At 66.8% G+C, this 229,217-nt stretch carries 219 protein-coding genes, 2 tRNA genes and 2 pseudogenes (2 of these 223 only partly in view); 151 read left to right on the plus strand and 72 right to left on the minus strand.

Translation table 11 applies throughout. The annotated features are described in order from the left end of the window. Both EAX62_RS17320 and EAX62_RS08100 read right to left on the minus strand, forming a co-directional pair. A protein-coding gene (locus EAX62_RS17320) for a hypothetical protein (protein ID WP_199711207.1) crosses the window boundary here: on the minus strand, positions 1-303 show its 5' end (the start). It extends 507 nt beyond the left edge of the window; the window shows 303 of its 810 coding nt (coding positions 1-303); the start codon lies at positions 301-303; its stop codon lies beyond the left edge, outside the window. A 115-nt stretch (positions 304-418) separates the two neighbouring features. Beyond that, the gene (locus EAX62_RS08100) at positions 419-1,135 is read right to left on the minus strand and encodes a maleylpyruvate isomerase family mycothiol-dependent enzyme (protein ID WP_121901187.1); all 717 of its coding nucleotides are present in this window, start codon (positions 1,133-1,135) and stop codon (positions 419-421) included. 128 nt (positions 1,136-1,263) lie between these two features. On the opposite strand from EAX62_RS08100, the gene uvrA reads away from it, so the two are divergent. Next, the gene (gene uvrA / locus EAX62_RS08105) at positions 1,264-4,134 is read left to right on the plus strand and encodes an excinuclease ABC subunit UvrA (protein WP_121901188.1); all 2,871 of its coding nucleotides are present in this window, start codon (positions 1,264-1,266) and stop codon (positions 4,132-4,134) included. Between the two features lie 23 nt (positions 4,135-4,157). Here uvrA and EAX62_RS08110 read toward each other — a convergent pair whose 3' ends face one another. After that, on the minus strand, positions 4,158-4,541 hold the full coding sequence (locus EAX62_RS08110) for a Rieske (2Fe-2S) protein (RefSeq protein ID WP_121901189.1): 384 nt from the start codon (positions 4,539-4,541) through the stop codon (positions 4,158-4,160). Positions 4,542-4,613: 72 nt separating this feature from the next. Here EAX62_RS08110 and uvrC point away from each other — a divergent pair, with 72 nt between their 5' ends. The 12 genes from uvrC to EAX62_RS08170 all read left to right on the plus strand — a co-directional run bounded on the left by uvrC (position 4,614) and on the right by EAX62_RS08170 (position 15,533). After that, complete coding sequence (gene uvrC, locus EAX62_RS08115) at positions 4,614-6,563, plus strand: excinuclease ABC subunit UvrC (RefSeq protein ID WP_121901190.1); 1,950 nt, start codon at positions 4,614-4,616, stop codon at positions 6,561-6,563. 169 nt (positions 6,564-6,732) lie between these two features. Then, positions 6,733-7,323 carry a biotin transporter BioY gene (locus tag EAX62_RS08120; RefSeq protein ID WP_121901191.1) on the plus strand — a complete coding sequence of 197 codons (591 nt, stop codon included), beginning with the start codon at positions 6,733-6,735 and terminating at the stop codon, positions 7,321-7,323. Continuing rightward, positions 7,320-8,024, plus strand: a complete 705-nt coding sequence (locus EAX62_RS08125; RefSeq protein WP_121901192.1) for an energy-coupling factor ABC transporter ATP-binding protein — start codon at positions 7,320-7,322, stop codon at positions 8,022-8,024. Before EAX62_RS08120 ends, EAX62_RS08125 begins: the two co-directional genes overlap by 4 nt. Continuing rightward, entirely contained in the window at positions 8,021-8,650 is a 630-nt protein-coding gene (locus EAX62_RS08130; protein ID WP_121901193.1) for an energy-coupling factor transporter transmembrane component T family protein, read from the plus strand. The genes EAX62_RS08125 and EAX62_RS08130 overlap by 4 nt, the downstream gene beginning before the upstream one ends. A gap of 54 nt (positions 8,651-8,704) precedes the next feature. After that, positions 8,705-9,574 carry an RNase adapter RapZ gene (gene rapZ / locus EAX62_RS08135; protein WP_121901194.1) on the plus strand — a complete coding sequence of 290 codons (870 nt, stop codon included), beginning with the start codon at positions 8,705-8,707 and terminating at the stop codon, positions 9,572-9,574. 5 nt (positions 9,575-9,579) lie between these two features. Beyond that, positions 9,580-10,530, plus strand: a complete 951-nt coding sequence (locus tag EAX62_RS08140; protein WP_121901753.1) for a gluconeogenesis factor YvcK family protein — start codon at positions 9,580-9,582, stop codon at positions 10,528-10,530. Between the two features lie 36 nt (positions 10,531-10,566). Further along, the gene (gene whiA / locus EAX62_RS08145) at positions 10,567-11,550 is read left to right on the plus strand and encodes a DNA-binding protein WhiA (RefSeq protein WP_121901195.1); all 984 of its coding nucleotides are present in this window, start codon (positions 10,567-10,569) and stop codon (positions 11,548-11,550) included. Between the two features lie 119 nt (positions 11,551-11,669). After that, positions 11,670-12,674, plus strand: coding sequence for a type I glyceraldehyde-3-phosphate dehydrogenase (gap, locus tag EAX62_RS08150; protein ID WP_121901196.1), 1,005 nt, complete (start codon positions 11,670-11,672; stop codon positions 12,672-12,674). 41 nt (positions 12,675-12,715) lie between these two features. After that, positions 12,716-13,930, plus strand: coding sequence for a phosphoglycerate kinase (locus tag EAX62_RS08155; RefSeq protein ID WP_121901197.1), 1,215 nt, complete (start codon positions 12,716-12,718; stop codon positions 13,928-13,930). Then, entirely contained in the window at positions 13,930-14,715 is a 786-nt protein-coding gene (gene tpiA / locus EAX62_RS08160; RefSeq protein WP_121901198.1) for a triose-phosphate isomerase, read from the plus strand. The genes EAX62_RS08155 and tpiA overlap by 1 nt, the downstream gene beginning before the upstream one ends. A 166-nt stretch (positions 14,716-14,881) precedes the next feature. Continuing rightward, on the plus strand, positions 14,882-15,142 hold the full coding sequence (gene secG, locus EAX62_RS08165; RefSeq protein WP_233557869.1) for a preprotein translocase subunit SecG: 261 nt from the start codon (positions 14,882-14,884) through the stop codon (positions 15,140-15,142). Positions 15,143-15,176: 34 nt separating this feature from the next. Continuing rightward, positions 15,177-15,533, plus strand: coding sequence for an RNA polymerase-binding protein RbpA (locus EAX62_RS08170; RefSeq protein ID WP_121901199.1), 357 nt, complete (start codon positions 15,177-15,179; stop codon positions 15,531-15,533). Positions 15,534-15,627: 94 nt separating this feature from the next. On the opposite strand, the gene pgl is transcribed toward EAX62_RS08170, so the two are convergent. The 3 genes from pgl to zwf are packed head-to-tail and all read right to left on the minus strand — an operon-like array spanning position 15,628 to position 18,815. Then, entirely contained in the window at positions 15,628-16,359 is a 732-nt protein-coding gene (gene pgl / locus EAX62_RS08175; protein ID WP_121901200.1) for a 6-phosphogluconolactonase, read from the minus strand. A gap of 1 nt (position 16,360) precedes the next feature. Next, positions 16,361-17,263, minus strand: a complete 903-nt coding sequence (locus EAX62_RS08180) for a glucose-6-phosphate dehydrogenase assembly protein OpcA (RefSeq protein WP_121901201.1) — start codon at positions 17,261-17,263, stop codon at positions 16,361-16,363. Positions 17,264-17,282: 19 nt separating this feature from the next. After that, positions 17,283-18,815, minus strand: a complete 1,533-nt coding sequence (gene zwf, locus EAX62_RS08185) for a glucose-6-phosphate dehydrogenase (protein ID WP_121901202.1) — start codon at positions 18,813-18,815, stop codon at positions 17,283-17,285. Between the two features lie 149 nt (positions 18,816-18,964). On the opposite strand from zwf, the gene EAX62_RS08190 reads away from it, so the two are divergent. After that, positions 18,965-19,918 (plus strand): heme o synthase, encoded by a 954-nt coding sequence (locus EAX62_RS08190; protein WP_121901203.1) that lies wholly within the window; start codon positions 18,965-18,967, stop codon positions 19,916-19,918. A 29-nt stretch (positions 19,919-19,947) separates the two neighbouring features. On the opposite strand, the gene EAX62_RS08195 is transcribed toward EAX62_RS08190, so the two are convergent. The 3 genes from EAX62_RS08195 to EAX62_RS08205 are packed head-to-tail and all read right to left on the minus strand — an operon-like array spanning position 19,948 to position 22,354. Continuing rightward, entirely contained in the window at positions 19,948-20,871 is a 924-nt protein-coding gene (locus EAX62_RS08195) for a COX15/CtaA family protein (RefSeq protein WP_233557870.1), read from the minus strand. Next, on the minus strand, positions 20,859-21,608 hold the full coding sequence (locus tag EAX62_RS08200) for an ABC transporter permease (protein WP_121901204.1): 750 nt from the start codon (positions 21,606-21,608) through the stop codon (positions 20,859-20,861). The genes EAX62_RS08195 and EAX62_RS08200 overlap by 13 nt, the downstream gene beginning before the upstream one ends. Then, positions 21,605-22,354: an ABC transporter ATP-binding protein gene (locus tag EAX62_RS08205; RefSeq protein ID WP_121901205.1), complete on the minus strand. Its 750-nt coding sequence runs from the start codon at positions 22,352-22,354 to the stop codon at positions 21,605-21,607. The genes EAX62_RS08200 and EAX62_RS08205 overlap by 4 nt, the downstream gene beginning before the upstream one ends. Positions 22,355-22,487: 133 nt before the next feature. Here EAX62_RS08205 and EAX62_RS08210 point away from each other — a divergent pair, with 133 nt between their 5' ends. The 15 genes from EAX62_RS08210 to EAX62_RS08280 all read left to right on the plus strand — a co-directional run bounded on the left by EAX62_RS08210 (position 22,488) and on the right by EAX62_RS08280 (position 40,096). Next, complete coding sequence (locus EAX62_RS08210; RefSeq protein WP_121901206.1) at positions 22,488-23,507, plus strand: LacI family DNA-binding transcriptional regulator; 1,020 nt, start codon at positions 22,488-22,490, stop codon at positions 23,505-23,507. Further along, positions 23,504-24,781, plus strand: a complete 1,278-nt coding sequence (locus EAX62_RS08215) for a sugar ABC transporter substrate-binding protein (RefSeq protein ID WP_121901207.1) — start codon at positions 23,504-23,506, stop codon at positions 24,779-24,781. The genes EAX62_RS08210 and EAX62_RS08215 overlap by 4 nt, the downstream gene beginning before the upstream one ends. 6 nt (positions 24,782-24,787) lie before the next feature. Further along, on the plus strand, positions 24,788-25,714 hold the full coding sequence (locus EAX62_RS08220) for a carbohydrate ABC transporter permease (RefSeq protein ID WP_121901208.1): 927 nt from the start codon (positions 24,788-24,790) through the stop codon (positions 25,712-25,714). Next, positions 25,714-26,535 carry a carbohydrate ABC transporter permease gene (locus EAX62_RS08225; RefSeq protein WP_121901209.1) on the plus strand — a complete coding sequence of 274 codons (822 nt, stop codon included), beginning with the start codon at positions 25,714-25,716 and terminating at the stop codon, positions 26,533-26,535. Before EAX62_RS08220 ends, EAX62_RS08225 begins: the two co-directional genes overlap by 1 nt. 34 nt (positions 26,536-26,569) lie before the next feature. Continuing rightward, positions 26,570-28,108, plus strand: coding sequence for a glucoamylase family protein (locus EAX62_RS08230; protein ID WP_121901210.1), 1,539 nt, complete (start codon positions 26,570-26,572; stop codon positions 28,106-28,108). Between the two features lie 2 nt (positions 28,109-28,110). After that, a complete protein-coding gene (locus EAX62_RS08235) occupies positions 28,111-29,958 on the plus strand; it encodes a glycoside hydrolase family 3 protein (RefSeq protein ID WP_121901211.1) in 1,848 nt (615 codons plus the stop codon). Positions 29,959-29,966: 8 nt separating this feature from the next. Continuing rightward, positions 29,967-33,104 carry a GH36-type glycosyl hydrolase domain-containing protein gene (locus EAX62_RS08240; RefSeq protein WP_158600591.1) on the plus strand — a complete coding sequence of 1,046 codons (3,138 nt, stop codon included), beginning with the start codon at positions 29,967-29,969 and terminating at the stop codon, positions 33,102-33,104. A gap of 131 nt (positions 33,105-33,235) precedes the next feature. Continuing rightward, positions 33,236-33,913 (plus strand): helix-turn-helix transcriptional regulator, encoded by a 678-nt coding sequence (locus EAX62_RS08245; protein WP_121901213.1) that lies wholly within the window; start codon positions 33,236-33,238, stop codon positions 33,911-33,913. A gap of 7 nt (positions 33,914-33,920) precedes the next feature. After that, on the plus strand, positions 33,921-35,366 hold the full coding sequence (gene sufB / locus EAX62_RS08250; RefSeq protein WP_121901214.1) for a Fe-S cluster assembly protein SufB: 1,446 nt from the start codon (positions 33,921-33,923) through the stop codon (positions 35,364-35,366). Then, positions 35,353-36,618, plus strand: a complete 1,266-nt coding sequence (sufD, locus tag EAX62_RS08255) for a Fe-S cluster assembly protein SufD (protein WP_407703313.1) — start codon at positions 35,353-35,355, stop codon at positions 36,616-36,618. The genes sufB and sufD overlap by 14 nt, the downstream gene beginning before the upstream one ends. After that, positions 36,615-36,956: a non-heme iron oxygenase ferredoxin subunit gene (locus tag EAX62_RS08260; RefSeq protein ID WP_121901215.1), complete on the plus strand. Its 342-nt coding sequence runs from the start codon at positions 36,615-36,617 to the stop codon at positions 36,954-36,956. The genes sufD and EAX62_RS08260 overlap by 4 nt, the downstream gene beginning before the upstream one ends. Before the next feature lie 6 nt (positions 36,957-36,962). Further along, positions 36,963-37,733: a Fe-S cluster assembly ATPase SufC gene (gene sufC, locus EAX62_RS08265; RefSeq protein ID WP_121901216.1), complete on the plus strand. Its 771-nt coding sequence runs from the start codon at positions 36,963-36,965 to the stop codon at positions 37,731-37,733. A 276-nt stretch (positions 37,734-38,009) separates the two neighbouring features. Next, positions 38,010-39,257 (plus strand): cysteine desulfurase, encoded by a 1,248-nt coding sequence (locus tag EAX62_RS08270; protein WP_199711208.1) that lies wholly within the window; start codon positions 38,010-38,012, stop codon positions 39,255-39,257. 10 nt (positions 39,258-39,267) lie between these two features. Beyond that, the gene (gene sufU, locus EAX62_RS08275) at positions 39,268-39,711 is read left to right on the plus strand and encodes a Fe-S cluster assembly sulfur transfer protein SufU (protein ID WP_121901218.1); all 444 of its coding nucleotides are present in this window, start codon (positions 39,268-39,270) and stop codon (positions 39,709-39,711) included. Between the two features lies 1 nt (position 39,712). Continuing rightward, positions 39,713-40,096, plus strand: coding sequence for a metal-sulfur cluster assembly factor (locus EAX62_RS08280; RefSeq protein WP_121901219.1), 384 nt, complete (start codon positions 39,713-39,715; stop codon positions 40,094-40,096). Here EAX62_RS08280 and EAX62_RS08285 read toward each other — a convergent pair. Next, the gene (locus EAX62_RS08285; RefSeq protein WP_158600592.1) at positions 40,093-41,022 is read right to left on the minus strand and encodes a sensor histidine kinase; all 930 of its coding nucleotides are present in this window, start codon (positions 41,020-41,022) and stop codon (positions 40,093-40,095) included. The two genes, EAX62_RS08280 and EAX62_RS08285, sit on opposite strands and share 4 nt — an antisense overlap. Before the next feature lie 299 nt (positions 41,023-41,321). Beyond that, the gene (locus EAX62_RS16695; RefSeq protein ID WP_158600593.1) at positions 41,322-41,474 is read right to left on the minus strand and encodes a hypothetical protein; all 153 of its coding nucleotides are present in this window, start codon (positions 41,472-41,474) and stop codon (positions 41,322-41,324) included. 251 nt (positions 41,475-41,725) lie between these two features. Between EAX62_RS16695 and EAX62_RS08290 the strand changes: the two genes are divergently transcribed. Continuing rightward, positions 41,726-42,097 (plus strand): hypothetical protein, encoded by a 372-nt coding sequence (locus tag EAX62_RS08290; protein WP_121901221.1) that lies wholly within the window; start codon positions 41,726-41,728, stop codon positions 42,095-42,097. 38 nt (positions 42,098-42,135) lie between these two features. Here EAX62_RS08290 and EAX62_RS08295 read toward each other — a convergent pair whose 3' ends face one another. After that, positions 42,136-42,777: a response regulator gene (locus tag EAX62_RS08295; RefSeq protein WP_147454062.1), complete on the minus strand. Its 642-nt coding sequence runs from the start codon at positions 42,775-42,777 to the stop codon at positions 42,136-42,138. 166 nt (positions 42,778-42,943) lie between these two features. On the opposite strand from EAX62_RS08295, the gene EAX62_RS08300 reads away from it, so the two are divergent. Then, positions 42,944-43,774: an alpha/beta fold hydrolase gene (locus tag EAX62_RS08300; protein ID WP_121901223.1), complete on the plus strand. Its 831-nt coding sequence runs from the start codon at positions 42,944-42,946 to the stop codon at positions 43,772-43,774. A 95-nt stretch (positions 43,775-43,869) separates the two neighbouring features. Here EAX62_RS08300 and thpR read toward each other — a convergent pair whose 3' ends face one another. After that, complete coding sequence (gene thpR, locus EAX62_RS08305; protein ID WP_158600594.1) at positions 43,870-44,424, minus strand: RNA 2',3'-cyclic phosphodiesterase; 555 nt, start codon at positions 44,422-44,424, stop codon at positions 43,870-43,872. A gap of 74 nt (positions 44,425-44,498) precedes the next feature. On the opposite strand from thpR, the gene EAX62_RS08310 reads away from it, so the two are divergent. Together EAX62_RS08310 and EAX62_RS08315 are read left to right on the plus strand one after the other, a co-directional pair. Next, positions 44,499-46,097, plus strand: coding sequence for an ABC-F family ATP-binding cassette domain-containing protein (locus tag EAX62_RS08310; protein WP_121901225.1), 1,599 nt, complete (start codon positions 44,499-44,501; stop codon positions 46,095-46,097). Between the two features lie 116 nt (positions 46,098-46,213). Continuing rightward, entirely contained in the window at positions 46,214-47,644 is a 1,431-nt protein-coding gene (locus EAX62_RS08315) for a phosphoglucomutase/phosphomannomutase family protein (RefSeq protein ID WP_199711209.1), read from the plus strand. Between the two features lie 104 nt (positions 47,645-47,748). Here the strand turns inward: EAX62_RS08315 and EAX62_RS08320 are convergent, their stop codons facing one another. The 4 genes from EAX62_RS08320 to EAX62_RS16700 form a co-directional block, all read right to left on the minus strand. Next, positions 47,749-49,689, minus strand: a complete 1,941-nt coding sequence (locus EAX62_RS08320) for an acyltransferase family protein (protein WP_147454063.1) — start codon at positions 49,687-49,689, stop codon at positions 47,749-47,751. Between the two features lie 141 nt (positions 49,690-49,830). Next, positions 49,831-50,655 (minus strand): putative RNA methyltransferase, encoded by an 825-nt coding sequence (locus EAX62_RS08325; protein ID WP_121901227.1) that lies wholly within the window; start codon positions 50,653-50,655, stop codon positions 49,831-49,833. Further along, on the minus strand, positions 50,652-51,431 hold the full coding sequence (locus EAX62_RS08330; RefSeq protein ID WP_158600596.1) for an SURF1 family cytochrome oxidase biogenesis protein: 780 nt from the start codon (positions 51,429-51,431) through the stop codon (positions 50,652-50,654). The genes EAX62_RS08325 and EAX62_RS08330 overlap by 4 nt, the downstream gene beginning before the upstream one ends. After that, positions 51,428-51,760, minus strand: coding sequence for a DUF3099 domain-containing protein (locus EAX62_RS16700; RefSeq protein WP_158600597.1), 333 nt, complete (start codon positions 51,758-51,760; stop codon positions 51,428-51,430). Before EAX62_RS16700 ends, EAX62_RS08330 begins: the two co-directional genes overlap by 4 nt. A gap of 90 nt (positions 51,761-51,850) precedes the next feature. On the opposite strand from EAX62_RS16700, the gene fabG reads away from it, so the two are divergent. The 5 genes from fabG to EAX62_RS08360 all read left to right on the plus strand — a co-directional run bounded on the left by fabG (position 51,851) and on the right by EAX62_RS08360 (position 56,017). Next, complete coding sequence (fabG, locus tag EAX62_RS08340; RefSeq protein ID WP_121901229.1) at positions 51,851-52,561, plus strand: 3-oxoacyl-ACP reductase FabG; 711 nt, start codon at positions 51,851-51,853, stop codon at positions 52,559-52,561. 75 nt (positions 52,562-52,636) lie between these two features. Continuing rightward, positions 52,637-53,410, plus strand: a complete 774-nt coding sequence (gene fabI / locus EAX62_RS08345) for an enoyl-ACP reductase FabI (protein WP_121901230.1) — start codon at positions 52,637-52,639, stop codon at positions 53,408-53,410. A 47-nt stretch (positions 53,411-53,457) separates the two neighbouring features. Then, positions 53,458-54,252: an ABC transporter ATP-binding protein gene (locus EAX62_RS08350; RefSeq protein WP_121901231.1), complete on the plus strand. Its 795-nt coding sequence runs from the start codon at positions 53,458-53,460 to the stop codon at positions 54,250-54,252. Next, positions 54,245-54,739, plus strand: a complete 495-nt coding sequence (locus EAX62_RS08355; RefSeq protein ID WP_121901232.1) for an NfeD family protein — start codon at positions 54,245-54,247, stop codon at positions 54,737-54,739. The genes EAX62_RS08350 and EAX62_RS08355 overlap by 8 nt, the downstream gene beginning before the upstream one ends. Positions 54,740-54,778: 39 nt before the next feature. Further along, positions 54,779-56,017 (plus strand): SPFH domain-containing protein, encoded by a 1,239-nt coding sequence (locus tag EAX62_RS08360; protein ID WP_121901233.1) that lies wholly within the window; start codon positions 54,779-54,781, stop codon positions 56,015-56,017. A 12-nt stretch (positions 56,018-56,029) separates the two neighbouring features. On the opposite strand, the gene EAX62_RS08365 is transcribed toward EAX62_RS08360, so the two are convergent. Next, entirely contained in the window at positions 56,030-56,995 is a 966-nt protein-coding gene (locus EAX62_RS08365; RefSeq protein WP_121901234.1) for a bile acid:sodium symporter family protein, read from the minus strand. Positions 56,996-57,177: 182 nt separating this feature from the next. Here EAX62_RS08365 and EAX62_RS08370 point away from each other — a divergent pair, with 182 nt between their 5' ends. After that, complete coding sequence (locus tag EAX62_RS08370) at positions 57,178-58,818, plus strand: BCCT family transporter (RefSeq protein WP_199711210.1); 1,641 nt, start codon at positions 57,178-57,180, stop codon at positions 58,816-58,818. Positions 58,819-58,828: 10 nt separating this feature from the next. Further along, positions 58,829-59,659 (plus strand): TrmH family RNA methyltransferase, encoded by an 831-nt coding sequence (locus EAX62_RS08375; protein WP_121901235.1) that lies wholly within the window; start codon positions 58,829-58,831, stop codon positions 59,657-59,659. A 327-nt stretch (positions 59,660-59,986) separates the two neighbouring features. Here the strand turns inward: EAX62_RS08375 and EAX62_RS08380 are convergent, their stop codons facing one another. The 6 genes from EAX62_RS08380 to EAX62_RS08405 all read right to left on the minus strand — a co-directional run bounded on the left by EAX62_RS08380 (position 59,987) and on the right by EAX62_RS08405 (position 71,085). Next, complete coding sequence (locus tag EAX62_RS08380; protein WP_147454064.1) at positions 59,987-62,785, minus strand: ExeM/NucH family extracellular endonuclease; 2,799 nt, start codon at positions 62,783-62,785, stop codon at positions 59,987-59,989. A gap of 134 nt (positions 62,786-62,919) precedes the next feature. Further along, complete coding sequence (locus EAX62_RS08385; protein ID WP_121901237.1) at positions 62,920-64,311, minus strand: MFS transporter; 1,392 nt, start codon at positions 64,309-64,311, stop codon at positions 62,920-62,922. Positions 64,312-64,364: 53 nt separating this feature from the next. Then, the gene (narI, locus tag EAX62_RS08390; protein ID WP_121901238.1) at positions 64,365-65,135 is read right to left on the minus strand and encodes a respiratory nitrate reductase subunit gamma; all 771 of its coding nucleotides are present in this window, start codon (positions 65,133-65,135) and stop codon (positions 64,365-64,367) included. A gap of 1 nt (position 65,136) precedes the next feature. Next, on the minus strand, positions 65,137-65,748 hold the full coding sequence (narJ, locus tag EAX62_RS08395) for a nitrate reductase molybdenum cofactor assembly chaperone (RefSeq protein WP_121901239.1): 612 nt from the start codon (positions 65,746-65,748) through the stop codon (positions 65,137-65,139). A 4-nt stretch (positions 65,749-65,752) separates the two neighbouring features. Next, the gene (narH, locus tag EAX62_RS08400) at positions 65,753-67,375 is read right to left on the minus strand and encodes a nitrate reductase subunit beta (protein WP_121901240.1); all 1,623 of its coding nucleotides are present in this window, start codon (positions 67,373-67,375) and stop codon (positions 65,753-65,755) included. After that, on the minus strand, positions 67,375-71,085 hold the full coding sequence (locus EAX62_RS08405; RefSeq protein ID WP_121901241.1) for a nitrate reductase subunit alpha: 3,711 nt from the start codon (positions 71,083-71,085) through the stop codon (positions 67,375-67,377). Before EAX62_RS08405 ends, narH begins: the two co-directional genes overlap by 1 nt. 115 nt (positions 71,086-71,200) lie before the next feature. Here EAX62_RS08405 and EAX62_RS08410 point away from each other — a divergent pair, with 115 nt between their 5' ends. Further along, a complete protein-coding gene (locus EAX62_RS08410) occupies positions 71,201-72,343 on the plus strand; it encodes a cytochrome P450 (RefSeq protein WP_199711211.1) in 1,143 nt (380 codons plus the stop codon). Here the strand turns inward: EAX62_RS08410 and def are convergent. Beyond that, positions 72,340-72,960, minus strand: coding sequence for a peptide deformylase (gene def / locus EAX62_RS08415; protein WP_121901761.1), 621 nt, complete (start codon positions 72,958-72,960; stop codon positions 72,340-72,342). The two genes, EAX62_RS08410 and def, sit on opposite strands and share 4 nt — an antisense overlap. Before the next feature lie 22 nt (positions 72,961-72,982). On the opposite strand from def, the gene EAX62_RS08420 reads away from it, so the two are divergent. Next, a complete protein-coding gene (locus EAX62_RS08420; protein WP_407703323.1) occupies positions 72,983-73,912 on the plus strand; it encodes a tyrosine recombinase XerC in 930 nt (309 codons plus the stop codon). Positions 73,913-73,978: 66 nt separating this feature from the next. Here the strand turns inward: EAX62_RS08420 and EAX62_RS08425 are convergent, their stop codons facing one another. Further along, the gene (locus EAX62_RS08425; RefSeq protein ID WP_147454065.1) at positions 73,979-74,866 is read right to left on the minus strand and encodes a M23 family metallopeptidase; all 888 of its coding nucleotides are present in this window, start codon (positions 74,864-74,866) and stop codon (positions 73,979-73,981) included. A 311-nt stretch (positions 74,867-75,177) separates the two neighbouring features. Here EAX62_RS08425 and rpsB point away from each other — a divergent pair, with 311 nt between their 5' ends. The 6 genes from rpsB to rlmN all read left to right on the plus strand — a co-directional run bounded on the left by rpsB (position 75,178) and on the right by rlmN (position 80,411). Beyond that, complete coding sequence (gene rpsB, locus EAX62_RS08430; protein ID WP_121901244.1) at positions 75,178-76,158, plus strand: 30S ribosomal protein S2; 981 nt, start codon at positions 75,178-75,180, stop codon at positions 76,156-76,158. A gap of 28 nt (positions 76,159-76,186) precedes the next feature. Next, complete coding sequence (tsf, locus tag EAX62_RS08435; protein WP_121901245.1) at positions 76,187-76,996, plus strand: translation elongation factor Ts; 810 nt, start codon at positions 76,187-76,189, stop codon at positions 76,994-76,996. A 122-nt stretch (positions 76,997-77,118) separates the two neighbouring features. Then, entirely contained in the window at positions 77,119-77,832 is a 714-nt protein-coding gene (gene pyrH / locus EAX62_RS08440; protein WP_121901246.1) for a UMP kinase, read from the plus strand. 36 nt (positions 77,833-77,868) lie between these two features. Beyond that, positions 77,869-78,426 (plus strand): ribosome recycling factor, encoded by a 558-nt coding sequence (gene frr / locus EAX62_RS08445; RefSeq protein WP_121901247.1) that lies wholly within the window; start codon positions 77,869-77,871, stop codon positions 78,424-78,426. After that, a complete protein-coding gene (locus EAX62_RS08450) occupies positions 78,426-79,289 on the plus strand; it encodes a phosphatidate cytidylyltransferase (protein WP_121901248.1) in 864 nt (287 codons plus the stop codon). Before frr ends, EAX62_RS08450 begins: the two co-directional genes overlap by 1 nt. After that, positions 79,290-80,411, plus strand: coding sequence for a 23S rRNA (adenine(2503)-C(2))-methyltransferase RlmN (gene rlmN / locus EAX62_RS08455; protein WP_121901249.1), 1,122 nt, complete (start codon positions 79,290-79,292; stop codon positions 80,409-80,411). 7 nt (positions 80,412-80,418) lie between these two features. Here the strand turns inward: rlmN and EAX62_RS16545 are convergent, their stop codons facing one another. Then, positions 80,419-80,715, minus strand: coding sequence for a hypothetical protein (locus EAX62_RS16545; RefSeq protein ID WP_147454066.1), 297 nt, complete (start codon positions 80,713-80,715; stop codon positions 80,419-80,421). Between the two features lie 105 nt (positions 80,716-80,820). Here EAX62_RS16545 and gdhA point away from each other — a divergent pair, with 105 nt between their 5' ends. The 6 genes from gdhA (at position 80,821) to EAX62_RS08485 (ending at position 88,720) form a co-directional block, all read left to right on the plus strand. Next, positions 80,821-82,158: an NADP-specific glutamate dehydrogenase gene (gene gdhA, locus EAX62_RS08460; protein ID WP_121901250.1), complete on the plus strand. Its 1,338-nt coding sequence runs from the start codon at positions 80,821-80,823 to the stop codon at positions 82,156-82,158. A gap of 197 nt (positions 82,159-82,355) precedes the next feature. Continuing rightward, complete coding sequence (gene dxr / locus EAX62_RS08465; protein WP_121901251.1) at positions 82,356-83,558, plus strand: 1-deoxy-D-xylulose-5-phosphate reductoisomerase; 1,203 nt, start codon at positions 82,356-82,358, stop codon at positions 83,556-83,558. After that, positions 83,555-84,835: a M50 family metallopeptidase gene (locus tag EAX62_RS08470; protein WP_121901252.1), complete on the plus strand. Its 1,281-nt coding sequence runs from the start codon at positions 83,555-83,557 to the stop codon at positions 84,833-84,835. Before dxr ends, EAX62_RS08470 begins: the two co-directional genes overlap by 4 nt. A gap of 9 nt (positions 84,836-84,844) precedes the next feature. Further along, positions 84,845-85,987: a flavodoxin-dependent (E)-4-hydroxy-3-methylbut-2-enyl-diphosphate synthase gene (gene ispG, locus EAX62_RS08475; protein WP_121901253.1), complete on the plus strand. Its 1,143-nt coding sequence runs from the start codon at positions 84,845-84,847 to the stop codon at positions 85,985-85,987. Position 85,988: 1 nt separating this feature from the next. Further along, positions 85,989-86,822, plus strand: coding sequence for a GNAT family N-acetyltransferase (locus EAX62_RS08480; RefSeq protein WP_121901254.1), 834 nt, complete (start codon positions 85,989-85,991; stop codon positions 86,820-86,822). A 134-nt stretch (positions 86,823-86,956) separates the two neighbouring features. After that, on the plus strand, positions 86,957-88,720 hold the full coding sequence (locus EAX62_RS08485; protein ID WP_121901762.1) for a proline--tRNA ligase: 1,764 nt from the start codon (positions 86,957-86,959) through the stop codon (positions 88,718-88,720). Positions 88,721-88,766: 46 nt separating this feature from the next. Here EAX62_RS08485 and EAX62_RS08490 read toward each other — a convergent pair whose 3' ends face one another. After that, entirely contained in the window at positions 88,767-89,726 is a 960-nt protein-coding gene (locus tag EAX62_RS08490; protein WP_147454067.1) for a hypothetical protein, read from the minus strand. A 47-nt stretch (positions 89,727-89,773) separates the two neighbouring features. Then, a complete protein-coding gene (locus EAX62_RS08495) occupies positions 89,774-90,379 on the minus strand; it encodes a histidine phosphatase family protein (RefSeq protein ID WP_121901256.1) in 606 nt (201 codons plus the stop codon). A gap of 173 nt (positions 90,380-90,552) precedes the next feature. Here EAX62_RS08495 and rimP point away from each other — a divergent pair. From rimP to EAX62_RS08530, 7 genes and pseudogenes are all read left to right on the plus strand, one after another. Continuing rightward, positions 90,553-91,035 (plus strand): annotated as a pseudogene (rimP, locus tag EAX62_RS08500) (ribosome maturation factor RimP); the annotation flags it as partial. A 110-nt stretch (positions 91,036-91,145) separates the two neighbouring features. Continuing rightward, the gene (gene nusA, locus EAX62_RS08505) at positions 91,146-92,120 is read left to right on the plus strand and encodes a transcription termination factor NusA (protein ID WP_121901258.1); all 975 of its coding nucleotides are present in this window, start codon (positions 91,146-91,148) and stop codon (positions 92,118-92,120) included. Between the two features lie 19 nt (positions 92,121-92,139). Next, entirely contained in the window at positions 92,140-92,388 is a 249-nt protein-coding gene (locus EAX62_RS08510; RefSeq protein WP_199711212.1) for a YlxR family protein, read from the plus strand. A 175-nt stretch (positions 92,389-92,563) separates the two neighbouring features. Beyond that, a complete protein-coding gene (gene infB, locus EAX62_RS08515; RefSeq protein WP_121901259.1) occupies positions 92,564-95,488 on the plus strand; it encodes a translation initiation factor IF-2 in 2,925 nt (974 codons plus the stop codon). Positions 95,489-95,532: 44 nt separating this feature from the next. Beyond that, on the plus strand, positions 95,533-95,970 hold the full coding sequence (gene rbfA, locus EAX62_RS08520; protein ID WP_121901260.1) for a 30S ribosome-binding factor RbfA: 438 nt from the start codon (positions 95,533-95,535) through the stop codon (positions 95,968-95,970). Next, complete coding sequence (gene truB / locus EAX62_RS08525) at positions 95,967-96,869, plus strand: tRNA pseudouridine(55) synthase TruB (RefSeq protein WP_121901261.1); 903 nt, start codon at positions 95,967-95,969, stop codon at positions 96,867-96,869. Before rbfA ends, truB begins: the two co-directional genes overlap by 4 nt. Continuing rightward, positions 96,866-97,747: a bifunctional riboflavin kinase/FAD synthetase gene (locus EAX62_RS08530; RefSeq protein WP_121901262.1), complete on the plus strand. Its 882-nt coding sequence runs from the start codon at positions 96,866-96,868 to the stop codon at positions 97,745-97,747. The genes truB and EAX62_RS08530 overlap by 4 nt, the downstream gene beginning before the upstream one ends. Before the next feature lie 52 nt (positions 97,748-97,799). On the opposite strand, the gene EAX62_RS08535 is transcribed toward EAX62_RS08530, so the two are convergent. After that, a complete protein-coding gene (locus tag EAX62_RS08535) occupies positions 97,800-98,276 on the minus strand; it encodes a GNAT family N-acetyltransferase (RefSeq protein ID WP_158600598.1) in 477 nt (158 codons plus the stop codon). Positions 98,277-98,506: 230 nt separating this feature from the next. Here EAX62_RS08535 and rpsO point away from each other — a divergent pair, with 230 nt between their 5' ends. From rpsO to dapB, 3 genes are all read left to right on the plus strand, one after another. After that, entirely contained in the window at positions 98,507-98,770 is a 264-nt protein-coding gene (gene rpsO, locus EAX62_RS08540) for a 30S ribosomal protein S15 (RefSeq protein ID WP_121901264.1), read from the plus strand. Positions 98,771-99,036: 266 nt separating this feature from the next. Next, on the plus strand, positions 99,037-101,238 hold the full coding sequence (locus tag EAX62_RS08545) for a polyribonucleotide nucleotidyltransferase (protein ID WP_121901265.1): 2,202 nt from the start codon (positions 99,037-99,039) through the stop codon (positions 101,236-101,238). Positions 101,239-101,369: 131 nt separating this feature from the next. After that, the gene (gene dapB, locus EAX62_RS08550; RefSeq protein WP_121901266.1) at positions 101,370-102,110 is read left to right on the plus strand and encodes a 4-hydroxy-tetrahydrodipicolinate reductase; all 741 of its coding nucleotides are present in this window, start codon (positions 101,370-101,372) and stop codon (positions 102,108-102,110) included. A gap of 158 nt (positions 102,111-102,268) precedes the next feature. Here dapB and EAX62_RS08555 read toward each other — a convergent pair whose 3' ends face one another. After that, positions 102,269-102,799, minus strand: a complete 531-nt coding sequence (locus EAX62_RS08555) for a GNAT family N-acetyltransferase (protein WP_121901267.1) — start codon at positions 102,797-102,799, stop codon at positions 102,269-102,271. Positions 102,800-102,866: 67 nt separating this feature from the next. On the opposite strand from EAX62_RS08555, the gene EAX62_RS08560 reads away from it, so the two are divergent. Further along, the gene (locus EAX62_RS08560) at positions 102,867-104,543 is read left to right on the plus strand and encodes a ribonuclease J (RefSeq protein WP_121901268.1); all 1,677 of its coding nucleotides are present in this window, start codon (positions 102,867-102,869) and stop codon (positions 104,541-104,543) included. Between the two features lie 322 nt (positions 104,544-104,865). On the opposite strand, the gene EAX62_RS08565 is transcribed toward EAX62_RS08560, so the two are convergent. Then, positions 104,866-105,150 (minus strand): hypothetical protein, encoded by a 285-nt coding sequence (locus EAX62_RS08565; protein ID WP_121901269.1) that lies wholly within the window; start codon positions 105,148-105,150, stop codon positions 104,866-104,868. After that, positions 105,147-105,704 carry a glycoside hydrolase family 20 zincin-like fold domain-containing protein gene (locus tag EAX62_RS17325; protein WP_158600599.1) on the minus strand — a complete coding sequence of 186 codons (558 nt, stop codon included), beginning with the start codon at positions 105,702-105,704 and terminating at the stop codon, positions 105,147-105,149. Before EAX62_RS17325 ends, EAX62_RS08565 begins: the two co-directional genes overlap by 4 nt. 377 nt (positions 105,705-106,081) lie before the next feature. Here EAX62_RS17325 and rpmB point away from each other — a divergent pair, with 377 nt between their 5' ends. The 15 genes from rpmB (at position 106,082) to EAX62_RS08645 (ending at position 122,867) form a co-directional block, all read left to right on the plus strand. Then, positions 106,082-106,267, plus strand: a complete 186-nt coding sequence (gene rpmB, locus EAX62_RS08575; RefSeq protein ID WP_121901271.1) for a 50S ribosomal protein L28 — start codon at positions 106,082-106,084, stop codon at positions 106,265-106,267. A gap of 85 nt (positions 106,268-106,352) precedes the next feature. Then, positions 106,353-108,557: an ATP-dependent DNA helicase RecG gene (locus tag EAX62_RS08580; protein WP_121901272.1), complete on the plus strand. Its 2,205-nt coding sequence runs from the start codon at positions 106,353-106,355 to the stop codon at positions 108,555-108,557. 6 nt (positions 108,558-108,563) lie between these two features. Continuing rightward, positions 108,564-109,631, plus strand: coding sequence for a tellurite resistance/C4-dicarboxylate transporter family protein (locus EAX62_RS08585; protein ID WP_233557873.1), 1,068 nt, complete (start codon positions 108,564-108,566; stop codon positions 109,629-109,631). Further along, positions 109,628-110,212 (plus strand): 16S rRNA (guanine(966)-N(2))-methyltransferase RsmD, encoded by a 585-nt coding sequence (gene rsmD / locus EAX62_RS08590; protein WP_121901273.1) that lies wholly within the window; start codon positions 109,628-109,630, stop codon positions 110,210-110,212. Before EAX62_RS08585 ends, rsmD begins: the two co-directional genes overlap by 4 nt. Beyond that, positions 110,209-110,691, plus strand: coding sequence for a pantetheine-phosphate adenylyltransferase (coaD, locus tag EAX62_RS08595; protein ID WP_121901274.1), 483 nt, complete (start codon positions 110,209-110,211; stop codon positions 110,689-110,691). Before rsmD ends, coaD begins: the two co-directional genes overlap by 4 nt. Positions 110,692-110,783: 92 nt before the next feature. Further along, complete coding sequence (locus EAX62_RS08600; RefSeq protein WP_121901275.1) at positions 110,784-111,326, plus strand: YceD family protein; 543 nt, start codon at positions 110,784-110,786, stop codon at positions 111,324-111,326. 41 nt (positions 111,327-111,367) lie between these two features. Continuing rightward, positions 111,368-111,559, plus strand: a complete 192-nt coding sequence (gene rpmF / locus EAX62_RS08605) for a 50S ribosomal protein L32 (protein ID WP_121901276.1) — start codon at positions 111,368-111,370, stop codon at positions 111,557-111,559. A gap of 38 nt (positions 111,560-111,597) precedes the next feature. Next, positions 111,598-112,275 (plus strand): ribonuclease III, encoded by a 678-nt coding sequence (gene rnc / locus EAX62_RS08610; protein WP_233557874.1) that lies wholly within the window; start codon positions 111,598-111,600, stop codon positions 112,273-112,275. Beyond that, entirely contained in the window at positions 112,268-113,116 is an 849-nt protein-coding gene (gene mutM, locus EAX62_RS08615) for a bifunctional DNA-formamidopyrimidine glycosylase/DNA-(apurinic or apyrimidinic site) lyase (RefSeq protein WP_121901278.1), read from the plus strand. Before rnc ends, mutM begins: the two co-directional genes overlap by 8 nt. Then, on the plus strand, positions 113,113-113,724 hold the full coding sequence (locus EAX62_RS08620) for a GtrA family protein (RefSeq protein ID WP_121901279.1): 612 nt from the start codon (positions 113,113-113,115) through the stop codon (positions 113,722-113,724). Before mutM ends, EAX62_RS08620 begins: the two co-directional genes overlap by 4 nt. A gap of 1 nt (position 113,725) precedes the next feature. After that, positions 113,726-117,256, plus strand: coding sequence for a chromosome segregation protein SMC (gene smc, locus EAX62_RS08625; RefSeq protein WP_121901280.1), 3,531 nt, complete (start codon positions 113,726-113,728; stop codon positions 117,254-117,256). Between the two features lie 282 nt (positions 117,257-117,538). Continuing rightward, positions 117,539-118,678 (plus strand): signal recognition particle-docking protein FtsY, encoded by a 1,140-nt coding sequence (gene ftsY, locus EAX62_RS08630; protein WP_121901281.1) that lies wholly within the window; start codon positions 117,539-117,541, stop codon positions 118,676-118,678. 65 nt (positions 118,679-118,743) lie between these two features. Continuing rightward, positions 118,744-120,306 (plus strand): signal recognition particle protein, encoded by a 1,563-nt coding sequence (gene ffh / locus EAX62_RS08635; RefSeq protein ID WP_121901282.1) that lies wholly within the window; start codon positions 118,744-118,746, stop codon positions 120,304-120,306. Positions 120,307-120,426: 120 nt separating this feature from the next. After that, positions 120,427-121,521: an amidohydrolase family protein gene (locus EAX62_RS08640; RefSeq protein ID WP_121901283.1), complete on the plus strand. Its 1,095-nt coding sequence runs from the start codon at positions 120,427-120,429 to the stop codon at positions 121,519-121,521. Positions 121,522-121,691: 170 nt separating this feature from the next. Then, positions 121,692-122,867: a S49 family peptidase gene (locus EAX62_RS08645; protein ID WP_121901284.1), complete on the plus strand. Its 1,176-nt coding sequence runs from the start codon at positions 121,692-121,694 to the stop codon at positions 122,865-122,867. Positions 122,868-122,872: 5 nt separating this feature from the next. Here EAX62_RS08645 and EAX62_RS08650 read toward each other — a convergent pair whose 3' ends face one another. After that, positions 122,873-123,220 carry a metallopeptidase family protein gene (locus tag EAX62_RS08650; RefSeq protein ID WP_121901285.1) on the minus strand — a complete coding sequence of 116 codons (348 nt, stop codon included), beginning with the start codon at positions 123,218-123,220 and terminating at the stop codon, positions 122,873-122,875. A 229-nt stretch (positions 123,221-123,449) separates the two neighbouring features. Between EAX62_RS08650 and rpsP the strand changes: the two genes are divergently transcribed. The 17 genes from rpsP (at position 123,450) to EAX62_RS08740 (ending at position 137,022) form a co-directional block, all read left to right on the plus strand. Then, positions 123,450-123,908, plus strand: coding sequence for a 30S ribosomal protein S16 (gene rpsP, locus EAX62_RS08655; protein WP_121901286.1), 459 nt, complete (start codon positions 123,450-123,452; stop codon positions 123,906-123,908). A 2-nt stretch (positions 123,909-123,910) separates the two neighbouring features. Next, positions 123,911-124,159, plus strand: a complete 249-nt coding sequence (locus tag EAX62_RS08660; RefSeq protein ID WP_121901287.1) for an RNA-binding protein — start codon at positions 123,911-123,913, stop codon at positions 124,157-124,159. Between the two features lie 90 nt (positions 124,160-124,249). Beyond that, complete coding sequence (rimM, locus tag EAX62_RS08665) at positions 124,250-124,768, plus strand: ribosome maturation factor RimM (protein ID WP_121901765.1); 519 nt, start codon at positions 124,250-124,252, stop codon at positions 124,766-124,768. Continuing rightward, on the plus strand, positions 124,765-125,460 hold the full coding sequence (gene trmD / locus EAX62_RS08670) for a tRNA (guanosine(37)-N1)-methyltransferase TrmD (RefSeq protein ID WP_121901288.1): 696 nt from the start codon (positions 124,765-124,767) through the stop codon (positions 125,458-125,460). Before rimM ends, trmD begins: the two co-directional genes overlap by 4 nt. 76 nt (positions 125,461-125,536) lie before the next feature. Continuing rightward, complete coding sequence (locus EAX62_RS08675; RefSeq protein ID WP_233557875.1) at positions 125,537-126,235, plus strand: succinate dehydrogenase cytochrome b subunit; 699 nt, start codon at positions 125,537-125,539, stop codon at positions 126,233-126,235. 3 nt (positions 126,236-126,238) lie between these two features. Beyond that, positions 126,239-128,308, plus strand: a complete 2,070-nt coding sequence (locus tag EAX62_RS08680; RefSeq protein WP_121901290.1) for a fumarate reductase/succinate dehydrogenase flavoprotein subunit — start codon at positions 126,239-126,241, stop codon at positions 128,306-128,308. Then, positions 128,305-129,054 carry a succinate dehydrogenase/fumarate reductase iron-sulfur subunit gene (locus EAX62_RS08685; protein WP_121901291.1) on the plus strand — a complete coding sequence of 250 codons (750 nt, stop codon included), beginning with the start codon at positions 128,305-128,307 and terminating at the stop codon, positions 129,052-129,054. Before EAX62_RS08680 ends, EAX62_RS08685 begins: the two co-directional genes overlap by 4 nt. Positions 129,055-129,275: 221 nt before the next feature. Next, the gene (gene rplS, locus EAX62_RS08690) at positions 129,276-129,623 is read left to right on the plus strand and encodes a 50S ribosomal protein L19 (RefSeq protein WP_121901292.1); all 348 of its coding nucleotides are present in this window, start codon (positions 129,276-129,278) and stop codon (positions 129,621-129,623) included. Between the two features lie 142 nt (positions 129,624-129,765). Continuing rightward, complete coding sequence (lepB, locus tag EAX62_RS08695) at positions 129,766-130,569, plus strand: signal peptidase I (RefSeq protein ID WP_407703314.1); 804 nt, start codon at positions 129,766-129,768, stop codon at positions 130,567-130,569. Beyond that, complete coding sequence (locus tag EAX62_RS08700) at positions 130,570-131,202, plus strand: ribonuclease HII (protein WP_121901294.1); 633 nt, start codon at positions 130,570-130,572, stop codon at positions 131,200-131,202. It begins immediately after the preceding gene. Then, a complete protein-coding gene (locus EAX62_RS08705; protein ID WP_121901295.1) occupies positions 131,199-131,510 on the plus strand; it encodes a DUF2469 domain-containing protein in 312 nt (103 codons plus the stop codon). Before EAX62_RS08700 ends, EAX62_RS08705 begins: the two co-directional genes overlap by 4 nt. A gap of 69 nt (positions 131,511-131,579) precedes the next feature. Next, positions 131,580-131,954 (plus strand): YraN family protein, encoded by a 375-nt coding sequence (locus EAX62_RS08710; RefSeq protein WP_121901296.1) that lies wholly within the window; start codon positions 131,580-131,582, stop codon positions 131,952-131,954. Further along, positions 131,951-133,480, plus strand: a complete 1,530-nt coding sequence (locus EAX62_RS08715) for a YifB family Mg chelatase-like AAA ATPase (protein WP_121901297.1) — start codon at positions 131,951-131,953, stop codon at positions 133,478-133,480. The genes EAX62_RS08710 and EAX62_RS08715 overlap by 4 nt, the downstream gene beginning before the upstream one ends. Positions 133,481-133,490: 10 nt before the next feature. Then, positions 133,491-134,600: a DNA-processing protein DprA gene (gene dprA, locus EAX62_RS08720; RefSeq protein WP_121901766.1), complete on the plus strand. Its 1,110-nt coding sequence runs from the start codon at positions 133,491-133,493 to the stop codon at positions 134,598-134,600. Between the two features lie 251 nt (positions 134,601-134,851). After that, entirely contained in the window at positions 134,852-135,154 is a 303-nt protein-coding gene (locus EAX62_RS08725) for a DUF427 domain-containing protein (RefSeq protein ID WP_121901298.1), read from the plus strand. A gap of 209 nt (positions 135,155-135,363) precedes the next feature. After that, the gene (locus EAX62_RS08730; RefSeq protein WP_121901299.1) at positions 135,364-135,669 is read left to right on the plus strand and encodes a hypothetical protein; all 306 of its coding nucleotides are present in this window, start codon (positions 135,364-135,366) and stop codon (positions 135,667-135,669) included. 711 nt (positions 135,670-136,380) lie between these two features. Beyond that, the gene (locus EAX62_RS08740; RefSeq protein ID WP_121901301.1) at positions 136,381-137,022 is read left to right on the plus strand and encodes a PQ-loop domain-containing transporter; all 642 of its coding nucleotides are present in this window, start codon (positions 136,381-136,383) and stop codon (positions 137,020-137,022) included. A 62-nt stretch (positions 137,023-137,084) separates the two neighbouring features. On the opposite strand, the gene hisD is transcribed toward EAX62_RS08740, so the two are convergent. From hisD to EAX62_RS08765, 5 genes are read right to left on the minus strand one after another with little or no spacing between them, the layout of a single operon-like run. After that, positions 137,085-138,374, minus strand: coding sequence for a histidinol dehydrogenase (gene hisD, locus EAX62_RS08745; protein WP_121901302.1), 1,290 nt, complete (start codon positions 138,372-138,374; stop codon positions 137,085-137,087). After that, complete coding sequence (locus EAX62_RS08750) at positions 138,367-139,326, minus strand: cytochrome c oxidase assembly protein (protein ID WP_121901303.1); 960 nt, start codon at positions 139,324-139,326, stop codon at positions 138,367-138,369. The genes hisD and EAX62_RS08750 overlap by 8 nt, the downstream gene beginning before the upstream one ends. Position 139,327: 1 nt before the next feature. Continuing rightward, positions 139,328-140,122: a copper chaperone gene (locus EAX62_RS08755; protein WP_121901304.1), complete on the minus strand. Its 795-nt coding sequence runs from the start codon at positions 140,120-140,122 to the stop codon at positions 139,328-139,330. Beyond that, entirely contained in the window at positions 140,122-140,775 is a 654-nt protein-coding gene (locus EAX62_RS08760; RefSeq protein ID WP_121901305.1) for a DUF1326 domain-containing protein, read from the minus strand. Before EAX62_RS08760 ends, EAX62_RS08755 begins: the two co-directional genes overlap by 1 nt. 2 nt (positions 140,776-140,777) lie before the next feature. Then, positions 140,778-141,500 (minus strand): GntR family transcriptional regulator, encoded by a 723-nt coding sequence (locus EAX62_RS08765; protein WP_121901306.1) that lies wholly within the window; start codon positions 141,498-141,500, stop codon positions 140,778-140,780. 183 nt (positions 141,501-141,683) lie between these two features. Here EAX62_RS08765 and EAX62_RS08770 point away from each other — a divergent pair, with 183 nt between their 5' ends. The 7 genes from EAX62_RS08770 to EAX62_RS08795 all read left to right on the plus strand — a co-directional run bounded on the left by EAX62_RS08770 (position 141,684) and on the right by EAX62_RS08795 (position 145,545). After that, complete coding sequence (locus EAX62_RS08770) at positions 141,684-142,331, plus strand: PQ-loop repeat-containing protein (protein ID WP_158600600.1); 648 nt, start codon at positions 141,684-141,686, stop codon at positions 142,329-142,331. A gap of 10 nt (positions 142,332-142,341) precedes the next feature. Beyond that, positions 142,342-143,583, plus strand: coding sequence for a glutamate-5-semialdehyde dehydrogenase (locus EAX62_RS08775; RefSeq protein WP_121901308.1), 1,242 nt, complete (start codon positions 142,342-142,344; stop codon positions 143,581-143,583). 39 nt (positions 143,584-143,622) lie between these two features. After that, a complete protein-coding gene (locus EAX62_RS16705; protein WP_158600601.1) occupies positions 143,623-143,766 on the plus strand; it encodes a hypothetical protein in 144 nt (47 codons plus the stop codon). Continuing rightward, complete coding sequence (gene nadD, locus EAX62_RS08780; protein WP_121901309.1) at positions 143,763-144,422, plus strand: nicotinate-nucleotide adenylyltransferase; 660 nt, start codon at positions 143,763-143,765, stop codon at positions 144,420-144,422. Before EAX62_RS16705 ends, nadD begins: the two co-directional genes overlap by 4 nt. Next, the gene (gene rsfS, locus EAX62_RS08785) at positions 144,419-144,811 is read left to right on the plus strand and encodes a ribosome silencing factor (protein WP_121901310.1); all 393 of its coding nucleotides are present in this window, start codon (positions 144,419-144,421) and stop codon (positions 144,809-144,811) included. The genes nadD and rsfS overlap by 4 nt, the downstream gene beginning before the upstream one ends. Further along, positions 144,808-145,425: a histidine phosphatase family protein gene (locus EAX62_RS08790; protein WP_158600602.1), complete on the plus strand. Its 618-nt coding sequence runs from the start codon at positions 144,808-144,810 to the stop codon at positions 145,423-145,425. The genes rsfS and EAX62_RS08790 overlap by 4 nt, the downstream gene beginning before the upstream one ends. A 47-nt stretch (positions 145,426-145,472) precedes the next feature. Continuing rightward, a tRNA-Ala gene (locus EAX62_RS08795) sits at positions 145,473-145,545 on the plus strand. Positions 145,546-145,609: 64 nt separating this feature from the next. Here EAX62_RS08795 and fdhA read toward each other — a convergent pair. Then, positions 145,610-146,821 (minus strand): formaldehyde dehydrogenase, glutathione-independent, encoded by a 1,212-nt coding sequence (gene fdhA, locus EAX62_RS08800; protein ID WP_121901312.1) that lies wholly within the window; start codon positions 146,819-146,821, stop codon positions 145,610-145,612. A 243-nt stretch (positions 146,822-147,064) separates the two neighbouring features. On the opposite strand from fdhA, the gene EAX62_RS08805 reads away from it, so the two are divergent. Continuing rightward, a complete protein-coding gene (locus EAX62_RS08805; RefSeq protein ID WP_121901313.1) occupies positions 147,065-147,916 on the plus strand; it encodes a siderophore-interacting protein in 852 nt (283 codons plus the stop codon). A gap of 83 nt (positions 147,917-147,999) precedes the next feature. On the opposite strand, the gene EAX62_RS08810 is transcribed toward EAX62_RS08805, so the two are convergent. Beyond that, positions 148,000-148,686, minus strand: coding sequence for a hypothetical protein (locus EAX62_RS08810; protein WP_199711213.1), 687 nt, complete (start codon positions 148,684-148,686; stop codon positions 148,000-148,002). A 148-nt stretch (positions 148,687-148,834) separates the two neighbouring features. On the opposite strand from EAX62_RS08810, the gene EAX62_RS08815 reads away from it, so the two are divergent. Further along, positions 148,835-150,016, plus strand: a complete 1,182-nt coding sequence (locus EAX62_RS08815) for a PQQ-dependent sugar dehydrogenase (protein ID WP_199711214.1) — start codon at positions 148,835-148,837, stop codon at positions 150,014-150,016. Positions 150,017-150,106: 90 nt separating this feature from the next. Here the strand turns inward: EAX62_RS08815 and hemQ are convergent, their stop codons facing one another. From hemQ to EAX62_RS08830, 3 genes are read right to left on the minus strand one after another with little or no spacing between them, the layout of a single operon-like run. Beyond that, on the minus strand, positions 150,107-150,820 hold the full coding sequence (gene hemQ / locus EAX62_RS17140) for a hydrogen peroxide-dependent heme synthase (RefSeq protein ID WP_121901314.1): 714 nt from the start codon (positions 150,818-150,820) through the stop codon (positions 150,107-150,109). Next, complete coding sequence (locus EAX62_RS17145; protein ID WP_121901315.1) at positions 150,817-151,908, minus strand: ferrochelatase; 1,092 nt, start codon at positions 151,906-151,908, stop codon at positions 150,817-150,819. The genes hemQ and EAX62_RS17145 overlap by 4 nt, the downstream gene beginning before the upstream one ends. Beyond that, positions 151,905-153,194 carry a glutamyl-tRNA reductase gene (locus tag EAX62_RS08830; protein ID WP_158600603.1) on the minus strand — a complete coding sequence of 430 codons (1,290 nt, stop codon included), beginning with the start codon at positions 153,192-153,194 and terminating at the stop codon, positions 151,905-151,907. The genes EAX62_RS17145 and EAX62_RS08830 overlap by 4 nt, the downstream gene beginning before the upstream one ends. A gap of 39 nt (positions 153,195-153,233) precedes the next feature. On the opposite strand from EAX62_RS08830, the gene hemE reads away from it, so the two are divergent. The 6 genes and pseudogenes from hemE to hemL all read left to right on the plus strand — a co-directional run bounded on the left by hemE (position 153,234) and on the right by hemL (position 159,670). Next, complete coding sequence (hemE, locus tag EAX62_RS08835) at positions 153,234-154,265, plus strand: uroporphyrinogen decarboxylase (protein ID WP_199711248.1); 1,032 nt, start codon at positions 153,234-153,236, stop codon at positions 154,263-154,265. Beyond that, positions 154,262-155,545, plus strand: coding sequence for a protoporphyrinogen/coproporphyrinogen oxidase (locus EAX62_RS08840; RefSeq protein WP_121901317.1), 1,284 nt, complete (start codon positions 154,262-154,264; stop codon positions 155,543-155,545). Before hemE ends, EAX62_RS08840 begins: the two co-directional genes overlap by 4 nt. Continuing rightward, positions 155,542-156,576: pseudogene (gene hemC / locus EAX62_RS17515) on the plus strand (hydroxymethylbilane synthase); the annotation flags it as partial. The gene EAX62_RS08840 and the pseudogene hemC, both read left to right, overlap by 4 nt. Before the next feature lie 123 nt (positions 156,577-156,699). Continuing rightward, the gene (locus EAX62_RS17520; protein ID WP_407703324.1) at positions 156,700-157,386 is read left to right on the plus strand and encodes a uroporphyrinogen-III synthase; all 687 of its coding nucleotides are present in this window, start codon (positions 156,700-156,702) and stop codon (positions 157,384-157,386) included. Between the two features lie 41 nt (positions 157,387-157,427). Beyond that, on the plus strand, positions 157,428-158,351 hold the full coding sequence (gene hemB / locus EAX62_RS08850) for a porphobilinogen synthase (RefSeq protein ID WP_233557905.1): 924 nt from the start codon (positions 157,428-157,430) through the stop codon (positions 158,349-158,351). Beyond that, positions 158,339-159,670, plus strand: a complete 1,332-nt coding sequence (gene hemL, locus EAX62_RS08855) for a glutamate-1-semialdehyde 2,1-aminomutase (RefSeq protein WP_121901320.1) — start codon at positions 158,339-158,341, stop codon at positions 159,668-159,670. The genes hemB and hemL overlap by 13 nt, the downstream gene beginning before the upstream one ends. Before the next feature lie 8 nt (positions 159,671-159,678). Here hemL and EAX62_RS08860 read toward each other — a convergent pair whose 3' ends face one another. Continuing rightward, positions 159,679-161,934: a hypothetical protein gene (locus tag EAX62_RS08860; protein WP_121901321.1), complete on the minus strand. Its 2,256-nt coding sequence runs from the start codon at positions 161,932-161,934 to the stop codon at positions 159,679-159,681. Between the two features lie 239 nt (positions 161,935-162,173). On the opposite strand from EAX62_RS08860, the gene EAX62_RS08865 reads away from it, so the two are divergent. The 4 genes from EAX62_RS08865 to EAX62_RS08880 are packed head-to-tail and all read left to right on the plus strand — an operon-like array spanning position 162,174 to position 166,262. Next, positions 162,174-163,463: an extracellular solute-binding protein gene (locus EAX62_RS08865; protein ID WP_121901322.1), complete on the plus strand. Its 1,290-nt coding sequence runs from the start codon at positions 162,174-162,176 to the stop codon at positions 163,461-163,463. Between the two features lie 7 nt (positions 163,464-163,470). After that, a complete protein-coding gene (locus EAX62_RS08870; protein ID WP_121901323.1) occupies positions 163,471-164,427 on the plus strand; it encodes a carbohydrate ABC transporter permease in 957 nt (318 codons plus the stop codon). Then, positions 164,420-165,253 (plus strand): carbohydrate ABC transporter permease, encoded by an 834-nt coding sequence (locus EAX62_RS08875; protein ID WP_121901324.1) that lies wholly within the window; start codon positions 164,420-164,422, stop codon positions 165,251-165,253. Before EAX62_RS08870 ends, EAX62_RS08875 begins: the two co-directional genes overlap by 8 nt. A gap of 22 nt (positions 165,254-165,275) precedes the next feature. After that, on the plus strand, positions 165,276-166,262 hold the full coding sequence (locus tag EAX62_RS08880) for a glycoside hydrolase family 130 protein (RefSeq protein WP_199711215.1): 987 nt from the start codon (positions 165,276-165,278) through the stop codon (positions 166,260-166,262). Between the two features lie 55 nt (positions 166,263-166,317). Here EAX62_RS08880 and EAX62_RS08885 read toward each other — a convergent pair whose 3' ends face one another. Genes EAX62_RS08885 through EAX62_RS08895 form a run of 3 tightly spaced genes read right to left on the minus strand, consistent with a single transcriptional unit; the run spans position 166,318 to position 169,540 of the window. Further along, positions 166,318-167,580: a mannitol dehydrogenase family protein gene (locus EAX62_RS08885; protein ID WP_121901326.1), complete on the minus strand. Its 1,263-nt coding sequence runs from the start codon at positions 167,578-167,580 to the stop codon at positions 166,318-166,320. Then, positions 167,580-168,563, minus strand: a complete 984-nt coding sequence (locus tag EAX62_RS08890; protein ID WP_121901327.1) for a LacI family DNA-binding transcriptional regulator — start codon at positions 168,561-168,563, stop codon at positions 167,580-167,582. Before EAX62_RS08890 ends, EAX62_RS08885 begins: the two co-directional genes overlap by 1 nt. Continuing rightward, positions 168,560-169,540: a carbohydrate kinase family protein gene (locus EAX62_RS08895; RefSeq protein WP_158600604.1), complete on the minus strand. Its 981-nt coding sequence runs from the start codon at positions 169,538-169,540 to the stop codon at positions 168,560-168,562. The genes EAX62_RS08890 and EAX62_RS08895 overlap by 4 nt, the downstream gene beginning before the upstream one ends. Positions 169,541-169,712: 172 nt before the next feature. Between EAX62_RS08895 and EAX62_RS08900 the strand changes: the two genes are divergently transcribed. The 4 genes from EAX62_RS08900 (at position 169,713) to EAX62_RS08915 (ending at position 174,389) form a co-directional block, all read left to right on the plus strand. Next, entirely contained in the window at positions 169,713-170,672 is a 960-nt protein-coding gene (locus EAX62_RS08900; protein ID WP_121901329.1) for an ABC transporter substrate-binding protein, read from the plus strand. Between the two features lie 27 nt (positions 170,673-170,699). Beyond that, the gene (locus tag EAX62_RS08905) at positions 170,700-172,256 is read left to right on the plus strand and encodes a sugar ABC transporter ATP-binding protein (RefSeq protein WP_121901330.1); all 1,557 of its coding nucleotides are present in this window, start codon (positions 170,700-170,702) and stop codon (positions 172,254-172,256) included. Beyond that, positions 172,243-173,244 (plus strand): ABC transporter permease, encoded by a 1,002-nt coding sequence (locus EAX62_RS08910; protein ID WP_199711216.1) that lies wholly within the window; start codon positions 172,243-172,245, stop codon positions 173,242-173,244. The genes EAX62_RS08905 and EAX62_RS08910 overlap by 14 nt, the downstream gene beginning before the upstream one ends. Positions 173,245-173,378: 134 nt before the next feature. Then, positions 173,379-174,389 (plus strand): class I mannose-6-phosphate isomerase, encoded by a 1,011-nt coding sequence (locus EAX62_RS08915; protein ID WP_121901331.1) that lies wholly within the window; start codon positions 173,379-173,381, stop codon positions 174,387-174,389. A 157-nt stretch (positions 174,390-174,546) separates the two neighbouring features. Here EAX62_RS08915 and EAX62_RS08920 read toward each other — a convergent pair whose 3' ends face one another. Beyond that, a complete protein-coding gene (locus EAX62_RS08920) occupies positions 174,547-174,813 on the minus strand; it encodes a hypothetical protein (protein WP_121901332.1) in 267 nt (88 codons plus the stop codon). After that, on the minus strand, positions 174,810-176,063 hold the full coding sequence (locus tag EAX62_RS08925) for an inorganic phosphate transporter (protein WP_121901333.1): 1,254 nt from the start codon (positions 176,061-176,063) through the stop codon (positions 174,810-174,812). The genes EAX62_RS08920 and EAX62_RS08925 overlap by 4 nt, the downstream gene beginning before the upstream one ends. 229 nt (positions 176,064-176,292) lie before the next feature. On the opposite strand from EAX62_RS08925, the gene EAX62_RS08930 reads away from it, so the two are divergent. Both EAX62_RS08930 and EAX62_RS08935 read left to right on the plus strand, forming a co-directional pair. Then, positions 176,293-177,372, plus strand: a complete 1,080-nt coding sequence (locus tag EAX62_RS08930; protein ID WP_121901334.1) for a glycerate kinase — start codon at positions 176,293-176,295, stop codon at positions 177,370-177,372. A gap of 247 nt (positions 177,373-177,619) precedes the next feature. Next, positions 177,620-177,692: transfer RNA gene (locus tag EAX62_RS08935), tRNA-Ala, on the plus strand. Positions 177,693-177,723: 31 nt separating this feature from the next. Here EAX62_RS08935 and EAX62_RS08940 read toward each other — a convergent pair. Then, positions 177,724-178,866 (minus strand): SPFH domain-containing protein, encoded by a 1,143-nt coding sequence (locus EAX62_RS08940; RefSeq protein ID WP_121901335.1) that lies wholly within the window; start codon positions 178,864-178,866, stop codon positions 177,724-177,726. Positions 178,867-178,886: 20 nt separating this feature from the next. After that, a complete protein-coding gene (locus EAX62_RS08945; protein WP_121901336.1) occupies positions 178,887-179,324 on the minus strand; it encodes an NfeD family protein in 438 nt (145 codons plus the stop codon). Positions 179,325-179,574: 250 nt separating this feature from the next. Here EAX62_RS08945 and EAX62_RS08950 point away from each other — a divergent pair, with 250 nt between their 5' ends. From EAX62_RS08950 to EAX62_RS08970, 5 genes are read left to right on the plus strand one after another with little or no spacing between them, the layout of a single operon-like run. Further along, positions 179,575-180,300, plus strand: coding sequence for a DUF4129 domain-containing protein (locus tag EAX62_RS08950; protein ID WP_158600605.1), 726 nt, complete (start codon positions 179,575-179,577; stop codon positions 180,298-180,300). Then, positions 180,297-180,812: a hypothetical protein gene (locus EAX62_RS08955; RefSeq protein ID WP_121901338.1), complete on the plus strand. Its 516-nt coding sequence runs from the start codon at positions 180,297-180,299 to the stop codon at positions 180,810-180,812. The genes EAX62_RS08950 and EAX62_RS08955 overlap by 4 nt, the downstream gene beginning before the upstream one ends. After that, positions 180,809-181,789, plus strand: a complete 981-nt coding sequence (locus EAX62_RS08960; protein WP_121901339.1) for an AAA family ATPase — start codon at positions 180,809-180,811, stop codon at positions 181,787-181,789. The genes EAX62_RS08955 and EAX62_RS08960 overlap by 4 nt, the downstream gene beginning before the upstream one ends. Continuing rightward, positions 181,789-183,072 carry a DUF58 domain-containing protein gene (locus EAX62_RS08965; RefSeq protein ID WP_121901340.1) on the plus strand — a complete coding sequence of 428 codons (1,284 nt, stop codon included), beginning with the start codon at positions 181,789-181,791 and terminating at the stop codon, positions 183,070-183,072. The genes EAX62_RS08960 and EAX62_RS08965 overlap by 1 nt, the downstream gene beginning before the upstream one ends. Next, positions 183,069-183,656 (plus strand): hypothetical protein, encoded by a 588-nt coding sequence (locus EAX62_RS08970; RefSeq protein ID WP_121901341.1) that lies wholly within the window; start codon positions 183,069-183,071, stop codon positions 183,654-183,656. The genes EAX62_RS08965 and EAX62_RS08970 overlap by 4 nt, the downstream gene beginning before the upstream one ends. A 42-nt stretch (positions 183,657-183,698) precedes the next feature. On the opposite strand, the gene EAX62_RS08975 is transcribed toward EAX62_RS08970, so the two are convergent. After that, positions 183,699-184,172 (minus strand): NUDIX domain-containing protein, encoded by a 474-nt coding sequence (locus EAX62_RS08975; RefSeq protein WP_121901342.1) that lies wholly within the window; start codon positions 184,170-184,172, stop codon positions 183,699-183,701. A 137-nt stretch (positions 184,173-184,309) separates the two neighbouring features. Here EAX62_RS08975 and ligD point away from each other — a divergent pair, with 137 nt between their 5' ends. Beyond that, entirely contained in the window at positions 184,310-185,335 is a 1,026-nt protein-coding gene (ligD, locus tag EAX62_RS08980; RefSeq protein WP_121901343.1) for a non-homologous end-joining DNA ligase, read from the plus strand. A gap of 77 nt (positions 185,336-185,412) precedes the next feature. On the opposite strand, the gene EAX62_RS08985 is transcribed toward ligD, so the two are convergent. Next, a complete protein-coding gene (locus tag EAX62_RS08985; protein ID WP_121901344.1) occupies positions 185,413-185,925 on the minus strand; it encodes an SPFH domain-containing protein in 513 nt (170 codons plus the stop codon). A gap of 284 nt (positions 185,926-186,209) precedes the next feature. Between EAX62_RS08985 and EAX62_RS08990 the strand changes: the two genes are divergently transcribed. Further along, on the plus strand, positions 186,210-186,689 hold the full coding sequence (locus EAX62_RS08990) for a nuclear transport factor 2 family protein (protein ID WP_158600606.1): 480 nt from the start codon (positions 186,210-186,212) through the stop codon (positions 186,687-186,689). Between the two features lie 71 nt (positions 186,690-186,760). On the opposite strand, the gene EAX62_RS08995 is transcribed toward EAX62_RS08990, so the two are convergent. After that, entirely contained in the window at positions 186,761-187,735 is a 975-nt protein-coding gene (locus EAX62_RS08995) for an SRPBCC family protein (RefSeq protein WP_121901346.1), read from the minus strand. A gap of 20 nt (positions 187,736-187,755) precedes the next feature. Further along, positions 187,756-188,100, minus strand: coding sequence for an ArsR/SmtB family transcription factor (locus EAX62_RS09000; protein WP_121901347.1), 345 nt, complete (start codon positions 188,098-188,100; stop codon positions 187,756-187,758). A gap of 193 nt (positions 188,101-188,293) precedes the next feature. Between EAX62_RS09000 and EAX62_RS09005 the strand changes: the two genes are divergently transcribed. The 5 genes from EAX62_RS09005 to EAX62_RS09025 all read left to right on the plus strand — a co-directional run bounded on the left by EAX62_RS09005 (position 188,294) and on the right by EAX62_RS09025 (position 194,699). Further along, positions 188,294-189,523, plus strand: a complete 1,230-nt coding sequence (locus EAX62_RS09005; RefSeq protein WP_121901348.1) for an SAM-dependent methyltransferase — start codon at positions 188,294-188,296, stop codon at positions 189,521-189,523. Between the two features lie 202 nt (positions 189,524-189,725). After that, entirely contained in the window at positions 189,726-191,261 is a 1,536-nt protein-coding gene (locus EAX62_RS09010; protein WP_121901349.1) for a sugar ABC transporter ATP-binding protein, read from the plus strand. Next, positions 191,258-192,244 carry an ABC transporter permease gene (locus tag EAX62_RS09015; RefSeq protein WP_121901350.1) on the plus strand — a complete coding sequence of 329 codons (987 nt, stop codon included), beginning with the start codon at positions 191,258-191,260 and terminating at the stop codon, positions 192,242-192,244. Before EAX62_RS09010 ends, EAX62_RS09015 begins: the two co-directional genes overlap by 4 nt. Beyond that, positions 192,244-193,746 (plus strand): FGGY family carbohydrate kinase, encoded by a 1,503-nt coding sequence (locus EAX62_RS09020; RefSeq protein WP_121901351.1) that lies wholly within the window; start codon positions 192,244-192,246, stop codon positions 193,744-193,746. Before EAX62_RS09015 ends, EAX62_RS09020 begins: the two co-directional genes overlap by 1 nt. Beyond that, positions 193,743-194,699: a sugar ABC transporter substrate-binding protein gene (locus EAX62_RS09025; protein ID WP_121901352.1), complete on the plus strand. Its 957-nt coding sequence runs from the start codon at positions 193,743-193,745 to the stop codon at positions 194,697-194,699. The genes EAX62_RS09020 and EAX62_RS09025 overlap by 4 nt, the downstream gene beginning before the upstream one ends. Positions 194,700-194,793: 94 nt before the next feature. Here the strand turns inward: EAX62_RS09025 and EAX62_RS09030 are convergent, their stop codons facing one another. After that, positions 194,794-195,429 carry a maleylpyruvate isomerase family mycothiol-dependent enzyme gene (locus EAX62_RS09030; protein ID WP_121901353.1) on the minus strand — a complete coding sequence of 212 codons (636 nt, stop codon included), beginning with the start codon at positions 195,427-195,429 and terminating at the stop codon, positions 194,794-194,796. 90 nt (positions 195,430-195,519) lie between these two features. Continuing rightward, positions 195,520-196,233, minus strand: coding sequence for a PadR family transcriptional regulator (locus tag EAX62_RS09035; RefSeq protein ID WP_199711217.1), 714 nt, complete (start codon positions 196,231-196,233; stop codon positions 195,520-195,522). 133 nt (positions 196,234-196,366) lie between these two features. Between EAX62_RS09035 and EAX62_RS09040 the strand changes: the two genes are divergently transcribed. Further along, a complete protein-coding gene (locus EAX62_RS09040) occupies positions 196,367-196,699 on the plus strand; it encodes a TraR/DksA family transcriptional regulator (protein WP_199711218.1) in 333 nt (110 codons plus the stop codon). 1 nt (position 196,700) lies between these two features. Here the strand turns inward: EAX62_RS09040 and EAX62_RS09045 are convergent, their stop codons facing one another. The 3 genes from EAX62_RS09045 to EAX62_RS09055 form a co-directional block, all read right to left on the minus strand. Beyond that, positions 196,701-197,297, minus strand: coding sequence for an NUDIX hydrolase (locus EAX62_RS09045; RefSeq protein WP_199711219.1), 597 nt, complete (start codon positions 197,295-197,297; stop codon positions 196,701-196,703). Positions 197,298-197,301: 4 nt separating this feature from the next. Continuing rightward, positions 197,302-198,732, minus strand: a complete 1,431-nt coding sequence (locus EAX62_RS09050) for an aldehyde dehydrogenase family protein (RefSeq protein ID WP_121901355.1) — start codon at positions 198,730-198,732, stop codon at positions 197,302-197,304. A 66-nt stretch (positions 198,733-198,798) separates the two neighbouring features. Then, a complete protein-coding gene (locus tag EAX62_RS09055) occupies positions 198,799-199,641 on the minus strand; it encodes an SDR family NAD(P)-dependent oxidoreductase (RefSeq protein WP_121901356.1) in 843 nt (280 codons plus the stop codon). A gap of 165 nt (positions 199,642-199,806) precedes the next feature. On the opposite strand from EAX62_RS09055, the gene EAX62_RS09060 reads away from it, so the two are divergent. From EAX62_RS09060 to gtfA, 9 genes are all read left to right on the plus strand, one after another. Then, positions 199,807-200,328 carry an FAD-binding protein gene (locus EAX62_RS09060; protein WP_121901357.1) on the plus strand — a complete coding sequence of 174 codons (522 nt, stop codon included), beginning with the start codon at positions 199,807-199,809 and terminating at the stop codon, positions 200,326-200,328. Positions 200,329-200,359: 31 nt separating this feature from the next. After that, positions 200,360-200,770 carry a VanZ family protein gene (locus EAX62_RS09065; protein WP_121901358.1) on the plus strand — a complete coding sequence of 137 codons (411 nt, stop codon included), beginning with the start codon at positions 200,360-200,362 and terminating at the stop codon, positions 200,768-200,770. Positions 200,771-201,038: 268 nt separating this feature from the next. After that, complete coding sequence (locus tag EAX62_RS09070) at positions 201,039-201,686, plus strand: succinate dehydrogenase cytochrome b subunit (RefSeq protein WP_199711250.1); 648 nt, start codon at positions 201,039-201,041, stop codon at positions 201,684-201,686. Further along, complete coding sequence (locus EAX62_RS09075; RefSeq protein ID WP_407703315.1) at positions 201,683-203,647, plus strand: fumarate reductase/succinate dehydrogenase flavoprotein subunit; 1,965 nt, start codon at positions 201,683-201,685, stop codon at positions 203,645-203,647. The genes EAX62_RS09070 and EAX62_RS09075 overlap by 4 nt, the downstream gene beginning before the upstream one ends. Further along, entirely contained in the window at positions 203,644-204,393 is a 750-nt protein-coding gene (locus EAX62_RS09080; RefSeq protein ID WP_121901361.1) for a succinate dehydrogenase/fumarate reductase iron-sulfur subunit, read from the plus strand. The genes EAX62_RS09075 and EAX62_RS09080 overlap by 4 nt, the downstream gene beginning before the upstream one ends. A gap of 310 nt (positions 204,394-204,703) precedes the next feature. After that, positions 204,704-205,771 (plus strand): phosphogluconate dehydrogenase (NAD(+)-dependent, decarboxylating), encoded by a 1,068-nt coding sequence (gnd, locus tag EAX62_RS09085; protein ID WP_267897985.1) that lies wholly within the window; start codon positions 204,704-204,706, stop codon positions 205,769-205,771. 143 nt (positions 205,772-205,914) lie between these two features. Then, positions 205,915-206,334, plus strand: a complete 420-nt coding sequence (locus EAX62_RS09090; protein ID WP_121901363.1) for a cupin domain-containing protein — start codon at positions 205,915-205,917, stop codon at positions 206,332-206,334. Positions 206,335-206,566: 232 nt separating this feature from the next. Further along, positions 206,567-206,890, plus strand: a complete 324-nt coding sequence (locus EAX62_RS09095) for a M14 family zinc carboxypeptidase (RefSeq protein WP_158600607.1) — start codon at positions 206,567-206,569, stop codon at positions 206,888-206,890. 65 nt (positions 206,891-206,955) lie between these two features. Beyond that, positions 206,956-208,470 carry a sucrose phosphorylase gene (gtfA, locus tag EAX62_RS09100; RefSeq protein ID WP_199711220.1) on the plus strand — a complete coding sequence of 505 codons (1,515 nt, stop codon included), beginning with the start codon at positions 206,956-206,958 and terminating at the stop codon, positions 208,468-208,470. Here the strand turns inward: gtfA and EAX62_RS09105 are convergent. The 5 genes from EAX62_RS09105 to EAX62_RS09125 form a co-directional block, all read right to left on the minus strand. Next, a complete protein-coding gene (locus tag EAX62_RS09105) occupies positions 208,465-209,166 on the minus strand; it encodes an MgtC/SapB family protein (protein ID WP_121901365.1) in 702 nt (233 codons plus the stop codon). The genes gtfA and EAX62_RS09105 overlap by 6 nt on opposite strands. 80 nt (positions 209,167-209,246) lie before the next feature. Continuing rightward, on the minus strand, positions 209,247-210,506 hold the full coding sequence (locus EAX62_RS09110) for a glycoside hydrolase family 125 protein (RefSeq protein ID WP_121901366.1): 1,260 nt from the start codon (positions 210,504-210,506) through the stop codon (positions 209,247-209,249). Between the two features lie 37 nt (positions 210,507-210,543). After that, positions 210,544-212,076: a beta-N-acetylhexosaminidase gene (locus tag EAX62_RS09115; RefSeq protein ID WP_121901367.1), complete on the minus strand. Its 1,533-nt coding sequence runs from the start codon at positions 212,074-212,076 to the stop codon at positions 210,544-210,546. Next, positions 212,073-212,750 carry an HAD family hydrolase gene (locus tag EAX62_RS09120; RefSeq protein ID WP_121901368.1) on the minus strand — a complete coding sequence of 226 codons (678 nt, stop codon included), beginning with the start codon at positions 212,748-212,750 and terminating at the stop codon, positions 212,073-212,075. The genes EAX62_RS09115 and EAX62_RS09120 overlap by 4 nt, the downstream gene beginning before the upstream one ends. Further along, a complete protein-coding gene (locus EAX62_RS09125) occupies positions 212,747-213,499 on the minus strand; it encodes a DeoR/GlpR family DNA-binding transcription regulator (protein ID WP_158600608.1) in 753 nt (250 codons plus the stop codon). Before EAX62_RS09125 ends, EAX62_RS09120 begins: the two co-directional genes overlap by 4 nt. A 195-nt stretch (positions 213,500-213,694) precedes the next feature. On the opposite strand from EAX62_RS09125, the gene EAX62_RS09130 reads away from it, so the two are divergent. Together EAX62_RS09130 and EAX62_RS09135 are read left to right on the plus strand one after the other, a co-directional pair. After that, complete coding sequence (locus EAX62_RS09130; protein WP_158600609.1) at positions 213,695-214,675, plus strand: carbohydrate kinase family protein; 981 nt, start codon at positions 213,695-213,697, stop codon at positions 214,673-214,675. Next, positions 214,672-216,096, plus strand: a complete 1,425-nt coding sequence (locus EAX62_RS09135; RefSeq protein WP_121901371.1) for a metallophosphoesterase — start codon at positions 214,672-214,674, stop codon at positions 216,094-216,096. Before EAX62_RS09130 ends, EAX62_RS09135 begins: the two co-directional genes overlap by 4 nt. Positions 216,097-216,213: 117 nt before the next feature. Here EAX62_RS09135 and EAX62_RS09140 read toward each other — a convergent pair whose 3' ends face one another. Beyond that, positions 216,214-216,699 (minus strand): tRNA (cytidine(34)-2'-O)-methyltransferase, encoded by a 486-nt coding sequence (locus EAX62_RS09140; RefSeq protein ID WP_121901773.1) that lies wholly within the window; start codon positions 216,697-216,699, stop codon positions 216,214-216,216. 98 nt (positions 216,700-216,797) lie between these two features. Between EAX62_RS09140 and EAX62_RS09145 the strand changes: the two genes are divergently transcribed. Then, entirely contained in the window at positions 216,798-217,262 is a 465-nt protein-coding gene (locus tag EAX62_RS09145) for a YdeI/OmpD-associated family protein (protein WP_199711221.1), read from the plus strand. A 94-nt stretch (positions 217,263-217,356) separates the two neighbouring features. On the opposite strand, the gene EAX62_RS09150 is transcribed toward EAX62_RS09145, so the two are convergent. Genes EAX62_RS09150 through EAX62_RS09165 form a run of 4 tightly spaced genes read right to left on the minus strand, consistent with a single transcriptional unit; the run spans position 217,357 to position 223,658 of the window. Beyond that, positions 217,357-218,379 carry an alkaline phosphatase family protein gene (locus EAX62_RS09150; RefSeq protein ID WP_121901372.1) on the minus strand — a complete coding sequence of 341 codons (1,023 nt, stop codon included), beginning with the start codon at positions 218,377-218,379 and terminating at the stop codon, positions 217,357-217,359. After that, positions 218,376-221,519, minus strand: coding sequence for an alpha-mannosidase (locus EAX62_RS09155; protein ID WP_121901373.1), 3,144 nt, complete (start codon positions 221,517-221,519; stop codon positions 218,376-218,378). Before EAX62_RS09155 ends, EAX62_RS09150 begins: the two co-directional genes overlap by 4 nt. Then, positions 221,512-222,906: a 6-phospho-beta-glucosidase gene (locus EAX62_RS09160; protein WP_121901374.1), complete on the minus strand. Its 1,395-nt coding sequence runs from the start codon at positions 222,904-222,906 to the stop codon at positions 221,512-221,514. Before EAX62_RS09160 ends, EAX62_RS09155 begins: the two co-directional genes overlap by 8 nt. Continuing rightward, a complete protein-coding gene (locus EAX62_RS09165; RefSeq protein WP_147454070.1) occupies positions 222,903-223,658 on the minus strand; it encodes a DeoR/GlpR family DNA-binding transcription regulator in 756 nt (251 codons plus the stop codon). The genes EAX62_RS09160 and EAX62_RS09165 overlap by 4 nt, the downstream gene beginning before the upstream one ends. A 318-nt stretch (positions 223,659-223,976) precedes the next feature. On the opposite strand from EAX62_RS09165, the gene EAX62_RS09170 reads away from it, so the two are divergent. From EAX62_RS09170 to EAX62_RS09180, 3 genes are all read left to right on the plus strand, one after another. Then, entirely contained in the window at positions 223,977-225,287 is a 1,311-nt protein-coding gene (locus tag EAX62_RS09170; protein WP_121901376.1) for an extracellular solute-binding protein, read from the plus strand. A gap of 74 nt (positions 225,288-225,361) precedes the next feature. Beyond that, positions 225,362-226,255: a carbohydrate ABC transporter permease gene (locus EAX62_RS09175; RefSeq protein WP_121901775.1), complete on the plus strand. Its 894-nt coding sequence runs from the start codon at positions 225,362-225,364 to the stop codon at positions 226,253-226,255. After that, complete coding sequence (locus EAX62_RS09180) at positions 226,252-227,160, plus strand: carbohydrate ABC transporter permease (RefSeq protein WP_121901377.1); 909 nt, start codon at positions 226,252-226,254, stop codon at positions 227,158-227,160. The genes EAX62_RS09175 and EAX62_RS09180 overlap by 4 nt, the downstream gene beginning before the upstream one ends. Positions 227,161-227,200: 40 nt before the next feature. On the opposite strand, the gene EAX62_RS09185 is transcribed toward EAX62_RS09180, so the two are convergent. After that, a complete protein-coding gene (locus EAX62_RS09185) occupies positions 227,201-227,701 on the minus strand; it encodes an O-acetyl-ADP-ribose deacetylase (RefSeq protein WP_121901776.1) in 501 nt (166 codons plus the stop codon). 163 nt (positions 227,702-227,864) lie between these two features. Here EAX62_RS09185 and EAX62_RS09190 point away from each other — a divergent pair, with 163 nt between their 5' ends. Further along, a protein-coding gene (locus EAX62_RS09190) for a glycoside hydrolase family 3 protein (protein WP_121901378.1) crosses the window boundary here: on the plus strand, positions 227,865-229,217 show its 5' portion. The gene runs 1,110 nt beyond the window's last position; only the first 1,353 of its 2,463 coding nucleotides appear in the window; it begins with the start codon at positions 227,865-227,867; its stop codon lies beyond the right edge, outside the window.

Below are 229,217 nucleotides of genomic sequence, written 5' to 3' on the forward strand. Positions count from 1 at the left end.
GGGTGCCTCGGGCGGTGGTGCAAAACCCATGGGCTGGCCGTCGGGTCCGGTGGGGCCGTTCCAGGGCTGGCCGTCGGGTCCGGTGGGGCCGTTCCAGGGCTGGCCGTCGGGTCCGGTGGGGCCGTTCCAGGGCTGGCCGTCGGGTCCGGTGGGGCCGTTCCAGGGCTGGCCGTCGGGTCCGGTGGGGCCGTTCCAGGGCTGGCCGTCGGGGCCAGCGGCTGCGGGCTGCTGCGGCGGGGTGGCGCCGGGGTTCTGTGGGTCCCACTGGGGACCGCTTCCGGGGGACTCGGGTGGCTGGCTCATGCGCAGGCTCCACTTCATGGCTGGGTTGGTGACCGTTGGGGTTGGTCGGGAGCCTAGTGGCCGCATGAATCACTCGCCAAAACACCGAGCGAACACACTGTGTGGGCGGGTGGCCTCAGACGACGGAGGTGCGGTCCCAGGCGCCACGCAACCGTGGGGAGACGATGCCCCGTGCCAGCCACAGCACCAGCTCGTCCGCAGGTCCGCCGATGGTGCTGAAGTCACCTTCGGCACCCAGACGAATCTGTGGGCCCTCGTCGGGCAGCAGCAGCATCCCCGGCAGGTCCGGCCGGCGGCCGAGCCGTTCGGATTCAAACGCCAGCAGGTCCAGCGCGATATCCGTGTGCAGATGCACCTCGTGCCCCGCGACGTCGAGGTCGACGGAGTGCACCACCACTTCGAAGAGGCGTGCCAGTGGGATCTGGTCGGCGGGCATGGGATCGCCGGCCCGCAACTCCACGGGGGTGCTGTTCCCATGGAGCATCGGCAGTTGGGTCTGCAATTCGCTGGCCGTGGTGTCGAGGTTGATCTGGAGACGCAGGCCACCGGCGAGCGCACCGCGTTCTATCGAGCGCATCTTGTCAGCGTGGGAGGGGTACATGCGGGCGGGACGGCCTTCGGCAAGGCCCCGGCAGACGCGCACGAGCCCGCGGGCATTCTCGACGAGGTGGGAGGCAACGTGGCTTCGCGTCCACCCGGGCAACCCGGTCGGCTGCGCCCACTGCTCGTCGGAGAACCCGATGGTGGCGCCGAGAAGGACGTGGGTGTGCTCCCGCACCGCCTCGAGGATCACGTCGAAGGCGGCGCCGGGTACTGCGGGGCGGCTCGACATGACGGACAACCTACCAAATCCTGCGACGGTGTCCACGGATCCAAATATTGTGGGGGCATCAGGGTGTTCGCCCTCGGCCTCACCCGCCGGAACAAGCTTTGTCGTACCTGTTGCGTAGAGTTGCCCGAGTGGATGAACACTTGAGAGTGCGCGGGGCCCGGGTCAACAACCTGAGGAATGTCTCGCTGGACCTGCCCCGCGACGCCATGATCGTTTTCACGGGACTGAGCGGGTCCGGCAAGTCGTCGTTGGCCTTCGACACGATCTTCGCGGAGGGCCAGCGGCGCTACGTGGAGTCCCTGTCAGCGTATGCCCGCCAGTTTCTGGGGCAGATGGAGAAACCCGACTGCGACTTCATCGAGGGTCTGTCACCGGCGGTCTCCATTGACCAGAAGTCCACGAGCCGCAACCCGCGCTCCACGGTGGGCACCATCACCGAGGTCTACGACTACCTGCGGCTGTTGTTCGCCCGGATCGGAATCCCTCACTGCGAGGTGTGTGGCGCCGCCATCGGCAAGCAGACCCCGCAGCAGATCGTCGACCGGCTCATGGGGCTGGAGGAGGGCACCCGTTTCCAGATCCTCGCGCCGCTCGTCAAGGGCCGCAAGGGTGAGTTTGTCGAACTGTTCCGCCAACTCGTGACCGACGGTTACAGCCGAGTCCGGGTCGACGGTGGTGTGTACCAACTCACGGAGGTGCCGGAACTCGACAAGAAGCGCAAGCATGACGTTGACGTGATCGTCGACCGTGTCGTGGTGCGAGAATCCGCGAAACAGCGCATCACCGAGTCCGTGGAGGCGGCGCTGATCCTTGCCCACGGTGTGGTGGGTGTGGAGTTCGTCGATCTCGACGAGAAGGACCCGGAGCGGGAGAAGCGCTTTTCGGAGAAGCTCGGCTGCCCCAACGAACACGACATCAGCATCGACGAACTGGAGCCGCGCCAGTTCTCCTTCAACGGACCCTGGGGTGCGTGCGCTGTCTGTTCGGGTCTTGGCACCACGCTTGAGGTGGACCCCGAGCTGGTCATTCCCGACGAATCCCTCAGCCTGGCTGATGGCGCCATCGCCCCATGGGCCACACCGCACCTGCGTGGCCACTACGACCATGTCCTGGGGTCCTTGGCGGAGGAGCACGGATTCAGCATTGACGTGCCCTGGGAGGGGTTGACCCCCCGGCACCGCAAGCTGCTCCTCGAGGGGGTGTCGGACCCCGTGCTGGTGAGCTATCGCAACCGCTTCGGTCGGGTGCGCTCCTACACCCAGAAGTACGAGGGCATCCTCCCGTTCGTCCGCCGCCGCCACGGGGAGGCGGAGACCGACTCCGCACGCGACCGGTGGGGCGGGTACATGCGTGAGATCGACTGCTCGGCCTGCGGAGGCTCACGCCTGCGGCCGGCCACCCTCGCGGTCACCGTCGCCGGCCGCAACATCGCCGACATCGCGGGGCTCTCCATAGCGGACGCGTCGGAGTTCCTGAACGGACTGGAACTCTCGTCCCGTGACGCTCAGATCGCGGAGCGTGTTGTGAAGGAGATCAGGGAGCGGCTCCGGTTCCTGCTCGACGTGGGTCTGGACTACCTGACGCTTGCACGCGCGGCCGGGTCTCTTTCGGGAGGCGAGGCGCAGCGGATCCGCCTGGCCACCCAGATCGGCTCCGGGCTCGTGGGGGTGCTCTACGTCCTCGACGAGCCCAGCATCGGCCTGCACCAGCGCGACAACATGCGCCTCATCCAGACACTGATCCGTCTTCGCGATCTCGGCAACACCCTCATCGTCGTCGAACACGACGAGGACACCATCCGCGCTGCCGACTGGGTGGTCGACATCGGTCCCGGAGCGGGGGAGTACGGCGGCAAGGTTGTGGTCTCCGGCAGCGTGGAGGACCTGCTGGCCGCTGAGGACTCCCTCACGGGTGAGTACCTCTCAGGACGGCTGTCCATCCCCGTGCCGTCGGTCCGCCGAGCGGGTAACGGCCTGGCCGTGCGTGTCGTCGGCGCCACGGAGAACAACCTGCGCAATGTCACCGTGGACTTCCCCCTGGGCAAGTTCGTGGCGGTCACGGGTGTCAGTGGCTCCGGCAAGTCGTCGCTCGTCAACTCCATCCTCTACACCGCCGCGGCGAAGCAGATCTACGGCGCCAAGGCCGTGCCCGGTCGCCACCGATCGCTGAAGGGGCTGGACAACCTGGACAAGGTCATCCAGGTGGACCAGTCACCCATCGGCCGCACCCCACGCTCGAACCCCGCCACCTACACGGGTGTGTTCGACAAGATCCGCACCCTGTTCTCCCAGACACCGGAGGCCAAGGTTCGCGGCTACATGCCGGGCCGCTTCTCCTTCAACGTCAAGGGCGGCCGCTGCGAGAACTGCGCGGGCGACGGCACCATCAAGATCGAGATGAACTTCCTGCCGGACGTCTACGTGCCGTGCGAGGTGTGCCACGGCGCCCGCTACAACCGTGAGACGCTCGAGGTGCACTACAAGGGCAAGTCCATCTCCGAGGTGCTGAGCATGTCCATCTCGGAGGGTGCGGAGTTCTTCGCCGCCATCTCCTCCATCGCCCGCCACCTCACGACGCTGGTGGAGGTGGGGCTGGGCTACGTCCGGCTGGGGCAGCCCGCCACCACCCTGTCCGGTGGCGAGGCCCAGCGCGTGAAGCTGGCCGCCGAGCTACAGAAGCGTTCCACGGGCCGGACCTTGTACGTGCTCGACGAGCCCACCACAGGCCTGCATTTCGAGGACGTGCGGAAACTACTGGGCGTCCTGCAGAAGCTGGTGGACACCGGCAACACCGTGGTGGTCATCGAACACAACCTGGATGTCATCAAGAGCGCAGACTGGGTCATTGACATGGGCCCCGGGGGCGGCTCCCACGGCGGGGAAGTGGTGGCGATCGGCACCCCGGAGGACATCGCCGACGCACAGGACTCCGCCACCGGCGAGTACCTGGCACCCATGCTGCACGGGGGGCGGGAGATCCTCAGCCGCGTCGCGTCCTGAGGACGGACGCCCGCCCACGTGTCTCAGGGGGTGTGGGTGAGCGAGTCGCCGTTGTCGACGAGGACTACGAAGCCCAGCGGCGCACTCGCCGGCCCGGCCGTGGGGGACCCGTCGGTGATGGAGAACAGCGACCCGTGGCAGGCGCAGTAGATGCCGTCCTCGCGCACTTCACGCACGTCGCACTGCTGGTGTGTGCACACGGAGGTGAACCCGAGGAACGTCCCCGCCTCGGGTTGGGTGATGACGACGCCGGACTCGGCCCGCACCACGCCACCGCCCACGGGGATGTCGCTCTTGGCCACCGTCACGGCCACCAGGTCCTCGGGGTTGCTCCCATTGCTGCATCCCACCAGCATGGCCGCGGCGATGGCTGCGCCTGATGCCAGCAGTTCGCGTCTCGTGCTCATGGGGCCCAAGCATAGGCGCGCGTCGCCGGTGCGCACGGAAACTGTCGTGGCGGCGACCTATCATCGATGATCATGGCTGACCCGTCCACGTACCGACCCCGTCCCGGATCCATCCCCACCGATCCCGGCGTCTACCGCTTCTTCGACGCTTTCGGCAACGTCATCTACGTGGGCAAGGCCAAGAACCTGCGTTCGCGCCTCAACTCCTACTTCGCGGACCCCGCCTCGCTGCACTTCCGCACCCAGACGATGGTTCGCACTGCCTCCCGCGTGGAGTGGACGGTGGTGGGCAACGAACTGGAGGCCCTGCAGCTCGAATACACCTGGATCCAGGAATTCGACCCCCGGTTCAACGTCAAGTACCGCGACGACAAGTCCTACCCGTGGTTGGCCGTCACCTGGTCCGAGGACTACCCGCGGGTCTTCGTCGGGCGGGGAGCGAAGAAGAAGGGCACGAGGTACTTCGGCCCGTTCGGGCAGGCGTGGGCCATCCGGGACACGCTGGACATGCTGCTGCGGGTGTTCCCCATGCGGTCCTGCACGCAAGGCGTGTTCCGCAATGCCCGCGCGGCCGGGCGCCCCTGCCTGCTGGGCGACATCGGTAAGTGCTCGGCCCCCTGCGTGGGTCGGGTGAGCGAGGTGGAGCACCGCCACATCGTCGCTGATTTCTGCTCGTTCATGGCGGGCAACACCGCAGGCATCATCGGTGAGATCGAGCGGGACATGATGCAGGCCTCCGCGGACCTGAATTTCGAGAAGGCGGCCGTGCTTCGTGACTCGCTCGGGGCGCTGCGTCGCGCACAGGAGAAGAACTCCGTGGTCCTCACCGAGGACATCCGCGCTGACATCGTGGGGTTCGCAGACGACGGACAGCAGGTGGCGGTCCAGGCCTTCCACGTCCACGGTGGACGCATCACGGGCGAGCGGGGTTGGGTGGCGGACCGCACCGATGACCGTGACATCACCGAACTCCTCGAGTCCTTCCTGCTACAGCTGTACTCCGAGAACGGGGTCGAGGTGCCGCCACTGATTTTGTCCTCGGTGGAGGCCGAACACACACTCGTGGACCTGCTGGCGGCCCGTCGGGGCGCGAAGGTTGACATCCGTGTACCTCTGCGCGGGGACAAGCGCATGCTGCTGGACACGGTGGTGAAGAACGCCACCATGGCGCTGTCGCAGCGGCAGACCCAACGAGCATCCGACCTCACCACCCGCAACATCGCGCTCGACGAGGTGGCGGAGGCGCTCAAGCTGCCGACCGCTCCGCTGAGGATCGAGTGTTACGACATCTCCCACACCCAGGGAACCGAAGTGGTGGGTTCCATGGTGGTGTACGAGGACGGTATGGCCAAGAAGTCCGACTACCGGCGCTTCATCATCAAGTCCTTTGAGGGCTCCAACGACATTGCCGCCATGGATGAGGTGCTGCGCCGCCGGCTGCGTCGGCTGCTCGACGACCGCCCGGACACGGGAGCGAACGGGGACGCCGACGGCCCGCTGCTCGTCGACCCCACCACCGGTGTGCCTCGCAAATTTGCCTATGCCCCGGCACTGATCGTGGTCGATGGGGGACTGCCGCAGGTCAATGCCGCGCAGAGAGTGCTCGAGGAGCTGGGGCTCGCCGACGAGATCGCACTCTGCGGTCTCGCGAAACGGCTGGAGGAGGTATGGGTGCCGGGTGTTGAGTACCCCGTCATCATGCCCCGCGCCAGTGAGGGCCTGTACCTGCTCCAGCGCCTCCGTGACGAGGCCCACCGGTTCGCCATCACGCACCACCGGTCCAGGCGGGCCAAGAACATGGTGGCGTCCACGCTTGATGCTGTCCCAGGGCTGGGTGAACTGCGCCGTAAGGCTCTGCTCACGTACTTCGGGAGCCTCCGCAAACTGCGGGCCGCCACGCTCGAGGAGATCGCCGAGGTGCCCGGCTTCGGTCCGCGGCTCGCCGAGGCGGTGTTCCTGGCGGTTGCCGACACCGGTGGTGAGGCCATCAACCTGACCACGGGTGAGGTCACCGAGACATGAGCGCGCTCGGTCGGGGCCGGGCTGGGCAGCGGTCCCAGCGATCACCCCATGACCCATGGACTCCAAGCCCGGAGGCGCCGCACGGCTCCAGACTTGAACACTGTTCAAGTGCGGGTGTTGAATGGTACGTGAAGTACTCAGCCGAGCCCCCGGAAGGGATCCGAACGACATGACAACACTGGTGGACACACCTTCGCGACGAAGGACGCTGGCCCCCAGCGACCTGGCGCGCATCGCCGTCTTCGCTGCGCTGGTCTCCGCGCTGTCCCTGACTCCGGCCATCCCTCTGGGGCCCGTGCCCATCACCCTGCAGACGCTGGGAGTAGCGCTCACGGGCCTCTGCCTCGGACCGTGGCGTGGATTCGCAGCCATGGCCCTGTATCTCGCTGTGGGTGCCGCAGGGCTTCCAGTCTTCTCCGGGGGCGCCTCCGGTGTGGCAATCCTCGTGGGGCCGACCGGTGGCTACCTGCTGTCCTTCCCGTTGGCCGCCCTCCTGAGCGGTTTCGTCGCCCGGTGGGCGGTGCGACGCGGCCTCAGCAGGGTCACCCCGTTCATCCTGCTGGGGGGCCTGCTGCTGGCCCGCTACCTCATCATCCTGCCCATCGCCGTCACGCATCTCACCCGCGTTCTGGGGATCACCTGGATGCAGGCGGTGGCCATCGACGCGCCTTTCTGGGTGGTTGATCTTGCCAAGTCCGTCGTCGCAGTCATCCTGGCTGTCGCCGTCCACAAAGCGTTCCCTCGCCTGCTGGGTCGATGATCCATCTCGACGGGGTGAGCGTCGTCGTGCCGGCATCCCGGCGCGGCGACGCTGACCGCACGCTCCTTGCCGACGTCACGCTGACGCTCACCGAGCACCGCATCGGCATCATCGGCGCCAACGGATCCGGTAAGTCGACGCTGCTGCGGCTCCTCAACGGTCTGAGGCTCCCCACCGCCGGGACCGTCACCTCGGGCGGGTTCGACACCGCCTCGCAGGGGCGGCAGGTGCGTACCCACGTGGGGTTCATCTTCACGGACCCCCTCGCGCAGCTCGTCATGTCCACCCCCATCGAGGACGTCGAGCTCAGTCTCCGCAGCCGGATCAAAGGGCGGGAGAACCGCACTCGCGAAGCACTGCGGCTCCTGGAGGAACGTGGCCTCGGCAAGCTGGCCCACCAGAGCATCCACGACCTCTCCGGCGGGGAGCGCCAACTCGTGGCGCTGACCAGCGTGCTGGCCGTGGAGCCGAAGATCATCGTGGCGGACGAACCCACCACACTGCTCGACCTCCGCAACCGGCTCGCCCTGCGCGACACGTTCGCCCGGCTGCCCCAACAGCTCATCTTCTCCACGCACGACATGGACGTGGCCTCCGACGCCACCCGTGTGCTCGTCGTGGATGGCGGCCGCATCGTCGCCGACGGTGACCCGGCCGCCGCCATCCGCTTCTACGAGCGCTCCATGGCGATGACCCCATGAATGCCCATGCCAACGTGCTGGGCTTCCACGAACCCGGCGACGGCTGGCTCTTCCGGTTGCCCGTCGGCATCAAGTACCTGCTCATGCTGGCCATGGTCGTCCCGCCCCTGGCTGCTGTGCAGTGGTCCGTGACGCTGGCCTGCCTCGTGGCGACCCTCACATTCCTCCTGACCAGCGGCATCCATTTGGGGCGTGCACTGCGCCTCGGATGGATGATGTGGAGCATCCTGTTGACCCTGGCCCTGTTCCATCTCGCCACCCTGGCGCCGGTCTCCGCCTTCGTGCGGCCCGGCAACCTGCTCGTGGCCGTGCTCGCGGCCCGCATGCTGACACTCACCACACCCACCCCCGAGCTCATGGACGCACTCGTGTGGGTACTGCGTCCGCTGCGCCCGCTCGGGGTCAACGCGGACCAGGTTGCTCTGGCCGTGGCGCTCATGATCCGCTCCATCCCGTATTTGTTGGGCACCGTGGACGACGCGCGCATGGCCGCCCGCGCGCGGGGCCTGGAACGCAATCCGGCGCTCCTCCTGACGCCCGTCATCCTCGGGGCAGTGGCGTATGCGGAGCGCAGCGGCGAGGCGCTAGTGGCCCGCGGTATCGGCGAACGACCACTCGCTGACTGAGGCGCACGGCGCAGGGCCACTGCGCACCCCGTTCGTCGCACTAGGGTGGGAGACATGCCAAGCACTGAACCCACGCAGCGGCTGGTCATCGTCACCGGCATGTCCGGCGCAGGCCGTCGAACCGCCGCGCACGCCATGGAGGACCTCGGCTGGTACGTCGTGGACAACCTGCCCCCCGTGATGTTGCCCGGCCTCTCCGATGAACTGGCGCGCACCGGCACCCGGCGCGTCGCCGTCGGTTTCGACGTCCGCAGCCGGGAACAGTTCGAACAGCTCCCCGAGGCGCTCATGAAGCTGCGCGCCGCCGGTGTCGAGGTCACCGTCATGTTCCTGGAGGCCAGCGATGACATCATCGTCCAGCGCCAGGAATCCAACCGCCGTCCCCTGCCGCTGCAGGGCGACGGACGGCTCGTCGACGGGATGGTGCGGGAGCGGCTGCTGCTGGCCGATCTGCGCGCCCGGGCGGACATCGTCGTCAATACCTCGGGGCTCACCCCACGACAGTTGACGCAGCGTGTGGCCAATCACTTCGGGGACGACCGGACGGACACGCTGCGCGTGGCGCTCATGTCCTTTGGATTCAAGAACGGGCTGCCCATCGACGCCGACATCGTGTTCGATGTCAGGTTCCTCCCGAACCCGTTCTGGGTGCCAGCCCTGCGCCCCAAGACCGGTCTTTCGCCAGACGTGGCCCGCTACGTCCTGGAACAGCCCGCCGCCCCAGCCTTCCAGAAGCATGCACTGGCGCTGCTGGAAACCATGGCGCCCGGCTACATGCGGGAGGGGAAGCGGCAGGTCACGGTCGCCGTCGGCTGCACCGGGGGCAAGCACCGCTCCACCGCCATCTGCGAAGCCCTCGCACCCCAGCTGCGGGAACGGGGCTACGGCGTCACCATCCTCCACCGCGACATGGGCAAGGAATGATGGACATGGAGGGGCTCGGACGGCTGCCCAAAGTGGTGGCTTTCGGTGGCGGGCATGGTCTGTCGGCGTCCCTCACGGCGCTGCGCCGCGTCACCGACCACCTGACGGCCGTCGTGACGGTGGCCGACGATGGCGGCTCGTCGGGTCGGCTGCGCCGAGAACTCGGCTGCCTGCCACCCGGCGACCTGCGGATGGCGCTGGCGGCACTGTGCAGCGACGATCAGGAGGGTCGGACCTGGGCGAGCGTGTTGCAGTCCCGGTTCACGGGGGAGGGGACACTCGCCGGTCACGCCATCGGGAACCTGCTCATCGCCGGCCTCTGGCAGCAACTCGGCGACCCGGTGGCCGGCCTCGACATGGTGGCGGACCTCCTGCGCACCCGTGGCCGGGTGCTGCCCATGTCGTCCATCCCACTGGAGATCGAGGCCGACGTCCTCGGCCTGGACGCCACCACCCCGGACGAGTTGAGCACCCTGAGGGGCCAGGCCACCATCGCCAGCAGCGCCGGCACGGTGCAGGCCGTCCGCCTCATCCCGCAGGGGCCCCCCGCCTGCCGCGAGGTGATCGAGGCCGTCATGGACGCCGACTCCGTGGTACTCGGGCCCGGTTCCTGGTTCACATCGGTCATCCCACACCTCCTCGTGCCTGACCTTGCCCGGGCCATCACCACCACATCCGCGCGGCGCGTCCTGGTCCTCAACATCGCACCCGCCGACGAAACCGACGGCTTCACGGCCTCCCGCCACATAGAACTACTGGCCGAGCACGCGCCAAACCTCCGCCTCGACGTGGTCATCGCCGACGACGGTTTCGCGGGAAGCGACATCCACCTTGAGCGCTACGCCGCATCCCTGGGGGCGCGGCTGGTGGTGGCCGACATCGGTGTCCGGGGCGGTTCCCCGCGTCACGACACGAACCGGTTGGCGTCAGTGTTCTCCGAGGTACTGGCCCTCTGACGACGATGTGGAGGAGGGCATGGCAGTATCTACGGCATGGCCCTGACACAGAAGGTGAAGTCCGAACTCGCTGCAGTGGCCACCCCGCACCCGAATGCGCGGCGCGCCGAGGTTGCCACCATGTTGCGCTTCGCGGGTGGTCTGCACCTGGTTTCCGGGCGCATCGTCGTGGAGGCCGAGATGGACACCGGAGCAGCGGCCCGCCGCCTGCGTGCGTTCATCAACGAGCTGTACTCGCTGGACAGCGAAATGCTGGTGATCAACTCCTCCGGCCTGCGCCGCACCACCCGCTACACCGTCCGCGTCGTCCGTGACGGGGAGGCTCTCGCCCGGCTCAGTGGCCTCGTCGACCAGAACCGGCGGCCCGTGCGGGGACTGCCCCCGTCCGTGGTGGGCGGGTCTCTCGCCGACGCCGTCGCCGTGTGGCGGGGGGCGTTCCTGGCTCGGGGTTCCCTCACGGAGCCCGGACGCTCCATGGCGTTGGAGATCACCTGTCCCGGCTCCGAGGCGGCACTCGCACTGGTCGGCGCGGCCCGACGCCTCGGTATCTCCGTGAAGGCTCGCGAGGTCCGTGGGGTCGACCGCGTGGTGCTGCGCGACGGTGAGGCCATCGCTGACCTGCTGACGCGCATGGGGGCTCAGGAGGCCCGGCTGGTGTGGGAGGAGCGACGGCTGCGCCGTGAGGTCCGCGCCCAGGCCAACCGTCTCGCCAACTTCGACGACGCGAACCTGCGCAGGTCCGCACGCGCTGCGGTCGCGGCTGGCGCCCGCGTGGAGAGGGCGCTACTCATCCTGGGCGACGATGTCCCCGATCATCTGCGCATGGCGGGCGAACTGCGGCTGGAGCACCGCCAGGCCAGCCTTGAGGAGCTCGGGAAACTGCACGAGCCGCCCCTGACCAAGGATGCGGTGGCCGGCCGGATCAGGCGACTTCTGGCGACGGCGGACAAGGCGGCCATCGCGGCCGGCATCCCCACCACGGAGGCGAGCCTCCCTTCGGGGATGCGCGACCTCGACTGAGCGGACCCCCTTGGCCGTGGAGCCCCGGGTGTCGTTAGGATGGGAGTTGTCCATCAGATGCTTGCGCACGTGGCCGTTGGCCCTGCGCGGCGACAGTCTCTCGAGAGGGATCCATTCATATGACCGTCAAGGTTGGAATCAACGGCTTCGGCCGCATTGGCCGCAACTACTTCCGCGCCATCGTGGCTGCCGGTGCTGACATCGAGGTCGTGGCCGTCAACGACCTCACCGACAACAAGACGCTGGCCCACCTGCTGAAGTACGACTCAATCCTGGGCCGCTTCCCCGGCGATGTCACCTCCACCGATGACGCCATCGTCGTCAGCGGCAAGGAGATCAAGGCATTCGCCGAGAAGGATCCCGCGAACCTCCCCTGGGGCGAGCTGGGTGTTGACGTGGTCATCGAGTCCACCGGCTTCTTCACCGACGCCACCCAGGCCAAGGCGCACATCACCGCCGGCGCCAAGAAGGTCATCATCTCCGCCCCGGCGAAGAACGAGGACATCACCATCGTCATGGGCGTCAACGACGACAAGTACGACGCCGCAGCGCACCACATCATCTCGAACGCCTCCTGCACCACGAACTGCCTGGCCCCCATGGCCAAGGCTCTGAACGACGGTCTGGGCATCGAGAAGGGTCTCATGACCACGATCCATGCTTACACGCAGGACCAGAACCTGCAGGACGCTCCCCACAAGGACCTGCGTCGCGCCCGCGCCGCCGCCCTGAACATGGTTCCCACCACCACCGGTGCAGCCAAGGCTGTCTCCCTGGTCCTCCCGGAGCTCAAGGGCAAGCTGGACGGCTACGCCATGCGCGTCCCGGTTCCCACCGGCTCGGCCACGGACCTGACGTTCGAGGCCTCCCGCGAGACCACCGTCGAAGAAGTCAACGCCATCGTGAAGAAGGCCTCTGAAGGCGCCATGAAGGGAATCCTCATCTACAACGAGGACCCCATCGTCTCCACAGACATCGTCACCGACCCGGCCTCCTGCGTCTTCGACGCACCGATGACCAAGGTCATCGGCAACCAGGTCAAGGTGCTTGGCTGGTACGACAACGAGTGGGGCTACTCCAACCGCTGCGTGGACCTCACCCTCCTCGTCGGCGCCTCGCTCTGACATCCACAACACACCCATAGATGAAGGGAAGGCCTAGACACGTGAAGTCCATCGATGACCTCGGCAATCTGTCGGGCAAGCGGATCCTGATCCGCTGCGATTTCAACGTCCCGCTCGACGGCGAGACCATCACCGATGACGGCCGCATCCGCGCCGCCCTGCCCACGCTCACCGCGTTGCGTGAGCAGGGTGCGCGGGTCGTCATCATGGCTCACCTGGGCCGACCCAAGGGTGCTGTCAACGCGAAGTACTCCCTTGCCCCGGTGGCCGCGCGGCTCTCCGAGCTGCTCGGCACCGAGGTGAAGCTCGCCACCGATGTGGTGGGCGAATCCGCAGCCCGGACCGTCGAAGGACTGGCTGACGGCGACGTTGCACTGCTGGAGAACGTCCGCTACGAGCCGGCCGAAGAGTCCAAGGACGAGGCCGAGCGCGTGGAGCTGGCCAAGAAGTATGCCGCCTTCGGCGACATCTTCGTCTCCGACGGCTTCGGCGTCGTCCACCGCAAGCAGGCGTCCGTCTACGACGTGGCCAAGCTGCTGCCGAACGCTGCCGGATACCTGGTGGCCAAGGAGATCGACGTCCTGCGTCGACTCACGGAGACACCTGAGCGCCCGTTCGTCGTGGTGCTCGGCGGCGCCAAGGTGGCGGACAAGCTGTCCGTCATCGACAACCTCCTGAAGGTTGCCGACACGCTGGTCATCGGCGGCGGGATGGTGTTCACGTTCCTCAAGGCGCAGGGCTACGACATCGGCAGTTCGTTGGTCGACGACACCAACCTCGAGACGTGCCGTGGGTACCTCGAGTCAGCCAAGGCCCAGGGCAAGCAGATCCTGCTGCCCGTCGACGTCCGCGTCGCCGACGGCATGGACTTCGGTGCACGCACCGTCACTGGTCCCGTCGACGTGGTGGCCTCCGAGTCCATCCCTGCGGACAAGATGGGTCTGGACATTGGGCCCGAGAGCGAGAAGATCTTCTCCGAGACGATCCGTCTCGCGAGGACCGTGTTCTGGAACGGCCCCATGGGCGTGTTCGAGATCAAGGAACTCAGCCTCGGCACAGCAGCGGTGGCCAAGGCGCTCACCGAAGTCGACGGCCTGTCCGTCGTGGGCGGCGGCGACTCCGCCGCAGCCGTGCGCATTCTCGGCCACGCCGATGAGGAATTCGGCCACATCTCCACGGGCGGCGGCGCCTCGCTGGAGTTCCTCGAGGGCAAGGAACTGCCCGGCATCTCCGTCCTGGAAGAAGGAACCAACTGATGACCCGCAAGCCGATCATGGCAGGCAACTGGAAGATGAACCTCGACCACGTCGAGGCCACCGGCATGGTGCAGAAGCTTGCGTGGACGCTGGCCGACAAGGAGTTCGACGGTTCCACCGTTGACTGCGTCGTCGTGCCGCCGTTCACGGACCTGCGCACCGTCCAGACGCTCATCGACGGTGAGCGCATGCCCATCACGCTGGCCGCGCAGGATGTCTCGGAGCACGACTCCGGCGCCTACACGGGTGAGGTCAGCGCGGCCATGCTCGCCAAGCTCCGCGTCAAGTACGTGGTGGTGGGGCACTCCGAGCGTCGCCAGTTCCACGCCGAGACCGATGAGGTCGTCAACACCAAGGCCGCCAAGGTTCTGGCAGCCGGCATGACCCCCATCATCTGTGTGGGGGAGGGGCTCGACATCCGCAAGGAGGGCCGCCACGTCGAGTACACGCTCAACCAGGTCCGCGGCACCCTGGCCGGCCTCACGGCCGAGCAGGTCGCCAGCCTCGTCATCGCCTACGAGCCCGTCTGGGCCATCGGCACAGGTGAAGTGGCCACGCCCGAGGACGCACAAGAGGTGTGTGGTGCCATCCGCAAGGAAGTCGCCGACCTCTACGACGACGCCACGGCTGAGGCGCTCCGTATTCAGTACGGCGGTTCGGTGAAGTCCGGAAACGTCGCGCAGATCATGAACAAGCCCGACGTCGACGGCGCCCTCGTGGGAGGCGCAAGCCTCCAGCCCGAGGAGTTCGCGGCCATCGTGTTGTACCAGAAGCTCCCCGTCTGAGGGGTCTCACCAACGTGACCCGAAGGGGCCGTCCGGCACACGCCGGACGGCCCCTTCGGCGTCGTCGGGGAACAACATGGGTGAGCGGACACGGGTGGGTTCCGGAGGTGGGGTCCGCGGGGTAGGCCGATGTGGAGATTCGGTGCCCGTCAGCTAGACTTCACGCGTGATTGTCCCCCTCGTCAGCTGGCCGATTTCGACCCTCTCGATCATCCTGATCCTGCTCAGTGTCCTGTTGGCTGCTTCAGTCCTCCTCCACAAGGGTCGTGGCGGCGGCATGTCTGACCTCTTTGGTGGCGGCATGTCAACGTCCATGGGTGGGGTGTCGACCGCTGAGCGTCGACTCGACCGCATCACCCTGGTCCTGACAGGCGTCTGGGTCCTGACAATCGCCGCGCTGCTGGTCCTGTACCGGCTCGGCGTGTGAACATCCGTACAACCCACATCCTGGAGGAGTAATCGTGGCAGGTGGCAACGCCATCCGCGGTAGCCGTGTCGGCGCCGGTCCCATGGGAGAGGCCGAGCGGGGCGATTCTGCCCCGCGTCTGCACGTCTCGTACTACTGCTCGAGCGGGCATGAAACCCGCCCGGCATTTGCTATCGACGCGGCCATACCCGAATCCTGGGATTGTCCGCGCTGCGGCCTTCCCGCAAACACGGACGCGGACAACCCTCCGCCTCCGCCGAAGATCACGCCGTACAAGACGCACCTTGCCTATGTGAAGGAACGTCGCAGCGACGCCGAGGCGGCCCAGATCCTCGACGAGGCCATCGCCTTGTTGAGGGCGCGTCGCGCCTCGGGTGAGGTCATTTACTGACCCCCCGGGCATCCACCCGGACAATCCACGAATGGGGCTCCCGCACATGTGCGGGAGCCCCATTCGTGCGTTGTGATGGTGGTGCGCTGACCAGTCAGAGGGCGCAGTTGTAGGGTTCCGGCAGTTGGGCGGCGGCGTCGGCGTCGAGGAACCAGTACGTCGCCTCACGTGCCTGCACATGGGACGCCGGCAGCGCGGCATCCCCCTCGAGGGCCCGTGCCACTGCATCGGCCTTCGACGCGCCCGTGGCGATGATCCAGATCTCCTCGGACCGGTTGATGGTGGGGATTGTCAGGGAGATGCGCTCTGAGGGTGGCTTGGGGGAGTCTGTCACCCCGATGACCTGGCGGTTCGTGGGCTCGAAACTGGGATGGTCCGGGAAGATGGACCCCACGTGTCCGTCAGCGCCGATGCCCAGCAGGGTGATGTCGAAGACGGTGTCCCCGAGCTCGGCCTCGTACTCAACGGCGCACTGGTGCGAATCTGCGCGCCCATCCTGGGCCGGCATCATGTGGATGTCCGCAGACTTGATGGACACGGTGCGTGCCAGCCGAGAGACGGCCTGCAGGGAGTTGCGGTCAGCGTCCGTGGCAGGAACGAATCGCTCGTCGCCCCACCACAGCTGCAGCTTGGTGGCGTCGAGTGCCGAGTCGGGCACCAGCGCAGCGAAGCGCTCATACATCTGGTTGGCGGTCTCCCCACCGGTCAGACAGATGTGGACTTGAGCACTCGTGTCCTGCAACTCCACGATCCTGTCCAGGAGACGCCGAGCCACGACGTCGGCCACTTCGTCCGCGTCATCCAGCCGGATCGTGCGACGGTACACCTCAGGCGTCCTTCATCTTCAGGATGCGACCCACGGCCGCCTCGAACACGTCGTCTGCGTCCATCCGCTGCAACTCCTCGGTCAGCAGGTCGGTCAACGGGCGACGACGCAGTGCCACCTTGCGTTCTGGCTGGCCGGGCACGTTGTACAGGGCGATGCTGTCGGACTGTCCGCGGTTGATGACGATGTCGCCGGTCTTGGTGGTGAGCCGGACCTCTGACACGCCCGCCTGGGTGCACTCCTCATTCTTGACCTCCACCCCCAACCGCTCCTCCAGCCACGCCATCAGCAGGAGGGCGGGCGCGTTGTCCGGGGCGGAGCGCACCAGGGCGCCCGTGACGGTGTGCGGGTACTGATCCAGGGCGGCCGCCAGCAGGGCGCGCCAGCGTGTCAGCCGGGTCCACGTCAGGTCGGTGTCACCGGGCGTGTGGTTGCGTGCCCGCGCGATCAGAGCCTCCTGTGGGTCGGCCGCGCTGGCGGCGTCGGTGATCCGACGATCGGCCAACTTGCCCACAGGGTCCTGGCTGGGGTGGTCGGGGGCGTCGTGTGGCCACCAGACGATGGTGGGGGAGTCCGGCAGCAGCAGCGGCAGCAGGACGGAGCCGGCGTGTTCCGCCAGTTCCCCCCGCATTGTCAGTGCCAGCATGTCACCGGGTATGCCCTCACCCACCTGGATCTGCGCGTCGAGTTGCGGAGTGCCGTCGGCGTACGTGACGACGATGACCCGGGAGGGGTGCGCCGTGGCGGATGCCCGGGCGGCTTGCAGGGCGTCATCGCGGTGGTCCTCGTCGGAGACGACCAGCAGCGTCAGGACCATGCCGCTGGCGGACCCGACGTTGCGGCGCGCGCGCAACAGTTCGGAGGCCACCTCGCGGGTGGTGGTGTTCTTCAGTTCGATGATCACGTGGGGATTCCTTCTGCGTTCAGGGCCGGCGCCAGGCGAAGCCGTCACGGGCGAGCATGTCCACGGCGTTCTGCGGGCCCCAGGTGCCGGACTCGTAGGGCTCGGGCTGATCGGGCTGGGCGGCCCAGTGCTCGAGCACCGGGTCGAGGATGCTCCAGCTGAGCTCCACCTCCTCCTGCTGCGGGAACAGGGGGGCGTCTCCCAGCATGACGTCAAGAATGAGCCGTTCATAGGCTTCGGGCGAGGATTCCGTGAACGAACCGCCGTAGGCGAAGTCCATGGAAACTTCCCGGATCTCCATCTGGGTTCCGGGGACCTTCGCACCGAAGCGCAGGGTCACGCCCTCGTCGGGCTGGATGCGCATGACAAGGGCGTTGGTGCCAAGTTCTTCAGTGTCCGTGGCGGTGAACGGCAGGTGGGGGGCCCTCTTGAAACTGAGTGCCACCTCCGTGACCCGGCGGGGCATGCGCTTGGCAGCCCTCAGGTAGAACGGCACACCGGCCCAGCGGCGGTTGTCGATGTCCACGCGGATGGCCGCGAAGGTTTCCGTGGAGGAACCGGCGTCCACGCCGTCCTCCTCCAGGTAGCCCTTCACCTGCTGCGCACCCTGCCAGCCGGCGCAGTACTGCCCTCGCGCCGTCGTCTGCGAGAGGTCACCGGGGACATGCGCGGCAGCCAGAACCTTCTGCTTCTCCGCGCGGAGCTGGGACGCCTCGAACGACGTGGGCTCCTCCATGGCGGTGAGCGCCAACAGTTGCAGGAGGTGGTTCTGGATGACGTCGCGTGCTGCGCCGATGCCGTCGTAGTAGCCTGCCCGGCCTCCGATGCCGATGTCCTCGGCCATGGTGATCTGGACGTGGCTGACGTAGTGGTTGTTCCAGAGGGGTTCAAACATCTGGTTCGCGAAGCGCAACGCCAACATGTTCTGGACGGTTTCCTTGCCCAGATAGTGGTCGATGCGGAACACCTCTTGGGGCTCGAACAGCGAACTGACAACGGCGTTCAGTTCCTTCGCGGACTCGAGGTCGTGACCGAAGGGCTTCTCGATGACCACCCGGTTCCACCCACCCTGCTCCTCCTCGGTGAGGCCGTGCTTCTTCAGCTGGGACACCACCACCTCGAAACTCGACGGCGGAATCGACAAGTAGAAGGCATGGTTGCCGCCGGTGCCGCGTGCCTGGTCCAGCTCGCAAATGGTGTCCTTGAGCTTGTCGAACGACTCGTCCGAGTCAAACGTTCCGGGGACGAAGCGAATGCCCTCCAGCAGTTGCTCCCACACTTCCTCGCGGAACGGGGTGCGTGAGTTCTCCTTGACGGCGTCGTGCACCACCTTGGCGAAGTCCTGGTCCTGCCAGTCCCGCCGGGCGAAGCCCACGAGACCGAAACCGGGAGGCAACATGCCGCGGTTGGCCAGGTCATAGACGGCAGGCATCAGCTTCTTGCGGGACAGGTCGCCTGTCACACCGAAAATTACGAGGACGCACGGTCCCGCAATCTGGGGCAGACGCCGATCCTGTGGATCGCGGAGAGGGTTGTTCGACGAGTGGGGCATCGGCTTCCTTGGCTGGAAGAGGGGAAATGGCAGCCACACAACCTTAGCCACTGATGCGGCAGTGACGCGGATGCGTTCACCAAGAGTCTGGTCGCGGCCGTTCGCCGCGTCTTGGGGTGCCAAGTGTGCGGGGGTAGACTCGTGCAGAAATGTCACCGATTGTGAAAGAGGGCGTGTTCGTGGTTGCAGGAGCCGCCGAGGCACCTTCCCTCAGGGTCGCGACGATGGACGTGGTGAAGGCGTACGTCGCCCTGACCAAGCCGCGCATCATCGAACTACTGCTGGTGACAACGGTTCCGGCCATGTTTCTCGCGGCGGGCGGTCTCCCACCGTGGAACCTCGTGCTGTGGACCATGATCGGCGGCATGTTCGCCGCGGCCAGTGCCAACACCTTCAACTGCGTGATCGACGCCGACATCGACGAGATCATGCGGCGCACACGCCGTCGCCCCGTCCCGCGTCACCAGATCAGCACGGGTTCTGCCACGGCGTTCGGTGTGGCCCTCGGAATCGCGGCCACGCTCGTGCTCGGTTTCGGCGCGAACTGGCTGTCCGCGATCCTCGCGCTCGTGGCCAACGCCTTCTACGTCTTCGTGTACACGATGTGGCTGAAGCGGCGCACGTCGCAGAACATCGTGTGGGGCGGTATCGCGGGCTGCTTCCCGCCGCTCATCGGCTGGACGGCCGTCACCGGCCAGCTCGCCTTGGCTCCGTTCGTCCTCTTCGCCATCGTTTTCCTGTGGACCCCGCCACACACCTGGGCACTGGCGTTCCGCTACCGGGACGACTACGCCGCCGCCTCCGTCCCCATGCTGCCAGTGGTGAAGCCCGCCCCCCACGTGGCAATGCAGATCTTCTGGTACTCGGTTGCCACCGTCGCCGTCTCGCTCCTGTTGTGGCCACTGGCCCCCACGGGCTGGCTCTACCCCGTGGTGGCAGTCGTGCTGGGCGCCGTGTTCCTCGTGGAGGCCTGGAAGCTGTGGCAACGCGCCCGCTCAGGCGTCGAGATCGCGCAGCTCAAGGCCATGCGGCTGTTCCACTGGAGCAACACCTATCTGGCGCTCCTCTTTCTGGCGATGGCTGTCGACCCCCTCATCACCTGAGCGCTCGCTCCACCCGGGCCCGCCGAAGCTCAGGGCTGGGTGCCTCGGGACGTGGATGAGAACAGGAGTCGGGCGGCGGCCAGCGCCACCAGGGTGAGGCCAATGAGGTGCAGGATCACCACGCCGACGGGCAGGCCCGTGAAGTACTGGATGTAGCCGATGACGCCCTGGAGAATGACCGTGCCCAGAAGCATTGTCGCGGCACGGGTGGCGCGGCGATGGCCCGCCCGGCGCAGTACGACGAGGGACGCGACGGACGTGATTGTGAGCAGCCACGCGGAGGCCGAGTGCACGCGCGCCACGATCAGGATGTTCAGGCCGTTGCGGGGAGAGTCGAGATCGCCGGCATGCGGCCCGGCCCCGGTGACGATGGTGCCGATCCAGATGGCCACCATGGCGATGGCGAACGTCAGGATCACCAGTGCGCGGGTGCGGGTCGACACCTGATCTGCTGGCACGCCACGGGCGATCGTCAGTGCCCAGGTGGACAGCACTATGAGCGCCACCGACAGCAGCAGGTGCAGCGCAACCAGCCACGGGTTGAGGTCCAGCCGTACGACGATTCCGCCGATGACGCCCTGGAACGGGATGCCCAGACCAATGCCCAACGTGAGCCACCACAGCTTGCTGAACGCGCGACGGTTGCGCCACGCGGAGACGAATGCCGCCAGCGCCACGATGATGAGGACGAACGTGATGAGGCGGTTGCCGAATTCGATGATCCCCTGAATGCCCGCTTCCGGGTGCGGGGTGTAGGAGCCCTCGAAGCACTCCGGCCACGTGGGGCAGCCCAGCCCTGATCCCGTGAGGCGCACGACGGCACCGGTCACGATGATGAGCATGTTGGCCACCAGGGATGCGACGAACCAGCGTCGCATCGCCTGCTCGCCGTCCACCAGTCGCAGCGGGGTCCATCCAGCCCGGTGAACAGGGTTGTGTGTCATGACGTCCATCGGAACACCTTTCGTGCCACCACCAGTGTGCCTGCACACCACACGGCCAGAACGACCAGCGTCATGGCGGTGCCGTTGCGGAGGGCCTCCCCCAGAGCGGCTGTGGGGAGGAGTGAAATGATCGGCCTGGCCCAGGCCGGATGGCTGGCAACGGGCAGCAGGATCCCGCCGCCCACCAGGCCGATGAGGTAGACGAGATTGGCCACTGCGAGCGTGATCTCCGGTCGGGCCGTTCCTGCGAGGCAGAGCGCCAGGCCCGCGAACGCGCCGGCTGCGAGCAGACAGGCGACCACGGCGATCACCAGCGCCACGGGGTCCAGACCGGGGCGCCATCCGAGCACAAGGGCGACGCCCAGCAGGACGACGAGCTGTACGCCCGTGACCAACGCGATGGCCGTGGCCTTCCCCAGCAGGATGCCCGACTTTCCGAGGGGGGTGGCCGCCAGCCGCTCCAGCACGTTGTAGCGGCGTTCGAAGCCGGTGGAGATGGCCAGCGACGTGAAGCAGGAGGACCAGATGGCCAGCGCCAGAACCGACGGCGCCAGCGTGGGGAAGTCCAGACCGAATCTGGACCCCAGGAACCGGCCGGCCACGAGGATACCGATGGGAATCACCAGGGCCAGGAGCGCCTGCTCACCGTTGCGCAGGATGAGGCTGGCCTCGGTGGTGGCGTGTGCCCACACCTGGCGGGAACGGGGTGCCGCACCGGCGGCGGGAGTGAAGTCGAGGGCCGTCATGCGTCCGCCTCCGCGGGTGAGGTGTGGGCCAGGAACACCGATTCGAGGTCCCCGTTGCGCGTCAGTTCTTTCACGGTCCCCTGCAGGGTGATGCGGCCCCTGTCGATGATGTGCACGTCGTCTGCCAGGTTTTCCGCCTCGTGCATGTCGTGCGTCGTGAGCAGCACGGCGACGCCTGCGTCCCTCACCCGCCCCACGAGGTCCCAGACGGAACGCTTCATGCGGACGTCAAGGCCCGCGGTCGGTTCGTCGAGAAAGACCACGTCCGGGCGTCCTATGAGTGCCCCCGCAAGGTTGACGAGTTGCTGCTGCCCTCCGGACAGGCGGCGATAGGGCGTGCTGGCGAAGGCGTGAATGCCCAGTGCGGTCATCAATGAGTCGGTGGGCAGGGGATCGGCGTAGAGCTTCGACAGGTAGGTCAACAGTTGGCGGGGTGCGATCTGCGACCACGCGCCGGTCTGCTGGGGCATGAGGCCCACACGTGGCAACACCTGCGCGGAGCCGGGCGCGTGCCCGAACAACGCCAGGGTTCCAGCATCCGGCTCGACGAGGCCCGTGCAACAACGAATGAAGGTGGTCTTGCCAGCCCCATTGGGCCCCAGGAGGGACGTCACCCGACCCGGGTGCACCTCCAGGGACATGCCGTCCAGTGCGGTGCGTGAACCGAACGCGACACGCAAGTCCCGGGCGGAAACGACGGATGGTGGCGGCACGTCGCCAGAGTACCGCCAGCCGTGATGGAGCATCCATTCGGGAGGCGGTCATCGTGCTCCGACACATCAATTTCAGGGAAAGGGCTGCACCTGATCCATCCGTGCCATACATTCAATGCAAGCGCTTGCACAGATCGATGACGATCAGAGTCGAAGGGGGACCTGCATGACGAGGAACATCTACGCGGTGGCCGAGATGGCGGGCGTGTCCACGTCCACCGTTTCCCGCGCGCTGCGTGGAGATCCCCGCATCCGGCAGAGCACCCGTGAACGCGTCGAACTGGCGGCCGCGACGCTGCACTACGTCCCGCAGGCGGCGGCGCAGAAGCTCGCGGGGGGTTCAGTCCGAGCGCTCGGAGTGGTCCTCCCCCGCATCGGCGGCACCTACTATGCACAGTTGGCCGTGGGGTTCGAGACCCGGGCCAGCGAACTCGACACCTCGGTTCTGCTCCTGTTGGCCAACCCTGATACTGACCAGCGCGCGGCCGTGCAGAGACTCATGGGCCAGGTCGATGGCGTGGCGTTCATGGCCATGAGCGCCGCCACCGACGAACTCGTCAGCCGCATGGCCGCCCGGATGCCCGTGGTCACAGTCGCCCGCACGAAACTGCCCGGCGTTCCCGCCATCTATGCCGAGTCCAGGGCATCCGCAGAAGAACTGACCACCCACCTGATCAGCCTGGGGCGGACCCGTCTGGTCTTCGTCGGGCAGGTGGATCCCGGCTCCGACATCGAAGCCCGGTATGAGGGGTTCTGCGCGGCGCTGTGCCGTGCGGAGCTGCCAATACCACCGGCGCTGGGCGTAGCCATGGATGAGTACACCGGTCGGGGGCTGGCCCGCGACATGGTGGCCGGGGGGCTCGAATACGACGCCCTCGTCTGCGGCAACGACGAGATCGCGGTGGCGCTGGTCCACGAGATGCAGGAACTCGGGATCGACGTGCCCCGTCAGATCAGCGTCGTCGGCTGGGACGACATCCGGGCATCCCGGTACCTGCGACCCGGTCTCACCACCGTGAGCCAGCCCGTTGCGCAACTGGGCGCCATGGCCGCTGAGCAGCTCCACCGCCTCATGGCGGGGGAGCGGGCTGACGAGAGCGTCGTCCTGCCCACCACGATCGTGCACCGTCAGTCCTGTGGCTGCGGCGTGCTCCAACCATTCACCACTCAACGAGGAGAGTCATGAAGAATCGGATGAGGACTGCTGCGGCGCTCACCGCGCTGCTCGCACTCGTCGGCATGTCCGCATGCGGACGTGACGCCGGCGGCGACACCACCAATGCACCCAGCCAGCAGGCCGTCGACACCGGCAAGGCCACCGGCACGCTGACCATGTGGGCCATGGGTACTGAGGGCGACAAATTGCCGGACCTGGTCAAGAAGTTTGAGGCCGACAACCCTGACGTCAAGGTGGAGGTCACCGCCATCCCCTGGAATTCTGCGCATGACAAGTTCACCGCTGCCATCGCCGCCGGCACCACACCGGACCTCGCGATGATCGGTACCACGTGGATGGGTGAGTTCGTCGGTCTCAAGGCCCTCGATCCGACCCCCGAGATGATTGATCCGTCGAAGTTCTTCGAGGGGGCCCAGGCGACCACCGTGGTGCAGGACACCTCCTACGGCGTGCCCTGGTACGTGGAGACGCGGCTCGTCTTCTACCGCACCGACATTGCCAAGAAGGCCGGCATCACGGAAGCTCCCACCACGTGGGAGGGTCTGCACGACATGGCCAAGGCCATGCAGGACAAGGGCGGCTCCAAGTGGGGCATCAGCCTGCAGCCCGGTCAGACCGGATCCTGGCAGACGGTGGTCCCGTTCATGTGGTCCAACGGTGGCGAGATCGTGAACAAGGACATGACCGCGTTCACCTTCGACGACCCGAAGAACGTCGAGGCACTGAAGTACTACCAGTCCTTCTTCACCGACGGCATCGCCAACAAGGCACCCGCACAGGGCACCACCGAGGCGGACTTCGCCTCGGGCGCCGCGCCCATGTTCATCTCCGGTCCCTGGATGATGGCGTCGGTGGAGACCGCCGGTGGAGCGGGGTTTGCCGACAAGTACGACGTTGCCCTCATGCCCAAGAAGGAAATCAGCGCATCGTTCGTGGGTGGTTCCAACCTGGGCGTCTTCAAGAGCACCGAGAACCGGGATGCCGCGTGGAAGCTCGTCGACTTCCTGACCACTGACACCACCCAGGTGGAATGGTTCGGGATGTCCACGGACCTGCCATCCGTTCAGTCCGCCTGGGACGACGAATCCCTGAAGAGTGACGCGAAACTGGCCAAGTTCGGGACACAGCTCAAGACCGCCTTCGCCCCGCCTCCTGTGCAGACCTGGGAACAGGTGTCGGCCAGCTTCGACGCGCAGGTGGAGAAGGTCACCAAGACCGGCACCGATCCTGGCGAAGCACTGAAGACGGTGCAGCAGGAAGCCACATCGATTGGCATGGGCTGAGCCATCATGTCCGCCCCAGCCATCACGGAGCGCAGTCCTCGCTCACGTCCCGGGCATCGCCGGAACGGGAGCGAGGCGCGGGCCGGAATCCTCTTGGCCGCACCCTTCCTCCTCCTGTTCGCCGTCTTCACGCTCTGGCCGGTCATCCAGTCAATGTTCATGAGTTTCACCGACACCAGGGTCAGCGACATCCGGTCGCCCTTCTCGGTGAACTTCGTGGCATTCGACAACTACATCAAGGCGTTGTCGGATCCCGTGTTTCGTAGGGCGGCCCTCAACACAGGGGTCTTCGTCGTGGTGGGGGTCCCACTCACCATCGCGGCGGGTCTGGCGGCCGCCCTGGCGCTGGACAAGGGCATCACCCGCTTCCGTGGGGTCTACCGTGTGGGCTTCTACACGCCCGTCATCACCAGCATCGTCGCCGTCGCGGTGGTGTGGAGATTTCTCCTCCAGCCCGACAGCGGACTGGTGAACACCGTCCTGGGCTACGTCGGCATCACTGGCCCCAACTGGCTCGGTGACACCCGGACGTCACTGCTGTCGCTCATCGCGATGGCGACATGGAGAAACTTCGGCACGGGCATGATCATCTTTTTGGCCGGTCTGCAGTCCGTGCCCTGGAACTTGCACGAAGCCGCGTCCCTGGACGGGGCCTCGAGCTGGCAGCGCTTCTGGAACATCACCCTCCCCCTGCTGCGCCCCACCATGCTGTTCGTGCTGGTGACCACCACCATCGGCTACTTGCAGTTCTTTGAGGAGCCGTTCGTCATGACCCAGGGTGGCCCGCTCAACAGCACCATCTCTGCATCCATGTACACCTACCAACAGTTCGGCTTCGGCAACTACGGCGTCGCCGGCGCCATGGCCTACCTGACGTTCGTCGTGATCGTCGTCGTGACAATCATCCAGTTCCGACTGACGAGGGAGAAGTGATGGCCCGCACCCAATCCCGCTGGTGGCTCTACCTCGTCCTCAGCGTGCTGCTCCTGCTCGTCATGACGCCATTCATCTGGATGGTGTTGGGCAGCCTCAAGACCCAGGGCGAACTGCTCAGGGTCCCTCCCACGTGGCTTCCTGAGAGCCCCACTCTTGACAACTTCATGCGACTCTTCCAACGATTGCCCTTCGGGCAGTTCTTCCGAACCTCCGTGATCGTTGCGGTGGTCGTGACGGTAGGGAACCTACTGTTCTGCTCGATGCTGGGCTATGCCTTGGCACACCTGAACTTTCCGGGTAAGAGGATCGTCTTCGGGGCGGTGTTGGGGACTCTCATGATCCCCGGACTGGTGACGTTCATTCCCCAGTTCGTGCTCGTGGTCAACATGGGGCTGGCCAACACCATCCCGGCCCTGTTCCTGCCCTTCCTTGCGGCGCCGTTCGGCGTGTTCCTGATGCGGCAGTTCTTCCTGGGGACCCCTCGCGACCTGCTGGAGGCAGGACGTCTCGACGGCGCCAGCGAAATTGGCATCTTCTTCCGCATCTTCCTCCCGCTGGCCACCCCGGCCATGGCGACGCTGGGCATCCTCACCTTCCTCGGCTCCTGGAACAACTTCCTGTGGCCGCTGGTGGTCTCCAGTTCCGAGAAGACCTACACGCTGCCCGTGGCGCTGGCCCTGGTCTCCACCGGCCAGAACCAGACCGACTACGGGCTCCTGCTGGCCGGCGCCTGTGTCGTCGTCCTCCCCATCGTGCTCGTCTTCCTGTTCTTCCAGCGCTACTTCATCGAAGGCGTTGCCAGCACGGGCATCAAGTAATCCCCCCACTCTTGAGACACCAAGGAGTTTCACCATGGACATCTCTCTCTCACGCCGCGCCCTGCTGGGCGCCACCGCCGGCGCCGGCGTCGTCACGGCGCTCTCGGCGATCCCCGCCGACGCACACGGCAAGCACCCCTCGTGGCCCAAGCACGACAAGCAGCTCTACACGTGGGCCAGGGACACCTGGATCTCACTGGAAGCGATGGCTGACGAGAAGTCCGGGCTCGTGGCCGACAACATCGACGGCAAGCTCACCACGCGCAGCGGCTACACCTCTCCCACCAACATCGGCGGCTACCTGTGGAGCTGCATCGTGGCGCGGGACCTGGGCATCATTTCGGTCAAGAAGTCCGTCACCCTCATCCGTCGTACCCTCACCTCGCTGGCGAGGATGGAGAAGCACGAACCCAGTGGCATGTTCTACAACTGGTACGACGAGGCGACGGGTGCGGTGCTCCACACGTGGCCGACCGACGGCAGCCCCGTGTACCCCTTCGTCTCGAGCGTCGACATGGGATGGCTGGGGGCCGCCCTGCATCTGGTGGGGAACGCTGATCCGTTCAACTGTCGCGCTGCTCGCAAACTGTTCGACGACATGCGGTGGGACATGTTCTACGACAAGTCGTTTGGTCCAGTCGTGGGGGATGGCCACACCGGCGGTATTTGGGGTGGCTTCTGGACCGAGGACCCCGCGCCATCAATGGTCGTGCCTCTGCTGCCTTCGGCCATCGGGAAGGGGCCGGACGTCTGGTACACCCCCAACCACTACGACACAACGATTTCCGAGGCCCGGATGGTCACCTATCTCGGGATCTTCCGCCGGCAACTCCCCGACAAGGTGTACTTCAGCACCTACCGCACCTTCCCGCCCGACTTCGACTGGCAGGAGATGCCGCCTGTCGGCGACTGGAGCACGCAGCTGGGTGCCCGGTTCTACGAGGGGGCCTACACCTACCGCGGATTCCAGGTGGTGCCCGGCTGGGGCGGATCCATGTTCGAGGAACTCATGCCCGACCTGTTCGTTCCCGAGGCGAAGTGGGCGCCCAAGAGTTGGGGGAGGAACCACCCGTTGCACGTGCGCGCCCAGCGTGAACACGGCCTCGACGACGCCAAGTACGGCTACTGGGGATTCTCCCCGTGTTCCGACCCCGCCGGCGGATACCGGGAGTACGGCGTCGACGCACTGGGGATGAACCCGGCGGGCTACTTCTCCGACCAGGAGAAGACGGACTACCACTGGAACAAGCCGCCCACCGCGTACGGGGACGGCGTCGTCACCCCGCATGCCGCGTTCCTGGCCATGGCCTACGAACCGAAGAACGCCACGACCAACCTGAAGAAACTGCAGAAGAACTTCGACTCCTATGGCAAGGGCGGTTTCTACGACGCCGTGGCCGTGCGCAGCGGCACGGTGGCCAAGCGCCACCTGTCGCTGGACCAGTCGATGATCATGGGTGCCCTCGGCAACGTCATGCTGTGGGGGCGCCTGCGCACGTACTTCGCCACGAGGCAGGTGGAACGCGCCCTGCGGCCCGTCATCGGTCTCGAGGAGTTCAACGTGGGCGGCTGACCGTGTCGAGAATCGAGCCCATCACCCGTGACGGTGTGACCTTTCGCGACCTCAACGGCAATGGCCGTCTCGATCCCTTCGAGGATCCGCGACTGACGCCGGAGGAGCGGGCGGTCGATCTCGCGCAGCGCATGGATGTCGACGAACTCGTGGGGCTCATGTTCCACACCGTGATCGAGGCCGGACCGGACGGGGAACTCCTCGCCGGTCCCGGCCGGATCGCCAAGTCAGGCACCCGCGACGTCGTGCTGGGCAAGCGGCTCACCCATTTCAACGTCCATGCACTGCAGGGCGCCCGCTCGGCCGCACACTGGTCGAACCTGCTGCAGGAGCTGGCGTGTGAGGCGCCGCACGCCGTCCCCGTGACAATCTCCACTGATCCCCGCCATTCCGTCGCGCAGAATGCCGGCACCAGTTGGGCGTCGACGTTCCTCTCCCAGTGGCCGGACCCCATGGGCATCGCCGCGTTGCGGGATGTCGAGGTGGTGCGCCGGTTCTTCGACGTGGTTCGCAGGGAGTATGTGGCCGTGGGCATCCGCGCGGCCCTGCACCCCACCGCCGATGTGGCGACGGAGCCGCGTTGGGCCAGGCAGAGGGAGACGCTCGGTGCCGACCCCGGCTTCGTGTCGCAGTGCATGGAGGTGGCCGTCGCGACTCTGCAGGGCAGTCGATTGGCGCCAGGCTCGGTCAGTGCCACGACGAAACACTTCCCCGGCGCCGGGCCGCAGGCGGACGGGGAGGACGCGCACTTCCCCTACGGTCGCGACCAGGTGTACCCCGGCGGCCGCTTCCACGATCACCTCAGACCCTTCGAGGCTGCCATCCGCGCCGGCACGGCCGCGATCATGCCGTACTACGGCCGACCCGTCGGGCTGGTCCTGGACGGGGAACCGGTGGAGGAGGTGGGGTTCGCCTACAACCGACGACTCCTGACCGGGCTCCTGCGCGGCACCCTGGGCTACGACGGCGTGATCCTGTCCGACTGGGAACTGGTCAACGACAACCAGGTGGGGGACCAGGTTCTCCCAGCCAGGGCCTGGGGGGTCGAGCATCTCAGCCCCGAGAACCGCATGCTCACACTGCTGGAGGCCGGCGTCGACCAGTTCGGCGGTGAGGAATGCACCGACCTGTTGCGTGGCCTCGTGGACCGGGGGTTGGTGACGCGCGACCGTCTGGAAGAATCCGCGCGTCGCCTCCTGAGGGTGAAGTTCGCCCTCGGCCTGTTCGATGACCCGTTCGTCGACGAGGGTGCCGCGGAAGAACGTGTCGGCCGGCGCGACGACGTGGAGGAGGGGTGGCGCACGCAGGCACGATCGGTGGTGCTGTGCACCAACGACGGTGTCCTGCCCGTCGCCACGGAAGCTGGGACCCGCGTCTATCTGGAGGGGTGCGCGGCACAGTCCCTGCCGCCCGGCATGGTGGCGGTGCTGCGACCCGAGGACGCGGACGTGGCCCTCGTACGGTTGGCGGCGCCGTACGAGCCGCGTGATGACCTGTTCCTGGAGGTGCAATTCCACCAGGGCAGCCTGGACTTCCCGCCGGGGCTGGAGCATCGACTGGCGCGGCTGACGACGTGCTGCCCGCTGGTGATCGATGTGGCGGCCGACCGCCCTGCCGTCTGCACGCCGCTCCTGCGGGTGGCCTCCGCCCTGACCGTCTCCTTTGGGGTGACGGACTCCGCCTGGCTGGCAGCAGTCACGGGGGAGGTGCCGCCGGAGGGCCGGCTGCCCGTGGAGTTTCCCTCCTCGATGGACGCCGTCCGTGCATCCCGCGAGGACGTCGCGGGGGACACCAGCGCCCCTCTTTTCCGGGCGGGCCACGGGCTCGCACTCCCGACGTCCCAGAAATGAGCAGGACAGTGACCACGACAGAGGAAACCCCGGCCCCACCCATCCGCGCCCGGTTCAGCACCGCGGGCGCGCTCGAGAGGCTGGACGCCGGAGACCTCAGTCTCCTGCAGTACCCGGGAAGTGAGCTTGAGTCGGGCGGGCACCAGGTGTGGCTCCGTCGCCGCAGCGAAAAAGTCGGGCACACAGCCCTAGGACTCCTCGGCCCGGCCAGCGGAGCCACCGTGTCGGTGACGCACGAGGGCGTCGTCGCTCGGGGCAGCCTCGGCGACGTCGAGTGGTGCCTGGGGTGGCAGCAACCCGCGGACGGTCTCTTCGGATGGGGACTGCAGGTCACCAACACGGGGGAGACCGTCGTCGAACTGGATGCCGTGTGCACGCTGGATGCCGCTCTGACCCCCTGGGATGCGCTGCGCCGCAACGAGTTCTACGTCTCGCAGTACCTCGACGTGAGTGCACTGGGGAGTGGCGGTGGCACCATGCTCGCCGTCCGGCAGAACATGCCGGGTGATGTCACGCCGTGGCTGGCGCTCACCTGCACCCGTCCCGTGGCGGGATGGTGCACCGACGCGCTTCAGCTTGCCTCCGCCGACAAGACGGGGCTCGACCTCACCGCCGACCTGCCGTCCGAGCGCCTCCAGCACGAGCACACGCTGGCGGGCCTCCAGTGCGAAGAGATCAGCCTGGCGCCCGGCGAGAGCGACACCGTCGGCTTCCGGGTTGTGGTGGAGGCTGACCATCCGACCGCATCCTCCGACGGCGACGTCGAGCTGGTGCGCGCCCGGCTGGCAGCCGCCACATGGCCCGTGGCCCCCGCCGCCCTCCCGGAGGGGACCGCAGTGGTGAGCACCCTGTTTGGCCCCGTCTCATGGCTGCATGGCGAGGATCTGGCGGCCGATGAGTTCCTGACGGTGACGGGGGCTCCGGCGAACCATGTCGAGACCGGCCCCGACGGCCGGCCCTGGGCGTATCGGGCAGGCGACGCGCATGTCGTGGCGGGAAGCAAGGAGCGTGCCGTAGTGCGTCCCCACGGTCACATTCTGGCCGCAGGGGAGGGACCCGGCCCGCACGACACCGCCTCGGCCGTCACGGTGTGGATGAACGGCACCGTCGCCTCCCAGCTCACGCGGGGTCACGCTGACGCGGCACCGCTCCTCAGTGTCCGGCGCAGCTACCTGGGCATCACGCACGCGGAGGGGGTGCGCGTTTTCGTGGACACCGGCGACGGGTGGCGGCTGCTCGGCATCCCGAGCGCCTGGGCCGCCACCGCCGACAGCGCCTCCTGGTGGTGGCGCTCCGGCGGGCACACCGTTGTCGTGCGCACCACGCTCACTACGGGAGAACTTCGCGTGGACGCCCACGTCAAGGGTGGCGCGCTTCCGCTGCTGCTGGCGGCCAACACCGGGGACTCGGGCCATGACGAGGGTGGGCTGCTCTTCTCGGACGGTCGTGCGTCCGCGGGGGGCTGGCTGACACGACGCAGCGATGACGGCCCCGTATGCCTGCGGGTGCCACTTCTCCCGGGGGAGTGCCCGGAGACGGATCGCACCCTGGTGGAGAGCATTCCGCGACTGGAGGGTCCGCCTGCGTCCGACGCCCTGGCGGAGTTCCTCCCGTGGCTGGCGCAGGACGCAGTGATCCACTACCAGGTGCCCCGTGGGCTGGAGCAGTTCACAGGAGGCGCCTGGGGGACCCGGGACGTGTGCCAGGGGCCGGTGGGGCTGCTGGTGGCTGCCGGCCGCGCGGATCTTGTCCGTGAGGTGCTGACGGTGGTGTTCGCCGCCCAGCAGGACGACGGGGACTGGCCCCAGTGGTTCGAATACCTGCCGGAGCGTCGCGCACCCGGTCACCGGGAGAGCCACGGTGACGTCGTCTACTGGCCATTGCTGGCGCTGGGGGACTACATCAGCATGTCCGGGGACACCTCCATCCTCGACGAGCGTGCGGGATGGGTGGGGGAGCAGGACCTGATGCCGGGCACCCCGATCCGTGAGCATGTACGGGCCGCCCTTGACCACATCAGCACCCACCGGGCACACGATGCACGGCTGCCGGCGTACGGTCACGGCGACTGGAACGACTCCCTCCAGCCCGCCGACCCCCAGGTGGCCCGCTGGATGTGCTCCACGTGGACGGCGGAGCTCGAGATCAAGGTGTTCTCCACGCTCGCCGAAGCCCTGCAGGCGGAGGATCGGGGGCTCGCCGGGCAGCTCCGCACCATGGCCGGCGATACGCAGGCGGCACTGCGGGAGCATCTGCTCGTGGACGGAGAACTCGCCGGCTACGCCATCATGGACGAGGGCGGGGTGGAGTTGCTGGTGCACCCTCGGGATATTCGCACGGGCCTGACCCACGGCTCGCTCCAGATGATCCACGCCATCGCGGACGAACTGCTGACGCCCGAGGAGGCTCGGGCTCACGTCGCCGTCATCAACGACCACCTCGACGGCCCCACGGGCATCTACCTGTTCGACACCCCCGTTGCCTACCATGGCGGGGAGACGCATGTGTTCCTGCGCGCGGAGGCTGCCACGTTCTGGGGACGGGAGATCGGCCTCATGTACACCCACGCCCATCTTCGGTGGGTGGAGGCGCTGCTGCGTCTCGGTGAGGCGGACCGCGCCTGGCGGGCGCTCCAGTTGGTGGTGCCCACTGGGCTGGGTGCGGCCGTACCCGGCGCAACAGCCCGGCAGTCCAACTGCTACTACTCATCGGTGGACGCCGTGTTCACGGATCGTGTGGATGCCGAGGCGCGCTCATCGCGCATGTTCGACCCGAAGTTCGGGTTCGAGGGCGGCTGGCGCGTCTACTCGTCGGGTCCGGGATTGGTGCTCCGACTCGTCTCCGAGGGCTTCCTGGGGCTGCGGTGGCGGGCGGGCGACGTGGTCGTCGACCCGGTGTTGCCGCACTCCCTCCACGGTCTGGTCGCCACCCTCGTCCTGGGCGGTACCCGGGTGCGCGTCCGCTACCGCGTGGCTGGTTCCGGCACCCGCGTTCGCTCGGTGCGGATCAATGGTGTTGAGGTGCCGACCGTGGGGGAGCCGGCCCGGTATCGCGCCGGAGGTGCACGCATAGCGGCATCGGACTGGCAGGACGCTCTGTCCGTTGTTGACCACCGGGAGGTCCGGATGGATGTTGAGCTTGGGTGACGATGCGTGACGCGCCGGGAGGAAATCAGCGGTGGGCGAACGCACCCGAAGTAAGGGTTGCCTCGCTTGAAACCCACCGATCAATAGGAAACACTGGCGTAGTCAAATGATTCGATCGGGAGGAGGGTGACATGCAGCACAACGAACCCGATGACCGCTCGACACGTCAACGCGTCATTGATTCTGTCCTCCAACACGGGCCATCCACCGCAACGCAACTTGCCGGACGCCTCGAGTTGACGCCGGCCGCCATTCGCCGCCATCTCACCGCACTGTTGCTGGACGGCACTCTCCTCGACAGCGAGCAGCGAGTGTACGGCGCGAGGGGACGGGGCAGGCCGTCCAAGGTCTTCTCACTCACCGACCTCGGCCGCTCGGAGTTTCACCACACCTACGACGCACTGGCCATCTCTGCCATGCGTCGCCTTCGCGACACCGCCGGTGCCGACGCGGTGCGTGAGCTTGCCGCAGAACGGCTCGACGGCGTGGAGCAGCGCTTCCACGAGATGCGCGCCGCCCACCCCGAGCGCCCGGCCGTGGATGTGCTGGCCGACAGTCTGGCGGTCAATGGTTACGCCCCAGCTGTCAAGCCCGTCGCATCCGGTGACCAGTTGTGCCAGCACCACTGCCCGGTGGCCCACGTCGCCGCGGAGTTCCCCATTCTTTGTGAGGTGGAGACAGCGCTGTTCGCTCGACTGCTCGGCAGTCACGTCCAGCGCCTCGCCACCATCGCCCACGGCGATGGCGTGTGCACCACACACGTGCCGCATCCCGTCACCACCAAGTCCATCGCAACCAGCAGGAAGTGAATCCACCATGACTCAGACAGCACCGCAGCAGGCACCCGGTCTGGGCGCCACGCAGGACGAACACCTCGATGCGCTCGCCAATTACCAGTGGGGTTGGCACGACAGCGACAGTGCCGGCGCCACGGCCAAGCGCGGCATCAACGAGGCCGTCGTCAGCAACATCTCGGCGCTGAAGGACGAGCCGGAGTGGATGCATGACATGCGTCAGAAGGGCCTGAAGCTCTTCCGCAAGAAGCCCATGCCCACCTGGGGCGCGGACCTCAGCGGCATTGACTTCGACAACATCAAGTACTTCGTACGCTCCACGGAGAAGCAGGCCCAGACCTGGGAGGACCTGCCCGAGGACATCAAGAACACCTATGACCGTTTGGGCATCCCGGAGGCCGAGAAGGCACGCCTGGTGTCCGGCGTTGCCGCGCAGTACGAGTCCGAGGTGGTCTACCACAAGATCAACGAGGAGCTCGAGCGCCAGGGTGTCATCTTCATGGACACCGACACCGCGCTCAAGGAGCACCCGGAACTCTTCAAGGAGTACTTCGGCACCGTCATTCCCGTCGGTGACAACAAGTTCGCCTCGCTGAACACCGCCGCTTGGTCGGGTGGCTCGTTCATCTACGTGCCCAAGGGCGTCAACGTGGAGATCCCGCTGCAGGCCTACTTCCGGATCAACACCGAGAACATGGGCCAGTTCGAGCGCACGCTCATCATCGTCGACGAGGGCGCCTACGTGCACTACGTCGAGGGCTGTACCGCGCCCATCTACTCCAGTGACTCGCTGCACTCCGCGGTGGTCGAGATCATCGTGAAGAAGAACGCCCGCTGCCGCTACACGACCATCCAGAACTGGTCGAACAACGTGTACAACCTCGTCACCAAGCGCGCCACCTGCGACGAGGGCGCCACGATGGAATGGATCGACGGCAACATCGGCTCCAAGGTCACCATGAAGTACCCGGCCGTCTACCTCATGGGTGAGCACGCCCGTGGAGAGACCCTGTCCATCGCCTTCGCGGGCGAGGGCCAGCACCAGGACGCCGGCTCGAAGATGGTGCACTGCGCGCCGTACACGTCGAGCTCCATCGTGTCGAAGTCCGTGGCACGTGGAGGCGGGCGCTCCTCGTACCGCGGCCTCGTGAAGGTGGAGCCGGGGGCACACCACTCGAAGTCGTCCGTCATGTGCGACGCGCTGCTCGTGGACCAGATCTCCCGCTCGGACACCTACCCCTACGTCGATGTGCGCGAGGACGAGGTGTCGATGTCGCACGAGGCCACGGTCTCAAAGGTGTCGGCCGACCAGTTGTTCTACCTGATGAGCCGTGGCATGGGGGAGTTCGAGGCCATGGCCATGATCGTGCGCGGCTTCGTCGAGCCCATCGCACGTGAGCTGCCCATGGAGTACGCGCTCGAGCTGAACCGTCTCATCGAACTGCAGATGGAGGGTGCGGTCGGCTGACGCCACCACCCCACCGCCACCGCCTCCACGAAAGAAAGTACACAGATTGTCCACCACCGCTGACACCATTTCCAACGCTGCCGCCCCCCAGGCCGTAGCACCCAACGTGGCATCGGCCATCGAAACGGTCGACTCACACCTGCACCCCACCCCGTCGTGGGACATCGCTGACCACCCCGTCCCGCATGGCCGTGAGGAGATCTGGCGCTTCACGCCCATCAAGCGGTTCAAGGGGCTGTTCTCCGACGAGCCCAGGACCGACTCCCTCGAGTGGAGCAGCGACCTGCCCGAGGGCGTCACCATGGAGCCCATCACTCCTGAGCAGGCACACGCGCTGTCCGTAGAGGCACCCGTCGACCGGGTCTCGGCCCTGGCTGCCAAGAACGCAGCCAAGGCCTACCACCTGAGCGTGGCTGCCAATGCGGAGATCGCCGACCCCGTGATCCTCAATGGCAAGGGCACCGGCTCCGCCGTGGCCGACCATGTGATCATCAGCGTCGGAGCCAACGCAGAGGCAACCATCGTGTTGCACTACACCGGCTCGGGCAGCTACGCGGAGAAGACGGACATCATCGTCGGCGACGGCGCACGCCTGAACCTGGTGACGCTGCAGGACTGGGCCGATGACGCCGTGCACGGCGGGCAGCGGTCGCTGCTCGTGGGCCGAGACGCCCGCGTGAAGACCATCACGGCCTCCATGGGCGGCGACGTTGTCCGGTTGCAGGAGAACTCCCGTTTTGCCGGGCCCGGTGGAGAGGTGGAGGCCTACGGCCTGTACTTCGTCGACGCCGGTCAGCACGTCCAGCACCGCCTGTTCGTTGACCACAACGAACCGCACACCAAGAGCAACGTCGACTACCGCGGCGCTCTTCAGGGCAAGGGTGCGCACTCCGTCTGGATCGGGGACGTCCTCATCCGCAAGGAGGCCGAGGGCATCGACACCTACGAGTCGAACAAGAACCTTGTGCTGACTGACGGTTGTCAGGCGGACTCCGTGCCGAACCTCGAGATTGAGACGGGCGAGATCGCTGGCGCCGGCCACGCCTCGACGACCGGGCGATTCGACGACCTGCAGCTGTTCTACCTACGCAGCCGGGGCATCACCGAGTCAGAAGCTCGCCGACTCGTCGTGCACGGCTTCTTCTTCGACATCATCCGCCGCATCGGCGTGCCGAAGATCGAGGACCAGCTGATGGAGCAGGTGGAGCGCGAGCTCGAGCAGGCCGCCATCACGCAGGCACTCGAGTCGTGAGCTTCCAAGCAGTCGCCGACGTGTCCGAGGTGACGGCCGACCGGCCTCTGGCCGTGGAGGTCGATGACCTCGACATTGCCATCGTCCTCCACCAGGGCGAGTACTTCGCCCTGGTCGACGAGTGCACCCACGGCGCGGTTCCCCTCAGCGAGGGCGACGTGGAGGACGGTGCCATCGAGTGCTACCTCCACGGCTCGGTCTTCGACCTGCGGACCGGAAGGCCGCGCTGCCTGCCTGCCACGGAAGCCGTGAAGGTGTTCCCCTGCCGTGTCGACGGCACGTCCATCGAGGTGGACATCGACAACCCCATCAACCAGCACGCAACTTCAGGAGCCTGAAAACCCATGTCCACACTCGTCATCTCTGACCTGCACGTCGACGTCCTGACCGAGTCCGGTCCCAAGGAAATCCTCAAGGGTGTCAACCTGACCGCCAGGCCGGGTGAGATCCACGCCATCATGGGCCCCAACGGGTCGGGCAAGTCGACGCTGGCCTACGCCATTGCCGGCCACCCCAACTACAAGATCACCAGCGGCTCAGTGACCCTCGACGGTGTCGAACTGACCGAGATGACCGTTGACGAGCGCGCTCGCGAAGGCCTGTTCCTGGCCATGCAGTACCCCGTCGAAGTACCGGGCGTCTCCGTCGCCAACTTCCTCCGCACCGCCAAGACTGCGCTGGACGGCGAAGCACCCAAGATCCGCACCTGGGTCAAGGACGTCGAGAAGGCACTCGGCAACATGCAGCTGGACAAGACGTTCTCGGCACGCTCCGTCAACGAGGGCTTCTCCGGTGGCGAGAAGAAGCGCCACGAGATCGCCCAGCTCGAGCTGCTGAACCCCAAGGCCGCCATCCTTGACGAGACCGACTCCGGCCTCGACATCGACGCGCTGCGCGTCGTCAGCGACGGGGTCAACCGCTTCACCGCCTCCGGTGATCGTGCGCTGCTGCTGATCACGCACTACACGCGCATCCTGCGCTACATCGAGCCCACGTTCGTGCACGTCTTCATCGACGGCCGCATCGTCGACGAGGGTGGCCGTGAGCTGGCGGACAAGCTCGAGGCCGAGGGCTACGAGTCCTACGTAAAAGCCGCCGCCGCTGCTGTTGCCTGATCGGATCCCGGCCCCCGGCATCCGCCTGGCTACGTTGTCGATCGGTCGCGGTACGTTCGTACAGCTTCCCTCCTCCGCCTTGCCAGCGCGGCGCCGGAGACCGGGACCCTGTTTGGTCTTGGCGCAGGATTGAAGATCGAGCGCTTGAACGGATTCAGTCTCCGCCTTGCCAGCGCGGCGCCGGAGACCGGGACCCTGTGGTCCCCTTGATGGATGCTCCAAAGAAAAAACATGATCAATAGGCGCGACTCAAGAAACACGATGAAAGGGGTGGTTGTGATGTTGGACGTTGAGAAGGTCCGGAAGGACTTCCCGATACTCGGCCGGACCGCCGGTGAGTACCCCTTGGTGTACTTGGACTCCGCGAACACGTCGCAGAAGCCGCAGGTGGTCATTGACGCGATCGCTGAGCACTACGGCCAGCACAACGCCAACGTCGCCCGCGCCATGCACATGTTGGGAGCCGAGGCCACGGAGGCATTCGAGGGTGCCCGGTCCGGCCTCGCCCAGTTCATCGGCGCCGAGCGAAGCGAAGAGGTGGTGTTCACCAAGAACGCCTCCGAGGCCCTGAACCTTGCGGCCAACACCCTGGGTGCGAGCCTGAAGCCCGGTGACGAGGTGGTGATCTCCGTCATGGAGCACCACTCCAACATCGTTCCGTGGCAGCTGGTGTGCGAGCGCACGGGTGCAACCCTGCGGTGGTTCGACATCACCGACGAGGGGCGCCTCGACCTCGAGGGCGCCGAGCGCGAGCACCTCATCAACGAGCGCACCAAGATTGTTTCACTGACGTCGGTGTCCAATGTGTTGGGTACTCACAACCCCATCACCGACATCGCGCGCCAGGCGCACGAAGTGGGAGCCGCCATGGTGGTGGACGCCTCACAATCCGTGCCCCACCGCGTGACGGACGTCTCCACGCTCGGCGCCGACATGGTCTGCTTCACGGGCCACAAGATGTGCGGTCCCACGGGCATCGGCGTCCTGTGGGGACGCCACGACCTGCTGGAGAAGCTGCCGCCGTTCCTCGGAGGCGGCGAAATGATCGAGGTGGTGGAGATGGCGCGTTCCACCTTCGCGCCCCCGCCGTACCGGTTCGAGGCGGGCACACCGCCCATCGCACAGGCCGTGGGCCTCGGTGCAGCCGTGGACTATCTCTCGGGCATCGGCATGGCAGCCATTGCCCAGCACGAAGAGACCATGACGGCGTACGCGCTGGACAAGCTCACCTCCATCGACGGGCTCGTCATCCTCGGCCCCACAGAGGCTGTGGACCGGGGGAGTGCCATCTCGTTCAACCTGGCCGACGTTCACCCGCACGACGTGATGCAGGTGCTGGACTCCCGAGGGATCGCCATTCGCGGGGGCCACCACTGCGCGCGGCCGCTGCATCGCCGCCTGGGACACCAGTCCTCGACGCGCGCCTCTTCGTACCTGTACACCACGACGTCGGAAATCGACGCCCTCGCGGATGCCCTCGTGTTCACCCGCAACTACTTCGCACCCCGGTTCAACCAAGGCTGATACCAACACCGTGAACATTGACGAGCTGTACCAGACCATCATCCTCGACCACTACCGCGAGAAGCACCACACCGGTCTGCGCGAGCCCTATGACGTGCAGGTTCACCACGTGAACCCGTCATGCGGCGACGAGCTGACCTTGCGCGTGTCCCTCGCCGGCGACGTGATCAAGGACGTGTCCTATGAAGGTGAGGGGTGTTCCATATCGCAGGCCTCGACGTCGGTGATGACCGACCTCGTGATCGGTGAGACGGTGCGGCACTCGATGGGTTTGTACGATGATTTTCTTGAGATGATGCAGTCCAAGGGGGAGATCACCCCCGATGAGGATCGCTTCGAGGACGCCATCGCATTTGCGGGCGTTTCCAAATTTCCGGCGCGCGTCAAGTGCGCCCTGTTGTCATGGTCGGCGCTGAGAGACGCCGTCGGCCAGGCCAGTGACAAGGAGTCCTGATATGTACCAGAACGACACCCAACGTCCCAGCGACCTCGTCAAGGACGAACTCCCCGACGTGGACGTCGCGCGCGCCGTCCCCTCCGAGGAGGAGATCGAGGAGGCGATGAAGGACGTCGTCGACCCTGAGCTCTTCGTCAACATTGTTGACCTTGGGCTGCTCTACGGGGTGACCGTCGACGATGAGGGCAACGTCACGCTCGACATGACGCTCACCTCGCCGACGTGCCCGCTCACCGACAAGATCGAGTACGACACGCGCTACGTGCTGGAGGGCCTCGCGAAGTCCGTGACGGTGAACTGGGTCTGGCTGCCGCCGTGGTCGCTGGAAAAGATCACCGACGACGGCCGCGAGCAGCTGCGGGCCATCGGCTACAACCTCTAGGAATTCGCCTTCTCGGCGAACAGCGGTTCAGCCACAGGGAAGGTCGCCGGTTGGCTGCCGTTGGTCTCCATGCCCAGGGGCAGCGTCGCCTGCAGCACCCAGCGACCGTTCTTCAACTGCACGGAACAGGTGCCGTCCAGGAGGGTCAAGCGCTCCTGGACACCCGTGAGTCCGAAGCCCTGGCGCACACTCTTGCTGTTCTGCCGCACGTTGGTGAACTCACCCACCACGTTTTCTGTCCCCTGGACGATGGAGAACGTGCAGCGTGTGCCTCGTTTGGCGTGCTTCACGATGTTGTTTGCGGCCTCCACCGTGATCGCGGCCAGCGTCTGGCACCGAGCTGCGCTCAGCTTCGTGATCCGGAGATCCAGGGACACGATGAAGCCCTCTCCCCGCAACCGTTCAGCCTGAGCATTCACTGCCTGGCGCAATGACTCAACATCTGCCAAGGGCCCAGGGGTCACATCCCTTTCGGGCGCGTCGCGCAGTGCCGACAACAATTGCCGCAGGTCGTGCGCGGATGAGCGGCATTCATCGGCGATCCGCTCGAGTTGGTCTTTCGCGAGCGGCGACAGAGCCGGATCGCTCATCACGATGTTGGCACGCATGGCCGCACTCGACAGGGTCTGTGCCACGCTGTCATGCAACTCTCGGGCGAGGGACACTTGAAGGTCCTGGAGGCGCTGCTGACCCGATTCACGTTCACGTTGAATGCCCTTGTCGGCAAACCGGAAGGCAGTTCCGCCCGCCCAAGCCACGACAAGGACGACGATCAGTAGTATGGACGTGGACCAGCGGTATGAGGCTTCCTGCACCGCATTGCGGACGAGACTCAGATAGGCCAAACCTCCGAACCCCAGGGCCAGAGGGAGTTTCCACGTCAAATCCATTCTCGCCGCGGCGAAAATATTGATGTAGAAGGACATCCCACTGATGCTGGGAAGAACTCCCGGGAAGGGGAGCCACACCGCCAGACCGACAGCCGTCAGGACAGCTCCAGCGACCGGCCAGCGCCTCGATAAGGCAGCTCCAGTGCACGAGACCACGTCGATGACCCACATATAGGGCCACTCGTCTCCACTGTTGATGAAGAGGGCCAGACCAAGAACGACGGCAGCGGCGACCGGTTCCAGCCACATTGCAGTGCTCGGTCTGGGCTCGGCGTCATTCATGGATCGCGAGTCTAGTGCCTCGCGGTTGAGGGCTCCCATTCGCGGGGTGTGAGTCACCAGCGGCAGAGCCAGGGAAGGTAGTTGCAGTAACCGGGCTTCGATGCCAGGAGGCGGAGGCGCAAGGAGCTGCGCAGTGCGCTCTTCACTGTGAACGCGACGTAGGGGAGTGCGATGAGTGCGGGGGTGAAATCATCTGGCGAGAACATGTAAGCCTCCGGGGGAAGTGGTTGTGTCACCCTGACCGTATTGCCACGTCGACGTTGGAAGCCACTGAAACAGACATCTGACAACACCCGTTGAGGTGAAGCTGCACAAAGTCAACGCATGGATCAACTTTGGGGGACACGGCCCTCTTGGCGGTTGCCGGGTTCCCGTTCTGCATTGCGTGTGCCCCATCCATGGGGTGTCATTGGGAACGTCGAAGGCCTTTCAGCCCGACCGGTAAGAGGGGTGGGACATGGACTTCAGTAGGTTTGACGGCACGTATCTTGCCATAGCTGGTGTGATGTTGATGCTGCTGGGCGTCCAGAGCCTGATGGTTACACGGCGTCGAGCGTGGCTTGGAGTTTTCGTACCGGCTGTGTATGTTGGGATTCTTGTCTACCTGGGCGCGACGGGCAGAGTATCATCCTTGGCCGACTTCGTCGTCTCAGCCCTGGGCCTACTCGGTCTGGTGGCGTGGTGGGCAAGCGCGCGTGAGTCGAGGAGTCAGAAGTCCGAAGAGGACCAACACCTCGTCATCACCTCATGGACCGCGGCGGACTCCGGTGTTTCGTTCCCCCCACCGGGCACAGGAGTCCGCCGCCATTCTCATGTTCGGGTCGGCTGACCAGTCCTCCCAGGACGCGGGACGGCCGACCCGGCGACTCAAATCTCCACAAGGCCCCATTCGTGGGCCTTCGCTGCAAGCTGTGCGCGGCTTCGACAGTCAGTCTTCTTCAACAGACGGCTGATGTAGGTCTTGACCGTGCTGGGAGCCAGGAAGACGGCGGCTGAAATATCGCCGTTGTCCAGCCCCCGACCCACGAGGCGCACCAACTCCAGATCCATGTCGCTGAGGTCGGACGGCGGCTGATTGTGGCGCTGGAACTGGCGCAGCACGCTCGCGAGAAGCTTCGGGGACACGAGCGCGTCGCCGTGATAAGCGCATCGGATGCCATGAATCAGCATGTCGGGAGGGTCCACCTTCAGCAGGAACCCACTGGCTCCTGCCTCCAGGGCTGTGCGCATGGTGTTCTCGTCACCGAGCACCGTGAAGCACAGGACCCGGGGCGGATCGGGCAGCGCGAACACGTGGCGGATGAGCTCGACGCCGGTCATGTGGGGCATGTGGATGTCTGTGAGCAGGACGTCCGGTTTCAGGGACTTCACCAATTCCAGAGCTGGTTTGCCATCGGGGGCCGACCCGACGATCTCAATGTCGTCAACACGGGCGACGTAGCTCTGGATCGCCAATTGCGCCAGAGGATCGTCCTCGGCCACGACCATGCGAATTGTTGGTTTGGACACCGTTATCCTCCTTTGACGCGGCGGGGGAAACCGCGCACCCAGACATGTTAGGGCCAAACATGTCTACACCTGGCAGCCCGAGCGTGAAAACGCTCCCGCAATCGGCATTGTGCATCGTTTCGTGGGGTAGCGTCGGGCCACCACCCCTTGTGAGCAGGAGGCAACGATGCCAGACATCACCACCACGGGAGACAGGCCCGTCACGCTGCACTACACCGACACAGGCGGGGGTGGGCGCGCCATCGTCCTGATCCATGGCTGGCCGCTCTCAGGGGAGGCGTTCCGCACCAACATCCCAGCCCTGAGCGCCGCCGGCCTGCGGGTCATCACGTACGACCGGCGAGGATTCGGCCAGTCCGACAAGCCCTCCGGCGGATACGACTTCGACACGTTGTCCGCGGATCTTGCGGACCTCATGTCAGCGCTCGACCTCCAGGACGCGGTGCTGCTCGGATTCTCCATGGGCGGTGGGGAAGTGGCGCGCTACATCGGCACCCACGGGACGGGACGCCTCGCTGGCGTCGTGCTGTCCAGTTCGATCTGCCCTGCACTGGCCGTCACCGACGACAATCCTGATGGCGCCATGCCAGTGGAAGCGTTCCAGGACATGGCCAGGCAGTGCGCCGCCGACCATCCCGGATTTCTTGACCAGTTCACCACGGCCTTTTTCAGCAACGAGGACGGACTGACGGTGTCGGAAGCCACCAGGCAGGAGGCGCTCGCGATCGCGTTGCAAAGTGATCCAGGGGCCGCGAGCATGACCATTGAGGCCTGGGCCACGGACCTGCGCGACGACTGCGCAGCCATTGACGTCCCCCTGCTGGTACTGCACGGCGACGGCGACCAGAACGTTCCCCTGGCTGCTTCCAGCCAGCGGCTGCCGGAGCTCGTGAGCGGCAGCAGCCTGCACATCGTCGCAGGGGGCCCGCACGGCCTCAACCTCTCCCACCAGGCCGAATGGGAGCAGGCCGTGGTGGAGTTCGTCGCCGGTCTCTGAGGCAGTCGGTCCGGGTGCCTCATGATGTCGGTCCCATCGCGCTGACACGAAATGTCACGGCCTTCATGGTCCAGTGAGCCGCCGACAGCCATGACTCAACCCCTCAATGGGTGCCGCTCCACGACGGAGTAGCGGGCAGGCTGTTGGTGCCCGCCCAGGGTCGATTCGATGAGCAGCAGTTCCGAGACCGTCCAGGGCGTGCCGCGGAATGCGTCCAGCTTCTCCAACCAGAGTTCCCCATGCCGGGCGGGTCTGTGGCGCGACACGGTCAGGTGGGGACGGAAGTGCTGTGACGATTCCACCCTCGCCCCGCTGCGGTGACAGGCCGCGAGGGACCCGGCCGCCAGGGCGATGAACGACGGGAGGTCGCCGTCGACACCGATCCACATGGGGGTCGCTGCCCCCGATCTGGCGAACGAGCCGGCGCCGCTGAGCCGCAGATCAAGTGGTGGGGTACGCGTGGCGAGTTCCGTCAGGGCATCGTGCAGCGCACCGACCTGCTCGGCTTCCACCGCAGGCATGAAGCTCAGCGTGATGTGCCACTTGTCAGGCGCAACCCACCGTAGCCCTGTCGAAGAGATACCGCTGGCGTCGAGGAAGTCCTCGAGTTCCGTCAGTTGCAGGCGTGGGGGCGACACTGCAGTGAACATTCTTCTTGTCCCCATGTAGCCATGCAACCACATGGAATGGGGTGAAAGACGTTCAGCGCGTAGCATGGTCCCTCGTGTTGCAGGTCAAAGATGTTGAAGTACGCGCTGGTGCGCGGTTGTTGTTGTCCGCAGTGTCCTTTCAGGTCATCGGTGGCGATCGAATTGGGCTCGTGGGGAGAAATGGCGCGGGCAAGACGACGCTCACCCGCATCCTCGCCGGCGACGCCCTTCCGGTGTCGGGTCTGGTGACCCGAACCGGCCAGCTCGGCTACCTCCCCCAGGACCCCCGCTCGGGAGATCCGGAGCAGCTCGCACGTGATCGCATCCTCGGTTCCCGGGGACTGGACCATGTCATGAGGCGCCTGCGTGAGGCCGAAGTGAAGATGGCCGAATCCGAGGGCGATGACCGTGAACAGGCCATGGCCGCCTACACCCGCGCCGAGAACGCGCTCCAGGCCGCGGGAGGCTACGCCGCCGAGGCCGAGGCTGCGCGGATCTCCGCCAACCTCGGGCTCCCGGACCGTGTGCTGGACCAACCGGTCTCCACCCTCTCCGGTGGACAGCGTCGCCGCGTCGAGCTTGCGCGGATCCTGTTCTCCGACGCTGAGACCCTCTTGTTGGACGAACCAACCAACCACCTCGACGCGGACTCCATCGTCTGGTTGCGGAGCTACCTCCAGAACTTCTCCGGCGGCCTCATCATCATCAGCCACGACACCGAGCTGCTGAATGCTGTGATCAACAAGGTGTTCCATCTCGACGCCAACAGGGCCGAGATGGACATCTACTCGATGAACTGGAAGCGCTACCTCCTGCAGCGCGAGACGGACGAGAAGCGACGCAAGCGTGAGCGCGCCAACGCCGAGAAGAAGGCCGGCCAGCTCATGATGCAGGCCGACAAGATGCGGGCCAAGGCCACCAAGGCAGTTGCCGCCCAGAACATGGCGAAGCGGGCAGACCGGTTGCTGGCAGGGCTCGAGGGCGAACGCCAGAACGACCAGGTGGCCAAGATCCGGTTCCCCGAACCGGCGCCGTGCGGCAAGACGCCTCTGCGTGCGCTCGACCTGTCCAAGGCCTACGGCTCCCTGGAAGTGTTCACAGCCGTCGATCTGGCCATCGACAAGGGCTCCAAGGTGGTGATCCTCGGCCTCAACGGTGCCGGGAAGACCACGATGCTGCGCATCCTGGCAGGCATTGAGGACCCGGACACGGGCAGGCGCCTGCTGGGACACGGTGCCAAACTCGGCTACTACGCGCAGGAACACGAAACGCTTGACGTGTCGCGCAGCGTGCTGGAGAACATGACCTCCGCGTCCCCGGACCTCAACGACACGCAAGTGCGCAAGGTGCTGGGATCATTCTTGTTCAGCGGTGACGACGTCGAGAAGCCGGCGCGAGTTCTCTCCGGCGGGGAGAAGACACGCCTGGCCCTGGCCATGCTCGTGGTGTCAGCCTCCAACGTGCTGCTGCTCGACGAGCCCACCAACAACCTCGACCCCGCGTCCCGCGCCGAAGTGCTCTCCGCGCTGCGGACCTACGCCGGCGCCGTCGTCCTCGTGACGCACGACCCCGGCGCCGTGGAGGCGCTGGAGCCCGACCGTGTCCTGGTGCTGCCCGACGGTGTCGAGGACCTCTGGGGCGACGACTACTCGGAGCTGGTCTCCCTGGCCTGATGGGGGCACGTGCCTTGCCATTCACGTGAGATGGCAGGTGGACGGCCCACATGCTCGTTTCGCCGGTCACCCGGGGGTGTGTCACTAGTCTGGAGACTCATCAGCGACGAGGAGAGATGATGGCACGCATCAAGTTCGGTACGGGTGGTTGGCGGGCAATCATCGGGGATGAATTCATCCGAGCGAACGTGAGGCTGCTGTGCGGGGCCCTGGCGCAGCGCATCATCGACGAGGGTGTCCAGGAGGCTGGCATCGTCATCGGCTACGACCGTCGGTTCCTCTCCGACGTGGCCGCCGAATGGGCCGCCGAGGTGTTCGCCGGAGCCGGCATCACCTGCCAGCTCATTCGTGTGGCCCAGGCCCCGACGCCTCTGATCATGTGGACTGTCAAGGACCGTGAGCTGCCCTACGGCATGGCCATCACCGCCTCCCACAACCCGGCGCTGTACAACGGCATCAAGGTGTTCACGGCGGGCGGCAAGGATGCCGACGAGGACGTCACGCTGGATGTGGAGCGGCGCATGGAGGCGCTGGAGGGTGCCGGCGAGGCCGAGTTGCCCAGCATCGACTACAAAAAGGCACTGGCCAGCGGCGCCGTCAGGGAAATCGACTCGTTCAATGGCTACATCGACTCCATCATCTCCCAGGTGGACATGGACGCCATCCGGAACGCGCACCTCAAGGTGGCGCTGGACCCGATGTTCGGTGTGTCGCGCACGTCGCTGCAGACCATCCTGCTGACGGCGCGCACCGAGCTGGACGTCATCAACGACCGACACGACACGCTCTTCGGCGGTGCACTGCCCTCGCCCACCAGTGCGGGTCTGTCCATGCTGAAGCGCTACGTGGTGGAGAACAAGTGCGACATCGGCATCGCCACCGACGGTGACGCCGACCGCATCGGTGTCATCGACGACAAGGGCAACTTCCTCCACCCGAACCAGCTGCTGGTGATCCTCTACTACTACCTGCTCAGGTACAAGGGATGGGAGGGCCCGGTTGTCCGCAACGTGGCCACGACATCCCTGCTGGATGACGTCGCGGAACGCTTCGGCCAGAAGTGCTACGAGGTGCCCGTCGGCTTCAAATGGATCTCCGGCAAGATGCTGGAGACCGACGCCATCATCGGCGGCGAATCCTCCGGCGGCCTCACGGTACGAGGCCACATCGCAGGCAAGGACGGCATCTACGCGGCCGCCCTGCTCGTGGAGATGATCGCCGTCGTGGGCAAGTCCATGAGCGAGATCTACGACGAGATCACCGGCCAGTTCGATCCCCACTACATGGCGGAGACCGACTTCTCGTTCCCCATGGAGCGCAAGCCCGAAATCCTCACGACGCTCATGGTGGACAAGCTGCTGCCGGAGTTCACCGCCGAGGTCACCCACACGTCCTACGCCGACGGCTGCAAGGTGTACTTCACCAACGGCTGGATCATCGCCCGCTTCTCGGGTACCGAGCCGCTGCTGCGCATCTTCTGTGAAATGCCGAACCAGATCGAGGCGGAGCGCGCCTGCGACGAGTTCCGGGCGTTCCTGGGCCTGTAAGGACACGACGGAGAGCGGCCAGCGGGGTTCCCGCTGGCCGCCTCGCCACGTCTGGGGGACGCCGTGCGTCCTCCGGTGATGGCCGTGCGTGACCCGCGGTCGGCTCAACCGTTGGCGGCCTCGAAGACCCTCTCGATGATCGCCTCGGCGATGCCGGGCATGAGCTTCTCGTCGCTGAAGTGGCTGCCGTCCTTGCGCGTCAGTACACCGTCGTGTTCGTCATCGCAGGGGACGCCATCATCGGTGCAGTACAGGTCGTCGACGCCGATGACGGTGACGCGGTCATTGTCCTTGGCGAAGGCCTGGACCATGGCATTCCATCGCTGGCGGTACTCGTCGTGGTGGGCCAGGCGGTCCAGGAAAGGATGGCAGTCCTCGGGGGTGCAGGCCGCGTAGACGCCCACGCCGATGCGGTCGGTCGCCACCATCACCAGGGTGGCACCGTCGGAGCGCAACCGATCGGCTGCCACCTGCAGGTTGTCCGCGGTGATCTTCCAGAAGCGTTCGGTTTCCGGCCCGATGATCTCGCCGTCGACACGCATGTCGGCGAGCTCGTACCGGCTCCACCACACGACCGTGCCGGGGTGGAACTGCTCGAGTGCCTGGGTCTGGAAGCCGATGACGCCGGAACACACGACGTCGGGCTTGCCCACGTAGAGCGGGATGTCGATGCCACTGGGCGCACACCCACCGGCCGTGGCGCTCGCGATCCGCAGGCCCCGCCCGGCGGCGGCCTTTTCCAGCTCAGGATTGAACCGCTGGGGCACGGAGTCGCCCACCATGAGGACGATGTTGCGGTTGAGGGTGTCACCCGGCCGGAGCTTCTGCAGGACGGGGGACAGGGGGGTGCCACCACCGAAGCTGACCGCCACCAGCATGGTGACCAGCAGCACCACCGCCAGCACTGCCGAGCGCTTCGCCGTGAACCACTTCCACGTGCGCACGGGCATCTCGACGAGGTGGTACGAGGCCGCCGCAGCGGCCACGGTGAGCACGACCACGGCCAGGGCGCGGATCCACCGAAAGCCCTCCCGGTCGCCGATGATCCAGATGGCCAGGGGCCAGTGCCACAGGTACAGGCCATAGGAGATGCGGCCGAGGTAGGCGATCGGCTCCCATCCCAAGACCCGTGCCAGCAGTCCCTGACCCTGCGCCAGCACGAGGCCGACGATCAGGAACAGGGCGCCGACGCTGAACGCGAGCGCACCCCACTGGTAGTAGAGGGCGGGCGGGCCGTCGAGGAAGGGGAACAGCGCCAGCATGACGCCCACACCGATCCACCCCAGCAGCCGGTGGTGGCGGGTCAGCCACTGCTTGATGCCGGGGTTGGTGAGGAGGATGGCGGCGAGGGCGCCGAGGAGGGGTTCGAAGGCCTTGGCGTCGGTGCCCATGTAGGCGCGGTCAGGGAACGCGGGGTCGTACACCGCGTACAGCGTCACGGCGGAGGCGATGATGAGCACCACGGTGAGCCACCCCGCCACGTGGCCGAACAGCTTGACGTGGCCCTCAGGGGTGCTCTGGCGGCGACGACGCGTGATGAGCAGCGCCACGCCCAGGGTCGCCAGCAGAATCAGGGGCCAGGCCACGTAGAACTGCTCCTCGACGGCCAGCGACCACATGTGCAGCAGTGGCGACGCCGCACCTGTGTCGGAGAAGTAGGAGTTGGCGGCCATCAGGTGCCAGTTGGCCACGTAGAGGAGCGTCCACCACAGGTCCGTGCTGACGCTGCGGATCTGGTACAGCGGAGCGATCCACAGCATCCACACCGTGACGGCAGCCAGCGTCAGCAGGGCGGCCGGCATCAACCGTTTGAACCGCCTCAACCAGAAGCCACCGAGGCTGATGCGGCCCTTGCGCTGGGTCTCCCGCATCAGGCCGGCCGTGATGAGGTACCCCGACAGGACGAAGAAGATGTCCACGCCGATGAACCCGGCAGCGGCGCGGGGGGCGGAGACGTGGAACAGGATCACGAGGAACACCGCGATGGTGCGGATGCCGTCGAGTGCAGCCATGCGGCGCGCGCCGTGCGGGCTTGTCGGGGTCACCGAGGCTGTTGTCACGTGGAACCGGTTCTTTCAGACGTCGTGGTGGACCTCACCCTGTGACGGGTGCTGCAGGACCACGGGTCACGTTATCAGCGGGGGCCGGTGATCAGACCCTCTCTGAGGCCGTGTGTGGCGTCCACTTCAGGGCGCAGCGGGCGCCTGCAGCACGGCGCAGGTGACGGATACCCTCACCGTCGCAGGTGGGGTGTCCGCATCGCCACCCGGCCTACGCGAGTGGAAGGCGTTGGGTCCCATGCCAATGAGGTCGGCCACTTCTGCCCCGGTGAGGGCTGCGTCGTAGGCGACGTCGGTGCTCGCGACGTGCTCCAGATGACCGTGCGACGAGGCCGCCAGCCTCTCCAGCTTGTCATCCCCGACCCCGAGGAGGCCGTGGGTGCGACGGAGTTCTCGGAGGTGGTCCGGGGCTGGCATGACCACTACCGCCCGCCCGCCCGGCCGGAGCACCCGGGCGAACTCTGCAGGGTTGCGGGGGGCGAAGATGCACAACACCGCGTCCACGGAGTTGTCGGCCAGTGGCAGCCCCGACCAGGTGTCGGCGACAACCGACGCCATTCTCGGGTGGGCTTTGGCAGCGCGGCGGCAGGCGGGCACCGACACGTCCGCGGCCACCCCCACGGCGTCGGCCAGACGGTCCAGCACTTCGGCGAGGTGGTGACCGGTGCCGGCGCCCACCTCGAGGAGACGGTTGGCCATGGGGAGGGCTGCCAGAACGGCGGCGGTGATGGGTGCATAGTGCCCTGCTGACAGGAACCTGTCTCTGGCGGCCACCATGTCGGCGGTGTCGGCGTTGGCGGGTGCCGCACGGCCCAGGAGGTTCACGTACCCCTGGCGGGCCACATCGAAGCTGTGGTGATCAGCGCAGTGCAGGGTCCTGTCCGCCAGAACCAGGCTGTGGCCGCACACGGGGCACAGCAGCCACGGCGCCGCCGTGGACAGTGCCGTCACCGCACCGCCGCTTCCTCGTCGACGGGCCGCCCTCTGGCGGCTCGGAGCGCGGCCTGGCGCTGCGCCTTGCGGCGGTCTGCCAGGTCGGCCCGGATCAACACGAAGATGCCTCCCACGGCGATGACACTGAAGGAGAACCACTGCAGGGCGTAGGAGAAATGGTTGCCCTCTGAGGGCTCCGGGGGCGTGATGGGCTTGAGCTCCGGACCGTTGGCGGGGGTCGACTCAGTGAGGCTGACGTAGCCCGGCAACACGTCGCGCCCCAGCGACTCGGCGATGGCGCCGGAATTGATGAGCCGCACCTTGAAGTCGTGCGGCACGATGGCGGTGTCGTCACCCCGCTCGTCCCGGCGCAGGTAGCCGATGACCTCCACCTCGCCGGCGGGCGGTGCGGGCAGGATCTCCGTGTCAGCGCGGCCCACCTGCCGGGGGATGAAGCCCCGGTCAACGACCACAGCGACACCGGTGTCCGTCTCGAGGATCGCAGCGACCTCAATGCCGGGGCCGTCCTGGTTGCGGTAACGCACCTGGTACTGCTCCCCGGTGTAGGTGCCGGTCACGCGTACGCGCTGCCACTGCCCGGTCTCGGCGACGGGCTCGCCCATGACATCCGTGTAGTCAACGACGGGCTCGTCCCTGTTGGCTGCCACCACGTCGTTGCGCTCCCGGGTGCCCTCCAGTCGGTCCAGTTGCCATTCGCCCAGTCGGATGAACACCAGTGCCAGCAGGATCAGGAACACGGCAAGCGCAACCCATCGCAGCACCAGCTTCTTCACGCCACGTCCTCCTCGATGTCGCCCTCGATCACCTGTTGTGAGGGTAGGGCCAGACGGCCAGTCTCCTCCTCGGGCTCGGGTGACGCCAACGGGGGAGGCCGGTTGTCGGTGGCGTTGGCGAACAGCACAGCGAAGGCGGGGAGGATGGCTGCGCCCACGAGGGCCGCCACCTTCCACCAGCCCGGCACCACCAGAAATGCGATGAAACAGGCAGTGCGCAGCACCATGGTGATGAGGTAGCGCTTGTTGCGCTCGTCGATGTCCAACGTGCGGCTCCGCCCCGCGCTGGTGATCAGCGTCCGGTCGGACTCGGGCTTGTTGGCTGGCACTGTTTCAGCATAGTTCTGCCCACCAACCGTCCCCTGTGTTACGCCATCGCCTTCCCGTGCCGGGCGCCGCGGGTGCGATAGGTTGTGGCCGTGCAGGAATCTCGCGTTGTGCTGATCACTGGTGGCTCCAAGGGCATCGGCCGGGTCATCGCCGAATATTTTCGCGACGCCGGGTACCGCGTCGCCGCCACACACCGCACTGGTTCTGTACCCGAGGGCGTGCTCGGCGTGGTCTGTGATGTGACGGACCAGGCCCAGGTGGATGCGGCGTTCACGACGGTGGAGGCCGAGCTCGGCCCCGTGGAGGTCCTGATTGCCAACGCCGGCGTCACCAAGGACACCCTCGTCGCCAGGATGTCTGATGACGACTGGAACAGCGTCATCGACACCAACCTGACAGGCACGTTCCGCGTGGTGCGTCGGGCTGCACGCCCCATGACCCGTGGCCGCTTCGGCCGGATCATCCTGGTGTCGTCGGTGGTGGGGCTCCTCGGCTCGCCCGGGCAGATGAACTACGCGGCCTCCAAGGCGGCGCTCATCGGTATGGCGCGCAGCCTCACCCGCGAACTGGGCAGCCGCAACATCACCTGCAACGTCGTCGCACCCGGGTTCATCGATACCGACATGACCGCGGTCCTGCCTGCGGCGACGATTGACGGCTACAAGGCACGCATCCCTGCAGGCAGGCTGGGTGACTCCGCCGACGTCGCCGCCGCGGCCCTGTTCCTGGCCGGCGACGGTGCAGGCTACATCTCCGGTGCAGTAGTACCGGTCGACGGCGGCCTCGGCATGGGCCACTGACCCCGGGCTTCCGCCCATCCACCGCAGCGACCCACCCCACCTCACCCCACCCCGACACTCCTGGAGAAGACACCCATGGGAATCCTTGAAGGCAAGAACATCCTGGTCACCGGCCTGACCATGAACACCTCGATCGCCTACGCCGTCGCCGACATCGCCCAGCGCGAGGGCGCCAACGTGGTGGTGTCCTCGGCCGGTCGTGCAGTCTCGTTGGCGCGCCGCGTGGCGGGTCGTCTGAACCCCGTGCCGCCCGTCATCGAACTGGATGTCACGGACGCGGCACACCTCGAGGCGCTGCCCGGTGTGCTGGCCGAGTACTTCACCGGCGGTCTTGACGGTGTCGTCCACTCCATCGCCTACGCCAATCCCGAGACCGCACTGGGTGGCAAGTTCCTCGAGACGGGGTGGGACGACGTCGCGCAATCCCTGCACGTCTCCGCGTATTCGCTGAAGAGCCTGACCATGGCCGTCAAGCCGTTGTTGAACCGCGGGGCCGGGATCGTCGGATTGACGTTCGACGCCACGGTCGCGTGGCCCACCTATGACTGGATGGGCGTGTCCAAGGCCGCCCTGGAGTCCACGTCCCGCTACCTCGCTCGCTACCTGGGCCCCGAGGGGATCCGTTCCAACATCGTCGCTGCGGGCCCCATCGATTCTGTGGCCAAGAAGGCCATCCCGGGTGCCAACACCTTCAACGACATCTGGGCAGCACGTGCCCCGCTCGGCTGGGACGCGTCGGACGGCACCGCGACTGCCCGCGCCGTGGTGGCCCTGCTGTCCGACTGGTTCCCCGCCACCACCGGTGAGATCGTGCACGTCGACGGCGGTCTGCACGCCACCGGGGCCTGAGGCCCGTCGGTCCCGTCTGTGTCTCCACAGTCGGGTAGGTTTGACGCATGGCAGCGGTGGCAGAACTTGCGGGCGTGACGATCACTCGGGGAACATCCGTGCTCCTCGATTCGATTGATCTGACCATCTTCGAAGGTGAGCGGTGGGTGGTGCTCGGGCCCAACGGTGCGGGCAAGACCACGCTGTTGCAGGTTCTGGCCGCACACATGTACCCCAGCGACGGTGTCGTCGGCCTGCTGGGTGACGTGGTGGGCACCGTTGACGTGTTCGAACTCCGGCCCCGCATCGGGCTGACCTCCGCCGCGCTGGCGGACCGCCTGCCCCGTGGGGAGCGCGTGCTCGACGTCGTGGTCTCCGCTGCGCACGCGGTCCTCGGCCGCGGCAACGAGGAGTACGAGCAGATGGACCTGGAGCAGGCAAGGAACCTCCTGTCCGATCTGCGGATCGACCATCTGGCCGACCGGACCTTCGGCACCCTCAGCGAGGGGGAGCGCAAACGGACGCAAATCGCGCGGGCACTCATGACCGATCCCGAACTTCTTCTCCTCGACGAGCCCGCCGGTGGCCTCGACCTGGCGGGGCGTGAGTCCCTGCTGCTCACGCTGTCGGAACTGTTCGTCGATCCTGACGCTCCCGCGACGGTGCTCGTCACGCACCACGTGGAGGAGATCCCCGAGGGCGTCACGCACTGCCTCCTGCTGGCCGACGCCACCGTTGTCGCGGAGGGGCCCATCCGCGAAACCCTGACGGACGAAAACCTGAGCAGGACCTTCGACATGCCGCTGCATGTGACCGAGTTGGACGGTCGATGGAGCGCGCGGTCGGTGTCACGCCATGGGTGAGGACGGCCTCTTCGGGTGGCTCGCCGCCCACGCCTGGGCCTTCTGGGGCGTCATCGCCCTCGGCCTGGCAGCCGCTGAACTGTTGACGCTCGACCTGACCCTGTTGATGCTGGCGGCAGGGGCCGCCGCCGGAGGCGCAACCGCACTCGTGTTCCCGGGGGTGTGGTGGCTGCAGGTGGTGGTGGCCATCGCCGTCGCCATCCTGACGCTCGCGGTGCTGCGGCCCACGTTGTTGGCCAAGGTGCGCAACGCACCCGGCTACCGTTCCTCCCTCGAATCCATCGTGGGAAGCTCGGGTGTCGCCACCGCGCAGATCACGGGCTCGGTGGGTGAGGTGAAGGTGCAGGGGCAGGTCTGGGAGGCCCGCAGCTTCGACCCCTCCATCACCGTCGCGCCCGGCCAGGACATCGAGGTGTACGGGCTCGAGGGCATCACACTGATCGTCTATCCCGTGGAGCACCTCACCCGTGAACTTGGCGCGGACTGACCAGACCATCCACTCGACTCTTTGACCTCTGGAGGAAAAATGCCGTATGTACTACTCGGCTTGGTGATCGTCGTCGTCCTGCTGTTGTCCATGACGCTCAAGATCATCCGGCAGCAGCATGTGGGCATCGTGGAGCGACTCGGCAAGTACCGCCGCAAACTGGAACCGGGCCCGCACCTCGTGATCCCCATCTTCGACAAGATCGTTCATGACCTTGACGTGCGCGAGGAGGTCGTCCCCTTCCCGCCGCAGGGCGTCATCACCGAGGACAACCTCATGGTGTCCATCGACTCCGTCATCTACTTCCAGATCGTCGACCCCGTCCGGGCCGCCTACGAGGCGCAGGACTACCGGGGAGCCATCGAGCAACTCACCATGACCACGCTGCGCAACATCATCGGCGGCATGGACCTGGAGACGGCCCTCACGTCGCGCGACGAGATCAACCAGAAGCTGCGCATGGTGCTCGACGAGGCCACCGGCAAGTGGGGCATCAAGGTCAACCGCGTCGAGCTGCGCGCCATCGACCCGCCCGCCACCATCCGTGACGCCATGGAAAAGGGCGCCCGCGCCGAGCGGGACAAGCGCGCCACCATCCTGATTGCCGAGGGACAACGCCAGTCGCAGATCCTGAGCGCCGGCGGTGACCGCGAATCAGCCATCCTGCGGGCACAGGGTGCCCGCGAGGCGGCAGTGCTGGCAGCGCAGGCCGACAGGCAGGCGGCGATGCTGCGCTCGGAGGGTGAGGCGCAGGCCATCACCACCGTGTTCAACGCCATCCACGCTGGCCAGCCGGACCAGTCGCTGCTGGCCTACCAGTACATGCAGATGCTGCCGAACCTGGCCAAGGGTGACTCCAACAAGATGTGGATCATCCCCAGTGAGCTCAACGACGCGCTGAAGGGCCTGGGACAGGTGGCCGGCGCTGCCATCAGTGGCGTGGAAGCACCCGACTACAGCCCCCGGGCGGGTGGTAACTTCACGGCACCGGAGAAGGTGGACGTCCAGGCTGAGATTGAGGAGCAGACGCGGCTGGACCGGGAGCGCTCCAAGGAGACAGTGCAGCAGGCCATCGACGAAGCGCGGTCACTCGACAACCCCGGGCTCGGAAAACGCGGTAGCAAGCTGGGCGGCAAGTCCGTTCTCGACACGATCGGGACCACCCCGCAGCTGGATCAGCCGCAGCGTGGAGCGCAGGACATGGAAACTCTCGAAGACGCACCCACTGAGAAGGTGGGCGATGACTCGAGCCCGTGGGCGGATCCGCAGGAGAACTGACCGGGGACTGGATCAGGCCGGCTTCTGCTGGTCTGCCAGGCGCTGGGAGATGACGGTGCAGGCCATCAGCTGCGCCTGATGGAAAACCATCAGCGGCAGCACGATGAGCCCCACCGCCTGACCGGCGAAGAGCACGCTGGCCATGGGTACGCCCGTGGCCAGCGATTTCTTTGTCCCGCAGAACATGATGGCTATCCGGTCCTCGCGGCTGAAGTGCAGCACCCCGCCGAGCCACCAGGTGAAGGCCAGCATGACTGCCAGCAGGATCAGGCACAGCGCGATCATGACGAGGAATTCCATGAGGTCCACGCTTCGCCACGCCCCGGTGGCGAAGAAGTCGGAGAATGCGCCGTACACCACGAGTGCGATGACGAACTGGTCCAGCTGCTTGATCCTCTTGCGGTGACGGCTGACGAATGAGGCCGTCACAGGGCGGGACAACTGCCCCAGCACGAACGGCAGGAGCAGCTGCAGCAGGACCGCCACGAACGAATCCAGGCTGATGGTCCCGCCGCCGGCCGACGGCAGGATCAACACCGCCAGCAGGGGAGTCAGGATCACCCCGAGCAGGTTGGAGGCCGTGGCCGAGACCATGGCCCCGGCCACGTTCCCGCCCGCGATGGACGTGAACGTGATGGAGGACTGGACCGTCGATGGCACCAGGCAGAGGTAGGCGAACCCGAGGGCCAGCGAGGGCCCGATGAGTCCGTCGGGCAGCGCCAGGATCCCGAGGGCAACGAGGGGGAAGAGCACGAACGTGACGCCCAGGATGAGCAGGTGCAGCCGCCAGTGACGCAGTCCCGCCCATGCCTCCGCGAGCGACAACCGGGCGCCGTAGCCGAAGAACAACGCGAAGATGGCGGCGGTGGTCGCCCGGTCCACGACGCCGGCGGCGGAACCCGTGGCAGGCAACAGCAGTGCGAGCAGGGCGGATCCCACGATCATGAGGAGGAAGGTGTCGATCCGCAGCTTTGACATGCCTGTCCTGTCATGGGGGAGGAGATGTGTCGTCGGGAACAAAACGACCGCCGTCCACACTATCCACAGCGTGACGGCGCCGGGCCGCCGACCCTGCTCCGGTGGGCACTCTTTTGGAAAGGCGACCCTCACTCTGGCAGCCTGAACCCCTGTTAACCCGTTGCCCCCCGACAGGATCGCCCGTGCCCACGACGCCGCCCGAAACACCGCTGGAGGAGACTCCCGAGGTCCGCTACGCCAAGAAGCCCAAGGCCGGGGTGTTCTACCCGGCGCTGGGTGTCATCCTCGTGTTCGTGGTCCTGGCCATGGCCATGCCGAAGAAGTTCGCTGCCTTCGTGGAGACCGGCAACACCGCCGTCGTCAACGGTCTCGGCTGGTACTACGTGCTCCTCGTCACGGCATTCGTGTTCTTCAGCGTCTGGATCGCCATTGGCCGGCGGGGCGACGTTGTCCTGGGGAAGGACGACGAGACTCCCGCGTACTCGATGCGCAACTGGTTCGCGATGCTGTTCGCCGCAGGTATGGGCATCGGCCTGGTCTTCTGGGGCGTTGCCGAACCCCTCTCCCACATGGCGACACCGCCCCCCGACGTGGCGGGAGGGACACAGGAGGCCATCGCGCAGGCAGCAATGAACCGCACATTCCTGCACTGGGGGCTGCACGCCTGGGCCATCTACGTCGTCGTGGGCCTCTCCATCGCGTATGCCGTGCACCGCAAGGGGCGCCCCGTCAGCATCCGCTACGCCCTTGAGCCCGTGCTGGGAGATCGTGTCCACGGCTGGCTAGGCAACGTGGTGGACGTGGTCGCCATCGTTGGCACCATCTTCGGTGTTGCCACATCGCTGGGCTTCGGCGTGGCCCAGGTCGCTGGTGGGCTCGAGTTCCTGGGCATCGCCAAGGACACCACGCCCCTGCAGGTGGGGCTCATCTTCGGCGTCACCGCCCTGGCGACCCTGTCGGTGGTGAGCGGTCTCGACAAGGGCATCAAGTGGTTGTCGAACCTCAACATGGGGTTGGCTGCCCTGTTGCTCATCGTGGTGCTCATCGTCGGCCCGGCCACGCTGTTCATCCTCCGCGAATTCGTGCAGTCGATCGGCTCCTACCTGCAGAACTTCTTCGGTCTCAGTTTCAAGACCCTGCCGTTCCACGGAGCCGTCGGTGAGACGTGGCTGGGCGGCTGGACAACGTATTACTGGGGCTGGTGGATGAGCTGGTCGCCCTTCGTCGGTGTTTTCATCGCACGCATCTCGCGTGGGCGCACCGTCCGCGAGTTCGTCGCCGGTGTACTGCTGGTTCCCACGCTCGTGACGTTCCTCTGGTTCTCCGTCCTGGGCGGCACGGCGCTGTGGGAGCAGCAGTTCGGGGGCGCCTCCCTCATCGACGCCGACGGCGGGGTGGACCAGAACATTGCGCTGTTCCAGATGCTCGAGATCCTGCCCGGCACGGCTGTGCTCTCGGGGGTGGCCATCGTCCTGATCGTGGTGTTCTTTGTCACGAGTTCCGACTCGGGCTCCTTCGTCATCGACATGATCTCCCATGGCGGTAGCTCAACCCCGCCCGTCTGGTCGCGCGTGATGTGGTCGCTCCTGGAGGGGACCATCGCCGCAGTGGTGCTGCTCGCCGCCGGCGACGCACTGGGGTTGCGCGCCCTGCAGGTCCTGGCGATCCTCGTGGCTGCGCCGTGGAGCATCGTCATGATCATCATGTGCTTCTCGACGGCGAAGGCGCTCGGCGCCGAGGCGAAGCGCACCATGAGACTCGAACGCGCGACATTCCGGCGGGAACTTCTGGAGGAGATGCGCGAAGATGGCGGAATCACCTAGGTCTCCGCGCATGGCGCGTCGTGTCGTCGTCGTCGACGATCCACGGGACCCGTCCCTGTCGGACTATGTGAGTCTGCGCGATTCCCAGCTTCGGCGAAGCCTTGAGACCTCACGAGGCATGTTCATTGCCGAGGGTGAGAAAATCATCCGTCGCGCTGCCGAGGCGGGATGCCGCGCCCGCTCGTTCCTGTTGCAGGACCGCTGGCTGGACGGCCTCTCTGACGTGGTGGAGAATTGTGGTGACGCGCCCGTGTACGTCGGCAGCGCCGCCCTCGTGGAACAGGTCAGCGGCTTCCACGTCCACCGGGGCGCCCTCGCAGCCTTCGAGCGGCCGCCGGCGCGGTCGTGGGAGGACGTGCTGGCGGGGGACCGCATCATGGTCTGCCAGGACCTCGTGGACCACACGAACATGGGGTCCATCCTCCGCGTTGCGGCGGCGCTGGGCTGGGATGCCGTTGTGGTGTCGCAGGGCTCGGCGGACCCCTTGTACCGACGCGCCATCAAGGCGTCGATGGGTGCGTCCCTGCAGCTGCCCTGGAGGCGGATGGACCACGATGGTGCCGACCTCCAACGGATCCATGACGCGGGCTTCCACGTGGTGGCGACGGCGCTGGTGGAGGACGCCGTAGCGCTGGAGAACTTCCGGCCCAGGCAGCGTGTGGCACTCCTGCTGGGCACGGAGGGCCACGGGCTCTCCGCCGACTGGATCGCGGCGGCCGACGTCAGCGTCCAGATCCCCATGGCCGAGGGCATCGACTCCCTGAACGTCGCCACGGCCGCCGCCATCTGCGGTTGGGCCCTGCGCTCATCACCTCCCGCAGGCGATGTGTTTGTTCCCTGAGTCCTGCCCGAGAGTCACGAATGGACGGTGTTTCGAAGGGCTGGTGGGGTGTGGAGGGGTCCTTCGATATGCCCGGCTGATTCGTCGCGGGGCCACTCAGGAGGCACATTGCGGTGCCCTGCTCCTCCGTCGCGGAGTATTTGAGGTTCCCTCACGTGACAGCGCAGCCTTCCCACCCCACGGTGCCGGAACGGCCGAATAGCTGAGCGCCTTCGGTGAGGGACGAACCGGCGGTGCATCGAGGGGCAGCTGGCTTTCGTTCGTACTGCAACGCGGAGCGGGGGCAGGCCTGGTGGCCGACCCCCGCTTCGCGCATCAACCCCAGCGTCAGTTGCTGAAGCGCACGATGTTGTTGAACACGAACTTCTTGACCAGAGCGTAACCGGAGCCGGTGGGCTCGATCACCGTGGCCTCCGCCCAGCTGCGGCAGCCGTTGCGGCCGGTCAGCGCGGTCTCACACTCTGTGCGCCACCTGCGACCATCCGCGGCGGTCCAGCTGTTGTCGTAGGCCAGTTTATTGTCCTTCCAGACGCTGCGCGGCGCTGCCACATAGGTCAGGTTGTTGAACAGCCATCCATTGACCTTCACGAACTGGCCGCCCGTGTACTGCACCTGGGTGCCCCAGATGTAGGTCCAACAACGGACCGTCACCGAGTAGGGCTCACAGGTCGTCATCCATTTGCGACCGTTGACGTAGTGGAAACCGGGCGTCTCGTAAAGGTCACCCGTGGGCGGCGCCGGCGTGGCCGTGACGGTCACGGTCGGCGCAGGCGAGGGCTGTGCCGTGACGGTGACCGTCGGAGCCGGGGTGGGCTCCGGGGTGACCACGTCGCCCATTTGCAGGCCGATGATCACGGGGTCGTGGTCGGAGCTGCGGTAGGGGTTGGCCTGCCACAGGTTCTGCTCGGCAGGTGCCTTGAAGTCCAGTTCGTAGTCGAACAGCGTCGCTTCGTCGGCGTTGATGTGCCATGCGGCGGTACCCGTGATGTCGCCGCGGGCTGCGTCGTTGGCCAGGGCATGGTCGAGATAGCCAATCTGGCCGTCGAACACGTAGCTGTAGGCGTACTCCCCACCGAACTGCTTCATCATGTCGGTATAGCCGGCCGCCACCAGGGCCTTGATGGGATCCTCGTGGTCGTAGGAGTTGAGGTCGCCGATGATGACGGTGCGGTCAGCCTTCTGACCCGTGGGGTCGGTGGCCAGCCACGCGCTCATGTCCTGTGCGGCCTTGGTGCGGGTGAGGTTGCAGTTGCCTGCACCGTCGCCGAGGTCAGGTTCGCCAGCGCACGCCGACCCCTTGGACTTCAGGTGGTTGATGCTGACGTTGACCATCTCGCCGGAGGCCTTGTGCGTGAACGTCTGCACCAGGTTGGGCCGGTTCTTCTGGTCCATGAAGTCGTAGGCAGCCCATTTGCCGGCCAACGCAGTGGTGGCGGGCTTGTAGATGATGGCCTGGATGATGGCGTCGGAGCCCAGCACGCCGGTGTTGACGGCCTTGTACGTCTCTGCACCCATCTCGGAGTTGAGGCCCTTCACCAGGTTCTCCACCGCCGTACCGTTGTTCTCGATCTCCATGAGCCCGAAGACGTCGGCGTTGATCTCAGCCATGGCCTTGATGATCTTGATCCTCTGCCGCTCGAACTCCTCCGCATTGTCGGCACCCCGGGCGTCCTTGCTCTCGCTGGTGAGAGTGGTGAAGTAGTTCAGCACGTTGAAGGAGGCGACCGTGAAGTCACCGCCCACGACGGGTGTGCTCGGCCGCGGGTTGGAGTTGGTGTAGCCGGCGCCAACCGTGGGCTGGAGCTTCCAGGCGTTGTTGCGGTAGCTCATGATGCCGGTGACGTCGATGAGCTTGTCCCCACCGCGGAAGAAGTTCGTGGTGGTGAACGGCTTCCCGTTGGGGTGCATGGCAGGGGTCGGGTTCTGGTTGCCGCGACCGTCGTCGAGAATCAGTCGACGCTGGCCGTTCTGCACTGCCAGGGCCGCGGCAACGGGGCCGGGGTCCAGCACCGCAGTCGGGGTGTTCTGCCGCTCGGGGCCGACGACGATCTCACCGAAGCGCCCGTACTGGAAGAACTCCAGGATGGTCAGCTTCTGAGGGAACGTGACCAGCATGCCCTCAACGCTCTCCGGGTTCGGCACCGGAACGGTGAGCTGGGTGGCGGCTGGCGGCGTGCCAGCATCCTCCTGCACGACGACGGCGCTCTGGTCGATCTGCGTCTGGCCGAAGGCCTCCTTGACGGTGCCGGTGACGGCGACGTGTGTGCCGTTGGTCAGCGGTGCCACGCCGGGGGCGTACACGAAGATGCCGTCGCTCGTGGCGCTGTTATCGTCGCCCGCGTCCTGAACGTAGTAGCCGCTGAACTGGTTCTCGCCCTGGAAGGAACCCACGACGTGGCCCTGCACGGTGACGGTCCCACCGGCCAGGGGACTGGTGTCGCCCTCACCCTGCACGGTACCGATGAGGGTGACGCCCTCGACCGGTGGGTCCGTGGGGTCCGTGGGGGGATCCGTCGGTTCCACGGCGTCGCACTTCAGGGTGCCGAGCGTCGTGTAGTCGTCGATGGCAGCGGCCGCGTAGTCGACCGAGGGGTCATAAACGTCCGACGGGTCCGTGTCGACCGTGCAGGCCTTCTTCGTCAGGGTCATGTTCACCATGGAAACGCCGTTGGCCGTCCACCCTGCAGCGCCCGGGTCGACACCCAGTTGCCCCATGGAGTCAACGGTGACGGAGCCCTTGGTGAGCGTCAGGACGTCGTTGCCATTGAACGCCGTCACGCCCGAGGTGACGTCGCTCTGTGCCACCAGGTCGGCCTTGACGGCCTGCGGGTTGGTGATGACGTAGTAGCCGCCCGCCGCGAGCGAGCCCTCGGGAACGAGAGTGGCCTGCGTCGTGGTCTTGCCGTTGACGTACAGGCTGATCCTGTACGCCGACATGTCGACTGCTGCCGCCGTCGGGTTGTAGACCTCGATGGCCTTTTCGTTGGCGCTGCCCTCGATGTAGACACTGAACATCAGGTCGGAGGCCGGGGCGGCGTGTGCCGTCGTGGTGGAGGCCAGGGCCCCCAGGCCCGAAAGGGCCAGTGCTGTGGCGGAGAGGACCGCCAATGAGCGTGTGCGAAGCAAGAAAAGTCCCACCTTCTTGAGTTGGAAAACCCCTGACGACTGGCGCGATCGTTGGGCCAGTGGAGGCCCTGAGCCTAACGCCAGTCGGAGGGGTTTTCAGCAGAATGTGGAACCCGTGGGGGCGAGAGTACTCGTCAGGAGGGTTTCGCGGCACCGGGCCGGGCGTAGCGCCACCATGTGATGCCGATGCACATGATGGCCCACACCACGCCGATGCCGTAGAACACCGTGACACCGACGAACGCCAGACCGACACCGAAGATGAAGGGGCCGAAGGCGGCGATGGCGGCCGTCCAGCCGATGACCCCGCCGGCCTGCCGGCGCTCGAAGATCATGGGCATCTGCTTGAACGTGGAGGCGTTGCCGATGCCGGAGAACAGGAAGATGGCCAGCATGCCCCACAGGAATCTGGCGAAGCCGGCGCTGAGGGCCGCCGATGACGACGTGTCGGGGACGAGCGCCGTCATGGTGAACGAGATCGAGATCACCAGGCCTATCCCTGAGATGAGGGTCCAGATGGCGCCGCCCATGCGGTCCGTCAGCGGTGAGAACAGGACGCGCGCACCAGCCCCCACAAGGGGACCGAGGAAGACGAAGGCGGCTGGCACCGGCAGTTGGTACCCCTCCACCAGCATCCGGGCAGAGGCACCGGTACCGGTGACGATGTCAGGGTTGCCGGCGCCGTACAGATTCGACATCAGCAACCCGAACTGGGCGGCAAGGCCGGAGAACGTGCCGAACGTCATGATGTAGAGCAACGTCATCCACCATGTGTCCTGGTTCTTGAAGATGTCGAACTGCTGACGGATGTTGGCCTTGATGGGCACGGACTTCAGCATCGTCCAGGCCAGGATCGCGCCGAGGATGATGATGGGGATCCAGACGAACGCCGCATTCTGGTACCAGACCTCGCGGTTCTCCTTACCGGCCTGGACCAGGGTCTGGCTGTTGCCGAGGAAGGCCAGCATGGAGAACCCGATGAGCCAGGGCGTGAGCAGTTGCACGATGGAGACGCCGAAGTTTCCGAGACCACCCTGGAGTCCGAGCGCGACACCTTGCAGACGCTTCGGGAAGAAGTACGACGTGGACGGCATGAAGCCGGAGAATGCGCCGCCGCCGATGCCTGCCAGGAATGACAGCACCATCAGCTCCCAGTAGGGGGCCGTCGGTTCGATGACCCGGACGCCCCACCCGAGCAGCGGGAAAATCAGCAGCAGGGTGGTGAGTGTGACCATCTTGCGGGTGCCGAGGATGGGGGGCACCACCATCCACAGAAGCCGCAGCAGGCCGGCGGCGAGGCCGGGCATGGAGGCCATCCAGTACAACTGCGACTTCGTGAACTCGTAGCCGATGGCATTGAGCTGCGGGATGATCGCGCTGGGAAGGAACCATGTGATGAAGCACATGGTGAGGGTGAACGTGGTGATCCACAGGGTGGCCCACGCCAGCTTCTTGTCCCAGTTGTCCTCGTCCTCCGGATCCCATGACGTCAGCCATTCGGATCCGGATCGGGTGGTGGTGCTCACGGGTTCTCTTTCTCGTCAAAGACTTGCGGGGGAGTGGGGGAGGGGCCGGGACGTCAGGGCTTGTAGACGTCGTCGCCCTTCTTCTGCCGGTCAGGCGTTCCGATCTTGTCCCACCCGCGGCCGTGCGTGTGGGTGCTCTCGACACTCTTCGGACGGGAGCGGTAGATCATGTAGGGCCGGAAGAAGAAGTGCAGCGGCACGGTGAAGGCGTGCACCAGCCGGGTGAAGGGCATGGAGGCGAACAGGAGGAAGGCCACGAGGATGTGGATCTTGAACTGGATGGTGGATGCGGCCATGGCCGCGATCTTGGGCTGGAAGATGAACAGCGACCGGAACCAGACGGAGACGGTCTCGCGGTAGTTGTGGTGCTCGCCCGTGGCTGTGTGGTCACCCGTGAGCGTCGCCCACATGCCCAGCACGAGCGCTCCGACGAGCACGAGGTACATGGCCTTGTCATTCTTCGTGGTGGCCATGAACACCGGGCCGGTGGTGCGGCGGCGATAGATCAGCATCCCTATGCCCAGCAGCGTGGCCACGCCGGCCACCATTCCGAGGGACAGCGCCGTGAGGTGGTACATCTCCTGCGAGATCCCCACGGCATCCGTCCAGTTCTTGGGGATGAAGAGGCCCACGAGGTGCCCACCCAACACCACGAACAACGCGTAGTGGAACATGGGGGAGGCAATCCGCAGAATCTTCGACTCGTACAGCTGGGAGGAGCGCGTGGTCCAGCCGAACTGGTCGTAGCGGTAGCGGTACCACAATCCCCCGAAGAAGATCGCCGCCGTCAGGTAGGGCAGGACGCCCCACAGGAACACATCCATGTCAGCCTCCGGTACGTGTGGGGAGCATTGTGAGGAACGTCAGGCCGACGCTCTCGGGTTTCTCGGTGGCCTTCAGCATGGCCTTGGCGTCGTCGCGCGTCACCGGCGACGTGCCGGGCAGTGTGGCGCACACGGCGGTCAGGACTCCGGCCTGGGGCAGGTGGTCATCCGTCACGCTGATGCGCAACATCTCGAGCTCCGCGCGGTGACGCAGCAGCAGCTCGAAGCCAGCCTTCTCGTCGATGCAGGCGGCGAATTCGAGGATGGCAGGGAGGTAGTCCGGCAACTCCCCGTTGCCGGTGAGGTCGACGCCACTGGTCTTGAAGGTGTCCTTGTACCCCAGTAACTCCATTCCCCGCTGACGGGTGTCGCCGCACGACCAGTAACTGAGGTGCAGGCTGTGCCGCCGGGACAGGTCGAACTCCTGGATGTAGTTCGACTGGAGTTCGTTGAGCGGCCTGGTGGCCAGTTGGTCCAGCCACGGCTGAAAGTGATGGGCCAGGCCCGTGCCGGCAAGGGCCTCGCGGAGGAGGTCCAGCCGGTCCAGCAACTCGGTGGTGGGATAGCAGAGCAGCAGGTTTGCCGCCTGGTAGACGATGCCGCGTTGGGTCATGGGATCAGTTCCCGTCCCAGTTGGTGTCGCCGGTGCGGTCGCGGAGTGACTCCGAGGATGCCGCGGTGTCGGCGGTCGCACGGTCCCGCAGAGCGTTGAAGCTTTCGATGGCCACCGGTACGGGGCCCCCGGAGGCTTCTCCGAAGGGTCCGGAACCGCCCATGCCAGGGCCGCCCTCTTCCTCCAGTGAACAGCCCATCTCCTCCAGGTTGTGCGCCTGGTCGCGATGGGCGGGCGGGATCACGTAGCGCTCGTCGTACTTGGCGATGGCCAGCAGCCGGTACATCTGCTCCATGGCCTTGCCCGTCATACCGACGGCCTCCGCGAGGCTTTCATCGCGCTCGTTGCGGAGCGTGACGCCGCGCATGTAGGAGCGCATGGCGGCGAGCTTCTGCAGGACCAGGGTGACGATGTCGGCGTCTCCGGCAGTGAACAGCTCCGCCAGGTATTCCACGGGGATGCGGAGTGCGTCGATGGCGCCGAACAGGTTGCCGGGGGCCTCGGCGTCGTGGCCCTGCTCGCGCAGGAGGTCGACGACGGGGCTCAGTGGCGGGATGTACCAGACCATCGGCATGGTGCGGTACTCCGGGTGCAGAGGCAGGGCCACCTTGAAGTGCTTGATGAGTGCATAGACGGGGGACTTCTGCGCGGCCTCGATCCACTCGTCGGGGATGTCGCCGAGCTTGGCCGCGGCAATCACCTCCGGATCGTGCGGGTCGAGCATGATGTCCAGCTGCGCTTCGTAGAGTTTCTGCTCGTCCTTGACGGCAGCGGCCTTCGTGACGGCGTCGGCGTCGTAGAGGATGATGCCGATGTAGCGGAGTCGGCCCACGCAGGTCTCGGAGCACACCGTCGGCAGCCCAACCTCGATGCGGGGATAGCAGAAGTGGCACTTCTCGGCCTTGCCGGAGCGGTGGTTGAAGTACATCTTCTTGTACGGGCAGCCGGTGATGCACTGCCGCCAGCCACGGCACTTGTCCTGGTCCACCAGGACGATGCCGTCCTCGGCCCTCTTGTAGATGGCGCCGGACGGGCAGGCGGCCATGCAGGACGGGTTCAGACAGTGTTCGCAGATCCGGGGCAGGAAGAACATGAAGGACTTCTCGTACTCGAGCTTGATCTGCTCGGCGGAGTCCTTGCGAAGCTTCTGGAGGATGGGGTCGTTTGCCAGCGTCTCCGCGGTGCCCCCCAGCGAGTCGTCCCAGTTGGCGGACCACTCGATCTTGGTGTCCTCGCCCGTGATCAGGGACTTGGGCCGGGCCACGGGGAAGTCGTCGCTCAGCGGGGCTGAGACGAGGTTCTCGTAGTCGTAGGTCCATGGCTCGTAGTAGTCGTCCAGCTTGGGCTGGACCGGGGAGGCGAAGATTGACAGCAGCTTCTGGAACCGGCCGCCGCTGCGCAGGCGCAGTCCGCCGGTGGCCGTGCGCACCCAGCCGCCCTTCCACTTCTCCTGGTCCTCGTATCGGCGCGGGTAGCCCTGCCCGGGGCGGGTTTCCACGTTGTTGAACCACACGTACTCGGTGCCGGCCCTGTTGGTCCACGCCTGCTTGCACGTGACGGAACAGGTGTGGCAGCCGATGCACTTGTCGAGGTTCATCACCATCGCAACTTGTGCCATGACTCGCATCAGTACGTCACCTCCTGGCTGCGGCGACGGATGGTGGAGACGATGTCCCGTTGCACCCCCGTCGGTCCGAGATAGTTGAACGCGTACGCCAGGTGGGCGTACCCGCCGATCAGATGTGTGGGTTTCAGCATGATCCGGGTCACGGAGTTGTGGATGCCTCCACGTTTTCCGGTGGCCTCTGACTTGGGTACGTCGATGGTGCGCTCCTGGGCATGCTGGATGTAGGCGATGCCCGGTGGAAGCTTGTGCGTCACGACGGCGCGTGCCACGAAGACGCCGTTGGCGTTGGTGCACTCGATCCAGTCGTTGTCCTTGACCTGTATGGCCTTCGCGTCCTGCTCGGAGAGCCAGGCCTGCGGCCCGCCGCGTCCGAGTGAGAGCATCAGCAGGTTGTCCTGGTACTCGGAGTGGATGGACCACTTGTTGTGCACCGTCAGGTATCGCAGGGTGATGGCCTTCTCGCCGTTCGGGCCGAGTTCGGGCTCGCCGAAGTTCCGGGACATGTCCAGGGGTGGACGGTAGATGGGAAGCTGCTCACCCGCGTCGATGAGCCAGTCGTGGTCCAGGTAGAAGTGCATCCGCCCTGACAGCGTGTGCCATGGCTTGAGCCGCTCGACGTTGATGGTGAACGCGGCATACCGACGGCCACCCTTCTCCGAGCCGGACCACTCCGGAGAAGTGATGACCGGCTGCGGGGCAGCCTGGGTGTCGGCGAACGTGATGCGGTGGTTCTCCTCGTCCGAGGACAGGTCCGCGAGTTGGCGACCCGTCTTGGTCTCCAGATCCCTGAAGCCCTGCGTGGCGAGTTTGCCGTTGGTGGTGCCGGAGAACATCAGGACCGCCTCGGCGAACAGGTTGTCCTTGTGGATGGTGGGCCTGCCGTCAGCGACGCCGCCAGTGACCGTGCCGTTGATCCTGCCCAGTTCGGCAGCGGCCTCCTTGACGTCGTAGGTGACGTTCTTCACCGTGAAGCCCAGCCTGTCAGCGAGCGGGCCCACGGATGTCAGCTTCGCGGCGATCTGCGTGTAGTCGCGCTCCACCACCTGCAGAGCCGGCATGTTCTTGCCGGGCACGGCCTCGATGTCCGTGCCCCGCCAGTCGGCGGCCCGGCCACCGGGATTGGCCACCTGGGCGGGGGTGTCGTGTTGGAGGGCGGTGGCCACGATGTCCTTGCGGACGCCGAGGTGCGTTACCGCCATCTCGCTGATCCGCTCCGCGAGCTGCACGAAGATCGTGAAGTCGGAGCGTGCCTGCCACGGCGGGTCGATGGCGGGGGTGAACGCGTGGACGAAGGGGTGCATGTCCGTGGAGGAGAGGTCGTACTTCTCGTACCAGGTGGCGGCCGGGAACACGATGTCGGAGAGCAGGGTGGTCGACGTCATGCGGAAGTCCGCACTGATGAGCAGATCGAGCTTGCCCTCCACGTCCTCCTCCCTGTACTTGACCACTGAGGGGCGCTTGTCTGCGCCGTGCTGGTTGGGCATGAGGTTGGAGTGCGTGCCGAGTAGGTGCTTCGAGAAGTACTCGGCACCCTTGGCGGAGGATCCGAACAGGTTGGAGCGCCACAGGATCATGGTGCGCGGCCAGTTCTCGGGGGCGTCGATGTCCTCCACCGAGGAGCGCAGGGAGCCGTCCTTCAGCCGCCTGGCCACGTAGGTGCCCACGTCAGGGGCCTCGCCGGCCTCGACGGCGGCGGTTGCCTCATCCGCCAGGTCGAGGGGGTTCTCGTTGAACTGCGGATAGAAGGGCATCCATCCGAGCGCCGCGGACTTCGCGATGGCGTCGGCGTTGTGCACACCGTCGAGGTGCCCCAGCGACAGCGGTGAAGTGATGGCGTCGGCGGAGAAACCGTCGGTGCGCCACTGGTCCGTGTGCATGTACCAGTAGGCGGTGCCGATCATGGTGCGCGGCGGGCGCGACCAGTCCATGGCGTTGGCCAGGTTGAACCAGCCCGTCATGGGCCGGCACTTCTCCTGCCCCACGTAGTGGGCCCAGCCACCGCCGTTGCGACCTATGCATCCGGTCAGCATCAGGAGCGACATGATCGAACGGTAGGTGGCATCAGCGTGGTACCAGTGGCAGATGCCGGCGCCGATGATGATCATGGTGCGACCCCTGGACTCCGCGCTGTTGGCGGCGAACTCGCGTGCCGTGCGGAGGCAGGCCTCGGCGGGCACGGAGGTGATCTCGGCCTGCCAGGCGGGGGTGTAGGGCACGGTGGGGTCGTCGTAGCCGGCCGGCCACACACCGGGCATGCCGGGGCGCTCCACGCCGTACTGCGCGAGCATCAGGTCGAACACGGTGGTGACCAGGTGCTCACCGACACGCTTGGCCGGCACCCCGCGCGACAGGATGGTGCCGGCACCTCGGGGATCCTCGAAGCAGGGGAGCACCAGTGCCGTGGGCTCGCTGCCGGCGACGTCGGCCATGCTGAGTGCCGGTGTGATGTCCTCGAGGTCGAGGTTCCAGTTGCCCTGCCCGGACTCGCTGTAGCGGAAGCCCATGGAGCCCTTCGGCACCACGGGCGCGTCGGTGGTGCGGTCCCACATGATGGTCTTGAACCCGGGGTCCTCCACGTCCTTGTGTTCTGGGAGGTCGGCTGCTGTCAGGAACTTTGACGCGGTGAGGCCGTGGCCGTCGGGGTGCTCCACGAGCGTGAGCAGCATGCCGAGGTCGGTGTACTTCTTGACGTAGTCGTCGAAGAACTCCACCGACTTGTCGACGAAGTTCTCCTTGAGGATGACGTGTCCCATGGCCATCGCCAGTGCGGCGTCGGTGCCCGCCTGGGCAGGCAACCACTCGTCGGCGAACTTGACGTTGTCGGCGTAGTCGGGTGCGACCGTGACCACCTTGGTGCCGCGGTAGCGCACCTCGGCCATCCAGTGGGCGTCGGGTGTGCGTGTGACGGGGACGTTGGAGCCCCACATCATCAGGTAGGTGGCGTCCCACCAGTCGCCGGACTCCGGCACGTCGGTCTGGTCGCCGAACACCTGCGGGCTGGCCACCGGGAGGTCGGCGTACCAGTCGTAGAACGACGTCATGGCGCCACCCAGCAGGTGGGTGAAGCGGGTGCCGATGGCATGGGAGACCATGGACATGGCCGGGATGGGGGAGAACGCCACGAGACGGTCGGGGCCGTAGGTCTTGATGGTGTGCACGTAGGACGCGGCGGAGATCTCCAGCGCCTCGTCCCAGTCGATGCGCACGAGGCCACCCTTGCCGCGGGCCCGCTGGTAGCGACGGCGTCGCTCCGGGTCGCCCACGACGTCTGCGAAGGCCAGCACCGGATCGCCCAGTCGCTCCTTGGCCTCCCTGTACATCTCGATGAGGACGCCACGGCCATACGGGTAGCGGACCCGTGTGGGGGAGTAGGTGTACCAGGAGAACGCGGCGCCGCGGGGGCACCCGCGGGGCTCGTAGTCCGGGCGGTCGTCACCGGCCGACGGGTAGTCGGTCTGCTGCGCCTCCCATGTGATGAGCCCGTCCTTGACGTAGACCTTCCAGGAGCAGGAACCCGTGCAGTTGACGCCGTGAGTGGATCGCACCACCTTGTCGTGCGCCCAGCGTTCGCGGTAGAAGGCGTCGCCAGCGCGGCCCCCCTCGCGGAAGACGGCGCGGCCGTCGTCGGTTTCCTCCCAACGGGTGAAAAATTGTCCAAGTTTCAGGAGTGCTTGTTCAGCCGGACTGTCAGCGGAGACCTTGTTCGCCATGGGACGAATCGAACCACATCGGGCTTGTAGTTACTGGCGCGGGGTGCATTCCGCAGCCGGTCGCCGCTACCGTCGATGGTGACGGGATGAAAGTTCCCCGAGGTGAGGAGCCCACGTGACCGACCACATGCCCGACGAGGTGTCCGCAGTGGGCCGGGACCACCGTGCCTACACCGATGAACTCCGGTCGCACCACGACGTGGTGAGGAATGTGGCGGGGGAGTGGGTGCTGCTGCGGCACGCCGACGTCGTGGCGGCCGCGCTGGACCATGACACCTTCTCCAGCGCGGTGTCACGGTATCTCCAGGTCCCCAACGGGCTGGACGGCGAGGAACACACCCTCTTCAGACAGGTCATCGAACGGCACCTCAGCGAGGAGGCACTGGCGCCCTTCCTCCCCGTCTTCGAGGAGGTCGCTGCGGCTCTGGTCGACGAACTGCCACGCGGTGTCCTGCTCGACGCCGTCAATGACATCGGTGCCGTTTTTGCGGTGCGCGCCCAGTGCGCCTGGTTGGGCTGGCCCCAGGAACTCGAGCCCCGGCTGCTGGAGTGGATGGCTGACAATCATGCGGCCACCCGCTCAGGGGAGCGCACCTGGATGGCGGACGTGGCCGACCAGTTCGACGAGATCATCCGCTCGGTGCTGCTGCCCCGGCGTGCTGCGGGCAGCGACGCGCCGGATGATGTGACGACCCGGCTGTGCCGGGATGAGGTGGACGGTCGCCGCCTCACGGAGGCGGAACTGGTGTCGATCCTGCGCAACTGGACAGGGGGGGACCTGGGGTCGATCGCCCTGTGCGTGGGAGTGATCGTGGTCCATCTGGCCGAGGAACCGCCGCTCCTCGAATGGCTGCTCGGCGCCACCGACAGTGAGGTGGACTCCATCATCCACGAGATCCTGCGCATCGACGACCCCTTCGTCTCGAACCGTCGCATCACCACATGCCCGGTCACGGTGGCGGGCCAGGAGATCCCGGCTCAGGCGCGGGTCAAGCTGCACTGGACCTCGGCCAACCGCGACGAGGAGGTGTTCGACGCCGACCGGTTCGACCCCAGCGGGCACGCTGCGGACAACATCGTCTACGGCATCGGCAAGCACGTGTGCCCCGGCAGGTTGTTGTCCACGTGGGAACTGCGCGTCGCCGTGAAGGCGCTCATCTCGTCGGTGCGCTCCATTGACCTCGCGTCCCACGATGCCCTCGAGCGTGAGGTGGCACCCGTGGGCGGCTACCAACGGGTGCCGGTCCTCCTCACCTAGCTGACTGCGTTCTCCGAGGTCGAGTCCTCCGGCGACGGCGTCGCAGCGGCCTTGGGGGAGATCGGCCAGTCGGCCGGGTAGCGGTAGTCCAACTCTGCTGTCTGCTGGTCAAGCTTGCGGCGGGCTCGTGCGGACAGGCGGTCGCCGAACACTATGCCGTTCAGGTGATCCGTCTCGTGCTGGAAGCAGCGGGCCAGGTAGCCGGTGCCCTCGAGTTCCAGCGGGTTGCCGTCGGCGTCCTGTCCGACGCATCGCGCCCAGGTGGGTCGGGCCAGGGACTGGTAGCCGCCGGGCTGTGACAGGCATCCCTCGTCGCCGGCCTCGAGTTGGCGGTCCTTGCCGGTGGGCAGCTCCACCTCGGGGTTGCACACCACGCCGGTGTGGATGACGTCGTCGGCGTCGGGGCACTCGTAGACGAAGACGGCGAGGTCAACCCCCACCTGAGTGGCGGCGAGACCGACCCCCTCGGCCGCCCGCATCGTGGCGAACATGTCGCGCACGAGCGTGTGCAGCTCCTCGCCGAACTCCGTCACCTTCCGGGTGGGTGCGTGCATGACCGGGGTTCCCCAGCGTGTGATGGGGCGAACCGTGCCGCCAGTCGTGAGGTCTGTTGCCATGTGCTTCTCCTGTTGTGCCTTCATATCCGCACCCAGTATGCCGTCGGTGCACACTGGGCGCATGACAGAGGGTGACTGGGACGCACTGTTGCGCGAGTACGACGATCACCTCGCGCTGCGAAGGCACCTGTCCGCGAACACCGTCCGCGCCTACATCTCGGACCTGCGGCAGATGTCCGAATCCCTTGACCAATCAGTCCGCGACGTCACGCTCCAGGTCCTGCGTGGCTGGCTTGCCGGGCTGCTGGAGGATGGTGCGGCCAGTTCCACCATCCAGCGCAGGGTGGCGGCGGCAAGGGGATTCTTCGCGTGGGCCTGTGAGCAGCAGTTCATCGGTGAGGACCCGGCGGTGCGGCTGCGCTCACCGAAGCGTTCCCGCCGCCTCCCAGTGGTGCCCGGGCAGAAGAATGTGGAGGAGGCGCTGCAGTCCACGCAGGCGCGGGCCGATGAGGGGCCGCTGGCTGTCCGGGATCTTGCGATCCTCGAGGTGCTCTACGGCGGGGGCATCCGTGTGGCCGAGCTGTGCTCCCTGGACCTCGCGGACGTGGACGATGACCGGGGCCTGCTGCGCGTGGTGGGCAAGGGCGACAAGCAACGGTCGGTGCCCCTCGGTGCGCCGGCGCGCAGGGCGCTGGACGCATGGCGTGCGGTGCGGCCCGCCGTCGCCTCCGCCGACAGCCCGAATGCGGTCTTCCTCGGTGCCCGGGGTGGCAGGATCGATGCCCGCGTGGCTCGACGGGTGGTGCACGAGGCGACGCGCGCCGGCGGTGCAGAAGTGGGTCCCCATGGGCTCCGCCATGCCATGGCCACCCACCTGCTGGAGGGCGGCGCGGACCTCCGCAGTGTGCAGGAGATTCTCGGTCACGCTTCCGTGGCCACCACACAGCTGTACACGCATGTGTCGGCCGAGCGCCTGCGCGCCGCTTTCCGGCAGGCCCACCCCAGGGCCTGATGCTGTCGTGCACGTCGGTGCCGGCGCACGGCGGCCGCCGCCGGGTCAGTGCGGCGGACCGTTGCGTCACACCAGCGTCAACGGATCAACGAGCGCCCCGTTTCTCCACGCCATCCAGTGCAGGTGGCAGCCGGTGGACAGGCCCGTTGACCCCACGGCTCCCAGGCGGGTGCCCGCCGCCAGTTCATCTCCGACGTGCACCTCCAACCCGCGGAGGTGGGCGTAGGCGGTGCGGAGGCCGTCGTGCTCCATGATCACCCTGTAGCCGTAGGCGGAATGAAAGGCGGCACCCACCACCCGTCCGGGCCAGGGGGCGGTCACGGGGGTGCCGCACGGTGCGGCGATGTCGGTGCCGTCATGGAGTTTCCGGGCACCGGTGATGGGGTGGACACGCATCCCGAACGGGGAACTGGCACGGCCCGTCACGGGCATCCTGCCGCCGCCCGGCACCACGGACACCCGCGGCGGACGAGGCTGGGGTGTGCTGCCCTGCGGCAACAACCGAATGGTCGGGATGCTCAGTTGGGCCATGGGGTCGAAGTGGTCCAGGCCGTCTGTCAGGCCCCAGTGGAGACACATGGAGCGGCAGTGGTCATCCGTGCCGACGACGCCGATCAGCTGTCCCTGCTCCACCCTCTGCCCCACACTCACAGCCGACACGACGGGCGTATAGGTGGTGCGTACCCCGCCGCCATGGTCCACTGATACCGCAGGACGCCCCGCCACCATGCCGGCGAATGACACGACCCCTGCTGCTCCCGCCCGCACGCCGTCCCCCTCAAACGCCGCGAGGTCGACGCCACGGTGGCCTGCCGAGTACCTCGATGTGGCCCTGTCGAACAGCGCGACAGGTCTGCCCGGCACTGGCGGCCACAGCTCCAGCTCTGCTGCCCGCGCGATGGGTGCGCTGCAGAGCATGAGGCACACAATCAGGAGAGCCGTCAGGGTTCGCATACCGTGCACTGTGGGCAGTGCCGTGGTGTGAACCGCAGATGAGGCGGTGCCTGTGGAGAGGGCCACGGCCCGGAGTTGGTCGCACTGGGGTGCAGCGTCTAGGATCGCGGGTGCAACCGGAAGTGATTTCCGGTTGACATCGCATGCGCTGCGCGGGAGACCGCCGGTGGTCGCGTGGTCCGTGAGCCGTACGGCTTGGGTGCCATCACCGGGCGCATCAGGAGGCCCCCTCCGGGGGTCTGGACAACCACCTCGTGGGGTTCGCCCCACATGACATCTGGGCGCAGCATACGCCCGCGAAAGGAACGGCCATGGCCGTCGTCACCGCACGCCAACTCCTTGAGTCCGGCGTCCACTTCGGACACCAGACCCGCCGCTGGAACCCGAAGATGAAGCGCTTCATCTTCACCGAGCGCAATGGCATCTACATCATTGACCTCCAGCTGTCGCTGGGGTACATCGACAAGGCGTACCACTTCGTCAAGTCCACGGTCGCCCGCGGCGGCCAGGTGCTGTTCGTCGGCACCAAGAAGCAGGCGCAGGAAGCCATCGCCGAGCAGGCGATGCGCGTGGGCATGCCCTACATCAACCAGCGCTGGCTCGGTGGAATGCTCACCAACTTCCACACCATGACCAAGCGCATCCAGCGGCTCAAGGAGCTCGAGGGTGTCGACTTCACCGACGTCGCCGCCAGCGGTCTCACCAAGAAGGAACTGCTGCAGCTCGAGCGCGAGAAGATCAAGCTCGACCGCACCCTCGGTGGTATCCGCGACATGGGCCGCGTCCCGCAGGCCGTCTGGATCGTCGACACCAAGAAGGAGCACCTGGCAGTCGACGAGGCGCGCAAGCTGCACATCCCCATCGTCGGCATCCTCGACACCAACTGTGACCCCGACGAGGTGGACTACGCGGTCCCCGGCAACGACGACGCCATTCGCTCCGTCGCGCTGCTGACCCGCATCATCGCCGACGCCGTGGCCGCCGGCCTCATGGAGCGCTCCAGTGGACGCTCCGGCGAAGAGACCGCCGCCGAGCCCATGCCCGACTGGGAGCTCGAACTGCTGGCCAAGGCTGAGGACGCAGCCCCGGCCGCCGACGCAGCCCCGGCCGCCGACGCAGCCCCGGCTGAAGACGCCCCCGTCGAGGAGGAGCAGCCCGTTGCGGAGACCGTGACGAGCGAAGCCGCCGCCGACGCCGACGTTGCAGAAGCAGAGGCCGAGGTCGACGCCGCTCCTGCCGCCGAGCAGACCACCGAGGTCGAGGCTGCCGCCGAGACCACCGAATCCAACTGATTTCACGAGACGGGACGGATACATACATATGGCAATCACTGCCGCAGACGTGAAGAAGCTCCGCGACGCGACCGGCGCGGGGATGATGGACGCCAAGAAGGCGCTGACCGAGGCTGACGGTGACTTCACCCAGGCCATTGAGGGTCTCCGCATCTCGGGCCTCGCCAAGCAGGCCAAGCGCGCCGACCGTGAGGCCAGCAATGGCATCGTGGCTGGCCGTGACGGCATCCTCATCCAGTTCGCAGCCGAGACCGACTTCGTCGCCAAGAACGCCGAGTTCGTGGGGCTTGCCAACAAGATCGTCGAGGCTGTCGCCGAAAGCGGCGCCACCGACGTGGCCTCCGCCAACGCTGCCGCGCTGGACGGGGGCACCGTCGACAACGCCATCAAGGAACTGGGTGCCAAGCTCGGGGAGAACCTCTCCCTGACAGCGGTCGCCAACTTTGACGGCACCGCCCACCTGTACCTGCACCGCCGCGCAGCCGACCTGCCTCCGCAGGTGGGTGTGCTCGTCGAGTACACCGGGGGTGACGAGACGATCGCGCACCAGGTCAGCATGCAGATCGCCGCCATGAGCCCCACCTTCGTGTCCCGCGAGGAGGTGCCCGCCGATGTCGTCGACAGCGAGCGGCGCATCGCCGAAGCCACGGCACGCGAGGAGGGCAAGCCTGAGGCGGCCATGTCGCGCATCGTTGAAGGACGCCTGGGCGGGTTCTTCAAGGACGTGGCGCTGCTTGACCAGCCCGCCGTGTGGGAGGACAAGAAGACCGTGGGTGACCTCCTCAAGGTGGCCGACGCCGAGGTGACCCGCTTCGTACGGTTCGCCGTGGGCGCCTGACCCACTGGACGACACTGTGACGGCGTACTGCTGCGGGATTCCTCGCGGCGGTGCGCCGTCGGTCACGTCTACGTACCCCCTGTAACCGATAGGGTGGCGAAAACCGCGAACGAAAGGCGCTCATGAGCAAGCCCTACAAACGTGTCCTGCTGAAGCTCTCCGGTGAGGTCTTCGGTGGCGGCAAGCTCGGTGTGGACCCCGTGGTGGTCCAGGGCATCGCGAACGAGATCGCCCAGGTTGTCCGTGGCGGCACCCAGGTTGCAGTCGTCGTCGGGGGAGGCAACTATTTCCGCGGTGCGGAACTGAGCCGCAGCGGCATGGCCCGCGACCGAGCCGACTACATGGGCATGCTGGGCACCGTCATGAACTGTCTGGCGCTGCAGGACTTCTGCGAGAAGGCGGGCATCGAGACTCGCGTCCAGTCCGCCATCACGATGGGCCAGGTGGCGGAGTCCTACATTCCGCGTCGCGCTGAGCGTCACCTCGAGAAGGGGCGTCTCGTCATCTTCGGGGCAGGCTCCGGCATGCCGTACTTCTCCACCGACACCGTCGCCGCGCAGCGTGCGCTGGAGATCGGTGCCGAGGTGCTGCTGATGGGTAAACAAGGCGTCGACGGCGTGTACAACGCCGACCCGGCCATCGACCACACAGCGGTGATGTTCGACACCCTCACCTACGACCAGTTCCTCAGCGAGGACCTCAAGGTTGCCGACGCCACCGCCATCGCCCTGGCGCGCGACAACGACCTCTCCATTGTTTTCTTCAACCTCTCGGTGGCGGGCAACATTTCCCGCGTCGTGAACCGTGAGGCCATCGGGACCACCCTGTCCCGTTGAACACCCAACCCCTGTGAGGAAGGAACGCGCTCAGACATGATCGCCGAAACCCAGAAGGACGCCCAGGCCAAGATGCAGCAGGCCGTGGACTTCGCACGCGAGGATCTCGCGTCGATCCGCACCGGCCGTGCGCACCCCGCCATGTTCAACAGGATCCAGGCGGAGTACTACGGTGCCCCGACCCCCCTGCAGCAGTTGGCCACGTTCACGTCGACGGATCCGCGCTCGCTGCTGATCACCCCGTTCGACCGCAGCGCCATCACCGCCATCGAGAAGGCCATCCGTGACGCCGACCTCGGCGTCAACCCCGGCAACGACGGCAACTCGATCCGCATCGTGATGCCGCAGCTGACGGAGGAGCGCCGCAAGGAATACATCAAGATGGCCCGGTCGAAGGCAGAGGAGGCCCGCGTCGTGATCCGCAACGTGCGCCGTCACGCCCTGGACCAGCTGAAGAAGCTTGAGAAGGACTCCGAGATCGGTGAGGATGACCTCGTTCGTGCCGAGAAGGCCATGGACGCATCCACGAAGAAGTTCGTCGACAGCATCGACGAGATCCTGAAGAACAAGGAAACCGAGCTCAGCGAAGTCTGATGACCACGGCCGCCAGCACCCCTTTGTCCAACCCCCCGACCGGCAGGAACCTTCCCGCTGCCATAGCAGTGGGCGTCGCGGCGTTTGCAGCGGTTGCTGGCGGTCTCCTGTTCCTCCCGTGGCTGTTCGTGGCCGTCATCGGCCTGGGCCTGTGTCTCGCAGTGGTGGAGCTCGACAGGGCGTTGCAACGCAAGGGCATCCATGCCAGCCGCCTTCCCATCCTGGTGGGGACCGGTCTCAGCTTCGTCGGCGGCTACGCCGTGTCACTGTTCCAGTTCGGGTTGTCACCCGTCGCGTTCGTGATGGTCTGCGCCGCCGGGACGATGCTGGCGGCGCTGGTCGCCCGCCTGTCCAGGGGTCCCGAAGGGTTCATGCGCGACGCGGCGGGCAGCGGCTTCATCGTTGCCTACATCCCGCTCATGGGTGTGTTCGTCCCGCTGCTCCTGGGTGCGGAGAACGGGTCCATGCGGCTGGTGGCCATCATCTCCTGCGTCGTGGTCTCCGACGTGAGTGCCTACGCCGTCGGGTCGCAACTGGGCCGGCACAAGCTGGCGCCCCTCATCAGCCCCAGCAAGACCTGGGAGGGGCTGGCCGGCTCCATCGTGTTTGCGGGCGTGGCGGGGGTGCTTCTGGGCGTGTTCCTGCTCGACACCACCTGGTGGGTGGGCCTCATCATGGGGGTTGCACTGTCGTTGGGGGGTACCCTCGGTGATCTCGTCGAGTCGCTCATCAAACGCGACGCTGGCATCAAGGACATGTCCAACTTCCTGCCCGGCCATGGCGGTGTGATGGACCGGCTCGATTCCATGCTGGTTGCCGTCCCCGTCGGCTGGCTCGTACTCCACCTGGCTCTGGGGGCCTGAATGAACACCAAACTTCTCCCGCTCATCTTCGACGCACCCCGTCGTGGCAAACCTCCGCGCCACTGGTTCGACCTCGACCCGGCAGAGCGTCGGGAGGCCGCCGCTGCGCTGGGTCTTCCGGCATTCCGCGCCGACCAGATCTCCCGGCACGTCTTCGACAACCTCTCCGACGATCCCACGCTCTGGTCCGACATCCCCGTGGCCATCCGTGGCGACCTCAAGGATCAGCTGTTTCCCCACCTGTTGGAACACGTGACCCGTCGCACCGCTGACAAGGGAAGAACGATCAAGACGTTGTGGAAGCTCCACGACGGGACACTGCTCGAATCCGTGCTGATGCGCTACCCCAGCCGTTCCACCCTCTGCATCTCGTCGCAGGCAGGATGCGGGATGGCCTGTCCCTTCTGCGCCACGGGCCAGGGCGGACTGAAACGCAACCTCAGCCAGGCGGAGATCACCATCCAGGCGCTGGCAGCCAACCAGATGCTGGCCGCCGGTGAGGTGCCCGGCACGACCGGCAGGCTCAACAACATCGTGTTCATGGGCATGGGGGAGCCGCTCGCCAACTACAACGCGGTGATGGGCTCCATCCGCACGCTTCTGGAGCCGTCGCCGAACGGCTTCGGTATGAGCGCCCGGGGAATCACCGTGTCCACCGTCGGCCTCGTCAACAAGATCCAGCAACTGACGGACGAGGGCCTTCCGCTGACGCTGGCGGTGTCCCTCCACGCGCCTGACGATGAACTCCGCGACGAGATCGTGCCCATCAACAACCGGTGGAAGGTCGACGAGGTCGTGGACGCTGCCTGGGAGTACGCGCGCCGCACCAAGCGTCGGGTCTCCATCGAGTACGCCTTGATGCGCGACATCAATGACCAGGTCGCAAGGGCCGAGATGCTGTGCGACGTGCTGAAGAAGCGCGGCGACTGGGGCTGGGTCCACGTCAACCTCATCCCGCTGAACCCCACCCCCGGCTCCAAGTGGACGGCGTCGCGGCGGGAGGACGAGCGAGCGTTCGTGGCCACGCTGGAGCGCCGAGGCGTGCCCGTGACCCTCCGCGACACCCGTGGCAGTGAGATCGACGGCGCCTGCGGACAGTTGGCTGCGTCCAACACCGTCTGACCCCGACTCAGGAGGCCGCGGTGTCCCCATCGGCTCCGGGGGCGTTGTAACCGGTGGGTCGCTGGCTCGACGTCGTGTCCCCACCTGCCCGGTGTGCGGTGTCGGTCCATTGTCGCCACCCCTTGGGCTTGCGGAACCCTGGCCCGCGCCGCCCTGAGCTCGGTTTCCGGATGGCTGACCTGAGGCGCCCCAGCAGTGTGGGGGGCGGAGGCAACCGGGGGGATTCCGGTTCGTGGTAGTCGCCGGGCACGACCTTCTGGTCGGGTGAACGCTCGAAGTCAGGTCCGGACGGTGTGGCGTGCATGGGGGCAGATCCTATCGACGTATCTGTCCACAAACGGCCGGATGTTCCAGCGAGGGGTCCGCATCGCTACGATCGCTGTGTTTGCCGTATAGGTCGAGGAGCACCATGGAACAAGCGTTGGAGAGTGTTTACGGGTCTGTTGTGGCGCGTAACCCCGGAGAGGCCGAGTTCCATCAGGCCGTCCGCGAAGTGTTCGAGAGCCTCGAGCCCGTCATCAAGAAGCACCCCGAGTACCTCGAGTCCAAGATGCTTGAGCGCATCTGCGAGCCCGAGCGCCAGATCATCTTCCGGGTGCCGTGGATGGACGACTCCGGCACCGTGCAGGTCAACCGCGGATTCCGCGTCGAGTTCAACTCCGCACTGGGTCCCTTCAAGGGCGGTCTCCGCTTCCACCCGAGCGTCTACCTGGGCATCGTCAAGTTCCTGGGTTTCGAGCAGATTTTCAAGAACTCCCTGACCGGCCTCCCCATCGGCGGCGGCAAGGGCGGCTCGGACTTCGATCCCCATGGCAAGACCGACAACGAGGTCATGCGTTTCTGCCAGTCGTTCATGACCGAGCTGTACCGCCACCTCGGCGAGTACACCGACGTCCCCGCCGGTGACATCGGTGTGGGTGGCCGGGAGATCGGCTTCATGTTCGGCCAGTACAAGCGCATCACCAACCGCTACGAGTCCGCTGTCCTCACAGGCAAGGGCCTCGACTGGGGCGGTTCCCTCGTGCGTCCGGAGGCGACGGGCTACGGCACCGTCGTCTTCGCCAACGAGATGTTGAAGACGCGCGGCGAGAGCTTCGACGGCAAGAGGGTCACGGTCTCCGGCTCCGGAAACGTCGCCATCTACGCCATCGACAAGGTGCACCAGCTCGGCGGGACGGTCATCGGCTTCTCCGACTCCAGCGGCTACGTCGTGGATGAGGACGGCGTGGACCTGGACCTGCTGAAGCAGATCAAGGAGATCGAGCGCGGACGCGTTGCCGACTACGCCGCGCGCCGCCCCGGCGCCCGCGTGTCGACGAACGGCTGCATCTGGGACGTCCCCGTCGACGTGGCGCTGCCCTGCGCCACCCAGAACGAGCTCGACGGGCAGCAGGCCACCACGCTCGTCAAGAACGGCGTGAAGGTGGTCGCTGAGGGCGCCAACATGCCCACCACCCCCCAGGGCACCGCCACGTTCCAGCGTGCTGGCGTGCTCTTCGCGCCGGGCAAGGCCGCCAACGCCGGGGGCGTCGCCACCTCCGGTCTCGAGATGCAGCAGAACGCCATGCGTGACTCCTGGACCTTCGAACACACCGAGAACAGGCTCACCGAGATCATGGTCAACATCCATGACATGTGCGCCGCCACAGCCGAGGAGTACGGGGTGCCGGGCGACTACGTTGCGGGCGCCAACATCACCGGTTTCATCAAGGTTGCCAACGCGATGACTGCCTTCGGGCTGGTCTGAGCGACCGCGGCACCAGGGGAGGGGCCGGGCCATCGCCCGGCCCCTTTTTTCGTACCCGCCACTACCGATCCGCCGGTCGCGGGAAAATACCGTCGATTCTCGTGACGGTGCGGGGTGGGGAAGCGGCGTCTGGACCGCCGGAGAACGTGGCCGTCCAGGGTGGCGGAGCCTGTTGATCGGCGTGGGAGACTGGACCGGTGCGCAAAGTCATTCTGTTGGGGAGCACCGGCTCCATTGGTACCCAGACCCTCGACGTCATCGGTTCCCGACGCGACGCCTTCGACGTGGTGGGTCTCGCGGCCTCCGGATCGCACACCCAATTGCTGGCGCAACAGATCGCCGACTTCCGGCCCTCAGTGGTGGCCCTGGCGAAGGCGTCCTCCGCGCGTGACCTCATGCAGGCGCTCTACGCCGAGGCGGACCTGCGTGGGTGGAGTCTGGGGGAGACCGAACTCCCGAAGCTCCTCCTCGGCCCCGACGCCGCCACCGAGATGGCAGCCATGGACGCCGACGTCGTCGTCAATGCCGTCACCGGCGCAGCCGGGCTGCGCCCAACGCTCGCCTGCCTCGCCGCAGGGACCACGTTGGCGCTGGCGAACAAGGAGTCGCTGGTGATCGGCGGCCGACTCGTCATCGATGCGGCCGCCGCAGGGCAACTCGTCGCGGTCGACTCCGAACACTCCGCGTTCGCCCAGGCCTTGCGTGGCGGCCGGGCCGACGAGGTCCGCCGGCTCATCCTCACGGCCTCCGGAGGCCCGTTCCGTGGGCGGAGCACCGCCGAGCTCGCCCATGTGACACCCGAGCAGGCCATGGCCCACCCCACATGGGACATGGGCCGTGTCATCACCATCAACTCCGCCACCCTCGTCAACAAGGGCCTGGAGCTGTTGGAGGCGGGCCTCCTCTACGGAGTTGCACTCGACGACATCACCGTGGTGGTGCACCCGCAGTCCGTGGTGCATTCCATGGTCGAGTTCGTGGACGGCTCCACGCTGGCGCAGGCATCACCACCTGACATGCGTCTGCCCATCGGGCTGGCCCTCACCTGGCCCGACCGCCTCCCGGGGGCGGCGGCTGCCTGCGACTGGACGAAGGCCGCCACGTGGACGTTCGAGCCCCTCGACGACGACACCTTCCCCGCCGTGCGCCTGGCACGCCGCGCCGGGAAGTCGTCCGGGACCGCCCCGGCTGTCTACAACGCCGCCAACGAGGCCTGCGTCGACGCGTTCAGTGAGGGTCGCATCCCCTTCACGGGGATCGTTGACATCATCGGGCGCTGCCTCGACGAGCACCTCACCGAGGGACACGTGGGCGACGCCGACATGGACATTGACGCCGTCCTTGCCGCAGATGCCTGGGGTCGCCGCCGCGCCGCCGAACTCGTGGGGGAGCGTCCATGACGACTTTCCTGGTCATCGTCTTCGCCATCCTGTTCTTCGTCCTCATCATGGCCTCGATCGCACTGCACGAGGTGGGCCACCTGATCCCGGCGAAGATTTTCGGGGTGCGGGTGCCGCAGTACTTCATCGGCTTCGGGAAGACCCTGTGGTCCACGAAGCGTGGGGAGACCGAGTACGGCATCAAGGCCTTCCCGCTCGGAGGCTTCGTGCGCCTGCTGGGCATGTACCCGCCGGAGCGGAGTGGGAGGAAGGGCTGGCTGGGCCGGATGGCCGACGACGCGCGCAGCGTCGAGTACGAGCAGATCACCGCAGCAGACGCCGGTCGCCTGTTCCACCAGAAGCCTGTGTGGCAGCGCATCATCGTGATGCTGGGCGGGCCCGCCATGAACATCTTCCTGGCGTTCGTCATATTCCTCGGCATCAACCTGTTCCACGGGACCTACCAGCCCACACTGGTGGTCAGTACCGTCAGTGACTGCATCGTCCCGGCCGACCGCGAGGTCAAGAAGTGCACCGAGCAGGACCCCCCAACGCCGGCAGCGGCCTCCGGGGTGCGGGTGGGTGACCATCTTGTGTCGTTCAACGGCGTCCCCCTGACCAGTTGGGAGCAGATGGGCGACCTCATCCGCGACAACCGTGATCAGGAGGCCCGCGTGGTTGTCGAACGCGACGGCCAGCGCGTCGAGCTTGCCCCCACCCACACCGTCGTCACGGCAGTGGCCGACCGACTTGACCCCACCAAGACGCTTGAGGCCGGGTTCTTCGGTGTGTCACCCACCAACGAACTGGCCCGGGGTGGGGTGGGTGCCACCGCCAGCCAGATGTGGGACATGACCAAGATGTCCGTGGTCGCCCTGGCGAGCTTCCCCGTACGGATCTGGAACGTCGGTGTTGACCTTGTCACGGGGCAGCCGCGCGACGTCAACAGCCCCATCTCCATCGTCGGTGCAAGCCGGGTGGCTGGGGAGTTGAGCGTCGAGACACGGATCCCCGTGCCCGACCGAGCGGCCAGTTGGATGTCCCTCCTCGGAAGCATCAACCTGTTTGTTGCACTGCTGAATCTCGTACCGCTCGTGCCACTGGATGGTGGACACATAGCCGGTGCCATCTACGAATGGCTGCGCCGTGGCGTCAACAGGCTGCGAGGCCGCCCCGATCCCGGGGCCGTCGACACAGCCCGGATGCTGCCCGTCGCCTACCTTGTCGGGGGCTTCCTGCTCCTCGGCGGTGTCGTCCTCATACTCGCCGACATCATCACACCCATCTCACTGTTCTAGGATCGACACATGCCCGTGAGTCTCGGAATGCCCGCAGCCCCTCCCCCCACCCTTGCCCCGCGCCGCAAGACGCGGAAGATCAAGGTGGGTTCCACGTTCGTTGGCGGCGACGCGCCCATCAGCGTCCAGTCGATGACCACCACCAAGACCACCGACATCAACGCGACGCTGCAGCAGATTGCGGAACTGACCGCGACGGGCTGCGACATCGTCCGCGTCGCCGTCCCCAGTCAGGACGACGCCGACGTCCTGCACATCATCGCCAAGAAGTCGCAGATCCCCGTGATTGCCGACATCCACTTCCAGCCGCGCTATGTTTTCGCCGCCATCGACGCGGGTTGTGCGGCCGTGAGGGTGAACCCCGGCAACATCATCCAGTTCGACAACAAGGTGGCCGAGATTGCCAAGGCGGCCTCCAGTGCCGGTATCTCGCTGCGCATCGGCGTCAACGCCGGCTCCCTCGACAAGCGCATCCTCGCCAAGTACGGCGCGCCGACGCCCGAGGCGCTCGTGGAGTCGGCCCTGTGGGAGGCGTCCCTGTTCGAGGACGTCGGTTTCTACGATTTCAAGATCTCCGTGAAGCACAACGACCCCGTCGTCATGGTGCGTGCCTACGAATTGCTCAGCGAGAAGTGCGACTACCCGTTGCACCTCGGCGTGACCGAGGCGGGACCGGCGTTCCAGGGCACCATCAAGTCGTCCGTGGCCTTCGGTGCGTTGCTCAGCCAGGGCATCGGCGACACCATCCGCGTGTCCCTGTCTGCCCCGCCCGTCGAGGAGGTGAAGGTGGGACTCAAGATCCTCGAGTCGCTGAACCTTCGCCCCCGCAAGCTGGACATCGTCTCCTGCCCGTCCTGCGGACGCGCTCAGGTGGACGTCTACGCGCTGGCCGAGGCTGTGACTGCCGGGCTGGAAGGCATGGAGGCACCGCTGCGCGTGGCTGTCATGGGGTGCGTCGTCAACGGCCCCGGAGAGGCCCGCGAGGCGGACCTGGGGGTCGCCTCCGGCAACGGCAAGGGCCAGATCTTCGTGAGGGGTGAGGTCATCAAGACCGTCCCCGAGTCAGAGATCGTCGAGACCCTGCTGGTGGAGGCACGTCGCCTCGCAGCGGAAATGGGTGAAGTGGGTTCGCCCGAGGTCCTGGTTTCCTGACATGGGCAACCGGCTCCGGCTGCTCGGACCCGACGACAGGGTCGCTGTGGATGCGTTGCTGGCGCAACGCCCCATCGAGACCCTGTTCCTCGCAGCGAAGGTGGCCATGTTCGGCATCGACCGCCGGCGACTCGGGAAACTGCACGGGTTCGAGCGCGACGGCGTTCTGACGGCAGTGTGCCTCAACGGCGGCACCGTCTTTCCTGCCGGCCTGGACCCCGACGCCATCCCGATGTTTGTCGACGCCATTGGCCCCCTGCGGCGGGCATCGTCGATCCTCGGCCCCAGCATGGCGGCACTGGGCCTGTTCGTGGGGCTCGCGGAGCGGTGGCCCGGCGGCTGGGGGTCGTACGCCAACGTGCGTCGGACGCAGCCGCTCATGGTGCGGCGCGGCGCCCCCGACATCGAAGCAGACCCGCGGGTGCGGCTGCTCACCATGCGCGACTTCGATTCCTACCTGGCCGCGTCCGTGCACATGTACACCGAGGAGATCGGGTCGTCGCCGTACAAGTACGGTCCCGGCTACGAGTCGTTCGTGGCCGAGCGGCTGAAAAATCACGACGCCTGGGGCATCGTGGAGAAGTCCGAGGTCATCTTCAAGGCGGACCTCGGCCCGAAGTTCCGCGACCAGGCGCAACTCCAGGGCGTCTGGGTCCACCCGGACCACCGCGGCAAGGGCCTCTCCGTCCCGGCGATGGCCGGGATGCTGCAGGAGGTCGCGCGCACCCACAACGTGGTGTCGCTGTACGTCAACGACTTCAACATCCCCGCCATCAAGTCCTATGAGCACCTCGGATTCGAACACGTCGGCTCACTGTCGACGGTCCACTACTGAGGTGGGGCGCCGGAGAATCGGAGACGACCCGGGGTCTGCACGCCACCGGGTCACATGCACAATGGTCGCGCGGCCCGCAGGGGATAGAGTTTGGCGGAGTCCACTGCACTGTGAGGAAACCCGTGATCGAGAAGATGTCCCGCCTGTTCGTCCGCACGCTGCGGGATGATCCCGCCGACGCCGAGGTCCCCAGCCACCGCTGGCTGGTCCGCGCCGGCTACATCCGGCGCGTCGCACCCGGCATCTACTCATGGTTGCCCCTGGGGCTGAAAGTGCTGCAGAAGGTGGAGACCGTTGTCCGCGAGGAGATGGTGGCGATGGGTGCCCAGGAAGTGCACTTCCCGGCGCTGCTGCCCCGCGAACCCTTCGAGGCGACGAACCGGTGGAGCGACTACGGTGCCAACCTTTTCCGTCTGCAGGACCGCAGGGGCAATGACATGCTGCTCGGCCCCACGCACGAGGAGATCTTCACCCTCACGGTCAAGGACATGTACAACTCGTACAAGGACCTACCGCTGTCACTGTTCCAGATCCAGACCAAGTACCGCGACGAGGCGCGTCCCCGTGCCGGGGTGCTGCGGGGACGCGAGTTCGTCATGAAGGACTCCTACTCGTTCGACATCGACGACGAGGGGCTGAACGCCAGCTACCAGGCGCACCGTGACGCCTACGTGCGCATCTTCGACCGCCTCGGACTGGAGTACGTGATCGTCTCCGCCATGGCCGGTGCCATGGGTGGTTCGGCTTCGGAGGAGTTCCTGGCCGTGGCCGCCAATGGTGAGGACACGTTCGTGCGCTCACCCGGTGGTTACGCCGCGAACGTCGAGGCCGTGCGCATCGCCGTACCCGACGCCCTGCCCATCGAGGATGCTCCGGCCATCGCTGTTGTGGACACCCCTCTGGCCAGCAGTATCGCCGCCGTCGTGGATCTCCTCAATGCCGAGCATGCCCAGGACCACCCCTGGACGGCGGACCAGATGCTGAAAAACCTTGTCTTCCTCGTCACGCACCCGGATGGCACCAGCGAGCCCCTGGCCATCGGGGTACCGGGCGACCGTGGAGTCGACGCCAAGCGACTCGAGGCGGCCTTCGAACCGTCAGTGGCCCTCCCGTTCACCGCTGAGGACTTCGAGAAGTACCCGTCACTGAAGGTCGGCTTCATGGGCCCCGTCACCGCCACGGGGGAGGCGGTCCTCGGCGAGGAGTCCACGTCCGGCATCCGCTACGTCGTCGACCCGCGCGTGGTCACCGGCACCCACTGGGTCAGCGGCGCCAACACCGTCGGCCAGCACCTGAGCGGCGTCACCGTGGGCCGTGACTTCACCCCCGACGGCGTCCTGGACGTCGCCGACGTCCGCGAGGGCGACCCGGCCCCCGACGGATCCGGTCCCATGCAACTCGCCCGCGGCATAGAGATGGGGCACATCTTCCAGCTCGGACGCCGCTACGCCGAGGCCCTCGGCCTGAAGGTGCTGGACCGCAACGGCAAACTCGTCACCGTCACCATGGGTTCCTACGGCGTGGGCGTGTCCCGCGCCGTCGCCGCCGTGGCGGAGGCCACCTGTGATGACAAGGGCCTCTCCTGGCCCCTGGCGCTCGCGCCCTACCAGGTGCAGATCCTGGCCACCGGCAAGGATGCCTCCGTCTTCGAGGAGGCGGACCGTATCGCAGCCGCACTGTCGGAGCGGGGGGGGCTGGACGTGCTCGTCGACGACCGCAAGGCCAGCCCGGGTGTGAAGTTCGCCGACGGCGAGATCCTGGGCATGCCCATCATCGTGGTGGTGGGTCGTGGCCTGGTCGACGGCGTCGTCGAGGTGCGCAACCGCGCCACCGGTGAACGTCGTGAGGTCGCCGTCGCGGATGCCGTCAGCGCTGTGCTGGAGCTTGCCGGTCGCTGACACGTGGTCTGCGGGCGCCTCGAGCGCCCTCAGGCTTTGCCACGGCTCAGCGCGCGACCCATCCGGGCCAGTTCGGCAGGCGTCCGCCCCACTGGTGCACCCACTGCACCTGCGCGAGCATTGCCGTCAGCCACGTGGCGGCGCTCGTCGTGTCGGCGGCCACCACCACGCCGATGGCATCGAGGACATTGGCCTCCAGTGCAGACCAGGCCGAACGGATCTCCGCCGGCGTGGACATGGCGTTGGGCAGTTCCCATGTGCCGCCCTCGGGCGCGTCACCCGTGATGGCGGCCAGGAGCTGATTGCGCAGCGCCCGGGCGCCGTCCAGACGCAGTGTTCCTGCATCCAGCAGTGGATCCTTCCGGGACAGCCGCCCGAGGCCCACCTCCAGGGCCCGCACGAGCGCCAGGACATGGCCCAGCGCGAGCGCCAGCGACGCCGACACGTCAGGGTCGGCGAAGGGGGCGGGTTCGGCGCCGCCCTCTGCGGGGGGGAGGTCCGGACGCAGACTGGCTGCCGAGGCGGTGGCGATGGATGCGTACAGCAGCCTCTCAGCCCCGCTTCCGGCCGTGGCGATGGCAGCCTGCAGCACCGGCGAGCCCTCAGCCACGCGGGCGGTGAGCAGGGCGACGACGTCGGCGGGCGTGGCTGCCGTGGCGGGTTGTGCGGGTGTGGGGCTGGCGGGAGGGAAATCAACGGTGCCACCCGTCACCGGATCCTCGGACTCCACGCGCGACCCATGCGCTGAAGACTGTTTCGCGACGGCGTCAAGCCATGCGAGATGCTGTGGTGTGGCGCCCCAACTGGCCGCCGTCAGCGTCGCGTCACCGATGAGGGCCGCGAACCCGGCCACCCAGTCCGCGGCTGCCGCGGCCTGCGAAGTCCGCGTGGGCGCAATCGGTTCTGCTGCTGGGCCGGGGGATCCCTGGACGACCGGGCTGGTGGTGCACCCCGCCAGGGCTGCCAGCAGGGGGAGCTGGAGGAGGCTCCGGCGGGTCGCGTGCATGGGGGACACCCTAACCGTCCTCCCCCCGACGGCGCGCAGTGGCTGGCTCAGTCCTCAGCGTTCCAGCGCACGATGGCCGGGTTGTCCTTCTCGTAGCCCAGCACGCTGATGGTGCCCGTCTGGAGGGGGAAGTGCTTTGCCATCGCCACCTCCACGCCCAGCCATTCCATGGCGAGCGCGCGTAGCGAGTGGCCGTGCGCGAACACGATGGCGCGTTCGACGCCGGATGCCCTCACCCGGTCCACCACACGTTGGAGCCGCACCGAGATGTGCTCCAGGGTTTCACCCGGCTCGTACCCGTCCCGCTCGAACTTCGGTGCCCCGTGCGTCCAGATGCGCCAGCCCGGAACCTTCTTTCGGATCTCGTCCGACGTCAGCCCTTCGCCGGGGCCGTATGCCCACTCCACGAGGTCGTCGTCCGTTTCGGCATCCGGGAAACCGGCGCCTGCTGCCGTGTCTCGGGCTCGTCGGCGCGGGCTGGTGAGGACCAGACCGAAGTCGGTACCAGCCAGCCGTGCACCCACGCGCCGCGCGTCCTCATCACCCTCCGTGAGCAGGGGGAGGTCCGTCACCGACGTGTGCTGGCCGGACTGTGACCACTGCGTCGCCCCGTGGCGAACCAGCCACAGCTGTGTGGCATCCGTGCTTGTCATGGTGACCTCCTGGTCTCGGGCTTCACGTTGGCTGATCCTGATCGTAGTTGTGGCGGCGGACGGGAACGGGGCTTCCTGCCAGATCGGTTGCAGGGCTGGCTGGCGAAGGCTGCCGGGACCCGTATGATTGGGCGTTCACGAACTGAGCCCACAACTTAAATCGGAGCACCCGCATGCACGAACAACAGCTCACGGAGCTCATCGCTCCCATCCTCACCTGGCACGGGCTGGAGCTCGACGAACTCGACGTCAAGCCCATGGGTAGGCGTTCACTGTTGCGCATCACGGTGGACGGCGACGGCCCTGACGGCACAGGCCCCCTGCTGGACGACATCTCCGCAGCTGCTTCGCAGATCTCGGCCGCACTCGACGTCAGCGACGCCGTGGGCGCCTCACCCTTCACGCTGGAGGTCAGCAGCCGCGGTGTCAGCAAGCCGCTGACACAGGCCAAGCACTTCCGCCGCAACGTCGGCCGGCTCGTGACCGTGACGGTGGGTACGTCGGAGATCACGGGCCGCATCCTTTCCGTGACGCAGGACGAGGTGGTGCTGGACGTCAAGGGCAAAGAGATGTCCCGCCAGTTGGCCGAGATCGACAAGGCCGTGGTGCAGGTGGAGATGAATCCCCCCAAGGCCAAGACCGTCGACTCCAGCGTCGACGAGGCGCCGGAGTCCGATGGCGACGAAGAGTCGGAGTCCGACGAGGACGAGGACGAGGACGCCGAGTCCGACGACGAGACCACCGACACGGACGAGGAGGCCTGATCATGGATATTGATCTGGCTGCGCTGCGCGCCATCGAGCGCGACAAGGAAATCCCCATGGATTACCTCATCACCACCCTGGAGGACGCCCTCCTCAACGCCTACGACAAGACGGAGCATCCCCTGCGGGGAGTGAAGGTGGAGATCGACCGCAAGTCCGGCAAGGTGTCGGTCCTCGCCCCCGAGTTCGGCGATGACGACGAGGTGGTGGGCTACTACGACGACACCCCCTCCGACTTCGGTCGGGTGGCTGCCTCCACGGCCCGACAGGTGATTTTCCAGCGCCTACGGGAGGCGGAGGACGACCAGAAGTTCGGCCACTTCGCCGGACACGAGGGTGACATCCTCAACGGGATGGTGCAGGCGGACAGGGATTCCAAGACCGTGCGCGTCGACCTCGGCGCCATGGAGGCCATCATGCCGCTCGCCGAGCAGGTCCCCGGCGAGGACTACTCCCACGGCAAGCGGCTCAAGGTGTACGTGGTGAGCGTCCGACGTGAGCTGAAGGGCCCGCAGGTGGTTGTGTCCCGCACCCACCCCCACCTGGTGAGGAAGCTCTTCGCGCTCGAGGTGCCCGAGATTGCTCAGGGGGTGGTGGACATCATGGAGATCGCTCGGGAGGCGGGTCACCGCACCAAGATCGCCGTGCGCAGCAACAACCCCACCGTCTCGGCCAAGGGTGCGTGCATTGGCCCCATGGGCCAACGTGTCCGGGCCATCACCAACGAGTTGGGCAGCGAGAAGATCGACATCGTCGACTGGTCCGAGGACCCCACGAAGTTCGTCGCCGCCGCACTGTCCCCGGCCAAGGTCATCTCCGTCACGGTCGTGGACCCCGCCGCGCGCTCCTGCCGGGCCATCGTCCCGGACTACCAGCTGTCCCTGGCCATCGGCCGGGAGGGTCAGAACGCTCGCCTGGCGGCGCGCCTCACCGGCTGGCGCATCGACATCCAGCCCGACACCGTCGTGGAGCACTGAGCTGGCCCCCGAACCACCCGTGCGGACCTGTCTGGGTTGCCGGGGACGCAGCGCCCAGTCGGAGCTGCTCCGGCTGGTCCGCGTGGGCGACGACGTCATCGACGGGACCGCGCCCCGACTTCCGGGGCGCGGGGGCTACCTGCACCGTGACCCCGCCTGCTGGAAGGTGGCGGAGCAGCGGCGCGCGGTGCAGCGTTTCTTCGGTCCCGGAGCCCTGTGGACGGCCCAGCCGCCCTCTGATTGGGATGAGACGGCGGCGACGCGGTAAGGTGGACGACGGTCCGGCGCTCACTCGCGCCCGGCACCATCATCGCAACGTCGGAAGACTCCGGCGCAACCAGAAAGTGGGCTAACGCTCATGACCACTCGATGAGTAATTACCGATGAGCAACACACCCAATCAATAGGTCCGGACAGAGGTCTGGTCCTTTCAAAGGAGAGTAGTGGCCAAGCCTCGCGTTCATGAGATCGCAAAAGAAGTTGGAATCACCAGCAAAGAGCTGTTGAACAAGCTGAACGAAATGGGCGAATACGTCCGCGGTCCGTCCTCCACGCTGGAAGCGCCCGTCGTGCGCAAGCTGCGTGAGACCTTGGGCACCACGGACAAGCCCGAAGCCGCGCCGGCCGCTGATGCGCGCCCGGCAGCAACCCCCGGCGCACCGAAGCCGACCCCTGCCCAGCCAGCCAGCCCCGCAGCGGCAAAGCCCACCCCGGCAGCACCCGCGGCATCCGTCACCCCTGCAGCACCGACGGCGCCCGCCGCCCCGGCCGCACAGACCACTCCGGCGACGCAGTCCTCCCCGTCGGCACCCAGGCCCGGCGCAGCCTCGGCCCCCAAGCCGGGGGTCAAGCCCGCCGCACCCAAGCCGCCCGTCCGTCCTTCCACGCCCCCGGCGCGGCCCAGCACCCCGAGCGCTCCGAGCGCGGAGCGTCATGCCCCCGCCCAGCGAGGCGACGGCGGAACACCCTCGCAGTCACCGCGTCCCGGTGCACCACGAGCTGGCGGACCCACCCCTGGACCGGCTCGCCGGCCCAGCGGACCCCGCCCCGGCAACAACCCCTTCGCACCGGCACAGGGCATGGGCACGCAGCAGCGTCGTCCCCGCCCCGAGGGTGGAGCCGGCGCGCCCGGCGCCGCCCCCCGTCGTGACGGTGCCCCCGGTGAGCGCATGCCGCGCCCCGGTGGAACCGGTGGTGCCTCCGGCATGCCGCGTCCCAACCCGGCCATGATGCCCAAGCAGCAGTCGGCCCAGATCGGAGCAGCCCCCGCACGCGGTGGTCGTCCCGGCGGTCCGGGTGGTCCCGGTGGCGGCCGCGGTCGCCCCGGTGGCGGCGGCGGCGGTGGCGGTCGTCCAGGCGGCGCACCCGGTGGTGTCGGTGGTCCGCCCATGGGCGGTTTCGCCGGTCGCCCCGGTGGCGGCGGTGGCCGTGGTCGTCCCGGCGGTACGCAGGGTGCCTTCGGGCGCGGCGGTGCCGGTGGTCGACGCGGACGCAAGTCGAAGAAGCAGCGCAGGCAAGAGTTCGACCAGATGGAGGCGCCCGCGATTGGTGGCGTCCGGCTCCGCAAGGGCGGTGGCCAGACCGTACGTCTGCGCCGCGGCGCTTCGCTGAGCGACCTGGCCGAGAAGATTGGCGTCGACGCGGCGTCGCTCGTGCAGGTGTTGTTCCACCTGGGCGAGATGGTCACGGCCACCCAGTCGGTCTCCGACGACACCCTCGAGGTGTTGGGTGCGGAGCTTGAGTACAACATCGAGGTCGTCTCGCCTGAGGACGAGGACCGCGAGCTGCTCGAGAGCTTCGACCTGGAGTTCGGAGAGGACCTCGGCGACGAGGACGACCTTGCGGCACGTCCGCCGGTCGTCACCGTCATGGGCCACGTGGACCACGGAAAGACGCGACTGCTCGACACGCTCCGCAAGAGCAACGTGGCGGGTGGCGAGGCCGGCGGTATCACGCAGGCCATCGGGGCCTACCAGGTGCAGACCACGATCGACGGCGTTGACCGTGGCATCACCTTCATCGACACCCCCGGCCACGAGGCGTTCACCGCCATGCGTGCCCGTGGTGCCAAATCCACTGACATCGCGGTTCTCGTGGTGGCGGCGGATGACGGCGTCATGCCGCAGACGATCGAGGCGTTGAACCACGCCAAGGCGGCCGGAATCCCGGTTGTCGTCGCGGTGAACAAGATCGACAAGGAAGCAGCGGACCCGGTGCGGGTTCGCGGCGAGCTCTCCGAGTTCGGTCTCATCCCGGAGGAGTACGGGGGCGACACGCAGTTCGTCGACGTCTCCGCACTGACGGGCGAGGGCCTCGACAGGTTGCTGGAAGCGGTCGTCCTGACCGCTGACGCAGCACTTGACCTGCGCGCCAACCCCGACATGCCTGCACAGGGTGTTGCCATCGAGGCGCACCTCGACAAGGGCCGCGGCCCCGTCGCGACCGTGCTCATCCACCGTGGAACGTTGCGCATCGGGGAATCGATCGTGGCAGGCTCGGCCTACGGCCGCGTGCGTGCCCTGATCAACGACAAGGGTGAGAACCTCACTGAGGCCCCACCGTCGATGCCGGTGCAGGTCCTCGGACTCACCGCTGTTCCCGGCGCCGGCGACAACGTGCTGGTCGTCGACGACGACCGTATGGCACGCCAGATCGCCGACAAGCGTGGATCGCGGATGCGTGCCGCAGCCCAGGCAGTCGGTTCACGTCGCAAGACGCTGGACCAGCTGTTCGAGCAGCTCGAGAGGGGCGAGACGCAGGAACTGCTGCTCATCCTCAAGGGCGATGGCGCGGGCTCGGTGGAAGCACTCGAGGATGCGCTGTCCAAGATCGACGTGGGCGAGGAAGTCTCGCTGCGTGTCATCGACCGCGGTGTGGGTGCCATCACGGAGACCAACGTCTCCCTGGCAGCCGCCTCGAAGGCCGTCATCATCGGCTTCAACGTGCGCCCCACTGTGCACGCACAGCAGATGGCCGACCGCGAGAACGTGGACATGCGGTTCTACTCCGTCATCTACTCCGCCATCGACGAGATCGAAGCAGCGCTCAAGGGCATGCTCAAGCCGATCTACGCCGAGGAGACACGGGGCCGGATGGAGATCCGCGAGATCTTCCGCAGCTCGAAGTTCGGCAACATCGCCGGCTGCATGGTGCTGGATGGCACCATCCGCCGGAACCAGAAGGGTCGCCTGCTGCGCGACGGTGTCGTCATCTCTGAAACCTCGATCGCTTCGCTGCGTCGGGAGAAGGATGACGCCACGGAGGTCCGTGAGGGCTTCGAGTGCGGCATGACCCTGTCCAACTTCAACGACATCCGCATCGGCGATATCGTGGAGACCTACGAAATGGTGGAGCGCGAGCGGTCCTGATCGCTCTCGTCCGGTCCGTCGGCTTCGGCCAACCAGGAGGAATCATGGCAAACCCCCGCAACGCCAAGCTGGCGGACCAGATCAAGGTGATTCTGGCGACGACGATTGAACGTCGTGTCAAGGATCCCCGCCTTGGGTTCGTGACCCTCACGGAAGTCCGCCTCACCGGCGACAACCGTGAGGCCACGGCCTTTTACACCGTGCTCGGTGACGAAGATGACCGAGCCGCAACCGCGGCCGCGCTGGAGTCCGCCAAGGGCATGCTCCGCTCAACCGTCGGGGGCCAGTTGGGGATGAAGTTCACCCCGTCGCTGGCGTTCATGCTTGACGCCACCCCTGAGGTGGCCAAGAGCATGGAGGACCTGCTGGCCCGGGTCCAGACCCTCGACGCGGAGGCCGCCTCGCACTCCGACGGCAAAACCTTCGCCGGCGATGCGGACCCGTACAAGAAGCCGCGTGAAGAGAGTGACGACGACGAGTGACGCCCTCTCCTGGGACCGTCGGCTCGGGCATCGTCGTGGTGGACAAGCCCGGCGGGCTCACCTCGCACCAAGTGGTCGGCACACTTCGCCGGCTCCTTGGAACACGCAAGGTGGGCCACGCCGGCACCCTCGACCCGATGGCCACGGGTGTGCTCATTCTCGGCGTCAACCGGGCCACGCGACTGCTCGGCCACCTGGCCCTGCACGACAAGTCCTATCTGGCCACCATCCGTCTGGGTGAGCGCTCCACCACGGACGACGCCGAGGGCACCGTCGAGCCCGTCGCCGACGCCTCCCACCTGACGCTCGACGTCATCGATGAGGCGTGCGGACCGCTCCGCGGCCACATCAGCCAAGTGCCCAGCAGTGTCTCGGCCATCAAGGTCAACGGCCAGCGCGCCTACAAACTGGTGCGTGACGGTGAAACAGTCCAGCTGAAATCCCGTGATGTCGAGGTGTCGCACCTGGAGATCCTCGACGTCCGCCCCGGCGATGGGGTCTGCGACGTCGACGTGGACGTGGCCTGCTCGACGGGCACCTACATCAGGGCCATCGCCCGCGACCTCGGTGACGCCCTCGGCGTGGGCGGCCACCTCACGGCCCTGCGCCGCACACGCATCGGTGGCTACGACCTCTCCTCTGCTGTGGTCCTGCAGGACGACGCGCCCACGCTCATGCCCATGGCCGACGCCGCCCGCCTCAGCTTCCCCTGCGTGGACGTGAGCGCCGCCCAGGCGGCAGACATCCTCGTGGGTCGTCGACTGGAGATGGCCGTCCCCGCCGAGGTGACCGGCATGCTCTCACCGCAGGATGAGCTGCTGGCCCTCTACAGGCCGGACGGCGACGGTTCACGTCCGCTGGCGGTGCTCGTGGCTCCCGAGCCGGGGGAGACCCCGTGAGCACGGTCGTTGCCATCGGGAACTTCGATGGAGTGCACCTTGGGCATCAGCGCGTCCTCAGGGAGGCCATGCAGTCCCACGGTGACCCCCTCGTGGTGATCACATTCTGGCCGCACCCCATGTCGGTGCTGCGCCCCGACAAGGCACCCAAGCTGCTCGGGGATCTCCACTCCCGCATTGACCTGCTGAAGGCCGCCGGCGCGCGCGAAGTGCGAGTGGTGAACTTCACCGAGGCCGTTGCCCAGCTCAGTCCCCGCGAGTTCGTGGAGCGTTTCGTGTTGCCCCTGGAACCGTCGCGCGTCGTGGTGGGGGAGAACTTCCGCTTCGGCCACCGGGCCGCCGGTGACGTTGCCGAACTGGCGCGCCTCGGGCAGGGGCACTTCGAAGTGGTCCATCTGGCTCTGGAGTCCATCAACGACATCGTCACCTGCTCCACGCTGATCCGGACCTCACTGGCCGACGGTGACGTGGCGGGGGCCGCGGAGCACCTGGGGCGCCCGTTCCGTGTGCGCGGTGTGGTGGTCATGGGCGACCAGCGCGGACGTGAACTCGGTTACCCGACGGCGAACCTGCCGGTCCCGTCAGACATGGCAGTGCCCGCTGACGGTGTCTACGCCGGCTGGCTGAGCGCCACGGACGGGCTCAGGCTGCCTGCCGCCATCTCGGTGGGCTCCAATCCCACTTTCAACGGCGTCGACCGTCGCGTGGAGACCTACGTGCTGGACCGCACCGATCTGGAGTTGTACGGCGAGGAGATCGTCGTCGATTTCGTCGACCGCCTGCGCGGCCAGGTGAAGTTCGACGGCATCGAGGGTCTCATTTCGCAGATGGACCAGGACATCAGCCACTGCCGCGTGGTGCTGGGCCTCGACGGCTGACGCGCGCCAAGCACCGTGTCGCCGGCGCTCTGCGACGACCACGACGCACTGCTCAGCGTGCGGTGAGTGACTTCTTGTAGATGGCGTAGTGGGAGCTGGCGCGGGACGGGTCCGGTACCTGCTCGACCTCCGGCGCCTCCACGAAGAGGTGCTCACCCGTGGGGTGGTACTCCAGCGAGACGTACAGCGGAACGGCCTTCTCGTTGTTGGGGTCAACAGCCAGGAAAACGGCGGTGTGACCTTCCTCGCGGGCCTTCTGCTCCACCCACTGGGACAGGGCGCGGCCGGCTCCGCGGCGTCGGGCCGACGGCGCCACGAACATGTTGCGCAGCTCGGGTGTCATTTCGGAGTTCAGGTCCAGCAGGGCGGTGCCCACGATCTCGTCGCCGTCGAGCGCCACCGCGAAGTACATCTGACCCAGATCCTGCAGGCGGAAATGCTCATCCACGAGGCGGGGATCGGTCTGACCGAGATGCTGACGAATGGCGGAAAGGTCTGCTGCAGTGGCGGTACGCACAACGATGGACATGAAAACTCCTAACAGGACCTCACGGGCCGGGCACCGCCACCCTATCTGGCGCATGGTGTGCCGTGCACATGGACCCTGCAAGTCAGGTGAGGGGGGAGGGGGACGAATGGGTGATGGGGACGGGTGCGTGGTAATGTTGTGGGGTTGCCGTTTGATCGGCCACGGAAGCCCAAGAGCCCCAGATGCACTCCGCAACGGGGCGCCGTGCAGCGAACCGAAGGAGCCCCCGCATGGAAGCTGTCAACAAGAAGCAGATCATCGAAGAGTACGCAACCGCCGAGGGTGACACCGGATCGCCGGATGTGCAGGTTGCCCTGCTGTCCGCCAGGATCGCACACCTCACGGAGCACCTGAAGATGCACAAGCATGACCACCACTCCCGTCGTGGCCTCATGCTGATGGTCGGCCAGCGTCGCCGTCTGCTCAACTACGTCATGAAGAACGACGTCGAGCACTACCGCGAGCTCATCGCCCGCCTCGGCCTGCGCCGCTGATTCGCATCACCCGAATTCTGGACGAAGAGCAGCCCCCGCCTCTGGCGGGGCGCTGCTCTTCGCCCATTTCCGGGCATGCAGGATACACTCAGGTCACAACTACATAGCAAGGTTTCACGCTGCCCGCTGGAGGTCTCATCTGTCCTCGGTAGTGGTCTTCGGGTGCCATCAAGCGCCCCCGCGGACCTCGATCGAAGACCGGTGGACCACGCGAAACGCCCCCACTGGGGCGGGGTAGCACCCCACCAACTGAAAGGAGACTGTCCATGGAAGGACCAGGTCTCGAATTCTCCGAAGCAATCATTGACAACGGTGCCCACGGGCGCCACGTCGTCCGGTTCGAAGCCGGACTGCTCGCACAGCAGGCCGACGGCTCGGCCGCCGTGTACCTCGACGGTGACACGATGTTGCTCGCCGCCACCACCGCGTCCAAGAACCCGCGGGACTCCATCGACTTCTTCCCGCTGACGGTTGACATCGAAGAGCGCATGTACGCCGCAGGTCGCATCCCCGGCTCGTTCTTCCGTCGCGAAGGCCGCCCCGGCGAGGGCGCCATCCTGACGGCCCGCCTCATCGACCGCCCGCTGCGCCCCGCCTTCGTGAAGGGTCTGCGCAACGAGGTCCAGGTTGTCGTCGACGTGCTGTCGCTCAACCCCACCCACCTGTACGACGTCGTCGCCATCAACGCGGCCTCGATGTCCACCACGCTGGCTGGCCTGCCCTTCACCGGGCCGATCGGTGGCGTCCGCGTCGCACTGATCGATGACGCCTGGGTCTGCTTCCCGACCGTGGAGCAGTCCGCAACCTCCGCCTTCCAGATGGTCGTGGCCGGGCGTGTCCTGCCCGACGGCGACGTCGCCATCACCATGGTGGAGGCCGGCGGCACGGATGCCACCTGGGAGCTCGTGCGTGCGGGCAAGACTGCACCCACCGAAGAGGTTGTGGGTCAGGGCCTCGAGGCTGCCAAGCCGTTCATCAAGGTCCTCTGTGATGCCCAGTCCGAGCTCGCCGCCAAGCTGCCGCGCGAGACCCGCGACTTCCCCATCTTCCGCGACTACGAGGACGACGTCTTCGCCGCCGTGGAGGAGCTCGCCTCCGCCCGTGTCGCCGAGGCCATGACGATCTCCGGCAAGCAGGAGCGCGACGAGGCCACGCACGGCATTCGCCAGGACGTCACCGAGCAGCTCGCCGAGCGCTTCGCTGACCGCACCAGCGAGATCTCCGCAGCCATGAAGGCGCTGACGAAGAAGCTCGTTCGTCGCCGCACCCTCATCGAGGGCATCCGCATCGACGGCCGTGGCCCCAGTGACATCAGGGAGCTTTCCGCCGAGGTCGCGATCATCCCCCGCGTCCACGGCTCGGCACTGTTCCAGCGCGGCGAGACCCAGATCCTGGGTGTCTCCACGCTGAACATGCTGGACATGGAGCAGCGCATCGACTCGCTGTCACCGGAGTCCACCAAGCGCTACATGCACAACTACAACTTCCCGCCGTTCTCCACGGGTGAGACGGGACGCGTCGGTTCGCCGAAGCGTCGCGAAATCGGTCACGGCGCACTCGCAGAGCGCGCCATCCTGCCGATCCTCCCCACCCGCACGGAGTTCCCCTACGCGATCCGTCAGGTCTCGGAGGCACTGAGCTCCAACGGTTCCACCTCGATGGGTTCGGTCTGCGCCTCGACGCTGTCCCTGCTCAACGCCGGTGTGCCGCTGAAGGCACCCGTGGCCGGTATCGCCATGGGCCTCATGAGCGACGAGGTTGACGGTGAGACGCGCTACGTCGCACTCACCGACATCCTTGGCGCCGAGGATGCCCTGGGCGACATGGACTTCAAGGTGGCCGGCACGCCGGACTTCGTCACGGCCCTCCAGCTGGACACGAAGCTCAACGGCATCCCGGCCTCCGAGCTGCAGAAGGCCCTTCTCCAGGCCCGCGAGGCGCGTCACACGCTCCTCGAGGTCATGGGTGAGGCCATCGATGTGCCCGACGAGATGAGCCAGTACGCTCCCCGGATCATTACGGTGCGCATCCCCGTCGACAAGATCGGCGAGATCATCGGCCCGAAGGGCAAGATCATCAACCAGATGCAGGATGACACGGGCGCCAACATCTCCATCGAGGACGACGGCACCATTTACGTGGGCGCCACCTCCGGTGAGCAGGCCGATGCGGCTGTCGCGATGATCAACGCCATCGCGAACCCGCACATGCCCGAGCGGGGCGAGCGTTTCATGGGCACCATCGTGAAGCTCACCAGCTTCGGTGCCTTCGTGTCGCTGCTGCCCGGCAAGGACGGCCTCCTGCACATCTCCAAGCTCCGCGGCCTCGCCGGCGGCAAGCGCGTGGACGACGTGGAGGACATCCTGTCCGTCGGGCAGAAGCTGCAGGTGGAGATCTCTGACATCGACGACAGGGGCAAGCTGTCGCTGATCCCCGTCGTGGACGAAGAGACCGCAGACGCCAACTGAGGCACACGCAGTCACTGAGCAACGGGTGGGCCCCCAGCGGGGGGTCCACCCGTTGTTTCTGTTGGTGGGCGACACTGGTCGCTGGTAGAACTTGGGACTCAATGCAGGGTACGAGGGATGGGGCAGGAAACATGGACCAGATTCGAGTGGGAGTCTTCGGGGCCGGCGGAAGGATGGGCGCGGAGGCCGTCCGGGCCGTGGAGAGGGCCGGGGACCTGCAACTGGTGGCCGGGGTCGACGTGGACGACGACCGTGAGCTGCTGTCCGACGCGCAGGTGGCGGTGGACTTCACCCATCCCGGCGCAGTGATGGACAACATCGAGTGGTGCGCTGCACGCGGCATCCACATGGTGATCGGCACCACCGGGTTCACCGCGGAACGCCTCGCGAGGGTGGCTGCGCTCTGCGAGCAGAATCCCGGCGTCGGGATCCTGATCGCGTCCAACTTCTCCATCGGCGCAGTCTTGATGATGAGCTTCGCCGAGCAGGCAGCAAGGTTCTACCCCAGCGTGGAGATCATCGAACTGCACCACCCGAACAAGGTTGATGCGCCGTCTGGCACCTCTGTGAGCACCGCCCGGAGGATTGCCGCCGCGCGTGCCGCGGCGTCCATGGGTGCGGTCCCCGACGCCACCGTTCACGACGACGGCGCCCGCGGCGCAGTGGTGGACGGCATCCACATCCACGGCGTCCGTCTGCAGGGTCTCGTCGCGCACCAGGAGGTGCTGCTGGGGGCCACGGGGGAGACCCTCACGATCCGCCACGACAGCTTTGAGCGCACCAGTTTCATGCCCGGAGTCCTGGCTGGCATCCGTCACGTCGTCGACCACCCCGGGCTCACCGAGGGCATCGAGACGGTCCTCGGCCTCTAGCCGGCTCCAGTGTTGTCGGGATGTCAGTCTGTCGACATCAGATCCACACCAGGGGCCAGCCCACGTCACCCGGGCGTCCCGACACGCCCTCCCGGGTGTGACCTCGAAAGCCCCGGATCACCACAGATCGACGGTGGGGCCCGCCGCTGAGGAGGCGCTCAGGCAGTGGTGATGTCGGTCACGAGCCGGATGAGCTTCATGGAGACGTCACCGTCCTCCGGGCCCATCTCGCGGTGGGCACCGTCGGTGCCCCAGCCGCACCCCACGAGGAACTCGCGGGTCGCATCGGCATCAGTGGGGAGCCACATGGTGGCCACCTGGTAGCCATCGGCCCTCAGTGTGTCCACGGCCGCGTTGATGAGGCGTGAGCTGTGGCCCGCCTCGATGCTCGGTTCGTCCACGACGAATTCGGCGATGAGGCCGTCCGTGGGCTCGGCGTCGGGATCGTTGCTGGGGCCGGTGACAGCAAAACCGACGATGGCCCCGTCGCCGATCGCGACCAGCACACGGCAGTGCGCCAGTGGGGGCTTGACGATGGCGTCATGCCAGGCACGCACGGTCTCGTCTGCAGAGATTCCCGTCATCGCGTCCGCCAGGACTGGCACCGAGGACCACGAGCGGCGTTGCAGGCGGGCAACGTCGACCGCTTCTGCGGGCATGGCCAAACGGACGGAATCAGGCACGGGCATGGGGACAGTCTATGAGACAGTGCCGAGCCGGGTCCCCGCGTCGGCGCGGGTCCACTAGCCTGAAGCAATGACTGATCTGAAGACGCCACCACCGGTCAAGCCCGGGACCCTGCGCATCACCCCGCTCGGAGGCCTCGGCGACGTGGGTCGTAACATGGCGTCTTTCGAGATCGACGGTGAGATCGCACTCGTCGACTGTGGCGTGCTGTTCCCCGAGGAACACCACCCCGGCGTTGACCTCATCCTCCCCGCGCTGAACAACCTCAACGACCGGCTGGCCGACATCTCCGCCCTGGTCCTCACACACGGCCACGAGGACCACATCGGTGCGGTCCCCTACCTGCTGCGCAAGCGCCCGGACATTCCCATTTACGGGTCGAGGCTGACGCTGGCGTTCCTCGCGAACAAGCTCAAGGAGCACCGCATCCGGGGCCACCAACTGCACGAGGTCAGGGAGGGCGACAGGATCAAGGTCGGCAAATTCGACTTCGAATTCGTCGCCGTCAACCACTCCATCCCTGACGCGCTGGCCGTGGCCATCCGCACGTCGGCGGGCATGGTCCTGCACACGGGTGACTTCAAGATGGACCAGCTGCCGCTGGATGGTCGCATCACCGACCTGCGGGCCTTCGCCCGGCTCGGCGAGGAAGGCGTGGACCTCTTCATGGTGGACTCCACCAACGCCGAGGTTCCCGGCTTCACCACGCCGGAGAAGGACATCGAACCGGCAATGTCGCGGGTGTTCGAGACCGCCCACCAGAAGCTGATCGTGGCGAGCTTCGCCAGCCACGTCCACCGGATCCAGCAGGTCCTCGACCTCGCGGTGAAGCACGGTCGCAAGGTGGTCTACGTGGGCCGCTCCATGGTCCGCAACATGGCCATCGCACGGGACCTGGGCTTCCTGACGGTCCCGGGCGACACCCTCATCGAGATGCGCGACATCGACAAGTACCCCAAGAACAAGGTGGTCATCGTGTCCACCGGATCCCAGGGTGAGCCGATGGCTGCGCTGAGCCGCATCGCCAGCCAGGAGCACCCCGTGGTGTCGGTGGGCCCCGGCGACGTGGTGCTGCTGGCGTCGTCGCTCATTCCCGGCAACGAGAACTCCGTGTACCGGGTCATCAACGGCCTCTCCAAGCTGGGGGCCCAGGTGGTCCACAAGGCCAATGCGATGGTCCACGTCTCCGGCCACGCCTCCGCCGGCGAGTTGCTGTACTGCTACAACATCCTCAAGCCCCGCAATGTGCTGCCGGTCCACGGGGAGATCCGTCACCTGATCGCCAACGCGAAGCTGGCCATTTCCACTGGTGTTCCGGCCGAGAGAGTGATCGTTGCCGAGGACGGTGACGTCATTGACCTGGCCAACGGCAAGGCCCGCCGGGTGGGTCGCGTCGACGCCTCCTACATCTTCGTGGACGGGCAGACGGTGGGTGACATCACCGACTCGCTCACCGATCGACGGGTGCTGGGCGAAGAGGGTTTCATCTCCATCGTCTCGGTGGTCAGCCTCCACACCAGGGAACTGATCAGCGGGCCGGACATCCACGCCCGCGGTTTCGCCGAGGACGAGTCGGTCTTCGAGGGCGTGCGCAACGAGGTCGCCAAGGCACTCAAGGAGGCGCTGGCCGACGACGTCGTCGACGTTCATCGGCTTCAGCAGGTCACCCGCCGGGTCATGGGTGCGTGGGTCTCGAGGAAGCTTCGGCGTCGGCCCATGATTGTGCCCGTGGTGGTCTCCACCTGACCCGTGGCCCCGGTTCTCGCGGCATCTGGGACATGCGCGTCGCCGCGTGGTCCCGGGGGCTGCTCAGGAAGCACATGTTCTGTTCCCTGAGTGCCGTCCGTGAGGGACGAGCGGCGGTGTGTCGAAGGGTTGGTGAAGTGTGGGTGGTGGCTACTGAGGAAACCAATGGTGTGCCCTGCTCTTTCTCGCGAGGGCAGCTCACGAAACGACTATGGGTGCCCAACGTTGTCGCGGGCGGGGCCGGATATGTCCCTCTGCCTCGACACCAAGGCCGCCCGGCCGGTGCTGGTGCACCGGGCCGGGCGGCCGTGTGGTGTGCTGGTCAGGAGAACCTGACGAGGTTGTTCAGCACCCACTTCTCGGCCGTGTTGTAGGTCCAGCCGGAGGCGGTCTGCTCGGCCTCGATGACCGTGACCAGTGATTCGCTGCGGCAGCCGTTGCGTCCGGTGGTGGCGGTGTCGCACTCGGTGCGCCACATGCGGACGTCAGTCGCCGTCCATGCACCTGTGTTGCCCAGGGGGTTGTTGGCCCACAGTGCGCGGGGGCTGGGTAGATAGGTGAGGTTGTTGAACATCCAGCCATTGGTGCGGACGAAATTTCCGTTCACCTGGTCGATCCGGGCCCCAGATCTGGGTGAAACAGCGGGTCGTCCGGGAGTAGGGCTCGCAGCGGGTCCACCAGTTGAGGCCGTTGACGTTGTGCAGGCCCGGGGTGGAGTACACGTCCACGGGGCCGGGCGACGTGGTGACCGTCGGCTTCACGGTGGGTGTGATCGTCGGCCGCACCGTGGGTGTCACGGTGGTGGTGGTGGTGGCGGTCGGCGGCGGTGATGGTCACGCCGTCCGCCCCGGAAACGAGTGTGTAGCCCTCGGCGGGCATGGCGGCAGCGGTGTCCAGCGTCAGCGTGATGGCCTTGCTGCCGGTGGCGGCGACGGGCAACGCCAGGCCCGTGGAGGTGCGCAGTGTGTCGGCGAGCATCTCGGCGGTGCCTACGGCGTTGCCGTTGGCCACGATGGGCGTCACCCCACTGAGCTGGAAGGCGCCTGCATCGGTCTCCACGACGGAGGCAGGCTTCGGGATGACGTCGACGAAGGCGGGCGTCGGCGGCTCGACGACGGGGCCGTCGAGGGTGCCCATGACCATGATTTCCCAGATGGCCATGCCGTAGTTCTGGTTCCTGCCTGTTGAGTCCGAAGTTGATGGGGTCTGCTGCTGGGGCATGGGTTGCCAGTCGCTCGACATTGATGGAGACGACGGTCGGCAGACTAGGTTGGGCATTTGGCCCGCGTCACGCCCGAGGGCCAAAGTGCCGACTTCTGCTGCCCACTTCCGGGCGGGGCTGTGCGGGATCTTCCCACCCGGAGGGGCCTCACGGACTCGCTGGTTGCCTGCGACGGGGCCGCTCCCCGCCGCTGCTTTTGCCGGAGGTGGGAGGCATGGGTTATTCTTTCCAGGTTGCCCACGACTCCAGTCGAGGGCATGACTGATTTTGTAAACCTGACGCACTCAGCGTCGGATCAAGCACCGAGGAGATTCCAGTGGCCGCCGTATGTGATGTTTGCGCCAAGCGACCCGGCTTCGGACACAACGTGCCCTGGTCGAAGAAGAAGACGAATCGCCGCTGGAACCCGAACATCCAGCGTGTGCGTGCGACCGTCGAGGGAACCGCCAAGCGACTGAACGTGTGTACCTCCTGCCTGAAGGCCGGCAAGGTCTCACGCTGATCTGAAGTACGTGTGAAAACTGATGGCCCGTGGGTTCTCCCACGGGCCATCGTTCATGTCCGCGCCCGCTTGTAGGCTGCTCCGCATGGCCACCTGGCGCACACCCATTCATCGCGAACTCAACCGACGGTTGCGCGACGCCGTGGGGGAGAAGACGGCCGTCCAGTTCGCCAAGCTGGGTCTCCACACCGTCGGCGACGTGATTCGCCACACCCCCCGCCGTTACCTGGCGGGCACCCAGATGAGTGACTTCGCCTCGCTGCGGGTGGGCGAGGAGGTGGCGGTGGTGGCAAAGGTGCAGTCCACGAGGATCCGGCAGGGCGCCCGGCAGCGCGTGGAGTCGTTGATCACCGACGGATCCGGCTACCTCACCGTGACGCTGTTCGCCCCCAAGCCCTTCCACGCCACCTGGTGGAGTTCGATGCTGGAGCCAGGCTCACGCGGCATCTTCATCGGCAAAGTGGGTGTCTTCAACAACTCGCTGCAACTGACGCACCCCGACTTCGTCATGATCGACGGCCAGGGGCAGGTCACCGCCAAGAAGGACCACGTCAAGCAGTCCATGCAAAGAGCGGTGCAGCGCGCCACCCTGGTGGGCCTCTACCCGGCCACGGCCAAGCTGCCGACCTGGGTGATCGCCGAAACCATCGCACTGCTCCTGCCGTCCATCCGCTCCCTGGGCGACACGCTGCCACCCTGGGTGGTGGACCAGGCGGGTGTGCTGTCCCTGCCGGAGGCGCTCACCGAAGTGCACGAACCCGTGGACGTCACACGGGCCGAGCAGGGACGCGACCGGCTGCTCTTCGACGAGGCCTTCGGCATGCAGCTGGCCATGGCGCAGCGACGTCGCACCCTCGATGGGTTGGAGGCCACGCCCCGGCCTCGCACTCCTGGCCGCCTTCTCTCCGAGTTCGACAACCGTCTGCCCTTCGAGCTGACGCAGGGTCAGGTTGCCGTCGGGGAGACGATCTTCGACGAACTGGCCCGGCCACGCCCCATGCACCGGCTCCTGCAGGGCGAGGTGGGCTCCGGCAAGACCATCGTCGCACTGCGGGCCATGTTGACGGTGGTGGACTCCGGCGGCCAGGCCGTGCTCCTGGCGCCCACCGAGGTCCTCGCCAAGCAGCACTACGCCACCATCACGGGCCTTCTGGGTGACCTGGGGGACGGGCAGCGCCTGGGCGCTCACGAGCACGCCACCTCCGTCACCCTCCTCACCGGCAGCCTTCCCGCCGCGGCCAAACGGCAGGCCCTCAACGAGATCACCACCGGGGATGCCGGCATCGTCATCGGCACCCATGCGCTTTTGTCGGATCCCGTGGAGTTCTTCGAGCTCGGACTCGTGGTCATCGACGAGCAACACCGCTTCGGCGTCGAGCAGCGTGCAGCACTGGCCGCGAAGTCCGCGCAGCAGCCGCACACGCTCGTGATGACGGCCACCCCCATTCCCCGCTCCGTGGCCATGACGGTGTTCGGCGACCTGGAGGTGTCCGAACTGCGTGAACGGCCTGCGAAGCGGGCCGCCGTCACCACCGTGTTCGTTGACACCTTCAACAACCCGCACTGGGTGGAGCGTGCCTGGCAACGCATCCGTGAGGAGGTGGCCAAGGGTAGGCAGGCGTTCATCGTGTGCCCCGCCATCAGCGCCAAGCAGACAGAGGGCGACGTGGACCCCGCCACCGACATGACGGCCGTCACCGAACTCCTCCCACGTCTCGCCTCAGGGCCGCTGGCGGACCTGCGGTTGGGCATGGCCCACGGCAAGCAGTCCGTCGCCGAGCGCGACGAGGCCATGGCCGACTTCGCGTCGGGGCGCATTGACGTGCTGGTGGCCACCACCGTGATCGAGGTGGGTGTGGACGTGCCCAACGCGTCCGTGATGGTGGTCATGGATGCGGATCGCTTCGGCATCACCCAGCTGCACCAACTGCGCGGCCGCATCGGGCGCGGGGAACACGAGGGCCTCTGCCTGCTGCTGGCGGCGCCGGGGGAGGGGCAGGAGGACGCCCAGCTGCGCATCCGGGCGCTGGTGCTCAGCGACGACGGCTTCGAACTGGCAGAACGGGACCTGGAGCTGCGCAAGGAGGGTGACGTGCTCGGTGCGGCCCAGTCTGGGGGGTCCTCGCTGAAACTGCTGAGGGTCCTGGAGGACGCTGACCTCATCCGTGCCACCAAGGACTTGGCGGACCGGGTGTTGGCCGACCGTCGGGCACTCAACGATCCGCTGCTGGCGGACCTCATGACGCAGGCCGAACTCGTCGCGGCCGGGGAATGGCTCGAGAAGGGCTGACGGGCCGTGGCAGCCGAAACGATGCGCCGCATCGCGGACCTGGTGGAGAAGCTGACACCCGGGTACTTTGCCCTCGTCATGGCCAGCGGCATCGTTTCGTTGGGGCTGGAGCTGGTGGGCGTCCACGTACTGTCCGTGGCGTTCTTCGTGGTGTGCGGGGCTGCCTACGTGGCCCTGTGCGTGCTGAACGTGTGGCGTTTCGTCGCGTTCCGCCAGGCCATGGCGTCGGACTTCCGCGACCCCAAGCGGGCTTTCGGCTTCTTCACCTTCGTGGCAGGTACCAATGTCCTGGGGGCTCGGGTGGCGTCCGCGGGATGGTTCGAGGTGGCGCACGTGCTGCTGGCGCTGTCCGTGGTGGTGTGGATCGTGCTGGGCTACGTCATCCCGTGGAGCGCCGTGCTGGGGCAGCAGCGTCGCCCCGTGGTGGCACTGGCGAATGGCACGTGGTTCATCTGGGTGGTGGCGAGCCAGTCGGTGGCCGTGCTGGCCGCGACGCTGGAGGTGTCGGCCGGCCCCGGGCGGCAGTACCTGGCCATTCTCGCGGTCTTCTCCTGGTCGGTGGGGGTCTTCCTGTACGCGGCCTCAGGGATGATCGTGACGCTGCGGATCATGCTCTACGTACTGGACCCCGTCGAGTTCGACCCGCCCTACTGGGTATCCATGGGTGCCGTCGCCATCACGGTGGTGGCGGGTGCGCGCATCGTGGAGATGGATTCGGCACCCATGGTGGACGCCACGCGTGGACTCGTGGCCGGGGCGTCCGTGGTGTTCTGGGCCTTCGCGACATGGCTCATCCCTGTCCTCGTGGCAGTGGGTGTGTGGCGCCACTTCGTGCACAAAGTGCCGCTGCGCTACGAACCGACCCTGTGGAGCATGATCTTCCCGCTGGGCATGTATGCCGTGGCCGGGATCTACCTGGGGCGTGCTGACCAGCTGCCGGTGGTCGAATGGATCGGGTCCCGGTGGCTCTGGGTGGCCGTCACGGCGTGGCTGATCGTCGCCGTCTCGATGGCGCGCAGCACCGTCCTCAGCCTGCGGGATGGACCTGGCCGGGGCACTAGGGTCAGGGCATGAGTCGGATCATTGCGGGCAGCGCCAAGGGGCGCAGGCTCACGGCACCGAAGGGCACCCACACCCGCCCCACCACGGACCGGGTCAAGGAGGCGCTGTTCTCCGCGCTCGCGTCCTGGTTCGACACGGCCGACGAGCCGCCCGAGCACCAGCTCGACGGCGTCGCAGTCCTCGACCTGTTTGCCGGGAGCGGGGCCCTGGGGCTGGAGGCAGCCAGCCGTGGCGCCGCGCCCATCACCTGCGTCGACACACACACGGCTGGCCTCATCCGCGACAACGCCACGAAGACGGGCCTGCGGGTCCACACCGTCGCCGGGCGGGCGGAACATGCGGTGCAGCGTCACACGGGGACCGTGGACCTGGTCTTTGTGGACCCTCCCTATGACATGCCGGAGGTAATCCTCGACAACCTGCTGGCGGAACTGGTGGCAGGGGAGACGCTGACGGCGCAGGCCCTGGTGGTCGTCGAGCGCTCAAGCCGCTCCGCCGCCCCCCGATGGCCGGACCCGGTCACCCGGTCATGGGATCGTCGCTACGGTGAGACCACGCTCCACTTCGGGGCAACCGATCAGGAGCAACCATGACGCCAGTGCTGTGCCCCGGCTCGTTCGACCCCATCACAGTGGGGCACATCGACATCATCCGGCGCGCACGCGAACTGTTCGGGAACGTGCTGGTGGGGGTGGGCCGCAACAACCAGAAGCAGTACCTCTTCGGTGACCAGCGCATCGACCTGGTCCGTGAGGCGCTGGACGGCATGGATGGCGTCGACGTCGCCCCCATCGAGGGGCTGCTCGTGGACTTCTGCCGGGACAACGGCATCACCACCGTCATCAAGGGCCTGCGCTTCGGCGCCGACTTCGACTTCGAGCTGCAGATGGCCCACATGAACCGTGGGCTGACGGGGTTGGAGACGGTGCTGCTGCCTGCCGCGGCAGAGCACGTGACGCTGTCCAGCACCATCCTGCGGGAAGTGATGAAACTCGGCGGCGACGTCGACAAGTACGTCCCCGACAACGTCGCCCGTGCCATCCGGGTGTGGCGTGACACCCTCCATGGATGACGCCGATTTGGGTAGCATCCCGCTCAACGGGTAGAGTTCGTCGTCGGTCACGACGTAATTGTGATTGACGGGTACGAAGGGGGATTGTGAGCATGACTCCCATGGATCGACACCCCGATCGCCGTTCTCCTCTGGTGTTTGACACAACAGAGCTGAGCAGGCGAGCGGGCACGATGCGTGAGGTCGGGCGTACGGTCCCAGCACCCGCCGATCTCGGTCTTGAAGTGATTGCAGTACCAGAGGGCTCCGACGTCGAGCTCGACCTCCGTCTGGAGGCCGTCGTCGAAGGAGTGCTCGTCACGGGCACCGCCACCGTGCAATTGCAGGGTGAATGTGCACGTTGCCTGACGGGGATCGAGGACGAAATGTCCTTCGATCTCCAGGAACTCTTCTTCCATCCCGGTAGGGAAGTGGATGAGGACGAAAGGCTCGTCGATGACGAGTCAATCGACCTGGAACCCACTCTTCGTGACGCCGTGGTGATGGATTTGCCGTTCACGCCCTTGTGCCGTGAGGATTGTCTCGGTCTGTGCCCCGAATGTGGCGCCGACCTCAACGATGATCCGGATCACGAGCACGATCTGGCTGTCGACCCTCGGTGGTCGAAGCTGGTGGGTCTGGACGTCGAAGAGTGACAATGTGGAATTCAACAGTCCTTGTTTGACAGGAGAAGATCGTGGCCGTTCCGAAGCGGAAGATGTCGCGCAGCAACACCCGGTCGCGTCGGGCCCAGTGGAAGACGACTGTCGTCCCCACGGTCGTCTGCGTGAACCCGGCTTGCCGCGAAGCGCACCTCCAGCACACTGCGTGCCCGAGCTGTGGCCAGTACGGTCCCAGGGCGGCACGTCGCCAGGTCCTCGAGGCCTGATCCAGGGTCTCGACCCCGCACCGCGGGTGAGCAGGCTGGTGCAAAAACTTGATGAGCTGGGCGTCCATGTTGACGCCCAGCTTTTCGAGTTGGCATTCACACACCGCTCCTGGGCCTACGAGAACGGCCGCATCGAGAGCAATGAACGCCTGGAGTTCCTTGGCGACGCCGTCCTCCAGATCGTGGTGACGGAGTTCATCTTCCGCCGCTACCCCACGCTGGCGGAGGGGCAGATGGCCAAGCTGCGCGCCTCGGTGGTCAGTTCCCACGCTCTGTCGCAGGTGGCACGGGACCTCGGGCTGGGCGAGCACGTCAAGCTCGGCAAGGGAGAGGTGTCCACCGGTGGTGACCGCAAGACCTCCATCCTTGCCGACACGATGGAAGCCCTCATCGGGGCCATCCACATGTCCGGCGGCAGCGAGGCCTCCGACGCCTTCGTGCACGGCGTCTTCGACCCGTTGATCACCAGGTCGGAGGAAGAAGGCAGCTACACCGACTTCAAGACCGCCCTGCAGGAGTTGTGCGCCCACCACGGCTGGGGTGCACCCGTCTACGAGATCACGGGGACGGGCCCGGACCACCAGCGTGTGTTCACCGCCGTGGCCGTCGTGGACGGCAAGTCCGTGGCCACCGGCACCGCACCCAGCAAGAAGACGGCCGAGCAACGCGCAGCCACCCTGGCGCACCGTGTGCTGACCGGGTCCCCGGATGCCTGAACTGCCGGAAGTCGAGGTGGTGCGACGCGGACTGGCACAACACCTCACCGGCAGGCGCATCGATCACGTGCAGATCCTGCACCCGCGACCCGTCCGCTCCCACCCGTCCGGCGCCGACGGCATGCGCCAGGTACTGGAGGGTGTCACCGTCGACGCGGTACGACGCCGTGGCAAGTACCTGTGGCTGGCCCTGGACGACGATGCCCTCGTGGTGCATCTGGGCATGAGCGGACAGTTCCGGTTCAATGATCCGGGCGACGAACTCGTGCGCAACACCCGTGTCATCCTCGACCTCGACGACGGACGCCAACTCCGCTTCATTGACCAGCGCATGTTCGGCGGACTGCACTGGGAGCCGGACACCGCCGACTGCCCCGTGCCGCACATCGCGCTCGACCCCTTCGACGAGGACTACGACGAGTCCTCCGTGGTGGATCGGATGCGCGCGAAGCGCACCACCGTCAAGCGGGCGCTGCTGGACCAGCGGCTCGTCTCCGGCATCGGCAACATCTACGCAGACGAGTCCCTGTGGCGGGCCAAGCTGCATTTCGACCATCCCACGCAGCGACTGACTGTCCGACGGGCCACCGATGTTCTCCGCCACGCCCGCGACGTCATGGGTGAGGCTCTGGAGCAGGGCGGCACGTCGTTCGACGCCCTCTACGTGAACGTCAACGGGGAATCCGGCTACTTCTCACGCACCTTGGACGCCTACGGCCGCGAAGGCTTACCGTGTCATCGTTGTGCGACGCCGATGGTGCGTCGCCAGTTCGCCAACCGCAGCAGTTTCCTGTGCCCCAGGTGCCAGCGGCTCCCGAGAAAGGTAGGACCGGGACGATGAACTGGTTGAACACCCAGTACGCGCGCTACCGCAACTCCATCGGACAACTGTTCCGGTTCGGGGTGGTCGGAGGACTGGGCGTGCTCGTCAACACGATCGCGCTCATCACCGCGACCAAGCTCTTCCCCCTGGTGTGGCCCGGTGCGGGCATCCCTGAGGGTGAAGGTGTGTGGTGGCCCATCGCAGGCACCGCCTTCAACGTCCGCTGGTACCACGTGATGGCGTCGGTGGCCTTCATGGTGGCCAACGTCTTCAACTTTCAGCTCAACAGGTGGTGGACGTTCAAGTCCAACCGCGCGTCAGGCTGGTTTCGTGAGTACTGGCCGTTCCTGACGGTGGGGCTGGCCGCGCTGGCCATCGGGCAACTCGTATTCACGGCACTCATGAACCAGGGGTCACCCGTCGCCCTGCCCACCGACATCCTGGACGGGTCCAGCGGGTTCCGCAGCCGCATCTACTGGGCCAACCTCATCATGATCGTGTGCACCATCCCCATCAGCTTCCTACTCAACAAGTTCTGGACGTTCCGGGCGGTGCGTGAGGTCCGCGAGTCCGAGGAGTTGGATCACCCGGAGGACATCGTCGTCGTTGACGAGGCCGAGGCGTGAGATGTATCTCAAACAGCTGACCCTCCGCGGGTTCAAGTCGTTCGCCTCCGCCACCACGCTCACCTTCGAACCGGGCATCACGTGCGTGGTGGGCCCCAACGGGTCAGGCAAGTCCAACGTGGTGGACGCGCTCAGCTGGGTCATGGGGGAGCAGGGTGCCAAGTCCTTGCGCGGCGGGAAGATGGAGGACGTCATCTTTGCCGGCACCACCAAGCGCGCGCCGCTGGGGCGCGCCGAGGTGGAGCTGACCATCGACAACTCGGACGGGGCGCTGCCCATCGAGTACTCCGAGGTGACCATCACCCGCACCATGTTCCGCAGCGGCGGCTCCGACTACTCCATCAACGGGACACCCGCCCGCCTCCTCGACGTGCAAGAACTGCTGAGCGATTCCGGCATTGGTCGGGAGATGCACGTCATCGTCGGGCAGGGGCAACTCGACGCCATCCTGCAGGCCACACCGGAGAGCCGTCGAGGTTTCATCGAGGAGGCGGCCGGCGTCCTGAAGCACCGCAAGCGCAAGGAGAAGGCGCTGCGGAAGCTGGAGGGTACCAAGGCCAATCTGGAGCGCCTCTCGGACCTCATCGGTGAACTGTCGCGTCAGCTGAAACCTCTCGGCCGCCAGGCGGAGACCGCGCGGAAGGCGGCGGTCATCCAGGCCGAGTTGCGCGACGCCAAGGCACGGCTGCTGGCTGAGGACCTGGGCGCGGCCAGGGACGCACTCGCTGCGGACCTGGCCGACGAGGCCGCCGTACTGGCCGCGAAGGACCGCGCAGAGCGTGCGGTCCGTGCCGCCAGCCAGGCCGAGGATGCAGCCGAGGTGGACCTGCGGCAGGCCGGCGCCGCCTTCGATGCGGCACAGGAGACCTGGTACGCCCTGGCCAGCCTGCGCGAGCGGGTGTCCACCACGATCTCCATCTCCGCCGAGCGGATGCGCGCCGGCGCCAACCAGCCGCAGCTGGAGATCACGGGAGGCCGCGACCCCGAGCATCTTGAGCGTGAGGCCGCTGGCATCCGGGAGCGTGAGACCGAGCTGGGCCTCAACATTGACAAAGCCGAGGCGACACTGCGCGACGCCACCCTGCGACGCAACGCCGCGGAACAGCAGCATGCCGCCGCAGATGCTGCCCATGCCACCGCACTGAGGGCTGTTGCCGATCGTCGGGAGGGGCTCGCCCGCCTCACCGGTCAGGTCCAGGCCCTCCAGTCCCGGCTCCAGGCGTCGCACGAGGAAGTGGAGCGGCTGCAGCGTCGCCGCGACGAGGCCACCCAGCGGGCTGAGGAGGCCGCCACCACCTTCGGCGGCATGGAATCCTCCCTGTCGGGACTGGGCGCCCACGAGTCCGATCTCGACGACGCCCACGAAGTGGCGACGGCGCGGGTGGAGCACCACCAGGAAGAGCTCGCGCAGCTGCGCGCGACGGAGGCGACGCTCGCCCGTGACAGGGCCGCTCTGGAAGCCCGTATCGAGGCGCTGCGGTTGATGACCGAGCGCAAGGACGCCTCCGCCGGCCTCGTCGCCGCGGGCGGCCCGGGGGTGCGGGGGAGGCTCATCGACGCCCTCGACGTGGAACCCGGCTGGGAGCGGGCAGTGTCCGCGGCACTGCAGGCCGCTGCGGAGTCCGTGGTGGTCGAAGGCCTCGAGAACGCCGTCGCCGCCGTGGCGCACATGGCGGAGCAGGACATGGGGCGGGCATCCCTGGCCGTCACGGGTGCCTCCGCCGGTGACCGCCTGGACGGGTCCGTGCTGGAGTTGGTGGAGCATCCCCTCGACCTTGCGGGTGTGCTGGGGGTCCTGCTGGGCCGTGTGGTCGCCGTCGAGGACCTCGACGATGCGCACCGACACGTGGAGGAGTTCCCCGGCACCACGGCTGTCACCCGTGGCGGGGACGTGGTCTCCGCCTGGCTCGTGGAGGGCGGGTCCGCGGCCACGCCGTCGCTCCTGGAGCTCTCAGCCCAGCTTGGCGAGGCGGAGTCTGCACTGGTGGCACTGGGACTGGAGAAGGACCGGACGCGGTTCGCCGTTGACAGGGCCACGGGGGCCCTGGCTGCCGCCCAACGCGATGCTGCCGAGGCGTTGGCGCTGCTGCACTCCTCCGATGCGGAACTGGCCGCCGCCCAGGACAGGCTGGGGCAGCTCCGCCAGACGCAGGCCACGGCACTGCGTGAGGCCGAGCGGCTGGCTGAGGCCATGACCGCTGCCGCGCAGGCACGGGTCGCCGACGAGGGCAAACTGGCTGCGCTCCAGGCACGGCTGGAGGCCGCCAGCACGCAGGAGGTGGCGGAACCCGACCCTGCTGAGCGCGATGACAAGGCCATGGAGGCACGCCGAGCACGGCAGGCGGAGATGGAGGCGCGTCTGGCGTTGCGAACGCTCGAGGAGCAGGCCAAGGCACTGGCCGGACGCGCCGAAGGGCTGATCCGGGCCGCCCAGGCCGAACGATCCTCACGCGCCAAAGCCAGGGCCAAGGCTGAGCAGCTGCGACGGGAGGCCGAGGTGGCCACCACAGTGCACGAGGCTGCCATCAGGCTCGCGGAACTCGTCGACGGCGTGCGCGACCTGGCCACGCGGAACCGCGACGCCGCCGACACCGCCCGCCGTGAGGCGGAGGCCGCCACCGTGCGTGCGCGCCATGACTCCCGCGCCGCCGCCGCCAGCCTCGAGGAGCTCGTGAGGGGTGCCCATCGCGACGAGATGACCCGCATCGAGCATCGGATGCGCATTGAACAGCTTGAGGAGAAGGCACTGTCGGAGCTGGGCATGGAGCCGGACCCGCTGGTGGCGGAGTACGGACCCGACCAGAGGGTCCCGGTGATCACCCGACCTGACGGTTCGGCGCTGGGGGAGGACGACGAGGTGCCGGACCCGGTGCCCTACGACCGCGCCGAGCAGACCACGCGGCTGCGCCGCGCCGAGCGCAACCTCACGGTGCTGGGCCGGGTGAACCCACTGGCGCTCGAGGAGTTCGACGCCATGTTGGCACGGCACGGATTCCTGGCCGAGCAGCTCGATGACCTGAAGCGCACCCGCGCCGATCTCCTCGAGCTCATCGACGAGGTCGACAGGCGCGTCAAGGAGGTGTTCGAGGCGGCCTACAGGGACGTGGAGACCACCTTCGTCGACGTGTTCTCCCGCCTGTTCCCCGGCGGAGAGGGTCGCCTGGTGCTGACGGACCCGGGCGACTGGCTGACCACCGGCGTCGACGTCGAGGCGCGCCCGGCCGGCAAACAGGTGAAGCGACTGTCGCTGTTGTCCGGCGGTGAACGCTCCCTCGTGGCGGTCGCGTTCCTGGTGTCGTTGTTCATCGCCCGCCCCAGCCCGTTCTACATCCTCGACGAGGTGGAGGCGGCACTCGACGACGCCAACCTCGGACGCCTGCTGACCATCTATGAGGAGTTGCGGGCCAACTCGCAACTGCTGATCATCACGCACCAGAAGCGCACCATGGAGATTGCCGACTCGCTGTACGGCGTCACCATGCGGGGAGATGGCATCTCCACCGTCGTGAGCCAGCGACTGTCGTCGGAGTAGTCCGTTGAGACGCCCTGCAGAGTGAACCCTTCCACCCTCAGCGACTGAAACAAGCAGGCTATCCACGCCTTCACGGGCGTGGAGGCGATCGTCCACTTGATCCAGCCAGAGGTAGGGGGAGAGCAAGGAACCCCGGTACTGTTGTGCCGCGAGCCTGAAGCGGACGGGTGGGCCCCCGCGAAGGTGGAGGCACCCGTTGAACCAGCTGTCACGCAACACCTCCGAGGTGGTGTTCGTGGTAGCAGGGGATGGGCGCTGCGCCATCCTCGCTAGGATGACGCCGTGGACTGGATTTTTTGGGTCATCCTGGGGCTGATCGGCGCTGCCGTGATCGCAGCCAGCATCATCACCCATGTCAATCGCAAGAGCATCGGTGCGCCCGAGCAACCCGACGAGCTGGAGGCGGAGCCCTCGGCCGAGACCCCCGGCGACACCGTCGTGGTGGATGCCGAGCTCGTCGAGGAAGTGGGGCCGGCGGCGCCCACACTGGAGCGCCCCGAGTCGTCCCAGTCACGCTTCGCCCGGCTGCGCCGTCGTCTGTCCTCCAGCAACAACGTGCTGGCTCGCGCACTGGCTGACCTGCTGAGCGTCGACCGCATCGACGCCGACACCTGGGACGACTTCGAAGCCACCCTCATCGCCTCCGACCTCGGCGTCGGGCCCACCACCGAACTGACGGATGCCCTCCGCAAGGAACTTTCCGTCGACGGCGTGGCCGACCCGGAGACGGCACGTCGCGTCCTGCGATCGGAGTTGTTGCGGCTCGTGGACCCCACGCTGGACCGCAGCCTCAACCTGGACTCTGAGGAGGGCAAGCCTGCCGTCGTGATGGTGGTGGGTGTCAACGGCACGGGCAAGACCACCACTGTGGGCAAGCTGGCGCGCGTGCTGGTGGCCGACGGCCGTAGCGTCCTGCTGGGTGCCGCGGACACGTTCCGTGCCGCCGCCGCCGAGCAACTCATCACCTGGGGCGAGCGGGTTGGCGTCTCCACAGTCCGAGGTCCCGAGGGTGGTGACCCGGCCTCCGTGGCGTTCGAGGCCGTCGCCTCCGGTGCCGAGAACGGCATCGACGTGGTCATCGTGGACACCGCCGGACGCCTGCACACCAAGACTGGCCTCATGGACGAGCTCGGGAAGGTCAAGCGCGTCATCGAGAAGAAGGCCGCCGTGAACGAGGTGTTGCTCGTGCTGGACGCCACCACCGGCCAGAACGGCATGATGCAGGCGCGGGTCTTCTCCCAGGTGGTCAACGTCACGGGGATCGTCCTCACGAAGCTCGACGGATCCGCCAAGGGCGGCATCGTCGTTGCCGTGCAGCGCGAGCTCGGCGTGCCCGTGAAACTCATCGGGCTGGGGGAGGGCGTCGACGACCTCGCACCGTTCGACCCGGAGGGCTTCGTCGCCGGAATCCTCGGCGAGTGAGGCTTCGTCTATCCTTGGCCGGTACCGCCACGCCGCATGGCACAACCAATTGATGAAGGACTGACGTGTTCGACACGCTGCAAGATCGCCTCTCCGACGTCTTCAAGGGACTGCGCTCCAAGGGCCGACTGACCGAGGCCGACATCGACGCCACGATGCGGGAGATCCGCATCGCGCTGCTCGAGGCTGACGTGAACCTCAGCGTCGTCAAGGGGTTCATCAGCGCCGTCAAGGAACGCTGCCTGGGCCTGGAGCTCTCCAAGGCGCTGAACCCGACGCAGCAGATCATCAAGATCGTCGACGATGAGCTGGTCGGGATCCTCGGCGGGGAGACCCGCAACGTGCGCTTCAGCAAGCGCCCACCCACCGTCATCATGCTGGCCGGTCTGCAGGGCGCCGGAAAGACCACCCTCGCGGGCAAGCTGGCCAGTTGGTTGCGCGAGCAGAAGCACGCTCCGCTGCTGGTGGCGGCCGACCTGCAACGCCCCAACGCCGTCGGCCAGCTCCAGATCGTCGGCGAGCGCGCCGGCGTCCACGTGTTCGCGCCCCAGCCCGGCAACGGGGTGGGTGACCCCGTGCAGGTGGCGCGCGACTCCATCGAGCATGCACGCCGCCGCCTCTACGACGTCGTCATCGTCGACACCGCCGGACGTCTGGGCGTCGACGCGGAACTGATGCAGCAGGCCGCCGACATCAAGGAGGCCGTCAACCCCGACGAGGTCCTCTTCGTGGTGGACGCCATGATCGGTCAGGACGCCGTCAACACCGCCAGGGCCTTCAACGAGGGCATCGGCTTCGACGGCGTCGTCCTCACCAAGCTCGACGGCGACGCCCGCGGAGGCGCAGCCCTCTCGATCGCCCGCGTCATCGGCAAGCCCATCATGTTCGCGTCCAACGGCGAGGGCCTGAAGGACTTCGACGTCTTCCACCCGGACCGCATGGCCAGCCGCATCCTCGGCATGGGGGACGTCCTGACCCTCATCGAGCAGGCCGAGAAGACCTTCGACGCCGATCAGTCCCGTGCTGCGGCCGAGAAGCTCATGGGCAAGAACAAGTTCGGCCTGCAGGACTTCCTGTCCCAGATGCAACAGCTGCGCAAGATGGGGCCGCTCAGCAAAATCCTCGGCATGCTGCCGGGTGCCGGTCAGTTCAAGGGCGCCATCGACGACATCGATGAGCGCGAGATCGACCGCATCGAAGCCATCATCAACTCGATGACCCTGAAGGAACGCGACGACGTCAGCATCCTCAACGGCTCACGCCGCTCCCGCATCGCCAAGGGGGCGGGTGTGCAGGTCTCCGACGTGAACCAGCTCGTCAACCGCTTCGTTGAGGCGCGCAAGATGATGGAGAAGATGGCCAGTTCGATGGGCGGCATGGGCGGTGGGGTGCCCGCCGGAATGCCCCAGGGCATGCCCGGCGCGCTGCCGGGCGGCCGTGGCCCCAAGCGCCAGCCCGCCAAGAAGCAGCTCAAGAAGGGCCACAAGGTCTCCGGCAACCCGGCCAAGCGCAAGCAGCAGGAGGCGCAGAAGGCGCTCGGCCTGCCTCCGCAGGTGGACGTCCCGCAGTCGATGGATGACTTCCAGCTGCCCGCCGACCTGCAGAAGATGTTCGACCAGAACAAGTAGCCGCTCACCTCGATCCGAGAGTCTCCGGGCCGACCCATTTCTGCGTGGTCGGTCAGCCAAAGGTGTTGTACCGAGTGCCGACGTGCCGGGTCCCGCCGGGTACTCGATAGTCTCGGTGCCATGAGCACCGCACCACACAGGACATCCGAGAGCTACCGCTTCACCCGTGCGGTGGTGCTTCCCGGGACTGAGCCACGCGACCTGTGGATCGCCGACGGGAGGGTGGTCGACGGGCCCGTCGCGGATGCCGTCACCATCTCCGACGCCTGCTGGGTGATCCCGGGGCTCGTGGACGCGCACTGCCACATCGGACTCGGGCCCGAGGGTGCCGTCGATGAGGACACGGCCAGGGCGCAGGCGCAGGCCGACCTTGCGGTCGGCGTGATGTTGATCCGCGACGCCGGCTCACCCTCCGACACACGGTGGGTCCACGACCAGTCCGAGTTGCCGCGACTTCTCCGCGCGGGACGCCACATCGCCCGTCCGAAGCGCTACATCCGCAACCTTGCCGCCGAGGTGGAGCCCGAGGGACTCGTCGAGCAGGTGCGCCACGAGGCCCGATCTGGCGACGGCTGGGTCAAGTTGGTGGGCGACTGGATCGACCGCTCCGTGGGCGACCTCGCACCGCTGTGGCCCGCTGACGTCGCCGCCCGGGCCATCGCTGCCGCCCATGACGAGGGTGCCCGTGTCACGGCTCACTGCTTCGGCGAGCAGTCCGTGGCGGAACTCGTGGACGCAGGCATCGACTGCATCGAACACGGCACCGGCCTTTCAGACGACGTGATCGCCTCCATGGCAGATCGCGGCACCGCGCTGGTGCCCACCATGATCAACCTCGACAACTTTCCCCACTATGCCGCCACCGGTGCCGCAAAGTTTCCGCGCTACGCCGCTCACATGCTGGACCTCCACGCGCGCCGCCACCAGAGGATCGGCAGAGCGATCGAGGCCGGCGTGCAGGTCTACGCCGGAACCGACGCGGGCACCGTCGTCGCCCACGGTCGGGTCATCGACGAGATCGACGAACTGGCGAAACTGGGCGGTGCGGAGTATGCCCTGGGTGCTTCGAGTTGGCGTGCCCGGGGGTGGCTGGGCGCCGACGTGGTGACCACGGGTGCCAGCGCAGACTTCGTCGTCTACTCCGAGGACCCCCGGCAGGACCTTTCGGTGCTGCGTCGACCCTCCGCCCGGATCCTTCGCGGTCGCGCCCTCTGACGGGCCGGTGGCGGACCAACCACCCGGTGGTGCTGGGCCCCACCACACTGAACCCCACAGGACGCGGAGGGGTGGTCGATTTCTCCACGTGGGGCCTCGGGGGGCTGCACTCGGACCCTCCGGCTGCTTGACTTGAGGTGAGCACCCCGACCCCCTGAGGAGCCATCACCATGGACGACACCCCCACGCCCACCCCTGCAGCCCCACCGAACTTCCCTCCACCCGAGCCCGCCGCACTCGCCACAGAGGCGCCCCGGGCCCCCGGCCCGTTCAAGCGGGGCTTCGGCATGGGTGCGGGCCTCGGGCTCGGTCTGGCCGTCACATTCGTTGCCCTTGCCGTCGTGACGGGGGTGTTCGCCCTCATCTCCACGGCCATGGCGCTCGGCTCCATCACCTCCTCCGGGGCCAGCACCAGCCTGTCCACGCTGTGGGGCAAGACGGGAGCCAGCGGGAAGCTACGGGCCCTGTCCATCAGCGGGCCAATCATGACCGACGCGTCCGAGGGTGGACTGCTGGTGGCAGGGACGTTCGGGTACGAGCTCGCGGAGCAGATCGACGCCATCACGAAGGACGACGCCGCGGGGCTGGTGCTGCTCGTCAACACGCCCGGAGGCTCCATCACCGGTTCGAAGGCCATTGCCGACGCGATCGACCGCTACCAGGAGCGCACCGGCAAGAAGGTGCTCGTGCACGTGGAGGGCATGTCAGCCTCCGGTGGCGTGTACTCCACGGCGCCAGCGGACGCCATCTATGCCGACCACGGGTCCATCGTCGGCAGCATCGGTGTCATCTTCGGCCCGTTCCAGCGGTTCCGCGACGTGGTGGCCACATCCGGCTCCTTCATCGAGTCCGGGGTCACCACCACGGGCGGGATCACCCAGGAGTACATCTCCGCAGGCACCGGCAAGGACTTCGGCAACCCCTTCCGCGACATGACGGACGCGGAACGACAGATGATCACCACCATGCTGGACACCGAATACGACAACTTCGTGGGCCACGTCGCCGAGCAGCGCGACATCCCACAGGAGACGATCGTCAACGAACTCGGCGCCCAGGTTTTCGGCAATGACGACGCGGAGCGTGTGGGGCTCATCGACGGCACGCTCAACCGTGAGGAGTTCTTCCGCAAGGCCGCCGTCGAGGCCGGGCTGGATCCGGAGGAGACGGTGGTGCAGGCGCTGCAGCCGCCCACAGGGCTGGAGGCGTTGCTGGGGGCCAGCCGCCCCGCAGGATCAGCGCTGCCGATCGCGGAACTGGGGGAGGGCCACCGGGTCAGCACCAGCTTCTGTGGGGGCGGCGCGCCACTGGTCTACGCCGGTGACCTGGCGGGGGTGTGCAGCTGAGGGGGTCAGCCCCAGCCCAGCTCGTGCAGGCGGTCCTCGTCGATCCCGTGGTAGTGCCCGAGTTCGTGGAGGAGGGTGATGCCGATCTCCTCCAGCAAATCGTCCTCGTCCTCGCACATCCGGGTCAGTGGCCCGCGGAACAGCACCACCCTGTCCGGCAGATTCCCCATCCCGTAGCTGGTGTCGCGTTCGGTGAGGGCGGTGCCCTCGTACCAACCCAGGACGTCGGACCCGTCGTCGGGCTCGTCCTCGACGACGATCAGGACGTTGTCCAGGTTGTCCAGCAGGGCGGGGGGCAGGTGCGACAGAGCCTCATCGACCAGGTCGTCGAACGTCTCCTCGGGCAGCTCCATGGCACCCGATGCTAGGCGCTCCGCCGTCACGCTGGCGCCGCCCCGCCGACTTTTGGCTGTGGGCCCGACATCTGGCAGAATATTGTGTGCAACTTTGATCACTGGCGCCCTCTAACCCCGGTGATCGTCGTTCATCAGGCCCGACAGGAACGCGTGCCCCACACGTGGACAGGTCCGGCCGCCCCATCTCGTCTTGAAACAGACAAAACACAACAGGAGAACCACACTCGTGGCAACCAAGATTCGTCTGAAGCGTTTCGGCAAGACTCGCTCGCCGCACTACCGCATCATCGTCATCGACTCCCGCTCCAAGCGCGACGGTCAGGCCATCGAAGAGATCGGTCTGTACCACCCCAAGAACGACCCGTCGGTCATGAAAATTGACTCCGAGCGCGCCCAGTACTGGCTGTCCGTTGGTGCACAGCCGACCGAGGCCGTCGTCGCAATCATGAAGCGCACCGGTGACTGGCAGAAGTTCAGCGGCGACACGTCGCCGTCGGGCGTCGACCCGCAGCCCCCGCGTCGCGACCGCGAGGCCGAGTTCGCCAAGGCACTGGCCGAGGACGGCAGCGCCACCGCGCCCGCCATCTCCAAGGCACAGAAGAAGAAGTCTGACGAAGCCAAGGCCACCCCGGCCAAGTCTGAGGACGAGTCCTCCGACGAGGCCGCGCCCGCCGAAGAGGCCTGATCATGCTGGCCGATGCGCTCGAGCACCTCGTTGCGGGGATCGTGTCCAACCCGGACGACGTCAGGGTCAAGGACAAGGACCTGCGACGCGGCCGGCTCCTCGAGGTGCGAGTGCACCCCGAGGACATCGGCAAGGTGATCGGTCGCCAGGGCCGCACGGCGCAGGCGCTGCGCACCGTCATGGGTGCGCTGGCCGGCAACGAGCAGCTGCGCGTCGACTTCGTCGACGTGGACAAGCCGCGTCGGCACTGAGCGGCCCACGCAGCACACGCTGTACAACACTGGAGTGCCTCGGATCATCACTGGTCCGGGGCATTTCTCATTGACGTGAAGGTGGGACTGATGGACGAACTGGTTGAAGTGGTGGTCGGCAGGGTGGGCCGCGCGAAGGGAATTCGTGGCGAGGTGTCGATCGACCTGAGGACGGACGAACCGGGGCGCAGGTTCTACGCCGGCGCGAAGCTGAAGATGGCCTCGGGACGGGAGCTCACCGTCGAGAAGACCATCTGGCAGAGGGGCAAGCTCCTGGTGACGTTCGCCGATCACCCTGACAGGACCGCCGTCGAGAAGCTCAACGGTGAGTTCCTCTCGACCAAGGTGTCGGCCGCGGAGCTCCCGAGCGATGACGACGAATACTTCGACCGGCAACTCGTCGGGCTGAAGGTGCTCGACCACCTCGGAGAGCCGGCCGGTACGGTCCGAGAGGTGCAGCACATGCCGTCCCAGGACCTCATTGCGGTGGACACCCCCGCCGGAATACGCCTGATCCCGTTCGTCAAGGCCTTGGTGCCGAGCGTCGACATGGAAGCCGGCACCTTGCAGTTGGCAGACGTCAACGGACTGCTGGAAGACCTCGAGTGAGGCTCGACGTCGTCACGATCTTCCCCGACTACATGGCGCCGCTGCACCTGTCGCTGGTGGGCAAGGCGATCTCGTCGGGGCTCGTGGAGCTCGGGGTGCACGACCTGCGCACATGGACGCACGACCGGCACCACACCACCGACGACACCCCGTACGGCGGGGGAGCGGGTATGGTCATGAAGCCCGAACCGTGGGGGGAGGCACTCGATGCGCTCCGGGACATGGACCCGGCTCCCATGACCGTGGTGGTTCCCACCCCGGCGGGCACACCGTTCACCCAGGAACTGGCCTACGAGTTGGCCACCCGCGACCGCCTCATGTTTGCGTGCGGTCGCTACGAGGGCATCGACCAGCGGGTGCTCGACCACATGGCTGATGAGTATGAACTCGTGGAGGTCAGCCTCGGCGACTACGTCCTCAACGGCGGGGAGGTGGCCACGCTGGCCATCATCGAGGCCATTGTTCGACTCATCCCCGGCGTGATCGGTAACCCCGACTCGCTGCTGGAGGAATCGCACTCCGCCGGGCACGAGAACCTCCTCGAATACCCCAACTACACCAAGCCGCCCACGTGGCGGGGTCGGGACGTGCCGGAGGTTCTCCTGAGCGGCAACCATGGCGTGATCGCGGCCTGGAGACGTGAGCGGGCGCTGGAGCGGACACGAGAGCGGCGTCCGGACCTCCTGCCCTGATCGCTGCCGCGGGCGACGCCCCGAATTAGGCGACCCTGCGTCGGTATCCGGGGGTGCCCGAGCTAGACTGCTTCTCGTGTCCACGACTCTCACCACTCATCAGCGAGCGATGCGATCGACGGTTGTGAAAAAGGTCATCATGGCAGTGACCGGCCTCATCATGATCGCGTTCCTGCTCATGCACATGTACGGCAACCTCAAGATGTTCGCAGGGGAGGAAGCTTTCGACCACTATGCACACTGGTTGAAGGGAGACATCCTCTACCCGATAGTGCCCCAGGGCTGGTTCATCTGGATCTTCCGGACCGGACTCCTGGCGGCCCTCGTGCTGCACATCTGGTCTGCCGCCTCCCTCTCTATGCGCACCCTGGCGGTGCGCGGACCCGGCTATGACAAGTTCAAGCCGCAGGCCCAGACCTACTCCGCCCGCACCATGCGCTGGGGCGGCATCCTCGTGGGACTCTTCATCGTCTTCCACCTCCTGCAATTCACCGTCAAGGTCCTCCGCACCGGCTTCGACGCCAACGCGGGGCCGTACGAAATGTTCGTGCTGTCGTTCTCGACGTGGTGGGTTTTCGCGTTCTACGCCGTGCTGATGGTGCTCATCTGCATGCACGTTCGCCACGGTTTCTGGAGCGCCTTCCAGACGCTGGGCCTCAACTCCTCGGCCAAGTCCCAGCGCTGGCTGAACCTGCTCGGAATCGGTGTTGGTGTCGTCCTGTACGTGGGCTTCATGCTTCCGCCAGTGGCCGTTTTGATCGGATGGGTTAACTAAGACATGACAACGACCGAAGAAGTGACGCATCTCGAGCGCCTGGACATTCCCAGGAACTTGCAGAGCCCCACCGCCCCCAGCACGAAGACCCCCACGGATTTCTTCGTCGAGGGTGCCGACATCTCTGATGGCAAGGCCCCCGACGTCGGCATCAGCGAGATGTGGAAGACCCGACAGTTCCAGGCACGCCTGGTGAACCCGTCGAACCGCCGCAAGCTGTCCGTCATCATCGTCGGCACCGGTCTTGCCGGTGGCGCCGCAGCAGCCACGCTGGGCGAGGCCGGCTACAACGTCCTGAACTTCTGTTACCAGGACAGCCCCCGCCGCGCCCACTCCATCGCGGCCCAGGGTGGCATCAACGCGGCGAAGAACTACCGCAACGACGGTGACTCCACGTTCCGGCTGTTCTACGACACCGTCAAGGGCGGTGACTACCGCTCCCGCGAGACCAACGTGTACCGCCTCGCGGAGGTGTCCGCCAACATCATCGACCAGTGCGTCGCCCAGGGTGTTCCGTTCGCTCGTGAGTACGGCGGGCTGCTCGACACCCGCTCGTTCGGCGGCGTGCAGGTGCAGCGCACCTTCTACGCCCGCGGCCAGACAGGTCAGCAGCTGCTGATCGGCGCCTACCAGCAGTTGGAGCGTCAGGTCGCCGCCGGCACCGTCAAGATGCACACCCGCCACGAGATGGTGGAGGTCATCGTCGTCGACGGCGTCGCCCGCGGCATCGTGACCCGCAACATGGTCAACGGCAAGATCGAGAGCTGGACGGCCGACGCCGTGGTGCTCGCCACAGGCGGGTACGGCAACGTCTTCTTCCTCTCCACCAACGCCATGGGCTGCAACGTGACGGCCACCTGGCGCGCTCACCGCAAGGGCGCCTACTTCGGCAACCCCTGCTACACGCAGATCCACCCCACCTGCATCCCGGTGCACGGCGACACTCAGTCGAAGCTGACGCTCATGTCGGAGTCCCTGCGCAATGACGGCCGGATCTGGGTGCCGAAGCGCGCCGAGGACTGCCAGAAGGATCCACGCCAGATCCCCGAGGAGGACCGCGACTACTACCTGGAGCGGATCTACCCCTCGTTCGGCAACCTGGTTCCACGCGACATTGCGTCCCGCCAGGCCAAGAACATGTGCGACGAGGGTCGTGGCGTTGGCCCGGCCATCACCGAGCGTGCTCCTGACGGGACCGAGTCCAAGGTCAGCCGCGGTGTCTACCTGGACTTCGCCGACGCCATCGCCAGGCTCGGCCAGCCTGCAGTGTCTGCCAAGTACGGCAACCTCTTCGACATGTACGCCCAGATCACGGGCGAGAATCCGTACGAGACGCCGATGCGCATCTACCCGGCCGTGCACTACACGATGGGTGGGCTGTGGGTCGATTACGACCTGCAGAGCTCCATCACGGGCCTGTACGTCACGGGTGAGGCGAACTTCTCCGACCATGGCGCCAACCGGTTGGGTGCCTCAGCGCTCATGCAGGGCCTTGCGGACGGCTACTTCGTGCTGCCGAACACCATCAACGACTACCTCGCGGATGCACCGTACGAGAAGCTCTCCGCTGAGCATCCGGCGGTCGTGGAGGCCGTCGAATCGGCCAAGGCGCGCGTGGAGAGACTCCTCAGCATCCAGGGCACACGCTCCGTGGACTCGTTCCACAAGGAACTCGGCCACATCATGTGGGAGTACTGCGGCATGTACCGCACCGAGGAGGGCCTCATCAAGGCCATCGGCCTCATCCAGGAGCTGAAGGAGGAGTTCTGGTCCAACGTCCGGGTCACCGGCGTGAACGAGGACTTCAACCAGGCGCTGGAGCGTGCCGGCCGCGTCGCCGACTTCATCGAGCTCGGTGAGCTGATGTGCGTCGACGCACTGCACCGTCGCGAATCGTGCGGCGGTCACTTCCGCGGCGAGTCCCAGACCCCCGAAGGGGAGGCGCTGCGGCACGACGACGAGTTCCTCTACGTGGCGGCGTGGGAGTTCGGCGGTGAAGGCGGCAAGCCCGTCCTGCACCGCGAACCGCTGGTCTACAAGGCAATCGAACTGAAGCAACGGAGTTACACGTGAAACTCAAGCTACGCATCTGGCGCCAGGCCGGACCGAACGCCACCGGCAAGCTCGTCGACTACGACATCGACGGCGTCTCGGAGGACATGTCCTTCCTGGAAATGCTGGACCTTCTCAACGAGAACCTCACCAACGTCAACGAGGAGCCGGTGGCCTTCGACCACGACTGCCGCGAAGGCATCTGTGGCATGTGTGGCGTCGTCGTCAACGGCATCGCCCACGGTGGGTCCTCCACCACGGTGTGCCAGCTCCACATGCGTTCCTTCGCCGATGGAGCCACCATCGAGATCGAGCCGTGGCAGGCGGGTGCCTTCCCGGTCCTGAAGGACCTCGCAGTCGACCGCAGTGCGTTCGATCGCATCATCCAGGCCGGGGGGTTCATCTCTTCCAACACCGGTTCTGCACCGGACGCCCATGCCATGCCGGCGCCGAAGCGGGAAGCGGACGTCGCCTTCGACAACGCCACCTGCATCGGTTGCGGCGCCTGTGTGGCCGCCTGCCCCAACAGCTCCGCCATGCTGTTCACGGCCGCCAAGATCACGCATCTGGCGATGCTGCCGCAGGGCCAGCCCGAGCGGTACTCCCGTGTGAAGTCCATGGTGGCTGCACACGACGAGGAAGGTTTCGGCAACTGCACCAACATCGGTGAGTGCGCCGCGGTCTGCCCCAAGGGCATCCCGTTGGAGTCCATCGCCCAGCTGAACCGCGACCTCATCAAGTCGATGTTCACCAAGGACGGCAAGTAGCACCCAGCGACACCATGAGAGGGCGTCCCCCGCGGGGGGCGCCCTCTCGTGATCTGTCCCAGGGTCCCCCTTTGGCCCGGGGTGCCCGGCTGTGGCATAATTTGTCGCTGTTGCCCATCAGTGGCGACCGGCCGATGTCCAGCTCCTGCCACGGGGGGATTGTCTGGGCCGTCGGTGCGCAATTACTTACGCGGTGACCTGTGGCACTGACGAGGACACATATGACAAATCCACTCATCAAGGCCGTCGACCAGGCTGCGCTCCGCGACGATCTCCCAGCGTTCCGCGCCGGTGACTCCATCAAGGTGCACGTGCGCGTCGTCGAGGGCACCCGCTCCCGTGTGCAGGTGTTTGCCGGCGTCGTGATCGCCCGCAACGCAGGCGGCGTTCAGGAAGCCTTCACCGTCCGCAAGGTCAGCTTCGGCGTCGGCGTGGAGCGTACCTTCCCGCTGCACAGCCCCATCATCGAGAAGATCGAGGTGGAGCGTCGTGGCGACGTGCGTCGCGCCAAGCTGTACTACCTGCGCAACCTGCGCGGCAAGGCAGCCAAGATCAAGGAAAAGCGCTGAACCTCGCGAACAGCGACGACATCGACGGGCCGCCGGCATTGCCGGCGGCCCGTCGTCGTGTCCCCCGGGCGGGGATGCGGCAGCATCGGCGGTATCATCCAATCTGCGGCGTTGCCGCACGACTGGGGAGTGGATGAGGGGTGTGTCTGTGGATGCCGACGAGGACGCAACGCTCGACGGGCAAACCCGCCGCGGAACCACGACGCAGAAGTCGTTCGGGCGGCGGGCCCTGGGCTGGCTTTCCGAGGGTGCCATCATCGTCATCGGCGCCCTCATCATCTCCACCCTGCTCCGCAGTTTCGTGGCCCAGATGTTCCTGATCCCGAGCGGGAGCATGGAGAACACCCTCCAGGTCAACGACCGCGTGCTGGTGGCCAAGTTCGGCGGCTTCCAGCGTGGTGACGTCGTGGTGTTCGAGGATCCGGGTGACTGGCTCGGTCCGTCCCAGGTGACCGAGAACCCGATTCGAGTGGGACTCGAATTCATAGGCGTCCTGCCCAATTCCGCCACCGAACACCTCATCAAGCGTGTCATCGGCATGCCCGGCGACCATGTGAAGTCTGCAGGCGACGGTGCCCCGGTCACCGTCAACGGCGTCGCGCTGGATGAGACCTCGTACCTGTACTCCGAGGGTGGTGTGCAGGTGGCACCCGCCAACATCCCCTTTGACATCATCGTGCCCGCCGACCGCATCTTCGTCATGGGTGACCACCGGAACCAGTCCGCTGATTCCCGGTGCCGTCTCACCAACGTCAATGCGGGGGAGGCACCCGGCATGGCCGCGTTCGTCCCCGTGGACAAGGTGGTGGGGGCTTCGGTGGCCATCGTGTCGCCGCTGGATCGGATCTCCACGTTCACGGTTCCCGCCACTTTCGCCGCTGTGCCCGACCCCGAGCAACCGGCTCCGGCGGACCCTGAGATCCGCGAAGCCAGCCCGGGGTGCTGAGTGATTCGTCCGGGACGAGGTCAGTACGGGTACGAGAGGGCGCTCTTCAGGGCGGGGCTCTCACCTGTCGCGGGTGCTGATGAGGCGGGGAGGGGTGCCTGCGCCGGGCCGCTCGTGGCGGCCGCCGTCGTCCTGGATCCGAACCGCCCCATCAAGGGGCTCGACGACTCGAAGGCTCTGACTGCGCGGCAGCGGGAGAGGCTGCACGGCGAGATCATGGCCAGGGCCGTGGCGGTGGCCACGGTCCGTGTGGAGCACGACGAGTGTGACCGCCTCGGTATGCATCAAGCTGACCTGCACGCGCTGCGTCGTGCCGTCGCCCGCCTCGAGGTTCCGCCCTCCTTTGTCCTCACCGATGGCTTCCCCGTCGACGGTCTTGGTGTTCCGGGTCTCGGGATATGGAAGGGGGACAAGGTGGCTGCGTGCGTGAGCGCTGCCTCCATCGTTGCCAAGGTCACGAGGGACGCCATCATGACGCAGTACGACGAGGAGTACCCGCACTACGGGTTCGCCATCCACAAGGGTTACTGCACGGCTGCCCACCAAGCTGCACTCGAGGAACACGGGCCGTGTGACATCCACCGCTGGTGCTTCGACAACGTCGTCAGAACGGCTAGGGTTGGTTCATCATGAGCGCGGAAGATCTGGAGCAGTACGAGAGCAAGCTTGAGCTTGACCTGTACCGCGAGTACAAGGACGTCGTCAACATCTTCACCTATGCAGTGGAGACCGAGCGGCGTTTCTACCTGTGCAACGCCGTGGACCTGAAGGTCCGCACCGAGGGCGGCGATGTGTACTACGAGGTGTCCATGGGGGATGCCTGGGTCTGGGACATGTACCGGCCCGCGCGCTTCGTGAAATCCGCCAAGGTTCTCACCTTCCGTGACGTCTCCATCGAGGAGATCGCCCACTCCGAGTTCCAGCTCCCCGAGGATCGCTGAGAACCAACCTGTGGAGTAGTGGTTTCCCGCCACCGGCCGTGACCACACTGGCTTGCGGAGGTGGGACCCATGGCCATCAATCAGCGGGCTGCGGCCCTCGGCGTGCACGGCGAGGACATTGCCGCCGCGCACCTGGAGACGCTTGGCTGGCGCATCATCGAACGCAACTGGCGATGTCCGGCGGGCGAACTGGACATCATCGCGTGGGACGAGGCCGCCAGGGCAATCGTGTTCGTGGAGGTCAAGAGCCGCTCCAGCACGGCGTTCGGTGACCCGCTGGAGGCCATCACCTGGCGCAAGCAGGCCAAGCTGAGGGAGTTGGCCACCCTCTGGCTGCGCGTCACCACACCCCGGGTCCGCAACATCCGCCTGGACGCCATGGGGGTCCTCCTCCCACGCGGCGGTCAGCCCGAGGTGACACACGTCCGGGGGATCGGGGCGTGAGAATCGCTTGCGCCTGGTCGGTGTCCCTGTCCGGGCTGGAGGGATCCCCGGTACAGGTGGAAGCCGCCACCGGGCAGGGCCTCCCGAAGATCTCACTGGTGGGGCTGCCGGATGCGGCGCTGCTGCAGGCCCGGGATCGGGTGCGGGCAGCCATCAGTGGGGCTGCGTACGAGTTCCCCAAAGGCATCCTGACCATCAACCTGTCGCCGGCGAACCTTCCCAAGAACGGGTCCCACTATGACCTGGCCATCGCGGCTGCCATCTTGGCGGCCACCGAGGAGGTGCCCTCCGAGATGGTCAAATCCACGATGTTCTTCGGCGAGTTGGGTCTCGACGGGAACGTGCGTCGTATGCGGGGGATCCTGCCGGCCATGCTGGCAGCGTCGCGGGCAGGTTTCCAGCGGGTGATCGTGCCGCACGGCCAGGCGCGGGAGGCCTCGCTGGTGCCCGGACTCACCATCTGGCCGGTCAGGCACCTCCACGAGATGGTGGACCTGATGCATGGCCGTCCCATTGCTCTGGCGCCCGAGACATGTGAGCCGGACGAGGAGGTGGACCAGCAACCGTCGGACTTCGCGGACGTGCAGGGCCACAGCGACGGCAAGTGGGCCATGGAGGTGGCCGCTGCCGGCAGACACCACGTGTTCCTGCACGGTGCGCCCGGGGTGGGCAAGACCATGCTGGCGTCGCGGCTGCCCTCGATCCTTCCCGATCTCGGGCATGAGGATGCCATCGAGGTCTCCGCACTGCACTCGCTGGCGGGTCGCGGACTGGAGTCCGGGCTGTTGGTGCGCCCGCCGTACTCGGATCCCCACCACACCTCCACCATGGCGTCCCTCATCGGTGGCGGAGGCCGCGACATCCGCCCAGGCTCCATTTCTCTGGCCCACCGAGGAGTCCTGTTCCTCGATGAGGCCCCGGAGTTCGGAAGCCGGACCTTGGACGCGTTGCGGACGCCGTTGGAGAACGGGTGGGTGACCATTGGCCGGGTGAACCAGGTGGTGCGCTACCCGGCACGGTTCCAGCTCATCCTCGCCGCCAATCCCTGCCCCTGCGGGTATTCGGGTGTGGTGGGCAAGGAGTGCACCTGCCCGGCCATGACGGTGCGTCGATACCGCGAGCGGTTGTCCGGACCCATACTGGATCGCATCGACATCCGTCACCACATGCTGCCTCTGACACGGGCATTCCTTGCCGACTCGGACGAGCCCCCGGAGACCAGTGTCCAGGTGTTGACGAGGGTGATGGAGGCGAGGGGCCGGCAGCAGTACCGGCTGATGGCAACGCCGTGGTGCACGAACGGGGAGGTGCCCGGTTCCTATCTCCGCAAGCATCTTCCCCTGCCCGAGGACCTGGGGCCGTTGGAGCGGGGGCTGTCCAACGGCACGCTCAGTGCCCGAGGGGTGGACAAGGTGTTGCGTCTCGCGTGGACGCTGGCGGATCTGGAGGGGGAGGATCGCATCGGCACCGGCAATCTGCGGGTGGCGATGCTCATGCGGCAGGGCGAACTGGCGAGGGTGGGCTGACGTGACTGTCATGGACGAGCGCAGCGCCAGGATGTCGCTGTGCGCGCTGCAGTCGCTGGGTAACCCGCAACTCTCGGAACTGGTGGCCGTCCACGGCGCCGTGGAGGTGTGGGAGGCGATTCTTGGTCGTGACGCAGAGAGCACATGGGGGCGCCGTGCTTCCATCATCGAGCCGGGGCAACTGGTGTCCGACACCCACAAGTGCAGCGCCCGCTTCGTCGTGCCCGGCGATGAGGAGTGGCCTGACTCCCTCGATCTGTTGGTCGGCGCCCGGTTGTCCGGGCAGGGCGGGCCGCCCCTGGGGTTGTGGGTGCGGGGCACGGTCCGGCTGGATGAGCTGGCGGGTTCGGTGGCGGTCGTCGGAGCACGGGCCTCCACCTCCTACGGGAACCACGTGGCCACCGAGTTCGGGGCAGATCTGGGGCTCGCGGGTCGCGTGGTGGTCTCCGGGCTCGCGTTCGGGATCGACGCTGCCGCACATCGTGGGGCGCTCTCAGCGCGGCACGAGACGGTGGCGGTACTGGCCAACGGCGTGGACTCTGCCTACCCGGTGGCGCACACCAGCCTCATGGAGGGGGTGATTGCACGGGGTGCCGTCGTATCCGAGGCGCCGCCGGGATGCCGACCCCTGAAGGCTGCGTTCCTGGCGCGCAACCGCCTGATCGCGGCACTGACCGATGGTGTCGTGGTGGTGGAGGCGGCCGCCCGCTCCGGTGCCCGCAACACCGCGAGCTGGGCCGCGGTGCTGGGGAGGCACGTGATGGCGGTGCCGGGCCCGGTGACGTCGTCGCTCTCGGTAACCCCGCATCGCCTGATCCGGGAGGCCACCGCCACGCTCGTGACGTCGGTGGCTGAGGTGATCGAGTTGCTCTCCCCATTCCAGCCGGAACTGGAACTGCCGTTGCAGGGCGAGGATCGGCCTTTGGACCGGTTGCCGGAGCGGCTCAGAGTGCTGCGGGAGGCAGTGGCGCCCAAGGAGGAGGTGAATGTGAGCGACTTCATGACGCGGACGGGATTATCGGTTCCTGAATGCCTCGCCGGCGTCGACGAACTTGTTGAGTTGGGCTGGCTGGAACAGGCGGGGGAGGCGGGGTGGCGGCTGCCCGGCCGTCGCCGATGATTCGACTTCTGGCACACGGCCCCGGCCCCGGCGCCCGCGCTGCGATCCACCTCAGTCCGCCTCCCCAAGCCGTCTCCGGGCAGAGCCCTTCTGCGGTGATTGCGCCTCGGCTCACACGGTGCCCGGCTCATTCCTGCCGCCGAAGAAGTGTCGGTGGGATTCGGTCCGCGCCGGACTACTGTTGGCCATACCCACCTCGATCACCCGAGCGAGGGTCTACCCAAGGGCCGGGCTCACGAGAGGACACGAACATGAAGGTATCGATCAATGGAGTGGTCGTCGCTGAGGCGCCCGAGCAGGACCTCATCAGCATCGAGGGCAACCGCTACTTCCCGCCGTCCTCGCTCATGAGCGAGTCGTTCTCCGACAGCCCCACTCCATACACCTGCCCGTGGAAGGGCAAGGCGCAGTACCACGACGTCACGGCGGGTGGGGCGACGCATCACGACGCCGCCTGGAGCTATCCCACGCCGTATCCGGCATCGTTCGATCGCGTTGGACGCGACTACAGCGGCTACGTGGCCTTCGACAAGTCCCAGGTTTCCATCAGCTGACCCCGGAACTGGTGGTCGGTACCGAAATGCCTCGACGGCGTCGACAACAGTGTGCGTAGGGGACGGCCCCGGACATGTCGATGAAGTCGGGGCGTGTGGCCGTTGTGGACACCCAGGGGAATGTGCCCGGAGCTACAATTCGAGGGTGACGTGCGACCTCGTCGCCGGACTCTCGGGGCACACGTCCTCCAGACAGAAGAGGAACGACAATGTCCGCGACGCTGAGGCTCACACACAAGGCAATCGGCGCGGAGGTTCGTCGCGGTGACTACGAGGTCGTCGTAGACGCAGTGCGTGTGGGGTCTGTCCACATGCATGGCACGATCGAAGTGCCAGTCGCTTCCGGCTCCCACACCCTCCAGATACGGGAGGGGAGGAATTCGAGCCGCATCGTGACATGTGAAGCCGCCGAAGGCGGGGTCGTCGCCTTCCGGTGCACGGGAAAGCGGTTCCTGCCGCTGTTCCTGGCGTCGTTCCTGGCTCCCAGCCTTGCCCTCGTACTCGTCCGCGAGTAGGACCCGGTACCGCGGGTCGCCCTCCTGCTGCGCCCGGAAACGGGAATCGCAGGGCTGGTTCGTGACGTCGGCGTTTCGGGGGCGACAGCCCGTGTGAACGATCCCATTTCGCGGGCATGCTTGTGGGCGACGGATTGCCCCGGCGCTCTTGGCGAACCACTGGCGAGGGCCCGGCCGGTTTCGACCACCTTCCGCACCGCCTCCATGGAAACCACTCTGGTCCACGGTGGCGGAGGTGAACGGCACGTTCATCCAGTCCAACGGCTGGACATTCAACAACCTCACCTACCTTCGGGCACCCCGGGCGCTGTGGGGGGTAACCCGCTCGCCAGCACCAATACCTGGCAGGCGGACGACGGCAGCACGTGGCGCACGGAGTGCGACACGGACCTTTCGGATCGCAACGGTTGTCGCTCCTTCATGTGGGCAGGCACGGTTGTCTCGATTTCGTCCTCCTCGGGAACCACCCTCACGTGGCAATGGGGATGGCGATTCAACAACATCGTGAAGTTCAGTTGAGCTCCTGAGCGCAACTGAGTGAGAACCGGGGCGGCGCACGGCTGGGAAACCAGCCGGGTGCCGCCCCTTTTCCGACCCCGGGACCAGCAGGGTGCTCCCCGCTGTCAGGCGCGGAGGGCGGTGGGATAGGCTGGGATCGTCCCGAGTTCGCCGATCCGGGACCCGTCAGCTCTGCCAAGGACATCACCGCAATTGACTGCTCTGGACATCCTCGGATGGGTGGCCGCCAGCTTTGGCATGGCCTCAGCCCTACCCCAACTCCTCCGACTGTTGCGCACACGCTCGAGCGCCGGGGTTTCCCTGACGCTCTTCCAGCTGAATGCGGCCGCCGCCGGGGCCTGGACGATGCATGGGTTCATGGTGGGCGTGCCGCAGATGCAGTACCCCAACATGGTGCTGGCCATCAGCAGCATGGCGGTGTGCGTCATTGTCCTGAAGGATCGTGGCTCGTCCCTGTTCCCGGCGCTTCTCGTGCCACCCGTGATCTCCGTGGCCCTGTTCGGTATGGACCTGTTGGCTGGTGGCCTCGTGTTCGGGTTCGTGGTGGCGGCACCCTTCGTGGTGGGGCAGGTTTCGCAGCTGCGGACCATGCAGTCCTCGCGCGACCTGTCGGGGGTATCGCTGCCGTTCCTTTCCGTGACGTTCGGAGTCCAAGGACTGTGGCTCGTCTGGGGGATCATCTACGGCGAGACCTCCATCACGGTGTGCGCATCGCTGTTGGGGCTGCTTTCTCTGGTCAATCTCATCTACTTCCTTCACCGACTGGCGCGTGGCAGCGCGGTGATTCGACCAGCCCAAGCCGCCACCATCACAGCGGTTGACGCTGCCAGCTGATCGCGGCCTCCGGCAACGCGATCATTGTTCCTCCACCCTTGGTCGGAGGGGCGGGTCACGGGTCAGATGTTGATCATGGGGCGCCGGTACTTCTCGACGCGGATGTCTGCTGAGGCCGCATGCCCGAACATCCGCTCGGCAGTGGAGATCGCGGAGGTGTGCCGTCCCACCCGGACGCTGGCCTCCGGGCTCAGCCTCTGGAACGTGCACACCCTGATGAAGCTCCCCACCCACAGCCCGCCGGTGTAGCGGGCGGCGCCGTTCGTGGGCAGCGTGTGATTGGTGCCCGTGGCCTTGTCACCGTATGCCACGGTGGTTTCCTCGCCGGAGAACACGGTGCCGTAGTTGCGCAGGCGCTCCTCGTACCAGACGGTGTCGGCCACCTGGAGTTGGAGGTGCTCGCTGGCGTAGGCGTCGGAGAGTTCGACGGCCTCCTCTGGCGAGTCCACCACCGCGACCACTCCGAGGTCTGCCCATGCCTGACCGGCAACGTCACCGGTGGGCCAGGAGTCCACGATGGCCGGGATGTGTTCCAGCACTGCCATGCCCAGCGCTCGTGAGGTGGTGATGAGCACGGCCGGTGACGTGGGCCCGTGTTCGGCCTGGGCCAACAGGTCAATGGCGACGGTGCGGGCATCCGCCGTGTCGTCGGCGATGACGAGTACTTCCGTGGGGCCCGCCAGCAGGTCGATGCCCACGCGTCCGAACAGTTGGCGCTTCGCCTCTGCCACGAAGGCGTTGCCGGCGCCGACGATCATGTCGACGGGTTCCAGACCCTTCAGCGCGCCGTAGGCCAGGGCGCCGAGTGCCTGCACGCCGCCCAGGGCGTAGATCTCATCGGCGCCGGCCGTGTGCATGGCGTACAGGGTGGGTGGGTGGATACCGCCCTCGGGTGTGGGGGCAGTCATGGCCACCACCTTCTCCACGCCGGCCGTCTTGGCTGTGAGGATGCTCATGAGCGCGGAGGAGATCAGCGGGTACCGTCCGCCGGGGATGTAGGCGCCCACCGAACGCACGGGCAACAGCCGGTGGCCCAGCACCTGACCGGGGGCGATCTCCACCTCCAGCGGTTGCAGGCAGGCGAGTTGTGCGCGGGCGAACGCGCCGACAGATGCGTGTGCGGCGTCGATGTGGGCGCGCAACTCGGGAGCCACGTGCCGGATTGCGGCGTTGATGGTGTCATCGCTGATGCGAAAGCTGGGCGGGTCGTGGTGGTCGAGGGCGCGGGAGAAGTCCCGGACCGCCGTCTCGCCACGCGCGGAGATGTCGCCGAGCATCTCAGCCACGCGGGCCTGCACTGCCGGGTCGGTGGTGGTACCCGCTTCCCGGCCGCTCTTCAGGTACTCAGGCATGGGGGTGTGGGCTCCTCGTCGTAGTGGGTTTCCCGCTGGCCATCAACGGGAGGGTGCCGGGGTTGTGGGGCTCGTCCGACCGGAGCTCGCGCCGCGCCCAGCGCCCGGCGATGACCAGCATCGCGCCCAGCAGGAGGGGCATGTCCACGACCATCATGATGAACCCGGCCAGCCGTTGGTCGTCCCACGGTGACAGGCCGAACCAGGGGCGCGCGTCGAGGTAACCGGTGTAGAGCAGGCTCGGCCACCAGATGAATGCTGCGCCCACCACCCCGCCCACGGCCATGGCCACGGCGAGGGCGCCCACGCGCTCCCGGGTGGTGGTGTGGTGGAGGGACGGGAGTCGCCCGATGAGTACCACCCAGAACAGGATTCCCGCCCCCAGCAGGCTCAAGTGCTCGATGTTGTGGACCGTCCTGTTGGCCAGCGACAGGTTGTACATCACCGGCAGGTGCCATCCGAGGGTGACCACCGACCACACGCCCACGGCGAACCACGGGCTGCCCACCGTCAGCAATATTCGCCGCCACAGCCGGGCCGGCCGCGTGTGCGACCGGACGGGGCGCAACAGGAGGCGGGACACCGGCATCACGAGGCGCTGCTCCAACCCGGCTGCGATCAGGATCGAAGCCACCATGAGCAGCATCTCGTGCTGGATCATGTGCACGGCCGGGGATTGGGCCTCGCCGTACGGGTCGATGGGGGAGAACAACGCCACGACCACCACTGCCAGTCCGGCGGCGAACAGGACGAGCCGCCCTGGCGACACGGACTGCCCCCGCCTGTGAGCTGCCACGGCCAGCCCCGCGTAGACCAGTGCAACCACCACCAGTCCCATCAGGGGCAGCGGCTCGACGGCCCACCCATAGGCCACGTCATGCTCATGGCCGGAGTGGGCAGGCAGGTGAACAACTCCGGTCACCGCTGCGATCACCCCCACCACGTCGCCCATGTCACCCCACCGCCGCAGCCACGACGACCGGGACCAGTGCCAGGCTCAGCCCAACGAGCATGAAACCTGTGGTCCGCTCCACGAGCGGTGCCACGCGGGATGCCTTGGCCCCCAGTTGCGCGTACGTCTCCGGTGCGAGGACGGCAGGTGCCAGGAAAGGAATGGCCATCACCACCGCGTAGCCGGCGACGATGCCCGCGCCCAGGGTGAAGTTCTTGCTGCCGCCCGCCAGCACAGCAATGGCCAGGATGTAGGGGCCGCAGCAGGTTGCGCAGTACTGTCCGAACGCCATCCCGGCCCGGACCGGACGGCGGAACGAGGCACGTCCGGAGCGCAGGAGCCACAGTGGTCCGCGGCAGCGAGACAATGCACCCAGGTTGACGGCTCCCAGTGCGGAAAGACCCAGCAGCAGCGACGCCACCGCGCCCAGTGCCACCGCGATCCACGCCCAGTCGCCCAGCAGGCGGGCCACACCGCCCAGAAGTACTGCGAAAGGAAGATAGAACCCGACGTAGCCGACTGCGAACAGTCCGGCTGAGGTGCGGATGCCGTGTCGACGAGTGTCCTGTGTGCGCGTCACCACTCGGGACATGGTGAGAGCCATCTGCACGGAGCAGGGCGCCATCACGGCAAAGCCCACCACGAGCAGCACGCACCCGGCAAGCACTGGGGCCAGCTCCGGCCGGGCCAGCGCCCCCGCCGTGAGAACGATAGTGGCGAGCACCCCGACGACGACGGGCACGAGGAAGCGCCTCGTACGCGTCGTCGACGGGGCGTCCGTGAGGTCTGCCGACATCAATCGCCCGCGTAGAACAGGTGGAAGTCGAGGCCCTGGATGGAGTTGCGCTTCTCGTAGGCCCACTCCATCTGGTGCTCCGGGATGGCGATCGTGTTGTGGGATGCCTTGCCGACGAGTGCCTCGTTGCCGGGAATGGTGTTCCACGAGGAGTTCACCAGCTTGGTGGGGGAGCCGTCCGGCCCCCGGTAGGGCTCCATGAGGGCGTCGATGGCGAAGCCCTCCCCGCTGGGGTGGCCCACCTTCACGACGCCGGTGCCGTTGGAGATCGTGTACTCGATGGGAACCTTGTACGTGGCGACACGGTCGGTGATCAGCGCCGCCAGGTCGGCGAGAGGCCCACCGAGGCGGCCCTGCAGGGCGTCCATGAGTGCTTCCTGCTGCTCGTCGGTGGCGTTGTCGCTGATGAACATCACCTCACGCCAGTTCCCGTCCGCGACATTGCCGGGGATCTGCACGAGGCTGACTGTCGTGATGCCGGAAACATCCACCCCGCGGGCAGTGCCGGAGTTGAAGTGGTAGCCCGTGAAGCTGTTGCACCGGCCGTCGTCGGGGTCGTCACCCACCCAGCAGGGGCAGGGGCCCATGCATGAACAGGCCTCGATCAGGTCCCCGTGCAGGTCGTACGGGGTCACCGTCTGTGTTGCTGTCATCTCTACTCCTCATGGCTGGGATCAACGGGTTCTTGCGTGTGGACATCGGGCCCAGGGGTGGGCTCCTCGTGCGGGTCAAACAGTGCGTCGCGGGACAGTGCCGTGACCAGGATGTGGTGACCGGAGTCGACGTGGCGACGCATGGCCTCCTCGGCCGCAGGGCCGTCCCGGCTGCGAAATGCGTTCATGAGCACGCGGTGTTCACCGCTGGACTGGTCCATGCGGGAGCCGATGCGCAACTGGTAGCGGCGCAGGGCCAGCGTGATCAGCCGTAGGCGCTGCACCGTCTGGACGAGGCTGGCGTTGTTGGAAGTCATCAGGATGACGTCGTGAAATTGCTGGTTGGCCTCCACGAACGCTGCCGTGTCACCGGCCGCTGACATGTCCCGCATCCCGGCGTCCAGAGACTCCAGTTCCTCCAGCGTCGACGAGGTCATCTGCTCGGCGCAGAGCCGGGCGGCCAGGCCCTCCAGCACGGAGACGATCGGATAGATCTCATGGACCTGGTCGAGGGTGGGGAGGCTGATGCGCAGTCCGGAACCGTGCTTCTCGCAGAGCCCATCCTGGACAAGCCGTCGCAGCGCCTCCCGCACCGGGGTCCGGCTCAGGCCGTACTGCTTCGCCAGCATGTCCTCCCGCACCACCTCTCCGGGACGCAGGACCCGCCCCTGGATATCGGCGTAGACGGCTTGGTATACGCGCTCGGCTCCGGTGATTCGCGACATGTGACTCAACTCCCAGGGCCACTGTATGCCAACTGGTTATTTCATGTATACATTGCCGTGCATTCGCCGGATGTGTTCGAACGATCGCACCTGCAGCGCAAGTTTTCGTTCGGAGTTGATGGGCGGGGCATGCTGGCGGTGGCGCCCGCCGGCGTCACACCCACTCACGAAGGCACAGCGTCCATGACCCCGCTCGACCTTCTAGGCTGGCTCGCGGCCGCGCTCGGCATGTCCTCCACCCTGCCGCAGTTGGTGCGTCTGTTCCGGGTGCGGCGTACCGAAGGATTGTCGCTCTCCCTGTTCCAGCTCAACGCGGCGGCATCGGCCGCCTGGGCCTTTCACGGCTACCTCGTGCAGCAGCCGCAACTGCAGTGGCCCAACATTGTGGTGCTCGTCCTCAGCCTGCTGGTGGTCGTCATGATCACGAGGGACCGCGGACAGTCCTTCTGGGGGAAGCAGATCGTAGTGGCCCTGCTGGTGGCGGCGCTCATCTGCGTTGACCTGTGGCTCGGGCCCGTGGTGTTCGGCATCCTCGTTGCGCTGCCCTACGCCATCGGCGTTCTGTCCCAGCTGCGCTCCATGCATCGCGCCACGAGATTGTCGGGGGTCTCGCCCGTGTACCTGCTCGTGGCGTTCCTCGTGGAGGCGCTGTGGTTCATCTGGGGAGTACTGGTGTGGGAACTCGCCATCACTGTTTCCGCCGCCACCATGGGCGCCCTGTGTGCGGTCAACGTCGGGTACTGGGCGCACAGGCGATGGGGAAGAGGGCAAGGTCCCACCACCGGCGGGGGCGCCAGCCGGGAAACTGAGCCGGCGGACGCGCTGGCCTAGACTGCCCCGCATGACGTTCACGGACCAGGCCCGAGCTGCGCGACGCGCCAGCCTTGATCTCCAGATGCTGACCCGCGCCCAGAAGGACCAGGCACTGCAGGCGATGGCTGATTCCCTCGCCGCCGCCGAGTCCGAGGTTCTGGCCGCCAACACCGTCGACGTGGACGCGGCGCGCGCCTCCGGAACCAGCGACGCCATCATCGACCGCCTGAGCCTGGACCCTGCTCGCCTCTCAGGCATGGTGGAGGGGCTGCGTGACCTCGCGCTTCTCGGCGATCCCGTCGGCGACGTGGTGCGGGGCTGGAAGCTCGACAATGGCGTGTCCGTCACACAGGTGCGGGTGCCCTTCGGTGTGGTGGGCATCATCTACGAGGCACGCCCCAACGTCACGGCCGATGCGGCTGGCATCTGCCTGAAGTCCGGCAACGCAGCGCTCCTTCGCGGGTCCAGTTCTGCCCTCAACACCAATCGCGCCACCGTCACGGCCCTGCGGAGAGGGCTCGAGTCTGTCGGCCTCAGCCCCGACGCCGTCCACCTCGTGGAGGGTGGGCGTGAGGTCACCGGCGAGATGATGGCCGCCCGTGGACTCGTCGACGTACTCATCCCGCGCGGTGGGGCGGGCCTGATCCAGGCGGTCGTTGACGGCGCCAAGGTCCCGGTCATTGAGACCGGTACCGGCAACTGCCATTTGTTCGTCGATGCCTCCGCGGACCTGGACATGGCGGTGGCGATCATGATCAACGCCAAGGCGCAGCGGTGCAGCGTCTGCAACGCACTGGAGACGGTGCTGGTTCACCGCGACACAGCGGCCGACTTCTGGGCGAAGGCACTGCCCGCCCTCGCCGAGGCGGGCGTGACGGTGCACGGCGACGATGCCACGCGGGCACGCGATGCCTCGATCGTCGCGGCCGCCCCGGACGAGTTCGACGCCGAGTACCTGTCCATGGATCTCGCCGCGAAGGAGGTGGGTTCCCTGGCGGAAGCACTGGAGCACATCCGCGAGCACACCACCGGTCACTCGGAGACCATCGTGACCCGCGACCAGACGTCGGCCAGGACGTTCGTCGCGCAGGTGGATGCCGCCGCCGTGCTGGTGAACGCCTCCAGCCGTTTCGTCGACGGCGGCGAATTCGGGTTCGGGGCGGAGATCGGGATCTCCACCCAGAAGCTGCACGCACGGGGGCCCATGGGTCTTCAGGAGATGACGTCGACGAAGTACGTGGTGGAGGGCGACGGCCAGATTCGCGCGTGAGCGCGGGTCCGGACGCCTCCTCGCGTTAGGATGCCACCCATGATCATCACGCTTCTTGAGACCGCGCAGTCGTCCGGGCCCGCCGTCCCCACCATCGTTGCGGGCATCCTGGCCTTCGCCGGCCTGATGGCTGCACTGGCCTGGGTCGTCGGCATGGGATCGGGCAGGCCCAACTCCAAGTGACCAGTACCGAACTGGGCATCGCCCATACGACGAGCGGGCGACGCTACCGCCTCGGCGTCATGGGCGGTACGTTCGACCCCATCCACCACGGCCACCTGGTGGCTGGCAGTGAAGTGGCGGCCCAGTTCGACCTGGACGAGGTGGTCTTCGTCCCCACCGGCATGCCGTGGCAGAAGCGCGACCGTGAGGTCTCGATGCCTGAGGACCGCTACCTGATGACGGTTATCGCCACCGCGTCCAATCCGCGATTCTCGGTGTCCCGCGTGGACATCGACCGCGACGGTGACACCTACACTGTCGACACCCTCAAGGATCTGCACGCGGAGCGGGGCCCGGAGGTGGACCTGTTCTTCATCACCGGAGCCGACGCCGTCCGCCAGATCCTGACCTGGTACGGAGCCGACGAGCTCTTCGACCTTGCGCACTTCGTGGGCGTCACCCGACCCGGTGTGCCCATGACGGCCGATGACCTGAAACATCTCCCCGCCGACCGTGTGACACTCATTGAGATCCCAGCCCTGGCGATCTCATCCACCGATTGCCGACACAGGGTGCGCGAGAACGCACCCATCTGGTACCTCGTGCCCGACGGCATCGTGCAGTACATCGCCAAACGTGGCCTGTACCCCCACCCCGAAACAGGAGTCCGAAGTTGACAGCCACTGAAGAAGCCATCCGCACCGTCACCGTCGCCGCGCAGGCGGCAGCAGACAAGTTCGGTACCAGCGTCGTCGCGTTCGACGTCAGCGAGCAGCTGACCATCACCGACATCTTCCTGATCGCCACCGGCAAGAACGAGCGGCAGGTCTCTGCCATCGTCGACGGTGTGGAGGAGGCCCTGCACAAGGTCGGACGCAAGGCCGCACGCCGGGAGGGTGACCGGGAGAACCGTTGGGTGCTGTTGGACTACGTGGACTTCGTCGTGCACGTGCAGCACACCGAGGAGCGGTCGCTGTACAACCTCGAGCGCCTGTGGAAGGACTGCCCGCAGATTCCCCTCGACATTGTCCAGCACGAACCGGAAGCCGACGACGACGCATCGTGAGCATCACCAAGTTGGTCCTCCTCCGGCACGGACGCACCGCGTGGAATGACACGAGGCGACTCCAGGGCCAGGCCGACGTCGAGCTCGACAGGGTCGGGCTGCGGCAGGCGCAGGCTGCTGCGCATGCGCTGAGCACACGGGAGTTCTCCGCCGTCTACTCCTCGAACCTGCAGCGTGCGGCCGTGACGGCCCGCGCCGTCGCCGATGTTCTGGGGCTGGATGTGTCCATGGACAAACGCCTGCAGGAGATCAACGTGGGCAGCTGGAGCGGTAAGACGCGCTCGCAGGTGGAGGAGGAGTTCCCCGAATACGCGGCGTGGTACACGGAGGGTCGGGATTTTCGTCGCTCGGCATCCGGGGAGACGGAGGCCGACATGCTTGAGAGGGCGACGCCGGCCATCGACAGGATCCTGAAGCGCCACCGGGGCGAGGAGGTCCTCGTGGTGGGGCACGGTTTCCTGTTCTCGAAGCTGCTGCAACACCTTCTGGGCCTGCCCGCCGGTGCGAGAGTCCTCGGGTCGCTGGGGAACGCGCACTGGTCCGAGGTTGCATTCGCTGAACAGGCAACATGGCTGGTGGCGCACAACGTGGATACCCAGTTGCGCGATTGGTAATGGTGTCCTCTGGTGCGCTAACATTGCCGAGTCGCTGAGGCGGCAGCGGGGCTATGGCGCAGTTGGTAGCGCGCTTCCATGGCATGGAAGAGGTCAGGAGTTCGAATCTCCTTAGCTCCACAGCAGCACAAAGAAATCCCTGCCCGGGTGACCGGGCAGGGATTTCTCTGTGTCGGGTGGAGGCTCAGCCCACCATGCCGTGCGGGTCGATGACGTACTTCGTGGCCGCGCCCTTGTCGAAGGCCTTGTAGCTCTCCGGTGCCTCGTCAAGGGAGATCGTCTTCGCGTTGACGGCCTTCGCAATGTTGGCCTTGTCGGCCAGGATGAGGTTCATGAGCTGGCGGTTGTACTTCTTGACGGGACACTGCCCCGTGGTGAAGGAGTGCGATTTCGCCCAACCCGTGCCCAGGTCCACGCCGATGCGCCCGGCCTTGGCGGCATCGTCCACCGCACCCGGGTCTCCCGTCACGTACAGTCCCGGGATGCCCAGTCCGGCACCGGCACGCGCGACGGTCATGATGTCGTTCAGCACGGTGGCGGGCGCTTCGGCCGCCCCAGCACCGTGTCCGCGGGCCTCGAAGCCGACGGCGTCGACGGCGGCGTCCACCAGCGGCTCCCCCAGGATCTGAGCGATCATCTCGCCCAGATCGTTGCCGGAGCTGAGGTCGACGGTTTCGCAACCGAAGCTCTCGGCCTGCCGCAGGCGGTCCGCGTTCATGTCGCCGACGATGACCGTCGACGCGCCCAGTATCTGAGCAGAGAAGGCCGCAGCGAGACCGACGGGGCCCGCCCCGGCGATGTAGGCCGTGGATCCAGTGGTGACCCCCGCCGTGTAGGCCCCGTGGAATCCGGTGGGAAAGATGTCGGACAGCATCGTGAGGTCGAGGATCTTCTCCAGCGCCTGATCGCGGTCCGGGAACTTCAGGAGGTTGAAGTCGGCGAAGGGAACCATGACGTATTCTGCCTGGCCGCCGATCCACCCACCCATGTCCACGTAGCCGTAGGCGGCGCCGGGGCGGGCCGGGTTCACGTTCAGGCAGATGCCCGTCTTGCGCTCGTTGCACATCCGGCAGCGCCCGCAGGCAATGTTGAAGGGAACGGAGCAGATGTCGCCCTCGCGGAGGAAGAGCACGTCGTCGCCCACCTCCACCACCTCACCGGTGATCTCGTGGCCCAGGGTTTGCCCGATCGGGGCGGTGGTGCGGCCGCGCACCATGTGTTGGTCGCTGCCGCAGATGTTGGTGGTGACGATTTTGAGGATGACGGCATGTGGCGCCTTCTTCTTCAGGCCCAATCCGCTGACGACGTCGCTGGGGAGCTCCAGCTTCGGATAGTCGATGGACTCCACTGCAGTTTCGCCGGGGCCCTTGTAGACAACTACTCGGTTTGTGGTCATGGTGTGTTCCCTCTTCCTGGTTGACGATGGGCCGGGACGCCACGGTGGGCGATCGGCATGGTCACTCTGATTGCGGCGCCCGAGGACAGCAGTGTGATGGGCGCGATTCAGCCGGACACCCAGCGTCTCCCGCCTGACAGTGCTTTGTCAACGGTGGATAGTTGCCTCGGGAGGTGCTGGTGTGCGGGTGGGGTCCTTCGTCCCCGATGGCCACCGCCGCCGGGTAAGGGTAGCCTTAGTCGCATGACTGACCAGGTGAGCATCAAGCCCGACAAGAAGGCCGTCAGGGAGGCCGAGGTGGTGAGCGTCACGTGGCTGACGCCGGGGATGGTGCGTTTGCAGTTCTCCGGTGACGCCCTGCGCAGCATGCCGCCGCTCGAGTACACCGACCACTACGTCAAGTTCTTCTTCCCGCCCCTGGGGGCCACCTACAGCTGGCCATTCGACCAGGAACAGATCCGCGCCACGCTGCCGCGGGAGCAGTGGCCGGTCACACGCACCTACACGATCCGCTCCTTTGATCGTGAGACCAACGTGATGACGATCGACTTCGTCGTCCACGGTGCCGACGGGCTGGCCGGACCGTGGGCCGCGTCGGTGGAGCCGGGCGCCCGTATCGGCTTCCGGGGCCCTGGAGGCAAGTTCATGCCCGACCCCGGCGTGGACTCCCACCTCCTGGTGGGTGATGAGGCAGCGGTCCCTGCCATAGCGAGGACGCTGGAGGCGCTGCCGCAGCACGCTGTTGCCGAGGTGTTCGTCGAGGTGGACAGCGAGGAGTACCGTCCGGAACTCCCCACCACCGCCCACACCACGGTGAACTGGATTCACCGGAAGGGGCACTCGCATGGAGTGACCCTGGCGGAGGCGGTCCGCAACGCTCCTGCAATGGCTGGGACGGTCCAGGCCTTCGTCCACGGGAACGCGCACATGGTGAAGGATCTCCGCCGCTACCTGTTCGTGGAGCGTGGCATGGACAAGTCGCAGGTGTCGATCTCCGGGTACTGGCGCACCGATTACACGGAGGACGCCTGGCAGGCAAGCAAGAACGACTTCGTGGCAGCCATGGAGGCAGAGGAGGCAGCGGCGACCCCGTGAGCTTGATGTGACGAGACCATCGACGCCCGGTCAGTGGTGCGGGGTCTGGTTCCGCAGCGCTGGCGCCACGGTGTGTGCTCCGATCAGACGCGCACAGGCTGACACACCGGCGACCAGTCGTCCCGCGTGAGGCGTGTCTCGTGGACGGCGTCTCGGCCCGAGAGCTCGCGGCACAGGTCGATGGCCTCGATGAGGAGGGCGCGGAGCCGTGCATCCGGGTCAGGCACGCAGGCGAAGGCAATGGACCGTGTGGCGCATTCGATCACCGGTGCGCCGGGGGACTGGCTCCCCGTGGTCCGGGACGTTGCCATGAACGAGCGGGCCCATTTTTCGGCCAACGGAACCTCGGCGAAAGCCTGTCGTGTTCTCGCCGACAGGCTCCCGGACGGGCGTCCCTGTACTTCTGCGTAGAGCCGTTCGCAGGCAAGCATGCCGACGGCGAGTGATCGCTGGCTGGACTCGGCGGCCACGGGCAGCGCATGCGCAGCCGCAAGGAGCGCGAGCTCGTGATCCCACCGGGGATCGCTGCTCTGCAGGCCGATGACGGACGGGATCAGTGGTGCCAGCAGCGGGCGCTGGGCGTCGTCGGTGAAGTCGTTGACGAGTCGCGCCATGTGGGCCAGCAACCGGTGCGTGCACGTGGGGCTGTCGCTCCACCGTTCCCCCGCCAGGTAGGAGGCGAGTTCCATGAAGCAAGCGCCCCTGCGGGGGTTGCGGTGCTTCCCGCGCCCCAGGAGCGGGAGGAAGTCGTACTGGCCCGAATCCTTCATCACATCCACCTACCGTTGCAGTCGCCGCGTGTCATCCGTACGTTAGATTTTGCGCTCTCGGTCGCTTTCCCACAAGGGTTCCAGGCAAGTTCGTTCGATGACGAGGGTTAGCATGGGGTTTCGCCCACCTGAGTGGAGGGGATTGTCCATGGCTTCCGGACTGCGGAAACTCTGCCCATCGATGGCGGTGCTCGTCCTGTGCCTGACGGGATGCAGCGGTGACACCACACCGATGATCCCGCCGCTGCAGGCTCCCGCGACGTCGGCACCGGTGGCGCCCACGTCCACCACCTCACAGGCCCCCGTCACATCCGGCACTGACACCACGACAGCACAGCCGTCCCCTGTGATGAGTAGTCCGAAGGACGTCACCACCGGGCTGACCGCCCCGTGGTCGGTGGCCTTTGTGGATGGTGTGGCGCTCGTCAGCGAACGGGACTCAGGCCGCATCCTGGAACTGGGTGCGGACGGCACCGCGAGGGAGGTGGGCGTCATCGGCGACGTCCGTGCAGGAGGCGAAGGAGGCCTTCTCGGGTTGGCCGTGGACCAGCAGAAGATGCTCTACGCCTACTACACCACCGCACGGGACAACCGGATCGTCCGCTTTGACCTGGCCGGCTCGCCCGGGGACCTGGCACTGGGAGAGAAGACGGTCATTGTTGAGGGCCTGCACAAGTCCAGCACCCACAACGGCGGCCGCATCGCCTTCGGCCCCGACGGCATGCTCTACGCCAGCGCCGGCGATGCGGGGGTTCCCCAACGCTCCCAGGACAGGCAGAGCCTTGCCGGGAAGATCCTGCGCATGACATCGGATGGAGCGGTGCCTCCCGGCAACCCTTTCGAGGGCTCGCTCGTCTGGTCGTTGGGTCACCGCAACGTGCAGGGAATGGCGTGGACCTCCGACGGGACCATGTTCGCCACAGAGTTCGGCCAGAACACCTGGGACGAGCTCAACATCATCGAACCCGGGAACAACTACGGCTGGCCGGTGGTGGAGGGCATCGCCCGACATGCCGACTTCGTGGACCCGGTCCAGCAGTGGACCCCGGGCGAGGCCAGCCCCAGCGGGATGGCGTATCTGGACGGCACCCTCTACATCGCCAACCTCAGGGGCCAGCGGCTGCGCGGCGTTGATGTGTCCGACCCCTCTTCGTCGCGCGATGTCTTCGACGGCACCTATGGCCGTCTCCGGGACGTGGCGGTGGCGCCCGACGGCGCGTTGTGGGTCATGACCAACAACACCGACGGCCGCGGCAATCCACACCCGGGCGACGACCGGATTGTGGCGGTTCCGCGTCTTCTCAATGCACCAGATCCACGGAACCCCTGACAACTGTCGAGCAGACCAAGCGCTCACGCACAATCCCGATGCCAAAGCTCTCTGCCCGATCGGACTCCTGCACCACGTGACGGCCGGGGGTCAGACAGTGGGTTGGCGGGACACCCACTCCGGCAACTCGACGCGGGGCCCGGTGTAGAACGGCGTCTCCTCCCGTACGTGGAGTCGTGCCTCAACGGAGCGCTGGTGGCGCATGGCGTCCGTGAGGCGGTGGAGTTCGTCGGCCTCGAACGCCAGAATCCATTCATAGTCGTTCAGGGCGAAGCTCGACAGTGTGGAGGCGACCACGTCGGGGAACTCGCGACCCGCGATCCCGTGCTCATACAGCATCTTCGAGCGATGGTCGTTGTCCAGGTAGTACCACTCATAGCTACGGACGAACGGGTACACGCACAACCACGGCCGCGGCGCGAAGCCGGCGAAGCACGACGGCACGTGCATGCGGTTGAACTCGGCGGGGCGGTGGACGCCCATGACGGACCACACGGGATCCAGAAACCTGCCCAGGCCGCTGGTGCGGATGGCGTGGTAGCCGGCCTGAAGTTGGGCGGGGTCATGCGCTGTTGTCCAGACCATGAGGTCGGCGTCGGCACGGAAGCCGCCCACATCGTAGAAACCGCGGACCGTCACACCCGTGGCTTCGATGGCCGCCTGCAGTGAGCCGGCGCCAACGTCGGCCGCCAGCGGTGATGACGTCCTGAACACCGAGTACAGGGCGTACAACGGCATGGCGTTGATGGCCTCGATGTCGACGTCGGTCTCGTCGCGGGCGTCGCGGCCGGGGTGGACTGTCATACGGTGGCTCCTTCTGCGGTGGGGGTGCTTGCCGGCGGGCGGGTGTGACGCGGGGGCGCCTTGCAGCAGTCCACCGGGCAGGTCTGGGCGGCGCAGGTGACGTCGTCCAGTTCGCCGCGGGCGGCGGCGGCGCGCTCAAGCAGCAGGTCCACGAGGAGGGCGTGGAACTCGGGGTCGTCGTTCACGGTGGCGGCACGTTGGAACGGCAGTTCGAGTTCCCTGGCGGTGGCACGAGCCTCGGTGTCGAGGTCGTAGAGCACTTCCATGTGGTCGTTGAGGAACCCTATGGGGGCGGCCACGACGCCAGCGATCCCCTCCTCCTTCACCTCGGCCATGCGGTCGTTGATGTCGGGTTCCAGCCATGGGACGTGCGGAGGCCCGGAGCGGGAGCAGTACGTCAGCTCCCACTCGAGGGTTTCACCGAGTTCCGCAGAGGCGATGGCAGCCACCCGCGTGGCCACACGCAGATGCTGCGTTTCGTAGGTGCCACGGACGATGCCTGAGGTGGCGTTCATGCTGATGGGGATGGAGTGCGTGACGAACAGGACGCGCAGGGCGTCGTCGCCGATGCGTCCCCGCAGGTCACGGACGGCTGCCACGAGTGAGCGGGCATTGGCGTTGACGAAGCCGTCACGGTCGGAGTAGGGCGTGATCTTGTCGATCGACACGACGCCATCCGTGCTGGCCTCCGCGGCCTGCATGTCCTCCCTGTACTGCCTGCAGCCCGAGTAGGACCCATAGGCGGAGGTGGCCATGCCCACCACGCGACGGTGCCCATCGGCAGCCAACTGACCAACGGTCTCGGCGTTGTAGGGCAGCCAGTTGCGGTTCCCGATGACGACGGGCACGTCGAGCCCGCGTCGATCCAATTCCGCGCGTACATGGTCCAGCAGCCGCGCGTTGAGCTCATTGATGGGGGAGCGGCCGCCGAACATCATGTAGTGCTCGGAGACCTCGAGGAGGCGCTCGTCAGGGATCCCGCGGCCGGCTGTTGCGTTGCGCATGAACGGCAGGACGTCGTCGGGTTCGTTGGGGCCGCCGTATGAGGTGACCAGGACTGCGGTGTACGGGCTGAGATCGGCGTTCACATTGCCTCCAGACGTGGGCGGGGATCGAGATCGCTGAGAGCCAGTCCGGTGACGGGGCAGTGCTGCGATTCAAGGTCATCGGGGTTGAGTTCAGGGGAGGGGGCGGCGGCGCTGATGCCGTAGACCTCGTTCAATGCGCTGAGGTACTCCTCGCTGCGGCCGGCCTCGGCTGCCTCGCGGGCGCGCATCGAGGGGGTGTGGAGCAGCCGGGTTGCGAGGCGGCGGAGGGCGTGGGCGCACTCGTCGCGGTCGAGGGATCGTCCGCGGGGGAGACGCTCGACCTCGTCGGCCACCAGTTCGAGGACGGCTTGACGCAGCTCGACGACGGCGGGATCCACCAGCCGGGACCGCATCCGGGCCAGCGCACCCTCCACGCCCTCGGACACCAGTGCGGCGGCGTGTTCCGTGTCCCGGTCCCACCGGGGTGCGACGTCTCGCTGGATGAGGGCAAGGTCCACGGCGGTGACATGCGGCAGCGCGGCCACCTCCGGGGCGACGTCTCGCGACAGGGACAGATCGATGACGGCCACGGGCCGAGGGCAGGCCAGCATGTCGGCCGTGATGGTGTGGCCACCGGTGCCACGGCAGGTGACGATGACGTCGGCGTCGTGCAGGGCGCGGGGCAGGTCGTCGACGCAGACCATCTGGTGTGATTCGGCGAACCGCGGACCGCGTCCGGAGGAGGAGTGGACCCTCAGATTCCGGGCGCCCCGTGAGCGCACGGCGCTGACCACCGCGCCGGCGAAGGATCCGGTACCCACCACGAGGACGCGCTGGCTGGCCCAGTCGAGCGGACCGAGCATGTCCAGACCCTCGGAGACGACGGATCGGCCGGCCGCATGCAGGGATGTCTCGCGGGCGATGCGTCGCGACGTGCGCAGAGCCTCCTCCACGCACAGGGTGACCGACGGGCTGGCGTGGCCGTTGTCCTGGGCGTCGTTGAGCGCACGGCGCAACTGGCCGGCGATTTCCCGCTCGCCCACCACCATGGACTCCAAGCCAGCAGCGACGCGGAAGAGGTGCGTGAGCGCCTCGTCGCCTTCACGGACATCCCAGGCCATGGGCGCTGCACCGACCCGGGAGAGACGCAGCCGCGCGTGGGCGGTGGTGAGCGTGGGGGCGTCGAGGAGGACTTCCACGCGGTTGCACGTGGCGAGGACGACGACGCCGTCCACGTCCCGGATCTCACGCAGCTGGTCCGCCAGGAGGGGCGCATTCTCTGATGCACGCTGCACCTCGGCGAGGCCGTGGGTGTCGTGCTGAATGGAGAAGATTCGGAGGTTCACGATGGGCCCAGTGAACCACGGTTTTCCCCATGGGGCAGAATCGAACCCGTGACTTCCTTTGATGTGCCCCCTCTGCTCCAGGCCCTGTCCGGGCAGCGCCCCCAGCGACTCCCCGTGTGGTTCATGCGCCAAGCAGGCAGGTCGCTCCCCGAGTACAAAAAGGTGCGACGCGGCGTCGCCATGTTGGATGCCTGTTTGCGCCCGGAACTGGCTGCGGAGATCACCCTGCAGCCCGTGCGCCGTCACGCAGTGGACGCGGCCATCTTCTTCTCCGACATCATGACCCCCCTGAAGCTGGCGGAGGTGGGCGTCGACATCGTCGCCAACGTGGGCCCAGTAATCGAACATCCCGTCCGGAATGCCTCCGACGTCGACGCCCTCGTGGCCCACGAGATCAGTGACGCGAGCCCCATCTCCGAAGCCATTGCACTGGTGTGCGCGGAGCTTGGGGAGGCGACGCCGCTCATCGGTTTCGCCGGTGCACCATTCACCCTGGCCGCGTATCTGGTGGAGGGTCGCGGGACGCGGGACCACCTCGCTGCGCGGGCCATGATGCACGCCGATCCAGAGTCCTGGCGCCGGCTGCTCGAGTGGTGCGGCCGGATCTCGGGGGAGTTCCTGAAGGTGCAGGTGGACGCCGGTGCACGCGTGGTGCAGTTGTTCGACTCCTGGGCCGGATCCCTGTCACGGGCCGACTACGTGGAGCACGTCGCCCCGCATTCCGCCGCCGCACTCGCGGCCGTCGAGGGCAGGGTGCCACGCATCCATTTCGGCACGGGCACGCGACACCTGCTCGGGGACATGGCCGCCTGCGGCGTCGAGGCCATGGGCATCGACTACCGGACACCGCTCGACGAGGCCGCAGAGGCGCTGCCGGGACTGCCTCTGCAGGGCAACATCGACCCGGCGCTGCTGGCGGCCGGCTGGGACGCCCTGGAGGCTCACACCCGCGACGTCGTGGAGCGTGGGCGACGTGCCCCGGCGCACGTCGTCAACCTCGGTCATGGCGTGCCACCCGACACAGATCCTGACGTACTGACCCGCCTCGTCGACCTCGTCCACTCACTGTGAGTGCCGTCGTCGTCGGCGGCGGCCTCGCCGGGCTGGTGGCGGCCCGTGAACTCCTGCAGGCGGGCGAGTCGGTTGACCTGTACGAGGCCGACGACTTCCTGGGCGGGCTCGTGGCACGCCAACCCCTGGGCGGAACCCTCGTCGACGGCGGCGCCGAGGCATTCGCCGTGCGCACGAGCATTGTGGCCGACCTCTGCGCCGAATTGGGCCTGGAGGTGGCTGAGCCTCAGGGCCAGCCACACATCTGGTGGCCTGAGGCGCCGCACGTGTGGCCCATGGCCAACGGGGTGCTGGGCATCCCCGGCAGTCTCGACGACCCATCCCTCCTTGGCGCACTGACCCCTGAGGAGCGCGCCGAGGCGGGTCGCGACGCCATCATGGGCGGCGACGTCGCCGCCGACGAGACGCGTCTGGGCCCGCTTGTCGAGGCCCGTCTGGGACGTGCAGTGGTGGAGAGGCTCGTGGAGCCCGTGACACGCGGCGTCTACGGTCGCTCCCCGTACGACATGGACGTGGACAGGTCGGCACCCGGATTGCGTGACGCCATGCGGGAGCACGGATCTCTCATGGCCGCAGTGTCAGCGATACGTCAGCCCGGGAAGGCCGCCGTGGCGCAACCCGTCGGGGGTCTCTTCCGACTCATCGACGCGCTGGCCGCCGACATCCAACGACTGGGAGGACGGATCCACACCGGGCTCGACGTGCGGCAGGTGCAGCGCGACGGCTACGGCTGGGAGATCCGCACCCGCTCCGGGCCATTGCGCGCCGACAGGGTGTTGCTGGCCGTCGGAGCACGTGCCGCTGAGCGGTTGCTCACGCCGCTCGGTATCTCGTTCGAGATGCCACCCACCCATCCCAGCTTCCAGGCGCTGCTGTCGCTGCGCCACCCGGGTCTGGCGTCCGGACCCGTGGGGTCGGGGGTCATCGTCGGTCGTCGGGACCCTCGACTGGTGGCCCGCGCACTCACCCACTACTCCGTGAAGTGGCCGTGGGCTGGCCACGACGGACGCCATGTGGTGCGACTCGCCTACGCCGCATCCCCGACCCTCACGCAGGCCCTCGCCGATGCGTCCCTCCTGCTCGGCATCGAACTGGCGGAGCGCGACGTGGTGGACTTTGCCGTACTCGACTGGGAGATGCCGACGGCCATGCCCCCCGAAGACCTCGCGGTGCTCACCGAGGGGTTGGCCCACGTCGACGGCCTTGCGGTGACCGGGGCGTGGGTGGCTGGCAACGGCATCGCCGCCGTCGTCAAGGCCGCGCAGGATGTGGTGGCATGAAACTCCGACTCGGAACTCGCGGCTCCACCCTCGCCGTCACCCAGTCCACACACGTGGCCGACGCCCTGCGGGCACTCGGACACGAGGTGGAGTTGGTGCGCATCAGAACCCATGGCGACAAGGCACGCGGATCCCTCCTGGCCATGGCGGGCCTCGGAGTGTTCGCCGCCGAACTACGACGCGCACTGCTGGAGGGCGAGTGTGATTTCGCCGTCCATTCCCTGAAGGACCTGCCCGTCGACGGCGTCCCCGGCCTGCTGGTGGCGGCCATCCCCGAGCGGGAGGACCCCCGCGATGCCCTGTGCTCCCGTGACGACCGTCGTCTCGCCGAACTTGCCCCCGGGGCGCGGGTGGGTACCGGCTCGCCGCGCCGCATCGCCCAACTCCGCGGGATCCGCCCGGATCTGGACTACGTGGACATCCGCGGCAACATCGACACCCGCCTGTCCCGGGTGGCTCCCGGCGATCTCGACGCCGTCGTCCTGGCAGCCGCCGGGCTGAACCGTCTGGGGCTGCACGACCGCATCTCCGAGATCCTGGACATCCTGCCGTCGCCCGGCCAGGGGGCGCTTGCGCTGGAGTGCCGTCGCGACAACCGTGCAGTCATTGAGGTACTCGAGCTGCTGGATCATGCCGACACCCGCACCGCAGTCACGGCCGAACGGGCGCTGCTGAAGGCGCTGGGCGGCGGTTGCGCCGCCCCCATCGCCGCACTCGGCACGCCCGCCCAGTCCGTGGGGGGCTCCTCCTCGACCCGCACCGTGGGCGCCGGTCAACCCTCCGCCTCCCTGAGTGCTGGACCCTCCGCCCGCACGCTAAGTGTTCGCAACGTCGTCGCCGGCGCATCGGAGGGCGACCAACCCGACACCCCCCACCTCACCGGCGGTGTGTTCGCCCTCGACGGCAGCCGGAACCTGATCCTCTCCGTGTCCGTCTCCACTCCCGAGGCCGCAGGGCAGTGGATGGCCCAGGAACTGGTGATTCGCGGTGCCGGTGACATCTGTGACATCTCTGCGGCACGGGAATCGCGACTGGAGGACCTGCACGACGACGCCCCGGAGACCACGCAGGGAAACATTTTCCGTGACATTCGCGAGGACGCTCACGCGGGGGGAGACCTGTGGCCGCGCGGCACCCAACTCCGCTCCGCCAGCGTGTTCCTTCCACGGGAGGAGGGTGGCCTGAGCGCCGCCATCGAGGCGGCCGGCCCGTCGGTGTTCTGCGAGCCATTGATCCAGCGCCGCACCCTGCCGGTCAGGGGGACCCTGGCAGGTGCGGACTGGGTGGCCATCACCTCAGCCCGCACCGTCGACACGTTGATCGAAATTGGCTGGCGCATCCCCGAGGGCGCCCGCGTCGCCGCCGTGGGCGCGGCCACAGCCCGTGCGCTCGAGGCCGCCGGCCACACCGTCGACCTCGTCCCGGACGGGCCCTCCAGCGCCGCCGACCTGCTGCGCGTGTTTCCCGAGGGCACCGGTCGCGTGGTGATCCCGGGCTCCGCGTTGTCATCGACGGAACTGGTGGACGGTCTGCGCCACAAGGGGTGGGACGCACAAGCGTTACCCATCTACACCGTCGACCCGGTGCATGCACCGAGCCCCGACCTGTGGGACCGCTGGAGCGCCGGCGAGTTCGACGCCGTCGTGGTCACCTCCGGTTCCATCGCCCGCGCCATCGACGACCTGCTGGGCTGGCCGCCCGCCACCCGGGTGCTGGCCTTCGGGCAGCCCACCGCCATGGTGCTGGCCAAGCTCGGCGTCCCCAACGCTGTCGTGTCCAGCCAGGACCCGGACTCCGTCGTGGGCGCCCTCACCGACATCCTCACGAAGGGCCAGGCATGACCCCCACCATCCGCCCACGCCGTCTGCGCACCACCCCGGCCATGCGCCGGCTGGTGGCCGAGACCCGTCTGCACCCCCACCAACTCGTGTGGCCGCTGTTCGTCGGTCGAGACGCCGCACCCATCTCCTCCATGCCGGGGGTGATGCGCCACGACGTCCACTCCGTCGCAGAGGTTGCACGGCAGGCCGTCCACGCCGGGCTGGGCGGCGTGATGCTCTTCGGTGTCCCCGACGACGCCGACAAGGACGAGATGGGCACCCACGGCTGGCTGCCCGAGGGCATGGGCCAGCGCGCCGTGAACGCCGTGCGGGACGCCGTCGGTGATGATCTGGTGGTCATGGTGGACACCTGCCTCGACGAGTTCACCACCCACGGCCACTGCGGGGTACTCGACGACGGCGGCCGCGTGGACAACGACGCCACCCTCGAGTTGTACGCCCGGATGGCTGTGGCCCAGGCACGGGCGGGGGCGCACGTGGTGTCACCGTCGGGGATGATGGACGGCCAGGTGGCGGTGATCCGCGAGGCGCTGGACGCTGACGGGCACCACGACGTGGCCATCCTCGCGTACGCCGCCAAGTACGCCTCCGCGTTCTACGGGCCCTTCCGTGAAGCGGTCGCGTCCACGCTGCAGGGTGATCGGCGCACGTATCAGCAGGACCCCGGCAACCGTCGCGAGGGACTGCGGGAGACCCGCCTTGACCTCGCGGAGGGCGCCGACATGGTGATGGTGAAGCCGGCCAGCCACTACCTGGACGTGCTGGCCGACGTGGCCGCCATCTCCGAGGTGCCGGTGGCGGCGTACCAGGTGTCGGGGGAGTACTCCATGGTGGAGGCGGCCGCCGAGCGTGGCTGGATCAACAGACGGATGGCCGTGGAGGAGTCGGTGGGCAGCATTGTGCGCGCCGGCGCGGACATTGTGCTGACGTATTGGGCGAAGGAGCTTGCAGGATGGCTGAAGTGAACAAGACCACCGGAACCCAGGACCGGCTGATGGCGCGCGCCAGGGCCATCATCCCCGGGGGCGTGTCCTCCCCGGTGCGTGCATTCGGGTCCGTGGGTGGCACGCCCGTGTTCGTGGCCCGCGCCGAGGGTCCCCGGGTGTTCGACGTCGACGGCGTCGACTACGTGGACCTTGTCTGCTCCTGGGGTCCGGCACTGCTGGGCCATGCGCACCCACAGGTGGTGGGGGCTGTGCAGGCCGCTGCTGCGCGCGGCCTGTCCTTCGGTGCACCCACCTCCGCCGAGGTGGACCTGGCGACGCTGATCCGTGACAGGGTTCCTGCGGCTGAACGTGTTCGGTTCGTCTCCACAGGCACCGAGGCCACCATGACCGCCATCCGTCTGGCTCGCGGCGCCACGGGTCGCGACCTCATCATCAAGTTCGCCGGCCTGTACCACGGCCACAGCGATGCACTGCTCGCGGCTGCGGGCTCAGGCCTCGCCACTGCCGGCCTTCCCGGCTCCGCCGGCGTCACAGCGGCAACGGCCGCCGAGACCATCGTCCTGCCCTACAACGACGTCACCGCGCTGGAGGGGGCATTCGCCCTGCAGGGGGAGCGGATCGCCGCCGTCATCACCGAGGCCGTTCCTGCCAACATGGGTGTGGTGCCGCCCGCCGCCGGCTTCAACGAGGCCATCCGGCGAGTGACCGCCCAGTACGGGGCGCTCATGATCTTCGACGAGGTGATGACAGGCTTCCGTGTGGGACCCGCCGGGTGGTGGGGCGTTGAGGCGGGGGTCGAGAACCCCACCTACACCCCGGACATCTTCACGTTCGGCAAGGTCGTGGGCGGCGGGATGCCCCTGGCCGCACTGGGTGGACGCGCCGACGTCATGGAGTTGCTTGCCCCCGTCGGTCCCGTCTACCAGGCGGGGACGCTGTCCGGGAACCCGCTGGCCACGGCTGCCGGGATGGCCACGCTGAACCTGGCCGACGACGCCGTGTACGCGCACGTGGACCGTCGCTCCGCGGAGCTGCAGAGCGCGGTGGACGAAGCATTGACGGCGGCCGGTGTCCCGCACGTGGTGCAGAACGCTGGCAACTTGTTCTCGGTGTTCTTCCGCGACGAGCCCGTGCTCGACTACGACGATGCGCGGGACCAGGACACGGCGGCCTTCGCCCGCTTCTTCCACTCCATGCTGGATCAGCGGGTGGCGCTCCCGCCGTCGGCCTTCGAGGCATGGTTCCTCTCGGCAGCCCACGACGACGGGGCCATGTCCAGAATCATCGGAGCCCTCCCGGCTGCGGCCCGAGCCGCAGCGCGAGCCCTGACCACGTAGCGCCCGCGTCAGTCACCCGCCGACGGCAGGCCCGGGGGCCTCGTCGTCGGACGGCGGGTCGGCTGCGTCGCAGTGGGTGACGCCGACTGTGTGGGTGACGCCGACTGTGTGGGTGACGCCGACTGTGTGGGCGACGCCGACGCCGACGCCGACGCCGACGCTGTGGGGGTGGGTGTGGGCGTCGGTGTTGTCGCGGGGGCATCCCCGACGATGGCGAAACCCTGCGGTTGCAGCATCACGGGTGCCCCGACACCCACCTCGACCAGTTTCCCGGTGCGGTCGTAGGAGCTCCAGATGATGCCGCCGGGGCCATCCTGCTGGATGGGGGCAGGGCGGACGTCGTCCGTGGCGTTGTGCAGCAGACGGGTGGCGTGGCTCCCGTCGCGCAGGACGAGACTGGACACGACGGGAATCAGCAGCACGGCGTCCAGTTGTGCGGCCTCCCCGTCACCCGAGGCGACTGCTGCCAGCTCCGTCCCACCGGCAGGCAGGAGACCCTTCAACGTGACGGGCACCAGCGATCCGGGTGCCTCCGTGACACCCTGCTCACCACCCGCGCCGGTGTCCACCGTTCCCAGGGACTGCCCGCCTGCAGAGAAACTCAACGACGCGGAGTCCCCGTCGACGAGGTCCACCACCGGAAGAACCAGTCGGGGCTGGTCCGAGGCGGGGACCACCCAGGTGCTTCGCGCACCGTCGGCCATCTTCAGGTAGGCGGCACCGCTCCATGCGGATTCTCCCGTCCACGAGGACTCCGGGGTCACCACCTCAGCGCCACCCTCGACGGCGCCGGCCTCGCCTTCGGCCACAGCCACGCCGTCCTGGCCCGTCAAGGTCGTCAACGTCTGGGCGGCCGCTGCCACGGCGGGGTGCGCATCCAGCGCGATCATCGACAGGAGACCGTGAATGGTCGACTCCGCACCCGCGTTCTGGTTCACCACGCCGTCGGCGTTCAGCCCGTCGAAGGTGACGCCTGTCGCCGGGTCGTACATCGACGCCCCCGCGCGGTTGGCGCCGAAGTACCAGGCGGCGGTCATGGATGCCAGGGATGCCAACCCCGGCCGGTCAGCGACGTCGGACAGCGTCAGCAACGATTGCAACCTGGAGTCGATGCCGTAGGCGATCTGTGTCCGGTCCGTGGGGGAGGGCTGCCAACCGTTGATGGGCCCTGTGGAGGTGAGGAGGTAGGGCGTGAACACCGCCGCGTCCCGCAGGGCCGCGTCCATGAGGGCAGGGTCGGGCGAGTCAAGGGCGCCAGACGCCCGGCCCAGTCCGGCTGGCATCTGCGACGACCATGCGTGCCACAGTGAGCGGGAATGCGTCCACTGGAGAACCGCCCCGAATGGCCAGTTCCCCGCGTCGCCCGCCGACATGGCGGCGACGCCCTCGGCGTAGCGCTCCATGTCCACCGTCGCACGCTCCGACAGTGTGGTCCCGGAGGGCGCGCTGCGGACGTAGGCAGCCAGCCCCAGCATTGCTTCCGCTGTGGCGTCGGCCCCGTCGACGATGAGCCACCCCGGGACGCGCGCCCCGTCGGCCACGTCCCACTGGCCGTACCGGGAGAGTGAGGCTTCTTCCAGTGCGTCCAGCGCCAGGTCCAACCGATCTTCCAGGAATGCGGCGAACCCGGGGTCCTCCTGTGCGAATGCCTCGTAACCCTCACCTAGCGCCCACACGGATCGGGCAAGCCAGTAGGACTCGTCGGAGTCGCTCGGGTCCGGCAGTTCCACAGGTGTCGGACTCGGGTTGAGGGTGCCGTCGGGCTGCATCCACAGCACCACGTTGCCGGCGTTCTCGCCGGTGGTGGTCTGCATGTAGGTGACGCCGCGCAGGAGTTCGTACGCTCGTTGCCTGCTGCTCTGGTTGCCCGTGGCCTTCCAGTGGCGGAGGTACACGACGGCGGCGCGCGTCAGATCGTCGGTGTTGAAGGCGCCCTGCGCCCAGGTGTCGGTGGCCTCGTCGTACGGCCCGCCGCCCACGCGTTCGTACACGCCGCCGTCGCGCCTGTCGGCGTAGGTCCACAGCACGCCCAGTTCGGGTTCCTGCTCCTGACGGTAGGTGGAGTGACCCTCCTGTGCCGGGGGTGCGACGGTGTCGCCGAGGAAGTCGAGGTGTGCCAGGTTGGTGAGCGGCTGGACGACGACATTGACGTCTGCGGGTGGGGCGCCGTTGGCCAGTACCGTCCCAAGACCGGTCAGAAAGAGTGCAGCGGCCACCCCCAGCGAGGTGCGGGCACGGAGCCTGGTGATTGACGTGGTGGTCATCGTCGACCTGCTTTCGTCGGGGGGTGGGAGCCCTCTGGTGAGGAAGGCTCTGCCCGTAATAGTCATCCATGACGGGAGTGTCATGTGCGTTTAACGGCAGAATCGATGGAATCCGCGGTGGGGGCAACAGAGATTCCACCACCGGACGCGACTCCGTAGATCCATCTCGCAACTACCCCGTCAATGCCACCCGATGGGGCTAGCATGCAGGAACAAAGCTTGTCAAAAGGGGGCCTTCAATGAAGAAGCGAACAGCAATTACCGCCATGGTGGGTGCAACGGCACTACTGCTGGCAGCCTGCGGCAACGGGGGTGGTGGTGGTTCGGAGGAGACTGCGAACACCACAACCGGACCCATCACCGTCTGGTTCTCCAACAACGAGCAAGAGCTTGCCTGGGGCAAGAGCGTCACCGAGCAATGGAACAAGGACCATGCCGACCAGAAGGTCACGGCACAGGAGATTCCTGCTGGCGCCAGTTCGGAGGAGGCCATCACAGCGGCCATCACCGCTGGAACGGCCCCTTGCCTGGTGTACAACATCTCGGCGGCTGCGGCTCCCCAGTGGGAGCGTCAGGGCGGCCTCATCGACCTCAAGACGTTCTCGGACGGCGAGGACTACCTCACCAAGCGCAGTGGGGACCTCCTCAACGGGTACAAGGGTCAGGACGGCGGTCTGTTCCAGGTGCCGTGGAAGTCGAACCCCGTGATGGTCATGTACAACAAGGACCTGTTCAAGAAGGCCGGGATCGACCCCGAGAAGCCGGACATGGACACGTTCGACAAGTTCATCGCCGCCTCCCAGAAGATTGTGTCCTCCGGCGCCGCCAAGGCGGCCATCTGGCCCTCGCCCACCAGCGAGTTCTTCCAGCCCTGGTTCGACTTCTACCCCGTCTACATCGCGCAGACCGGCGGCACCAACTTCGTGAAGGACGGCAAGGCGACGTTCAACGACGACAACGGCAAGGCTGTCTGGGAGTTCTTCCACACGCTGTACGCCGATGGCGTGTCACCCAAGGAGAAGTCGAACGACGACGCCATGGGAACAGGGGCGGCCGCCATGCAGATGGCCGGTCCGTGGGCCATCGCCTCGTACAAGGGGAAGATCGATTACGGTTTCATGCCCGTCCCCACCAAGGATGGAAAGACCGCCGACGAGACATACACATTTGCCGACTCCAAGAACATTTCGATGTTCACGAGCTGCAAGGCCAACGGCACCGCGTGGGAGTTCCTGAAGTACACCACCAGCGAGGAGAACGACGGCGCTTTCCTGGAGGCGACGGGACAGATGCCCATCAGGCCGGGGTTGGAAAAGGCCTATCCCGAGTACTTCAAGGCCAACCCCGACTATGTGGCATTCGCCAGTCAGGCGTCCCGCACCGTCGACGTTCCCAACGTGGCCAATTCGGTGGAGATGTGGCAGGACTTCCGGAACAAGTACTCCGCCTCCGTGATTTTCGGCACCACCCCCATTCCGGACGGATTGGCCGCTGCAGAGAAGTCGGTCAACGACCTCATCTCCCAATAGGTGTGCAATGAGCACCTCGACCACGTCGCAGCGCCCACCCGATGACACGTTCACAGAGCCTCAACGCTCTCGCAGCCTGAAGGAGCGGCTGCTGGGCAAGCAGCCGTTGGGGCTGGTTTTCAGCGCACCGTATGTAGTCTTCCTGGCTGTGGTGTTCGCCTATCCCTTCGGGTTGGCCATCTGGATCTCGTTCCACGACTACATTTTCACCGCGCCCAACGTCAGCGTCCCGCATCCCTTCGTGGGCCTGCAGAACTACGTGACGGCCCTCACCGATCCCGCCGTCCTGCGGTCGTTCCTCAACACGCTGATCTTCCTGGTGATCAATGTGCCCATCACGGTGGTCCTGTCCATCGTTCTTGCCGCTGCCCTCAACACCGGTATCCGGTGGGCGAGCGCCTTCCGTGTCGCGTTCTACGTTCCCTACGTCACAGCCAGCGTGTCCCTCATCGGCGTGTGGCTCCTGCTCTTCTCCCAGGGTGGGCTCATCAACAGCATCCTCGGCCCACTGGCCCCGGATCCGTCATGGCTCATCAACTCGAAGCTGGCCATGCCGTCCATCGCCATCTACGTCGCATGGAAGCAGCTCGGCTTCTACATCCTGTTGTACCTGGCGGCTCTGCAGGCCATCCCCAAAGAACTCTACGAGGCGGCATCCATCGACGGCTCGGGCACCTTGGGCAAGTTCTGGAATGTCACGGTGCCGGGGGTGCGCTCAGCCACCGTCCTGGTGCTGATCCTCGCCATCATCACCGGGGCGAACCTGTTCACCGAGCCGTACCTGCTGACCAACGGCGGCGGGCCCGACGGTGCGTCGGCCACCCCCGTCCTCCTCATCTATCAAAAGGCGTTGCAGCAGACGAATCCCGACGTGGCATCCGCCATCGGGGTGGTTCTGGTGATCGCCGTCGGGATCCTGTCGGCATTGGCCAATCGTGTGGGGGGAGGGAGTGACGATGAATGATCGAGGACGACGTGTGCTGCTCCACGTGGCGCTGGCCGCTGCGGCCCTGGTGTTCATCTTCCCGTTCTACTTCATGGTCATCGGGGCGTTCCAGGAGAATCCCACGAATGACCCGTCGAGCCTCTTTCCCATCGGCGGATGGACCACACGCAACTTCAGCGACATCAACTCCCGCGTGCCGTTGGGGACCGCACTCCTGAACTCCGCCATCTTCACGATCGGTGTTCTGCTGGGAACCCTGACGTTCGGCCTGCTGGCCGGCTATGCGTCGGCGCGGCTACGGTTCCGGGGTCGCTCCGTGGTGTTCGTGGCGATGCTGCTGGTCCAGATGATCCCATTCCAGTTGCTCATGGTCCCGTTGTACGTGCTTCTCACACGCACCTACGGCCTGGGTGACACCCACATCGGCATCATCCTGCCGTTCCTGGTCAACACCACAGCGGTGTTCATCTTCCGGCAGTTCTTCCTGGGGCTACCCGAATCAATCTTCGAGTCGGCACGCCTCGACGGTGCGAGCGAGCTGAGAACGCTGTGGTCCATCGCTCTGCCGCTGGTGCGCCCCGCGTTCGTCACTGTCATCCTGGTGACCTTCATCGGGCCCTGGAACGAGTTCCTGTGGCCGTTCCTCATCACCAAGGACGTCACCATGCAGCCGCTGGCTGTTGCCCTGGCGAACTACATCACCAACGTGTCACAGACCGCGTCCAACCCCAATGGTGCAATCCTGGCCGGCGCCTGCGTGCTGGCGTTCCCTGTCGTCCTGCTCTTCTGCCTGTTCCAGCGCTACTTCACATCGACCGACGTCGGCTCCGGCGTCAAGGGTTGACCCACCCCAAGGAGATCGCCCCGTGACCACCGTCTCCATCTTCGAGCACGCCACGTTCCCGCTGGGGCCGTTCGAACCGTACGAGCACAACCCCATCCTGCGCCCCGTGGGGGACACTTGGGAGTCCGCCAACCTCTACAACCCCGCCGCGTTGGTCGTTGACGACAAGGTGGTGCTGCTGTACCGCGCCCATGCGGCGGACATCGTCTCCCACATCGGCATTGCCACCAGCGATGATGGCTTCCACTTCGAGCGGGAGGCAGCGCCGATCCTGTCCCCGGAGCACGACTACGAGCGGTTCGGGTGCGAGGACCCGCGAGTGGTGTTCATCGACGGGACCTACTACCTCACCTACACCGGATGGGACAGACACCAAGCCCGATTGTGTCTGGCCACCTCCACGAATCTGCGGTCCTGGACCAAGCACGGCCCCCTGTTCGAGGACTTCGACACCTTCGCCACCGTCGCTCCGTGGGGCCACGGCTGGAGCAAGGCCGGCGTCATCGTGCCGTTCATGATGCAGGGCACGTGGTGGATGTACTTCGGCGAGGGCGCCATCTACTGGGCCACCAGCGACGACCTCATCCACTGGACACCGGGAACGAGGGACACCGAGCCCATGTACACCCCGACGCCGTGGTCCTTCGACCGGGACCTCGTGGAGATCGGCACCTCACCCGTTCTCACCGACGGTGGCCTGCTGGTGATGCTCACCAACGGTGCCATCCGCCGCTGGCGGGGTGACCGGATGGACGTCGACTACCGCTGCGGGCAGATCGCCATAGACCCCAGCAACCCCAGGAAGGTCATGGCCCGCACGCAGGAGCCGTGGCTGGAGCCACAGTCGTTCGAGGAGAAACACGGGTTGGTTTCCAACGTCACGTTCGTGGAGGGGCTCGTCTTCTTCAAGGGCCGCTGGTTGGCCTACTACGGCCAGAGTGACACCACGTTGGCCGTCGCCATCCATGATCCGGCCCAGCCGTGGAGCACGGTGGGCTCGGGCGGCTGATGTCCGTGGAGGGCGATCACGGCGCCCACGGCCCACCAATCCGTGGGCGCTCGGCCTACTCAGACGCAGGCACATCGAGCAAGGCAATGAACTGGTCGAGTACTGCACCGTTGCGCAGCGAGGTCACGAGTTCGTCGAAGCACTCCACCAGGTCCGGGACGATGCGGGAGACTTCCGCTCGCACTGGGGCGACCATGGCCATCGGGTTCTCCTTGGGCCTGGACAGCGTCAGTTGGTGCACCGCAAGCGCGACGCCAGGGATCACCACCTGTGGCTCACCCCACTGAGCCGTGAGGGAGAGTGCACCGAGAAACCGTTCACCTGGATTCAATTTGCGTTCGGGATCCCGTCCGACCCGCTCCACTGTGTCGTGCAGAGAAGTGTTGGCGAATCGCTCCATCAAGTCGTCCGAGTGGTGGATGAGGGCCGGAAGGGGTTGACCGTACTTCCTCGAAAGCGATCGTGCTGTGGCATACATCGCACCACGGACGACACCGGCTATGCGGGGATCCAGGATGGACGGTGCAATCTCATCCTGACCCGCCAGCGCGCCCAGATACGCCGTCATGCAATGGCCGAGGTTGTGAATGTAGAGCTTGCGGTCGCTGTAGAACGAGAAGTCCACGTCGTGCCGCCCGAGTAACTCGGGGACGTCAGGGACGTCGGCGCGGCATGCAGCCACGTCGAAGGGGAGTTGCCGGTACGGCTCGACAGCCACGAGTGCCGCATGCTGCCTCTCTTGCGCCGCCGTCGGGACGGGAATCATGCGCCCGATAGAGGTTTCAACGATGCCGATCCGCTCCAGGACGACAGCGACGTCGGGGACCTGCTGGCGGCTGAGTTCCTCCGTCAGCAGGCCGCGCATGATCGTGGCACCGTCGTGAATGTTCTCGGCGAGGAACACATCCAGTGGTCCGTACCCCTTGGCGTGACGATCCGCGAGGCCGGCGGCAAGCGCTGCTGCCACCTGTGGCAAATTTCGGGCGCCGACGCTGGTGAACACCACGTCTGCCCCGAGGACTTCGCGGCGGACTGCGTCGGTGTCCTGGGCCGAGACGGCCGTGCATCCTGAGAGAGTCTTGCGGTGCACTCCAGAACTGGTCACAGTGTCGTGCCGGTAGGTGCCTGCTCCCAGCGCCGCGACGAGCGCGGCGGAGGACTCGACGAAGATGACGTTCCAGCCCGCGTCAAGAAGAATCTCCCCGATGAACCCCCGACCGACGGCGCCACCACCGAAGATGACTCCGCGTTTGCGCGGGTCTGGTGGGATGGCGGCTGCGTGGCAATCAGATGTCGACGGCATGTTCTGGTGATTCATCAGTGAATTCTCAGCGCGGTTTCGACGACGATGTGTCTGGTGGCACGACCGGGATCAGCGAGTCTGTCGAAGAGCAGTTGCGCTGCCATGGCGCCCATGGCGCGGTCGTCGTGCTCGATCACGAGGACGGGGCCGTTTTGCGTGTGACTCAGAGGGAACTCGTCGAATGCGACGATGGCCACGTTCAGCCCCGATGTGTGAATCTCTGCGGCCGCGCCCAGTGCGCTGACATTGTTGGCGCAGAAAATGGCGTCCGGTGGTCGGGGGAGAGACAGAATCCGTGCGGTGGCAGCGCGAGCCTGGGACTCGGTGTGGATGTCCGGGATTGTCATCCCCGGTCGGACACGCAGCCCCTTCGCGGCAAGCGCTTCCTTGGCCCCCACGACCCTGGGCGCCATCGTCCTGAGCGCTGCGCTGTCGCTGAGTATCGCGAAGTCCCGCCTACCGATCGACACCGCGGCTGTGACAGCCTCACGCGTCGAGAGGAGGTTGTCGAATCCGACGCTGTCCACGTCCAGCCCCTCGAGCGGCTCGTCGATTGCCACCACCGGTGTGCCGAATGAGACCTCGGTGCAGATCAGGGGCGCCGTCATGGAGGTCGGCGTGATGAGAAGGCCCCGGGGCCGCTGCGAGAAGATGGCTTCGGTGAGCTGCGCTTCTCGTTCGGAAGAACCTTCGGAGCTGCAGGTGATGACGAGACAGCCGTGTTTCTGCGCCTCGTCGGCGGCCCCGGCAGCAAGGGAGGAGTAGAAGTTGTTGGACATGTCCCGGATGATCATGCCGACCATGTCGGAGGTGCCTGAGCGCATGGTCGCGGCTCCGCGGTGGGGGCGATATCCAAGCAGCGATGCGGCGGCCAGCACCCGAGCTCGCATGTGTGGAGCGACGGTCTCGACGCCGTTGAGGACACGGGACGCCGTCTTGATGCTCACGCGGGCCTCGTGTGCCACGTCGGTGAGGGTGGCGCGACGGCTCACGTTCATCGGAGCGGGATCTGCCGCAGGTGGCGTCCGACCACGGTGCGTGCGTGCATCCCGGCCTCCATCGGCGTCATCCCATTGATGATCGCGTGCAGGAGTCCGGCCGTCAATGAATCACCGGCTCCGACTGTGGTGACCGGGTTTTCCGAGCGGTCTGCCGGGAACCATAGTTGCTGGTCAGCCCACGCATCAGCGTGTCCGGAGAGTGCCATCCCCGCCTCGCGCAGGCGCTCCGCCGAACCAGTGTGAAGTGCGAAACCGAGACTCCCCGCGGAGAGGGACACCACTGCCACCCCCCAGGCCAACAACTCCTCGGCAGCCTGCTCGAGCTTCTCTCGGGTTGGCTCGGAGTGGTTGTGGAGGGCGCTGGTGACGTCGTCCCAGCTGGGAGTGCAGACGTCGACGAACGGCAGGGTCAGCGCGAACCAGGCCCGCCAGTCAACCTTGGAGGCGACCGAACCTTCGCCCACATGGGCCAGGTCGAGCGACGTGGTGATACCCCGCTGTTTGGCGGCGGCGAAGGTTTCGGCCATGGCGTTGGGCTGTTCGCAGGTCAGGGGGAGCAGGGATGGGTAGCCGATGTGAAGGACCCCGGGTGCCGAACTGTCAAGGTCGATCTGTCGCGGATCGAAAGTGGCGTTCGAGCCCTCGTGCTGCCAAAAGGTTCTGTCGTGTTGTCCGTGCTCCACCACGATGCTGTAGGAGGAGGACAGCGGGGAATCGACCATGCGTACCCTGCCTCCCCGAGCGGCAAGCTGTGTGCGGCAGATCTGGCCGAGTTCGTCTTCACCCATGGTGACGGCGAGTTCGGTGTCGGCACCCAGGGCGAGCAACGTCCCGCTGGTGTTGGGACCGGACCCTCCGACCTTGAACCGGAGGGGACCCGCGGGGTAGAGGATGCCGGGCTCCAGACCTGGGCGCCTGTCACCAAGCTCCGGTGTGATGTCCATACAACAGTGACCTGCCACCAGTACCAGCATGTCGCATCCCTCCTTTGGGTCGGACCATAACGAACTTGTCTCAGTCGTGAACAATCCTAGACAACGTTGTCTCGTCTGTGTAAAGCTATCGCTCAGCTCAATGACGAGAATGAAAGCCGGGCTGTCCTTGAGCCCTCGTAACCCGGCAGACAACCCAACCCAAGGGGCAACGATGAAGTTCATCCCACGCAAGACACTCGTAGCCATCGCTGCGGTGTCGCTGTTGGCCTCGGCCTGCACCACCGGCGACGAGACCGACGCAAATACTCCCGGAGAAGGAAAGGCCAAGGTCGAGAGCGTCGGCCTCATGCTCCAGGACATCTCCAACCCGTTCTTCGCTGCGATGCAGACGTCGATGACCGAAGAAGCGAAGAAGCAGGACTTCAAGCTGAACGTTCAGGACGGACGTCAGGATCTTGCGGCACAGAATGACCAGATCGACGCGTTCATCCAACAGGGCGTCGATCTGATCCTCATCAATGCCGTCGACAGTGAGGGCATCGCCTCCGGTGTCGCACGCGCACAGGCCGCTGGCGTGACCGTCGTAGCGGTGGACGTCGATGCCACAGGAGCCGACGCAGCCGTGACAACGGACAATGTTGAGGCCGGGCGCCTGGCGTGCCAGTCGCTGGTGGACAAGCTCGGCGGCAAGGGCAACATCCTCATCGTCGAGGGCACTCCCACGACGGCCCCACAGGAACGTGTCAAGGGTTGCGAGGAAGTGCTCGCTAAGAACCCGGACATCATGGTTGTCGGCCGCCAGGCCGGCAAGAACGACCGTGCGAGCGGTTTGGCCCTGACCACCGACATGCTGACGGCCAACGCGGACGTCAACGGAATCTTTGCGATCAATGACCCGGAGGGGTTGGGCGCAGACCTGGCCGTCCAGCAGGCGGGCCGGGATGGCATCGTCATCGTCGGCGTGGATGGGTCACCCGAGGCGGTTCTTGCACTGAAGGACGACAAGTCCAACTTCTGGGCAACTCCTGCCCAGGATCCAGGTGGCATGGCTCTCAAGGCACTGGAGGTTGGACAGGAGATCGTGGGCGGCAACAAACCGGCAGATCGTGTAACGCTCCTCAACCCCACTATCGTCGATCGCGACAACGTTGGCGAGTACGGCGGCTGGTGATCTGACTCGTCGGAGAGAAGGACGCACATGGACCAAGTCCTGGAAGATTCCCCCCTCTTGGAAGTCAGGGGCATCAGCAAGCGTTTCGGTGCAACACAAGCACTGAGCGACGTGAGCTTCGACCTCCGGCCTGGTGAGGTTCATGCGCTCATGGGTGAGAATGGTGCCGGCAAGTCGACACTGATGAAGATCATTGCCGGCACCTACAGCCCTGATTCCGGCTCCATTCACATGATGGGCAATCAGATAGTCATGGCATCCCCCAGAGATGCCATGACTGCCAAGGTTGGGATCATTCACCAAGAGCTCAACACGTTCCCCGAAATGTCGGTGGCGGAGAACTTGGCGGTGGGAAACGAGCCCACCACTTCGTTCATGCTGAATCGTCGGAAGATGATCAGCGATGCCCGGGAGAAGCTCGAGCGGGTCGGTGCCGTCAACATCGATCCCAGGACCCCCATAGGGCGACTCAGCGTCGGTATGCAACAAATGGTGGAGATCGCCCGGGCCGTGGCGGAAGACGTCAAGGTCCTGGTCCTCGATGAGCCGACCGCGGCCCTGTCGATGAGCGAGTCCAAACAACTCTTCGGGCTCATTCACCAAATGCGTGACAGGGGGATGGGGCTGATCTACATCTCCCACCGTATGGAGGAGGTATGGGAACTCGCTGACCGTGTCACTGTCTTTCGGGACGGCAAGCTCGTCGGTACCAAGGACATGCGCGCGGCGGGCCGCGACGCCGTCTCCCCGAACGACATCGTCAGAATGATGGTGGGTCGCGACGTCGATGACCTCTATGGTCGCGAGGAACGCGAACTGGACAAGGTGCGCCTCGAGGTACGCGATCTCACCGACGGCGGGGCCATTGGTCCGGTGTCATTCGACGTTCGTGCTGGGGAGATCGTGACGATGGTCGGACTCATCGGCGCCGGTCGCACTGAGGTGGGCCGTTTGCTGTACGGAGCCGACAAAGTGGCCGCCGGCACCATCTCGCTGGATGGGCGACAGATCCGGGTCAGGAATCCGGGTGACGCCGTTGCCAAGGGCATCGGCATGTTGCCGGAGAGCCGCAAGGATCAGGCGCTGTTCTTGGAGATGTCGGTGCGTGACAACACGGCCATGTCCACACTTGGGGCTTTCTCCACCTTCGGGGTGCTGAACTTCCGCAGGATGAAGAGCAAGGTGGATGAAATCTTCACCTCACTCCGCGTGCGGGCGGCTTCGCAGAGCATCGAATCGCGCAGTCTGTCCGGTGGCAATCAGCAGAAACTGGTGCTCGGCCGCCTCATGTTGGAAAAACCCGCGCTCATGATTCTCGACGAGCCCACGCGCGGCGTTGACATCGGGGCAAAGAGTGAGATCTACCGCATCATCAAGGAGATCGCCGCAACCGGTACAGCGGTGCTGGTGATCTCCTCCGATCTCCCCGAAGCACTGGGCATCAGCGATCGACTACTCGTCATGCGCGAAGGCCGGATCGTCGCTGAAATGGACGCCCAGAGCGCTACCGAGGAAGTCGTCATGGAACACGCAACCGGCGTGTACGCCGATCAAAACCCGAGGATGACACATGAGCAGCCCTGACATCGCGGCCGCGTCCGCGGTACCGCAGAAGACCCGCAGCATTCTGGCCCAGATGGGCTTCTGGTGGGACAAGGTCGGCATCTTCGCTGTCCTGGTTCTACTGTGCATTTTCATGTCCATCATGGCGCCGTACTTCCTCAGCATCGACAACGGCCTCAACGTGGCGCGATCTGTCTCGATCAACGCCATTCTTGCTGCAGGCATGACGATGATCATCATCACGGGAGGCATCGACCTCTCCGTCGGATCCATCCTTGCCGTCTCCGGCGTCACTGGGGTCCTCCTGTTCGTCGCCGGAGTGCCAAGCCCCTTGGCGTTGTTGGGTGGCGTCGCTGCGGGGGCCCTTGCAGGATTCATCAATGGCGCTTTCGTCGCCTGGCTGGCACTGCCCGCCTTCATCGTGACGCTGGGTTCCATGACCTATCTCCGAGGCATCGCCTATTCGCTCCTCGAAGGGCAGCCACTCATCAGCTCAGACCTCGGTTACCGAGCCATTGGCAATGGAGCGGTAGCGGGCATCCCGACACCCGTTGTCGTGATGGTCGTCGTCTATCTCGTGTTCTGGTTCATTCTCGAACGCACGAAGTTCGGGCGCCATGTCTACGCCGTCGGCGGGAACATGGAAGCCGCGCGGCTGGCCGGTATCAACGTGAAGAAGGTCCTCCTTGCTGTGTACACCATCGGTGGCGCGGCAGCTGGACTTGCGGGCATCATCTTCTCCGCACGAGTGCTCTCTGCGCAGCCAACGGCGGGGCAGAGCTACGAACTCGATGCCATCGCAGCCGTTGTGTTGGGTGGCACATCGCTCATGGGGGGCCGTGGGCGAGTCATCGGAACCCTCGTCGGGGCCCTGATCATCGGCGTTCTCACCAACGGTCTTGTCCTCATGAATGTCCCGTTCTTCTATCAGCTGATAGTCAAGGGAGTCGTGATCGTGATCGCGGTCGCAATCGACAGTCTTCGCCGATTCGGCAAGTCGGGCACCTGACCGTCATCGGGGCGCACCAGCCTCTTTGACACGCCATGGGGGTCCTGCACCGAATTGGCCCCTCTCGAAGCGGGATTCCGAGGTGATGACTCGCTTGCGGATTCCGCACCCTCTCGACAAGGAGCGAAAAAACCATGCAACCACTCCTCCTGCCCGCCAACCAACCTGCTGACCGGTTCTACCGTGGTGGACCAGCCATCAGGGCGTTTCGTCGCGGTCAGGGGGCAGCTGGCGACTTCGTCCCCGAGGACTGGGTGGGTTCCACAACGACTCTGTTCGGGGAGGACAGGCTGGGACTTACCACCCTTCCCGACGGGAAGGTCCTTCGTGATGCGATTCTCGAAGAACCGGGCCGGTGGCTCGGGCAGAATCATCTGGATAGTTTCGGCGTCGATCCAAAGATCCTCGTGAAATTGTTGGATGCGGGTGAACGGCTTCCAGTCCATGCTCACCCGGATGTCTCCTTCGCCGCTGAACATCTGGGGGCTGCGCACGGCAAGGCTGAGGCATGGTTTGCTCTGGCCCCCGGGACGGTCCATGTGGGCCTCAAGCGCGACATCTCCCGGCAAGAACTCCTGGATCTGATGTCCAGTCAGAACACCACTGAACTCCTTGGACTGTTACACGAGAGGAGGCTGGAGCCGGGGGACACGTTATTCGTGCCCCCGGGCACCCTCCATGCCATCGGTGAGGGCAACTTCGTCGTCGAGGTGCAGGAACCGGAGGACATGTCGATTCTGGCGGAGTGGAAGACGTTCGCCATCGACGGGGCCAAGGACGGTCATCTGGGGCTGGGGTTCAACCGTGCGGTGGACGCGATCGATCGCCGCGGATACTCCGACGCCGAAGTGGATTCTCTGATTACTCGGCAGCGCACAGGACCCAGCATCCTCTCGCCGTTGGCCGACGACTATTTCTGCGTCGCACGCTGCGATGTCGACGGTGAAGCCCTCATGCTCCCGGCGATGTTTCAGGTGCTCATCATGGTGAGCGGAGAAGTGGAGCTCGCGAGTCAGGGGGGCGACATTGCCATGCGCAAGGGAGACACCGTCCTCGTGGGTCATGGGTGTGGGGATGTCAGACTCACCGGCAGCGGCTCCGTGGTCGCGGTTCTGCCACCGCTGAGGGCTGCCGCACCCAGTTGACCCGCCCACCGTGCCGCATGGTGGTGAAGGCTGCGGGGAGAAATTGGGTCATCCACGATCAGCAGTCATACCCAGACACGACATTGCAGATGCTGTCAATGGTTGTGGACCATGACCATGCGGACGCCCGCGGCGGAGGAGGCGTGGAGCTGAGAGGCTAGAAGCCCAGCTCCCAACCGAAGCCCGACGCCACGATGGCGCCGACTCCTGCGATCACCGCAGCGATCACAATGGCGAAGCAGAACCCGGCCATGATCTTGCCGATGAGGTGGGGTTCATGCGCCTCGATGTCGGCTGCCCCGCCCACCCCGTAGGAGAGGGACCGGATACCGAGGGCGAAGATGGTGGGGAGCCCGGCGCCGAGGAGGATGCCCACCACCAGCACCTGCCATGCGCCTTCCAGCGCCAGGACGATGTTGCTCATGCCGTTTCCCCCTCCGTGCCGGTGGGCGTCGACGTCGCGCCCACGAGGGTGGGTTCGGGGCGCAGATCGGCGGGGATCCAGTCGTCGTTCACGTTCTTGGAATCAACGGGATTCTTGCGCGAATGCCGGTACATGAGGGTCGCAAGCGCCACCAGGAGGCTGAACACCACGAGTGTTCCGAAGAGTCCCCCCAGCGTGTGCCCGATGAGCCACATGAGTGCTCCGACGAGCCCTGCGGCGGGGAGCGTGATGCCCCATGCCAGCAGCATGCGTCCGGCGACCTTCCAGTTGACCTTCGCGCCCCGCTTGCCCAGGCCGGAGCCGAGAATGGAGCCGGTGGCGACGTGTGTGGTGGACAGTGCGAAGCCGAGGTGGCTGGATGCAAGGATGACGGCAGCGGAGGAGGCTTCAGCGGCCATGCCCTGCGGTGCGGCGATCTCCACGAGACCCTTGCCGAGAGTACGGATGATGCGCCAGCCACCGATGTAGGTGCCGGCGGCGATGGCCAGGGCGCAAGCGACCTTGACCCACAGCGGGACCGACGTGAGGTCGGTCCAGTGGCCGGTGGCGATCAGTGCGAGGGTGATGACGCCCATGGTCTTCTGGGCGTCGTTGGTGCCGTGTGCCAGAGACACCAGGGATGCGGAGCCGATCTGGCCCCATCGGAAACTGGTGTTGCGGTACTTCTCCGCCACACCCTTGGTGATGCGGTAGACCATCGCGGTGCCGATGGTCGCGACGATGAGCGCGATGACCGGCGACATCAGCCCGGGCAGGATCACCTTCCCCACCACGCCGTCGAGTGTGGTGCCGTCACCGACCCACTTCACGCCCTGCACACCGAGACCGGCGATGGTTGCGCCGATGAGGCCACCGAAAAGTGCATGGGAGGAACTCGACGGCAGGCCCAGCAACCACGTCAGCAGGTTCCAGACCACGCCTCCCACAAGCCCGGCCAGCACGATGAGGAGAAGAGCCTGCCCGCCATCGGCGAGGAACTCTGGGCGCGGGGCGCCCGCGGCGTCCTGGATATTGATGACGGCGTTGGTGACGGTCAGAGCCACCTCCACCGACAGGAACGCACCCACCAGGTTCAGGACTGCCGACAGTGCCACGGCGGTGCGTGGAGGCAACGCCTTGGTGGCAATGGAGGTAGCCATGGCGTTGCCGGTGTCGTGGAAACCGTTGGTGAAGTCGAACACCAGGGCCGTGATGACCACTAGCACGAGGGTCACGAGTTCGAGGCTCACAATGCAACTATGCCTGTTGGCGGCCCAGACAAGGAATCGGGGTCCGAAACCGGCAGGATTCTCCTCGACCCGGCGGGTCAATAAGTGACCGGAGCGCCGGAGCGCCGGAGCGGCGGGGTGAACGGGCGTGATGGCAGGCCGCTCTGAGTCGCCCACCACAAGCCCAACCAAAAGCCCCGCCCCGGGCAACCCTCACCTAGGCTCTGATCAAGGCGAAGGAGACCCAGACATGCGGGTGGTTGTGGCACCGGACTCATTCAAGGGCACCTGCACGGCCCGGAATGCGGCAAGAGCGATCGGCGATGGCTGGCTCAGCGTCCGACGCAACGACGACCTCGTCCTCATTCCCCTGGCAGACGGCGGCGAGGGAACACTCGATGCCCTGGAGTCGGTGCACGGCGCCGAGCGGTGCACGGCCGAGGTCACCGGCCCCAACGGTCGGCCTGTCTCCGCAGACTGGCTCCGACTCCCCTCCGGGGAAGCAGTCATCGAACTGGCCCAGGCTTGCGGACTCCCACTCATGGACCCGCTCGACCCCCTGAACGCCACCACCCGGGGCGTGGGGGAACTGATCAGGATCGCGCTGGAGGCAGGGGTCACCTCCATCACCGTCGCACTCGGCGGTTCGGCCACGACCGACGGAGGCGCGGGTGCACTCGCAGCACTGGGGGCGAGGTTCTTCGACGATGCAGGTCTTCCACTCCCTGAGGGCGGGGGAGCGCTGCAACGATTGGCGTGGTTCGACGACCATGACCTCATCCCGCCACCGGTGGGTGGTGTCAGGCTCCTCACCGACGTCACCAACCCCCTGCTCGGCCCCGGTGGAGCGGCCGCCATCTTCGGGCCCCAGAAGGGCGCAACGCCGCACCAGGTCGACGAGTTGGAAGCAGGCCTCGGCAGGTTGGTGCAAGTACTCGGGGCCGACCCTGCCGTCGCGGGTATGGGGGCGGCGGGAGGCACGGCGTACGGACTCGCCACACTCTGGGGAGCCACGGTCGTGCCGGGAGCTGCGGAGGTGGCCAGTCTCTCCGGCCTGGTGGCTGAGCTCGGGACCGCGGAAGTGGTCATCACCGGTGAGGGCTGCTTCGACACCACCTCGCAGGGCGGCAAGGTGGTGGGCAACGTTCTCGCAGAGGCGAAGGACAAGACCATCGTCATCGCCGGCTCCGTCGCCACCGACTGCCCGGTTGCGTCCATCTCGCTCGAAAGGCTGGCTGGCTCATCCGCGGCAGCCCGAACGGATGCGGAGCACTGGCTGAGCGTCGCAGGCGCAGCGGCTGCGACGCACTTCAGCCCGCGGCAACCATGAGGCATGAGTTGCCCTGCTCACCGATCCCTGAGCACTCCGCGTCTCCCACCGATGTCTGAGTGCCCGTCGTTCACCGATCCAGGAGTGCCCCGCGTTCACCGATGCCGGAGTGCCTCTGCGTTCCACCAATCCGCGTAGGTGCAGCGAGGAATGAGCGCACCGCAGCGAAGGGCTGCCGGCCGACTGCCGGCCGCGCTCACACACCGAACACCATGCGCTAACATTGCCGAGTTGCCTCGGCGACAGCGGGGCTATGGCGCAGTTGGTAGCGCGCTTCCATGGCATGGAAGAGGTCAGGAGTTCGAATCTCCTTAGCTCCACCCCTCTGGCCCATCGGGCCTCGATGGTCGCTCACTTGGTACTCGTTGCGTGGCCCCCCACGGCTGCTTCCACTGCCCTGACCTCCGCCTTGGCCTCGTTGACGGCGTCCTCCGCCTTCTTTGCCACCTCGTCGGCCGCCCGGGCCGCATCGAGGGACTCGAGCTCCTCCTGGTGCCCGTTGCGTTCCAGCTGAAGCGTTGCGTCGTATCCGAGCTGCGGTGCCTCGTCCCCTCTCGGTGGCGTCTCGTCGACCTCGGTCTCGGTCTCGGCCACTGTGCCCGTAGCGGGTTTCGCCGTGCTCGGGGTCTTGTCCCCGAAGGCTTCGGTGACGGTGCGGATGGCCTCGGTGAACTCACCGGGGATCACCCAGAACGTGTTGTTCTGGCCGTTTGCCAGCGCCGGAAGCGTCTCGAGGTACTTGTAGGCGAGGAGCTTGGGGTCCGCATCGTTGGCATGGACGGCCTGGAAGACACGCTCGATGGCTTTGGCCTCGCCGTCGGCCCGCAGGATCCTCGCCTGCTGTTCGCCCTGGGCCAGCAGGATCTCCTGCTGGCGGGTGCCCTCAGCGGTGAGGATCCGCGACTGACGCTCGCCCTCGGCGTGCAGGATGGTGGCGCGCTTGTCCCGTTCTGCACGCATCTGCTTCTCCATGGCTTCCTTGATGCTGCCAGGAGGGTCGATGGCCTTGATCTCGACGCGGTTCACGCGAATGCCCCACTTGCCGGTGGCCTCGTCCAGCACACTGCGCAGCTGGGCGTTGATGGCCTCACGGGACGTCAGTGCCTGCTCCAGGTCCATGCTGCCGATCAGGTTGCGCAACGTCGTCACCGTGAGCTGGTCGATGGCCTGCAAATAGTTGGCCACCTCATACGCCGCGGCACGCGGTTCGGTGATCTGGTAGTAGAGGACCGTGTCGATGTTGACCACGAGGTTGTCCTCGGTGATCACCGGTTGTGGCGTCGAGGGGAACACCTGCTCGCGGATGTCGAGCTTGTCGCGCACCCGGTCGGCGATCGGAATGATGAAGTTCAGGCCGGGCTGGAGTGTGACACGGTATCGGCCGAATCGCTCGATGTTGAAGCGGTGGGCCTGCGGGACGATCTTCACGGTCATCATCACGAGATAGACCACCAACAGCGCCACGACGATGATCGGCACCAGAAAGAACTCCATGACACAACTTCCTTTCGCTCTTACGGCAGAAGCTCACGCGGATAAACGATGGCGGTGGCGCCCTGGATCTCCATCACATCGACGGCCGCCCCGGGGGGGATGATGAGTTGGTCGTCCAGCGAACGCGCCGTCCAGTCCTCCCCCGAGAGATGGATCAGCCCGTGTTCGGCGCTGATCTCCTCGAGGACCGTGGCGGTCCTGCCGACGAGGGCGTCGGTGCCGTCACGGGTGAGTGCAGGCTGTGAGGCGTGTCGTAGCGCAATGGGTCGCACCACCAGGAGGCCCAGCATCGACGCGGCAGCGAAGGACAACAGCTGCAGGATCCAGGGAGCATCGAAACCGGCGACGACTGCGGCCAGCAGGGCTGCGGCGCTGAAGATGCCGAACGCCAGGGTCAGAGAGAAGGCCTCAGCGACACCGAGGGCCACCGCCGCTATCAGCCAAGCGAGCCACCACATCGTGCACCTCCTGTCCAGCCGTGATATAAGTCTACGTGGCAGCCCTAAATGGCGACGGACATGGGCCAAGCTGTGCAGGTGCGTGGGTGTGGAATGGGTGGAGAATCCCGGTTTTGCCCAGGGGATGCCACTGGCTCCACGAAATGCGGCTCACAACGTGTGTCATGCGAGCACGACCATCGAGTGCTGCATGGGCCGGGGCCACACCGCGGGAACACCTGTGCCGGTGCGGTCCGTAGACTCATTCCTTGTGAATGCATCGACGCCGTCGCGAAGGGGCGGAAACCTCCTCCTCGTGCCCGCCGTCGCACTCGTGGTCCTCCTGCTCGTCACGCTGGGTGCGACCAGCCCCCGACCCGCTGCCGTCGAGATCATTCCCAGACCCGCCCCGACCGAGATCCTCGAGCCGGAGGCGCCGCCCACTGTCAGCGCCGCCCCGTCGCCGTCCCCCATGTTCCCGGTTCCCGAGCAGAAACCGTTCATCGTTCCGGGATGGGTGGGCGACGTGATCCGGACCGTGGCCGTCGTCGTGGTTCTCGCGCTCATTGCGCTCCTCATCCTGCGCCTTGCAGGCGTGATGGTGCGGACGGACCGCCGCCAGGCAGCCGACCCGAGCGGAAACCAGTCAGACATCCCCGAGATCGACGATGAGGCGTTGGCGGCCACTGTGGCCGACACCGTCGCCTCGCTCAGACAGGGCATCCCCGTCGACGGCGCCGTCATCGAATGCTGGCGGCGTCTGGAGCGCGTGGCCTCCGACTCCGGCATCGTGCGCCGCCCCGCGCAGACTTCGCAGGAGTTCACCGTCGAAGTCCTCGGCCACGCCGTCGTCGACGCAGCGGCACTCCAGGACCTCGCCGAGCTCTACCGCCAGGCGTTGTTCTCCACCCACCAGCTCACCGATGTGCATCGTGATCGCGCCATCGCCGCCCTCGAGGCCCTCAGCGACCAGCTCGCCCGACGGGAGCAGACGTGAGCGCCTGGCGGGGCCTCGTCCTCCGCCTGGGCATCGGGATCGCCGCGGCGTCACTCGTCGTCGCGCTCGACGGCGTCGTCAGCCTTCGCGTCGAGCCCATCCAGGCATTCATCGCCGGAACGCTCGCCGCGGTCACCTCCTGGGTCCTCACGTACCTCCCACCGCCGGGGGCCACCACGGAGTGGGAGCAGCCCTCCTGGCACACCCGCTCCCCGCGCCTCCAAGCCGACATCCGGACCCGCCGACTCGCATCCGTCCTCGCCCACGCCCAGCCCGGTCGTGCTTTCGAGGCCCGCAGCTTCGCCCGCACCCTGGCCCTGCTCACCGCCAGACGGCTCGTCACCTCCGGGCGGATACCCCGCCCCGCAGAAGGCGAGGGCCCCCTGGCGTCCGCCGCCCCCCACCTCTCGGGCGCGCTCCTGACGTACCTCCGCAGCGCAGAGTCAGAGCGCCCCCAGGTCCTCAACCGCACGACACTGCAGGCCCACCTCAAGGAGATCGATTCGCTATGAGCACCCCCACCTCGACGGCGCTCACCCAGGCCCAGGCCACCGTCCTCGTGCACCAGGTCCTCGATGCCGTCGACACCGCCCTGGTGGGCAAACGCGACCAGATGACACTGGTGCTCGCGGGTGTGCTCGCCGGGGGTCACGTGCTGCTGGAGGACCTCCCCGGGTTGGGCAAAACCCTGGCGGCGAGGTCCCTGGCGCAAGCACTGGGGCTGGAGTTCACCCGCGCCCAGTTCACGCCGGACCTGTTGCCTGCCGACCTCACCGGCTCCTACACCTTTGACCAGAACACGAGCGAGTTCAGCTTCCGGGAGGGCCCGATCTTCACAGGCCTGCTGCTCGCCGACGAGATCAACCGCACCCCTCCCAAGACGCAGTCCGCGTTGTTGGAGGCGATGCAGGAGCGGCAGGTCACGGTCGAGGGGCACACCTTCGTGCTGCCCCGGCCGTTCCACGTCCTCGCCACCGCGAACCCCATCGAACACGAGGGCACCTACCCGCTGCCGGAGGCACAACTCGACCGCTTCCTGCTGCGCCTCGCCTTCGGCTACCCGTCGCTGGACGAGGAGTGGGACGTGCTGGGTCGACGGATGGATCGGCGAGCTGAAGAGGTCGTCGTGGGCGCGGTGCTCGACTCCGACGGCCTGCTGGCCGTGCAGGACTGCGTGGAGGACATCCACGTGGCCGAATCGGTGGGCCGCTACGCCATCGACCTGGTGCGCGCCACCCGGGACCACCAGGACACCCTCGTGGGGGCGTCGCCGCGGGGATCGCTGGCCCTGCTGCTGTGCTCGCGAGCCCTGGCGCTCATCGAGGGTCGCGATTTCGTCATCCCGGAGGACATCAAGCGCCTCGCGGTGCCCGCGCTCGGTCACCGGATCGTGATCAGGCCAGAACTGTGGCTCAACAACGTGGCCCCCGAGTCGGTCGTCCGGGCGGTGCTGGACCAGGTTCCGGTGCCTGATGCGGAGACCTCGTGATGCATCTCTCGCACACCCCTGCCCTGCTCCGATCCCTCGTGGCGGCGGCGGTGCTGGGAGTGGTCGCCGTCATGGTGCAGCGCGTCGACGTCGTGGTGCTGATGGTGCCCTTCGTCGTTCACCTGGCATGGGGGTGGCGAAGCCGACCACACGTAGACCTGGTGGTGGAGTCGCGGCCGAAGGCGGTGGTGATCCCGGAGGGGGAGTCGGTTTCCATGGTGACGCATGCCACCCATGCGTGGCGCTCAGCCCTCGTCACGCTCCAGTGGCCGGTGCGCCCGGGAATCTCCCTGGATCCGGACTCGGGCACCGTGCTGGATGCAGCTGTCCCGGAGGGCGTGCGCGTGGCGGTACAGCCCGAGCGGTGGGGTCGCTACGACGTGGGACCGGGCACCGTCGCCGTCTGCGATCCCAGTGGGAGTTGGCGCGCCTCGACGACGACGCCTCGCGTCACCGTCACCGTCAGGCCCACATCGTCGAGCCTGGAGGGCGGCAGCGGGGTGGCGCACCCGATCGGGATCGTCGGCATGCATCGCTCGAGGCGCCGAGGGGATGGCAGCGACCTGGCAGAAGTGCGCGAGTTCCGCCCCGGCGATCGCCTGCGGCGCATCAACTGGCGGGTGACGTCGCGGCTGGGCGCATTGCACGTGAACTCGACACTCACCGAGCGCGACACCGATGTCCTCATCGTGGCCGACACTCTTGTGGACATCGTCCCTGCCAGACCGGAGGCTCCGACGAGCCTGGATGCCACGGTGCGGGCGATCGCCGCGATCTCGCGACATTACGGTGGCTTCGGTGATCGCGTGGCCATCCACGACCTGGGCCGACGCATAGGCCACGTTCGTCCCGGGACCGGGCCGAGGCACGCACGGATGGTGCTGAATGTGTTGTCGAGGGCGAACCGCGACGTGCCGGACTGGGACAGGCTTCGGCCGGTGGGCACCGTGACCAGCGGGATGCTGGTGTTCTTCTGCTCCCCACTCTTGGAGCGCGAATCCCAGGATGAACTGGTGCGGCTCCGACGTCTCGGTGCGGAGGTGATTGGCGTGGACACGCTGCCAGAGGGTGTCGGGCAGTTCGGGGACATCCGCTCGTTTCGCCGCGACACCTTCCTGGGCGAGGCGTGGATGATCCGCCGCATGGAGCGCGACGAGGCCCTCGCACGGCTGCGAAGCATCGGCATTCCGGTCACGCCCTGGCGGGGGACGAGCAGCCTGGCGAGCGTGCTGCTGTCAATGGAAGCGGCCCGCTCGGCCCCGCGGCGGGTGCCGGGGCGATGAGGGATCTCGCGGAGGTTCTCGCAGGCTGGATCTACGCCCTCCAGATCACGAGCGGGCAGCAATGGGTCCTTCGGTTGACCGTGCTGTCCTCCGGGGTTGGGGCCGCCGTGCTCTGCAACCTCTGGTTCCCGGTGCTGATCTCGCCGGCCCTGCTGGTGACGGCCCTGGTGATGGCCTTCGCGTCGGTGATCCGTCCGGACTCGGTGGCGCCGCTGTTCTTCGTCGCGGCCGTGGGCCTGTGGTGGTTGGCCGGGGCAGCGGCTGCGTCACAGCCCGACGGAGGTGGTGGGACCCCAGGGAGGTGGCTGGGCGTCACGGTACTTGTGGCTGTCTTCCACCTCTCCACGGCGTTTGCTGCTGCGGCGCCGTCGTATGCCCGCGTCACGGGGCGGGCGGCCAAGCTGTTGTCGCTGGCAGGGGTGGGTTACGTGGCTGTCAGTGTCGCGGTCGGCATGGCGGTCCTGGGCCTCGCGGCCCTGCCACGCCACGTGCTTGGCCCGGGGTGGGTCGTGGCGGGCGCGCTGTCGGTGAGCGTTGCGACGGTGGCCCTCGTCGCTGCACTGCGCCCACGCAGGGCGCACTGAGGAGCACGTCGTGGGGTGGCGCGTGGTGCACTGTTTGAGTGGTCACCCCGTGGGGTCGGTCAGGCGAGTCGCCAGTGCGTCCAGGAAGGCGACCTGACCGGCGACAAGCTTCCCGCGCGCCTCGGCGAGGGTGAACCACTGCGCGCCATCGATCTCCGGGAACTCTGCGAGGCGGCCGCTCCGTGGCGGCCATTCCATCGTGAACGCATTGCTGGCGACGAACGCGAGGCCTGGATCGCCCTTGACGGCGAAGGCGCGGACAACCTTGCCCGAGCGTTGCCTGACCTCCCCGAGATCGGTCAGGACTCCCGCCGGCGCCATCACACCCACCTCTTCCTCGAACTCGCGTCGGGCCGCGTCCTCCGGCTCTTCGTCCGGGTCGTGGAGTCCCTTCGGGATCGACCACGCGCCACTGTCCTTGCGGGCCCACAGCGGACCACCCATGTGGGCGAGGAACACGCGGACTTCTGCGCCCGAATCGTCGAAGACCAGCAGCCCGGCGCTGTGGAGGGGCACGGTCTATCCCTGCCGTCGCGACGGGCGGGGACTCGGGCCGCAGAGGGGGTGGCAAGCGCTCATGAAGTGAAACTACTCCACGACCGTGCGGGGCAGAACCCGCTTGGTGCGGTGGCAAATGCTCTAGCGTCGTGCGTATGGCGAGCAAGCAGAACGCGGTCGAGCTTGAGGTGGGCGACAAGACGGTGCGGTTGAGCAGTCCCGATCGGGTGTACTTCCCCGAGCACGGCTGGACGAAGCTGGACGTTGCGAACTATTACATCTCCGTGGGCGACGGGGTGCTGCGCGGGTTGCGGGATCGGCCCACGATGCTGCACCGGTTCCCGAAGGGGCTGGCAGGGGAGAAGGTGCACCAGAAGCGACTGCCGAACGGTGCCCCCGACTGGATCGAGACCGTTGAGCTGTCCTTTCCCCGCTTCGGACTGACAGCCGATGAGTTGTGCCCCACCGAAGTGGCGCAGATTGTGTGGGCAGTGCAGATGAGCACCGTCGAGTTCCACCCCTGGAACGTTCGGCGCGCCGACGTGGACAGACCGGATGAGTGGCGCATTGACCTCGACCCCATGCCGGAGGCGACCTTCGCCCAGGTCCGGAAAGTGGCTGAGGCGTCGCGGGAGGTGCTGGCTGAGTTGGGCATCACCGGCTACCCGAAGACCTCTGGCGGTAACGGGATGCACGTCTACGTGCGGGTGGTTCCGGAATGGAGCTTCGCCGACGTCCGTCGCGCCGCCTGGGCGTTCGCCCGTGAGGTGGAGCGGAGAATGCCACGAGACGTCACCACCACGTGGTGGCGCAAGGACCGTGACCCGCGGACCGTGTTCGTCGACTACAACCAGAATGCCCGCGACCACACCATGGCCTGCGCCTACTCGCTGCGCGGCGTCCCCGACGGGACCGCCTCGACACCGGTGGCCTGGGACGAGGTGGCCGACGTGGAACCCCACGACTTCACCCTCGCCACCGTCCCTGACCGCCTACGCCAGCTCGGGGACCTGCACGCGAGCATCGACGACGAGGCCTTCCGACTCGACACGTTACTGGAGTGGGCCGCGCGGGACGAGAAGGATGACCCGTCCTCGCTCGCGCATGACGACGAACCCCATCACGGCGGGTCCGGGCCGGCGAGGGTCCGTCAACAGCCCCGCCGGGCCCCCCAGCCGTAGCCGTCGCCGGCGTAGCGGACACGCTGGCCCCCAGGAGTTGTCGACAGCTGCCCGGATGGGCACGGGGGTACGGGAGGTCAGAGCTGGCCAGCTTCGTCCAGGGCCGTGATGTCGGCCCGGTTCACTCGAACGCCCCACGTGCCCGTTGTCCAGTTGAGTACCCTGCGCAGTTCGGTGCCGATCACCTGGCTGGACATGAGTGCCTCCTCACGATCCATGCCGCCGATCACTGTTCGCAGAGTCGAGACGGTGATCGTGTCCAGCGCCTGCAGATGGTCTGCGACCTCGTAGACGGCGGCGCGTGGGTCGGTGATCTCGTAGTGGACGCCTGCATCGACGGCGAGTACGTGGTTGTCCTTCGTGACCACGGGTTCGCGTGACGTCGAGAACATCTGCTCCCGGGTGTCCAGCGTGGCGCGGACAGTGTCGATCACCGGAACCGTGAGATGAATCCCGGGTTTCAGCGACGTGCGGTAGCGGCCGAGGCGCTCGACGAGGAAGACGTGGCCCACCGGAACGACCTTCGACGCCCTGAACAGAAGGAGCATCACGACCACGGCGATGACAAGTGGCAGCCAGAGGGGTTCCATGAAACATCTTTTCTTGAGCGGTGGTGCCTGGAGCGGTGGCCATTGCCGACGAGATACTAGAAGCACGGTCGACGATTGTCACGTCGTGCGGGGGACAGAAGAAACTGACGGACTTCACGACAGGTGGCCCGGCCTCGCGCGCGGGTGACGTCATCCACACGGTGACCCTCGTTCGGAAAGTGCGTAACCGATGAGAACCACAACCTCGGCCCGTAGAGTTGGCCCCCACAGCCGTTGGGGTGTGGGACAAGGTGGTCCCGCCAGTGGCGGGGATGGCGGGACACATGTCAGAGTCGTCGGCCAGGGCTTCCACGCACCGACCCACCTTGCGTGCCCTCCTTGACCAGATGTTGGAGGCCACCATGGCCAAGGACAAGGCAGCAGTGCTGGCGACCTTCGCGCCGGATGCCGTCTTCACCGATCCCCACTACCCCAACCCCGAGATGCGTGGTCTGGATGACATCGCAGCGGGGCTGGACTGGGGATTCCTCGGTATGGAGCGCTTCGGATTCACCGTGGTTGGCTCATTCATGTCCGAGGACGGCAACTCCGGTGCCATCGAAATGGACTGCGAGCATGTCCTGGCCAGTGGCCGGACGCTCACGTTCCCACAGGTGTTCGTGGCGGGGATGGAGGAGGGCCTGCTCGTCCGTGTGCGCGCCTACGAGCCCTACGGGCCGGGAGGCGTCGCCATGGCCGCGATACGGGTGCAGAACTGGTTGCTGAGGCTACGGCGCAAGACTGCCGGAGGCGGCCGGAGCTGACGCGGTGCCCCCGTGAGCCGGCCGCTGGTCGGCGTGCCGCTCACGGGGGTCGCGCAGCTCATCGTCTGGACTCAGGCCATCGCCATCAGTTCTGACTCCATCCGCGCGTAGCTGGCCTCCATGCCCTCGGTCATGCCCGTGGCGAGGATGATGTCGCGGGTGGTGGCGTCCGGGTAGGTGATCAGCACCGACAGCAGTGTGCCGTCGTCGACGGGAATGAGTGTCAGCTCGTTGGTGGTGACCGTATCCATGCCGATCATCTGCTCAGTGGTCACCGCCCTGTAGGGGTGTGCAGACTCCACCAGTTCGCCCGTGAACCCGAACCGGTTCTCGCCGTTCTCGTCCACCCACTCGTAGCGATACGTGTCACCGACGCTGGCAGCGACGTCACACACAGGCATGGTCCATCCGTCAGGGCCCAGCAACCAGCGCTTCATGAGCTCCGGCTCGTGGTGGGCGTCCCACACCTTCTCGATGGGGCCGCGAATGACGCGACTGACACGAATGTGGGTGTCGTCGAGAATTTGCGTGGTGGTACCGACTCCGGCGGCAAACGATGTGAGGTCGGCCAGCACCTGGTCGATCTGGCCCATGGCGGTGGTGAGGCCCTCCTCCATCCCCATCTCGACGAGCTGTTCGAGGTCGGCCACCGAGCCGAACCATGTCGTGGTGGTGAGGCGGGAGCCGGCGTCGGTGTCGTCGAAGGCGAAGACCACGCGCATGGAGGGCATGTCGTCGTCGACGCTGCCGTCCTCGCGGGCGAAGCGATCGCGGACCTCCAGTGTGCGTGGTGCATCGACGCCGATGATCTCCCAGAGGCCGTTCATGCGTTGTCCCTCGGGTCCGCTCATGTAGTACCTGGACAGGCCGCCGGGGGCCATGTCGTGGCGGCTGAAGGTGGCGGGCCAGTCCGGCGGCCCCCAGAACTTCTCGAGCTGCCGCGGATCGGAGTACGCCTCCCACAGGCGGCGGGCGGGGACGGTGAAGTCGGCCACGACGGTCATCGTGAGGGCCTCGACATCGGTGTCGATGGATGTGATGGGCATGGTGGTTCCTTGTCTGTGGGTCAGTCGTCTTCAAGGAGGTCGTCGAGGCGCGCGATGCGGCCACGCCAGATGTCCTCGTAGCGGCCCAGGAGTGCCTGGGCGCGCTTCAGTGTTTCGGGATTGCCGCGAACCCTGCGTTCACGGCCATGGGGATGCTTGGTCACCAGTCCTGCCCCTTCCAGCACGACGACGTGCTTCTGCACCGCCGCGAATGACATGTCGTAGAACGCGGCGAGCTGTGAGACCGAGACCTCACCGTCGAGGGTTCGGCGAAGGATGTCGCGACGGGTGGAGTCGGCGAGGGCTCGGAAGATGCGATCCACCCCGTCGTCGGTGAGCCGTGGGTCCGCATGATGTACAACCATTTGGTTGTATCTTACGACACTTGTGCACAGTCGGCAAGGGGATTGTGCGACCACTACCCCCGCCGCCGCTCCCACGATGCTGATCAGCGTCCTGGATGTATCAGCGCGTCCGGGTTCTCCTCCTCACGAAGTAGCAAGCCAGGACCCACTCACACCGCCCGTCAGATTCCGATAAACAGAAAGGCAGCCCACGATGCTCAAGCTGAACACCCTCATGGACATGGAGGACCACCAGGTCCACGGAAGCAATGATCTGCGCTACGAGGCAGGGGTGGCGCCCAGCAAGTTCTTCGCCAGCCCCGACCATGGAGACGAGACTGCCACCCACAGCGTCCAGGTCATGGACAAGCCTCGCGAGGAGACGGTGACCCACCACACGGCACTGCCGGATGGATGCACGACACAGGGTCTCCTCCAGCCCCCGCGGTGTCATCGCTTCGAGTACACCGATCGGTGGGCCGATTCCGACAAGGCGAGGATCGATGCCCGGATCCGGGATCTCATCGCCCTCGGATACCACGGCGATCCTGCCAAGGACCTCACGAGATCCAGGACAGTCATCGACATGAGCAACCCGGCCACCCAGGAGTTGGGCAGGACCATGCCCACCATTGTCGAGTGGTTCAAGCTGATACCGCGCGCAGTCGCGCTGGACATCATCTACGACCCGGAGAAGGGGCGTCTCTTCAACGGTGTCGTCCTTGATGACGAGGCGGTCAGGTGGTTCAAGAACATTGACGACGCCATCGGCATCAGGAGTCGCGCGGCGGTTCTACGGAAGCTCCTGCAGCACGAGGCGGCCAACGAGGGCCGCCTCGCCGTGGCGTCCCTCGCCTGCGGAGCGGCCCAACCTGTCCTGGAGACCATGGCTGGGCTCCTCCGGGACGCGCGATCCGCGGAGTCCACCGTCACGCTCGTCGATCTGGACCGCGAATCCCTCGAGATGGCCGTCGGCCTTGCCTCAAGCCACGGAATCGCTGATCGTGTCACCACGGCCACGAAGAACATCCTGGGGCTCCAGGGCATCGACATCGATCCGGGTTCCACGGACGGGAGGGTGGGGTATGACGTCGTCGAGGCGCTGGGGTTCCTCGAATACCTCCCGCCGGAGAACCAGGAGTCCTACACCTACAACGGCGTTGTGGACGAGAAACGGAGCCGGGCCGGTGCCATCGTGTTTCTGAAGAACGCATACGACCTGGTCAGGCCGGGAGGGCTGCTGATCTTCGGCAACATGCTCGATGAGACGCACAAACAACTGGAGTTCACCCTCAACACGGTGCAGTGGCCACACATCCAGCCCCGCTCCATCAACCAGATGCTGCAGATCATTGCTGCTGCCGGGATCGACGATGCTGCCGAACTGGACATCTACTGCCCCACCGACGGCGTTTATGCGGTCTACGCCATCAGGAAGCCCTGACAGCGGAGCGACGCGCGTGGCCGCAGGGCGCCAGCGACGGACAACTCCTGTGAGTCCGCGAAACAGACCGCCGAGGGGGCTGATTCGCAATCTGGCCGCACTTTTTCGTCACGATGGCTGTGGCTGCTGCGTGAACGGAACGACCGTGGATGCCACACTGGAGCCCGGGACGAGAGGCCGGGTGGGACACAGTGGATGAGGCGTGGCGAATGGGGACGTTGGCGATGGCCGGGCGGAACCAGTGAAGGCGACGGCTGTCCTCGCGACGCGCAACCTCAGCAAGGACTACGGCCCCATCCGGGTGGTGGCGGAGGTCTCCCTGGATTTCCATGCCGGCTCCATCCACGCACTGCTCGGGGAGAACGGCGCCGGCAAGTCCACGCTCATCAAGATGATCGCCGGGGTCCTCCAGCCCAGTGACGGCACCGTGGAGGTCGACGGCGTTCCGGTGAGATTCCGCTCCGTGAAGGAGGGCCAGGCCGCCGGCATCGTCGCCCTGCCGCAGGAGCTGATGCTGGTGCCCACACTGGGTGCGGCGGAGAACATCTTCCTCGGCATGCGCCGGCCGGGCCTCCCCGGACTGCTGGGGCGGCGCCGCCTCACCGCCGACGCCCAAGAGCAATTGGCCCGCCTCGGGCAGACGTTCAACGTGAACACGCCGGTGGCGGAGCTGTCGGCGGTGCAGCAGACCATGGTGGCGCTGGCCCGCGCCCTTGCCCGCGAGGCGCGTGTTCTGGTCCTGGACGAACCGACGGCGGCGCTGACCGACACCGAGACCGAACTGTTGTTCAGTGTGCTGCGGGGTCTCCGCGACCGCGGCACCGCCATCATCTACGTCTCGCACCGACTGGAAGAAGTGTTCGCACTGGCCGACACCGCCACGGTTCTGCGCAACGGCCAGCACGTCTGGACCAAACCCATGGGGCAGACCCGGCATGACGAGGTCGTTGCCTCCATGATCGGCCGGGCCCCGGAACAGGAGTTCCCGCCCCGCGCCACCTCTGATGGCGAGCCGGTGCTGCGCGTGACGGAGCTCTCAGGCTGGACCCTGCGTGGCGTCAGCGTGCAGGCGCGCTCGGGCAGGGTGCTGGGTGTCGCCGGTCTAGCAGGGGCGGGCCGCACCGAGCTCCTGCGGCTCATTGCCGGTGTCGAGCGGCCCCAGGGTGGCACCGTCGAACTCGACGGCATCGACATCACCCGCTCATCCGTCGCGCGCAGCATGGCGGCCGGGGTGGTGCTGGTGCCGGAGGAGCGACGACGCCAGGGACTCGTGATGAACGCCAGCATCGCCACCAACATCGGTCTCGGCAGCCTGAAGGCGCTCAGCAGTGGCGGTGTCATGCAGCCCCACCGGGAACGGTCATTGGCCCGCAGGCAGGCTGAGGAGCTGCAGATCCGCGCCACCTCGGTGCTGCAGGATGTCGCAGAACTCTCCGGCGGCAACCAGCAGAAGGTGGTGCTCGGCAAGTACCTGGCACGAACGCCACGTGTCCTGCTGCTGGACGAACCCACCCGCGGCATCGACGTCGGCACCAAGTCCGAGATCTACCATCTCATCCGCAGGCTGACCGCAGACGGGGTTGCCGTCGTGGTGGTCTCCAGCGAGATCTCCGAACTACTGGGGCTCGCTGACGAGGTGGCCGTCCTCCACGAGGGCCGCCTGGCCGGCATCGTCGACGCCGCCAGCACCGACCAGCAGACCATCCTCCACCTTTGTTACGGGAGACTTGACGCATGACCGCCACCACGACGGCCGGGCCGCAGCGCGCCCCGCATCGACGCTCTGCCCTTCCTGCACGGCTCGCCTCCTACGGGACGCTGCTGGGCCTGCTGGTCCTGATCATGTTGTTCACCGTGCTGGATGAGAAGGGCATCTTCCTCACCGCCGGCAACTTCACCAACATCCTGGAGCAGGTGGCCGTTCTGGCCATGGTGGCGTCCGTCCAGACGGTGGTGATGGTGGTGGGTGACTTCGACCTGTCGGTGGGGGCGCTCGCCAGCCTCGTCGGGGTACTGGTGGCACAGCTCCTGACCGCCGGCGTACCCGTGGTGCCGGCCATCGCAGCGGGGCTTGCCGCCGGGTTGCTGGCGGGGGCCATCAACGGCTTCCTCGTGGCCTATCTGGGGTTGTCCGCGTTCATCGCGACCCTCGCCGCCATGACCTCCTTCACCGGCCTCGCGCTCCTGCTGTCGAACGGCGCCACCATCTTTGGTCTCCCCGCGGGGTTCGTCGCCCTGGGGCAGGGCCGGCTGGGACCGGTCCCGATGCCGGTGATCATCGCCCTCGCCCTCGCCGTGATGGTGTGGTTCGTTCTGTCGCGCACCGTGCTCGGCAGGCAGTGGTACGCCGTCGGCGGTAACGCGGAGGCCTCCCGGCTCTCGGGCGTCAACACCCGTGCCGTGCGGTTCAGTGCCTTCCTGGTCTCCGGACTGGGCTCCGCGCTGGCCGGAATCATCCTGACCGCACGCCTGGCATCTGCACACCCGACGGCGGGCGATCCCCTCATGCTGTCCTCCATCGCCGCCGTGTTCCTGGGCGTCACCCTGTCCCGCGTCGGGCAACCCACCATCGGGGGCACAGCCGTCGGGCTGGGCATCGTCGGCGTCCTCGGCAACGGCCTCAACCTGCTGCAGGTCAACAGCTACGTGCAGCAGGTGCTGACCGGTCTCATCATCGTGTTGGCCGTCAGCCTGTCGCAGATCGTCAGGCGGCGGCGCTGATGCCGCTGGTGGCGGGACTCGACCTGGGCACATCCAGCGCCAAGCTCGTGGTGGTGGACCTCGACGGCACCCTGGTGGCCGAGGCGTCCCAGCCCTACCCGACGCACACCGCCCCCGGCGGGATCGTCGAACAGGACCCCGATCAGTGGTGGTCTGCCGCGTGCGCCGTCCTCGGGCGCTGCGGTGTGGCAGGCGACGTGGTGGCACTGGGCCTCACGGGCCAGATGCAGGACCTGATCCCGGTCGCCGACGGACGGGCACTTCGCCCCGCGATGCTGTACTCCGACACCCGGGCAGTCGCCCAGCACCGACGCCTCGCGGCGGCCGTTGTGCGGTGGGAGGCCCGCACCGGCAACCATCAGGACGTGTCGGCCGTGGCTGCCAAGATCGCGTGGCTCGCCGAGCACCACCCGGAGGTCCTGCGCGACGCTGAACACCTGCTGCTCGGGCCCGCAGGCTACGTGGCGTGGCGGGCCGGGGCGGCCGCCGCCTGCGATGTGACCACGGCATCCACCACGGGTCTGCTCGACGTCACGACGCGCAGTTGGCTCTCCGATGCCGCCACGGAGGCGGGTGCGTGGTTCGAGCAACTTCCGCGACTCGTCGGCTCCGTCCCCGGCGACTCACTCGTGGGGGAGGTCAGTGCAGGGGCCGCCGCCCAGATGGGTGTCAGAGCCGGCACCCCTCTCGTGCTGGCCATGGGCGACGCCGGCTCCACCACCGACGGGCTCGTCGGCTCGGAGCCCGGCGACGCGTATCTCTACCTCGGCACCACCGGCTGGCTGGCCGGCATCACGCCTGCCACCCGCGCCGAGCCCTCAGCCATCCACTCCCTCGTCATGCCGGGTTGGGACAAGCGGCTCCGCATCGGGGCGGTCCAGTCCGCCGGATCGGCGGCCGCCTGGGCGCTGGGGACGCTCCTGCCGGGGCGAAGCTTCGCCGAGGCCGAGATCATCGCCGCGCCCCGCCTGCGCCTCGTCCGCGACCGCCCACTCGGCCTGCCAGGACTGGCGGGGGAGCGGACACCGGTCCGCGACGGGGACCTCCGCGGGGCCTTCATCGGGGTGGAGGAATCCACCACTGCCGCCGATCTGTACCTGGCGGTACTGACCGGTGTCGCCATGGGGCTGCGGCACGCCGCCGACGCCATGGGCATCCGTCAGGGCCGCATCCCCCTGGTGGGCGGTGCTTCGGGCAGCCACATCTGGCGGCAACTGCTGGCCGACGTGTTCGAGGCCACCATCGTGACGGGTCATGCGGAGGCGCCGGGCGCGCACTCCGCCGCCCGTGCCGCCGCCGACTCGGTGGGCCTGAGGCACGGAATGCAGCCCGTCTTCGACCACGGCGATCACACTGAAACCACCCCGTCGGATGTCCACGGGGACTACCAGGGGCTGTTGGCCATCCACCGGGGCCTCTACGATGCCCTCACACCCGCGTTCGCTCAGCTGGCACACGCCCGCTCCGGTCGCGATCACACAGCCAGGAAGGGCACACCATGAAGCCGAGGAACCTTTGGAGCGCCGTCGCCGTGACTGTCGTCGCCAGCCTGTCGCTGATCTCCTGCGGCAGCGACGAGGGCGGCGCCACCGCCGACCCCTCGACCACTGCGCCCGGTGCGGCGCAGAGCGTCAGCGTTCAGGTGCTCACCCCCTACCTCGCCAATGCAGCCACCAAGGAGGTCATCGACCTCTTCCAGGCCGACGGCGAGAAGCGCGGTTGGGACGTCAGTGTCGTCGACACCGCGGGGGACATGAGCAAGCTGAACAGCGCCTTCCAGGATGCCGCCGCGCAGAAGCCCGACGCCATCGTTTTGGGCACGGGTGACCCGACGCAGATCTCGCTGGGCCTCAAGGCCGCCGCCGATGCGGGTGTGCCCGTCTTCGCCATCGACGCAGGTGCGGCCGACGGCATCGTTGCCAACGTCACCAGTGACAACGCCGACCTCGGCAAGAAGAGCGCGGAGGCCCTCATCGACGCCATGGGCGGCAAGGGCGCCGTCGTCATGCTCACCCACGATCCCCATCCCGGTGTGCGGGCCCGCGCAGAAGGCGCCAAGAAGACTTTCGAGGACGCCGGTATCACCGTGCTGGAAGCCAAGCACGTCGAGGTCCCCGGACCCGTCGAGAATGCACGCGCCTCCGTGCAGGACATCATGTCGGCCCGCGCCGACGAGGTGACAGGCATCTGGGGTGGCTGGGACGAGCCGGCGCTCGGCGCCGTTCAGGCGCTGGAGGCAGCAGGCATCACCGACGTCCCCGTCGTCGGCGTCGACGGGCAGGACTTCGCGCTCGCCGAGATCGAGAAGGGCGGCCCGTTCGTGGCCACCGTGAAGCAGGACTGGCCCGCCATCGCCACCAAGGTCGCTGACCTCGTGGAGGCGAAGGTCGTCGACAGCAAGGACCCGGAGACCAACAACTTCGAGTTGCCGGGGAGCCTCATCACGGGCAAGTGAACCTGCACTCACGGGGTCGCGCACATGTCGAGGGAAGGGAACCTCCTCACGGTTCTTGCGGCATCCCCACGATGCGCAGTGGCACGGTCATCGCTCAACGCTGGCTGGCGAAGTCTTCCGCGCCCGGGCCGGTCAGATCCGCCCGGCCCACGGGTCGGCCGGACACTGCGAGCAGCAGCGTCAGTGCGGTGCCATGGATCTCCGGACCGGACCCGTGGGCGAATTCGGCGTCCGTGGTGATGAGACGCCAGCCAGCAGCGGACTCCTTGCCACCGCCCATCCCGGTGCTCGTGCGCAGCTGATACGCCAGCGCGTCGATCACCTGGGCGACCGGGTAGTGGCTGGTGAGTCCGAGGGGCCTGCGGATGTCCTCACCGTGCAGGAAGATCTCCACGAGCCGGGTGGGAAGCGGCGCCGGTGGGGTGTTCGTGCTGGGGAGCACTGCCTCGAATGCCGCGAGCGTGTCCTGCGGGTCCGCGCGCCGCTCGCGCTCGACGCCGGCCGCGGTCTCCTTGTCGAAGTCGAACCGGGCCACCAGCATGCGGCGGATGAACCCACGTCTCGTCGTCTTGGCGCCATCCACCAGGTGGGCCAGCACGTCATGGATGTCCCATTGCGTGCAGAGCGATGGCGTGTGCCACTGCTCCGGATGCAACCGGCGCAGGTCGGCGACGAGTGCGCGGCGCTCATCGTGCACAACCGACCAGATGTGGTGTCCTCGGGATGTCATGGGGCCATTAGATCGTGATCTCGGGTGACGATGCCCGCCCTTGCCCACTCCGGGGTCGGGCGGCACGGCCATCGCTGATGTCTCGGTGGGTCAGTCGGCCAGAATCAGGTAGAGCGCCCGGCGCGCCTCGTCGAGCGTCTGCGTGGCCGCAGTGCGCTGTGCGTCGGTGGCTGCGAGCCGGAACTGCTGGATGACGCCCTTCAACTTGGTCACGCTTTCGTGGAACGCGACCTCGGACTCGTTGCGCCCGGGCGTTGCGGCCCAGGCCTGCGTGATGGCGGCCTCGTTCTCCTGCACGTAGGTGCGCCCGGCCTCGGTGAGTTCGTACGCCGTGCCGCGCCCCTCACCACTGGAGACGATCAGCTCCTCGTCGACGAGCTGCTGCAGGGTCGGGTAGACCGAACCGGAACTGGGCCGCCAGGCATTGCCCGTGCGCTCGGCGACGGCGCTGATGAGGCCGTACCCGTTGGACGGGGCATCGGCCAGTAGCGAGAGGATGGCGAGGCGTACGTCGCCCCGGCCAGCTCGTCGTGGACCACGTGGGCCGAACCCGCGCCCGTGGCCCGGCCCTCGGTGCATCCCTTCGCGGCTGATGCCGTCGAATGCACCCTCGAAAGCGTCGCCGAAGGCGTCGCGCTGGCCATCGTGTCGACCGCCCGGGCCTCGACCACCGGGGCCGCGTCCGCGTCCTCGGCCTCGGCCGAACTCTGATGCGTCATCCGGCTCGTGGGGGCCGGGGCCGTCGGGCGTGTGGTGCACATGCTCGCTGAAGGGGTTGAACTGTGAATTGCGTCGGTTCCTCAAGGGATTGTCCTTCGTTCGTGCCGGGGTGACGGTCACCTCGGCGATACCCAACGATATGTCGTTGAGTATCGTTCGTCAAGTGGTCGTCGTCGGAGACGCGTTCTGGAGGAGGGGCAATGGAACAATCGACCGCATGGACAACATGGACCTCGCCGCCATCGCAACGGAGCTCGAGACCAAGCGTGCGGAGCTGCATGCCAAAATTGCAGATCTGACGCGTCCCGTCGAGGCGGGTGCGACCATCGGGTTCGGCAAGCGCATCGGGGACGGCACCACCCAGGCCATTCAGCAGATGGCGGACGCATCGACGGCCGAGTCGTTGCAGCGGACGCTCAACGAGGTCCGCGGCGCGCAGGAGCGGCTCGAGGCGGGCACCTACGGGCTGTGCGTGGTGTGCGGTGAGCCCATCCCCGCGGCCCGGCTGGAGTTCCGTCCGTGGGCCGCCACGTGCGTGGAGCACGCCTGAATCAGATGCCGGTGATCATCCCGTGGGGCTGCCGGAGGCGGAGCTGGTCCAGCATGCTCGCAATGCGCCGTGGCATCGAGCCCGCCAGCTTCTGGGGGAGGGCGTTGACGGTGAACCACGCCACCTCTTCGCTCTCGTGGCTCACACGCGGCGGTGACAACGGCGACAGTGCCGCGATGCCGACGTCCCAGTGGGTGCGGCAGCGGCCGAATGCGGAGCCGAGATCGTGACTGTCGAGGTCGAGGACTCCGTCCACCACCGTCAGCTCGGTGAGCCCGGATTCCTCACGCGCCTCGCGCAGTGCGGCGACCACAAGGGTGTCGTCGGCGGCGTCGATGTGCCCGCCCACCTGCACCCAGAACTGCCCCTTGCGGTGAAAGCACAACAGGACGTGGGTGAGCGCTGTGTTGAAGATGAAGCAGCTCGCCGTCAGGTGCACGGGTCCGCCATCGCGATCCATGGCCGCGGCTCCACGATCCCGGAGGAGCGCGACGTAGTCGTTGCGGGTCGCGGCAAAGGATGACGGCGCCTCCCAGTCGCGCAGGAGGGCCATCGCGCTGGAGACCCGGGGAGTGGTCGCGTGGGCGTGGTTCGTCACGGGGTCAGCCCCTCACGAGGAGTTTTCTGGTGAGCCAGCTGAAGGGCGGCCTCGCCAGCGCCATGGGGTCCGTGCCGGGCCGCTTGTGGAGTACAGCCTTCTCGTGGCTGAACGTTGTGACGCTGAACTCCCCGTGGTATCTGCCCATGCCACTGCCCCCGACCCCTCCGAAGGGAAGGCTCGGTACGCCCAACTGCGTGATGACGAGGTTGAACCCCACGCCGCCGGAGGAGGTCCGCCGCAGAAGTTGCTCCCTCACCGCATCGCGTGTGGTGAATCCGTAGAGCGCGAGAGGTTTGGGTCGGGCGTTGATGAAGTCGATGGCGTCGTCGAGCCCGGCGACGGCCACGATGGGAAGGATCGGTCCGAAGATTTCGTCCTGCATGACAGGGGAGTCGGGCGCTACGTCGAGGAGGACCGTGGGTGCAACATAGCGATCGGCAACATCGACGTCGCCGCCCAGAAATGCCCGGCCGCTGTCGAGCAGACCCGCGAGTCGCTCGGTGTGCAACGCATTGATGATGCGGCCGTAGTCATGGGATTCCTGCGCATCCGGACCATACATCTGCCTGGCGGCGCGGGAGATGGCCTGCGCCAGCGGTTCCACGAGTTCTGGGGTGGTGAGGACGTAGTCGGGGGCGACGCAGGTCTGGCCGCAGTTGCTGAACTTGCCCCAGGCAATGGTCCTGGCTGCGGCATCCAGCTGCGCCGAATCGTCAACCCACACGGGAGATTTCCCACCGAGTTCCAACGTGACGGGGGTGAGCGTGCGCGCCGCGGCGGCCATGACGATGGAGCCCACAGCGCCGTTGCCGGTGTAGAAGATGTGGTCGAAGGAGTGCTCCAGCAGTCGCGTTGTCTCTTCCACACCCCCCTCGACCACCTGGACGGCGTCCGCGTCGAGGAAGCGCGGCAGCACGTCGGCCATCAGAGCGGAGCAGGCAGGCGCCACCTCGCTCGGCTTCAGGACGACGGCGTTGCCGGCTGCCAGGGCACCGATCAGTGGCATGAGCAACAGGTGGATCGGGTAGTTCCAGGGGCCGATGATCAACACCGTCCCGAGGGGCTCCCGGCGGATCATCGCGCGGGCGGTCCCGAGAACCAGCGGGGTTCTGACCTTCCTGTCCCGCGTCCACCGCTCGAGGTTGCGCAGTGTCGTCCTGGCCTCCATGATGACCGATTCGATCTCGGTGACCTGCGACTCCACCTCGTTCTTCGCAAGATCGGTCATCAGTGCGCCGCGGATGCGCGGGGCACACTCCGAGAGCATCCGGTTCAGTGCCTCCAGCTGGTGACGACGCCACGCCAACGGCCGTGTCCTGCCCGAGGAGAACGCGTGACGGGCGAGGGCAACCTGCTGCTCGATGGTGGCCGAGGCGTCCGTGGAGGCACCACCGCCCACAGCAGCGGGTCTCCCAGTCTGTTCCGCGATCATCGGGATGCACCTCCGTGCCCATCGTGTGTCCTCCACGGGACTGTACCCGCGCCCCGCAGAGCCGGGTCAGGTCCTCCCCGTGAAGTGGTCCATGGACGAGTAGACGTGGAACACCTTGTCAGCGACGATGTCCCATGCCGGCGTCGGCAGGACCCCCCGGAAGGCCATCCCGAGTTTCACGGTCCAGGGTTTGAGGACCATGGGCCGCCCCGCGACCATCCCGCGCCATGCAGCGTCCGATGCGCTGTCGGGGGTCATGATGGGCGTCAGCAATGGTCCCCGCGCACCAGCGAACATGCCGGTGGACACGAAGCTGGGGCAGAATGTGGTCACCGCGACGTGGTCGTTACCGCTGCGGACCAACTCGAGCCGCAGCGACTCGCTCCACCCGATCACGGCCCATTTTGATGCCGCGTAGACGCTCATGTTGGGATTGGCCAGCGTTCCGGCTGCCGACGCGATGTTCAGGATGCGATGGTGCCTGGACCGATCGGCGATCATGCCGGGCAGGAACTCCCGCGTCACCAGCATGGGTGCCAGCGCATTGATGCTCATCGTCTGTTCGATGTCACGGGACGGGTCCTGGTCCGCGAACTGCCCTGCGCGCACGATCCCGGCGTTGTTGATCACGATGCTGGGGCAACCCAGCTCATCGCGGGTCCGCTGCGCCATTGCCGCGATCTGCGCCGCGGAGTCGAGGTCGACCCCACAGGCCACCACACGGCACCGCGAGGTGCCCAACTCCTCTGCCAGCTCGGCCGCCAGTGCCTCGTCGACGTCCCACAACGCAACGGCGCTCGCGCCCTCCCGCACGGCGCGCCGTGCATAAATGGCTCCCATGCCGCGGGCGGCACCGGTGATGACCACCGTCGCCCCTGCGAGCACGTCTCGATGGGATGTTCGGATCATCCTGACTCCTCCTGGTCGGCAGACGGGGCCGTCATTGATCCCGTGCCATCACACTAGGGGGCTGTGGCCGTTTGTGGTCGCGGCGAGGCTGCATGACGCAGCATCATCACGCACCATCCGCGGCGAGCGCTTGTCATATGGGTTGCGCCGACGTGGAATGGGGGCATGGCGAACTTTCAGATGATCCATTCACCCATCAGCGGCATCGTCGTCGACGACTCCGCCTGCGAACTCGACGATCTCGCGTCCTGCGGTGGCATCCAGGTGACGGTCCCGGCGGGGGAGTCGTGGGACGCGCTGGCCGAGCGGGCAGTCACCTCCGAGTGGGTGGGGGTTGAGGCGCTGTCGTGGATCGATGGCACCGTCGGGGACGCAGTCCGCATCAACGCCGCCGCCCACGGCCAGGCCGTGTCTGACACCGTCGTCTCCGTCCGGACATGGGACCGGCTGACTGATGCGCAGAAGACGTTCCCGCTCGCAGACTGCGCGTTGGGCACCGACACCTCCCGCTTCCTGGAAGTCCTCCCCGACGCGTCGGATCGCTTCGAGATCCTGGACGTGTCCTTCCTGTTCAGGCAGGGTGACCTGAGTGCCCCGATCCGGGATGCGGACCTGGCCGCCACGCTCGGCATCCAGATGGGTGCCCGTGTCCCACTTGGCGCCGTGCGTGAGGCGGTGCGACGCTAACGGTCGACATCGCTTGTGAGAAGGGCACCCCATGAGACAGGCCACCCGTTGGTCAATTCTGCTGAGCGTGGCCTTGGCGACGGTCATAGCGCTCCTGACGCTGATGCCTCCCACGCAGGTGGACGTGCCGGCCGGCGGCGACAAGTTCTACCACTTCACGGCCTTCGTGGCATTGGCGTTTCCCCTTGCCGTTGTCAGGCCGCGCTGGAGCGTGGTGTTGTTCGTCGTGTACTCGGCCTACGGTGCAGCCATCGAGATCATTCAGCCCTACGTGGGACGCTCCCGCGAGGTGGCCGACCTGCTTGCCGACATGGTGGGCATCGCCGTCGGCATGCTTCTGGGGCTGCTGGTGCGGCGGCTCGTCGAGCACGTGCACCCCAGGGTGCAACCCTCGGGCGATGCCTCCCCGTCAAAGGCGTGGTCCGGTCCCGGGCGTCATTGAGAGCAGTCCCCGGTCCTGACGGGCAATCCGCATGCGAAGTGCCCCTTTTATTGGGCCCCCGCGTGCGCCCCACAAGGTCTCGAAGTAGGTTGGAGGCATCTGGCAGGAGGTGGCAGTGACGTCATCACGTGTTGGCCGAGGACGGCATGCACACGGCGCGCTCGTGGAAGGCGGAACCACAGATCGTGACGCCCTGGGGATGGGGATCGTCCGCTCGGCACGGCTGAAGCCGCCGCCGAGAATCCCCAGCTGGGTACTCAAGGTGGTCATGGCCGTCACCGGCGTGGTGTTTGCCCTGTTCGTCCTCGTGCACATGATCGGCAACCTCAAGGTCTTCACCGGCGCTGAGCACTTCAACGAGTACGCACACTGGCTCCGCACCGTTCTACAACCGTTCCTGCCCTACGAGGGCCTGCTGTGGATTCTGCGGATCGCGCTCATGGTGGCCCTGGTGGCGCACGTGTGGTCAGCCGCTCTCATCTGGCGACGCGGACGTGCTTCGCGGGGCAGGCACCGCCGGCCCGGTATGTGGGTCAAGAATTTCACTGCACGCACCATGGTGGTCACCGGCATCGTGCTGCTGGGATTCGTCGTCTTCCACGTCCTCGACCTGACCACCGGCACCGCCGGTGTTGCCGTGGACACGTTCCAGCCAGCGACACCTTCGACTGCCCACGCCTACGAGAACCTGGTCTCAAGCCTGCAGCGGCCATGGGTCGCGCTCGCCTACATGGTGTCGATGCTCGCCCTTTTTCTGCACTTGGCCCACGGTCTCTGGACAGTGGTCAGCGACGTCGGCTTCACGGGCGTGCGGCTGCGCACCGTCGCCTGGTGGGTGGCCGGGGTGGTCGCCCTTGCCGTGATGCTGGGCAACATCCTCATCCCCATTGCCGTGCTGATGGGAGTCGTGGCGTGAGGGGGCGTTGGAGGGGGCCGTCCTCACACGTCGACGGGGTCACGGTGGGAGGCGTCCTCGACCCCCACGCGCCGGATGCCCCCTACGACAGCGCCTGGCACCGCCGCAAGCTCGACTACCGACTGGTCAACCCGGCCAACCGGCGAAGGTTCAAGGTCATCGTTGTGGGGACCGGCCTGGCAGGCGCCGGCGCGGCAGCTGCGCTGGGGGAGCTGGGCTACCAGGTGGAGTCGTTCACGTTCCACGACGCGCCCCGCCGCGCGCACTCGGTGGCCGCGCAGGGTGGCATCAACGCAGCCCGTGAGGACACGGCCGACAACGACTCGCTGCAGCGCTTCGTCACCGACACCGTCAAGGGCGGCGATTTTCGCGGACGTGAAGTGGACGCCTTCCGCCTGGCGGAGGAGTCGATGCGGGTGGTGGATCACCTCAACGCCATTGGTGCGCCATTCGCCCGGGAGTACGGGGGCACCCTGGCCACTCGCTCCTTCGGAGGGGTGCAGGTGTCGCGCACGTTCTACGCCCGCGGCCAGACAGGACAGCAGTTGCAGGTGGCCAGCGCCCAGGCCCTGCAACGGCAGGTGCACGCCGGCACCGTGACGCTGCGGGTGCGCCACGAAATGCTGGACCTCATCATGGACGGCGACCGCGTAGGCGGCGTCGTCATGCGCAATCTCATCTCCGGTGACATCACCGCGCACACGGCGCACGCCGTCGTGCTGGCAACAGGCGGGTACGGCAACATCTTCTTCCACTCCACCCTGGCGAAGAACTCCAACGCCTCCGCCATCTGGAGGGCAGCGCAGCACGGTGCGCACTTCGCCTCGCCGTCCTTCATCCAGTTCCATCCCACTGCGCTGCCCATCAGTTCACAGTGGCAGTCGAAGACCATCCTCATGAGCGAATCGCTGCGCAACGACGGCCGCGTCTGGGTGCCGACCCGGCCGGGGGACCAGCGTCCGGCCAACGACATCCCCGAAACCGAGCGTGACTACTACCTGGAGCGGAAGTACCCCGCGTTCGGCAACCTCACTCCCCGTGACGTTGCCTCGCGTGCCGCCACCGAGCAGATTCGCTCCGGGCACGGTGTTGGCCCGCTCTGCAACGGCGTGTACCTCGACTTCCGCGATGCCATCGCCCGGCTGGGCCGTCACACCATCGCCGAGCGCTACGGCAACCTCTTCCACATGTACACCAACGCCACCGGGGAGGACCCCTACGAGGTGCCCATGCGCATTGCGCCGGGCGCGCACTTCACCATGGGCGGGCTCTGGAGCGATTACGACCTCATGACCTCGCTGCCCGGCCTGTTCGTCGGCGGAGAGTGCGGATGGGGATATCACGGCGCCAACCGGCTGGGTGCCAACTCGTTGCTGTCCGCCTGTGTGGACGGCTGGTTCACGCTGCCGCACACGGTGGCCAATTATCTTGCCCCCCACCTGGGCACAGAGCCGCTGGCGGATGACTCCCCGCAGGTCCGGGCCGCGCTGTCGCGTACCCGGGCACGCGCGGATGCGCTGCTCGCCATTGGCGGCACCCATGGGCCCGGCCACTTCCACCGATTACTGGGCGCCATTCTCTACGAGGGCTGCGGCGTGATCCGCAGCCGGGAAACACTGGAGCACGCCATCGGGCGCATCCGTGAGCTGCGGGCCGAGTTCTGGCGCGACCTGCGCGTTGTCGGCACCGGTCTGCACCTCAACCAGGAGCTGGAACTCGCCGGCCGGGTGGCCGACTACCTGGAACTCGCCGAACTGATGTGCGTCGACGCCCTGGATCGGGAGGAATCGTGCGGGGCGCACTTCCGTGCAGAGCACCAACGAGACGGCGAGGCCACTCGCGACGACAAGCGATGGGCCTTCGCCTCCGCCTGGCAGGTCGGGACCGATGGCGGCTTCATACGGCATCACGAACCGCTGCACTTCGACACGGTGCCGCTGACGACGAGGGACTACCGATGAAACTGGTCATGGACGTCTGGCGCCAGGCAGCCCCGGGGGAGGCCGGCCACTACGAGACGCACGAGGTGGACGACGCCACACCGGAGATGTCGCTGCTTGAGCTGCTCGACCGACTGAACTTCGCGCTCGTCGAGAATGATCGTGAACCGGTGGCGTTCGAGTCCGACTGCCGGGAGGGCATCTGCGGTGCCTGCGGCATCACCGTCGACGGCATCCCCCACGGCCCCCAGCAGAACACACCCTCCTGCCACCAACGCCTCGCCAGCTTCCACGACGGGCAACGCATACGGCTGGAGCCGTTGCGCTCCGCGGCCTATCCCGTGATCCGCGACCTCGTCGTCGACCGTTCCGCATTGGATCGGATCATCGTGGCCGGTGGTCACGTGGCCGTCCCCGGCGGTTCTGCCCCTGACGCGGACGCGCTGCTGGTGTCCCACGAACGTGCGGAGCAGGCACTGGACATGGCCGCCTGCATCGGGTGCGGAGCCTGCGTGGCGGCCTGCCCCAACGGCGCCGCGCATCTGTTCGTGGGCTCCAAGCTCGCGCACCTGTCGCTGCTGCCCACCGGGAGGCAGGAGCGCGGCAAGCGGGCGAGGGCGATGCTGAACGAGATGGAACAGGACTTCGGCCCCTGCTCCCTGTACGGGGAGTGCGCGAAGGTCTGCCCCGCCAACATCCCGTTGACGGCCATCGCGGCGGTCAACAAGGAGGGTCTGCGCAGCTTCTTCCGACACAAGGACGACTGACCACCCGTCGTGAGCGGGTGTTCCCGCGCACTGTCGTCCGGTCCGCAGCTCTTGGTATCGGTGCCAGCCCCACGTCGGCCGGGAGTTGCAGCTGCGCTTCAGTGAAGCGGGGGAGTGACCGTGTCGTCGAAGGCCCACCGGGACGATGTGCCAGTGGGTCATGTCCCGAGGCCGGGCCGCAACGAGTCTCGATGGCCACCGGCGATTCGGAAATAGTGGCCGCCCACCCTTCTAGACTGCCGGGAGAGACGTCGCCGGGGGTGGACGAACAACGACACCGAAATGCAAGGGAGCAGTCATGCAATTGGGAATGGTTGGTTTGGGGCGTATGGGCGCCAACATTGTCCGGCGGCTGATGAAGGACGGCCACGAGTGTGTCGTCAACGACGTCAACCAGGGCCCGATTGACGCGCTGGTCAAGGAGGGTGCCATCGGGGCGACGGACTACGCCGACCTGGCGTCCAAGCTCGAGGCGCCGCGAGCAGTGTGGCTCATGGTGCCCGCAGGTATCGCGGGGGACGTGGTGGAGCAGGTGGCAGCAGTCCTGGAGGCGGGCGACATCATCATCGATGGTGGCAACTCCAACTACCGCGACGACGTGCGTCGTGCCAAGACGCTGAACGAGAAGGGCATCCACTTCATGGATGTTGGCACCAGCGGTGGCGTCTTCGGGTTGGAGCGCGGTTACTGCCTCATGGTGGGGGGCCACGATGAGGCGTTCCAGCGCATCGAGCCCATCCTGAAGACCATCGCTCCCGGAGCGACTGACGTGGACCGCACGCCAGGGCGTGAGGGGGATCGCACCCCGGAGGAGCTGGGGTACCTGCACTGCGGCCCCTCGGGTGCCGGGCACTTCGTGAAAATGGTCCACAACGGCATCGAGTACGGCATGATGGCGGCGCTCGCCGAGGGCTTCAACATCCTGGACCACGCTGACGCCGGCATCACGGAGGCTGCACACAGCGCGGAGATCGCTCCCTTGGAGTTCCCGGAGTACTACCAGTTCAACATTGATGTTCCCGCAGTGGCGGAGCTGTGGCGGCGGGGCTCGGTCATCTCGTCCTGGTTGTTGGACCTGACGGCCGCAGCGCTGGCCAGCAACCCGGAACTCGACCACCTGGCTGGCCGCGTCTCGGACTCCGGTGAGGGTCGCTGGACCGTCAAGGCCGCCGTCGACACCGGCACCCCGGCACCGGTACTGGCCGCCGCACTGTTCGAGCGGTTTGCGTCACGCGGCGAGGACCACTTCGCCAACAAGGTGCTCTCGGCCATGCGTCTGCAGTTCGGAGGCCACGAAGAACTCCCCGCTGGCGACGTGCTGGAGGCCGGCGGCCGCAAGGCCGAGCACCACGACACGGGACAGTCGCAGCAGAGCTGAGATTGCGACGCTGACGGAGTCGTCCCCCACCTCCGGGACGAGGCGGAGCGCCATGAACTTCTGACGGAGCCGGGGACGGGGAGTCACGGCTCTGACATGATGGAAATCGAGAAGGCACAGCGACGATTCAAGGAGTGGACACGATGGCTGAAGCAACCGATCAGGGCCGCAAACCCTTTGTCACCGACATTGAGCACGAGACGGTGGAAAACACGAACTTTCGCACCACGCTGTGGACGGGTGCCCACCTCCAGTTGACGGTCATGAGCATCCCGCCGGGCGGCGACATCGGGCTGGAGGTCCACGAGGAGAACGACCAGTTCCTGCGCGTCGAGCAGGGCCGCGGACGCTGCGAGATGGGACCGGAGGAGGGCAGGTTCACCTTCGTGCGCGACGTCGCCGACGATGACATCATCCTCGTGCCCGCCGGCACCTGGCACAACGTCACCAACACCGGCGACGACGACCTGAAGGTCTACGTGCTCTACGGCCCAGCCGACCACGAACCCGGGACGGTGCACGCCACCCAGGCCGACGCCGAAGCGGACCCGCACGAGCACTGATTCGCGGAGCCGGGCAAGCGGCGCCTCGTCACCGCCGTTGTGACCGCTGTCCCAGGGCTGTGCGCCCGTGCGATGGCTGGTCCTGGTGCGGCCGCTGATGTGCGGGCACCCGCCGTCCACACGACGCCGGGCATCCACCAGGTCAGCGGCCGGTGGCGGATCCGCAGGCAGCGAAAGTGGCCGTGGCGGTGGGGCAGATGCACGGCGAAGAGCGTTTCACCCACCGCACGGCATGGGAGATCTGAAGGATCCCCGCCCCGTCAGGGGGCTCCAGCTGTGGGTGATCCCCACCCTCAACCCCGACGGTGAGGCCCTCGGCCGTCGCCAGAACGCGGCGGGGGTGGACCTGAGCACCAACGTCGGCGCCGACCGGGCGGCCGAGAGTGGCCGCTGCAACTCCGGTCCCGCCGCGTGGGGCGAACCGGAGTCACGCGCCGTCCGGGACTTCCGCACTCGTGTGCGGCCAGGTGAACTCGTCTCCCTGCGATCACCCTCGAGTACGGCTACGCTCCCAGCCACGACTACTACACCCGCGCCGCCCGCGACGGCCCTGTGAAGGCACTGGGCGGGGCGTACACGAGCCGATGACGACACTCCACCACCTACTCACCGGGAGATTCCATGACACTGCGCAACCAGGTCCAGCTCATCACCTACGCCGACCGCCTCGGTGGTGACCTTCCCGGTCTGGCCCGGGTCCTGCGAGCACCCGAACTCGACGGTGCGTTCGGCGGGGTGCACGTGCTGCCGTTCTTCACCCCCTTCGACGGCGCCGACGCCGGGTTCGACCCCGTCGACCACACCGCCGTCGACCCCCGACTCGGCACCTGGGACGACGTGCGTGACATCGCGACCACCCATGACGTGGTGGTGGACCTCATCGTCAACCACGTCTCCGCCGACTCCGCCGCCTTCCGGGACGTGCAGGCCAACGGGGAGGCGTCGGAGTCCTACCCGATGTTCCTCACGATGTCGACGGTGTTTCCGGACGGCGCCACAGAGGAGGACCTCACCCGCATCTACCGCCCACGCCCGGGGCTGCCGTTCACGCCTGTGAGGCTGGGTGATCGCCTGCGCTACGTGTGGACCACCTTCACGCCCCAGCAGGTGGACATCGACGTCCGCTCCGAGGCCGGTCAGGCGTACCTGACCTCCATCCTGGAAGCCGTTGCCGCGGCCGGCGTCTCCCTCATCCGGCTGGATGCCGTCGGGTATGCATTGAAGACACCCGGCACCACCAGTTTCATGACGCCTGAGACCTTCCAGTTCATCGAGGCCTTCACGGCGCAGGCGCGTGAGCGCGGCGTTGACGTCCTCGTGGAGGTGCATTCGTACTACCGGCGCCAGATGGAGATCGGCCGGTCCGTGGACCTCGTCTACGACTTCGCACTGCCGCCGCTGGTCCTGCATGCCCTCTACACCGCCGACGGTGAGGCGCTCGTGCGATGGATGGGCATCCGGCCGCCCAACGCTGTGACCGTGCTGGACACCCATGACGGCATCGGGGTGATCGACGTCGGACCCGACCAGAGCGAACCGGATCGTCCCGGACTCCTCACCCCGGCCCAGATTGACGAACTCGTCGAGGGCATCCACCACCACACCGGAGGAACGTCCGCCGAGGCAACAGGGGCTGCGGCCTCCAACCTCGACCTCTACCAGGTCAACTCCACCTTCTACGACGCGCTGGGGCGCGACGACCAGCGCTACCTGGCTGCCCGCGCCATCCAGCTGTTCACCCCCGGCATCCCGCAGGTCTACTACGTGGGTGCCCTCGCCGGCGGCAACGACATGGACCTGCTGACCCGTACCGGTGTGGGGCGCGACATCAACCGCCACCACTACACGCCTGCCGAGATCTCGGACGCCCTGGAGCGCCCCGTCGTCCAGGCGCTGCTGGGGCTGTGCCGCCTCCGCAATCACGTGCCTGCCTTCGACGGGGTCCTTGACGTGGGCCTCGACGGCGAAACTGTGACCATGCGGCGCCGCGGCGTGGAGGTCCCGGACGCGGAAGCCACCCTGGTGGTGGACCTGGCAACGGGGCAGGCGAGCATCGTCTGGGAACATGCTGGCGGCTCTGGTCGGGTGGAGGATCTTCTGTCCCTCAGCGGTTACACGACACCTCGGATGTCATAGCTCGTCTGCGGCGCGTGGGGAGAGGTCCACACCCACAACCCCGGGGAGTTCCGAGAGTTGGGTCATGATCTCGGACAGTGGCGGGCCCAACCGGAAGCGCAGGCGTGCTCGAACCACGCGGACACCGTCGATGCTCTCCTGGTGCGTGTGGATGAGGGTTGTCTCGCAGCCCAGCGTGGTGGCCCGGCCCAGGACGTCGCGGAGTGCGCCGCGGCCGTCCTCGTAGGTGACCGTGAGGGTGTTGCGGTCCCCGGCCTGAGGCATGAGGCGCCCCAGGGGCGCCACGACGAGAATGGCCACAAAGTGCAGGAAGGTGGCGTAGATGGCCAACGGCAGGAGCCCGGCACCGCAGGCCATCCCGATGGCGGCGGCGACCCAGATGGAGGCGGCCGTGGTGAGCCCCCGCACCACGTCCTTGTTCACGAAGATCAGGCCCGCGCCCAGGAAGCCGACCCCGGTGACGATCTGCGCGGCGATGCGGGAGGGGTCGCGGGTCACCGTGTACTCGGCGAGTCCGACGAAACCGTCCACCGAGATCAGGGTGAACACGCAGCTCCCCACACCGACGAGCGCGTGGGTGCGGATACCGGCTGACTTGTGCTGGAACTGGCGCTCGAACCCGATGAGGCTGCACAGCAGGAACGCCAGTGACACCAGCCCGATCTCGAGGGGGACTCTCGACCATTCAAACAGCACAGATTTCTCCTGGTTCAGCTCGACGAGCGTTTCATGCGGACATCCGTATCCCTATCAGTAGAAGGGGCCGGTGGGGGTGATCAGGCGGACGCAATCCTCATCATCAAGGCGCACGCCATCGAGTTCGCCCAGCTGAACCACTCACGCGTGAACTGCGTGGGGTCGTCCGCGTGGAACCCCTCGTGCATCTGGCCAGTATCGCCGTCGGTGGCGAGCAATGTCTCGAGGCACGACCGTGCCTCCGCCATGTTTCCCGTCAGGCCCTGCACCGCGATGGCGATGTGCCAGATGTAGCGCTCAGGGGTGTGGGGGCTGCCGATGCCGCTGGCCGCACGTCCCTCGTAGAAGAACGGGTTGGCGGGGCTGAGGATCCAGGCACGGGTGGCGGTGTAGCGCGAATCCTCCGCGGTGACGTCGCTGGTCAGGGGCAGCGACAGCAGCGACGGCATGTTGGCGTCGTCCATGCACAGAGCGTTGCCCAGACCGTCCACCTCGTAGGCGAAGCGGCCCTCGACCATCGCGTGCGCGTCGACCCCGGCGCCAATGTCGCCCGCCAGGGCGGACGCCCGCTCCCGCAGGTCCGTGTCGTTCCACAGGGTGGCGAACTCGTTGATCATCCGCAGTGCCATGACGGCCATCAGCTGGGCAGGGATGTTGTAGCCGAACGCGCATGCGTCGTCGGAGGGCCGGAAACCGCTCCACGTCATGCCCGTGACCGCCACCGGGGTGCCCCGGCCGTCAGCAGCCAGCGTGTCCTGGGGTTCGTCGGGGCGGATGTGCCTGTACCGTGAAAGTTCCTCGTGCTGCTGCTCGGTGCGCCACAGCGCCACGATGTCGTGGCATCCGGCCCGGACGGTCTCGTCGAGGTGGGACGCGTCGCCCGTGGACTGCCACAGCTGGTGGGCCAACTGCACGGGGAAGGCGAGGGAGTCGATCTCGTACTTGCGCTCCCACACACCCGGGTGCAACTCGAGGTCATCAGTGTCGAAGTGTGCGCCAGTGTCGCTCGCGTTGAAAGCGTTGGCGTAGGGGTCCAGGGCGATGCAGCGCCACTGCTCACGCACGAGGCCCCGCAGCACGTCGACCACTTCTGCAACATCCGTCAACTGGAGGAACGGCAGCACCTGGGCGGAGGAGTCACGCAGCCACATGGCAGGGATGTCGCCCGTGATGACGAACGTACGGTCCTCAGTACGGGACATGGTGGTGCACCAGGTGTCGAGCATCATGGCCGTGAACATCTCGGCGGCGCGGCGGCCGGCCGAGGTGGTGATCCTTTCGGCCCAGTGGTCGATGGCCTCCCTGAGCTCAGGGCCGGCCTGGTTGGTGATGGCGCGCATCTGTGTGCTTCCTTCGTCGGGGGAGGGGCGGTGGCGGTCAGTTCGCCGGTCGGCACCAGTTGATGCCGGCCGCCGTGAGTCGGGGCAGGTGCCCCGCGAGGTCGTCGATGGAGCTGGCGCCCTCGGAGGTTCCATTCCAGAGCTGGGACGCCACGCTGCTTCCGCGCGGCCACGCAAAGAATTCCACACGCTGCGGGGTGCGCAGGTACTCGCTCCACAGCTGGAACTGCCCACCCAGGACGCGGTGGGCGATGGCCGGATCCAGGGCGTCGAACACCGTGTGCAGTCCGGCAACCTTCTCCAGCGTCCGGGGACCGTCGATGGACAGCGGGTGGTCCGGGGCGTCCGACTGGGCGTAGTCCAGGTAGGTGAATTCCACGGGTGCGGCGATGACGTCGAACCCCATCGCTGCGGCCCGTGCGATGGCCTCGGCCTCGCGCCACACCATGACGGTGGTGCCTTCAGGGGCGCCTCCGTCCAGGACTTCGTCCCAGGCAATGACGCGCCGGCCGGCGTCCAGCACGTGCTGGCAGATCTTCTGCTCGAACCAGGCCTGGGCCGCGTGCCCGTCAGCTGCACCGATGGTGGCCATGGTGGCCTGCGATGCCGGATCGGTCAACCATTCCCGGCTGGGGCACTCGTCACCGCCGACGTGGATGGGGGAGCCGGGGAACAACTCCATGGCCGCGTCGAGCACGGTGGTGCAGAACTCGACGCTGCGGTCGCTGAGCTGGAGGATGTGCTCGGAGACGCCGAAGCATGTGCGGGGGTGCGACACGTGGTCGCAGGCACCCAGCCAGGGGTATGCGGCGATGGCGGCCTCCATGTGGCCGGGCATGTCCATCTCGGGAACGACCGTGATGCCGAGGCGCGCGGCCCGCGCCACGAGAGCCCCGATCTCCTCGACGGTGTAGGAGCCGCCGTGGGGTCGGCCGTCGTGCTGGGGGAAGTCGTCGCAGTCGTTCTCATCCGGTGGCGGCTGATGGCCGGGCAGGGTTCCCGGACGCCATCCCCCCACCTCGGTGAGGAGTGGATAGGCGGCCACGGGCAGGCGCCACCCCTGGTCGTCGGTCAGGTGCAGGTGCAACACGTTGAGCTTGTGCATGGCCATGGCGTCGAGGTGGCGCAGCACATGCTCCATGGGCATGAAGTGACGCGCCACGTCGAGCATCGAGCCGCGCCACCCGAAGCGGGGGGCGTCCTCGATCAGCACCCGCGGCACCTGCAGCGTGGCGGGGTCCATGGGGCCGGGGCCGTGGATCTCGGCGGGCAGCAGTTGCAGCAGGCTCTGGACTGCCCAGCCAGCGCCCTGCTCATCGCCGGAGACGATGCGGATGGTGTCGTCGACCTCGAGACGGTACGCCTCCGCGCCCAACGCCTCGTCGATGCTGAAGGACACGGTGGCCTCCGAGGCCAGCGTCACGGCCTCGACGCGCAGCCCCGCCGCAGTGGTGAGTCGCTCGGCGAGCACCAGCGCGGCGTTGCCGCCGCCGTGCACGAGCACAGCCGGCCCGAGCAGGAGGTTGCCGTCATGCATGTCGACGCGGAGGGGGGTGGGTACGAGGTTCATGAGGCACGCTCCGGGGTCCAGGCAAGGATCCGCGGATCCGTCAGGGAATCAATGTTGAGGTCGCCGTGATCGGCGGCAACGTCGCCCACCGTGAGGACGAACGCTCCCGCAGCCCGCCCGGCGGCGGCGCCCATCGGGGAGTCCTCGATCACCACGCAGGTTTCCGGTGCGACGCCGCAGGCTCTTGCGGCGTACAGGTAGAGGTCGGGCGCGGGTTTGCCCTGCGCCACGTCCTCGGTGCCGACGGCGGCGGTGAACAGTGAACTCCAACCCATTCGCGCCACTGTGTCACGCACGATCACGCTGGGAGAGTTGGAGGCGATGGCCACCGGCAGGATTGGTGCCATACGGGTCAGCAGTTCTTCGGCGCCCGGCATGGTGACCACGCCGTCTGCGAGGTGGTGGTGCAGGAACTCCATGAACCGGCGCTCAACAGGCTCCGGGTCGGCGTCGGGATGGGCAGCGAGGAACTCCCGGATCACGTCCGCGACGGTGCCGCCCAGGACCCCGACGCCATCCGGCTGGCTGCCGGCGTGCCTCCACAGGTCGGCGGTGGCCTCGAACCAGGCGTGCTCGGAGTCCACGAGCGTGTTGTCCATGTCGAACAGGATGGCGCCGATACGGCTGGGCAGGCTCGGCACGATGGCCACTCCTTGGGGGGTGGTGGGTTTCACGAGTACAACACTTCCGTTGCGGAGACAGCCAGCTTCTTGCTCAGCGATGCCGGCACAGGAGCATCGGTCACCACGTGGGAGAGCGCGGAGGCATTCCCGACGGTGTAGGTGCCCTGCCCGGGAAACTTGCTGGAGTCGCACAGCAGCACGGTCGCGTCAGCCGCCGCCATGATGGCCCGCTTGACGGGGACCTGGTCGGCCGTGTTGTCACGGATGGTGCCATCGGAAGCGACTCCGGTGCAGCCGAGGAAGGCGACGTCGGCGTGGACGTCCCGCAACGCAGCGACGGTCATGTGGCCCGCAGTGCACTGGTACTCGGGGCGGTAGCTCCCGCCGAGCAGCAGGATGCGGGCCTGGGGTTCGTGGGTGAAGAGCCAGAACACGGGCAGGCTGGCCGTGATGATCGTCAGCTGGCGGCCGCGGAGGGCCTCGGCGAGTGCCAGGGTGGTGCTGCCCACGTCGAGGATGACGGTCATCCCGTCGGAGATGAGGGTGCTGGCCGCCAGTGCGATCCCCGCCTTGCCGTCGGTGTTGGCCTGATGCGCCTGTTCGATGGGCTCATCGGCCTCGTCCGTGAGGATCGCACCGCCAAAGGTTCGCTGGAGGACGCCGTCGTCCTCCATGCGGCTCAGGTCACGCCGGATGGTGGAGGAGCTGACGTTGAGCGTGGTGGCGAGGTCGCCGACCGTCTGGCCGCCGCTGTGGCGCAGGCTCTGAAGAATGCGCTGATGCCGAACCGCAGGAATCATGGGGCCAAGCATAGCCAACCCGAGCAGCGGTGTTCATCCGCGCCCAGACTCGCGCAGTGGTGTGCGGTGCAGTGTGCTTGGCGGTGACCATCTCTCATGATTGCCGCTGCAGGGGTAAAGTGCGCGGTGGATATGCGCAATGATGAGCAATCCCGCGCGCAGACCGTGGATACAGACTTTCGAAGGGGCAGCCGAATGGGCAGCAGGAGACAGGGGACAATCGCGCAGGTGCTCACCGTGGGGATGGCGTACCGCGACATCGTCATCACAGGTATGCGGGCCATGCCCCGGCTCGGTGAGGAGACCTACGGCGATGCCCTGCACGAGACATGGGGTGGAATCGGGAACATGACTCGGGTCTGCCGGAGCCTCGGAATGAGCACGGCGCTGGCCACCGCCGTCGGCGACGATGATGCGAGCGAACGGCTCCTGCGGGACATGGCTGCCCTGGGGGTCGATACGTCGCTGACGAACCGGCACTCCGGGTGGCAGCTGCCGGTGACCGTTGCGCTGTCACTTCCGGAGGACCGGGCCATGGTGACGGTGGAGACGCCGCCGCCGAGCGGCATTGCCGCCCATCTCGATGACGCCGAGTTCCACGCCGACGCCATCATCGTCGACATGCGCGACCCCGCCATGCAGTGGCTTGCGGAGGCACGCGCAGGGGGTTCACGGGTGTACGCGTCACGCGGTTTCGACCCCAGCGGCGAGTGGGGACGAGCCGCACTCGCCGAGGTCGACGCGTGCGACGCATGGATGTTGAACGACGTGGAGGCGCGCGCCTTCACCGGCGAGGATGACATCGCCTCGGCTGCCCGTGCGCTCACGGCCCACGTCCCGCTCGTGGTGGTGACACGTGGTGCACGAGGCATGTTCGGCCTGGACACCGCCACCGGTGAGGAAGCGGAGGTGGATGCTTTTCCTGTCACCCCCCGAACCACCACCGGCGCGGGGGACTCCACCCTGGCCGCGTTCGTGTACGCCAGTGCAATCCCTGGCCTCCCCCTCCGGGAGCGCCTGGACGTGGCCGCCTTCATCGCGGCGTCCATCCTTGAGCGACCCGGTGGCGCGGCCACGCCCCCCACCCACGGCCAGCTCGTCGCACGCAGCGGCGACAGTACGAACCCACGGCTGCAACGGATCCACGAGATTCTCGCGGCGACGGTGCCCGCATGACGGAGCCGTTCTCCCTGCTGGTGATCGCCGACACCCAGTACCTCTTCGACGGTTCGCGTCAGAACCCGGGGCTGCTGTCCGCGACGTTCGAGGAGGTGGCGTCGCTCCAGCGCACCGGAGCCATCGCCCCGTTGGCCCACATCATCCATGTCGGGGACGTCACCGAGCACGGCTGGGCGGGGGAGTGCTCCACCGCACTGGACGCAGTGGGAAGAGGGGTACAGGTGCTGGGTGACTTCGGTGCCGGTGTGCCCGGGATGACCATCGCCACAGGCAACCATGACGTTGAACACGACTCGCTCGATGACCGGGGGCCAACCCCCTTCCTGGAGACGTTCGGCCCCGGATGTGAACTCCTTGGCGGGACCAACGTCAGGGGCGACGTCCAGCACGGGCCCGGCGGCTACTCGTCCTGGCGCGAGGTGGGACTGCCCGGAGGCCCCGACCTGGGGGTCCTCGCCCTCGACTGGCGACCCAGTGACAACGGATGGCGCTGGGCGCAAGAGATGCTGGAGGGGCATCCGGACCAACCGACGGTGCTGGTCAGCCACGACGTGGCCGCCCGGGCAGCGCTGACCTCCCAGGGGCAGAGAATCTCTGAGCTCCTGGCGAGGCATGACCAGGTCTTCCTGGTCCTCGGCGGACACGAATGGCCCAGCACCCGTGTCGTCACGGGTGGACGCGAGTACCACGCCGTGAACCATCAGGAACTGCCGTTCGGCGGTGCCGGCGCCGCGCGCATCTACGACGTCGATCCGCGTGCCGGCCTGTGTCAGGTCATCTCGCTGTGCCCGGCACTGCGACACCCCGCGGTCCTGCGGAGCGTCACCGCCCGTCGCCAACTCGCGCTCGCGCGCCCCGAGGACCAGTTCTCGTTCCCCCTCCCGGCCGCCCTCGGTGGCCGTGGCGACATCCCGTGGCAGGCGGATGGGATGGAACTGCTCGTCGACGAGGCGCCTCAGCGGGTCGCTGAGTTCGACGCGGCACTCGTGGATCGCTACGTCATAGAGCTCCAGTGCCGCCTGCCCGAGGTGCAGGTTGACCAGTGGCAGGTACTCCTGGCCCGGCTGGGTCCTTCGCCGGACGAGTCGCCCGAGCCGCTCGCGGCCGTGAGCCTGTCCAGCGAGAACTTTCTCGGATGGATGGCGTTCGTCGCCCAAGGAGAGACGTGGGCCACGTCCCACGAATACCCGCCCGGATCGAGGGTCACGATCGTGGTGTGCAACGGCGAGGATGCAGGCGTCTGGGTGGATGGGGACCCCGTGGGGCGTGTCGATGCCCAGCTGGCCGAGCCCCTGAGCGAGGGGGCGTGGCGCTGGCGCATCGGCGCCGGGGAGTACGAGGGACGCTGTAGCGACGCGTTCGGCGGACTCATCCAGCGCGTGCGTCTCTGGGGCGGCCGATCCGCTGACGAGCGGTGATCCCCGGACCAGGCCTGACCTCGCGGCGATCCCGGCTGATGGTGAAGGCACCGATCCGCCGCATACCAGCCACGTCGCTGGAAACGTGGGTGTCGTCGGCTGCGCTACCCGGCCACCTCACACGCCTGCGCCCGGGTGGCCGAGTTGGCGCCAGGCTTCGTAGACGGCAACGGCTGCCGCGTTGGAGAGGTTCAAGGAACGCATTCCGGGTCGCATGGGGATCCGCAGACGCTCCGTGACCCGAGCGTCGACGAGCACGTCGGGTGAGAGACCCGTGGGCTCCGGTCCGAACAGGAGGACATCTCCGGGTTGGTAGGCAATCTCGGTGTGGGAGGTGTCGGCGTGTGCAGTGAAGGCGAACACCCTGGCGGGCAGCAGTGCGTCGTAGGCGTCGGACAGGGAATCGTGGACGAAGGTCGCAGCCTTGTCCCGATAGTCGAGGCCAGCGCGGCGGAGCTTGGCGTCATCCATGTCAAAGCCGAGTGGTCGTGCCAGGTGCAGCTCGGCGCCGGTCACTGCTGCCAGTCGCATCGCCGCACCCGTGTTGTTCGGGATCTGGGGCGAATGGAACAAGATGCGCAGCGGACGGGTTTCGACAGTCATGAGATCAGCGTGCCGTGAACGGCCCCGGATGGGAAACGAGGTCTGTGGGTGCAGCGGCGGGCTTAGAATGAACATCACGGCGTCCCTGAGGAAGCACCATGACCGGACCGATCACGTTTCGCACCGTCGTTGAGCTCGGAGGGAAAACCGCCACCGGTCTTCCCGTTCCGGAAGAGGTCGTGCGCGCTCTGGGGGCAGGTGGACGGCCGGCGGTCATTGTCACCATCGGCGGGCACACGTACCGCAGCACAATCGCCTCGATGGGCGGACGTTGGCTGATCCCTCTGAGCGCCGAGAACCGCGCCTCCGCCGGCGTCACCGCAGGCGATGACGTCGACGTGCACATCGACGCCGATACGGCCGCCCGTGAGGTCACTGTGCCCCACGATCTCGCGGCCGCCCTCAGCCACGACCAGATCGCCCGCGACTTCTTCGACGACCTCGCCTACAGCCACAGGAAGGAATGGGCTCGGTGGATCGAGGATGCGAAGAAGCCGGAGACGCGAGCCACGCGACTCCGGGTCACCCTCGACGCACTTCGCGAACACAAGCGAACCCGGTAGCTTCAAGCCCCGATTCAGCGGCCGCCACCCCGATGCGTTGGGCCACGCCAGGGGTGCGTGGGTTGCCGGGGGCAACCCGTCGAAGGACTGGTGCTCACCACTCGAAGGCCGGGTCCCTCGTCGGCCCCACCGACGCGATGTCGCGGACCTCGCCGATGCCGTCGGAGTCAAAATGGCCCTGGTGCACGCCGATGGCATCCAGCAGGACATCCATCACCTCGTTGCTGCGGAGGCTGGAGACCCGGCGCAGGTTCTGCGGCAGCGTGCCACCGATGTGGTGGGCGATGAGGAAGCTGCGGCGGACCTCCACCTCATCCTCGCCGTGACCACCTTCTGGCTTGTGCCCGTGGTCGGTGGTGAGCGCCACCAGCCACTCCTCACCGAGCTGCTCGTGGCGCTCCGCGACGGCCTTGACGAGATGCCGGGTGTACTCGTCCAGCCTCGTGATGGCGGCGCGGTACTCGGCCGAGTCGGCGCCGTGGCTGTGGCCGGCGTCGTCGGCACCCTCGAAGTAGACGACTGCTGCGTCGGGCCCCTCGTGGGACAGCCGCCAGTTCGCCCACTGCAGCACCGCTGCATCGGCCGCTTCGATGCCACGGCTGACGTCGGGGTGGAAGGGCTGATGTTGTCCCGTGCGCTGCTGGTCGATGCGTTGCTGGATGATGGGGCCCGGGCCGGTGCCCACGGTGAACGCGTCCCATGTTGCTGCGGCCAGGGTGCGGGCTGCCGGGTTGGCGAAGAAAACCCGGGACAGGATGTCCGGGCGGCGGGCCATCTGATGACCCACGAACTCGTTCCACCACACGTTGCACTCCTCGTGTGTGGATCCGGTGAGGATGGAGGACCATCCAGGTCCTGAGTCCGTGGGGGGAGTCATCCACATGGGGATGATGGTGCCCTCCGAGTGGTCGTCACCGCGCACCAACCGTGCGAGGGTCGGTGCGAGGACGCCGAGGCTCCTCGCCCCCTCGGTCGTGGACGTGCTGTCGGGGGCGCCGACGCTGAACCGTGGGTCAGACGGGTGATCAGGACCGGCGAAGAGCCGATTGGAGGCGACCGCTTCCGGCAGTGCCAGGTCGACGCGGACCCCGTCGAGGCAGATCAGCAGCAGCTTCATGGGTGACTCCGGTATCGCAGTGTCAGGATCTGGAACGGCCGCAGCGTCAGCCGCACCGGGCTTCCCGCGGGGACGGCGTTCTCGGGCAGCGTCTGCGTGGGCTGGTCGACGTCGTCCTCCAGGAGGTCGACCTCCGTGACGGATGCGGTGTCAACGCCCAGGCGCAGGTCCACCCGGCTGCTGGCACCGGCGGCCTCGTGGAGTCGGACGATGAGGTCGCCAGAACCGTCGAAGGCCTGCTTCACGGCGTCAACCACCGCCAGGTCCACGGCGCCCACAGGGGTCAGTTCCGTGAAGGACGTTCGCTTGGCGGTGCCGGGCATGAGGCGCAGGGGCTGGTTGATGCGCAGCCCTGCATGATGCGCGGCCGCGACGTCGGCCCCCACCGTGAGGCTGTAGCGCATGGTGTGCTCGCCCTGGTCGGCGAGAGGATCGGGTGACTGCGGTGCACGCAGCAGCGTGAGTCCCGCGGTGACGCCGCTCGTGGGGGAGGTGCTCGACCCTCCGGCCGGGAACACGTCGTGTCCGTGGCTGGAGTCGTTGGCGAGTGCGACGCCGTAGCCGGGTTCGGCCAGCAGCAGCCAGCGGTGTCCACTTGTCTCGAAACGGGCCTCGTCCCAGGAGGTGTTGGAGGCCACGGGACGTTCGATGTGACCGAACTGGATCTCGGCGGCACTGCGGGTGGCGCGAACGGCGAGCGGGAATCCCACCTTCAGGACGTGGTTGCGTTCCTGCCAGTCGATCCACAGCTCGAAGTCCACGGTGGCGGAGTCGGCGTCGAGGCTGATGCTCTGCACCACCCGGGAGGAACCGAACTCGCGTGCCACGTCCACGCGGGTCCGCAGCGGGCTGTCGGCGACGACGTCGATGCGGGTGGCATCGACGAGGTCGGTGCCCTGGCGGCGGTAGTGCGACTCCAGTTCCCAGGCGTCGAAACAGCTGGGGTGGTCAGGATGCAGGCGCAACACGTTGGCACGTGTGCCGGGCAGCAGCACGTCTCGCTCCGCAACAAGGTCGCGGAGCCCGGACACACAGCCGTCGGCGTCGATCTCCACACGCACCAGTCCGTTGTCGAGGACGTTGACACCGTCGACGATTCTGCGCACGACCGGATGGAGGGGCTTGACGCGTGCGTCCTCGAGGGATGTGACGGCGTGGGGGGCCACCTCCACGAACTGCATCCCGGCCTTGGACTCGACCACCTCGCGCCGCCGGATCGGGGCGGCGTTCATCACCGAGGTCCCGGCATCATCCGTGCGCACGGCGTCCCAGGCGTTCTCGAGGAGCAACTGGAACTCCCGGGCGAGCGCCGTGTACTCCTCGGCGGCCTCCCTGTTGACCCACGACGTGCTGCTCCCGGGCAGGATGTCGTGGAACTGCAGGAGCAGCATGCGCTGCCACAGGACCTCGAGTGCCTCGGAGGGATAGCGGTAGTCAGGGGAGGAGTGCCCGGCCATGCTGGCCAGCAGTTCGATGGCGTGCAGCGCATGCTCGCTGCGTCGGTTGCCCTGCTTCAATTCCACCTGGGTGGTGTAGACCCCACGGTGGAACTCGAGGTAGAGCTCGCCCGCCCATGTGGGTGCGTCCGGGTACTCCTGTCGGGCAGCCTCGAAGAAGGTGCTGGGGGGAGCCGACGTGACGACGGGGGCATCCTCAAGGTTCGCGAGGCGCCGGGTGCGTTCCATCATGAGGGCGGTGGGACCGCCCCCGCCGTCGCCGTAGCCGAAGGGGAGCAGCGAATGCTGGGCGCGGCCCTTCTCCTTGAAGTTGCGCTCGGCCTTCATGACCTCTTCGGGGCTGACGATGCTGTCGTAGCAGTCGACGGGAGGGAAATGGGTCCAGATGCGGGTCCCGTCGAGTCCCTCCCACCAGAACGTGTGGTGGGGCAGGGTGTTCGTCCTGTTCCAGGAGAGCTTCTGGGTGAAGAACCACTCCATGCCTGCGAGGCGGGCGATCTGGGGCAGTGCCGCGGTGTAGCCGAACGAGTCCGGGAGCCACAGGCAGTCGGGCCGGATGCCCAGTTCGTCGCGCATCCAGCGCAGTCCGGAGGTGAACTGTCGCACGAGCGCCTCACCGCCGGGGAGGTTGGTGTCGGACTCCACCCACATGCCGCCCACGACATGCCACTGTCCGCGAGCGATGGCAGCGCGCACCCTGTCGAAGACTTCCGGGGACGCCTCCTTGAGCCACTGGTAGTGCTGTGCTGATGTTGCCGCGAAGTGGAAGTCGGGGTACTCGTCCGCGAGTGCCGTGACGTTGGAGAACGTGCGCAGAATCTTGCGACGGGTCTCCCGGATGGGCCACAGCCACGCCGAGTCGATGTGTGCATGCCCCACAGCGGTCATCTTCTGTGCTGAGGAGTTGGCACCGCTGACGAGGAGGGGGGCCAGGATCTGGCGGGCTTCGGCAGCTGTGAGTGGGATGTCACCGGAGTCGACGACGTCGGCGGCATCCTCCATCGCGCGCAGCAGCGTGGCGCGGTGCGTTGAGTTCTCGGGAAGTTGACGCATGAGGCCGTCCAGGACCTCCAGGTCGCAGGAAAGCCCCCACACGTCGTCGTTGCGCGTGACCAGGTCCGCCCCGCCGAATTGCCAGAGGGGTTCCTCGGAGCGGGTGAGGGTGTCGCCCTGCTGGGTGACCTGGTTGAGCATGTGGGACATGTTCGGATTGCAGCCGGCCTCGAGGTAGAGCGAGAGGGAGCCGTCGGCTCGCAGGAGGGGCGTGTCGCTGGCATTGAACGTGTAGGCCAGGGCGCCGAAGTTGAGGGCCACGGTGCGGTTCATGGGGTTGACGGCCTTCAACGGCCGGCCGTGCTCGGTGAACGCCATGGCCTCGGACTGGTTGCCGGCCCAGTCACCGACGAACCCCAGGTCGACCCGGAGCTCCAGCGGAAGGTCGGCGGCGTCTGCGGGTACCCGCCCCTCCACCTTCAGCCACCAGGTGCTCCAGGCAGGCCCCCACCACGTGCCGGCGGGGAAGTCCTCATAGGACTCCTCGCGGGCGACGCCGAAATCGACGGGCTCACCGGGGGCACGCCATGCCGTGACCGCAAGGGGTGCGACGCGGCGGTGGATGTGGGCCGCCACGCGCTCCTGAAGCCTCTCGAGCCGCTCCTCGACGAGTTCCCGGTTGTCATGCATTGAGGGGTTCCTTGAGATAGCTGAGCTCGTCGAAGGCGCCCACGAGGTCGTCGAGGAGGGCTTCGGCGACCGTCCACGAGTCCACGAGGGGGTGGTGTGTCAGAGCAAGGAGGGCGTCCTCACGTGACTTGTTGATGGCGGCATCCATGGTGCGACGCTCCACGTACTTCGCGTTGACGACCATGCCGCGGCCGTGGTCGGGCAGGGCGGTGCCCCTGATCGGCACCACTCCTCGACCGTCCACCCGGCAGGGGACCTCGACGACGGCAGCGTCGTCCAGGTCCGGCAGCAGGCCACGGTTCGCGACGTTGAGGATCAGCTCCGCCGGCACGTCGTTGGCGATGGCGTGCATGATCGCCAGCGCCACCTTGTCATAGCCGCCCGTCTCAAGGTCGGCCGCGTCGCGGTCGAAGTTTCCGGCGGCCTCACGGTTGGTGGCCATGTAGGTCTCCTCGCGCTCCATCCGGGTGCGCTCCCACCGCTCGAACGCCCCCGTTGAGGTGAGCCCGGCGCCGTCGTAGAAGCCCTTCTGCTGCGCTTGGAGGAAGACCCCCCGTGTCTGCGCCGCAGCCTGGTCGATTTCGAGGTCCTCGCGTGCGTAGTAGTAGTAGTGAAGGTATTCGTTGGGGACGGCCCCGAGCGCCTGGATCAGGGGGGCTCCGAAGAGTCGCCCCTCCTCGAAGCTCTCGATGAGATCCGGACGCTCCATCAGCAGGGGAAGGACATCGTGGCCGTCGACGCGCAGCCCCGTCAACCATCCGAGGTGGTTCAGCCCCGCGTACTCGAGGTGTACCCGGTCAGTGCCGCTGCCGGGGGCGGGGAGGTCGTTCTCGACGAGGCCGGCGCCCTTCAGGACGTCCATGATGCGTCGGGCAAGCCCCACGGGGGAGTCGCAGATGCCGATGACCCTGTCGCCCAGGTGGCGTTGCATGACCTCGGTGATGACCCCGGCGGGGTTGGTGAAGTTGATGACCCACGCGTCGGGGGCGTGCTCCTGGATCTTCTCGACCAGGTCCAGGGCCACGGGGATGCCACGCAGTGCGTAGGAGATGCCACCCGCACCGACGGTCTCCTGACCGATGACCCCGTGACGGAGTGAGAGTTGCTCGTCGAGCGCCCGGCCTGCGGTGCCCCCCACCCGGATGGCGGAGAAGATGAAGTCCGTGCCTGTCAGTGCTTCGGCGATGTCCTGCGTCACCACGAGCATGGGCGCGTCGACTTCGTCGCGGCTCAGGTCCTCGAGGACTTCGGAGATGGCGTGAAGTCGTGTCGCATCCGTGTCGAACAACCGGAGCTCCGTGACGCGCCCGACGGAGGTGTCGGCCAGCAGCGCCTTGTACACGAGGGGGACGCGGAATCCACCGCCGCCGATCAATGTGAGTTTCATACGATCCTGATTTCTGTGTCGTGGTTGCGGCACTTCTCGATGAGGGGTGTGGCCAGGTCCGTGGAATCGGTGATGATGCCGTCGAGCCTGTCCACCTCGAACGGTGATATCCCACCCTTGCCCGGGAACTTCTTGGCATCTGCCAACAGCCAGGTGTGCGACGATGCGGCCAGGATGGCGCGCTTGATGCTGCTCTGGGGGTAGGAGGTGTCCCGGATTCGTCCGGAATCGGAGAGCCCGGAGCATCCGAGGAACGCGATGTCCGCCTGCTGGTGCTCCAGGACGTCCGTCACCGTCGACCCCGTGAAGCACTGGTACTTCTCCGACCAGCTCCCTCCCAGGAGGATGATGTTGGCTCGCCCCACTGTGCGCAACACCTCGAAGGTGGGGAGGGAGGCAGTGAGCACGGTGATGTCGCGATCGGCCAGTTCACGTGCGACGTGGTGCACCGTGGTGCCGATGTCCAGGATCACTGTGGCGCCGTCGGGGACGAGGTCAGCAGCGGCCGCCCCGATGCGCCGCTTGGCGGCACCCTGACTCATGAGTGCCTCCTGGAACGGGTCGTCGACGTCGGTCACCAGCCGCACCCCGCCCCATGTCCTCTCCACGAGGGACTGCCGTTCCAGCTCGGCAAGATCGCGCCGTGCGGTGGCCGAACTGGTGTTCAGGTGTTCGGCGATCTCGTTGACGCTTGCTGAACCCTGCGCATGCAACAGCTGCAGGAGGGTCTCGTGGCGCACGGTTTTCAACATGGTCACAACCTAGCGCGCCGTCGTTGATCTTGCGCAAAAGATGTCATATTGGTCACGGGGCTTCACATTTCTCGATGCCCTGCTACATTGATCGTGCGGATGAAGGATCGAAGGAGATCAGCCGTCGGAACGGGCAATGCAGCGTGAAACAGCAGTCGCCAGCAGTGAAGTGGCGGCGACATGGATGGCCCTCGAAGGTCATTCGCTGTTCACAATGAGCGCCTGATGCTCCGACAGCCTGATCAAGTTTGATCAACTCGGCATTCTGCAGGCGCTGACCTGTCCATCGCGTTCGGAACGCAACGAAGGAGTTTTGACATGAACGTTTCCCGACGATCTCTCATCAGGGGCGGCGCCGCGGGCCTCGGCCTGCTCGGCGTTGGTGGCCTGGCCGCCTGCTCCAGCGCGGCGCCCGGCACGGTCACCCCCACCGGGGGCACCGGCGACGCCGCCTCCATGGTGCTGTGGACGTGGCCCGAGGGCTTCGGCAAGAAGGTGCTCGAGGCCGTGTCCTCGGAGTTCCCGAAGTACTCCCTTCGCCAGGACGTCATCGGCGGCGACTTCAAGCAGAAGCTCACCACCACCTTCACTGCTAAATCCGGGTTGCCGGACATCAGCGGTGTCAAGGGAGAAGACATCGCCTTCTTCAGGAACCAGGCCAAGTACTTCGTCGACCTCAACACCATCGGTGCCGAGGACATCAAGTCCACCTACCTCGACTGGAAGTGGGCCCAGGCGACCACCACGGATGGCAAGCAGTTGGGCATCCCCATCGACATCGGCCCCACCGCCCTGTTCTACCGCTTCGATGTCTTCGAGGAAGCCGGACTTCCGTTTGACCCGAAGGAGTTGGCCGCCGCCATCCGTTCATGGGACGAGTTCTTCGCCCTGGGACAGGAACTCATTGCCAAGAAACCCGGCACCTTCCTCGTTCGCAACACCGGCGGCCTGTTCGAGACCGTCTGGAAGCAGTCCGGTAAGGGCTTCATCAACGAGGACGACGTGTTCATCGGCGGCGAGGACCACATTCGTGAGGCGTGGGACACGGCCGTCAAGGGGCTGAAGGCGGGCATCGTCTCCACGCTCGAGTCCAATACTGCCGACGCCGCAGCCGCCGTCAACGAGGGCAAGCTCCCCGCCGACTTCGGCGCCTCGTGGCACCTGGCCGACCTGATCGTGGACGCCCCTGCGACCGCCGGCAAGTGGCACGTCTGTGAGCACCCCGGCGTCGCCACCAACCTCGGCGGGTCGTTCCTCACGATTCCCGAGGGTGCCAAGGATCCCGCGGCCTCGTTCGAACTGATCAAGTTCATCCTCGATCCCCAGAACCAGGCGTATGAGTACCAGGACAAGGGCAACTTCCCGTCCACGCCGGCCGCCTTCGAGATGTCCGAGGTGGCGGGCCCCGTCGACTTTTTGGGCGGACAGGTGGCGGCCGAAGTGTTCGGCAACGCCGCCAAGACCGTCCGTCCGTTGTACGAGAACGCCAACGAGAACACGGTCAATGCCCCCTTCTACGCCGAGATCGACCTCGTCGAAGCCTCGGGCAAGGACCCGAACAAGGCCTGGGACGACGCAGTCAAGGCGGCCACACGACTGGCCAAGCAGGTTGGTGTCACTGTGAAATGAGTGCCTCCACGATGAGCGGGCACAAGGGTCCGCAACCGGTCGACGGCTTCAGGTCGTTGTCCACCAGCCAACGGATGAAGAGGTCACTTCCCCTGTACGGCGCCCTGTCGCCCTACTTCTTCTTCTTCCTCGTCTTCGGTGCCATGCCGATGATCTTCACACTGGCGCTGGCCTTCACCAACTGGTCCGGCCTCGGGGACATTGAGTTCATCGGGTTCGAGAACTTCGGCTACCTGTTCAGCGACCCCTTGTTCTTCAAGTCACTGTTGAACACCTTGATCCTGTGGTTCATGGGGACCATCCCGACGCTGACGCTCGCGACGATCCTCGCCCTGATGCTGAATTCGACCATGCGGTTCTCCACCACGTACAGGGTCATCTACCTGATCCCGAACGTCACGTCGCTGGTGGCCATGGGCATCCTGTTCAGTTCGCTGTTCTCCAGCCAGTTCGGCATCGCCAACGCGCTCATCAACCTTCTGGGGTTCGACAACATCGCCTGGCTGCAGAACGAGTGGGGTATCAAGGTTGCCATCTCGGCGCTCACCACCTGGTCGTTCGTCGGGTACAACGCGCTGCTGATCCTCGCCGGGCTGCAAGCCATCGACAAGGGCCAGTACGAGTCGGCCGCCCTCGATGGTGCCAATGGTTTCCAGACGTTCTTCCGCATCACGCTTCCGCAGCTGCGGCCCATCGTGTTCTTCATCACGCTGTTGTCGACCATCGGCTCCCTGCAGAGCTTCACGGAGGCCCAGGTCCTGACCTCGTCCCTGTCCTCGGGGGCGGCCTCCGCCGGGGGCGTCGGCAACTCCGGGCTGACGATGGTGTTGTACTTCTACTCCGTCGCATTCCAGGAGAACCGGTACGGATACGGGGCCACCATCGCCTGGGGTGTGTTCGTCGTTGTCATGTTCTTCTCGGCCATCAACTGGATTGTCACGCGTGAGAAGAAGGAGAAGAAGTCATGAGCCTGTCCCCACGCGTGGTCCCGGCCGCTCTTGCCGGTGCCGCCCTCGAGACGAGCCGACGCTCGGACAAGCGGCGTCGGCGGCCCCTGCGCGGGAGTGACGTGGTTCGCCACCTCTTCCTGCTCGTGGGTGCCGTGGTGGCACTGTTTCCGTTCTACTGGATGTTCGTGCTGTCCACGCAGCCATCATCCGTGATCTACCAGTACCCACCGGCACTGACACCGGGTGACCGCCTCGGTGCCAACGTGTCGGCCATCATGGAGAAGGTCAATATCTTCGGAGCGATGTCCAACACCATCATCGTCGCCGTGAGTGTGACGTTCCTGGTGCTGCTGATCTCGTCGCTGGCAGCTTTCGCCTTCGCGAAGTTCGACTTTCCGGGCAAGACGGTGCTGTTCGGTGTCGTGCTCGCCACGTTCCTGCTGCCGTCCCAGCTCGCCACGATTCCGCAGTTCCTCCTCATGAGCCAGCTGGGTTGGGTGGGCCAGCTGAAGGCCCTTGTCTTCCCGGTCCTGGCGAGCGCGTTCGGCGTGTTCTGGCTCCGGCAGTACTCCACCTCGGCCATCCCGAAGGAGCTGCTGGAAGCTGCCACCATTGACGGCTGCGGGTTCTGGCGCCAGTACATCCATGTGTGCCTGCCCACCATCCGGCCGGCACTGGCGTTCCTCGGCATGTTCACCTTCATCGGTTCGTGGAACGACTTCATGTGGCCGCTCATCGTCCTCAACGATCCGAGCAGGCTGACGCTCCAGGTCGCCCTCAGCCAGTTGAAGACTGCGCACGGCACCGACTACGGCATGCTGATGGCGTCGTCGCTCATAGCGGTCATCCCGCTGCTGGCCATCTTCGCCATCGGTGCCAAGCAGTTCATGTCCGGCATCACGGAGGGCGCCGTCAAGGGCTGAGCCTGCGGTCGTGGACCCCCGGTCCCGTGAGACGAGGTCGTCACCGCCCCAGGGCGGTGACGACCTCTTCGTGCACCGAGGCGTTGAACGCCACGATGAGTACCTCAGACACCGTGGTGCGCGCGGCCCGGATGGTGTCGATGGCCGCATCGATGGCGTCCAGGCGGGGCCAGCCGTAGATGCCGGCGCTGATCAGCGGAAAAGCCACGCTGTGTGCCCCCAGGACATCGGCGACCTCCAGGGATCGCCGGTAGCAGGATTCCAGCAGCCTCCGGTCGCGTTGCCCCGCGGCATGGTTGGGGCCGACGGTGTGGATCACCCAACGCGCCGGCAGGTTGCCCGCAGTGGTCCAGCCGGCATCGCCGGTGGCCAGCCCCTGGGGGAAGCGGGCGATGCAGTCTGCCAGGACGGCGGGTCCTCCGGCCCGGTGGATGGCGCCGTCCACCCCGCCGCCGCCACGCATGGCGTTGTTGGCTGCGTTGACCACGGCGTCGACGTGCTGGGCGGTGATGTCCCCAAGGACTGCGGTGAGGTGGAGCATGTCCACAGTCTGCCCACTCGGCCACCACCTCTGGGGCAGGAGCGTCAGCGATCCCCCGGCCGTTCGCCGACTCCCACGCAGACGGCGATCCCTGCCGCCACCCGATGGGTGGGGAAGGGCCGGCGTTTCCCGGGTCAGCCGGTGGGCGTGGAACCATGGGGTCATGAAGCAGCACCTGAAGAGCGCGTTTGGTCGCATCGCCCACCGGTTCGTCAACGGCGTCACCCAGATGTCCACCGATGTGGTGGGTGGTGACACATCGGTGGAGCCCGCACTGGCCTCGCTGTGTCGTCAGGCCGCCACCGAGGGGATCGTCCTGCTGCGCAACGACGGGACGCTGCCCCTGGCCGGTGGCGCCCGCGTGGCGGTGTTCGGTCGCGTCCAGAACAACTGGTTCACGGTGGGATACGGCTCCGGGGGTGACGTGAAGCCCCCCTATCGTGTCTCCCTCATGGACGCCCTCGGCGAGGTCGACGCCGTCCACGTGGATGATCAGCTCGCCTCCGCCTACCGGGTGTGGTGCGCGGACAACGTGCCGGACGAGGGGTTCTGGGCCCACTGGCCCCGCCACTTCGAGGAGATGCCGCTGACAGCTGAGCTGGTGGCCGGCGCCGCCGAGCGGTGCGACGTCGCGGTGGTCGTCCTTGGCAGGGCCGCCGGTGAGGATCGGGAGAACGTGCTGGAGCAGGGCAGCTACTACCTGACCGACGCGGAGCGCCACATGTGCGACGCCGTCATGGCCCGTTTCGAGCACACCGTGCTGATGGTCAACACCGGTAACGTGATGGACCTGTCCTGGGCGGAGTCCTACGGCGACCGGCTCGGTGCCCTGGTTCTTGCGTGGCAGGGCGGCATGGAGAGTGCGCATGCACTGGCCGACGTTCTGGTGGGGGCAGCCTCACCATCCGGCCGGCTCACGTCGACCATCGCTCGTCGCTACAAGGACTACCCGTCCGCGAGACACTTCGGGGACCGGAACTTCAGCAACTACGTGGAGGACGTGTACGTCGGATACCGGTACTTCGAGACCTTCGCTCCCGACGCCGTCCTGTACCCGTTCGGCCACGGCCTGTCCTACACCAGCTTCTCCATCACCACGACGGCATGCGACGTGGTGGACGGCGAGGTGCGCGTCGATGTGGACGTCCACAACACGGGTGTCCACCACACCGCCAGGCAGGTGGTGCAGCTCTACTTCAACGCGCCGGATGGGCCGCTCGGCACACCGTCCCGGGTCCTGGCGGCATTCGCCAAGACAGCCGACCTGGCTCCGGGTGAGACGCAGAGTCTCCAGCTGGGGTTCGCGGTCGACCAGATGGCCTCCTACGACGATGCCGGTGCCACGGGGCATCGTTCGGCGTGGATCCTGCAGCCGGGGTCCTACGAGTTCTTCGTCGGCAGTGACGTGCGATCCGCGGGGAGAGTCGGCTCCTACAGCGTCGAGGAGTTGCGCGTTGTCCAGCAACTTGAAGAGGCCTGCGCCGTCGAACCCGGGCGCCGGTTCGACCGGATGGCG

This window comes from Tessaracoccus antarcticus (genome assembly GCF_003688855.1).
GTDB lineage: Bacteria > Actinomycetota > Actinomycetes > Propionibacteriales > Propionibacteriaceae > Arachnia > Arachnia antarctica.

Excerpts from the sequence above, each read along its gene's own strand:
- EAX62_RS08100 (WP_121901187.1), bottom strand. The coding sequence starts at position 1,135 with ATGTCGAGCCGCCCCGCAGTACCCGGCGCCGCCTTCGACGTGATCCTC.
- EAX62_RS08110 (WP_121901189.1), bottom strand. The coding sequence starts at position 4,541 with ATGAGCACGAGACGCGAACTGCTGGCATCAGGCGCAGCCATCGCCGCG.
- uvrC (WP_121901190.1), top strand. The coding sequence starts at position 4,614 with ATGGCTGACCCGTCCACGTACCGACCCCGTCCCGGATCCATCCCCACC.
- EAX62_RS08120 (WP_121901191.1), top strand. The coding sequence starts at position 6,733 with ATGACAACACTGGTGGACACACCTTCGCGACGAAGGACGCTGGCCCCC.
- EAX62_RS08125 (WP_121901192.1), top strand. The coding sequence starts at position 7,320 with ATGATCCATCTCGACGGGGTGAGCGTCGTCGTGCCGGCATCCCGGCGC.
- EAX62_RS08130 (WP_121901193.1), top strand. The coding sequence starts at position 8,021 with ATGAATGCCCATGCCAACGTGCTGGGCTTCCACGAACCCGGCGACGGC.
- rapZ (WP_121901194.1), top strand. The coding sequence starts at position 8,705 with ATGCCAAGCACTGAACCCACGCAGCGGCTGGTCATCGTCACCGGCATG.
- EAX62_RS08140 (WP_121901753.1), top strand. The coding sequence starts at position 9,580 with ATGGAGGGGCTCGGACGGCTGCCCAAAGTGGTGGCTTTCGGTGGCGGG.
- whiA (WP_121901195.1), top strand. The coding sequence starts at position 10,567 with ATGGCCCTGACACAGAAGGTGAAGTCCGAACTCGCTGCAGTGGCCACC.
- gap (WP_121901196.1), top strand. The coding sequence starts at position 11,670 with ATGACCGTCAAGGTTGGAATCAACGGCTTCGGCCGCATTGGCCGCAAC.
- tpiA (WP_121901198.1), top strand. The coding sequence starts at position 13,930 with ATGACCCGCAAGCCGATCATGGCAGGCAACTGGAAGATGAACCTCGAC.
- zwf (WP_121901202.1), bottom strand. The coding sequence starts at position 18,815 with ATGCCCCACTCGTCGAACAACCCTCTCCGCGATCCACAGGATCGGCGT.
- EAX62_RS08190 (WP_121901203.1), top strand. The coding sequence starts at position 18,965 with ATGTCACCGATTGTGAAAGAGGGCGTGTTCGTGGTTGCAGGAGCCGCC.
- EAX62_RS08195 (WP_233557870.1), bottom strand. The coding sequence starts at position 20,871 with ATGGACGTCATGACACACAACCCTGTTCACCGGGCTGGATGGACCCCG.
- EAX62_RS08200 (WP_121901204.1), bottom strand. The coding sequence starts at position 21,608 with ATGACGGCCCTCGACTTCACTCCCGCCGCCGGTGCGGCACCCCGTTCC.
- EAX62_RS08205 (WP_121901205.1), bottom strand. The coding sequence starts at position 22,354 with ATGCTCCATCACGGCTGGCGGTACTCTGGCGACGTGCCGCCACCATCC.
- EAX62_RS08210 (WP_121901206.1), top strand. The coding sequence starts at position 22,488 with ATGACGAGGAACATCTACGCGGTGGCCGAGATGGCGGGCGTGTCCACG.
- EAX62_RS08215 (WP_121901207.1), top strand. The coding sequence starts at position 23,504 with ATGAAGAATCGGATGAGGACTGCTGCGGCGCTCACCGCGCTGCTCGCA.
- EAX62_RS08220 (WP_121901208.1), top strand. The coding sequence starts at position 24,788 with ATGTCCGCCCCAGCCATCACGGAGCGCAGTCCTCGCTCACGTCCCGGG.
- EAX62_RS08225 (WP_121901209.1), top strand. The coding sequence starts at position 25,714 with ATGGCCCGCACCCAATCCCGCTGGTGGCTCTACCTCGTCCTCAGCGTG.
- EAX62_RS08230 (WP_121901210.1), top strand. The coding sequence starts at position 26,570 with ATGGACATCTCTCTCTCACGCCGCGCCCTGCTGGGCGCCACCGCCGGC.
- EAX62_RS08245 (WP_121901213.1), top strand. The coding sequence starts at position 33,236 with ATGCAGCACAACGAACCCGATGACCGCTCGACACGTCAACGCGTCATT.
- sufB (WP_121901214.1), top strand. The coding sequence starts at position 33,921 with ATGACTCAGACAGCACCGCAGCAGGCACCCGGTCTGGGCGCCACGCAG.
- sufC (WP_121901216.1), top strand. The coding sequence starts at position 36,963 with ATGTCCACACTCGTCATCTCTGACCTGCACGTCGACGTCCTGACCGAG.
- EAX62_RS08280 (WP_121901219.1), top strand. The coding sequence starts at position 39,713 with ATGTACCAGAACGACACCCAACGTCCCAGCGACCTCGTCAAGGACGAA.
- EAX62_RS08285 (WP_158600592.1), bottom strand. The coding sequence starts at position 41,022 with ATGTCCTTCTACATCAATATTTTCGCCGCGGCGAGAATGGATTTGACG.
- EAX62_RS16695 (WP_158600593.1), bottom strand. The coding sequence starts at position 41,474 with ATGTTCTCGCCAGATGATTTCACCCCCGCACTCATCGCACTCCCCTAC.
- EAX62_RS08290 (WP_121901221.1), top strand. The coding sequence starts at position 41,726 with ATGGACTTCAGTAGGTTTGACGGCACGTATCTTGCCATAGCTGGTGTG.
- EAX62_RS08300 (WP_121901223.1), top strand. The coding sequence starts at position 42,944 with ATGCCAGACATCACCACCACGGGAGACAGGCCCGTCACGCTGCACTAC.
- thpR (WP_158600594.1), bottom strand. The coding sequence starts at position 44,424 with ATGTTCACTGCAGTGTCGCCCCCACGCCTGCAACTGACGGAACTCGAG.
- EAX62_RS08315 (WP_199711209.1), top strand. The coding sequence starts at position 46,214 with ATGATGGCACGCATCAAGTTCGGTACGGGTGGTTGGCGGGCAATCATC.
- fabI (WP_121901230.1), top strand. The coding sequence starts at position 52,637 with ATGGGAATCCTTGAAGGCAAGAACATCCTGGTCACCGGCCTGACCATG.
- EAX62_RS08350 (WP_121901231.1), top strand. The coding sequence starts at position 53,458 with ATGGCAGCGGTGGCAGAACTTGCGGGCGTGACGATCACTCGGGGAACA.
- EAX62_RS08355 (WP_121901232.1), top strand. The coding sequence starts at position 54,245 with ATGGGTGAGGACGGCCTCTTCGGGTGGCTCGCCGCCCACGCCTGGGCC.
- EAX62_RS08360 (WP_121901233.1), top strand. The coding sequence starts at position 54,779 with ATGCCGTATGTACTACTCGGCTTGGTGATCGTCGTCGTCCTGCTGTTG.
- EAX62_RS08365 (WP_121901234.1), bottom strand. The coding sequence starts at position 56,995 with ATGTCAAAGCTGCGGATCGACACCTTCCTCCTCATGATCGTGGGATCC.
- EAX62_RS08375 (WP_121901235.1), top strand. The coding sequence starts at position 58,829 with ATGGCGCGTCGTGTCGTCGTCGTCGACGATCCACGGGACCCGTCCCTG.
- narI (WP_121901238.1), bottom strand. The coding sequence starts at position 65,135 with ATGGATGTGTTCCTGTGGGGCGTCCTGCCCTACCTGACGGCGGCGATC.
- narJ (WP_121901239.1), bottom strand. The coding sequence starts at position 65,748 with ATGACCCAACGCGGCATCGTCTACCAGGCGGCAAACCTGCTGCTCTGC.
- narH (WP_121901240.1), bottom strand. The coding sequence starts at position 67,375 with ATGCGAGTCATGGCACAAGTTGCGATGGTGATGAACCTCGACAAGTGC.
- EAX62_RS08405 (WP_121901241.1), bottom strand. The coding sequence starts at position 71,085 with ATGGCGAACAAGGTCTCCGCTGACAGTCCGGCTGAACAAGCACTCCTG.
- def (WP_121901761.1), bottom strand. The coding sequence starts at position 72,960 with ATGGCAACAGACCTCACGACTGGCGGCACGGTTCGCCCCATCACACGC.
- EAX62_RS08425 (WP_147454065.1), bottom strand. The coding sequence starts at position 74,866 with ATGCGAACCCTGACGGCTCTCCTGATTGTGTGCCTCATGCTCTGCAGC.
- rpsB (WP_121901244.1), top strand. The coding sequence starts at position 75,178 with ATGGCCGTCGTCACCGCACGCCAACTCCTTGAGTCCGGCGTCCACTTC.
- tsf (WP_121901245.1), top strand. The coding sequence starts at position 76,187 with ATGGCAATCACTGCCGCAGACGTGAAGAAGCTCCGCGACGCGACCGGC.
- pyrH (WP_121901246.1), top strand. The coding sequence starts at position 77,119 with ATGAGCAAGCCCTACAAACGTGTCCTGCTGAAGCTCTCCGGTGAGGTC.
- frr (WP_121901247.1), top strand. The coding sequence starts at position 77,869 with ATGATCGCCGAAACCCAGAAGGACGCCCAGGCCAAGATGCAGCAGGCC.
- EAX62_RS08450 (WP_121901248.1), top strand. The coding sequence starts at position 78,426 with ATGACCACGGCCGCCAGCACCCCTTTGTCCAACCCCCCGACCGGCAGG.
- rlmN (WP_121901249.1), top strand. The coding sequence starts at position 79,290 with ATGAACACCAAACTTCTCCCGCTCATCTTCGACGCACCCCGTCGTGGC.
- EAX62_RS16545 (WP_147454066.1), bottom strand. The coding sequence starts at position 80,715 with ATGCACGCCACACCGTCCGGACCTGACTTCGAGCGTTCACCCGACCAG.
- gdhA (WP_121901250.1), top strand. The coding sequence starts at position 80,821 with ATGGAACAAGCGTTGGAGAGTGTTTACGGGTCTGTTGTGGCGCGTAAC.
- EAX62_RS08470 (WP_121901252.1), top strand. The coding sequence starts at position 83,555 with ATGACGACTTTCCTGGTCATCGTCTTCGCCATCCTGTTCTTCGTCCTC.
- ispG (WP_121901253.1), top strand. The coding sequence starts at position 84,845 with ATGCCCGTGAGTCTCGGAATGCCCGCAGCCCCTCCCCCCACCCTTGCC.
- EAX62_RS08480 (WP_121901254.1), top strand. The coding sequence starts at position 85,989 with ATGGGCAACCGGCTCCGGCTGCTCGGACCCGACGACAGGGTCGCTGTG.
- EAX62_RS08485 (WP_121901762.1), top strand. The coding sequence starts at position 86,957 with ATGTCCCGCCTGTTCGTCCGCACGCTGCGGGATGATCCCGCCGACGCC.
- EAX62_RS08490 (WP_147454067.1), bottom strand. The coding sequence starts at position 89,726 with ATGCACGCGACCCGCCGGAGCCTCCTCCAGCTCCCCCTGCTGGCAGCC.
- EAX62_RS08495 (WP_121901256.1), bottom strand. The coding sequence starts at position 90,379 with ATGACAAGCACGGATGCCACACAGCTGTGGCTGGTTCGCCACGGGGCG.
- nusA (WP_121901258.1), top strand. The coding sequence starts at position 91,146 with ATGGATATTGATCTGGCTGCGCTGCGCGCCATCGAGCGCGACAAGGAA.
- rbfA (WP_121901260.1), top strand. The coding sequence starts at position 95,533 with ATGGCAAACCCCCGCAACGCCAAGCTGGCGGACCAGATCAAGGTGATT.
- EAX62_RS08535 (WP_158600598.1), bottom strand. The coding sequence starts at position 98,276 with ATGTCCATCGTTGTGCGTACCGCCACTGCAGCAGACCTTTCCGCCATT.
- rpsO (WP_121901264.1), top strand. The coding sequence starts at position 98,507 with ATGGAAGCTGTCAACAAGAAGCAGATCATCGAAGAGTACGCAACCGCC.
- EAX62_RS08545 (WP_121901265.1), top strand. The coding sequence starts at position 99,037 with ATGGAAGGACCAGGTCTCGAATTCTCCGAAGCAATCATTGACAACGGT.
- dapB (WP_121901266.1), top strand. The coding sequence starts at position 101,370 with ATGGACCAGATTCGAGTGGGAGTCTTCGGGGCCGGCGGAAGGATGGGC.
- EAX62_RS08555 (WP_121901267.1), bottom strand. The coding sequence starts at position 102,799 with ATGCCCGTGCCTGATTCCGTCCGTTTGGCCATGCCCGCAGAAGCGGTC.
- EAX62_RS08560 (WP_121901268.1), top strand. The coding sequence starts at position 102,867 with ATGACTGATCTGAAGACGCCACCACCGGTCAAGCCCGGGACCCTGCGC.
- EAX62_RS17325 (WP_158600599.1), bottom strand. The coding sequence starts at position 105,704 with ATGGCCATCTGGGAAATCATGGTCATGGGCACCCTCGACGGCCCCGTC.
- EAX62_RS08580 (WP_121901272.1), top strand. The coding sequence starts at position 106,353 with ATGGCCACCTGGCGCACACCCATTCATCGCGAACTCAACCGACGGTTG.
- rsmD (WP_121901273.1), top strand. The coding sequence starts at position 109,628 with ATGAGTCGGATCATTGCGGGCAGCGCCAAGGGGCGCAGGCTCACGGCA.
- coaD (WP_121901274.1), top strand. The coding sequence starts at position 110,209 with ATGACGCCAGTGCTGTGCCCCGGCTCGTTCGACCCCATCACAGTGGGG.
- EAX62_RS08600 (WP_121901275.1), top strand. The coding sequence starts at position 110,784 with ATGACTCCCATGGATCGACACCCCGATCGCCGTTCTCCTCTGGTGTTT.
- mutM (WP_121901278.1), top strand. The coding sequence starts at position 112,268 with ATGCCTGAACTGCCGGAAGTCGAGGTGGTGCGACGCGGACTGGCACAA.
- EAX62_RS08620 (WP_121901279.1), top strand. The coding sequence starts at position 113,113 with ATGAACTGGTTGAACACCCAGTACGCGCGCTACCGCAACTCCATCGGA.
- smc (WP_121901280.1), top strand. The coding sequence starts at position 113,726 with ATGTATCTCAAACAGCTGACCCTCCGCGGGTTCAAGTCGTTCGCCTCC.
- EAX62_RS08640 (WP_121901283.1), top strand. The coding sequence starts at position 120,427 with ATGAGCACCGCACCACACAGGACATCCGAGAGCTACCGCTTCACCCGT.
- EAX62_RS08645 (WP_121901284.1), top strand. The coding sequence starts at position 121,692 with ATGGACGACACCCCCACGCCCACCCCTGCAGCCCCACCGAACTTCCCT.
- EAX62_RS08650 (WP_121901285.1), bottom strand. The coding sequence starts at position 123,220 with ATGGAGCTGCCCGAGGAGACGTTCGACGACCTGGTCGATGAGGCTCTG.
- EAX62_RS08660 (WP_121901287.1), top strand. The coding sequence starts at position 123,911 with ATGCTGGCCGATGCGCTCGAGCACCTCGTTGCGGGGATCGTGTCCAAC.
- rimM (WP_121901765.1), top strand. The coding sequence starts at position 124,250 with ATGGACGAACTGGTTGAAGTGGTGGTCGGCAGGGTGGGCCGCGCGAAG.
- EAX62_RS08680 (WP_121901290.1), top strand. The coding sequence starts at position 126,239 with ATGACAACGACCGAAGAAGTGACGCATCTCGAGCGCCTGGACATTCCC.
- rplS (WP_121901292.1), top strand. The coding sequence starts at position 129,276 with ATGACAAATCCACTCATCAAGGCCGTCGACCAGGCTGCGCTCCGCGAC.
- EAX62_RS08705 (WP_121901295.1), top strand. The coding sequence starts at position 131,199 with ATGAGCGCGGAAGATCTGGAGCAGTACGAGAGCAAGCTTGAGCTTGAC.
- EAX62_RS08710 (WP_121901296.1), top strand. The coding sequence starts at position 131,580 with ATGGCCATCAATCAGCGGGCTGCGGCCCTCGGCGTGCACGGCGAGGAC.
- dprA (WP_121901766.1), top strand. The coding sequence starts at position 133,491 with ATGGACGAGCGCAGCGCCAGGATGTCGCTGTGCGCGCTGCAGTCGCTG.
- EAX62_RS08725 (WP_121901298.1), top strand. The coding sequence starts at position 134,852 with ATGAAGGTATCGATCAATGGAGTGGTCGTCGCTGAGGCGCCCGAGCAG.
- EAX62_RS08730 (WP_121901299.1), top strand. The coding sequence starts at position 135,364 with ATGTCCGCGACGCTGAGGCTCACACACAAGGCAATCGGCGCGGAGGTT.
- hisD (WP_121901302.1), bottom strand. The coding sequence starts at position 138,374 with ATGCCTGAGTACCTGAAGAGCGGCCGGGAAGCGGGTACCACCACCGAC.
- EAX62_RS08750 (WP_121901303.1), bottom strand. The coding sequence starts at position 139,326 with ATGGGCGACGTGGTGGGGGTGATCGCAGCGGTGACCGGAGTTGTTCAC.
- EAX62_RS08755 (WP_121901304.1), bottom strand. The coding sequence starts at position 140,122 with ATGTCGGCAGACCTCACGGACGCCCCGTCGACGACGCGTACGAGGCGC.
- EAX62_RS08760 (WP_121901305.1), bottom strand. The coding sequence starts at position 140,775 with ATGACAGCAACACAGACGGTGACCCCGTACGACCTGCACGGGGACCTG.
- EAX62_RS08765 (WP_121901306.1), bottom strand. The coding sequence starts at position 141,500 with ATGTCGCGAATCACCGGAGCCGAGCGCGTATACCAAGCCGTCTACGCC.
- EAX62_RS08770 (WP_158600600.1), top strand. The coding sequence starts at position 141,684 with ATGACCCCGCTCGACCTTCTAGGCTGGCTCGCGGCCGCGCTCGGCATG.
- EAX62_RS08775 (WP_121901308.1), top strand. The coding sequence starts at position 142,342 with ATGACGTTCACGGACCAGGCCCGAGCTGCGCGACGCGCCAGCCTTGAT.
- EAX62_RS16705 (WP_158600601.1), top strand. The coding sequence starts at position 143,623 with ATGATCATCACGCTTCTTGAGACCGCGCAGTCGTCCGGGCCCGCCGTC.
- fdhA (WP_121901312.1), bottom strand. The coding sequence starts at position 146,821 with ATGACCACAAACCGAGTAGTTGTCTACAAGGGCCCCGGCGAAACTGCA.
- EAX62_RS08805 (WP_121901313.1), top strand. The coding sequence starts at position 147,065 with ATGACTGACCAGGTGAGCATCAAGCCCGACAAGAAGGCCGTCAGGGAG.
- EAX62_RS08810 (WP_199711213.1), bottom strand. The coding sequence starts at position 148,686 with ATGAAGGATTCGGGCCAGTACGACTTCCTCCCGCTCCTGGGGCGCGGG.
- EAX62_RS08815 (WP_199711214.1), top strand. The coding sequence starts at position 148,835 with ATGGCTTCCGGACTGCGGAAACTCTGCCCATCGATGGCGGTGCTCGTC.
- hemQ (WP_121901314.1), bottom strand. The coding sequence starts at position 150,820 with ATGACAGTCCACCCCGGCCGCGACGCCCGCGACGAGACCGACGTCGAC.
- hemB (WP_233557905.1), top strand. The coding sequence starts at position 157,428 with ATGCGCCGGCTGGTGGCCGAGACCCGTCTGCACCCCCACCAACTCGTG.
- hemL (WP_121901320.1), top strand. The coding sequence starts at position 158,339 with ATGGCTGAAGTGAACAAGACCACCGGAACCCAGGACCGGCTGATGGCG.
- EAX62_RS08860 (WP_121901321.1), bottom strand. The coding sequence starts at position 161,934 with ATGACCACCACGTCAATCACCAGGCTCCGTGCCCGCACCTCGCTGGGG.
- EAX62_RS08865 (WP_121901322.1), top strand. The coding sequence starts at position 162,174 with ATGAAGAAGCGAACAGCAATTACCGCCATGGTGGGTGCAACGGCACTA.
- EAX62_RS08870 (WP_121901323.1), top strand. The coding sequence starts at position 163,471 with ATGAGCACCTCGACCACGTCGCAGCGCCCACCCGATGACACGTTCACA.
- EAX62_RS08875 (WP_121901324.1), top strand. The coding sequence starts at position 164,420 with ATGAATGATCGAGGACGACGTGTGCTGCTCCACGTGGCGCTGGCCGCT.
- EAX62_RS08885 (WP_121901326.1), bottom strand. The coding sequence starts at position 167,580 with ATGAATCACCAGAACATGCCGTCGACATCTGATTGCCACGCAGCCGCC.
- EAX62_RS08890 (WP_121901327.1), bottom strand. The coding sequence starts at position 168,563 with ATGAACGTGAGCCGTCGCGCCACCCTCACCGACGTGGCACACGAGGCC.
- EAX62_RS08895 (WP_158600604.1), bottom strand. The coding sequence starts at position 169,540 with ATGCTGGTACTGGTGGCAGGTCACTGTTGTATGGACATCACACCGGAG.
- EAX62_RS08900 (WP_121901329.1), top strand. The coding sequence starts at position 169,713 with ATGAAGTTCATCCCACGCAAGACACTCGTAGCCATCGCTGCGGTGTCG.
- EAX62_RS08905 (WP_121901330.1), top strand. The coding sequence starts at position 170,700 with ATGGACCAAGTCCTGGAAGATTCCCCCCTCTTGGAAGTCAGGGGCATC.
- EAX62_RS08910 (WP_199711216.1), top strand. The coding sequence starts at position 172,243 with ATGAGCAGCCCTGACATCGCGGCCGCGTCCGCGGTACCGCAGAAGACC.
- EAX62_RS08915 (WP_121901331.1), top strand. The coding sequence starts at position 173,379 with ATGCAACCACTCCTCCTGCCCGCCAACCAACCTGCTGACCGGTTCTAC.
- EAX62_RS08920 (WP_121901332.1), bottom strand. The coding sequence starts at position 174,813 with ATGAGCAACATCGTCCTGGCGCTGGAAGGCGCATGGCAGGTGCTGGTG.
- EAX62_RS08930 (WP_121901334.1), top strand. The coding sequence starts at position 176,293 with ATGCGGGTGGTTGTGGCACCGGACTCATTCAAGGGCACCTGCACGGCC.
- EAX62_RS08940 (WP_121901335.1), bottom strand. The coding sequence starts at position 178,866 with ATGGAGTTCTTTCTGGTGCCGATCATCGTCGTGGCGCTGTTGGTGGTC.
- EAX62_RS08945 (WP_121901336.1), bottom strand. The coding sequence starts at position 179,324 with ATGTGGTGGCTCGCTTGGCTGATAGCGGCGGTGGCCCTCGGTGTCGCT.
- EAX62_RS08960 (WP_121901339.1), top strand. The coding sequence starts at position 180,809 with ATGAGCACCCCCACCTCGACGGCGCTCACCCAGGCCCAGGCCACCGTC.
- EAX62_RS08965 (WP_121901340.1), top strand. The coding sequence starts at position 181,789 with ATGCATCTCTCGCACACCCCTGCCCTGCTCCGATCCCTCGTGGCGGCG.
- EAX62_RS08970 (WP_121901341.1), top strand. The coding sequence starts at position 183,069 with ATGAGGGATCTCGCGGAGGTTCTCGCAGGCTGGATCTACGCCCTCCAG.
- ligD (WP_121901343.1), top strand. The coding sequence starts at position 184,310 with ATGGCGAGCAAGCAGAACGCGGTCGAGCTTGAGGTGGGCGACAAGACG.
- EAX62_RS08985 (WP_121901344.1), bottom strand. The coding sequence starts at position 185,925 with ATGGAACCCCTCTGGCTGCCACTTGTCATCGCCGTGGTCGTGATGCTC.
- EAX62_RS08990 (WP_158600606.1), top strand. The coding sequence starts at position 186,210 with ATGTCAGAGTCGTCGGCCAGGGCTTCCACGCACCGACCCACCTTGCGT.
- EAX62_RS08995 (WP_121901346.1), bottom strand. The coding sequence starts at position 187,735 with ATGCCCATCACATCCATCGACACCGATGTCGAGGCCCTCACGATGACC.
- EAX62_RS09000 (WP_121901347.1), bottom strand. The coding sequence starts at position 188,100 with ATGGTTGTACATCATGCGGACCCACGGCTCACCGACGACGGGGTGGAT.
- EAX62_RS09005 (WP_121901348.1), top strand. The coding sequence starts at position 188,294 with ATGCTCAAGCTGAACACCCTCATGGACATGGAGGACCACCAGGTCCAC.
- EAX62_RS09015 (WP_121901350.1), top strand. The coding sequence starts at position 191,258 with ATGACCGCCACCACGACGGCCGGGCCGCAGCGCGCCCCGCATCGACGC.
- EAX62_RS09020 (WP_121901351.1), top strand. The coding sequence starts at position 192,244 with ATGCCGCTGGTGGCGGGACTCGACCTGGGCACATCCAGCGCCAAGCTC.
- EAX62_RS09025 (WP_121901352.1), top strand. The coding sequence starts at position 193,743 with ATGAAGCCGAGGAACCTTTGGAGCGCCGTCGCCGTGACTGTCGTCGCC.
- EAX62_RS09030 (WP_121901353.1), bottom strand. The coding sequence starts at position 195,429 with ATGACATCCCGAGGACACCACATCTGGTCGGTTGTGCACGATGAGCGC.
- EAX62_RS09040 (WP_199711218.1), top strand. The coding sequence starts at position 196,367 with ATGGACAACATGGACCTCGCCGCCATCGCAACGGAGCTCGAGACCAAG.
- EAX62_RS09050 (WP_121901355.1), bottom strand. The coding sequence starts at position 198,732 with ATGATCGCGGAACAGACTGGGAGACCCGCTGCTGTGGGCGGTGGTGCC.
- EAX62_RS09055 (WP_121901356.1), bottom strand. The coding sequence starts at position 199,641 with ATGATCCGAACATCCCATCGAGACGTGCTCGCAGGGGCGACGGTGGTC.
- EAX62_RS09060 (WP_121901357.1), top strand. The coding sequence starts at position 199,807 with ATGGCGAACTTTCAGATGATCCATTCACCCATCAGCGGCATCGTCGTC.
- EAX62_RS09065 (WP_121901358.1), top strand. The coding sequence starts at position 200,360 with ATGAGACAGGCCACCCGTTGGTCAATTCTGCTGAGCGTGGCCTTGGCG.
- EAX62_RS09070 (WP_199711250.1), top strand. The coding sequence starts at position 201,039 with ATGGCCGTCACCGGCGTGGTGTTTGCCCTGTTCGTCCTCGTGCACATG.
- EAX62_RS09080 (WP_121901361.1), top strand. The coding sequence starts at position 203,644 with ATGAAACTGGTCATGGACGTCTGGCGCCAGGCAGCCCCGGGGGAGGCC.
- gnd (WP_267897985.1), top strand. The coding sequence starts at position 204,704 with ATGGTTGGTTTGGGGCGTATGGGCGCCAACATTGTCCGGCGGCTGATG.
- EAX62_RS09090 (WP_121901363.1), top strand. The coding sequence starts at position 205,915 with ATGGCTGAAGCAACCGATCAGGGCCGCAAACCCTTTGTCACCGACATT.
- EAX62_RS09095 (WP_158600607.1), top strand. The coding sequence starts at position 206,567 with ATGGGAGATCTGAAGGATCCCCGCCCCGTCAGGGGGCTCCAGCTGTGG.
- gtfA (WP_199711220.1), top strand. The coding sequence starts at position 206,956 with ATGACACTGCGCAACCAGGTCCAGCTCATCACCTACGCCGACCGCCTC.
- EAX62_RS09110 (WP_121901366.1), bottom strand. The coding sequence starts at position 210,506 with ATGCGCGCCATCACCAACCAGGCCGGCCCTGAGCTCAGGGAGGCCATC.
- EAX62_RS09115 (WP_121901367.1), bottom strand. The coding sequence starts at position 212,076 with ATGAACCTCGTACCCACCCCCCTCCGCGTCGACATGCATGACGGCAAC.
- EAX62_RS09125 (WP_158600608.1), bottom strand. The coding sequence starts at position 213,499 with ATGATTCCTGCGGTTCGGCATCAGCGCATTCTTCAGAGCCTGCGCCAC.
- EAX62_RS09130 (WP_158600609.1), top strand. The coding sequence starts at position 213,695 with ATGGGCAGCAGGAGACAGGGGACAATCGCGCAGGTGCTCACCGTGGGG.
- EAX62_RS09135 (WP_121901371.1), top strand. The coding sequence starts at position 214,672 with ATGACGGAGCCGTTCTCCCTGCTGGTGATCGCCGACACCCAGTACCTC.
- EAX62_RS09140 (WP_121901773.1), bottom strand. The coding sequence starts at position 216,699 with ATGACTGTCGAAACCCGTCCGCTGCGCATCTTGTTCCATTCGCCCCAG.
- EAX62_RS09145 (WP_199711221.1), top strand. The coding sequence starts at position 216,798 with ATGACCGGACCGATCACGTTTCGCACCGTCGTTGAGCTCGGAGGGAAA.
- EAX62_RS09150 (WP_121901372.1), bottom strand. The coding sequence starts at position 218,379 with ATGAAGCTGCTGCTGATCTGCCTCGACGGGGTCCGCGTCGACCTGGCA.
- EAX62_RS09155 (WP_121901373.1), bottom strand. The coding sequence starts at position 221,519 with ATGCATGACAACCGGGAACTCGTCGAGGAGCGGCTCGAGAGGCTTCAG.
- EAX62_RS09160 (WP_121901374.1), bottom strand. The coding sequence starts at position 222,906 with ATGAAACTCACATTGATCGGCGGCGGTGGATTCCGCGTCCCCCTCGTG.
- EAX62_RS09165 (WP_147454070.1), bottom strand. The coding sequence starts at position 223,658 with ATGTTGAAAACCGTGCGCCACGAGACCCTCCTGCAGCTGTTGCATGCG.
- EAX62_RS09170 (WP_121901376.1), top strand. The coding sequence starts at position 223,977 with ATGAACGTTTCCCGACGATCTCTCATCAGGGGCGGCGCCGCGGGCCTC.
- EAX62_RS09175 (WP_121901775.1), top strand. The coding sequence starts at position 225,362 with ATGAAGAGGTCACTTCCCCTGTACGGCGCCCTGTCGCCCTACTTCTTC.
- EAX62_RS09180 (WP_121901377.1), top strand. The coding sequence starts at position 226,252 with ATGAGCCTGTCCCCACGCGTGGTCCCGGCCGCTCTTGCCGGTGCCGCC.
- EAX62_RS09185 (WP_121901776.1), bottom strand. The coding sequence starts at position 227,701 with ATGCTCCACCTCACCGCAGTCCTTGGGGACATCACCGCCCAGCACGTC.